The 222,056-nt window shown below is 62.7% G+C and carries 231 protein-coding genes, 1 tRNA gene and 1 pseudogene (2 of these 233 only partly in view); 119 read left to right on the top strand and 114 right to left on the bottom strand.

Features of this window, described 5'->3' with window-relative positions; translation table 11 throughout:
- The 9 genes from K3725_RS10680 to K3725_RS10640 form a co-directional block, all read right to left on the bottom strand.
- Window positions 1-393, bottom strand: the start of a protein-coding gene (locus K3725_RS10680) for an ABC transporter permease (protein WP_260015327.1). Its footprint begins 492 nt before the window's first position; the window shows 393 of its 885 coding nt (coding positions 1-393); its start codon is at window positions 391-393; the stop codon falls past the left edge of the window.
- Window positions 394-504: 111 nt separating this feature from the next.
- Entirely contained in the window at window positions 505-1,212 is a 708-nt protein-coding gene (locus K3725_RS10675) for a transporter substrate-binding domain-containing protein (RefSeq protein ID WP_039186325.1), read from the bottom strand.
- Window positions 1,213-1,251: 39 nt separating this feature from the next.
- On the bottom strand, window positions 1,252-2,031 hold the full coding sequence (locus K3725_RS10670; protein WP_260015326.1) for an ABC transporter ATP-binding protein: 780 nt from the start codon (window positions 2,029-2,031) through the stop codon (window positions 1,252-1,254).
- Between the two features lie 134 nt (window positions 2,032-2,165).
- Window positions 2,166-2,939: a phosphate/phosphite/phosphonate ABC transporter substrate-binding protein gene (locus tag K3725_RS10665; RefSeq protein WP_260015325.1), complete on the bottom strand. Its 774-nt coding sequence runs from the start codon at window positions 2,937-2,939 to the stop codon at window positions 2,166-2,168.
- Complete coding sequence (locus K3725_RS10660) at window positions 2,936-3,376, bottom strand: TerB family tellurite resistance protein (protein ID WP_260015324.1); 441 nt, start codon at window positions 3,374-3,376, stop codon at window positions 2,936-2,938. The genes K3725_RS10665 and K3725_RS10660 overlap by 4 nt, the downstream gene beginning before the upstream one ends.
- A complete protein-coding gene (locus K3725_RS10655) occupies window positions 3,376-3,837 on the bottom strand; it encodes a TerB family tellurite resistance protein (RefSeq protein ID WP_260015323.1) in 462 nt (153 codons plus the stop codon). The genes K3725_RS10660 and K3725_RS10655 overlap by 1 nt, the downstream gene beginning before the upstream one ends.
- A 43-nt stretch (window positions 3,838-3,880) precedes the next feature.
- A complete protein-coding gene (locus tag K3725_RS10650) occupies window positions 3,881-4,189 on the bottom strand; it encodes a DUF1330 domain-containing protein (RefSeq protein ID WP_260015322.1) in 309 nt (102 codons plus the stop codon).
- 183 nt (window positions 4,190-4,372) lie between these two features.
- Window positions 4,373-7,456 carry a valine--tRNA ligase gene (locus tag K3725_RS10645; RefSeq protein ID WP_260015321.1) on the bottom strand — a complete coding sequence of 1,028 codons (3,084 nt, stop codon included), beginning with the start codon at window positions 7,454-7,456 and terminating at the stop codon, window positions 4,373-4,375.
- A 332-nt stretch (window positions 7,457-7,788) separates the two neighbouring features.
- Window positions 7,789-8,790 (bottom strand): sterol desaturase family protein, encoded by a 1,002-nt coding sequence (locus K3725_RS10640; RefSeq protein ID WP_260015320.1) that lies wholly within the window; start codon window positions 8,788-8,790, stop codon window positions 7,789-7,791.
- Between the two features lie 140 nt (window positions 8,791-8,930).
- On the opposite strand from K3725_RS10640, the gene K3725_RS10635 reads away from it, so the two are divergent.
- Window positions 8,931-9,812: a LysR family transcriptional regulator gene (locus K3725_RS10635; protein ID WP_260015319.1), complete on the top strand. Its 882-nt coding sequence runs from the start codon at window positions 8,931-8,933 to the stop codon at window positions 9,810-9,812.
- A gap of 3 nt (window positions 9,813-9,815) precedes the next feature.
- Here K3725_RS10635 and K3725_RS10630 read toward each other — a convergent pair whose 3' ends face one another.
- The gene (locus K3725_RS10630) at window positions 9,816-10,253 is read right to left on the bottom strand and encodes an Lrp/AsnC family transcriptional regulator (protein ID WP_260015318.1); all 438 of its coding nucleotides are present in this window, start codon (window positions 10,251-10,253) and stop codon (window positions 9,816-9,818) included.
- A gap of 105 nt (window positions 10,254-10,358) precedes the next feature.
- Here K3725_RS10630 and K3725_RS10625 point away from each other — a divergent pair, with 105 nt between their 5' ends.
- Genes K3725_RS10625 through K3725_RS10615 form a run of 3 tightly spaced genes read left to right on the top strand, consistent with a single transcriptional unit; the run spans window position 10,359 to window position 14,910 of the window.
- The gene (locus tag K3725_RS10625; protein WP_260015317.1) at window positions 10,359-11,510 is read left to right on the top strand and encodes a type III PLP-dependent enzyme; all 1,152 of its coding nucleotides are present in this window, start codon (window positions 10,359-10,361) and stop codon (window positions 11,508-11,510) included.
- Window positions 11,511-11,558: 48 nt separating this feature from the next.
- Window positions 11,559-13,856, top strand: coding sequence for a xanthine dehydrogenase family protein molybdopterin-binding subunit (locus tag K3725_RS10620; protein WP_260015316.1), 2,298 nt, complete (start codon window positions 11,559-11,561; stop codon window positions 13,854-13,856).
- Complete coding sequence (locus tag K3725_RS10615; protein WP_260015315.1) at window positions 13,834-14,910, top strand: DUF2235 domain-containing protein; 1,077 nt, start codon at window positions 13,834-13,836, stop codon at window positions 14,908-14,910. The genes K3725_RS10620 and K3725_RS10615 overlap by 23 nt, the downstream gene beginning before the upstream one ends.
- A 74-nt stretch (window positions 14,911-14,984) precedes the next feature.
- Here K3725_RS10615 and K3725_RS10610 read toward each other — a convergent pair whose 3' ends face one another.
- The 3 genes from K3725_RS10610 to metF form a co-directional block, all read right to left on the bottom strand.
- Entirely contained in the window at window positions 14,985-15,503 is a 519-nt protein-coding gene (locus tag K3725_RS10610; RefSeq protein ID WP_260015314.1) for a DUF2867 domain-containing protein, read from the bottom strand.
- Between the two features lie 86 nt (window positions 15,504-15,589).
- The gene (locus tag K3725_RS10605) at window positions 15,590-16,075 is read right to left on the bottom strand and encodes a PaaI family thioesterase (RefSeq protein WP_260015313.1); all 486 of its coding nucleotides are present in this window, start codon (window positions 16,073-16,075) and stop codon (window positions 15,590-15,592) included.
- A 63-nt stretch (window positions 16,076-16,138) separates the two neighbouring features.
- A complete protein-coding gene (gene metF, locus K3725_RS10600; RefSeq protein WP_260015312.1) occupies window positions 16,139-17,008 on the bottom strand; it encodes a methylenetetrahydrofolate reductase [NAD(P)H] in 870 nt (289 codons plus the stop codon).
- Between the two features lie 100 nt (window positions 17,009-17,108).
- On the opposite strand from metF, the gene K3725_RS10595 reads away from it, so the two are divergent.
- Entirely contained in the window at window positions 17,109-18,014 is a 906-nt protein-coding gene (locus K3725_RS10595; protein ID WP_260015311.1) for a LysR family transcriptional regulator, read from the top strand.
- Between the two features lie 97 nt (window positions 18,015-18,111).
- Here K3725_RS10595 and K3725_RS10590 read toward each other — a convergent pair whose 3' ends face one another.
- Entirely contained in the window at window positions 18,112-19,131 is a 1,020-nt protein-coding gene (locus K3725_RS10590) for an NADP-dependent oxidoreductase (protein ID WP_260015310.1), read from the bottom strand.
- A gap of 192 nt (window positions 19,132-19,323) precedes the next feature.
- Between K3725_RS10590 and K3725_RS10585 the strand changes: the two genes are divergently transcribed.
- Window positions 19,324-20,109 (top strand): inositol monophosphatase family protein, encoded by a 786-nt coding sequence (locus K3725_RS10585; protein WP_019295568.1) that lies wholly within the window; start codon window positions 19,324-19,326, stop codon window positions 20,107-20,109.
- Between the two features lie 99 nt (window positions 20,110-20,208).
- Here the strand turns inward: K3725_RS10585 and K3725_RS10580 are convergent, their stop codons facing one another.
- The 3 genes from K3725_RS10580 to putA all read right to left on the bottom strand — a co-directional run bounded on the left by K3725_RS10580 (window position 20,209) and on the right by putA (window position 25,024).
- On the bottom strand, window positions 20,209-20,586 hold the full coding sequence (locus K3725_RS10580; RefSeq protein WP_260015309.1) for a GFA family protein: 378 nt from the start codon (window positions 20,584-20,586) through the stop codon (window positions 20,209-20,211).
- A gap of 200 nt (window positions 20,587-20,786) precedes the next feature.
- Window positions 20,787-21,557: a rhomboid family intramembrane serine protease gene (locus tag K3725_RS10575; RefSeq protein WP_260015308.1), complete on the bottom strand. Its 771-nt coding sequence runs from the start codon at window positions 21,555-21,557 to the stop codon at window positions 20,787-20,789.
- A gap of 53 nt (window positions 21,558-21,610) precedes the next feature.
- A complete protein-coding gene (gene putA, locus K3725_RS10570) occupies window positions 21,611-25,024 on the bottom strand; it encodes a bifunctional proline dehydrogenase/L-glutamate gamma-semialdehyde dehydrogenase PutA (protein ID WP_260015307.1) in 3,414 nt (1,137 codons plus the stop codon).
- Window positions 25,025-25,149: 125 nt separating this feature from the next.
- Here putA and K3725_RS10565 point away from each other — a divergent pair, with 125 nt between their 5' ends.
- The 4 genes from K3725_RS10565 (at window position 25,150) to K3725_RS10550 (ending at window position 27,377) form a co-directional block, all read left to right on the top strand.
- Window positions 25,150-25,620, top strand: coding sequence for an Lrp/AsnC family transcriptional regulator (locus K3725_RS10565; protein WP_260015306.1), 471 nt, complete (start codon window positions 25,150-25,152; stop codon window positions 25,618-25,620).
- Window positions 25,621-25,683: 63 nt separating this feature from the next.
- Window positions 25,684-26,274, top strand: coding sequence for a tetratricopeptide repeat protein (locus tag K3725_RS10560; RefSeq protein ID WP_260015305.1), 591 nt, complete (start codon window positions 25,684-25,686; stop codon window positions 26,272-26,274).
- Window positions 26,275-26,381: 107 nt separating this feature from the next.
- Window positions 26,382-26,467: transfer RNA gene (locus K3725_RS10555), tRNA-Leu, on the top strand.
- A 160-nt stretch (window positions 26,468-26,627) separates the two neighbouring features.
- Window positions 26,628-27,377 carry a helix-turn-helix transcriptional regulator gene (locus tag K3725_RS10550; RefSeq protein ID WP_260015304.1) on the top strand — a complete coding sequence of 250 codons (750 nt, stop codon included), beginning with the start codon at window positions 26,628-26,630 and terminating at the stop codon, window positions 27,375-27,377.
- On the opposite strand, the gene K3725_RS10545 is transcribed toward K3725_RS10550, so the two are convergent.
- The 6 genes from K3725_RS10545 to K3725_RS10520 all read right to left on the bottom strand — a co-directional run bounded on the left by K3725_RS10545 (window position 27,354) and on the right by K3725_RS10520 (window position 31,565).
- Window positions 27,354-28,043 (bottom strand): hypothetical protein, encoded by a 690-nt coding sequence (locus K3725_RS10545; protein ID WP_260015303.1) that lies wholly within the window; start codon window positions 28,041-28,043, stop codon window positions 27,354-27,356. The genes K3725_RS10550 and K3725_RS10545 overlap by 24 nt on opposite strands.
- 236 nt (window positions 28,044-28,279) lie before the next feature.
- Window positions 28,280-28,744: a preQ(1) synthase gene (queF, locus tag K3725_RS10540; RefSeq protein ID WP_019295560.1), complete on the bottom strand. Its 465-nt coding sequence runs from the start codon at window positions 28,742-28,744 to the stop codon at window positions 28,280-28,282.
- 16 nt (window positions 28,745-28,760) lie between these two features.
- Window positions 28,761-29,468, bottom strand: coding sequence for a 7-carboxy-7-deazaguanine synthase QueE (queE, locus tag K3725_RS10535; protein WP_260015302.1), 708 nt, complete (start codon window positions 29,466-29,468; stop codon window positions 28,761-28,763).
- On the bottom strand, window positions 29,465-29,818 hold the full coding sequence (gene queD / locus K3725_RS10530; RefSeq protein ID WP_260015301.1) for a 6-carboxytetrahydropterin synthase QueD: 354 nt from the start codon (window positions 29,816-29,818) through the stop codon (window positions 29,465-29,467). The genes queE and queD overlap by 4 nt, the downstream gene beginning before the upstream one ends.
- Window positions 29,818-30,519 (bottom strand): 7-cyano-7-deazaguanine synthase QueC, encoded by a 702-nt coding sequence (gene queC / locus K3725_RS10525; RefSeq protein ID WP_260015300.1) that lies wholly within the window; start codon window positions 30,517-30,519, stop codon window positions 29,818-29,820. The genes queD and queC overlap by 1 nt, the downstream gene beginning before the upstream one ends.
- Window positions 30,520-30,674: 155 nt before the next feature.
- Window positions 30,675-31,565 carry a LysR family transcriptional regulator gene (locus K3725_RS10520; protein WP_260015299.1) on the bottom strand — a complete coding sequence of 297 codons (891 nt, stop codon included), beginning with the start codon at window positions 31,563-31,565 and terminating at the stop codon, window positions 30,675-30,677.
- 110 nt (window positions 31,566-31,675) lie between these two features.
- On the opposite strand from K3725_RS10520, the gene K3725_RS10515 reads away from it, so the two are divergent.
- From K3725_RS10515 to K3725_RS10505, 3 genes are all read left to right on the top strand, one after another.
- Complete coding sequence (locus K3725_RS10515) at window positions 31,676-32,434, top strand: class II aldolase and adducin N-terminal domain-containing protein (RefSeq protein ID WP_260015298.1); 759 nt, start codon at window positions 31,676-31,678, stop codon at window positions 32,432-32,434.
- A gap of 23 nt (window positions 32,435-32,457) precedes the next feature.
- Complete coding sequence (locus K3725_RS10510) at window positions 32,458-33,462, top strand: sterol desaturase family protein (RefSeq protein ID WP_260015297.1); 1,005 nt, start codon at window positions 32,458-32,460, stop codon at window positions 33,460-33,462.
- 96 nt (window positions 33,463-33,558) lie between these two features.
- Window positions 33,559-33,747, top strand: a complete 189-nt coding sequence (locus K3725_RS10505) for a hypothetical protein (RefSeq protein ID WP_222502914.1) — start codon at window positions 33,559-33,561, stop codon at window positions 33,745-33,747.
- A gap of 6 nt (window positions 33,748-33,753) precedes the next feature.
- Here the strand turns inward: K3725_RS10505 and K3725_RS10500 are convergent, their stop codons facing one another.
- On the bottom strand, window positions 33,754-34,512 hold the full coding sequence (locus tag K3725_RS10500) for an alpha/beta fold hydrolase (RefSeq protein WP_260015296.1): 759 nt from the start codon (window positions 34,510-34,512) through the stop codon (window positions 33,754-33,756).
- A 103-nt stretch (window positions 34,513-34,615) separates the two neighbouring features.
- Here K3725_RS10500 and K3725_RS10495 point away from each other — a divergent pair, with 103 nt between their 5' ends.
- From K3725_RS10495 to K3725_RS10480, 4 genes are all read left to right on the top strand, one after another.
- Entirely contained in the window at window positions 34,616-34,981 is a 366-nt protein-coding gene (locus K3725_RS10495; RefSeq protein ID WP_260015295.1) for a hypothetical protein, read from the top strand.
- Window positions 34,982-35,047: 66 nt separating this feature from the next.
- A complete protein-coding gene (locus K3725_RS10490; protein WP_260015294.1) occupies window positions 35,048-35,644 on the top strand; it encodes a TetR/AcrR family transcriptional regulator in 597 nt (198 codons plus the stop codon).
- A gap of 92 nt (window positions 35,645-35,736) precedes the next feature.
- Entirely contained in the window at window positions 35,737-36,414 is a 678-nt protein-coding gene (locus tag K3725_RS10485) for a PspA/IM30 family protein (protein WP_260015293.1), read from the top strand.
- 69 nt (window positions 36,415-36,483) lie between these two features.
- Window positions 36,484-36,771 carry a hypothetical protein gene (locus K3725_RS10480; protein WP_260015292.1) on the top strand — a complete coding sequence of 96 codons (288 nt, stop codon included), beginning with the start codon at window positions 36,484-36,486 and terminating at the stop codon, window positions 36,769-36,771.
- Window positions 36,772-36,830: 59 nt separating this feature from the next.
- Here K3725_RS10480 and K3725_RS10475 read toward each other — a convergent pair whose 3' ends face one another.
- Together K3725_RS10475 and glyA are read right to left on the bottom strand one after the other, a co-directional pair.
- Window positions 36,831-37,364 (bottom strand): RNA 2'-phosphotransferase, encoded by a 534-nt coding sequence (locus K3725_RS10475; protein ID WP_260015291.1) that lies wholly within the window; start codon window positions 37,362-37,364, stop codon window positions 36,831-36,833.
- A 270-nt stretch (window positions 37,365-37,634) separates the two neighbouring features.
- Window positions 37,635-38,930, bottom strand: coding sequence for a serine hydroxymethyltransferase (glyA, locus tag K3725_RS10470; protein ID WP_260015290.1), 1,296 nt, complete (start codon window positions 38,928-38,930; stop codon window positions 37,635-37,637).
- Window positions 38,931-39,099: 169 nt separating this feature from the next.
- Between glyA and K3725_RS10465 the strand changes: the two genes are divergently transcribed.
- Window positions 39,100-39,861 (top strand): NAD kinase, encoded by a 762-nt coding sequence (locus K3725_RS10465; RefSeq protein ID WP_260015289.1) that lies wholly within the window; start codon window positions 39,100-39,102, stop codon window positions 39,859-39,861.
- A gap of 727 nt (window positions 39,862-40,588) precedes the next feature.
- Here the strand turns inward: K3725_RS10465 and K3725_RS10460 are convergent.
- The 4 genes from K3725_RS10460 to K3725_RS10445 all read right to left on the bottom strand — a co-directional run bounded on the left by K3725_RS10460 (window position 40,589) and on the right by K3725_RS10445 (window position 47,091).
- On the bottom strand, window positions 40,589-42,034 hold the full coding sequence (locus K3725_RS10460) for an amidase family protein (protein ID WP_260015288.1): 1,446 nt from the start codon (window positions 42,032-42,034) through the stop codon (window positions 40,589-40,591).
- A gap of 192 nt (window positions 42,035-42,226) precedes the next feature.
- The gene (prpE, locus tag K3725_RS10455; RefSeq protein ID WP_260015287.1) at window positions 42,227-44,116 is read right to left on the bottom strand and encodes a propionate-CoA ligase PrpE; all 1,890 of its coding nucleotides are present in this window, start codon (window positions 44,114-44,116) and stop codon (window positions 42,227-42,229) included.
- A gap of 264 nt (window positions 44,117-44,380) precedes the next feature.
- On the bottom strand, window positions 44,381-44,773 hold the full coding sequence (locus K3725_RS10450; protein ID WP_260015286.1) for a GFA family protein: 393 nt from the start codon (window positions 44,771-44,773) through the stop codon (window positions 44,381-44,383).
- Between the two features lie 44 nt (window positions 44,774-44,817).
- Window positions 44,818-47,091: an NADP-dependent malic enzyme gene (locus K3725_RS10445; RefSeq protein ID WP_260015285.1), complete on the bottom strand. Its 2,274-nt coding sequence runs from the start codon at window positions 47,089-47,091 to the stop codon at window positions 44,818-44,820.
- A gap of 163 nt (window positions 47,092-47,254) precedes the next feature.
- Between K3725_RS10445 and K3725_RS10440 the strand changes: the two genes are divergently transcribed.
- The 6 genes from K3725_RS10440 (at window position 47,255) to K3725_RS10415 (ending at window position 53,507) form a co-directional block, all read left to right on the top strand.
- Window positions 47,255-48,340, top strand: coding sequence for a cupin domain-containing protein (locus tag K3725_RS10440; RefSeq protein ID WP_260015284.1), 1,086 nt, complete (start codon window positions 47,255-47,257; stop codon window positions 48,338-48,340).
- An 80-nt stretch (window positions 48,341-48,420) separates the two neighbouring features.
- Window positions 48,421-48,837: a cytidine deaminase gene (locus K3725_RS10435; RefSeq protein WP_260015283.1), complete on the top strand. Its 417-nt coding sequence runs from the start codon at window positions 48,421-48,423 to the stop codon at window positions 48,835-48,837.
- Window positions 48,837-50,138 (top strand): thymidine phosphorylase, encoded by a 1,302-nt coding sequence (locus K3725_RS10430; protein ID WP_260015282.1) that lies wholly within the window; start codon window positions 48,837-48,839, stop codon window positions 50,136-50,138. The genes K3725_RS10435 and K3725_RS10430 overlap by 1 nt, the downstream gene beginning before the upstream one ends.
- On the top strand, window positions 50,138-51,349 hold the full coding sequence (locus tag K3725_RS10425; RefSeq protein ID WP_260015281.1) for a phosphopentomutase: 1,212 nt from the start codon (window positions 50,138-50,140) through the stop codon (window positions 51,347-51,349). Before K3725_RS10430 ends, K3725_RS10425 begins: the two co-directional genes overlap by 1 nt.
- 76 nt (window positions 51,350-51,425) lie before the next feature.
- The gene (upp, locus tag K3725_RS10420) at window positions 51,426-52,058 is read left to right on the top strand and encodes a uracil phosphoribosyltransferase (RefSeq protein WP_065266360.1); all 633 of its coding nucleotides are present in this window, start codon (window positions 51,426-51,428) and stop codon (window positions 52,056-52,058) included.
- A gap of 174 nt (window positions 52,059-52,232) precedes the next feature.
- Complete coding sequence (locus K3725_RS10415) at window positions 52,233-53,507, top strand: SPOR domain-containing protein (protein ID WP_260015280.1); 1,275 nt, start codon at window positions 52,233-52,235, stop codon at window positions 53,505-53,507.
- Between the two features lie 73 nt (window positions 53,508-53,580).
- On the opposite strand, the gene K3725_RS10410 is transcribed toward K3725_RS10415, so the two are convergent.
- The 3 genes from K3725_RS10410 to K3725_RS10400 form a co-directional block, all read right to left on the bottom strand.
- Entirely contained in the window at window positions 53,581-54,393 is an 813-nt protein-coding gene (locus K3725_RS10410) for a class I SAM-dependent methyltransferase (RefSeq protein ID WP_260015279.1), read from the bottom strand.
- A 93-nt stretch (window positions 54,394-54,486) separates the two neighbouring features.
- Window positions 54,487-55,497, bottom strand: coding sequence for a hypothetical protein (locus K3725_RS10405; protein WP_260015278.1), 1,011 nt, complete (start codon window positions 55,495-55,497; stop codon window positions 54,487-54,489).
- Between the two features lie 105 nt (window positions 55,498-55,602).
- Window positions 55,603-57,231, bottom strand: coding sequence for an AMP-binding protein (locus K3725_RS10400; RefSeq protein ID WP_260015277.1), 1,629 nt, complete (start codon window positions 57,229-57,231; stop codon window positions 55,603-55,605).
- 76 nt (window positions 57,232-57,307) lie between these two features.
- Here K3725_RS10400 and K3725_RS10395 point away from each other — a divergent pair, with 76 nt between their 5' ends.
- The 3 genes from K3725_RS10395 to K3725_RS10385 all read left to right on the top strand — a co-directional run bounded on the left by K3725_RS10395 (window position 57,308) and on the right by K3725_RS10385 (window position 59,896).
- A complete protein-coding gene (locus K3725_RS10395; protein WP_260015276.1) occupies window positions 57,308-58,231 on the top strand; it encodes a DMT family transporter in 924 nt (307 codons plus the stop codon).
- A 144-nt stretch (window positions 58,232-58,375) separates the two neighbouring features.
- Entirely contained in the window at window positions 58,376-59,041 is a 666-nt protein-coding gene (locus K3725_RS10390) for a sulfotransferase family protein (protein WP_260015275.1), read from the top strand.
- Window positions 59,042-59,221: 180 nt separating this feature from the next.
- Window positions 59,222-59,896: a Hint domain-containing protein gene (locus K3725_RS10385; RefSeq protein ID WP_260015274.1), complete on the top strand. Its 675-nt coding sequence runs from the start codon at window positions 59,222-59,224 to the stop codon at window positions 59,894-59,896.
- Window positions 59,897-59,977: 81 nt separating this feature from the next.
- On the opposite strand, the gene K3725_RS10380 is transcribed toward K3725_RS10385, so the two are convergent.
- The 9 genes from K3725_RS10380 to K3725_RS10340 form a co-directional block, all read right to left on the bottom strand.
- Window positions 59,978-62,179, bottom strand: a complete 2,202-nt coding sequence (locus tag K3725_RS10380; protein ID WP_260015273.1) for a 3-hydroxyacyl-CoA dehydrogenase NAD-binding domain-containing protein — start codon at window positions 62,177-62,179, stop codon at window positions 59,978-59,980.
- Window positions 62,176-62,661: a cupin domain-containing protein gene (locus tag K3725_RS10375; RefSeq protein ID WP_260015272.1), complete on the bottom strand. Its 486-nt coding sequence runs from the start codon at window positions 62,659-62,661 to the stop codon at window positions 62,176-62,178. The genes K3725_RS10380 and K3725_RS10375 overlap by 4 nt, the downstream gene beginning before the upstream one ends.
- Window positions 62,661-63,872, bottom strand: coding sequence for an acetyl-CoA C-acetyltransferase (locus tag K3725_RS10370; RefSeq protein WP_260015271.1), 1,212 nt, complete (start codon window positions 63,870-63,872; stop codon window positions 62,661-62,663). The genes K3725_RS10375 and K3725_RS10370 overlap by 1 nt, the downstream gene beginning before the upstream one ends.
- A 10-nt stretch (window positions 63,873-63,882) precedes the next feature.
- Window positions 63,883-64,515 carry a glutathione S-transferase family protein gene (locus K3725_RS10365; RefSeq protein ID WP_260015270.1) on the bottom strand — a complete coding sequence of 211 codons (633 nt, stop codon included), beginning with the start codon at window positions 64,513-64,515 and terminating at the stop codon, window positions 63,883-63,885.
- A gap of 278 nt (window positions 64,516-64,793) precedes the next feature.
- Window positions 64,794-65,942, bottom strand: a complete 1,149-nt coding sequence (locus K3725_RS10360) for an acyl-CoA dehydrogenase family protein (protein ID WP_260015269.1) — start codon at window positions 65,940-65,942, stop codon at window positions 64,794-64,796.
- 28 nt (window positions 65,943-65,970) lie between these two features.
- Window positions 65,971-66,183, bottom strand: a complete 213-nt coding sequence (locus K3725_RS10355; protein ID WP_260015268.1) for a hypothetical protein — start codon at window positions 66,181-66,183, stop codon at window positions 65,971-65,973.
- 73 nt (window positions 66,184-66,256) lie between these two features.
- Window positions 66,257-68,038, bottom strand: a complete 1,782-nt coding sequence (locus tag K3725_RS10350) for an acyl-CoA dehydrogenase C-terminal domain-containing protein (RefSeq protein WP_260015267.1) — start codon at window positions 68,036-68,038, stop codon at window positions 66,257-66,259.
- Between the two features lie 76 nt (window positions 68,039-68,114).
- Window positions 68,115-68,516 (bottom strand): MerR family DNA-binding transcriptional regulator, encoded by a 402-nt coding sequence (locus K3725_RS10345; RefSeq protein ID WP_029204772.1) that lies wholly within the window; start codon window positions 68,514-68,516, stop codon window positions 68,115-68,117.
- A 285-nt stretch (window positions 68,517-68,801) separates the two neighbouring features.
- On the bottom strand, window positions 68,802-69,170 hold the full coding sequence (locus K3725_RS10340; protein ID WP_260015265.1) for a MerR family DNA-binding transcriptional regulator: 369 nt from the start codon (window positions 69,168-69,170) through the stop codon (window positions 68,802-68,804).
- Window positions 69,171-69,293: 123 nt separating this feature from the next.
- On the opposite strand from K3725_RS10340, the gene K3725_RS10335 reads away from it, so the two are divergent.
- From K3725_RS10335 to K3725_RS10325, 3 genes are read left to right on the top strand one after another with little or no spacing between them, the layout of a single operon-like run.
- The gene (locus K3725_RS10335; RefSeq protein WP_260015263.1) at window positions 69,294-69,716 is read left to right on the top strand and encodes a PaaI family thioesterase; all 423 of its coding nucleotides are present in this window, start codon (window positions 69,294-69,296) and stop codon (window positions 69,714-69,716) included.
- The gene (locus K3725_RS10330; protein ID WP_260015262.1) at window positions 69,713-70,231 is read left to right on the top strand and encodes a PaaI family thioesterase; all 519 of its coding nucleotides are present in this window, start codon (window positions 69,713-69,715) and stop codon (window positions 70,229-70,231) included. The genes K3725_RS10335 and K3725_RS10330 overlap by 4 nt, the downstream gene beginning before the upstream one ends.
- Window positions 70,232-70,235: 4 nt before the next feature.
- Window positions 70,236-71,555, top strand: coding sequence for an MATE family efflux transporter (locus K3725_RS10325; RefSeq protein ID WP_260015260.1), 1,320 nt, complete (start codon window positions 70,236-70,238; stop codon window positions 71,553-71,555).
- A 124-nt stretch (window positions 71,556-71,679) separates the two neighbouring features.
- Here K3725_RS10325 and arsC read toward each other — a convergent pair whose 3' ends face one another.
- Genes arsC through K3725_RS10310 form a run of 3 tightly spaced genes read right to left on the bottom strand, consistent with a single transcriptional unit; the run spans window position 71,680 to window position 73,411 of the window.
- On the bottom strand, window positions 71,680-72,021 hold the full coding sequence (gene arsC, locus K3725_RS10320; RefSeq protein ID WP_260015258.1) for an arsenate reductase (glutaredoxin): 342 nt from the start codon (window positions 72,019-72,021) through the stop codon (window positions 71,680-71,682).
- The gene (locus K3725_RS10315; RefSeq protein WP_260015257.1) at window positions 72,018-73,076 is read right to left on the bottom strand and encodes a quinone-dependent dihydroorotate dehydrogenase; all 1,059 of its coding nucleotides are present in this window, start codon (window positions 73,074-73,076) and stop codon (window positions 72,018-72,020) included. Before K3725_RS10315 ends, arsC begins: the two co-directional genes overlap by 4 nt.
- A complete protein-coding gene (locus K3725_RS10310) occupies window positions 73,073-73,411 on the bottom strand; it encodes a DUF952 domain-containing protein (protein ID WP_260015255.1) in 339 nt (112 codons plus the stop codon). The genes K3725_RS10315 and K3725_RS10310 overlap by 4 nt, the downstream gene beginning before the upstream one ends.
- A gap of 161 nt (window positions 73,412-73,572) precedes the next feature.
- Between K3725_RS10310 and K3725_RS10305 the strand changes: the two genes are divergently transcribed.
- A complete protein-coding gene (locus K3725_RS10305; protein WP_260015253.1) occupies window positions 73,573-75,153 on the top strand; it encodes a bifunctional UDP-sugar hydrolase/5'-nucleotidase in 1,581 nt (526 codons plus the stop codon).
- A 162-nt stretch (window positions 75,154-75,315) separates the two neighbouring features.
- A complete protein-coding gene (locus K3725_RS10300) occupies window positions 75,316-75,624 on the top strand; it encodes a DUF1992 domain-containing protein (RefSeq protein ID WP_058287234.1) in 309 nt (102 codons plus the stop codon).
- A gap of 6 nt (window positions 75,625-75,630) precedes the next feature.
- On the opposite strand, the gene K3725_RS10295 is transcribed toward K3725_RS10300, so the two are convergent.
- Window positions 75,631-77,379, bottom strand: a complete 1,749-nt coding sequence (locus K3725_RS10295; protein ID WP_260015251.1) for a tetratricopeptide repeat-containing sulfotransferase family protein — start codon at window positions 77,377-77,379, stop codon at window positions 75,631-75,633.
- Between the two features lie 90 nt (window positions 77,380-77,469).
- Here K3725_RS10295 and K3725_RS10290 point away from each other — a divergent pair, with 90 nt between their 5' ends.
- Window positions 77,470-78,159, top strand: a complete 690-nt coding sequence (locus K3725_RS10290) for an SOS response-associated peptidase (RefSeq protein WP_260015250.1) — start codon at window positions 77,470-77,472, stop codon at window positions 78,157-78,159.
- Between the two features lie 3 nt (window positions 78,160-78,162).
- Here the strand turns inward: K3725_RS10290 and K3725_RS10285 are convergent, their stop codons facing one another.
- The gene (locus tag K3725_RS10285; RefSeq protein WP_260015248.1) at window positions 78,163-78,654 is read right to left on the bottom strand and encodes a MarR family winged helix-turn-helix transcriptional regulator; all 492 of its coding nucleotides are present in this window, start codon (window positions 78,652-78,654) and stop codon (window positions 78,163-78,165) included.
- Between the two features lie 162 nt (window positions 78,655-78,816).
- Here K3725_RS10285 and mnmH point away from each other — a divergent pair, with 162 nt between their 5' ends.
- Window positions 78,817-79,869, top strand: a complete 1,053-nt coding sequence (mnmH, locus tag K3725_RS10280; protein WP_260015246.1) for a tRNA 2-selenouridine(34) synthase MnmH — start codon at window positions 78,817-78,819, stop codon at window positions 79,867-79,869.
- Window positions 79,870-79,950: 81 nt separating this feature from the next.
- Here mnmH and selD read toward each other — a convergent pair whose 3' ends face one another.
- Genes selD through K3725_RS10245 form a run of 7 tightly spaced genes read right to left on the bottom strand, consistent with a single transcriptional unit; the run spans window position 79,951 to window position 88,073 of the window.
- On the bottom strand, window positions 79,951-82,113 hold the full coding sequence (gene selD, locus K3725_RS10275; protein WP_260018597.1) for a selenide, water dikinase SelD: 2,163 nt from the start codon (window positions 82,111-82,113) through the stop codon (window positions 79,951-79,953).
- 31 nt (window positions 82,114-82,144) lie between these two features.
- Window positions 82,145-82,546 carry a Na+/H+ antiporter subunit G gene (locus K3725_RS10270; protein ID WP_260015245.1) on the bottom strand — a complete coding sequence of 134 codons (402 nt, stop codon included), beginning with the start codon at window positions 82,544-82,546 and terminating at the stop codon, window positions 82,145-82,147.
- Window positions 82,547-82,557: 11 nt separating this feature from the next.
- Window positions 82,558-82,827 carry a K+/H+ antiporter subunit F gene (locus K3725_RS10265; RefSeq protein ID WP_019295814.1) on the bottom strand — a complete coding sequence of 90 codons (270 nt, stop codon included), beginning with the start codon at window positions 82,825-82,827 and terminating at the stop codon, window positions 82,558-82,560.
- A complete protein-coding gene (locus K3725_RS10260) occupies window positions 82,824-83,321 on the bottom strand; it encodes a Na+/H+ antiporter subunit E (RefSeq protein ID WP_260015244.1) in 498 nt (165 codons plus the stop codon). The genes K3725_RS10265 and K3725_RS10260 overlap by 4 nt, the downstream gene beginning before the upstream one ends.
- Window positions 83,318-84,856, bottom strand: a complete 1,539-nt coding sequence (locus tag K3725_RS10255) for a monovalent cation/H+ antiporter subunit D (protein ID WP_260018596.1) — start codon at window positions 84,854-84,856, stop codon at window positions 83,318-83,320. Before K3725_RS10255 ends, K3725_RS10260 begins: the two co-directional genes overlap by 4 nt.
- A complete protein-coding gene (locus K3725_RS10250; protein WP_260015242.1) occupies window positions 84,856-85,209 on the bottom strand; it encodes a Na+/H+ antiporter subunit C in 354 nt (117 codons plus the stop codon). The genes K3725_RS10255 and K3725_RS10250 overlap by 1 nt, the downstream gene beginning before the upstream one ends.
- Window positions 85,210-85,211: 2 nt before the next feature.
- Window positions 85,212-88,073, bottom strand: coding sequence for a monovalent cation/H+ antiporter subunit A (locus K3725_RS10245; protein ID WP_260015240.1), 2,862 nt, complete (start codon window positions 88,071-88,073; stop codon window positions 85,212-85,214).
- A 265-nt stretch (window positions 88,074-88,338) separates the two neighbouring features.
- Here K3725_RS10245 and K3725_RS10240 point away from each other — a divergent pair, with 265 nt between their 5' ends.
- Together K3725_RS10240 and K3725_RS10235 are read left to right on the top strand one after the other, a co-directional pair.
- Complete coding sequence (locus K3725_RS10240; protein WP_260015239.1) at window positions 88,339-88,803, top strand: rhodanese-like domain-containing protein; 465 nt, start codon at window positions 88,339-88,341, stop codon at window positions 88,801-88,803.
- A complete protein-coding gene (locus K3725_RS10235) occupies window positions 88,803-89,645 on the top strand; it encodes a PHB depolymerase family esterase (protein WP_260015238.1) in 843 nt (280 codons plus the stop codon). Before K3725_RS10240 ends, K3725_RS10235 begins: the two co-directional genes overlap by 1 nt.
- Window positions 89,646-89,876: 231 nt before the next feature.
- Here the strand turns inward: K3725_RS10235 and mdoH are convergent, their stop codons facing one another.
- The 10 genes from mdoH to K3725_RS10185 form a co-directional block, all read right to left on the bottom strand.
- Entirely contained in the window at window positions 89,877-91,754 is a 1,878-nt protein-coding gene (gene mdoH, locus K3725_RS10230; RefSeq protein ID WP_260015237.1) for a glucans biosynthesis glucosyltransferase MdoH, read from the bottom strand.
- Window positions 91,751-93,259, bottom strand: coding sequence for a glucan biosynthesis protein (locus tag K3725_RS10225; protein ID WP_260015235.1), 1,509 nt, complete (start codon window positions 93,257-93,259; stop codon window positions 91,751-91,753). Before K3725_RS10225 ends, mdoH begins: the two co-directional genes overlap by 4 nt.
- A complete protein-coding gene (locus K3725_RS10220; protein WP_260015233.1) occupies window positions 93,256-94,518 on the bottom strand; it encodes an OpgC family protein in 1,263 nt (420 codons plus the stop codon). Before K3725_RS10220 ends, K3725_RS10225 begins: the two co-directional genes overlap by 4 nt.
- A gap of 24 nt (window positions 94,519-94,542) precedes the next feature.
- Entirely contained in the window at window positions 94,543-95,904 is a 1,362-nt protein-coding gene (locus K3725_RS10215; protein WP_260015232.1) for a tetratricopeptide repeat protein, read from the bottom strand.
- 257 nt (window positions 95,905-96,161) lie between these two features.
- Complete coding sequence (locus K3725_RS10210) at window positions 96,162-97,361, bottom strand: CaiB/BaiF CoA-transferase family protein (RefSeq protein ID WP_260015231.1); 1,200 nt, start codon at window positions 97,359-97,361, stop codon at window positions 96,162-96,164.
- The gene (locus K3725_RS10205; RefSeq protein ID WP_260015230.1) at window positions 97,348-98,961 is read right to left on the bottom strand and encodes a thiamine pyrophosphate-binding protein; all 1,614 of its coding nucleotides are present in this window, start codon (window positions 98,959-98,961) and stop codon (window positions 97,348-97,350) included. Before K3725_RS10205 ends, K3725_RS10210 begins: the two co-directional genes overlap by 14 nt.
- A 144-nt stretch (window positions 98,962-99,105) precedes the next feature.
- A complete protein-coding gene (locus K3725_RS10200) occupies window positions 99,106-99,576 on the bottom strand; it encodes a DUF302 domain-containing protein (protein WP_260015228.1) in 471 nt (156 codons plus the stop codon).
- 85 nt (window positions 99,577-99,661) lie between these two features.
- Window positions 99,662-101,695 carry a PhoX family phosphatase gene (locus tag K3725_RS10195; protein ID WP_260015227.1) on the bottom strand — a complete coding sequence of 678 codons (2,034 nt, stop codon included), beginning with the start codon at window positions 101,693-101,695 and terminating at the stop codon, window positions 99,662-99,664.
- Window positions 101,696-101,776: 81 nt separating this feature from the next.
- Window positions 101,777-102,115 (bottom strand): metalloregulator ArsR/SmtB family transcription factor, encoded by a 339-nt coding sequence (locus tag K3725_RS10190; protein WP_260015225.1) that lies wholly within the window; start codon window positions 102,113-102,115, stop codon window positions 101,777-101,779.
- Between the two features lie 194 nt (window positions 102,116-102,309).
- The gene (locus tag K3725_RS10185) at window positions 102,310-103,317 is read right to left on the bottom strand and encodes a GlxA family transcriptional regulator (protein WP_260015224.1); all 1,008 of its coding nucleotides are present in this window, start codon (window positions 103,315-103,317) and stop codon (window positions 102,310-102,312) included.
- A 251-nt stretch (window positions 103,318-103,568) separates the two neighbouring features.
- Here K3725_RS10185 and K3725_RS10180 point away from each other — a divergent pair, with 251 nt between their 5' ends.
- The 6 genes from K3725_RS10180 to K3725_RS10155 all read left to right on the top strand — a co-directional run bounded on the left by K3725_RS10180 (window position 103,569) and on the right by K3725_RS10155 (window position 107,411).
- Window positions 103,569-104,201: an ATP-dependent Clp protease proteolytic subunit gene (locus K3725_RS10180; RefSeq protein ID WP_260015223.1), complete on the top strand. Its 633-nt coding sequence runs from the start codon at window positions 103,569-103,571 to the stop codon at window positions 104,199-104,201.
- Between the two features lie 150 nt (window positions 104,202-104,351).
- Window positions 104,352-105,620, top strand: a complete 1,269-nt coding sequence (clpX, locus tag K3725_RS10175; RefSeq protein WP_039182301.1) for an ATP-dependent Clp protease ATP-binding subunit ClpX — start codon at window positions 104,352-104,354, stop codon at window positions 105,618-105,620.
- 67 nt (window positions 105,621-105,687) lie between these two features.
- A complete protein-coding gene (locus K3725_RS10170; RefSeq protein WP_260015220.1) occupies window positions 105,688-106,053 on the top strand; it encodes a RidA family protein in 366 nt (121 codons plus the stop codon).
- 134 nt (window positions 106,054-106,187) lie between these two features.
- Window positions 106,188-106,574 carry an NADH:ubiquinone oxidoreductase subunit NDUFA12 gene (locus tag K3725_RS10165; RefSeq protein WP_260015219.1) on the top strand — a complete coding sequence of 129 codons (387 nt, stop codon included), beginning with the start codon at window positions 106,188-106,190 and terminating at the stop codon, window positions 106,572-106,574.
- 25 nt (window positions 106,575-106,599) lie between these two features.
- Window positions 106,600-107,052 carry an outer membrane lipid asymmetry maintenance protein MlaD gene (gene mlaD, locus K3725_RS10160; RefSeq protein ID WP_260015217.1) on the top strand — a complete coding sequence of 151 codons (453 nt, stop codon included), beginning with the start codon at window positions 106,600-106,602 and terminating at the stop codon, window positions 107,050-107,052.
- Complete coding sequence (locus K3725_RS10155) at window positions 107,049-107,411, top strand: DUF2155 domain-containing protein (protein WP_260015216.1); 363 nt, start codon at window positions 107,049-107,051, stop codon at window positions 107,409-107,411. The genes mlaD and K3725_RS10155 overlap by 4 nt, the downstream gene beginning before the upstream one ends.
- Here the strand turns inward: K3725_RS10155 and aat are convergent.
- The 4 genes from aat to K3725_RS10135 form a co-directional block, all read right to left on the bottom strand.
- A complete protein-coding gene (gene aat / locus K3725_RS10150; RefSeq protein WP_260015214.1) occupies window positions 107,375-108,007 on the bottom strand; it encodes a leucyl/phenylalanyl-tRNA--protein transferase in 633 nt (210 codons plus the stop codon). The two genes, K3725_RS10155 and aat, sit on opposite strands and share 37 nt — an antisense overlap.
- A gap of 76 nt (window positions 108,008-108,083) precedes the next feature.
- On the bottom strand, window positions 108,084-109,433 hold the full coding sequence (gene accC, locus K3725_RS10145; protein ID WP_260015213.1) for an acetyl-CoA carboxylase biotin carboxylase subunit: 1,350 nt from the start codon (window positions 109,431-109,433) through the stop codon (window positions 108,084-108,086).
- A 9-nt stretch (window positions 109,434-109,442) separates the two neighbouring features.
- A complete protein-coding gene (gene accB, locus K3725_RS10140; RefSeq protein ID WP_260015211.1) occupies window positions 109,443-109,943 on the bottom strand; it encodes an acetyl-CoA carboxylase biotin carboxyl carrier protein in 501 nt (166 codons plus the stop codon).
- 156 nt (window positions 109,944-110,099) lie between these two features.
- The gene (locus tag K3725_RS10135; RefSeq protein WP_260015209.1) at window positions 110,100-110,636 is read right to left on the bottom strand and encodes a PAS and helix-turn-helix domain-containing protein; all 537 of its coding nucleotides are present in this window, start codon (window positions 110,634-110,636) and stop codon (window positions 110,100-110,102) included.
- 95 nt (window positions 110,637-110,731) lie between these two features.
- Here K3725_RS10135 and K3725_RS10130 point away from each other — a divergent pair, with 95 nt between their 5' ends.
- Window positions 110,732-112,228 carry a class I adenylate-forming enzyme family protein gene (locus tag K3725_RS10130; RefSeq protein ID WP_260015208.1) on the top strand — a complete coding sequence of 499 codons (1,497 nt, stop codon included), beginning with the start codon at window positions 110,732-110,734 and terminating at the stop codon, window positions 112,226-112,228.
- 8 nt (window positions 112,229-112,236) lie between these two features.
- Here the strand turns inward: K3725_RS10130 and K3725_RS10125 are convergent, their stop codons facing one another.
- The 8 genes from K3725_RS10125 to K3725_RS10090 all read right to left on the bottom strand — a co-directional run bounded on the left by K3725_RS10125 (window position 112,237) and on the right by K3725_RS10090 (window position 119,163).
- A complete protein-coding gene (locus K3725_RS10125) occupies window positions 112,237-112,782 on the bottom strand; it encodes a helix-turn-helix transcriptional regulator (protein WP_260015206.1) in 546 nt (181 codons plus the stop codon).
- The gene (locus tag K3725_RS10120; RefSeq protein ID WP_260015205.1) at window positions 112,779-113,321 is read right to left on the bottom strand and encodes a cytochrome b/b6 domain-containing protein; all 543 of its coding nucleotides are present in this window, start codon (window positions 113,319-113,321) and stop codon (window positions 112,779-112,781) included. The genes K3725_RS10125 and K3725_RS10120 overlap by 4 nt, the downstream gene beginning before the upstream one ends.
- 65 nt (window positions 113,322-113,386) lie before the next feature.
- Window positions 113,387-113,647, bottom strand: coding sequence for a PepSY domain-containing protein (locus K3725_RS10115; RefSeq protein ID WP_260015204.1), 261 nt, complete (start codon window positions 113,645-113,647; stop codon window positions 113,387-113,389).
- Between the two features lie 270 nt (window positions 113,648-113,917).
- Entirely contained in the window at window positions 113,918-114,673 is a 756-nt protein-coding gene (locus tag K3725_RS10110) for an ABC transporter ATP-binding protein (RefSeq protein ID WP_260015203.1), read from the bottom strand.
- A gap of 12 nt (window positions 114,674-114,685) precedes the next feature.
- The gene (locus K3725_RS10105; RefSeq protein WP_260015202.1) at window positions 114,686-115,441 is read right to left on the bottom strand and encodes an ABC transporter ATP-binding protein; all 756 of its coding nucleotides are present in this window, start codon (window positions 115,439-115,441) and stop codon (window positions 114,686-114,688) included.
- A 12-nt stretch (window positions 115,442-115,453) separates the two neighbouring features.
- Complete coding sequence (locus tag K3725_RS10100) at window positions 115,454-116,659, bottom strand: branched-chain amino acid ABC transporter permease (RefSeq protein WP_260015200.1); 1,206 nt, start codon at window positions 116,657-116,659, stop codon at window positions 115,454-115,456.
- 3 nt (window positions 116,660-116,662) lie between these two features.
- On the bottom strand, window positions 116,663-117,685 hold the full coding sequence (locus K3725_RS10095; protein WP_039182337.1) for a branched-chain amino acid ABC transporter permease: 1,023 nt from the start codon (window positions 117,683-117,685) through the stop codon (window positions 116,663-116,665).
- Between the two features lie 131 nt (window positions 117,686-117,816).
- Window positions 117,817-119,163 carry a substrate-binding protein gene (locus tag K3725_RS10090; protein WP_260015198.1) on the bottom strand — a complete coding sequence of 449 codons (1,347 nt, stop codon included), beginning with the start codon at window positions 119,161-119,163 and terminating at the stop codon, window positions 117,817-117,819.
- Window positions 119,164-119,393: 230 nt separating this feature from the next.
- Between K3725_RS10090 and K3725_RS10085 the strand changes: the two genes are divergently transcribed.
- The 5 genes from K3725_RS10085 (at window position 119,394) to K3725_RS10065 (ending at window position 125,610) form a co-directional block, all read left to right on the top strand.
- On the top strand, window positions 119,394-120,692 hold the full coding sequence (locus tag K3725_RS10085) for a helix-turn-helix domain-containing protein (RefSeq protein WP_260015197.1): 1,299 nt from the start codon (window positions 119,394-119,396) through the stop codon (window positions 120,690-120,692).
- 91 nt (window positions 120,693-120,783) lie between these two features.
- Complete coding sequence (locus K3725_RS10080; RefSeq protein ID WP_260015195.1) at window positions 120,784-121,164, top strand: response regulator transcription factor; 381 nt, start codon at window positions 120,784-120,786, stop codon at window positions 121,162-121,164.
- Window positions 121,165-121,171: 7 nt separating this feature from the next.
- On the top strand, window positions 121,172-121,513 hold the full coding sequence (locus K3725_RS10075) for a hypothetical protein (RefSeq protein WP_260015194.1): 342 nt from the start codon (window positions 121,172-121,174) through the stop codon (window positions 121,511-121,513).
- Window positions 121,513-124,191: an ATP-binding protein gene (locus tag K3725_RS10070; protein WP_260015193.1), complete on the top strand. Its 2,679-nt coding sequence runs from the start codon at window positions 121,513-121,515 to the stop codon at window positions 124,189-124,191. Before K3725_RS10075 ends, K3725_RS10070 begins: the two co-directional genes overlap by 1 nt.
- Before the next feature lie 84 nt (window positions 124,192-124,275).
- Window positions 124,276-125,610 (top strand): FliM/FliN family flagellar motor C-terminal domain-containing protein, encoded by a 1,335-nt coding sequence (locus tag K3725_RS10065; RefSeq protein ID WP_260015191.1) that lies wholly within the window; start codon window positions 124,276-124,278, stop codon window positions 125,608-125,610.
- Between the two features lie 267 nt (window positions 125,611-125,877).
- Here K3725_RS10065 and K3725_RS10060 read toward each other — a convergent pair whose 3' ends face one another.
- Genes K3725_RS10060 through K3725_RS10045 form a run of 4 tightly spaced genes read right to left on the bottom strand, consistent with a single transcriptional unit; the run spans window position 125,878 to window position 128,067 of the window.
- A complete protein-coding gene (locus K3725_RS10060) occupies window positions 125,878-126,303 on the bottom strand; it encodes a TIGR01244 family sulfur transferase (RefSeq protein WP_260015190.1) in 426 nt (141 codons plus the stop codon).
- An 11-nt stretch (window positions 126,304-126,314) separates the two neighbouring features.
- Window positions 126,315-126,749 (bottom strand): DUF6691 family protein, encoded by a 435-nt coding sequence (locus K3725_RS10055; protein WP_260015186.1) that lies wholly within the window; start codon window positions 126,747-126,749, stop codon window positions 126,315-126,317.
- Window positions 126,749-127,177, bottom strand: a complete 429-nt coding sequence (locus K3725_RS10050) for a YeeE/YedE family protein (RefSeq protein WP_260015185.1) — start codon at window positions 127,175-127,177, stop codon at window positions 126,749-126,751. The genes K3725_RS10055 and K3725_RS10050 overlap by 1 nt, the downstream gene beginning before the upstream one ends.
- Before the next feature lie 26 nt (window positions 127,178-127,203).
- Window positions 127,204-128,067 carry an MBL fold metallo-hydrolase gene (locus K3725_RS10045; protein ID WP_260015183.1) on the bottom strand — a complete coding sequence of 288 codons (864 nt, stop codon included), beginning with the start codon at window positions 128,065-128,067 and terminating at the stop codon, window positions 127,204-127,206.
- A gap of 290 nt (window positions 128,068-128,357) precedes the next feature.
- On the opposite strand from K3725_RS10045, the gene K3725_RS10040 reads away from it, so the two are divergent.
- Window positions 128,358-128,573: a hypothetical protein gene (locus K3725_RS10040; RefSeq protein WP_065266423.1), complete on the top strand. Its 216-nt coding sequence runs from the start codon at window positions 128,358-128,360 to the stop codon at window positions 128,571-128,573.
- A gap of 29 nt (window positions 128,574-128,602) precedes the next feature.
- Here the strand turns inward: K3725_RS10040 and K3725_RS10035 are convergent, their stop codons facing one another.
- The gene (locus K3725_RS10035; protein WP_260015181.1) at window positions 128,603-128,821 is read right to left on the bottom strand and encodes a hypothetical protein; all 219 of its coding nucleotides are present in this window, start codon (window positions 128,819-128,821) and stop codon (window positions 128,603-128,605) included.
- Window positions 128,822-129,028: 207 nt separating this feature from the next.
- Here K3725_RS10035 and K3725_RS10030 point away from each other — a divergent pair, with 207 nt between their 5' ends.
- The 4 genes from K3725_RS10030 to preA all read left to right on the top strand — a co-directional run bounded on the left by K3725_RS10030 (window position 129,029) and on the right by preA (window position 132,830).
- Entirely contained in the window at window positions 129,029-129,292 is a 264-nt protein-coding gene (locus K3725_RS10030) for a DUF2312 domain-containing protein (protein ID WP_008553759.1), read from the top strand.
- Between the two features lie 154 nt (window positions 129,293-129,446).
- Entirely contained in the window at window positions 129,447-129,845 is a 399-nt protein-coding gene (locus tag K3725_RS10025) for a RidA family protein (RefSeq protein ID WP_260015180.1), read from the top strand.
- 290 nt (window positions 129,846-130,135) lie between these two features.
- Window positions 130,136-131,470, top strand: a complete 1,335-nt coding sequence (locus K3725_RS10020) for an NAD(P)-dependent oxidoreductase (protein ID WP_260015179.1) — start codon at window positions 130,136-130,138, stop codon at window positions 131,468-131,470.
- A 55-nt stretch (window positions 131,471-131,525) separates the two neighbouring features.
- A complete protein-coding gene (gene preA / locus K3725_RS10015; RefSeq protein WP_260015177.1) occupies window positions 131,526-132,830 on the top strand; it encodes an NAD-dependent dihydropyrimidine dehydrogenase subunit PreA in 1,305 nt (434 codons plus the stop codon).
- 190 nt (window positions 132,831-133,020) lie between these two features.
- Here preA and K3725_RS10010 read toward each other — a convergent pair whose 3' ends face one another.
- Window positions 133,021-133,635 (bottom strand): TetR family transcriptional regulator C-terminal domain-containing protein, encoded by a 615-nt coding sequence (locus tag K3725_RS10010; RefSeq protein WP_260015175.1) that lies wholly within the window; start codon window positions 133,633-133,635, stop codon window positions 133,021-133,023.
- A 268-nt stretch (window positions 133,636-133,903) separates the two neighbouring features.
- On the opposite strand from K3725_RS10010, the gene K3725_RS10005 reads away from it, so the two are divergent.
- The 7 genes from K3725_RS10005 to K3725_RS09975 all read left to right on the top strand — a co-directional run bounded on the left by K3725_RS10005 (window position 133,904) and on the right by K3725_RS09975 (window position 141,866).
- Complete coding sequence (locus tag K3725_RS10005; protein WP_260015174.1) at window positions 133,904-135,154, top strand: Zn-dependent hydrolase; 1,251 nt, start codon at window positions 133,904-133,906, stop codon at window positions 135,152-135,154.
- Between the two features lie 190 nt (window positions 135,155-135,344).
- On the top strand, window positions 135,345-136,799 hold the full coding sequence (hydA, locus tag K3725_RS10000) for a dihydropyrimidinase (protein WP_260015173.1): 1,455 nt from the start codon (window positions 135,345-135,347) through the stop codon (window positions 136,797-136,799).
- A gap of 60 nt (window positions 136,800-136,859) precedes the next feature.
- Window positions 136,860-137,699 (top strand): ABC transporter ATP-binding protein, encoded by an 840-nt coding sequence (locus tag K3725_RS09995; RefSeq protein ID WP_260015172.1) that lies wholly within the window; start codon window positions 136,860-136,862, stop codon window positions 137,697-137,699.
- A gap of 99 nt (window positions 137,700-137,798) precedes the next feature.
- Window positions 137,799-138,716: an ABC transporter permease gene (locus K3725_RS09990; RefSeq protein ID WP_260015171.1), complete on the top strand. Its 918-nt coding sequence runs from the start codon at window positions 137,799-137,801 to the stop codon at window positions 138,714-138,716.
- On the top strand, window positions 138,713-139,558 hold the full coding sequence (locus K3725_RS09985) for an ABC transporter permease (protein ID WP_260015170.1): 846 nt from the start codon (window positions 138,713-138,715) through the stop codon (window positions 139,556-139,558). Before K3725_RS09990 ends, K3725_RS09985 begins: the two co-directional genes overlap by 4 nt.
- A 149-nt stretch (window positions 139,559-139,707) precedes the next feature.
- A complete protein-coding gene (locus K3725_RS09980; RefSeq protein WP_260015169.1) occupies window positions 139,708-140,694 on the top strand; it encodes an ABC transporter substrate-binding protein in 987 nt (328 codons plus the stop codon).
- Window positions 140,695-141,017: 323 nt separating this feature from the next.
- The gene (locus K3725_RS09975) at window positions 141,018-141,866 is read left to right on the top strand and encodes an ATP-binding protein (RefSeq protein ID WP_260018595.1); all 849 of its coding nucleotides are present in this window, start codon (window positions 141,018-141,020) and stop codon (window positions 141,864-141,866) included.
- On the opposite strand, the gene K3725_RS09970 is transcribed toward K3725_RS09975, so the two are convergent.
- The 8 genes from K3725_RS09970 to acs all read right to left on the bottom strand — a co-directional run bounded on the left by K3725_RS09970 (window position 141,826) and on the right by acs (window position 151,344).
- Window positions 141,826-142,326: a flavin reductase family protein gene (locus K3725_RS09970; RefSeq protein ID WP_260015168.1), complete on the bottom strand. Its 501-nt coding sequence runs from the start codon at window positions 142,324-142,326 to the stop codon at window positions 141,826-141,828. The two genes, K3725_RS09975 and K3725_RS09970, sit on opposite strands and share 41 nt — an antisense overlap.
- Before the next feature lie 60 nt (window positions 142,327-142,386).
- Window positions 142,387-143,796 carry a 3'-5' exonuclease gene (locus K3725_RS09965; RefSeq protein ID WP_260015167.1) on the bottom strand — a complete coding sequence of 470 codons (1,410 nt, stop codon included), beginning with the start codon at window positions 143,794-143,796 and terminating at the stop codon, window positions 142,387-142,389.
- Window positions 143,797-143,798: 2 nt separating this feature from the next.
- Complete coding sequence (locus K3725_RS09960; RefSeq protein WP_260015166.1) at window positions 143,799-144,317, bottom strand: hypothetical protein; 519 nt, start codon at window positions 144,315-144,317, stop codon at window positions 143,799-143,801.
- 86 nt (window positions 144,318-144,403) lie between these two features.
- Window positions 144,404-146,227: a DUF294 nucleotidyltransferase-like domain-containing protein gene (locus K3725_RS09955; RefSeq protein ID WP_260015165.1), complete on the bottom strand. Its 1,824-nt coding sequence runs from the start codon at window positions 146,225-146,227 to the stop codon at window positions 144,404-144,406.
- Between the two features lie 205 nt (window positions 146,228-146,432).
- Window positions 146,433-148,217 (bottom strand): sodium:solute symporter family protein, encoded by a 1,785-nt coding sequence (locus K3725_RS09950; protein ID WP_260015164.1) that lies wholly within the window; start codon window positions 148,215-148,217, stop codon window positions 146,433-146,435.
- Window position 148,218: 1 nt separating this feature from the next.
- Window positions 148,219-148,503, bottom strand: coding sequence for a DUF4212 domain-containing protein (locus K3725_RS09945; RefSeq protein ID WP_260015163.1), 285 nt, complete (start codon window positions 148,501-148,503; stop codon window positions 148,219-148,221).
- 188 nt (window positions 148,504-148,691) lie between these two features.
- On the bottom strand, window positions 148,692-149,375 hold the full coding sequence (locus K3725_RS09940) for an adenylate kinase (protein ID WP_260015162.1): 684 nt from the start codon (window positions 149,373-149,375) through the stop codon (window positions 148,692-148,694).
- Window positions 149,376-149,382: 7 nt separating this feature from the next.
- Window positions 149,383-151,344, bottom strand: coding sequence for an acetate--CoA ligase (gene acs / locus K3725_RS09935; protein WP_260015161.1), 1,962 nt, complete (start codon window positions 151,342-151,344; stop codon window positions 149,383-149,385).
- A gap of 493 nt (window positions 151,345-151,837) precedes the next feature.
- Here acs and K3725_RS09930 point away from each other — a divergent pair, with 493 nt between their 5' ends.
- The 3 genes from K3725_RS09930 (at window position 151,838) to K3725_RS09920 (ending at window position 154,996) form a co-directional block, all read left to right on the top strand.
- Entirely contained in the window at window positions 151,838-152,854 is a 1,017-nt protein-coding gene (locus K3725_RS09930) for a C4-dicarboxylate TRAP transporter substrate-binding protein (protein WP_065266444.1), read from the top strand.
- A gap of 82 nt (window positions 152,855-152,936) precedes the next feature.
- The gene (locus K3725_RS09925) at window positions 152,937-153,587 is read left to right on the top strand and encodes a TRAP transporter small permease subunit (protein ID WP_260015160.1); all 651 of its coding nucleotides are present in this window, start codon (window positions 152,937-152,939) and stop codon (window positions 153,585-153,587) included.
- A 5-nt stretch (window positions 153,588-153,592) separates the two neighbouring features.
- A complete protein-coding gene (locus K3725_RS09920; RefSeq protein WP_260015159.1) occupies window positions 153,593-154,996 on the top strand; it encodes a TRAP transporter large permease in 1,404 nt (467 codons plus the stop codon).
- Window positions 154,997-155,304: 308 nt separating this feature from the next.
- Here the strand turns inward: K3725_RS09920 and K3725_RS09915 are convergent, their stop codons facing one another.
- The 10 genes from K3725_RS09915 to K3725_RS09870 all read right to left on the bottom strand — a co-directional run bounded on the left by K3725_RS09915 (window position 155,305) and on the right by K3725_RS09870 (window position 160,063).
- Window positions 155,305-155,565, bottom strand: a complete 261-nt coding sequence (locus K3725_RS09915; RefSeq protein WP_058287143.1) for a pyocin activator PrtN family protein — start codon at window positions 155,563-155,565, stop codon at window positions 155,305-155,307.
- A gap of 16 nt (window positions 155,566-155,581) precedes the next feature.
- A complete protein-coding gene (locus tag K3725_RS09910) occupies window positions 155,582-155,923 on the bottom strand; it encodes an ASCH domain-containing protein (protein WP_260015158.1) in 342 nt (113 codons plus the stop codon).
- A 68-nt stretch (window positions 155,924-155,991) separates the two neighbouring features.
- Window positions 155,992-156,810 carry a YfdQ family protein gene (locus K3725_RS09905; protein WP_260015157.1) on the bottom strand — a complete coding sequence of 273 codons (819 nt, stop codon included), beginning with the start codon at window positions 156,808-156,810 and terminating at the stop codon, window positions 155,992-155,994.
- A 26-nt stretch (window positions 156,811-156,836) separates the two neighbouring features.
- Complete coding sequence (locus K3725_RS09900) at window positions 156,837-157,172, bottom strand: hypothetical protein (protein WP_260015156.1); 336 nt, start codon at window positions 157,170-157,172, stop codon at window positions 156,837-156,839.
- A 21-nt stretch (window positions 157,173-157,193) separates the two neighbouring features.
- A complete protein-coding gene (locus K3725_RS09895; RefSeq protein WP_260015155.1) occupies window positions 157,194-157,472 on the bottom strand; it encodes a hypothetical protein in 279 nt (92 codons plus the stop codon).
- Between the two features lie 123 nt (window positions 157,473-157,595).
- Complete coding sequence (locus K3725_RS09890) at window positions 157,596-157,937, bottom strand: hypothetical protein (RefSeq protein ID WP_260015154.1); 342 nt, start codon at window positions 157,935-157,937, stop codon at window positions 157,596-157,598.
- Window positions 157,934-158,185, bottom strand: coding sequence for a hypothetical protein (locus K3725_RS09885; RefSeq protein WP_260015153.1), 252 nt, complete (start codon window positions 158,183-158,185; stop codon window positions 157,934-157,936). Before K3725_RS09885 ends, K3725_RS09890 begins: the two co-directional genes overlap by 4 nt.
- Window positions 158,186-158,283: 98 nt before the next feature.
- On the bottom strand, window positions 158,284-158,856 hold the full coding sequence (locus K3725_RS09880; RefSeq protein ID WP_260015152.1) for an acyl-homoserine-lactone synthase: 573 nt from the start codon (window positions 158,854-158,856) through the stop codon (window positions 158,284-158,286).
- 60 nt (window positions 158,857-158,916) lie between these two features.
- Window positions 158,917-159,534: a LuxR C-terminal-related transcriptional regulator gene (locus K3725_RS09875; RefSeq protein ID WP_260015151.1), complete on the bottom strand. Its 618-nt coding sequence runs from the start codon at window positions 159,532-159,534 to the stop codon at window positions 158,917-158,919.
- Between the two features lie 199 nt (window positions 159,535-159,733).
- Complete coding sequence (locus K3725_RS09870; RefSeq protein ID WP_260015150.1) at window positions 159,734-160,063, bottom strand: helix-turn-helix transcriptional regulator; 330 nt, start codon at window positions 160,061-160,063, stop codon at window positions 159,734-159,736.
- 248 nt (window positions 160,064-160,311) lie between these two features.
- On the opposite strand from K3725_RS09870, the gene K3725_RS09865 reads away from it, so the two are divergent.
- A complete protein-coding gene (locus K3725_RS09865) occupies window positions 160,312-160,494 on the top strand; it encodes a hypothetical protein (protein ID WP_260015149.1) in 183 nt (60 codons plus the stop codon).
- Window positions 160,495-160,532: 38 nt separating this feature from the next.
- Here the strand turns inward: K3725_RS09865 and K3725_RS09860 are convergent, their stop codons facing one another.
- Window positions 160,533-161,063, bottom strand: coding sequence for a hypothetical protein (locus tag K3725_RS09860; RefSeq protein WP_260015148.1), 531 nt, complete (start codon window positions 161,061-161,063; stop codon window positions 160,533-160,535).
- Between the two features lie 163 nt (window positions 161,064-161,226).
- On the opposite strand from K3725_RS09860, the gene K3725_RS09855 reads away from it, so the two are divergent.
- The 18 genes from K3725_RS09855 to K3725_RS09770 all read left to right on the top strand — a co-directional run bounded on the left by K3725_RS09855 (window position 161,227) and on the right by K3725_RS09770 (window position 175,096).
- Window positions 161,227-161,664 carry a hypothetical protein gene (locus K3725_RS09855; protein WP_260015147.1) on the top strand — a complete coding sequence of 146 codons (438 nt, stop codon included), beginning with the start codon at window positions 161,227-161,229 and terminating at the stop codon, window positions 161,662-161,664.
- Window positions 161,665-161,834: 170 nt separating this feature from the next.
- Window positions 161,835-162,335: a hypothetical protein gene (locus tag K3725_RS09850; protein WP_260015146.1), complete on the top strand. Its 501-nt coding sequence runs from the start codon at window positions 161,835-161,837 to the stop codon at window positions 162,333-162,335.
- Window positions 162,328-162,756, top strand: a complete 429-nt coding sequence (locus K3725_RS09845) for a helix-turn-helix domain-containing protein (protein ID WP_260015145.1) — start codon at window positions 162,328-162,330, stop codon at window positions 162,754-162,756. Before K3725_RS09850 ends, K3725_RS09845 begins: the two co-directional genes overlap by 8 nt.
- A gap of 60 nt (window positions 162,757-162,816) precedes the next feature.
- Window positions 162,817-163,437 carry a hypothetical protein gene (locus K3725_RS09840; RefSeq protein ID WP_260015144.1) on the top strand — a complete coding sequence of 207 codons (621 nt, stop codon included), beginning with the start codon at window positions 162,817-162,819 and terminating at the stop codon, window positions 163,435-163,437.
- 249 nt (window positions 163,438-163,686) lie between these two features.
- Window positions 163,687-164,301, top strand: a complete 615-nt coding sequence (locus K3725_RS09835) for a hypothetical protein (protein WP_260015143.1) — start codon at window positions 163,687-163,689, stop codon at window positions 164,299-164,301.
- Window positions 164,298-165,062, top strand: coding sequence for a hypothetical protein (locus K3725_RS09830; protein WP_260015142.1), 765 nt, complete (start codon window positions 164,298-164,300; stop codon window positions 165,060-165,062). Before K3725_RS09835 ends, K3725_RS09830 begins: the two co-directional genes overlap by 4 nt.
- A gap of 118 nt (window positions 165,063-165,180) precedes the next feature.
- Entirely contained in the window at window positions 165,181-165,837 is a 657-nt protein-coding gene (locus K3725_RS09825; RefSeq protein WP_260015141.1) for a hypothetical protein, read from the top strand.
- A 132-nt stretch (window positions 165,838-165,969) separates the two neighbouring features.
- Complete coding sequence (locus K3725_RS09820) at window positions 165,970-166,623, top strand: terminase small subunit (RefSeq protein WP_260015140.1); 654 nt, start codon at window positions 165,970-165,972, stop codon at window positions 166,621-166,623.
- Window positions 166,624-166,634: 11 nt separating this feature from the next.
- Complete coding sequence (locus tag K3725_RS09815; protein WP_260015139.1) at window positions 166,635-168,761, top strand: phage terminase large subunit family protein; 2,127 nt, start codon at window positions 166,635-166,637, stop codon at window positions 168,759-168,761.
- 2 nt (window positions 168,762-168,763) lie between these two features.
- On the top strand, window positions 168,764-168,967 hold the full coding sequence (locus K3725_RS09810) for a phage head-tail joining protein (RefSeq protein ID WP_260015138.1): 204 nt from the start codon (window positions 168,764-168,766) through the stop codon (window positions 168,965-168,967).
- On the top strand, window positions 168,967-170,463 hold the full coding sequence (locus K3725_RS09805; protein ID WP_260015137.1) for a phage portal protein: 1,497 nt from the start codon (window positions 168,967-168,969) through the stop codon (window positions 170,461-170,463). Before K3725_RS09810 ends, K3725_RS09805 begins: the two co-directional genes overlap by 1 nt.
- Window positions 170,456-172,834 (top strand): S49 family peptidase, encoded by a 2,379-nt coding sequence (locus K3725_RS09800; RefSeq protein WP_260015136.1) that lies wholly within the window; start codon window positions 170,456-170,458, stop codon window positions 172,832-172,834. The genes K3725_RS09805 and K3725_RS09800 overlap by 8 nt, the downstream gene beginning before the upstream one ends.
- A gap of 102 nt (window positions 172,835-172,936) precedes the next feature.
- Window positions 172,937-173,269, top strand: coding sequence for a DUF2190 family protein (locus K3725_RS09795; RefSeq protein ID WP_260015135.1), 333 nt, complete (start codon window positions 172,937-172,939; stop codon window positions 173,267-173,269).
- 6 nt (window positions 173,270-173,275) lie between these two features.
- Window positions 173,276-173,596 carry a hypothetical protein gene (locus tag K3725_RS09790; RefSeq protein ID WP_260015134.1) on the top strand — a complete coding sequence of 107 codons (321 nt, stop codon included), beginning with the start codon at window positions 173,276-173,278 and terminating at the stop codon, window positions 173,594-173,596.
- The gene (locus tag K3725_RS09785) at window positions 173,596-173,769 is read left to right on the top strand and encodes a hypothetical protein (protein ID WP_260015133.1); all 174 of its coding nucleotides are present in this window, start codon (window positions 173,596-173,598) and stop codon (window positions 173,767-173,769) included. The genes K3725_RS09790 and K3725_RS09785 overlap by 1 nt, the downstream gene beginning before the upstream one ends.
- Window positions 173,769-174,191 carry a hypothetical protein gene (locus K3725_RS09780; RefSeq protein ID WP_260015132.1) on the top strand — a complete coding sequence of 141 codons (423 nt, stop codon included), beginning with the start codon at window positions 173,769-173,771 and terminating at the stop codon, window positions 174,189-174,191. The genes K3725_RS09785 and K3725_RS09780 overlap by 1 nt, the downstream gene beginning before the upstream one ends.
- Window positions 174,192-174,215: 24 nt before the next feature.
- Entirely contained in the window at window positions 174,216-174,605 is a 390-nt protein-coding gene (locus K3725_RS09775) for a hypothetical protein (RefSeq protein ID WP_260015131.1), read from the top strand.
- Complete coding sequence (locus K3725_RS09770) at window positions 174,605-175,096, top strand: hypothetical protein (protein WP_260015130.1); 492 nt, start codon at window positions 174,605-174,607, stop codon at window positions 175,094-175,096. The genes K3725_RS09775 and K3725_RS09770 overlap by 1 nt, the downstream gene beginning before the upstream one ends.
- Here the strand turns inward: K3725_RS09770 and K3725_RS09765 are convergent.
- Entirely contained in the window at window positions 175,063-175,236 is a 174-nt protein-coding gene (locus K3725_RS09765; protein ID WP_260015129.1) for a hypothetical protein, read from the bottom strand. The genes K3725_RS09770 and K3725_RS09765 overlap by 34 nt on opposite strands.
- A gap of 1,801 nt (window positions 175,237-177,037) precedes the next feature.
- Here K3725_RS09765 and K3725_RS09760 point away from each other — a divergent pair.
- The 11 genes and pseudogenes from K3725_RS09760 to K3725_RS09710 all read left to right on the top strand — a co-directional run.
- Window positions 177,038-177,206: pseudogene (locus K3725_RS09760) on the top strand (phage tail tape measure protein); the annotation flags it as partial.
- Window positions 177,207-177,421: 215 nt separating this feature from the next.
- The gene (locus tag K3725_RS09755) at window positions 177,422-177,775 is read left to right on the top strand and encodes a hypothetical protein (RefSeq protein ID WP_260015128.1); all 354 of its coding nucleotides are present in this window, start codon (window positions 177,422-177,424) and stop codon (window positions 177,773-177,775) included.
- Entirely contained in the window at window positions 177,772-178,245 is a 474-nt protein-coding gene (locus K3725_RS09750; protein ID WP_260015127.1) for a DUF1833 domain-containing protein, read from the top strand. Before K3725_RS09755 ends, K3725_RS09750 begins: the two co-directional genes overlap by 4 nt.
- Entirely contained in the window at window positions 178,245-178,634 is a 390-nt protein-coding gene (locus K3725_RS22625) for an NlpC/P60 family protein (RefSeq protein WP_260015126.1), read from the top strand. Before K3725_RS09750 ends, K3725_RS22625 begins: the two co-directional genes overlap by 1 nt.
- A complete protein-coding gene (locus tag K3725_RS09740) occupies window positions 178,615-182,313 on the top strand; it encodes a hypothetical protein (protein ID WP_260015125.1) in 3,699 nt (1,232 codons plus the stop codon). The genes K3725_RS22625 and K3725_RS09740 overlap by 20 nt, the downstream gene beginning before the upstream one ends.
- A gap of 24 nt (window positions 182,314-182,337) precedes the next feature.
- Entirely contained in the window at window positions 182,338-183,579 is a 1,242-nt protein-coding gene (locus K3725_RS09735) for a peptidase G2 autoproteolytic cleavage domain-containing protein (protein ID WP_260015124.1), read from the top strand.
- Window positions 183,580-183,587: 8 nt separating this feature from the next.
- The gene (locus K3725_RS09730; RefSeq protein WP_260015123.1) at window positions 183,588-183,878 is read left to right on the top strand and encodes a hypothetical protein; all 291 of its coding nucleotides are present in this window, start codon (window positions 183,588-183,590) and stop codon (window positions 183,876-183,878) included.
- 65 nt (window positions 183,879-183,943) lie between these two features.
- Window positions 183,944-184,669, top strand: coding sequence for a lysozyme (locus K3725_RS09725; RefSeq protein WP_260015122.1), 726 nt, complete (start codon window positions 183,944-183,946; stop codon window positions 184,667-184,669).
- Between the two features lie 545 nt (window positions 184,670-185,214).
- Window positions 185,215-185,478, top strand: coding sequence for a hypothetical protein (locus tag K3725_RS09720; protein WP_260015121.1), 264 nt, complete (start codon window positions 185,215-185,217; stop codon window positions 185,476-185,478).
- Window positions 185,478-186,299 (top strand): hypothetical protein, encoded by an 822-nt coding sequence (locus K3725_RS09715; RefSeq protein WP_260015120.1) that lies wholly within the window; start codon window positions 185,478-185,480, stop codon window positions 186,297-186,299. The genes K3725_RS09720 and K3725_RS09715 overlap by 1 nt, the downstream gene beginning before the upstream one ends.
- Complete coding sequence (locus K3725_RS09710; protein ID WP_260015119.1) at window positions 186,296-186,670, top strand: hypothetical protein; 375 nt, start codon at window positions 186,296-186,298, stop codon at window positions 186,668-186,670. The genes K3725_RS09715 and K3725_RS09710 overlap by 4 nt, the downstream gene beginning before the upstream one ends.
- Before the next feature lie 70 nt (window positions 186,671-186,740).
- Here K3725_RS09710 and K3725_RS09705 read toward each other — a convergent pair whose 3' ends face one another.
- From K3725_RS09705 to K3725_RS09695, 3 genes are read right to left on the bottom strand one after another with little or no spacing between them, the layout of a single operon-like run.
- A complete protein-coding gene (locus K3725_RS09705; protein WP_260015118.1) occupies window positions 186,741-187,007 on the bottom strand; it encodes a hypothetical protein in 267 nt (88 codons plus the stop codon).
- Between the two features lie 14 nt (window positions 187,008-187,021).
- Complete coding sequence (locus tag K3725_RS09700; protein WP_260015117.1) at window positions 187,022-187,357, bottom strand: hypothetical protein; 336 nt, start codon at window positions 187,355-187,357, stop codon at window positions 187,022-187,024.
- Window positions 187,358-187,374: 17 nt separating this feature from the next.
- Window positions 187,375-187,728: a hypothetical protein gene (locus K3725_RS09695; RefSeq protein WP_260015116.1), complete on the bottom strand. Its 354-nt coding sequence runs from the start codon at window positions 187,726-187,728 to the stop codon at window positions 187,375-187,377.
- 115 nt (window positions 187,729-187,843) lie between these two features.
- Between K3725_RS09695 and K3725_RS09690 the strand changes: the two genes are divergently transcribed.
- The 7 genes from K3725_RS09690 to K3725_RS09660 all read left to right on the top strand — a co-directional run bounded on the left by K3725_RS09690 (window position 187,844) and on the right by K3725_RS09660 (window position 192,015).
- Window positions 187,844-188,332 (top strand): hypothetical protein, encoded by a 489-nt coding sequence (locus K3725_RS09690; RefSeq protein WP_260015115.1) that lies wholly within the window; start codon window positions 187,844-187,846, stop codon window positions 188,330-188,332.
- A 167-nt stretch (window positions 188,333-188,499) separates the two neighbouring features.
- Complete coding sequence (locus K3725_RS09685; protein ID WP_260015114.1) at window positions 188,500-189,063, top strand: hypothetical protein; 564 nt, start codon at window positions 188,500-188,502, stop codon at window positions 189,061-189,063.
- Between the two features lie 10 nt (window positions 189,064-189,073).
- Window positions 189,074-189,472, top strand: coding sequence for a thermonuclease family protein (locus K3725_RS09680; RefSeq protein WP_311202199.1), 399 nt, complete (start codon window positions 189,074-189,076; stop codon window positions 189,470-189,472).
- A 23-nt stretch (window positions 189,473-189,495) separates the two neighbouring features.
- The gene (locus K3725_RS09675; RefSeq protein ID WP_260015113.1) at window positions 189,496-189,765 is read left to right on the top strand and encodes a hypothetical protein; all 270 of its coding nucleotides are present in this window, start codon (window positions 189,496-189,498) and stop codon (window positions 189,763-189,765) included.
- Window positions 189,766-189,814: 49 nt separating this feature from the next.
- Window positions 189,815-190,615: a DUF2971 domain-containing protein gene (locus K3725_RS09670; RefSeq protein ID WP_260015112.1), complete on the top strand. Its 801-nt coding sequence runs from the start codon at window positions 189,815-189,817 to the stop codon at window positions 190,613-190,615.
- 36 nt (window positions 190,616-190,651) lie between these two features.
- Window positions 190,652-191,173 carry a hypothetical protein gene (locus tag K3725_RS09665; protein ID WP_260015111.1) on the top strand — a complete coding sequence of 174 codons (522 nt, stop codon included), beginning with the start codon at window positions 190,652-190,654 and terminating at the stop codon, window positions 191,171-191,173.
- Between the two features lie 29 nt (window positions 191,174-191,202).
- A complete protein-coding gene (locus K3725_RS09660) occupies window positions 191,203-192,015 on the top strand; it encodes a hypothetical protein (protein ID WP_260015110.1) in 813 nt (270 codons plus the stop codon).
- 62 nt (window positions 192,016-192,077) lie between these two features.
- Here K3725_RS09660 and K3725_RS09655 read toward each other — a convergent pair whose 3' ends face one another.
- Window positions 192,078-192,323: an enhanced serine sensitivity protein SseB C-terminal domain-containing protein gene (locus K3725_RS09655; protein ID WP_260015109.1), complete on the bottom strand. Its 246-nt coding sequence runs from the start codon at window positions 192,321-192,323 to the stop codon at window positions 192,078-192,080.
- Complete coding sequence (locus tag K3725_RS09650; protein ID WP_260015108.1) at window positions 192,320-193,411, bottom strand: site-specific integrase; 1,092 nt, start codon at window positions 193,409-193,411, stop codon at window positions 192,320-192,322. Before K3725_RS09650 ends, K3725_RS09655 begins: the two co-directional genes overlap by 4 nt.
- 170 nt (window positions 193,412-193,581) lie before the next feature.
- Here K3725_RS09650 and dusA point away from each other — a divergent pair, with 170 nt between their 5' ends.
- The 3 genes from dusA (at window position 193,582) to K3725_RS09635 (ending at window position 196,276) form a co-directional block, all read left to right on the top strand.
- Window positions 193,582-194,532 (top strand): tRNA dihydrouridine(20/20a) synthase DusA, encoded by a 951-nt coding sequence (gene dusA, locus K3725_RS09645; protein WP_260015107.1) that lies wholly within the window; start codon window positions 193,582-193,584, stop codon window positions 194,530-194,532.
- Between the two features lie 87 nt (window positions 194,533-194,619).
- The gene (locus K3725_RS09640) at window positions 194,620-195,474 is read left to right on the top strand and encodes a sulfite exporter TauE/SafE family protein (RefSeq protein WP_260015106.1); all 855 of its coding nucleotides are present in this window, start codon (window positions 194,620-194,622) and stop codon (window positions 195,472-195,474) included.
- Between the two features lie 4 nt (window positions 195,475-195,478).
- Window positions 195,479-196,276, top strand: a complete 798-nt coding sequence (locus K3725_RS09635; protein WP_260018542.1) for a hypothetical protein — start codon at window positions 195,479-195,481, stop codon at window positions 196,274-196,276.
- 79 nt (window positions 196,277-196,355) lie between these two features.
- Here the strand turns inward: K3725_RS09635 and K3725_RS09630 are convergent, their stop codons facing one another.
- The 4 genes from K3725_RS09630 to ccmI all read right to left on the bottom strand — a co-directional run bounded on the left by K3725_RS09630 (window position 196,356) and on the right by ccmI (window position 199,124).
- A complete protein-coding gene (locus K3725_RS09630) occupies window positions 196,356-196,895 on the bottom strand; it encodes a suppressor of fused domain protein (RefSeq protein ID WP_260018541.1) in 540 nt (179 codons plus the stop codon).
- Between the two features lie 283 nt (window positions 196,896-197,178).
- A complete protein-coding gene (locus K3725_RS09625) occupies window positions 197,179-197,412 on the bottom strand; it encodes a DUF1289 domain-containing protein (protein WP_260018540.1) in 234 nt (77 codons plus the stop codon).
- Window positions 197,413-197,415: 3 nt separating this feature from the next.
- Window positions 197,416-197,889 (bottom strand): Holliday junction resolvase RuvX, encoded by a 474-nt coding sequence (gene ruvX, locus K3725_RS09620; protein WP_260018539.1) that lies wholly within the window; start codon window positions 197,887-197,889, stop codon window positions 197,416-197,418.
- Entirely contained in the window at window positions 197,886-199,124 is a 1,239-nt protein-coding gene (gene ccmI / locus K3725_RS09615; protein WP_260018538.1) for a c-type cytochrome biogenesis protein CcmI, read from the bottom strand. The genes ruvX and ccmI overlap by 4 nt, the downstream gene beginning before the upstream one ends.
- A gap of 188 nt (window positions 199,125-199,312) precedes the next feature.
- Here ccmI and K3725_RS09610 point away from each other — a divergent pair, with 188 nt between their 5' ends.
- From K3725_RS09610 to rarD, 9 genes are all read left to right on the top strand, one after another.
- Window positions 199,313-200,557, top strand: coding sequence for a sarcosine oxidase subunit beta family protein (locus K3725_RS09610; protein WP_260018537.1), 1,245 nt, complete (start codon window positions 199,313-199,315; stop codon window positions 200,555-200,557).
- 33 nt (window positions 200,558-200,590) lie between these two features.
- Window positions 200,591-200,932 carry a sarcosine oxidase subunit delta gene (locus K3725_RS09605; RefSeq protein ID WP_260018536.1) on the top strand — a complete coding sequence of 114 codons (342 nt, stop codon included), beginning with the start codon at window positions 200,591-200,593 and terminating at the stop codon, window positions 200,930-200,932.
- Window positions 200,933-200,981: 49 nt separating this feature from the next.
- The gene (locus K3725_RS09600) at window positions 200,982-204,014 is read left to right on the top strand and encodes a sarcosine oxidase subunit alpha family protein (RefSeq protein ID WP_260018535.1); all 3,033 of its coding nucleotides are present in this window, start codon (window positions 200,982-200,984) and stop codon (window positions 204,012-204,014) included.
- Entirely contained in the window at window positions 204,007-204,573 is a 567-nt protein-coding gene (locus K3725_RS09595) for a sarcosine oxidase subunit gamma (protein WP_260018534.1), read from the top strand. Before K3725_RS09600 ends, K3725_RS09595 begins: the two co-directional genes overlap by 8 nt.
- A 186-nt stretch (window positions 204,574-204,759) precedes the next feature.
- On the top strand, window positions 204,760-205,194 hold the full coding sequence (locus K3725_RS09590) for a hypothetical protein (protein WP_260018533.1): 435 nt from the start codon (window positions 204,760-204,762) through the stop codon (window positions 205,192-205,194).
- Window positions 205,195-205,415: 221 nt separating this feature from the next.
- A complete protein-coding gene (locus tag K3725_RS09585) occupies window positions 205,416-206,015 on the top strand; it encodes a superoxide dismutase (RefSeq protein ID WP_260018532.1) in 600 nt (199 codons plus the stop codon).
- 147 nt (window positions 206,016-206,162) lie between these two features.
- On the top strand, window positions 206,163-206,363 hold the full coding sequence (locus K3725_RS09580) for a hypothetical protein (RefSeq protein ID WP_260018531.1): 201 nt from the start codon (window positions 206,163-206,165) through the stop codon (window positions 206,361-206,363).
- Complete coding sequence (locus K3725_RS09575; protein WP_260018530.1) at window positions 206,363-206,818, top strand: host attachment family protein; 456 nt, start codon at window positions 206,363-206,365, stop codon at window positions 206,816-206,818. The genes K3725_RS09580 and K3725_RS09575 overlap by 1 nt, the downstream gene beginning before the upstream one ends.
- A gap of 61 nt (window positions 206,819-206,879) precedes the next feature.
- Window positions 206,880-207,791 (top strand): EamA family transporter RarD, encoded by a 912-nt coding sequence (gene rarD / locus K3725_RS09570; RefSeq protein WP_260018529.1) that lies wholly within the window; start codon window positions 206,880-206,882, stop codon window positions 207,789-207,791.
- Here the strand turns inward: rarD and K3725_RS09565 are convergent.
- Window positions 207,728-208,279 carry a TIGR00730 family Rossman fold protein gene (locus tag K3725_RS09565; RefSeq protein ID WP_260018528.1) on the bottom strand — a complete coding sequence of 184 codons (552 nt, stop codon included), beginning with the start codon at window positions 208,277-208,279 and terminating at the stop codon, window positions 207,728-207,730. The two genes, rarD and K3725_RS09565, sit on opposite strands and share 64 nt — an antisense overlap.
- Window positions 208,280-208,403: 124 nt before the next feature.
- Here K3725_RS09565 and K3725_RS09560 point away from each other — a divergent pair, with 124 nt between their 5' ends.
- The 3 genes from K3725_RS09560 to K3725_RS09550 all read left to right on the top strand — a co-directional run bounded on the left by K3725_RS09560 (window position 208,404) and on the right by K3725_RS09550 (window position 212,476).
- Window positions 208,404-210,086 carry a LysM peptidoglycan-binding domain-containing protein gene (locus tag K3725_RS09560; protein WP_260018527.1) on the top strand — a complete coding sequence of 561 codons (1,683 nt, stop codon included), beginning with the start codon at window positions 208,404-208,406 and terminating at the stop codon, window positions 210,084-210,086.
- 96 nt (window positions 210,087-210,182) lie between these two features.
- A complete protein-coding gene (locus tag K3725_RS09555) occupies window positions 210,183-212,012 on the top strand; it encodes an ABC transporter ATP-binding protein/permease (protein ID WP_311202227.1) in 1,830 nt (609 codons plus the stop codon).
- Window positions 212,013-212,149: 137 nt separating this feature from the next.
- The gene (locus K3725_RS09550) at window positions 212,150-212,476 is read left to right on the top strand and encodes a hypothetical protein (RefSeq protein ID WP_260018526.1); all 327 of its coding nucleotides are present in this window, start codon (window positions 212,150-212,152) and stop codon (window positions 212,474-212,476) included.
- Window positions 212,477-212,551: 75 nt separating this feature from the next.
- Here the strand turns inward: K3725_RS09550 and K3725_RS09545 are convergent, their stop codons facing one another.
- Entirely contained in the window at window positions 212,552-216,388 is a 3,837-nt protein-coding gene (locus K3725_RS09545; RefSeq protein WP_260018525.1) for an efflux RND transporter permease subunit, read from the bottom strand.
- Entirely contained in the window at window positions 216,385-217,500 is a 1,116-nt protein-coding gene (locus K3725_RS09540) for an efflux RND transporter periplasmic adaptor subunit (protein WP_260018524.1), read from the bottom strand. Before K3725_RS09540 ends, K3725_RS09545 begins: the two co-directional genes overlap by 4 nt.
- Window positions 217,501-217,789: 289 nt before the next feature.
- On the opposite strand from K3725_RS09540, the gene K3725_RS09535 reads away from it, so the two are divergent.
- From K3725_RS09535 to K3725_RS09520, 4 genes are all read left to right on the top strand, one after another.
- Window positions 217,790-218,461 carry a hypothetical protein gene (locus K3725_RS09535; RefSeq protein WP_260018523.1) on the top strand — a complete coding sequence of 224 codons (672 nt, stop codon included), beginning with the start codon at window positions 217,790-217,792 and terminating at the stop codon, window positions 218,459-218,461.
- A gap of 53 nt (window positions 218,462-218,514) precedes the next feature.
- On the top strand, window positions 218,515-219,837 hold the full coding sequence (locus K3725_RS09530) for a PQQ-like beta-propeller repeat protein (protein WP_260018522.1): 1,323 nt from the start codon (window positions 218,515-218,517) through the stop codon (window positions 219,835-219,837).
- A 71-nt stretch (window positions 219,838-219,908) separates the two neighbouring features.
- Window positions 219,909-221,372: a ribosome biogenesis GTPase Der gene (gene der / locus K3725_RS09525; RefSeq protein ID WP_260018521.1), complete on the top strand. Its 1,464-nt coding sequence runs from the start codon at window positions 219,909-219,911 to the stop codon at window positions 221,370-221,372.
- A gap of 325 nt (window positions 221,373-221,697) precedes the next feature.
- Window positions 221,698-222,056, top strand: the 5' portion of a protein-coding gene (locus tag K3725_RS09520) for a fatty acid desaturase (RefSeq protein ID WP_260018520.1). Its footprint extends 595 nt past the window's final position; the window shows 359 of its 954 coding nt (coding positions 1-359); its start codon is at window positions 221,698-221,700; its stop codon lies off the right edge, out of view.

Here is a 222,056-nt window from a genome sequence, read left to right as displayed (position 1 = left end):
CGAGGTGGACAGCGGCAGCTTGGCCGCGTCGCAGACCACAAAGTCGATGCCCTGGCGGATCGGCTGGTCCCAGTCCGGGCATTTCACCTTGTGGCGCATCCACTCAAACGCTTGATCGAGCGCGATGACGAAGAACAGGAAGAAGGCGATGTCGGGAACGCCGCGCACAATGCTGGTGTAGCCCTTGCCGAACCAGCGCAGCGGCAGGAATGTGGAGCGGGCGGCACTGGCAGCGCCAAAGCCGAACAGCAGTGCAACCGGCGCGGTGATCGCCAGCAGGGCCAGCACCACGAAGACCGAGATGTAAAGGTTCACATGCTTGCCGGTGGTCAGGTAGCAGCTGAGCCAGTTCAGCCCCTCAAGCGTGGATGGGTCCGTGCAATAGGAAAACATATGTACCCTGTCTTTCTGTGCTCACGCCCGGAGCTGTGTGCGCCGGAAGCGAATGAATGAGGCCCGCGTGCCGCGGCTCGCGGGCCTGCAAGATCCTGGAACAGGATCAGATTACCACTGGGAGGACACTTCCCACTTGGCGATCAGTTCATTGAGCGAGCCGTCGTCTTTCATCGACTGGATTGCCGCATCGAACTTGCCGCGCAGTTCCGCATCCGACTCGCGGAAGCCCATGCCAACGCCGCCGCCCAGGGATTCGGATTTCTCCAGCATCACCAGATCGTCGCCAACCACGGTGTCGAGGAAGCTCTTGTCGGCCAGAACCGCGTCAGCTTCGCCGTTGCGCACGGCCGCGACGGTTTCTTCCGGGGTGGCGAATTCGACCAGGGTCCAGCCCTGCTCAGCGATGAAGGCCGCCTGGATGGTGGTGGCCTGAGCCGCGATCACGCCGCCTGCCAGATCGACGTCAGCCGACTGTGCCACATATGCGGACGGGTCCGGCGGCGTGTAGGGCTGGGTGAAGTCGATGACCTCATCGCGCTCGTCGGTGATCGACATGCCGGCGATGATGGTGTCGTAGTTGCCGGAAACCAGGTTCGGAATGATCGAATCCCAGTCGTTCTTGACCCACTCGCAGGTCAGCTCGGCGCGCTTGCACAGCTCATCGCCCAGTTCGCGCTCGAAGCCGTCGATCTCGCCGGCGTCGTTGACGAAGTTCCATGGCGCATAGGCGCCTTCGGTGCCCAGGCGCACCGTGTCCGCCAGGCCCATGCCTGCGGTCAGCGCCAGGGCAGCAGTGCCAAGGATCAGTGATTTCATCGAGTTACTCCCATTTTTGGTTGGTTTTTGGTTTCGTTATTATTGCTCATGGCGCGTCGATGACAAGAACGCCCGCAGCCGTTCCGAGCGGGTGCCGCCAAAGACGTCATCCGGCGTGCCTTCTTCCTCGATCAGGCCCTTATGCAGGAACACCACGTGGCTGGAGACATCAGCCGCCATTTTCATGTCGTGGGTCACGATCAGCATGGTGCGGCCCTCGGCGGCCAGATCCTTTATCACCTTGACCACTTCCTGCTCCAGCTCAGGGTCCAGTGCGGATGTGGGCTCGTCAAACAGCAGCGCCTCGGGCTCCATGCACAGGCCCCGGGCAATCGCCGCGCGCTGCTGCTGGCCGCCCGATAGCTGAGCAGGGTAGGCGTCGCATTTGTCGCCGATGCCGACCTTCGCCAGATAATGGCGGGCCTTCTCCTCAACCTCAGCCTTGTCGCGGCCCAGAACCGTGACCGGCGCTTCCATCACGTTCTGCAGGATGGTCATATGGGCCCACAGGTTGAACTGCTGGAACACCATCGACAGGTTGGTGCGGATGCGCAGAACCTGCTTGGCATCAGAGGGGCGGCGGGCCAGCCCCTGGCCGGACCAGGTGATCGGCTCGCCCTTGAACAGGATTTCCCCTTGCTGGCTGTCCTCCAGCAGGTTGCAGCAGCGCAGCAAAGTCGACTTGCCAGACCCCGAAGACCCGATCAGCGACACCACGTCGCCCTTGTTGGCGGTGATGTCAACGCCTTTGATCACTTCCAGCTCGCCATAGGATTTATGCAGGCCGCGGATTTGCAGAACGGGCGTTGTATCGGTCAAGGTGTCTTTGTCCCTGTGAGTGGAAATTCGTTCTTATTGGACCGAAAAAAAGACCGAATGCAACGTTCAAACCGCACAAGCTGGCAGCTGAGGCGTCAAAACGGCGGTTCCGGCGGCGCATTTCGGAAGCGGCGCTACGTCAGCTCCGCCGCGCGGATGCGCTGTTCGGTCAGTGCCGGGCCGGGGGGCGTTGGCACCGCCAGATAGTCGCTGGGGGTGAACCGTACCAGTCCCTTCAGATGCAAACACGCCTTGGCCTCCGCATCCAACTCGCGGATGGCGGTCTCAATGGCCGTGAACAGCTCACCCGTATCCCGGCCAAGGGCGGTGATATAGGGCAGGGCGGGCGTCGGCACTGTGCGCTCAATCTCGACCAGGCCGCCCGCAAAGGCGTCGTGCTCCCGGATCAGTTCCCAAGACAGGGCATCCAGCGAGGCAAAATCGGCGCGGCCTTCGGCAACAGCCTTGGCGGACAGCCGGTGGCCGCCGGTTTCCACCAGCGAACCAGGCAGGATGCTGCGGTCGTGCAAATGCACCATCGGCGCGGCCCAGCCTGATTGCGACAGGGATTCGTTGTAGGCAAACCGGCGCCCGCCAAAGGCAGCGAGCGGCTGGCCTGCATCTTCCTGACGGGCCACAAAGACGCTGTTGTAATAGCCAGGCTCGCAGCCGGGCAGCCCGTAGTCGGGCGTGCCTACCAGCTCCACCTCGCCATAAAGCCGGGTGCGGTAGGGGCAGCCGCAGGTTTGCGACAGTAGCAGGTCCGGGGATTTCCAGACCTGCCATAAATCGGCATCGCGGGTCAGCTGTTCCGGCCCGACGCTCAGATGTGCGCGGATTTCCGTCCAGAACCTGTCGTTGGCCGCCGCGGTTTCCGGGCGGTCATACATGCCAAGATGGGCAATCATTTTGCGGCCTCCGCCCTTCTGCGCGCCATGGCGCTGTCCACATCAGAAACCCCCAAAAGGCTAGCAGAGAGCCGCAGCAGCGCGTCCTCGTTTGCATCGCGGTGACCATCGGCCAGCGCAACCTGCCACAGCGCTTCGATCACGCCGATGCGGTCCTCATAAGCCACCGCATCCTTGATGGCGCGGGTGAAACGGACAGTATCCGGCGCCTCGGCCTCCATTGCCTCCGCCTGTTCGCGCAGGATCAGCGCACCGCCAGTATCCAGCCCGTAGCGGGCAGTCAGGATACGGTCGATGCGGTCCTTCTCCACCTCGGAATAATTGTGGTCAGAACGGGCAATCCGCACCAGCAGCGCCGTCAGTGCCAGTTTGGCGCCTTCGTCGTCCAGCTGCGCGGGCGCCGGCTCCAGCAGGCGGTTCAGCAGTTCCTTGAACATCAGCTGTCCTCCGCTTTGGGGCTGAACTTTGCCACGGCGCGTGCGCGGGCCTTCTGGCTGTCGGCATAAGACAGGCCCATGGCCTTGCGCGCGTCTTCGATGATGGTGATTTCGCCCTCGTGCTCATTGCCGTCTGCCAGCACGACTTCCCACAGCGCATCCAGCGCCGCCAGCCGCTCCTCCAGTCCGGTGGTCTCGCGGATCAGCCGTCCAAAGGTGTCGGTCTCGGGGGCCGCGGCGTGCAGCTTCTCGCAGGTGGCCCGCACCTTGGCGGCCTCGATTGCGTTGTGCTGATAGAGCCGCGCCAGGATCCGGTCGATCAGGCTGATTTCCTCCAGCTTGTAGTCGCGGTCAGACTGCGCCACCCGCACCAGAAGCGCCCCCAGCGCCAGTTCGGCATCGGGATCCGGGAGGGCAGGCGGCTCAGAGGGGCGGAAGGCTTGGAAGAGCTTCTTGAGCATGGGCATTGGCAGACCTCAGGCAGAGCAGAAGGGCAGGCGCGGTTTATCCGCCATAGCCCTCGATGATTTGCATATCACCCGCCGAAACCGGGTCGCGAAGCGCCTTGGCGTCCTGATAGGCCATTGAATCATAGCAGGCTTTTGCGGTTTCGAAATCCTTGAATTCGATCACCACGGTGCGGGCACGGAAGCCCCCCTCACGGACCTCCCGGTGGCCGCCGCGCACCAGAAACCTGGCACCGTATTCGGCAAAGACCGGACCGTTCGCATTGATGTAGTCCTTGTAGCGCTCCATGTCGTGCACATCCACATGGGCTACCCAGTATCCCTTGGGGGCGGTTTCGTCGGGCATGGGCTGCAGCCTCCCTTGTTCTTATGGTTGCGGGCAGGCTGATACAAAACGTCTGCAAAGACAATGGGGCGGTTGTCAGGAAATTCCCCGTACGACTGGAAAGCCGATTGGTTTCAATGCGGTGGAGCGCAAAGCAAAACGCCCGCCAATCGGCGGGCGTTGTTGTTCCGGTTAAGGTCCGGGTCAGGCGATCTCGGCCAGGCGCGCCAGCGCATCCTTGACCTTGGCTTCTTCTTCCTCGCGCGCGGCCAGGTTTTCACGGGCTTCCGCCACGACCTCTTCTGGTGCGGATGCTGCGAATTTCGGGTTGTTCAGCCGACCGCGCAATCCGCCCAGCTCCTTGGCCAGTTTGCCCAGGGTTTTCTCCAGCCGGGCCTTTTCGGCGTCCACGTCGATCACATCCGCCAGCGGCAGGCCGAAGGAAGCGCCGGGCGCGGCCACCGAGGCACAGCCCTTGGGGAAGCTTTCCACCTGTTCCAGCGAGGTGATGCGGGCGAGCTTCTGGATCATCGCCTCGTTCTTCTCCCAGGCGTTGCGCGCCTGATCGGAGAACTCTGTCACCACCATCGGGATCTTGGCCCCGGCCGGCACATGCATTTGCGCGCGGGTGGAGCGGATGTTTTCGATCGCGGTGATCACCCAGTTCATCTCGGCGTCAGCTTCGGCGTTGACCAGCCCGGTGCCGTAGACGGGCCAATCTTCATGCACCAGCATCTTCTCGCGCTTGGCGGTGTTGCCCCACAGCTCCTCGGTGATGAAGGGCATGATCGGATGCAGCAGGATCATGCACTGATCCAGCACCCAGCCCAGCGTCTGCCGCGTCTCGGCGATCACCGCCTCATCCTCTGAGCCGAACAGGGGCTTTGACAGTTCGATATACCAGTCGCAGACCTTGCCCCAGACAAAGGCATAAAGCGCATTGGCCGCATCGTTGAAGCGGTAGGCTTCGAGCGCGGCGTCCACTTCAACCCGCACCTTTGCAGTCTCGCCGATGATCCACTGGTTCACGGCCGCCTTGGCGTCCGGGCACGCATAGGCTGGGACGGTCTCGTCGTAGACGTTGTTGAAATGGGCAAAGTTCACCGCATTCCACAGCTTGGTGCCAAAGTTCCGGTAGCCTTTGAGCCGCTCCATATCCAGTTTCAGCACGCCGCCAAGCGCCGCCATCGCAGCAGAGGAAAAGCGCAGCGCGTCGGCGCCGAATTCGTCAATGATCTCCAGCGGGTCGACCACGTTGCCGGTGGATTTGGACATCTTCTTGCCTTTGGCATCGCGCACCAGGCCATGCAGGTAGACGGTGTCGAAGGGGACGCGCTCCTTGACCGGCAGGCTGTCGTCCAGCACCGCCAGCTGCATCATCATCATCCGGGCAACCCAGAAGAACAGAATGTCCTGACCGGTGACCAGGGTCGAGGTCGGGAAGTATTTCCTGGTCTCCTCGGTCCATTCCGGCCAGCCCAGCGTGCCGATCGGCCAAAGGCCGGAGGAGAACCAGGTGTCCAGCACATCGGGATCGCGCTGAAGCGCGATGACGCCGTCCAGCGTGCGGGAGATCGGAGAGGCATCCGTTTCGCGCTGATAGGCATGGCTCAGAAACTCGATCTTCCAGTCCGCACCATAGTATTCTGCGGCCATCCGCTGCGCGTCGTCCGCAGTCGCGGCGCAGAACGTGACCTGGTCCTGCACCACAAACGGGGTCGCTCCGTCGTGTTCCTTGAAGGCGGCAATCTGGTCCTTGCTTGGCCCGTACCAGACGGGGATCTGGTGGCCCCACCACAGCTGCCGCGAGATGCACCAGGGCTCGATGTTTTCCAGCCAGTGGTAATAGGTCTTCTCGCCGCTTTCCGGCAGGATCTTCACATCGCCGTTGCGCACAGCGTCCAGCGCCGGACCGACAACCTTTTCGGCGTCCACGAACCACTGGTCCGTCAGCATCGGCTCAATCACCACTTTGGAGCGGTCGCCAAAGGGCTGCATGATCGGCTTGTTCTCAACGAAGGGCTCCTGCACCTCGACATCTTCGCCGGTTTCGGGATCGGTTTTGGTGACCGTCTTCATCACCGCGAGGCCTTCGCCGGTGATCTGCTCCACCACCCGTTTGCGCGCCTCGAAACGGTCCCGGCCGCGCAGGTCGTCCGGCACCAGGTTGATGGTGTCGGCCTCGCTCTCAGTCAGGGTCTGCTCGCCCTTGGCCACTGCCATGGCAATTCCCGCAGCCTCGGCATAAGGCGCGCCGTCAGCGCGCATTGCACCCTTCATGTCCATCAGACGGTACATCGGGATGCCGCCGCGCCGCGCGACCTGGTAGTCGTTGAAATCGTGTGCGCCCGTGATTTTCACCGCGCCGGAGCCGAAATCCTTGTCCGGGTATTCATCGGTGATGATCGGGATCAGGCGGCGGTGCTCCTTGGGGCCGACCGGAATTTCGCACAGCTTGCCGACGATGGGCGCGTAACGTTCATCCGACGGGTGCACGGCCACCGCGCCGTCGCCCAGCATGGTCTCGGGCCGGGTGGTGGCGATGGAGATATAGTCGCGTTCCTCCTCGAGGATGACGTTGCCGTCCTCGTCCTTTTCCACATAGGTGTAGGTGGCACCATTCGCGAGCGGGTATTTGAAGTGCCACATGTGGCCTGCCACTTCGATGTTCTCGACCTCAAGGTCGGAAATCGCGGTTTCGAAATGCGGATCCCAATTGACCAGCCGCTTGCCGCGGTAGATCAGCCCCTTGTTGTACATTTCCACGAACACCTTAATCACGGCATCGTGGAAGTTGGGGGAGTTCTCGTGGCCGGTGCGGGTGTCGCCTTGTGCGCCCGCCATGGTGAAGGCGGTGCGGGAGAAATCGCAGGAGGCGCCGATGCGTTTCAGCTGCTCAACGATTGTGCCGCCGGATTTTTCCTTCCATTCCCAGACCTTCTCCAGGAATTTCTCGCGGCCCAGCTCGCGGCGGGACGGCTGCTGGTTCTTGGCCAGCTCACGCTCCACCACCATTTGCGTCGCAATGCCCGCATGGTCGGTGCCGGGCTGCCACAGGGTGTCGAACCCCTGCATCCGCTTCCAGCGGATCAGGATGTCCTGAAGGGTGTTGTTGAAGGCATGGCCCATGTGCAGGACGCCTGTCACGTTGGGCGGCGGGATCATGATGCAATAGGTGGAGGCTTCCGGCTTGGCGTTGGCACCAGCCTTGAAACAGCCAGCCTCTTCCCAGGCCTTGTAAAGGCGGCTTTCGGCTTCAGCCGCATTGAATGTCTTTTCCATCGCCATGCGCTAGGTCCTGCGTGCGTGTCATTTCGGGTCGGGCTATCCCTTACCGAAAGGGGCGGCAAAGGGAAAGTACCCTGTGGCGCGGCACTGGCAGGCGTGCGCTGCAGGAGCACGCAAGCACAGATTTCCGGGAACCAAAGGCAGGCTCGGGCGTTTGGATTGCACAATGCACCTTGCGGCACCTCGCGGTGCGCAGAGTTTCAGGCGCCTGAACCCGGTGCCGGATCCAAAGACGCCCGGCCCCTGCTGACGCGCATTCCGCGGTACGGGCCGGGCGCACGACCCCTTCAGCCGTGCAATGGGCATTGCGCAAGGCACTGCCTTGCCCTGCTTCAGCCCGTGTTCCAGATCTTGCGGCGGCGCTCCTTGACCATTTCGTTGCCCTCTTCGGTGCCGTCGTGGAAGGTGCTGAACCACTCATCCCAGGGCGTCTCCCAGGTGCCGTAATTGCAATCGAAGAACCGGTGGTGCAGCTGGTGGAAGAAGTCGCCGACCAGGAACTTGGCCTGGTTGCCGAGCTTCAGATGCTCGAACCCCGCGTGTGAGGTCGGAGCGCCGATGCCGTGGTGGAACAGCAGGAAGATTGCCAGTACCGGGTGCCCCGGCAGCAGGAAGAAAATCATGGTGTCGAACATCAGAAAGAAGCTCTCCACCGGGTGCATCGCCAGGCCGGACCAGGGGCCGGTGTTGATGTTGCGGTGATGCCAGGCGTGCACTTTGGTATAAAGCACACCCACATGCAGCAGCCGGTGCAGCCAATAGAAGTGGAAGCCCGCCCAGATCGGAATGAAGATGGTCATCAGGACGAAGGTGACGGGATCTTCCTCAAGCGTGATCATGGTGACCCAGCCGTTGGCATAGGCGTAAAGGATGAGGCTCTCCCAGAAGGTCCAGAAAGTGAGCGCCGGCCCAAGGGTCCAGAACATGTTGTCCCAGACCTGGTTTTTGAACGTGAAGACCTTGGCGCCCTTCATCATCGGGCGCATGTCATAGCGGTATTCATCCGCTTGGGTCCGGAATTTCCACAAGGCCAGGTGCAGCCCGCCGGCCACCACCATCAGAATGCAGAAGTTGCGGAACCAGATTTCAGCCACCCAGTCCCAGCTGAAGGTGGCGATGCGGTCAAGCGGCGGGGTGAAGAACGTCCAGGTGATAATGGCAAAAACCAGCAAAAGCGCCCGCAGCGCCAGCGGGTTCCAGCTTTGCAGCAGGTATTTGATCGAGGCCAGCGGCCGCAAAGGCCAGTCCCAATAGGGGGAAGTCTGAATCGGAAGCTGCGGGGTAAAATTCCAAATCTTGCGCTTGGGGCGCGGCGCGCCTTCGGGACTTGTCATGTCTCGTCTCTCATCTGGCTGTTGGGGAGACTGCGCTGACCGCGCATCTCTGTTCGCTGGCTGTGAGGTTACGGCGGCGGCGGCAAATCCCAGCATGGTATGTCTTGCCGGTTAGGCTAAGTTCAGCTTAGCCTTCCTCCATGGCGACCCGGATTCCCTCACTCAATTGGCTGCGCGTGTTCGAAGCAGCGGCGCGCACCGAAAGCTTTGCCCGCGCGGCGGCGCAACTGAACATGTCGGCGGCTGCCGTCAGCCAGCAGGTGAAGGCGCTGGAGACACAGCTGGGCACACCGCTGTTTCACCGCCACGCCCATTCGGTGACGCTGACGGAGGCCGGACGGGCCTATTTGCCCTCAGTCCAGCAATCGCTGCTGATGCTGGAAACCGCCACCACCGGCCTGTTCGGGGAGAGCCGGGAGCAGCGGCTGTTTGTGCAGTCTGTGCTGCTGTTTGCCCATGGGGTGCTGGCGCGCGGGCTGCCGGACTTTCAGTCCGTGCATCCGCGGGTCAGCCTGGCGCTTAGCACCGGCAATATGGCGGCGGATTTTGCCAACCAGTTTACAGACTTGCAGATCGTCTTCGGCAACCCGTCGCTGTTCGGGACCGAGGGTGACGAACTGCTGCGCGAAGTGCTCTATCCGGTGGCTCCGCCGGAGATTGCCGCACAAATCCAGTCTCCGCAGGATCTGTTCCGTTTCCCCTTGATCGAGGTGTCCACGCATCGGGCCAGCTGGGTGCAGCTGTTCGAAAGCCTGCGTCTGCCGCACGGCCAGGCGCGTTACTTCTTTGCCGACAATTCGCTTATGGCGGCGGAGCTGTCGGCGCAGGGGATGGGGATCGCGCTGGCACGCGCCCCGGCTTCGGATGCTGTGGTGAAGGCCAGCGGGCTGGTGCGCTGCCTGCCGGAGGTCGAGGTGGCGGGGCAGGAGGCGTACCATTTGATCTATCCGGACCGCGGCGCCATGCGACCCGCTGCAAAACTGTTTCGGGACTGGCTGCTGGACTACGTGGCAGCCGTCTAAGCCTTACTGCCCGGTCCGGTCCAGTTTGGTGGCCAGGTGGATCAGGCTTTCGGAGGAGCGCACGCCCCGGGCCTCGGCGATGCTGTCGATGGTTTCATCCAGTTCAGATGTGCTTTGCGCCACCACCTGGGCCAGCAGGTCGAACCGGCCGGAGGTGGTGTGCACCACTTCAACACCGGGCAGGCTGCGCAGGCGGGCGAGCACTTCCGGCCCCGATCGCGGCTCAATCGACATCAGCACAGTGGCCTGCAGCGGCGGGCGGGCGGCTGCAGAGGATTTGAGCGTATATCCGGTGATGACACCTGTGGCCTCCAGCCGTTCGATGCGTGCCTGCACGGTGGTGCGGGCGAGGCCCAAATGGCGGGCAAGCTCCGCGACCGGGCGGCGGGCATTCTCCCGCAGAAGGGAGACGAGGCGCTGATCTGTTTCGTCGGATTGCATGAGCAGCCTTCGATATGACGTTTGTTTTCGTCACTATAGTAAATCTGCCGACCGGAATCGACGATCATTTCACGCAAAATATGTAAAACGAATGAGGGTTACCCGATGCAGCAGATTCCTCCGCTATGGCTTTCGCCTGAATCCCACCTGGCCCGCAGCGCGCCGGATCACCCGATCCTGTATTTCTCGCCGCGTGTCCTGCATGAGGTGGCGCGGCGGTTCCGTGAGGGGTTCCCGGGGCTGGTGACCTATGCGGTCAAGGCAAACCCGCACCCGGCGGTCCTGTCCAATCTGGTGGCCGCTGGGATCACGGCGTTTGATGTGGCTTCGCCTGCGGAGATGGAGGCGGTGCGCGCGGCCAGCCCCGACGCAGTGATGCACTATAACAACCCGATGCGGTCGGAGGCGGAGATCGCCGCAGGCATCGAGTACGGTGTCGCCAGCTGGTCGGTCGATGAGCTGAGCGAACTGGAGAAGCTGGATGCGGTCCCGCGCGCCTGTGAAATTGCAGTGCGTTTTGCCTTGCCGGTGGCTGGCGCGGCCTATGATTTCGGCAGCAAATTCGGCGCTGAACCGGAAGAGGCGGTGGAACTGCTGAAACAGGTGGCGGCCCGCGGCTGGACTCCGGCACTGTGTTTCCATCCCGGCACCCAGTGCGAGGACGAAAGCGCCTGGGTCGAATATGTCCACGCCGCCAAGCGGATCATCGATCAGGCCGGAGTGAAGATTGCCCGCCTCAATGTCGGCGGCGGCTTTGCCGCCAACCGCGATGGCGTGGCGCCGGATCTGGAGAAGGTCTTTGCCGCCATCGGCGCGGCAGCAGATGCAGCCTTTGGCACAGAGAAGCCCAAGCTGATCTGCGAACCGGGCCGGGCGATGGTCTCCGAAAGCTTCACCCTGGCGGCGCGTATCAAGGGGATGCGCAAGGCGGGGGAGGTGGTGTTCCTGAATGACGGCATCTATGGCGGGCTTGTCGATATCCGCGACATGGGCCTGCCGGGCCGGGTTGAGGTTGTCGGCTCCGATGGCAAGCACCGCGCAGGCGAGCGCAAGCCGCGGGTGGTGTTCGGCCCCACCTGCGACAGCCTGGACCGGCTGCCGGATGGTCTGCCTTTGCCCTGTGACGCGTCCACAGGCGACTATGTTCTGTTTCCGGGGCTTGGCGCCTATTCTTCTGCCATGAGCACGCAGTTCAACGGCTACGGCCTCAGTGACGTGGCGACGGTGATTGAGCTGGCTGGACAACCGGCCAGCTAAAGGTACTCTCGCCCCCGGACAGCCAGTCAGCGCGGACAGGGGGCGAGCATGGACAAATTCGGAAAAAGCCAGCCGGTAAAACGGGTCGAGGACGTCAGGTTCCTGACCGGGCAGGGCAGCTACATCGAAGACGCGGCCCCCGCGGATGCCCTGCGTGCCTGGGTGCTGCGCAGCCCGGTGGCGCATGGGGTGATCACGGCGTTGCACACGAAGGATGCGCTGGAGGCAGAAGGCGTCCATGCGGTGATCACTCTGGCGGACCTTGAGGCCGCTGGCATCAACGTCTCCATGGATGGCGCTACGGTCAAGAACCGGGACGGTTCAGACGGCGCCTCACCCGAACGCCCCATGCTGGCCCGCGACCGGGTGCGTTACGTTGGGGAGCCGGTGGCTGTGGTTGTTGCCGAGACACTTGATATGGCCCGTGACGCCGGTGAGCTGATCGAGCTGGAGATCGGCGACCTGCCGGTCAAGCTGGATCTGATGCCTGGCGGCGAACCGCTGCACGGCAGCGTGCCGGACAACAAGGCCTTTGACTGGGGCATGGGGGATGAGGCGGCCACGGCTGAGGCCTTCCGCACCGCAGCTCATACTGTGGCCCTGCAGGTCGAGGACAACCGGATCATTGTCAGCTCGATGGAGCCGCGCGGCTGTTTTGCAGAATGGCGGGACGGGCGTCTGCATTTCACCTTCGGGGGGCAGGGTGTCTGGGGAGTGAAGTCCCAGCTGGCAGCCAAGCTGGGTCTGGAGGAGAAGGACGTCAAAGTTGTCATTCCGGATGTGGGCGGCGGCTTTGGCATGAAGGCCTTTGCCTACCCTGAGTATTTCGCTGTTGCCCATGCCGCGCGGACGCTGAACCGCCCGGTGTTCTGGATTGCCGACCGCACAGAGGCGATGCTGAGCGACAATGGCGGACGCGATCTGACGTCGCTGGCGGAGCTGGCCTTTGACGAGGACCTTAAGATCACCGCATACCGGGTCAGCACCCGCTGCAATCTGGGCGCTTATAACTCCCATTTCGGGCAGCCGATCCAGACCCAGCTATTCAGCCGGGTGCTGGCCGGTGTCTATGACATCCAGACCGCTTGGCTCCAGGTGGAGGGGATCTATACCAACACGACCCAAGTGGACGCCTACCGCGGCGCTGGGCGGCCTGAGGCGATCTATGTGCTGGAACGGGTGATGGACCGCGCGGCGCGCGAACTGGGGGTTGACCCGCTGGAGCTGCGGCGCCGGAATTTCATCAAACCTGCGGCCTTTCCCTATGGCACTGTGACGGGGGAGACCTATGACGTTGGCGATTTCGGCAAGGTGCTGAGCCGGGCCGCTGAAGAGGCGGACCTGGAGGGATTCGCGGCCCGCCGCGCCGAAAATGGTAAACGCGGCAAGTACCGGGGCGTTGGGGTCTGTTACTATATCGAAAGCATTTTGGGCGATCCTTCAGAAGGCGCGGAAGTGGAGTTTCGGGAGGATGGCCGGGTGAACATCTATGTCGGCACACAGAGCAACGGGCAGGGGCACGAAACTGTCTATGCCCAGTTCCTGGCTGACCAGAGCGGCATCCCGGCGGACAGCGTTCATGTGGTCCAGGGCGACAGCGACCGCATCGCCCAAGGCGGCGGCACCGGCGGCTCGCGGTCTGTCACCACCCAGGCCAATGCGACGCTGGCTGCGGTTGAAGTGATGATTGCCGCCTTTACACCCTTCCTGGCAGAAGAGATGGGTGTGGAAGAGGATGCCGTGGAGTTTGACGGCGATACCTTCCGGGCTCCGGGATCCAACCTGACCCCCACCATGCTGGAGGCGGCGGAGATGGCCCGCGCGCAAGGCCGCACTGACCTGCAGCGTCACGCGGCGCGGGCTCGGCTGCCGGGGCGCTCGTTTCCGAACGGGGCACATATTGCCGAAATTGTTATTGATCCGGAGACTGGGCAAACAGACGTGGAGCGCTACACTGTAGTGGACGATTTCGGTAATCTGATCAACCCGATGCTGGCCGAAGGCCAAGTGCATGGCGGGGTGGCGCAGGGGCTGGGACAGGCCATGCTGGAGCGGGTTGTCTACGATCAGGACGGGCAGCTGCTCACGGCTTCGTTCATGGACTATGCCTTGCCGCGGGCCAGCGGCGTCCCCATGATTGGGTTTACCTCCGAGCCGGTGCCTTCGACACAGAACCCGATGGGGATGAAGGGCTGCGGCGAGGCGGGCACCGTCGGTGCGCTGGCAGCAGTTGCAAACGCGGTGCAGGACGCGGTCTGGGACCGCGGCGTGCGGCAAGTGGACATGCCGTTCACCCCGCTGAGGATTTGGGAAGTGCTTAGGGATGTTTCTGAAGCAGCTGAGTAAGAGGGTTCTGGGGTGGCTTGGACGGCCGCTGCGTTCGGAGCATTCCGGCGAAACCAAGCTGCGCGGGCCGCATGCCCATGTGATCATCCTGGATGGCACCATGTCGACGCTGGAGGCGGGCCATGAAACCCACGCGGGCCAGCTGTACCGCCTGTGCCGGGAAATGGGCGGCCAGGTTTCGGTCTTCTATGAATCCGGTGTCCAATGGAAGGGATGGGGCAGCGCCCCTGACGTGATGATGGGGCGCGGTATCAACCGGCAGATCCGCCGCGCCTACGGCTATCTTGCCTCCCGATACCGTCCCGGCGACCGGATCTATCTGTTCGGATACTCCCGCGGTGCCTATGCCGTGCGCTCGCTGGCCGGTGTGATTGACCGGATCGGCCTGTTGAAACCCGAACATGCCACCGTCCGCCATATCCGGACAGCCTATCGTCACTACCGGCTGAACGGGCGCTCCAATTCCGGGGCCGCCTTTACCGCCGCCCATTGCCACGACGCGGTCGAGATCGAGATGGTCGGTGTCTGGGATACGGTCAAGGCGCTGGGCTTGCGGCTGCCGCTGCTGTGGCGCTGGGCCGAACGGCAGCACAACTTCCACAACCACACGCTGGGCCCGCATATCAAGAGCGGCTATCACGCCCTGGCACTGGATGAGACACGCGACGTGTTCAGCCCGGTGCTTTGGGACTGCCCCAAGGGCTGGAACGGCCATGTGGATCAGGTCTGGTTCCGCGGTGCCCATGGCGATGTCGGCGGTCAACTGGGCGGCTATGAAGAGGCGCGGCCGCTGGCCAATGTGTCATTGATCTGGATGCTGGAGAAGGCCGAGGAACGTGGTCTGCCGCTGCCGCTGGACTGGCGGATGCGGTTCCCGGTTGATCCCAAGGCGCCCTCGGTCGGCACCTGGCAGGGCTGGGGCAAGATCTTCCTCTTGCGCAGCCGCCGCCGGGTTGGTCTGGACGCCAGCGAACGTCTGCACAGCAGCGTCGGCGCAGGCAGCCGGAAAACGGCAGCAGCGGGCGGCTGGCGGGCGAGGTTTTCCAAGACGTGATTGCAGCAGGACCGTGGATGCGGATGCATGGCGGGGCTGGCAAGACCGGCCCGCGGCGGCGGCAGGCTGCGGTGCTACCGGGCGGCAGCCTTGCGCTGCGCCAGTTCTTGTCTCAGCCGTTTCAAGGAAAGTGACACAATCAGTTTGTGCGCCGGGCGGACAGGCAGCATGTAGATGCGGCCGAACAGGTTATGGGTCTTCACCGAGGAGGTGATGCTCAGCACGCCGCTGCTGCTGGTCACGCAGGTCATGACGTCCAGGTGCCGGTCCCGCACGGTGAGAGTCAGGACCTGATCCGAGACCGCCTCCACCAGGAAGAAATCCAGCTTGTCGCCGGCCGAAACATCCTGACGCTGCCGCCCGGAAAACCCGCCGATCCGTCTGACCCCGAACAGGGCTGAGATGGCGTCGCGCAGCCGGAAAGCCAGTTTCATGCCGGGCAGCGGGCGCTGGTGCATGATGTTCCAGGCCTCCAGCGGTGTGACCGGCACCGGCAGAACCAGTGACTGGCTGTCCAGGAAATTCAGCTCCCTGGCCGGGGCCAGAACCTGGATGCTGGCGGTCGCGGCGCGGGCAAGGCTGTTTGGCGGCATAACCTGCCTTTCTGCGGTTTTGGATATGCTTGCAGATACTTAGGTGGAAATCCGCAGCAGACAAGGGGCAGGAAAGGCCCGAGTGCTCAGCGCGGGGCGATTTGCATCACAATGCAAGTGGTGGAGCCGGTTGCGTAAAGCTTGCCGTCCTCCAGCCCACGGATTTCGCCATGGGCCACGCCGGTGGAGCGGCCCACATGGTCAATGCTTCCGGTGCAATCGATTGTAGTGCCCAGCGGGATCGGCCGCAGGATGTTGATCTTGTATTCCAGCGTTGTGTAGACCGCGCCCAGCGGCACCTTGGTCATCACCGCGCAGGCCATCGCGCTGTCCAGCAGCGTGCCGTACCAGCCGCCATGCACGGTGCCCATCGGATTGCAGACATGGAACTCCGGCGTTCCGCGGAACACCACCTGGCCGTTCTCGGCACTCTGCAGATGATAGCCGAGTGTTTCGGCAATCGGCGGGCCGGGCAGGCGGCCTTCCAGAATTCCCCGCATGAAATCGAGCCCGGATTTCCGGGCGATCTGATCGATTGTCAGCAGATCAGAGGGCTGTTTGGCATAGAACATGACGCGCGGATCCTTGGCGGGAAATCCTGGCCATTAGAAACCGCGCGCCGTTTTGCGCAACGCTTACGCCACGTTCTGAAGCGACACTTTGGGGGTGACGCCCAGTGCAAAGCAAACGTCGCGTGTCAGCTCCGGCCGGTTCAGCGTGTAGAAGTGCAGCTTGTCCACACCGCCCTCCAGAAGGTCAGAGCACAGTTCGGTGCAGATGGCGGTCGCCAGCAGTTCCTCGCGGCCGTCCCGCAGGGCCTTGGTAAAGGCGTTCTCGACCCAATCAGGAATGACGGTGCCGCAGCGCTTGGCGAAATTGCGGGCGCCTTTCCAATTCTCGATCGGCAGGATGCCGGGGGTCAGCTTGGCTCCGTCGATCCCGGCCTTCTCGCAGGCATCACGGAAACGGAAGAAGGTTTCGGCCTCGAAGAAGAATTGGGTCAGCGCTTCATCCGCACCGGCATCCAGCTTGCGCTTCAGCCATTCCACGTCAGCGGCCTGATCGGCAGCTTCCGGATGACGGTCCGGGTAGGCGCCGACCTTGATGCTGAAATCGCCGCGCGCCTTCAGCCCCTCGATCAGCTCAACCGAATTGGCAAAACCTTCGGGGTGCGGGGTGAACTTGCCTTCACCCTTGGGCGGGTCGCCGCGCAGGGCGACGATTTCGGTCACGCCGGCCTCGGCGAACTGATCGGCGATCTCCAGCGTTTCCGCCTTAGAAGCATTCACGCAGGTTAAATGCGCTGCCACATTGAGGCCGGAGGAATTGTGCAGCGTGGCCACCGCGTCGCGGGTCAGGGTGCGGGTGGTGCCGCCGGCGCCATAGGTGACGGAGACAAAGCGCGGTCCCATCGGAGCGAGGACCTGCACGGTGTCCCAAAGCCGGAAGGAGGCTTCGAGATTTTGCGGCGGGAAGAATTCAAAGGAAATCTTGGGCGTCGTCATGCTCGGGGTCTCTCGCTAGGTTTATGTCAACTCTTGTTGCACGCGCAGCAATGTGAGACAATTTCATAATACTCAAGATTAACATGAGCGATCTGATAGAATGCACATTGAATTCCGCCATCTCCGCACCATCAAGGCCATCCATGAGGCCGGCGGTTTGGCCCGTGCTGCCGAGCAGCTGAACATCACCCAAAGCGCGCTGAGCCATCAGGTAAAGGGGCTGGAGGACCAGGCAGGCGTTGAGCTGTTCATCCGCCGCTCCAAGCCGATGAAACTGTCGCCCGCCGGTCTGCGTCTGCTGCGGCTGGCAGAGCAGGTCCTGCCGCAAGTCGAGGCGGCGCAAGCAGAATTCTCCTCTCTGCGCGACGGCAACACGGGCCGGATGCATATCGCCATCGAATGCCACGCCTGTTTTGAATGGCTGTTCCCGGTGCTGGAGGGGTTCCGCAAGAACTGGGGCGATGTGGACGTGGACATCCGCCCTGGGCTGGCTTTTGACGCTTTGCCTGCGCTGCTGAAGGAGGAGGTGGATCTGGTGGTCTCCTCCGATCCGGAAGACATCAACGGCGTCGATTTCATTGAACTGTTTGATTACAAACCTGTCTTTGTCGCTTCGGCGCAGCATCCGCTGGCTGCAAAGCCCTATGTGGAGGCAGAGGATTTCATCGGTCAGAGCCTGATCACCTACCCGGTGGATAAGGTCCGGCTGGATGTGTTCAGCCAGCTGCTGATCCCCGCCGGTGTGGAGCCCGCTTCGATCCGGCAGGTGGAGCTGACGGCGGTGATCCTGTTGCTGGTCGCCTCCAACCGCGGGGTGTCCGTGCTGCCGGACTGGGTGGTGCGGGAGGTGAAATACTCCTCCGATTACGTGACCCGGCCGCTGACCAAATCCGGGATCACCCGCAGCCTATATGCGGCGATCCGGACCGAGGACCGCGGGAAACCCTTCATGCAGGAGCTGATCCGGCTGGCCAAGGTCGAGGCGCGCAAACTGCAGCATCAATAGATCCTGCAGGGCGTGGTGGCGCGGAGCGGCCTGCGCCGTTCCGGCGCCTGTGCCCGCTCCGCGCGGTTGCGTGATCCGGCGGGTGCCGGCGCGCGGCTCAGACCAGCTTCACAATTTGCTTGCCGGTATTGCCGCCGTGCAGCATCGCCAGGAAGGTCTTGGGCGCGTTCTCCAGGCCTTCGGCAATATCCTCCAGATACCTGATATCCCCGCTGGCGATCCTGGGGGCCGCTTCGCGCAGGAACTCGCCATAGCGGTCATAGTGGTTGAAAATGATAAAGCCGTTGACGGACAAGAATTTGGTCAGCACAGCCCGCCAGATCGCCGGGGCCGTCAGATCCGTTTCGGCGCTGTTGTACCAGGCAATCATGCCGCAGACCGGGATGCGGCCGAAATTGTTCATCAGGGGCAGCACCGCTTCCAGCACCTTGCCGCCGACGTTTTCGTAATAGATATCGATGCCGCCCGGGCACTCGGCAGCCAGGGCCTTGCTCAGCGCTTCGGCATCGCCATAGGCGCGGTGATCAAGGCAAGCGTCAAAGCCGAAGGTCTCCACCGCCAGCTTGCACTTGTCTTTACCGCCCGCGATGCCGACCACGCGCAGGCCTTTCTGCTTGGCCAGCTGCCCGACCATGGACCCGACCGGTCCGGTCGCGGCGGCAACCACAAGGGTTTCGCCCGCCTGCGGGCGGCCATAGGCATCCAAGCCATGCCATGCGGTAAACCCCGGCATGCCGAGAACGCCAAGCGCAGTGGTGAGCGGTGCCATTTTCGGATCCAGCTTGCGGATCTCGGACGCCTTTGCTCTGGCATGACTGGCCCAGCCGAACATACCCAGGGCAAAGTCGCCGGGCTGGAAATCGGGGCTGCCTGAGGCGATCACTTCACCGACACCGCCCGCCGTCATGGTCTCGCCAATCTCCACGGGCGGGGCATAGGATTTGCCTGCGTTCATGCGCCCGCGCATGTAGGGGTCCAGCGACATATAATGAACCTTTACAACCACTTCTCCTTCGCTGGGCTGAGGCAGGTCCACACTCTCAAGGCGGAAGTTATCCTCGCTGGCCTCGCCTTCGGGTCGGCTGGCCAGCACGATACGCTGCATCTGGTCGGGCATGGGGGCACTCCTTGTTCTGTTTGCAGCGAAGTCTGGGTGCGGCGGCGGCGGATTTCAACCGTCCGCGTGCCTCGCGTCGCCGCGTCAGGCGGGATGAGCAGTTTGCGGCATAACCCCTTGGCATTCGGGGGCAGGGCGCGTATAGGCACGCATTGACCCGGCATCTCCCCGACGTGACAGGATTCTGCAGACATGATTGGCAGCGCAAACCTCAATGTGATGATCAAGGCCGCCCGCAAGGCAGGCCGTTCCCTGGTGAAGGACTTCCGCGAGGTGGAAAACCTGCAGGTCTCGATGAAGGGCGCGGGCGACTTCGTCTCCAAGGCCGATATCGCCGCCGAGAAGATCATCAAGGAAGAGCTGCGCAACGCCCGCCCGACCTATGGCTGGATCGCGGAAGAGGGCGGCGAGATCGAGGGCGAAGACCCCACCCGCCGCTGGATTGTCGACCCGCTGGACGGCACCACCAACTTCCTGCACGGCCTGCCGCACTGGGCGATTTCCATCGCGCTGGAGCACAAGGGAAAGATCGTCGCGGGAGTTGTCTATGACGCTGCCAAGGACGAGATGTTCTTTGCCGAAAAGGGCGCGGGCGCCTGGATGAATGACACCCGCATCCGCGTGTCGGGCCGTCACCGGATGATCGAGTCCATTTTTGCCACCGGCGTGCCGTTCGGCGGCCGCGCCGACCTGCCGCTGACGCTGCAGGACCTGGCCCGCCTGATGCCCGCTTGCGCCGGTGTGCGCCGCTGGGGCTCTGCCGCGCTGGACATGGCCTATGTGGCGGCCGGCCGCTACGAAGGTTTCTGGGAACGCCGCCTGAACCCCTGGGACCTGGCGGCAGGCATCATCATTGTGAAAGAGGCCGGCGGGCTGGCCGAGGCGATAGATCCTGAAGCGGGTATCATCGACAGCGGGTCTGTCGTTTGCTCGAACGAGCCGATTTTCGAGAACTTCGCCAAGGTGATCCGGGGCTGAACCGGCCCGAATTTTGGTGAATTGGAAACGCGGCCAATGAGCCGCGTTCTTTTTGATTTTGCGGGCGGCGCTGCCCGGCCTGTCAGCCTGCTGGCAGGATCACTGATCCGACGGATGGTTCACCCCGTCGTTCCACGGGATCCCGCCATAGGTCTCCGGGTGAGTCCGCGGGTTGGCGCCTTCGATACAGCCCAGGTTGACGCCGCACTCCTTCGGGTCGGAACGGCGCTGGTGATGGGTGTAGATGCCGCAGGTCTTGCAGAAGTAATGCTTGGCTGTATGGCTGCCCCAGGTGTAGAGGCTGAGGTTCTCTGCCCCTTTCAGCACCTTCAGGCTGGCGGTGTGGGCTGTGACTGCAGCCGCTCCGCGCCGCAGGCAGAAGGAGCAGTCGCAGCGCGCGGCAGAGGCGAGACCCTCTGGAAATTCCGCCTCGATCTCAACGGCTCCGCAGTGGCAGGTGGCTTTCAGGCGTGTCACAACTCGTCTCCTTGCGTGGCAATTTTTGAGCAAAACCTTCGATAATTCCCCGTAAACTTCTCCGGAGCGGATCTACCATTCCCTTACCCCGATGCCCGTCGGGGTGGCGGCCTGCGTGTTAATCAGTAGCCTGTTCCCATGGTTCTGCAGGCCGTCTTGATACATCTTTTCTGAAAGCAAATGCCGGACTGACGGCAGCTTCATTTCCCCCACGGCCCCGGGTTACGTTTCTTGCGCGGCAGCTTGGGGATACGGCTGGCAGAGTATTCGTACTCGTTCTCGGGATGCGGAGGGGTGCCGTGGGTTCGGTTCCAGAACGCCGGGCCGCCGCGGCGCAGCCACAGGGGCAGGCACAGGATCAGACCGACCGCAAAGCCGCCGGCATGGGCCCAATAGGCGACGCCGCCCTGGTTGGGGTCAGAGCCAAGGCCGCCAAAGAACTGCATCGCCAGCCAGACGCCCAGCATCACAAAGGCGGGGATGGTGAAAATGCGGAAATAGATGATCAGCACCAGCAGGATATCGACGCGCGCCTTGGGGTACATCAGCAGGTAGCCGCCCATCACGCCTGCAATGGCGCCAGAGGCCCCGATTGTGGGCACCATAGACCCAGGTGCGGACATCACATGGATCAGCCCTGCGCCAAACCCGCTGAGGAGATAGAACAGCAGAAAGGGCAGATGGCCCATCTCCTCTTCCAGGTTGTCGCCGAAGATCCACAGGAACAGCATGTTGCCGCCCAGGTGCATCAGCCCGCCGTGGATGAAAAGGGAGGTGAACAGCGTCTCATACCCGTAACCGTGGCTGATCTCGGCAGGCACCACCGCATAGGCATCATAGAAATACTGCAGCGCACGGGGCGAGGCGTAACTGGCGGAGTAGTAGATATAGGCCAGGATATTCGCGGCAATCAGCGCGTAGACGACATAGGGCCGGCGGCCGGACGGGTTGTGGTCGCGGATCGGAAACATGGGGGAACGCTGGGCCGGAAACGGCCCAGCGTCAAGTGCTTAGCGTGGAAAGCTCAGGCCATGCCACCCAGCAATTGCGCGTTGCCGCCGGAGGCAGTGGTGTCGACGCAGACGTGGCGCTCCGCCAGTACCCGGGCGCGGTCCGGCTTGCCGGGGATCAGCGGCAGGATCGCTCCGTCTCGCTTGGCGAGGTTCTGCTCGATTTCGCGCCCCGTCGCCTCATCACCCCACCACAGCACGCCTGCAATGCCCTGGATGCTCTCCAGCTGGCTCAGGTCCAGAAGGCCATGCGCCTCAATCGCGGTGCCGCCGAGGCTGATGACCTCTTTGGCCTGCGCTGCCGCGGCCTCGGCGCCCGGACCCATGCACAACAGCGGCGGGCGGGCAGAGACGGTCAGGCGGTTCGATTCCCCGGTCGGGCCGGGCAGGGAGGTGGTCACCGGCTGGGTGGGCACACCGCTCGGCGCCTTCAGGTCGGTGATGCTGCTGTCCCAGCCGCCGGAGCTGGACTGCCGGTCCGGCGCGCAGAAACGGCTGAGGTAGAGCGGGCCGCCTGCCTTGGGGCCGGTGCCAGACAACCCCTCGCCGCCGAACGGCTGGCTGCCGACAATGGCGCCGATCTGGTTGCGGTTCACATAGATGTTGCCCGCATGCACCCGGTCGCAGACATGCTGCACCCGGTCGTCGATGCGGGTGTGCAAGCCGAAGGTGAGGCCATAGCCGGTGGCATTGATGTCGGAAATCACTTGGTCCAGCTGCTGCGACTTGAAGCGGGCCACATGCAGGACGGGGCCAAAGATCTCTTCTTTCAGATCACTGATGCCGGAAACTTTGATCATCGTGGGCGCCACAAAAGTGCCGCCCTGCGGTGCGCGCATTTCCTTCAGCACCCGGCCCTCGGCGCGGGCCTTGCCGACATGGGCCAGAATCCCTGCGCGGGCGCCTTCGTCAATCACCGGGCCGCTGTCGGTGGACAGGTTCCAGGGGTCATCCAGCTGCAGGCAGTCCATCGCGCCTTTCAGCATTTTCAGCACATTGTCGGCAATGTCGTCCTGCAGATACAGGCATCGCAACGCTGAGCAACGCTGGCCGGCCGACTGGAAGGCGCTTTCGATCACTGCCTGCACCGCCTGTTCAGGCAGTGCGGTGGAGTCGACGATCATCGCGTTCAGCCCGCCGGTTTCCGCAATCAGCGGCGCGCCCGGCTGCAGGTTGTTGGCCATTGCCTTGCGGATGCGCAGGGCGGTGGCGGTGGAGCCGGTGAACGCAACGCCATTGACGCGAGGATCAGAAGTGATGGCAGCGCCAACCACGCTGCCGCGGCCCGGCACCAGCTGCAGGGCACTGCGCGGCACGCCGGCCTCATGCATCAGCTGCACGGCACGGTGGGCAATCAGCGGCGTCTGGTCGGCGGGTTTTGCAAGCACGGCGTTGCCCGCGGCCAATGCGGCTGAGACCTGGCCGGTGAAGATCGCCAGCGGGAAGTTCCACGGCGAGATGCAGGAAAAGATGCCTGCGGGCGGCGCATCGGGAATGCGCGCCGCATAGTAACGCAGGAAATCCACCGCCTCGCGCAGTTCGGCCACAGCGTCGGGGATCGTTTTGCCGGCCTCGCGGGCGAGGATCGCAAACAGCTCGCCGAAGTTTTCCTCGTAGAGGTCAGCTGCCTTGTTCAAAGCTGCAGAGCGCTCTGCCGCCGGCGCGTCCCAAGGGTCTGCCAGCGCCAGCGCCAGTTCGATATCTTCAGGGCTGCACTGGGCGATGGTTCCAACCACGCTCTGGTCGGTAGGGCTGGTCACCTCCTTGGCGGCCTCCGGCTGGGCATCGCCTGCCAGCAGCGGCGCGGCCTGCCACTGGTGGCTGCGCCAAGGCGCGCGGGCCGCTTCGATTTTTGCAAGCGTCGGTGCGTGGCCCAGATCGAACCCCTTGGAGTTAGGGCGCTCCGGCGCGTAGAGCTCCGGCCCGGTCGGGATCTTGCCGGTCACATCTGCGACGGCCGCAAACGGGTCCGCGGCCACCACTTCCGGCGGCACGTTCTCATCGACGATCTGGTTCACAAAGGAGGAGTTGGCGCCGTTTTCCAGCAGGCGGCGTACCAGATAGGCCAGCAGGTCGCGGTGGGCGCCAACCGGCGCGTAGATCCGGCAGTTGGTCTTGTTCTGCTCCAGCACCATCTGGTGCAGGGTCTCGCCCATGCCATGCAGACGCTGGAACTCATAGCGTTCGTTGCCGATGCCCTCGGCCATATGCAGGATTGCGGCGACGGTATGGGCGTTATGGGTGGCGAACTGAGGATAGATCCGGTCCGTCATGCCCAAAAGCTTGCGCGCGTTGGAGATATAGGACACATCGGTCAGCGGCTTGGAGGTGAAGACCGGGAAGCCGTCTACGCCCTCGACCTGGGCGCGTTTAATCTCGGTGTCCCAATAGGCGCCCTTGACCAGCCGCACCATGAAGCGGCGGTCGTATGTCTCGGCCATTTCGTGCAGCGCATCAATCGCCAGCCCGGTTCGGGGGCCATAGGCCTGCACCACCACGCCAAAGCCGTCCCAGCCGGCCAGCGCCGGGTCCGAAACCACCGCCTCGATCACCTCCAGCGACAGCGACAGGCGGTCGGCTTCCTCGGCATCAACATTCAGGCCCATCTTGGCCGCCTTCGCCAGCAGCGCCAGTGCCTTCAGGCGCGGCACCAGATGCTCCATCACACTGTGCTCATGTGCCAGCTCATAGCGCGGGTGCAGCGCCGACAGTTTCACCGAGATGCCGGGGTTCCTGCGGATGTCGTCGCTGTTGCAGGCAGCCGCGATGGCGGAAATCGCCTTGGAATAGGCCAGGTGATAGCGCGAGGCGTCGGCTTCTGTGCGGGCGGCCTCGCCCAGCATGTCGTAAGAATAGGTGTAGCCCTTGGCCTCCATCCCGGCGGCACGGTTCATCGCGCTTTCGATGGTTTCGCCAAGAACGAACTGGCGGCCCATCTCCTTCATCGCGCGGCTGACGGCGGTCCGGATCACCGGCTCGCCCAGGCGCTTGATGGCACCGCGCAGGGCACCGATCGGGCTTCGTTCCTCGTCCAGTACCTTGCCGGTCAGCATCAGCGCCCAGGTCGAGGCGTTGACCAGCGACGAAGTCGATTTGCCCAGATGCTTGCCCCAGTCGGACGGCGCGATCTTGTCCTCGATCAGCGCGTCGATGGTGTCGGCGTCCGGCACCCGCAGCAGCGCTTCGGCCAGGCACATCAGCGCCACGCCCTCATCGGTCGACAGCCCGTATTCGGCCAGGAACACCTCCATCAGACCCGGCGCCGAATGGCCGCGGATATCCCGCACCAGCGCAGCGGCGTTGGCGCAGATTCTTTGGCGGTCGTCGTCGGTGAGGGCGGCCTGGGCCACCAGCTGGTCGCGCATCGCGGTTTGATCGGCATAGGTGCCGGCGTCGATCCGGTAGCGCAGCTTGGTTTGAGCGGTCATGCGGGGAACTCCACAAAAGGTGTGCAGGGCTTTTGTTAAGAATACACCCTTTCCAAAAGGACAATCGCCTGAAGATGTGGTATCAGCAGTTCAAATTCTTGAAATATCAGTCTCTGGAAGTCCAAATGAACTCCTTCGATCTTGACCGCTTCGACCGGGCGATTCTGAATGTGCTGAGCGAGGACGGCCGCATCTCCATCGCTGACCTAGCACGGCGGATCGGGCTGTCGAAAACCCCGACCCAGACCCGGCTCAAACGGCTGGAAGTGGAAGGGATCATCACCGGCTACCGCGCCCTGGTGGACCCGATCCGGCTGGGGCTGGACCACGTGGCCTTTGTCGAGGTGAAGCTGGACGACACCCGCGAGGCGGCGCTGGCCAAGTTCAACGCTGCTGTGGCGCGGCTGCCGGAGATCGAGCAGGCGCATATGATGGCCTCGCATTTCGACTATCTGCTGAAGGTGCGGACCCGTTCGATGACCGATTACCGGGCAGTGCTGGGTGAAAAAATCTCCTCGCTGCCGCATGTGGCCTCAACGTCGACTTATGTGGCGATGCAGGCGGTCAAGGAGGACGGCGCGCTGGGGCCGCTGTAGGGGCTAGGCGGGGCTACACGTCCAGTTGACTTGATTGAAACCGCATTTGTGCGACCATGGGGTATGTTTCTTGCCCTGTTCCGCCCCCCGTTTGCTCTCGCTGCGGCTGTCACCGCAGCGGCTTTTCCGGCACACGCATCGGATTGCCCAGAAGCGCCTGACCACAGCACCCCGCTGGAAGCGCTGATGGAGGAGGTGAGAGGAGCAGAAAGTGAAACCCAGGCGCGGGAAATCGCCAACCGGATGTGGGAATATTGGGCCGATGCGCCCAACGCGCAGGCGCAGGCCATGCTCGACCGCGGAATGACAAAGCGCTCCGCCTTCGATTTCCTCGGCGCGCTGGAGGACTTCGACCAGCTGATTGCCTATTGCCCGGACTATGCCGAGGGCTACAACCAGCGCGCCTTTGTGCATTACCTGCGCCGGGATTTCGCCTCTGCCCTGGCGGATCTGGACCGGGCCTTGGAACTGTCGCCCCGCCATATCGCCGCGATGAGCGGGCGGGCTTTGTCGCTCTATGGCCTGTCCCGGCTGGAAGAAGCGCGCGAAGCCCTGGCGGCAGCGCTTAAGCTCAATCCTTGGCTGCCCGAACGCTATCTGGCGGACCCTGGCGGGCCGCTGGCACCCGCCGGCGCAGGGGATGTGGAGTTGTAGCACTGCCCGTGCTGCGGGAAAAATTCGCCGGTCCGGCCGAAAACAGATTGTCCGCGTGAAATCAGGAGGCTAGACCTGCGGCAAGGGCGGCGTTTGACGTGCCCCATGCCCGCGTGGTGGAATGGTAGACACCGGAGACTTAAAATCTCCTGGCCGTATGGCCGTGCCGGTTCGAGTCCGGCCGCGGGCACCAGCTTTCTCAAATGATCTGCGGTGTTCTTTCAGGGCAGTTCCCGTGCGGCTTGCAGCACCGGGCTGGTCAGGAAATGGATGCGTTTTTGATAGCTCTGCACTTTCTCGCGCTGGGATTGCGTTGCCGTGACGATAATTTTGTGCAAGATGTTTCGCGGAATGTGAAAGATCCGGCACATATGGCGCTCATCCACGAGAAAATCTCCGCTCTTCTGGAGGATATGAACCTGTCCAACCGGCAGGCGGCGCTGAAGTGCGGCATCCCTTATGGCACCTTCAACAGCGCGCTGAAGCACGAGCGCGAGATCGGCTGGAGCACGCTGGACGCGCTGGCGCGCGGGCTTGGGGTGTCGTTTCATTACTTCTCTTCCGAGACAGCGGGGCTGGAACTGCTGCCGGATATCCGTGCGGATGCAGCTGCCGTAAAGGCGTTTGAGATTCTCAATACCCGGCTGCAGGCCGCGGCCAGAACCCGGCAGTACAGCGGCTCCGACGTGTCGCTGCAGGATTTCCTGGACTGGTGGTTCACCAACAGCGGCCGCCTGGAAGGGTTTGACCGGCTGCAGCATGCGGTCGACATGTTCAACCCTCCGGATGCGGAGAGGAACCGCATCCAGCCGATCCGCTCCGGCCCGGCCAGCCTCGCCTCGATCTGCTTTGAAGTTTCTGACAGCAGCCAGCTTCGCAGCACGCTGAACGGGTTCAGCGACAAGGTGAACGCCGATCTGGTGATGGCCCACAGCGAAGCCATCAGCCGGGGCGAGCCGGTGATCACCCATCCCTCGCTGGACGTGAAACTGCTGAACGGGCGGCGGTTCACCCGCCAGTACCGAAGGGTGCTGGCGCCGGTCTATCTGCCTGACGGCAAGCTGCTGGTGGTCAACTTCTCACAGGACATCAAAACCGGCTAGGTCGCTCTGCAGCATATGCTCCATCTCCAGCCGGGGCGCGCCGACGAACCATTCGGTGCTGCTGCGCACCTCCGGTTCCGGGTCGCGCCACTTCTGCGCCCGGGGGATCGCCCGGGTGAAGCCATAGACAAGGTCCAGCCGCGCCTGCATGTGGCGGTCGGGGATGAAGGCGTAGATCCAGTCCACATCCCATTTCTGGATTGCCATTATCAGAAAGATCCGCATGAACGGCGCCAGCCGTTCCGCCCGCCGACCGCGGTGGCCGGGCAAAAAGGTCAGTTCACCGACATAGGCCAGCCGGCCGCGCACCTCGCGTGCCAGCGGCTCCGCCACGCTTTCCACGCCGCCGCCAGCTTCATTCGGGAATTGGTGGCGCGAGGTGCGCAGCAGGTACTCTGCCAGCGTCTCCCGGCCCAGATCCTGCAGCATCGAAGCGGCGCCGCCGATATAGGTGTCGCCGTCTTTCAGGAACAGCCAGAAGGCGGAGTTTTCAGTGTGGTCGGCCCGTTCGATGGCAAACCCCGGCATCTGGAACCGGCGTCCTGACGCCGCGGCCGTTTCCGGCACTTTCTCGAAATCGGTGAACATTTCGACCTGCAGACCTGCCTGCGAAAGCGCTTGTAAATAGCCCGAAAGCGTTTTCCCCAAGTCCAAAGAGTTCATCATGGTCCCCCGTCATTTTGTTATCTGCCCGGGCTTGCCGGATCCCCGAATGGCGTTGCCAGCCGGGACAGGACCACTAAACTCAAAACTACTTTTGCGGTAAATTGTTAGTTTCTTCGAGGGTGCACCGCGCCGGGATCATCTTGGGGTGTCAGGGCGGCAGAATTCGGTTTTTTCAAAGAAAAAGCCCGGCAGCGCTGCTGCCAGGCTGATCCGTGTGATGCGGGCTTTAAGTTGTGTCAGCCGCGGCCGCGGTAGGGCGGAACGCCCTGGTCCGGGATCCAGACGCCTTCGGGCATCGGGCCGGTCTGCCAGAACACATCAATCGGGATGCCGCCGCGCGGGTACCAGTAGCCACCGATGCGAAGCCACTTGGGCTCCAGGAAATCGGCCAGGCGGCGGGCGATGGAGACGGTGCAATCCTCGTGGAAGGCGCCGTGGTTACGGAAGGACGTGAGGAAAAGCTTCAGCGACTTGCTTTCCACCAGCCACTCTCCGGGCACATAGTCGATCACCAGATGGGCAAAGTCCGGCTGGCCGGTCATCGGGCAGAGCGATGTGAACTCCGGCGCGGTAAAGCGCACGTTGTAGGCCACGTCGGCCTGCGGGTTCTGCACCCGTTCCAGTTCCGCCTGTTCCGGGCTTTGCGGCACGATGGTGTCGCCGCCCAGCTGCTTCAGATTGCTGTAGATGCTGTCAGACATGTCAGGGTTCCTATGTTCAGACGCCGCGCTTGTTGCCCCAGACCAGCACATGCAGCTGGGGCAGGACGCGGGGGGTGAACCAGCCGTCGCCGGTCACTTTTTCAATCAGCCACAAGAGGCGTTCAGTGGCCTGGTTCAGATCGACGGGCAGCTCCGGGTCGACCTCGGGGTTGCCGGGCTGAAGATACAGCGGCAATTCCGGGTGGCGGTCTGCGGCGGCCTTGGCCCAGGCATAGTCGGCGTCGTCAAACACCACGATCTTCATCACCATCTGGCCGCAGCCCTGGGCCTGATGCAGGCAGCGGGTGAACTTGTGCCAGTCAGTCTTTTCGCCGCTCGACGGTGGCTTCGGACTCAGCACCAGCGTATCCAGCGCCCCGAACCAAGGCTGGGAAACCGAGCCCTGCGTCTCGCAAGCGAAACGGTAGCCTTCTTCCTTGCCGAGGGCGATTACCTGAGAAAAGTTCTGAATCGCCGGGTTGCCTCCGGAGATCGAGACGGTCAGCGGCTTGCCGCCGGACAGGCGCCGCACCTCTGCCATTATCTCTTCCGGCGTCATCACCGCCCAGTCTCGCCGGTTGGCACTGTCGACCGCATGCATGCTGTCGCACCAGGAACAGCGGTAATCGCAGCCGCCCGCGCGCACAAATACCGTGGGCTCCCCGATCAGCGCGCCTTCGCCCTGGATGGTGGGGCCAAAGATTTCAGCGATGCGCAAGCTCATGGCCGGTACTCGGCCCAGGTCTTGGGCGTCTCCGAGACTTTTACGGCGGTCACTTCCGGCCAGCGCGCATGGCACCAGTCATAGAAATGCCTGGCCATGTTTTCCGCCGTCGAATACCCCTCCAGCACGTCGTTCAGATGCCGGTGGTCGAAAGTGCCGTCGATGTAGTCCTTCAGCGGCTTCAACTCATGGTAATCGCGCACGAAGCCGTCGCTGTTCAGCTCCTTCGCCGCCAGCTCCACCACTACGATGTAGTTGTGCCCATGCAGACGGGCGCATTGATGGTCCGGTGGCAGGTGGGTCAGCTGGTGCGAGGCGGAGAAATGGAACTCTTTGGTGATCCGGAACATCAGGCGCTGTCCTTGGCGGCAATTGCCGCTTTCCAGAAATCAGGGTCGGCATAGTCCGTCGGATCCTCAATGCCTGCCAGATGGAAGGCCTCGCGCCGCTCCACGCAGGTGCCGCAGCGCCCGCAATGTTTCTCACCGCCCTTGTAGCAGGACCAGGTCTCGGCAAAGGGGGTGCTGTGCTTGGCGCCGGCGGTGACGATGTCGCCCTTTGTGCGGTGCACAAACGGAGTATAGAGACGCACGTCGGCATAGCCATCGAGTGCCGCGCGCTGCATGGCGTCAAACGCCTCGGTAAAGGCCGGCCGGCAGTCCGGATAGATGAAGTGGTCGCCGCCATGCACTGCGGTCGCCACAGCGTCATCGCCGTTTGCGGCAGCGATGCCATAAGCAATGGTCAGCATGATCGCGTTGCGGTTCGGCACCACGGTGACCTTCATGGTCTCTTCTTCGTAATGGCCGTCCGGCACGTCGATGTCATCGGTCAGGGCAGAGCCGGAAAGCGCGGCGCCGATACCGCGCATGTCGATGATGTCATGCGGCACGCCCAGCCGTTTGGCAGCGGCGGCAGCATAGTCCAGCTCCTTCTTGTGGCGCTGGCCGTAGTCGAAGGAGACAAGACGGGTCAGCTGATGTTCTTCAGCGACCATATGGGCAAGCGAAACGGAATCCAGCCCGCCCGAGCAGATAACGACAGTTTTCATTTTTGAACCCTTGTTTTGGTGACCGGGTAGGCTGCGACCGGTGCCGCGCGTTTAGCAGCATGGCGGGAGTGGCGCAAGCCGCGGGCGTATTGCGAACATTCGGCAGGACTTGTTGGAGAAATTTGAAAGTGGCAGTTGGCTTGGCCGGGCCCTTTTTAAATCGGTGGCAACTCCCCCTCCAGCCATTCCAGAAACGCCCGCGACGCCGGGGTGCTGGCATGGCTGGGCGGCGGCATCAGAAAATAATTCTCCAGCAGTTCCGCCGAGTGATCGCTGGCCCGGACCAGCTGGCCGCTCTCCAGCAGTCCGCCTGCCAGCGTGTCGTGGGACATGGAAATGCCCGCACCGTTCACCGCCGCAGTCATGGCAATCACGTAGGTGGAGGCCAGGTTGATCTCATGGTTGCGGTCAAACGGCACATCCTGCGACTTGAACCATGCCCCCCAGGACCCTGTCACACCTGCACAATCCAGCAGCGTTGCGGTGCTGAAGTCCACCTTGCCGCCCTGATAGCCTGGTGCGCAGACCGGGTAGAACCGGTCATAGGTCAGCCGCACCGCCGCTGCCGACATGTCGTTCGGGCGGCCAAAGCGGATCTCGGTCCCGGCAGAGGCGGCATGGCGCTCCGGGTCCCAGATCGGCGTCACGATGTTCAGCACCAGCCAGGGGAACTTTTCATACAGCCGCGGCAGCCGCGGCGATAGCCAGAAGACTGAGAATGCCATGTTGCATTGCAGGACCAGATGCCGCCCCTGATCGCCGCCGGTGAAGGCCAGGGTCCCGGCCGCAATCAGCTCAAACGCCTCGCGCACGATGGGCATGTAATTCGCTCCGGCCTCGCTGAGCTCCAGCGCCCGGGTTTTGCGGATGAACAGCTCCCGGCCCAGGAAGTTCTCCAGGCTGCGCACATGCTGGCTGATTGCCGATTGCGTCAGGTTCAGCTCCGCCGCGGCGCGGGTGAACGACAGATGCCGGGCGCTGGCCTCAAAGGCGCGCAGCCAGGTGAGCGGGGGCAGGGCGGAGGAGGGCGGTCCGGGAGGCGGCATGGATGTATGACCTATGCATTAGTTCAATTAATGCATAGCGGCTGAATCAATCGTTTGTCAGCAGGAATTGCGGCTGGCACCACTAGGAAAAGCGGAATTGGAGGCCCAAGATGAACAAACAAGCGGAGCTGAGCCCGAACCTCACCCATTGGCAGGAGCGCGTGGATATGGCTGCCGCCTTCCGCTGGACCGCGCGGCTGGACATGCACGAAGGCGTCGCCAACCATTTCAGCCTGGCAGTGAATGAGGACGGCACCCGGTTCCTGATGAACCCGAACCAGGTGCATTTCGCACGGGTGAAGGCTTCGGACCTCCTGCTGCTGGATGCCAATGACCCCAAGACCATGGACCGCCCCGACGCGCCGGACCCGACCGCCTGGGGCCTGCATGGCTCAATCCACCGGCTCTGCCCCCATGCGCGCTGCGTGATGCATGTGCATTCGATCCATGCCACCGTGCTGGCCTGCCTCGCTGACAGCACCCTGCCGCCGATCGACCAGAACACGGCCACCTTCTACAACCGCTATGTGGTCGATGGCGGTTTTGGCGGGCTGGCGTTCGAAGACGAGGGCGCCCGCTGCGCCTCGATGCTGAGCGACCCCAAAGTCAAGACCATGATCATGGGTAACCACGGGGTGCTGGTGATCGGCGATAGCGTCGCGGACACCTTCAACCGGCTTTATTACTTCGAACGCGCCGCGGAGACCTATATCCGCGCTCTGCAAACGGGTCAGAAACTGCGGGTGCTGAGCGACGAGGTTGCCGAGAAAACCGCGCAAGAATTGGAAGACTACCCGGATCAGGCTGAACGCCACCTGGCGGAACTGAAGGCGATCCTCGACGACGAAGGCTCCAGCTACGCAAGCTGAATGCCTGCAAGGGAGGCGGTAAAATGGACGGAACTTTGCACACCGCAGAACGCGACCGCGAGGCCGAGCGCTGGCATTACCACCCCAAGGGGCCGGTGCCGCTCAACCCGCTGTTCAACTGGCCGCCGCGCCCGGCGGCGGTCCTCAGCTGGTACCGCGGCGCCTGGATGGAGATCACTTCGCTGACGCTCTGCTTCCTGCTGGCGCTGGCGGTCTATGCCTGGATGCTGCCGCCGCTGGCGGAGATGGCCGCCTTCCGCCCGGGCTGGATGCTGCAGGTCTGGCTGGCCAACCTGCTGCCGCAGGCCACGGTGGCCGGGGGCCTGCACTGGTGGCTCTACATGCGCAAGGGCCAGGGCATGCAAAAGAAGTTCGACAAGCGCGACCTCTCACGCGGCAACGGCACCTTTACCTTTAAGAACCAGGTGTGGGACAACATCTGGTGGACGCTCGGCAGCGCAATCACCGTGGCGACAGCCTATCAATGGGGCATCTACTGGCTGATGGCCAACGGCTGGGTGCCGGTCGTGACCTTCGCAGAGGCGCCTGTGTGGTGCGTTGTCTGGCTGCTGTTCATCCCGATGTGGTCCGGGCTGCATTTTTACTGGGTGCACCGGCTGGAGCATCACCCGCGGCTCTATAAGCACGTGCATGCGGTGCACCACCGCAACGTCAACATCGGGCCGTGGTCGGGGATTTCAAACCACTGGTATGAAAACCTGCTCTACTTCACCACCTATTTCATCCACCTGATCGTGCCCTCGCACCCGCTGCACTTGGCCTTCCATGCGATGTTCCAGCAGGTGAGCCCGGTTCTGTCGCACTCCGGCTTTGAGCGGGTGATTGCCAAGGAGACCGAGGCCGCCAAGGCAGGGGATTTCTTCCACCAGCTGCACCACCGCTATTTCGAGTGCAACTACGGCACCTCAGAGATTCCCTTCGACAAGTGGTTCGGAACCTACCACGACGGCTCCGCCGCAGCGACAGAGCGGACCCGGGCTTTCAAGAAGCAGATGTACACCCGTTAGGATTGAGGGGTTTGGAAACTGATCAGGATCAAGGCGTAAATATTCGCGATTCCCTATGCCTGACCGCAGGACAGTCGAAGGCATAGGAGAAAGCCCATGTTGCGCCTTGCATCCATCCTCTATTCGCTGATCGGCAGCAGTCTGGCCGGAGCCGGGGTGATTGCGGTTCTGGCGGCCGGGCTGGTCACCACACAGGCAATCATAGGCGCCGCCGCAGCCGGGGCAGTACTGGCACTGCCAGTGGCCTGGCTGGTTGCAAAACAGCTGTATGCCCGCGGCGCCTGACGGGCGTCAGGCGTTCAGGAACACCCGCGCGGCGGCTTCGAACTCCCGCGGCTTCTCGGCGTGCAGCCAATGGCCCGCGCCGGGCAGCTTGGCAAACCGGGCATTGGGGAACCGCGCGCGGATCTCCTCGCGGTGCTCCGGCAGCACGTAATCCGACTCCGATCCTGACAGGAACAGGGCAGGCCCGTCCCAGGCGGCGTCCGTCTGCGGAAAGGACATGATGTTCGGCATCTGATCCGCCAGCGTATCCAGGTTCAGCTTCCATCGCTTGTTCGGCAGGTCCAGCGACTGGGTGAAGAAGCTCTGCAGCGCAGGCTCCACCCCGGCCTCACCCAACTGTGCGGCGGCCTCCGGGCGGCGCTCAATACTCTCCAGATCCAGCGACTTCATCGCATGGATATACTGAATTTGCGTGTGGCCATAAGCAACTGGCGCGATGTCGGCGACAACTAGCTTGCGCACCGCCTCAGGGTGGTTCAGCGCCAGCATCATCGCAGCCTTGCCGCCCATCGAATGGCCGATCACATCCATCTGGCCGCCATGGGCCGCAATCACCCCTGCCAGATCATCCGCCAGCTCCGGATAGGTGTGGCTGTCCGCGCGTGGGCTGTCGCCGTGGTTGCGCATGTCCACGGCCACCACCTGACGCTCATCCGACAGGCGCTTGGCGATGACGCCCCAATTGCGGGCAGAGCCATAAAGGCCGTGGGCAATCAGAAGCGGGGTGTTTGCAGTGGCAGAGCCATGAATGATCGTATTCAGCATGCTCACTTGATAGCCGCGCAGGCGGAGGCTTGCCACCCCCATTGAGGCAGCCGCGGCTGCAGGCTAGGGTAGCCCCGCAGCGCAGCTAAGGGAGAGTGCCGCAATGGCCGCCAGCCTGGACCAGGATATCGAAGACATCTGCACCCTCCTGAAGGAGCGCGAGCACGCCTCCGGCGATCTGTCCGCCGCTCTGAAACACGTCCGCCGCCGCATTCCGCGGCGGGTCTACAAACAGGGCATGCGGCTGGCCGCCGCGCTGCCGCTGCTGGCGCACCCCAAGCTGCGGATGACGGTAGACGAAAAGCCGCTGCAGGGCGCCGCCCGCGAGGTGAAGGCGCATTTGCAGAAAATCGACCTGGCCGACCGGCGCAAGGGCTTCTGGCTCGGTGTCCTTGGCAGTATGGCGTTTTCCATCCTTTGCGTGCTGATCCTTTTGGTGGTGGTGCTGCGCTGGCGCGGCCTGATCTGATTTCCCGCTTTACGCCACGTCTGCCGGCGGTATTTTGAACGCAGTTCAAGACAAAGGCAGGGGGCCATGGCAGGCAAGGTAGAGGCGCGCAAGGCAGCGCTGCGGCAGAAACTGGTTGAGGCGGCTGAGATCCGCATCGCACGCGACGGGGCAGGGGCGCTGCGCGCCCGCGATCTGGCACAGGATGCGGGCTGTGCGCTGGGGGCGATCTACAACGCCTACGACGATCTGACCGCCATCATCATGGCGGTGAACGGGCGCACCTTCCAGAAACTCGGCGCTGCGGTTGAGGCCTCGGTTGCGGGCCGGGAGGCGGAACCGTCCACCCGCCGCCTGATCCTGATGAGCAACGCCTACCTGCATTTCGCGGTGGAAAACACCAACCTCTGGCGGGCGATGTTCGACCTGCGGATGACGGCTGAGGACAAGGCACCGGAGTGGTACCTGACCGCGCTGGATGACCTGTTTGCCAATATCGCCCGGCCCGTGGGGGAACTGTTCCCGGACAAGGACGCGGGTGAGGCATCCCTGATGGTGCGGGCACTGTTTTCGGCTGTGCACGGCATCGTGCTCCTGGGCCTGGAGCAGCGCATCTCCGGCGTGCCGCCGGAACGGATCGAACAGATGATCGCCCAGGTGCTGGAGCAAATCGGCGGTAAGTAGTTTTTGAACGGTGTTCAAAAACTACTTGAACACCGTTCATGTTGTTGCTACATGATTCCCCGTGAACGATGTTCATGTTTGCGGAGGAAGCAATGTTCAACACTCTGAAGACCCTGATCACCGGTGCCAGCGCCCGGGCAGAAGAGCAGCTGCGCGAGACCTACTCGATTGAGCTGATCACCCAGAAGATCCGCGAGGCGGACGCCAACCTGAAGGCGGCCAAGCTGACGCTGGCCAGCCTGATCCAGCGCCAGCGGGCAGAGCAGCGCCAGGTGGACACCCTGGAGGAGCGCATCCGCGACCTGATGGCCCGGGCCGGCGAGGCGCTGGAGGCGGGGCGCGAGGATCTGGCCCGCAGCGCGGCCCAGGCGGTGGCCGACATGGAGAACGAACTGGCGGTGCGCCGACAGACCCTGGACCGGCTCGACACCCGCATCCTGCAGCTGCGCCAGTCGGTGGAAACCGCCAGCCGCCGCATCGCGGATCTCAAGCAGGGTGCCATTGCCGCCCGCGCCACCCGGCACGAGCAGGACATCCAGCGCCGCCTGCGCCGCCACACCGGCGGGGACAGTCCGGCAGAGGAGGCCGAGGCGCTGATCCGCGACGTGCTGCAGCGCGACGACCCTTTCGAGCAGGGCGAAATCCTGCGCGAGATCGACGGCGAGCTGAACAACACCTCGATTGCCGACGATCTGGCCGACGCGGGCTTCGGCCCCCGCAGCCGCAGCACCGCAGCAGATGTGCTGAGCCGCCTCAAACCCAGGGACTGACCCGCCCGTTCACATTCCACGCGGCCAGCCGGGCCGCACTGACTTCATAGAATTTACTGGAGAAATCACATGTATACCGACAACACCGACAACAAGCTGATCATTTTTCTGAACACTGCCGGCGTCGCAATCGCCTATGGCATGCTGGGAATTTCCCTGTGGCTCTCGACCGATGTGCCGCTGGCGACCAAGGGCTATTGGGGTATGGCGGTGCTGCTGCTGACGCTGAGCCTGATCAACGTGGTCAAGTACCGCTTCGACCACCGCTCCAGCGAGGACCGCATCCGAAAGATCGAGGATGCCCGCAATGAAAAACTGCTGGAAGACGCGCTGATGGACACCAAGAAGGAGTTCTGACAGCCGTCAGTCTGACGCTGGCATCAAGGCCGCCCGCCGCAGTCGGCGGGCGGTTGCTGTCAGTGCAGCAGGTACTGTGCCGGGACCGCAGGGCACAGCCAGACACCGTTCGCGGACAACAAGAACTCATGCCCTTCCGCCGCCATGCGCGCAGCATCAATGCTGAGGACGGCGGGCGTGCCGTGGCGCATCCCCACGGACCGGGCTGTTTCCGCGTCCGGTGACAGGTGCACATGCTGCCGCTGCATCGGTTTCAGCCCTTCGCAGAGGACCGCAGGCAGGCTGCGCTCCGCAGTGCCATGAAACAGCGTTGCCGGCGGGCGGCAGGGGGTCAGCCCCAGATCCACGGCAAGGGAATGGCCTTGGTTTGCCCGGATTTTCAGACCGTCAGGTGACAGCGAAAACCGTTGTTTGCTGCTTGTGCGCACAACTTCTTCAATCTGGCGGCGGGTCACAGGGGGGGCGGCCTTGGTCAGGATGGCGTCCACTCCGACCCAACCCTGCCAGTCCATGTTCAATCCCAGCGCGCCGGGATTGTGCCGCAGGATATAGCTGAGAAATTTGCTGAGCTGTTTCAAATCATTGTCTGGCATGGCCGCACTATTCCGGTTTAACCGCAGGAGGTCCAGACAGGCAGTTCTCCCGCCCCTTTCCGGCCTGCCTTCGGCCGGCCTGCAAGCGTTGGGCGTGGCGCCGTGCGGGTGCACGGCGCGGGCAGCGCCCCGCCAGGGGCGCTGCCGGGCCCAAGGCCCTTGCCGGGGCATCCTTGATGCACAGGCGGGGCGCGGGAGCCTGCCGGGCAACAAAAAAACCGCCGCGGCCTCGGGGCCGCGGCGGTTTCCTGTGTTCAGCGAAGCCCGTGCTTACAGGTTCGGATAGAGCGGGAACCTGGCGCAGAGGCCCGCGACCTTGGCGCGCACCGCCGCTTCCACATCCGCATTGCCCTCTTCCCCGTTGGCCGCCAGACCATCGATCACCTCGATGATCAGGTCGGCGATCTGGCGGAACTCCGCCTCGCCGAAGCCGCGGGTGGTGCCGGCCGGCGTGCCCAGGCGCAAACCGCTCGTCACGGTGGGCTTTTCCGGGTCGAACGGGATGCCGTTCTTGTTGGTGGTGATATGGGCGCGGCCCAGCGCCTTGTCGGCGATGTTGCCGGTGACGCCCTTGGGCCGCAGGTCGACCAGCATCACATGGGTGTCGGTGCCGCCGGTGACGATGTCCAGGCCGCCCTGGATCAGCTGGTCCGCCAGCGCTGCCGCATTGGCGCGCACCTGCTTCTGGTAGGCCTTGAACTCCGGCTTCAGCGCCTCGCCGAAGGCCGCCGCCTTGCCGGCGATCACATGCATCAGCGGGCCGCCCTGGATGCCCGGGAAGATCGCCGAGTTCACCTTCTTGGCAATCGCCTCGTCATTGGTCACGATCATGCCGCCGCGGGGGCCGCGCAGGGTCTTGTGGGTGGTGGTGGTGGCGACATGCGCATGCGGGAACGGCGAGGGGTGCTCGCCGGCGGCGATCAGGCCTGCGATATGGGCCATGTCGACCATGAAATAGGCGCCCACGCTGTCGGCGATTTCACGGAACTTCGCAAAGTCGATCTGGCGCGGGATGGCGGAGCCGCCGGCGATGATCAGCTTGGGGCTGTGCTCGCTGGCCAGCGCCTGGATCTGATCGTAGTCGATCCGGTTGTCATCGCGGCGCACGCCGTAATGCACCGCGTTGAACCACTTGCCGGACTGGTTCGGCGCCGCGCCGTGGGTCAGGTGGCCGCCGGAGGCCAGGTCCATGCCGAGGATGGTGTCGCCGGGCTGCAGCAGCGCCTGGAACACGCCCTGGTTGGCCTGGCTGCCGGAGTTCGGCTGGACGTTGGCGAATTCGCAGCCGAACAGCGCCTTGGCCCGGTCGATGGCCAGGTTTTCGGCGACGTCGACATACTGGCAGCCGCCGTAATAGCGGCGTCCCGGGTAGCCTTCGGCGTATTTGTTGGTCAGCACCGAGCCTTGCGCTTCCATCACCGCGGCCGAGACGATGTTCTCCGAGGCGATCAGCTCGATCTCGTCGCGCTGGCGGCCCAGCTCCGCCGTGATCGAGGCATAAAGTTCAGGATCGCGCTCAGACAGCGCTTGGGTGAAAAAGCCGGTGTCACGGGTTGCTTCAGTCATGATGGCTCCGTTGGAGTAGGGATCAGAATTGAGCGATTTCCTATAGGAAACATCCTTGCGCCGGAAGCCTGTAAAGCGACATTTCCCTGCGACAGAACGGCAACTATGGCCATCGGCGGAAAGCTGTGATTGTTTCGGAACCAGATGCCTAATACCGGAAACAGATTTCATGAGTTTGAGAATCGCCTTTCTGGCCAGCGACGTTGACGTGGCACAGGATGCGCTGGCTGAGTTGAGCCGCCGCTACGGCCATGTGCCGCCGGATCAGGCCCAGGTGATCGTGGCGCTCGGCGGCGACGGCTTCATGCTGCGGACCCTTCATACCATGATCGATCACCCGGCGCCGGTTTACGGCATGAACCGCGGCACCGTCGGCTTTCTGATGAATGAGTACCGCGAGGACGGGCTGATCGAGCGGCTTGAGGAAGCGGTGCAGGAGATCATCAATCCGCTGTCGATGACCGCCATGGACCGCCGCGGCGAGGTGCACAAGGCGCTTGCGATCAATGAGGTCTCCCTGCTGCGTGCAGGCCCGCAGGCGGCGCGGCTGCGGATTTCTGTGGATGGCAGGATGCGGATGGAGGAGCTGGTCTGCGACGGCGCGCTGGTGTCCACCCCGGCGGGCTCCACCGCTTATAACTATTCAGCCCATGGCCCGATCCTGCCGATCGGATCGGATGTGCTGGCACTGACCGCCATTGCGGCTTTCCGGCCGCGGCGCTGGCGCGGGGCGCTTTTGCCCAGCAATGCGATGGTGCGCTTTGACGTGCTGGAGGCGGATAAGCGCCCGGTGATGGCCGATGCTGACTCGATTTCGGTGGCGGATATCGACTGGGTGGAGATCCGAACGGATACGCAAATCCGCCATAAAATCCTGTTCGATCCCGGCCACGGGCTGGAAGAAAGACTGATCTCCGAACAGTTTACCTGATTGTTTAACGCGGGGTTCACGAGTCTGTGAACCTCCCGGTAACCATTCCGTGCGAGGATTTATCCACAGGCTGGTGCTGTTGGCATCGCCTGAGGCTGCAAAGCCGATGAGCCGGACCGGCGGTTTTATGTGTTCCAGTTTTACGATTTGAGCCGGTCTGGCCCGGCACGCCTGCGCGTAGTCCTGCAGGCGGGAAGTGCCGCGCTGGTAGCGAGTGTCTTGGGTCAGCAAGGACCCCGGGAGGAGCTGAGGCTGCTCCCGGGGACTTCATACGCCTGTTCCCTCTTCGCAATTTGCGGGCTGCTGTGCTGCAGTGCGCAGGCTCTTGGAATGGCAAACGGGCGCGGAGGGCGACTGTCCGCTGCGGGGGCGGCTGGCAGGCCCGGTTAATTGGCCTGATTGACTGGCCCGCCAGGCTGGCCCACCAGGCTGGCCTGTCAGGCAGGCACGTGAGGCAGGCACGGCAATTAAGCCAGGCAATCAGGTATTGCAAACACGCCCGGCAAACTGGCACGATCTGCGCCTTCGCAAGCCGGATTGCCTTGGTGCCCGGGATGTCCGGGTTCCGGTCCACCCCGCACAGGTGCCTTGTGCTTTGGCTTGGCCATTCCGCCGATCTGCCAGCCCCTTCAATCTGCGGGGTCTCACGTCTCGGCAAAATCCGCGCGCGAATGGCGCTGCGGGGCGCAATGCCTGAAGTTCCCCGCAGGGCATGGCGGGCAGGGTGCTACACGCTGCCGCCCGCTGACATCTTCTGCCACAGCGGCAGGCACATGCGGCCGGCCCGGGCCTCAATTGCGGCGCAGGCGTCCACTGCCAGATCCTCGCGCCAGCGGCGGGCGGCGATTTGCACATTGACGGGCTGCGGTCCCTTGGGCAGCTCTGCCAGGCGGGCCGGGACCGAGGCGGCAGGCAGGCCGAGGAAATTCATCGCATAGGAATAGACCGCACAGCCCAGAACCTCATGCACGCCAGCCGCGCCTTCGGTGTCGCGGTCCGGCTTGAAGAACGGCTGCGGCAGGAAGGGCGAGAGCACCAGCGGGTAGTCCTCCATGAACAGCGACCATTGCCGCGCATAATGGGTCCGTTTGGCCATCATTTGCAGCAGTTCATCGTCGGCGAAGGGCGGGAACTCCTGAAAATAGACGGAAAAGATGTCGCGCACGGTCTGGGAGCCGGCCGCATCCACATCGTGTTTCATCAGTGCATAGATCTCACCCATCAGCGCCCGGTAGCCGGTGCGCCCGGCGTCAAACACGTTGGGGGGCTCGATCGCCTCTACCTGATAGCCCGCATCACGCAAAGCATCTCGGGCGAAATCCAGCGCGGCCTCGACCTCCGGGTGCAGGTCATAGCCGTGGGTGTTCTTGGTGAAGGCGACCCTGATTGGCCCCTCAGGAGCAGCGCCGCGCCAGGGCATCGGCACATGGAACGGGTCGCGGGGATCTGGCGCGATCAGCGAGGGCATCGACAGGTGCAAATCTTCGGCGCTGCGGGTGATCAGCCCCTGCACCGACATCAGCTGCGCCAGCAGGCCCCGTTCCGCCGTCTGGCTGGGGTTCCAGGCGGGCACCCGGCCAAGGCCAGGCTTGACCGTCACCGCGCCATTGGCGGCGGCAGGGAAACGCAATGACCCCCCGATGTCATTGCCGTGGGCCAGCGCTCCGATCCCGGCCATCACCGCCGCCCCCGCACCGCCGGAGGAGCCGCCGGGAGAGATGTGCCGCCCCCAGGGGTTGTGAGTACGTCCGTGCAGCGGGTTGTCAGTGTCGGCGCGAAAGGAAAATTCCGGCGTGTTGGTGCGCCCGATCACCACCGCACCGGCCCTTTGCAGGTTCTCCACAACAGGGGCATCTGCCGGGGCGATCAGGTCCTTCAGTGCAGCAACGCCGTTGGAAGTGGCGTGGCCCTTCTGATCGATGTTGATCTTGATGGTCACCGGCACTCCGTGCAGCGGGCCGGGTTCCTGGCCCTGTGCGCGTGCTTTGTCCAGCCTTTGCGCGCGCTCCAGCGCCTCGCTGCTCAGATCTTCGACTACGGCGTTCAGGGCCGGGTTCACCGCGTTCATGCGGTTTATCGAGGCCTGGATCGCGCCTTCCGCACTGACGTCGCCACCGCGTGTCAGGGTGGTCAGTTCCGTTGCGCTGAGGCGCCATAGGTCTTCATTTGCCATCTGCTCGTCTCCCTGTCCCGCAGCCTAGGCGGGCAGGGCGCAGTTGCAAGCAAAACCGGGCGGCAGGAAGCCGGAATTCTGCGAGAATTCCGGCCTGTTTTCCGGCGCGGAAAACAGGCTCCGCCTGCGGGCGGAGCCTCGAAAAATCCTCGCAGGATTTTTGCCCGTTTCCCGCGCCGGGAAACGGGCGCGTTATTTGGCGTAGCCGATACTCTGCAGCGCCACGGTGATCTCCTCCAGGATCGCGGGATCATCGATGGTTGCAGGCATTTTCCACGGTGTCCCGTCGGCGATGTTCACCATGGTGCCGCGCAGGATCTTGCCGGAGCGTGTCTTGGGCAGGCGGTCGACCACCACTGCCAGCTTGAAGGCGGCGACGGGGCCGATCTTCTCGCGCACCAGCTTGACGACCTCAGAGACAACTTCCGCACTGTCGCGGTCTGCACCGGCATTGAGGCAGAGGAAGCCCACCGGCATCTGCCCCTTGAGGCTGTCCGCCACCCCAATCACCGCGCATTCGGCGACATCCGGGTGGCCCGCCAGCACTTCCTCCATGCCGCCTGTGGACAGCCGGTGGCCCGCCACGTTGATCACATCATCGGTCCGCGCCATGATGTAGAGATAACCATCCTCGTCCTTCATGCCGGCATCGCCGGTCTCGTAATAGCCGGGGAAGGTGTTGAGGTAGCTCTTCTTGAAGCGGTCCCCGGCATTCCAGAGCGTCGGCAGGGTGCCCGGCGGCAGCGGCAGTTTCACAGCAATCGCGCCCAGTTCGCCCGGCGCCACCGGGTTGCCGCCCTCATCGAGGATATCCACCTCATAGCCCGGCATCGGTACGGCGGGAGAGCCGAGTTTCGTCGGCAGCTCCTCGATCCCCAAGGGGTTTGCCGCAATCGACCATCCGGTCTCTGTCTGCCACCAGTGGTCGACCACCGGCACCTTCAGCTGCTCTTGCGCCCAGGTGATGGTGTCCGGGTCCGCACGCTCGCCCGCCAGGTAGACCTGCTGCAGGCAGCTCAGGTCGTATTTCCTGACGTATTCGCCCTTGGGGTCTTCCCGCTTTACCGCGCGGAAGGCGGTGGGGGCGGTGAAGAAGCTTTTGACCTTATGCTCGGAAATCACCCTCCAGAAGGTGCCCGCATCCGGCGTGCCCACGGGCTTGCCCTCGAACACGATGGTGGTGTTGCCGTGGATCAGCGGCCCGTAGCAGATATAGCTGTGGCCCACGACCCAGCCCACATCGGACGCAGCCCAGAACACGTCGCCGGGATCGACGTTGTAGATGTTCTTCATGGTCCAGTTCAGCGCCACCAGCTGGCCTGCGGTGTGGCGGATCACCCCCTTGGGCTGGCCGGTGGTGCCGGAGGTATAAAGGATATAGGAGGGGTGGTTGCCCTCAACCGGCACGCATTCGGCAGGCTCCACACCGTACTGGAAGCCGTGCCAGTGCACGTCTCGGCCCGGGATCAGCTCTGCCACTTCCTGCTCGCGCTGGAAGATCACGCAGAAATCCGGCTTATGGCTGGCCAGGTCGATGGCGCCGTCCAGCAGCGGCTTGTAGTGCACGATCCGGCCCGGCTCGATGCCGCAGGAGGCGGCGATGATCGCCTTGGGCTTGGCATCGTCGATCCGTACCGCCAGCTCGTTGGAGGCAAAGCCGCCGAACACCACCGAATGAACCGCGCCGATGCGGGCGCAGGCCAGCATCGCCTCCAGCGCCTCGGGGATCATCGGCATGTAGATGATGACCCGGTCGCCTTTTTCCACGCCCTTGGCGCGCAGGGCGCCGGCCAGGGTGGCAACGCGGTTGCGCAATTCGACATAGGAGATTTCACGCTTGGTATGGGTGACCGGGCTGTCGTAGATGATCGCGGTCTGCTCGCCGCGGCCCTGTTCCACATGGCGGTCAACGGCGTTGTAGCAGGTGTTCACCTTGGCATCCGCAAACCATTCATAAAGACCGTCGCCCTTGTCAAACAGCGCCTGCTTCGGGGCCGCGTCCCAGCTGATCGACTGGGCTGCCTCCATCCAGAAGCTTTCCGGATCCTGTTTCCAGGCGGCGTAAATATCCTGATATCCCATGGTGTTCATCTCCTCCTGCCAATTGCGTAGGCGACAAAGCGGCGGGCGGGCAAGTTTTGCCGCGGCTTCACGCAAGGTTCGTCAAGGAATTTACAGGTTTTGGCCGGATTTGCGCGGATGATTTACTGAATTTACAGGGCCGCTCCGGTTTGCACCCTGCGTGTTTTGCAAAGTGGTATTTGCTGCAGAATAATCCGGAGTTGCGGAGAATTTTTGCAAACTTGCAAAAACTGGCTGCCGAACGAATGGAGCTGCCGCCGGGAATCACCCGCCTGAGGATTTGGCATAGCGGGGCAGGCTGTCCTTCAGCTCCAGCCAGCTCACATGGTCCGAATGGAACACATGGAACCTGGGCGGCATCTGGCTGGGGCTTTCCAGCGTCGCGGTATAAAGATGGATGTTCACCGGGTCGCGCGCGGTACGGTAGGCCATTTGGGTGCCGCAGGTGCTGCAGAACAGCCGCTCGACGCCTTCCGATGAAGTGTAGACCTTGGGGTCCGCACCGGACCAGTCCACGGCCTCATGCGGCAGCCCGAAAAATGCGGTGACAGGTGCCGCGCAGTTGCGGCGGCAGTCGGCGCAGTGGCAGTAGCAGCTCCAGGCCGCCTCGGCCCGGCTCTCCCAATGCACTGCGCCGCAGTGGCAATGGCCTCTCATTTCCGGTCTCCCTGATTGGGCGGCCGGCAAATGGGGCCGCGCAGTTAACCGTAGTGCGCGACCGGGGTGCCGGCAATGGCCGCCATGTTCAGAAGGCCCCGCGCGGTGATCGACGGCGAGACAATATGGGCGCGGTTGCCCATGCCCATCAGGATCGGCCCCACTTCCAGCCCGCCGGCCCGCATCTTGAGGATATTGCGCACGCCGGAGGCTGCATCGGCATGGGCAAAGATCAGCACGTTGGCCGCCCCCTCCAGCCGTGAATTGGGGAAGATCCGCTCGCGCAGTTCCGGGTCCAGCGCGGTGTCGATGTTCATCTCGCCCTCATAGACGAAATCGCGGCGCTTATCGTCGAGGATGTCGATTGCGGCACGCAGCCGGCTGCCGGTGTCGCAGGAGATATTGCCGAATTGCGACTGCGAACACAGCGCGATTTTCGGTGCGAGGCCGAAACGGCGCACATGGCGGGCAGCGCCTATCACGGTCTCGGCAATCTGCTCCGGCGTCGGCTCCACATGCACATGGGTGTCGGCGATAAACAGGGGGCCGTCTTCCAGGATCATCATCGACAGCGCGCCATGCGGCGAGTAGGTGCCGCCGCCCAGCACCTGCTGCACGTAATTCAGGTGCCAGCGGTATTCGCCGAAGGTGCCGCACAGAAGGCTGTCCGCCTCGCCGCGGTGCACCATGATGGCACCGATGGCGGTGGTGTTGGTGCGCATGATCGCCTTGGCCAGATCCGGCGTCACGCCGCGGCGCTGCATCACCTTGTGATAGCTGTTCCAGTAGTCGTAGTAGCGCGGGTCGTTCTCCGGGTTCACCAGCTGGAAATCACGTCCCGGGCGCACGTCCAGCCCCAGCCGTTCGCAGCGGCGCTCGATCACTTCCGGGCGGCCGATCAGGATCGGGGTCTCGGTGGTTTCTTCCAGGATGGCCTGGGCCGCGCGCAGCACCCGCTCATCCTCGCCCTCGCTGAACACGATCCGGCGGGCCGCGGCGCGGGCCGCCTCGAACACCGGGCGCATCAGCAGGGCCGATTTGAACACCGTCTGGTTCAGCTTCTGCTTATAGGCGGTGATGTCCTCGATCGGGCGGGTCGCCACGCCGCTTTCCATCGCCGCCTTGGCCACCGCCGAGGAGACCACCGCCACCAGCCGCGGATCAAACGGCTTGGGGATCAGGTAATCGGCGCCAAAGGTCAGCTGCTCGCCCTTATAGGCAGCTGCCGCCTCAGCCGAAGTGGTGGCGCGGGCGAGTTCGGCAATGCCGTCGACGCAGGCAATCTGCATTTCGTCGTTGATCTCCGTCGCCCCTACATCCAGCGCGCCCCGGAAGATAAAAGGGAAGCACAGCACATTGTTGACCTGATTGGGAAAATCGCTGCGCCCGGTGGCGAGGATCGCATCCGGTGCCACCTTGCGCGCCTGGTCGGGCATGATCTCCGGCGTCGGGTTAGCGAGCGCAAAGATGATCGGCCGCTTGCTCATCCTGGCGACCATGTCCGGCTTCAGCACATTGGGGCCGGAGAGGCCCAGGAACATGTCGGCGCCGTCCATCACCTCGTCCAGCGTGCGCTTGTCCGAGGCCTGGGCGAATGCCGCTTTCTGCGGGTTCATGTCCTCTTCGCGGCCCTCGTAGACCAGACCGTGAATGTCGCAGAGCCAGATGTTCTCGCGTTTGACACCCAGTTTCACCAGCATGTTCAGGCAGGCAATCCCCGCCGCGCCGCCGCCGGTGGAGACGATCTTGATGTCCTCGAACGACTTGCCGGCCACATGCAGCGCGTTCTTGGCGGCAGCCCCCACCACAATTGCGGTGCCGTGCTGGTCGTCGTGGAACACGGGGATATTCATCCGCTCGCGGCACAGCTTTTCCACCACAAAGCAGTCCGGCGCCTTGATGTCTTCGAGGTTGATGGCGCCAAAGGTCGGCTCCAGCGAACAGACGATATCGGCCAGTTTCTCCGGATCGCTCTCGTTCACCTCGATGTCGAAACAGTCGATGCCCGCGAAATTCTTGAACAGAACCGCCTTGCCCTCCATCACCGGCTTGGAGGCCAGCGCGCCGATGTTGCCGAGGCCCAGCACCGCAGAGCCGTTGGACACAACCGCCACCAGATTGCCGCGCGAGGTATAGCGCGCGGCATTGGCCGCATCCGCCTTGATCTCGATGCAGGCCTCCGCGACGCCGGGCGAATAGGCGCGGGACAGATCGCGGCCGTTGGCCATCGGCTTGGTTGCGCGGATCTCCAGCTTACCGGGGCGGGGGAACTCGTGATAGTTGAGTGCGGCTTGCCGCGTGCTCTGTGAATCGGACATCTGGCGCTCCTCGGAAAGGGTATTGTTTAGCGTTAAACCATTTTTCCTGCCGGAAACATAGCCCAAACTGACGCAAACAGACGCGGCGGCAGGGCGGCTGGCGGGTTCTTGCATAAACCTTGCCGCAAGGTCACTGTCCTGCCAACTGATCAGGGAGTGAAAAATGAGCGAAACAATCGCCGAGATCCGCCTGCCGACGGATGAGCTGCGTAATGACATTCCGTTTTATACCAAGGTTTTGGGCATGAAGATGGACATGATCTATCCGGCGGATGATCCGCGCACCGCAGTGTTCTCCGGCCACGGCCTGCGTCTCAGGATCGAAAAAGGAGCCGGGGAAAGCCCCGGCACTATCCGCATTCTGACTGAAGATCCTGATGGATTTGCCGAAGGACAGCGCCGCCTGACCGCACCCAACGGCACCAAGGTGGAGATCGAGGAACGCCACCCGCCGATGGTGATGCCGGAAACGGTGCACAGCTTCGTGGTCCGCCGCCTCAAGGATCAAGCGCCTTGGATCATCGGCCGCGCAGGCATGCACTACCGCGATCTGGTGCCGGACCGGCTGGGCGGCTCTATCATTGCCAGCCACATCCGCATCCCCGACGGCGGCCCGGTGCCGGATATGGTGCATTTCCACCGGGTCGGTTTCCAGCTGATCTTCTGCATCCACGGCTGGGTCGATGTGGTCTATGAGGACCAGGGCGAGAAGATGCGTCTGACGGCAGGCGATTGTTTCATCCAGCCGCCGGAAATCCGCCACCGGGTGCTGGAGGCCAGCGACAACGTGCAGGTGATCGAGATCGGCGTGCCGGCGGAGCACGTGACAGAGATCGACCACGGGATGACCCTGCCGACACCGCACTACCGCCCCGAACGGGAATGGCAGGGCCAGCGGTTCGTCTACAACAAGGCGGGAGGCGCCGAGTGGGTCCCGTTCCGCCTGCCGGGCTATGTCTGCCGTGACACCACGATTGCCGAAAACACCAAGGGCGTTGCTGGCGTGCAGGTGGTGCGCCGGGGTGAGGGCGATCCGCAGTGGGCGGCGCATGACACCGACATCCACTTTACGTTCGTGATGAACGGCGCGGTCACGCTGGAGGGCGAGGGGCGCGAGCCGTATCAGCTAGAGCAGGGCGATGCCTTTGTCATTCCGCCGGGGATGAAGACCCGCCTCAGCGCGCCGTCGGATGATGTGGAGCTGTTGGAGGTGACGCTGCCCGGGGTGTTCAACACCACGCTGGCCTGAACCTAGGGCGGCGCAAAGATCTGAATCCGGGGGCTTTCGCTTCCCGGAGCAATTCAGCTATCCTGCGGCATCTTGACCAAATGATCAAAAACCGGGGAATCGCCATGAGCCTCAAAGCCGCCGCTGCCGCTGTCCGTGAAAACGCCCACGCGCCCTATTCCAACTTCAAGGTCGGCGCCGCTGTCCGCTCCGCCTCCGGCCAGATCTATGTGGGCTGCAACGTCGAAAACGTGGCCTACCCCGAGGGCACTTGTGCCGAGGCCGGTGCGATTGCTGCGATGGTGGCGGCAGGGGAGAAAGAACTGGCGGAGGTCTACGTGATCGCCGATTGCCCGACCCCGATCACGCCCTGCGGCGGCTGCCGCCAGAAGATCAAGGAATTCGCCAGCGGAGACGTCAAGGTCATGATGGCCACCACCGACGGCGAGGAGCAGGAAACCACCATCGCCGCGTTGCTGCCCGGCGCCTTTGACGCGGACCATATGGAGCGCAGCTGATGGACGCCCGCGCCATCAACGCCTGCCTGCGCCGCGGTGAGACACCGGGTGAGGATGCGCTGCGCTGGTTTGCCGACGGCTTGGCCAGCGGTGCGGTTTCTGACGCGCAGGCCGGTGCCTTTGCCATGGCGGTCTGCCTGCAGGGCCTGAGTGTTGAGGGGCGCCGCGCCCTGACGCTGGCGATGCGCGACACCGGCGATGTGCTGGTGTGGGATCTGGACGGTCCGGTACTAGACAAGCACTCGACCGGCGGCGTGGGCGATTGCGTCTCGCTGCTGCTGGCGCCTGCGCTGGCAGCCTGCGGTGCTTATGTGCCGATGATCTCCGGCCGCGGGCTCGGCCATACCGGCGGCACGCTGGACAAGCTGGAGGCCATCCCCGGCGTCTCCACCAGCGTCAGCGAAGACCACCTGCGCCGCATGATGCAGGATATGGGCTGCGCCATCGTGGGTGCCACTGCGCAGATCGCGCCAGCGGACAAGCGGCTCTATGCGATCCGCGACGTGACCGCGACGGTGGAAAGCCTCGACTTGATCACCGCTTCGATCCTGTCCAAGAAACTGGCCGCCAGCCCGGATGCGCTGGTGCTGGACGTCAAGATCGGCTCCGGCGCTTTCATGAAAACCGCTGATGACGCGCGCGCGCTGGCGCAATCGCTGTGCGATACCGCCAATGCTGCGGGCTGCAAGACCTCCGCGCTGATTACTGACATGAACCAGCCGCTGGCGCCCGCGCTTGGCAATGCGCTGGAGGTGGCAGAGGTGATGCGGGTTCTGACCGGCGCTGCTGCCGGACCGCTGGCGGAAATCACCGCAGTTCTCGGTGGCGAGCTTTTGGTGCTCGCAGGCCTCGCAGCGGATGCAGAGGCCGGTGCGGCCCGGATCAGCGCTTCTCTCAGCGACGGCCGCGCGGTGGAGCGCTTTGCCAGGATGATTGCCGCCATGGGCGGCCCGGCCGATTTTGCCGTTCGCTGGCGGGATCACCTGCCGGTCGCGGACGTGGTGCGCGAAGTGAAGGCGCCAGTTGCCGGGCATGTCTCCGCCATGAACGGCGAGGCGCTTGGCCTCGCGGTTGTTGCCCTCGGCGGCGGCCGCATGGTGGAAAGCGACCGCATTCATCCGGGTGTCGGGATTTCGGATATTGTCCGCCTCGGCCAGTCCATCGGGGCAGGGGACACCCTTGCCCGGATACATGCGGCCAGCAATGATGCGGCAGAGATGGCAGAGGCTGCGTTTCTTGCTGCGATAGCCATCGGCGATGCGCCGGGCAGCCTGCCTCTGGTTCACGAAAGGATCTCCTGATGCCCCGTGCCTTCCTTGTGGTGATGGATTCCGTTGGAATCGGCGGCGCGCCGGATGCTGGTACATTCTTCAATGGTGATCTGCCGGACCTCGGTGCCAATACGCTGGCCCATATCGCGCAGGCCTGCGCCGCGGGCGAGGCAGAGGACGGCCGAAGCGGTCCGCTCGACGTGCCGCACATGGAACGCCTCGGCCTCGGCGCAGCGATGCGGCTGGCGTCATCGGTGCCGTTTCCCGGCCTGGACGCAGAGCCGCAGGGCCGTTGGGGCTGTGCCAGCGAACTCAGCCGCGGCAAAGACACGCCGTCCGGTCATTGGGAACTGGCAGGCCTGCCGGTGCCCTGGGACTGGCACTATTTCCCCGATCAGGCGCCGTCGTTCCCCGATGATCTGACCTCCATTGTCGCGGAGCAGGCGGGCACCGATGGAATCCTTGGCAACTGCCACGCCTCCGGTACGGTGATCCTTGATGATCTGGGCGCCGAGCACATGCGCACCGGCAAACCGATCTGCTATACCTCCGCCGACAGCGTCTTTCAGATCGCCGCGCATGAAGAGACCTTTGGCCTCGACCGCCTGCTGAAGCTCTGCGAGGCCATTGCCCCGCGCCTGCATGCCATGAAGGTGGGCCGGGTCATCGCGCGTCCTTTCCTGGGCTCGGCAGAAGAGGGCTTCACCCGCACCACCAATCGCCGCGACTATGCGATCACCCCGCCAGCCCCGGTGCTGACCAACTGGGTGCAGGACGCAGGCCGCAAGGTGCACGCGATTGGCAAGATCGGCGACATCTTTTCCATGTCCGGTATCGGCACCCTGAAGAAAGGCGCCGACGCCCAGCTGATGCAGCATCTGTTTGACGCGGTGGAGACGTCGGAGGACGGCAGCCTGACATTTGCCAATTTCGTCGAGTTCGACAGCCTGTTCGGCCACACCCGCGACATTGCCGGCTATGCCCGCGCGCTTGAGTGGTTTGACGCAGAACTGGGCCGCTTGCTGCCGCGCTTGCGTCCGGGCGACCTGCTGCTGCTGACCGCCGATCACGGCAACGACCCCAGCTGGCCCGGCTCTGACCACACCCGCGAACAGGTGCCGGTGCTGATCGCGGGGCTTGACGCAGGCCCCATCGGGCAGGTCAAATTCGCCGATGTGGCGGCCTCCATCGCCGCCCATCTGGATGTGCCTGCCCAACGCCCCGGCAAAAGCTTTCTTTGACCCCATGGTCAAAACACGCTTGCCTGCCGCGGCCAAGCCCGTAAAAGCGCGGAAAGCCAAACACTAGGAGTGCCCCATGACCGACCACCTGACCGTTGTTGATCACCCGCTTGTGCAGCACAAGCTGACCCTGATGCGGGACAAGGGCACGTCCACGGCTGGTTTCCGCCGGCTGCTGCGCGAGATCACCCAGCTGCTGGCCTATGAGATCACCCGCGAGATGCCGCTGACCACCACCAGCATCGAAACTCCGATGGAAGAGATGGAGGCGCCGATCCTGGCGGGCAAAAAGCTGGCGCTGGTGTCGATCCTGCGCGCGGGCAACGGCATGCTGGACGGTGTGCTGGAGCTGATCCCCTCGGCCCGGGTCGGTTTTGTCGGCCTGTACCGCGACGAGGAAACCCTGGAGCCGGTTCAGTATTACTTCAAGGCACCCGAGGGGCTGAAGGACCGGCTGGTCATCGCTGTGGACCCGATGCTGGCCACCGGCAACAGCTCCGCCGCCGCCATTGATCTGCTGAAGGAGGCCGGCGCAAACAACATCCGCTTCCTGTGCCTGCTGGCCTCTCCCGAAGGCGTTGAGCGCATGAAGCAGGCCCACCCGGATGTGCCGATCGTGACCGCCTCCCTGGACCGCGAGCTGAACAAGAAGGGCTATATCCTGCCCGGGCTTGGCGATGCGGGCGACCGGATGTTCGGCACCAAATAACCTAACGGCGCCAGGGCGGGGCGGACCTGTCCTGGCGGCCCAATCCGGCGGCGGGATGTGAATTGGTTTCAATTCATGCAAAAAATACCTGCATAAAGACTTATTGTTGCTGCGGAATCTTTACTCACAGGCAAGTTTCGGGCATCCTGAAGCCACATTTTGTGGGGCTCAGGAATGAAAATAACTAGAATTATTGCACTGGCCATCATCGCGGGGACAAGCAGCGCAGCGGGTATACAGGCACAAACCCTGCGCGACGCCAGCCCGCCCGCCGAATACCCGCCGCTCTCCTATAAAGGGAAGCAGTATGTCGACAGCCGCGGCTGCATCTACATCCGGGCGGGCCTTGACGGGGATGTGAACTGGGTGCCGCGGGTCAACCGCGCCCGCAAGCAGCTTTGCGGCTATGCCCCGACCCGGGTTGCCGGAACCACCCAGCAGCGGCAGACCGCGTCAAAACCGGAACAGATCACCCTGGAACCCAGCCAGCAGCCCGCGCCGGCCGCTGCGCAGCCAAGCGTGGCCACAACCGCCAAGCCGGTCCGCAAACCGCAGCCGGCCAGTGTCCAGCCTGCTACGGTTGCGGCAGTGCCCGCGGCCCCCGCGCAGCCAGTCCAAAAAGCTGCGCCAGCCGCTGCAAAACCCGCCGCTGCGCCGCCGCCTGCAAGCAATGCGGGCTGCGCAGACCTGTCCGGCGTCAGCCGCCAGTACAGCAATTCCGCTGATGTGCGCTGCGGCCCGCAGGAGGAGCCGCCGGTCAGCTTTGGCGGACCGCAGTCCTCTGTGCGGATCACGCCCAACACCCGCGTGGTGCAGACGCATATCTACCAGGACCGCCGTCTCAGCAACAGCTTCCAGGTGCCCAAGGGCTACCGCCCGGTCTGGACTGACGGACGGCTCAATCCGCAGCGGGCAGAGCGCACCGTGCGCCCGGCGGTGATCGTCAGCAACGTCCAGGCCCCGGCGGGGTACGAGGTGGTGGAGCGGCAGGATGGCCGGATGAATCCGATGCGCGCAATGCGCACACCGGACGGCGACGCGCAAATGGCGCAGATCTGGACCCGCGGTGTGCCGCGCAAACTGGTTCAGCCGCCGCTGGACCGTCCGGTAGTCACGTTGCCGCGCACTGCGCGTGTCAGCCCGGCTGAGGCCCGGCCGAAGGGCCTGCGCCTGTCTACCCGCTCCGCTCCCGGTGCCGCGGCGCCGGAACAGGCAGCAGTCAGCCGCCGTTATGTCCGGGCAGCAACCTATGCCGATCCAGCCCGGGCCAAGGCTGCAGCCCGCAAACTGGCGGCCTCTGGCCTGCCGGTGCGTCTTGGATCCGTCAGCCGGAAGGGCCAGCCATACAAGGTGGTTCTGGCAGGGCCCTACCAGGATGACGGCCAGGCTGCCACGGCGCTGGCCAAGGCGCAGCGCGCCGGTTTCAGCGGCGCCAGGCTCAGCAAATAAGATAAAGAATTGCCATTTGGACAGGCCGGGCCGCTGCCCGGCCTTTTTTTGCGGCCCAAAATAGGGCCTGTCCCTAGCGCCGGCGGCAGGTGAAAATGACCGCCTCGAGCGGCATCCTGAGCGGCGGCGGCCCGAAGCGGTCCCGTAAGGCGTCCAGAATGGCGCTGGCAATCTCATCAGGGTCAACACCGCCGCGGGAACGGATCTCGTCGATCATCGGATTGCCATAGACCAGGGCCTCGGCAAATTTCTCGGGGTCCTCTATCGTCTTGTTCAAGGAGACGGTTTCGTGAGCGGCTTCTGACCAGTCTTCGCTGTTCAGATCCGCGGTCACTGCCGATGGCAGGCCGTAATGAAAGGGCACCTTGTAAAAGCCCGGCGGATCATTGGGGAAGAACTGCGCCGCCACGGTGTCGGCAATCCCGGCAAACGGGTTCTGCGCCATGGGTGCCCAGACATTGAAGATGTAGTGCCCGCCGGGCCTAAGAACGCGCGCGGCCTCTTGGAAGGCGGCGGCTTTGTCCGGGAAGAACATGACACCGAACTGGCAGGCGATCAGATCAAAACTGCCATCGCCAAACGGCAGGGCCATCGCGTCGGCGGGCTGGAAGGCGGCATTGGTGGTATCAGAGAGTTTCGCTTTTGCCAGCGCCAGCATCGGCTCGTTCAAATCCGTGATGGTCAGCCTGGTTTCCGGTGGCAGCTTGCGACGCAGCCGCTGCGAAACGATGCCGGTTCCTGCAGCAAGCTCCAGAACGTCCTGGACGGCAAGCGCACCGCAGCGCGCCGCCAGCTCATCGGCAAAATTGAAGAAGATCACTGGCCCGAGGCCGCTGTCGTAGTAACCCGGGATGTCTCCGGTGAAACTGGATGAATTTTCCGGCATGCCTCACGTCCCCCCATGATGCGTTTGCGCTGATTTGACGATCCTAGCAGATCCGGCGCATTTTCGCGATTGGCGGGGGAGGCGGGGACCGTATCAGCCGCAGATGTTCTGCAGCTGCACCCAGTCGCGGTCGTTCAGCACCGGCTCCAGTTCGCGGCCGGCCATCGGGTCGGCCTCGATCAGCCCCAGCACCGTCTCGCCGGTGATGTCCAGCGCATAGGCATAGGGGGAAGAAGGCAGGGCGGCGCGGGCAAACTCCGCCAGAAGCACCTCATCAGGCAGCTGGGGCCGGGGGCTTGAGAGGGTGGCCTCGGAATAGGCATCCAGTGCCGCCCGGTCCAGCTCGCCTGTGGTCAGCAGCTTGAATGTGGCGCGGAAACCGCCGGCCTCCAGCAGTTCCTGCATCGGGTCGCTGGCCTCTGCCCGGGCGCGTTCGGCAAGGACTGCGCCTGCGGCAACTGCCGGATCCTCGAAATCCTCGACGAAGGAGCGGTTCAAAAGCACGATACCGCCGGGCAGATGCAGGCTGCCGGGAATGCCGGAGCGCAGGATCGCCAGCTGCCGAACGCCGGTGCGCTGTGCCAGCGCTTTCAGGATCGGTACGGCTTCCGGTGTGGCGCAGGCGGGGCCGGAGACCCGCTCAATGCGGCCCAAGAGCGCCTGTCCGATGGCCTTGCGCTTGATGTCGGGCACCACGCCGACCGCATGGCGCGTCACGGCCCCGGGCAGCCAAAGAACCAGCAGCGCCAGCACCAGTGCCAGGGTGCCCAGGATACTGACCGCCCGCAGCCGCCCGGGCCGCGCGCGCGACCGCCCGATCGCATTCTGCACCCTGGCGATGGCCTCCAGCATAGCGGTTTCGTCCTCCGCCAGTTCCAGCGTCTCTCCAGGGTCGCCGTCCGGGTGGAACAGGGCCGGGAACTCACCCGGATTGGCGCGCTCCACGGCCGCCAGCGACCAATGCGCCAGCGGCAAATCGTTCATGCTGGCAATGGTCAGTGTTGCGTCCCCCAGCGAGATGATCACATCCCGCCGCTGCGCCTCAGGATCCGCGCGCCACAGGCCCGCAGCCTCCAGCCGCTCAAATTCCTTCAATGCCGTCATGCAGCTTGCCCGGTCCCCATCCGTCTCGTTGCTGCCAGAATAAGCGCATAAAACAGGGGCGGCAATTTGCTTTGCCGCCTCAGAATGCTGTTTCGCCGTGAAAAATCACAAGGACTTGGCGATTTTCCTCAGTTCGAACTTCTGGATCTTGCCGGTTGAGGTCTTGGGCAGCTCCTGGAACACCACTTTCTTCGGCGCCTTGAAGCCGGCCAGTGTCTCGCGGGTGAAGGCGATCAGCGCCGCGGCGTCTTCCTTGGCGCCCGGTTTCAGCTCGACAAAGGCGCAAGGCACTTCGCCCCATTTCTCGTCCGGCATTGCCGCAACTGCGGCCAGCAACACATCGGGATGCGCCATCAGCACGCCCTCCACCTCGACAGAGGAGATGTTTTCGCCACCGGAGATAATGATGTCTTTGGCCCGGTCGGCGATCTGGATGTAGCCGTCCGGGTGCTGCACCGCCAGATCGCCGGAGTTGAAGTAACCGCCCTTGAACGCCTCCGCAGTGGCCTCCGGGTTCTTGAGATACCCTTTCATCACCACATTGCCGCGCAGGGCGATCTCACCCTGACTCTGGCCGTCCATCGGCAGCACATTGTGCTCGCTGTCGCGTACCACAACCGGCTCCAGCATCGGCATGGCCACGCCTTGGCGGGATTTTTTAGCCGCAATGCCAGCCTTGTCCAGCGTGTCCCAGTCCTCTGCCTTCCAATAGCATTCAGTGACATGGCCGAAGGTCTCGGTCAGCCCATAGACATGGGTGATGTTGAAGCCGAGGTTTTCGATTTTCGACAGCGTCGCAGGGGCAGGCGGGGCCCCGGCGGTGAAGACCTCCACCGTGTGATCAAAGGTGCGGCGCTCCTCGTCCAGCGCGTTGACGATCATGTTCAGCACAATCGGCGCGCCGCCGAAATGGGTGACGCCTTCGTAATGGATGGCGTTGTAGATGTTTTGCGCGGTGATATCGCGGCAGCAGACCAGGGTGCCGCCAACCAGCGGCATCATCCAGGTGTGATTCCAGCCGTTGCAGTGGAACAGCGGCACGATGGTCAGATAGACCGGGTGCAGCACCATCCGCCAGGACACCACCGTGCCCATGGTCATCAGGTAGGCGCCGCGGTGGTGATAGACCACGCCCTTGGGCCGCCCGGTGGTGCCGGAGGTATAGTTCAGCGCCAGGCTTTCCCACTCGTCCTCGGGCATGATCCACTGGAAGTCCGGATCGCCGCTGGCCAGCAGCGCCTCGTATTCCATGTGGCGGCCGGTGGCGTGCCAGCTGGCCTGATCATCAGCCACTTCAATCAGCACCGGGGCCGGGCCGTCCATCTCTTCGACGGCGGCCTCTGCCAGCTCAATGAACTGGGGATCGACCAGCACCGCCTTGGCCTCGCCATGGGCAAAGATATAGGCAACTGTGCCGACATCCAGACGGGTGTTGATGGTGTTCAGCACCGCACCGCAAGCGGGCACGCCGAAATGCGCCTCCGCTTGGGCCGGAATATTCGGCAACAGGGTGGCCACCACATCGCCGGGCTTCACCCCCAGCTTGACGAGGCCGGACGCCAGGCGGGTGCAGCGCTCGTGGTATTCGGCGTAACTCTTGCGGTGCTTGCCATAGCTGACCGCCAGACGGTCCGGAAAGACCTGCGCCGCACGTTGCAGATGCGACAGCGGCGACAGCGGCACATAATTCGCGGCGGTCTTTTCCAGACCGGTTTCATCCGCCATCCACCCCATCAGTTTCCTCCCCTGAATCACTTTGGTGTCGCTTAGAGGATAGATATTGCGGAAAGTTGCGGGCAATGGGAAGGGTATGAAACAAACAGCCGCACTCTCCGCCCCGGGCACCAGCCAGGCCGCAGCCGCGCAGTCGATGCTGGCGGCAATGCTGATTATCGGCATCACCGACAACGCCGTGCCGCTGATGGCAGAGACCATCGGGCTGGGCCAGTTCTACCTGTTGCGCACATTTGTCGCACTGCCGTTCCTGTGGCTGATGGCGCGCGCCGGACTGGGCGGGCTGCGCTGCCGCAACTTCGGCGCTGTACTGCTGCGTGCGGTGCTGGTGGCGGTGTCGATGGTGTTCTATTTCACCGCAGTCGCACTGATGCCGATTGCCCAGGCGCTGGCCGGGCTGTTCACCTCGCCGATCCTGATCGTGGTGATTTCCGTTCTGTTCCTCAGAATGCGGATCGGCTGGATCCGGGTCGGCGCGGTTCTGGGCGGTTTTGCCGGTGTGCTGATGGTGCTTCAGCTGGATCCGGTTGCCTTCAACTTGCTGATTCTGGTGCCGGTGGCGGGCGGGCTGTTCTATGCGCTCGGCTCACTGGCAACCGGGCTTTACTGCCAGGGTGAAAGCACGGTGGCGATGCTGTTCATCTACCTGCTGGTGCAGGGTGTGCTTGGCGCCCTGCTGCTTGCGGGGCTGGAGATCTGGCCGCAGGACGTGCCCGCGGGTGCGGACGGTTTTGCGGTCCGCGGCTGGGTCTGGCCGCTGTGGGACATAGCCCACCTGATCCTGCTGCAGGGCTGTGCGGCGGTGGGCGGCGTGTTCCTGATCACCAAGGCCTACCAGCTGGGCGAGGCATCGTATGTCGCCGTGTTTGAATATTCGGTGATGATCGTCGGGCCGGGCGTTGCCTGGGCCTATTGGGGGCAGGCGCTGAACCTCTGGCAGATGATGGGCATAGGCCTGATCATCACGGCCGGTGCCACCATCGCGCTGCGTTCGAAGTGAAGGCAAGGGGCGCTGCCCCTCTTGGCCCTGCGGGGCCAATTCACCCCGGAGTATTTGCGCAAAGGTGAATGGGCTTTCGGGGCGCTCCACAGCAGGCGCAATTCCTTCGTTTCCATGTGCAGATCAATATCCTAGGGTCAGCACATGATCCTGTCCCAAGGCCGCGGCTACGTTTTCATCCACATCCCCAAAACCGGCGGCACCGCATTGGCGCTGGCGCTGGAGGCACGCGCCATGGCGGATGACATGATGCTGGGGGATACGCCCAAGGCACTGAAGCGCCGCCGCCGCCTGAAGGATGCTGAGGCACGCGGGCGGCTGTGGAAGCATTCGACCCTGGCCGATATTGAGGGGCTGGTGCCACAGGATACTCTGCGCGGTCTTTTTGCCTTCACGCTGGTGCGCAATCCCTGGGACCGCGCGGTCAGCTATTACCACTGGCTGCGGGAACAGCGCTTTGCGCATCCGGCCACCGGGCTGGCGAAAACCCTGGAATTCCGGGCCTTTGTGCAGCACCCGGAAATCATCGCGGCGTTCCGCGGCAGCCCGGCGTCCTCATACATGCGCCATGCGGACGGGGGCGTGCAGTGCCAGCTCTATATCCGGCTGGAGCATTTCGAGACAGACGCACAGCCGCTGTTTGATCACCTTGGGTTCCCGCTGGAGCTGCCCCTGGTGAACGAGAGCACCCGCCAGCGCGACTGGCGGGTCTGCTACGACGACGCCGCGGCGGAGGCTGTGGCCGGCGCCTGCGCACAGGATATCGCGCAATTTGAATACTCTTTTAACGATTCTCTCCTATCCAGATAGCGTGAAGCGCGCTGATTGCGCCTGGCCGGGACCTAATCCGGCAAAGGTTTGGCAAATTGGCGCAGTAACGTGAGCAATGTCCGTTTTTTGCCTTAGTTCCGTCCCATAAGTGGCAAGGAGCAAGGAAAAAAATCGGACCGGCCGGCGGGATTCCCACCGTGCGGCAGGAAAGGAAAGCGGATGCTGGACTGGCTTCTGAAACGCACCAGCACCCCGGCAGGCGGGGTCATGAACAGCGGCTTTCCCCTGGTTCCGGCGGGCCAGGGCGGCTTTCTGGCAGGCACCCATGTGGCCTCCAACCTGGGCTGGCGCCCGGTGGAGGCGCTGGCGCCCGGTGACAAGGTTCTGACCTTTGATCACGGCATGCAAACCGTGGTGGAACTGCAGCGGGAGATCATGATCCCGGCAGAGGGTGACCTGGACCCTGCCCGCTGCCCGCTGTTCGTGCCGCGCGATGCGCTGATGAACCGGGTGCCGATGTGGCTGATGCCGGATCAGGGGGTGCTGCTGGAAAGCGAACTGGTGGAGGATGCCCAAGGCGATCCCTTTGCCATCGTTCCAGCCTGCACGCTGGAAGGTTACGGCGGCATCCGCCGCATGCACCCGGGCGCCCAGCTGGAACTGGTGATGCCGCGGTTTGCAGAGGATCAGGTGATCTATCTGGAGGCCGGGATGCTGGGATATGCAGCGGCGCCGGCAAATCTGATGTGCGGCCGGATATTTGCGGAGCAGGGCGCCTACCGTGTTCTGGATCCAAATGAAGCCCGCGGCCTGGTTCTGGCGATGATGGCTGAAGACGCGTTCTGGCCCGCAGGCTCTGCGGCCGGTGCTGAACAGCCCGGCATCTTCATGTAAGCGTCAGCCTTCAACGCACTGACCTGAAATGAAAAAGGCCGGCGAATGGGCGCCGGCCTTTTTCCGTTATGGGGAGCAGATTCAGGCGGCTGCGGACGTTTCCGGTGCAAAGCGGGTGTAGAAGCTTTGACCCTTCTCCGCCATCTCCCGCAGCAGTGCCGGGCAGGCGAAGCGCGCGCCGAACTGCTCCGTCAGGCTGTCGCAGCGCTCAGCCGCATAAGGCGTGCCGAGGATGTCCAGCCAGCTCAGCGGGCCGCCGGACCACGGCGCAAAGCCCCAGGCCAGGATGGCGCCCACATCGCCCTCGCGGATGTCCATCAGCACGCCTTCCTCCAGCGCCCTCACCGCCTCAAGCACCTGCGCGAACATCAGCCGCTCCTGCACCTCGATCAGATCGGGCTGCTCGTCCGCCAGCGGATACTTCTCCTGCAAGCCCTTCCAGTATTCGACGCGCTTGCCCTTGTCGTCATACTCGAAGAAGCCCGCGTTCGACTTGCGGCCCAGACGGCCCTGTTCCTCCATCCAGAAGATCAGGTCATCCGCCGGGCTTTCCGGATAGGCATCGCCCATCGCCGCCTTGGTGGCGCGGGCAATCTTGGCGCCAAGATCAATCGACGTCTCATCGGTCAGCTGCACCGGCCCCACCGGGAAGCCCAGCTGGCGTGCTGCGTTGTCGATCAGCACCGGCGAGACGCCCTCGGTGATCATCCGCAGACCCTCGTTGATGTAGGGCAGGATGCAGCGGTTGGCGTAGAAGAAGCGCGCGTCATTGACCACGATCGGCGTCTTGCGGATCTGGCGCACGTAATCCAGCGCCTTGGCCACCGCGCGGTCGCCGGTCTCCTTGCCCTTGATGATCTCTACCAGGAACATCTTCTCAACCGGTGAGAAGAAGTGAATGCCGATGAACTGCTCCGGGCGGCTGGAGGCCTTGGCCAGCTCACTGATCGGCAGGGTGGAGGTGTTGGAGGCAAAGATGCAGTCTTCGGGAATGATTGCCTCGACCTTCCGGGTCATCTCGGCCTTGACGCCCGGATCCTCGAACACCGCCTCGATGATCAGGTCGCAGCCCTTCAGCGCGTCCAGATCAGGCGTTGCGGTGATCTGCGCCAGCAGCGCCTCTTTCTTCTCCTCGGTCGCCTTGCCGCGTTTGATGCCCTGATCCATGTAGTTGGCGGAATAGGCCTTGCCCTTGTCCGCAGCCTCCTGATCACGGTCGATCAGCACCACCTCCATGCCGGCCTGAGCCGAGACCAGCGCGATGCCCGCGCCCATCATGCCCGCGCCCAGAACGCCGATTTTCTTCACCGACTGATCCGGCACATCCTTGGGCCGCACGGCGCCTTTCTCCAGCGCCTGCTTGTTCAGGAACAGGCTGCGGATCATCGCGGAGGACGAGGGGTTCATCAGCACGTTGGTGAACCAGCGCGCCTCGATCTTCAGCGCGGTGTCGAAATCGACCAGCGCGCCCTCATAGATCGAGGACAGCAGCGCCTTGGCCGCCGGGAAGGCGCCCTGGGTCTTGCCGTGCACCATGGCGGAGGCACCAACAAAGGTCATGAAGCCCGCCGGGTGATAGGGCGCGCCGCCCGGCATTTTGTAGCCCTTGGCATCCCAGGGCTTCACCAGATCTGCGTCCTTGGCGTTCAGCACCCATTCCTTGGCCGCTGCCAGCGCATCATCGGCCACCGCGTCGATCAGCTGGGCGCCCTTGGCTTTCTTCGGGTCCATCATCTTGCCTTCCAGCAGGACCGGGGCCGCCGCCATCGCACCCACCATGCGGGAATACCGCGTGGTGCCGCCGCCGCCGGGGAAGATGCCGATCATGATCTCCGGCAGGCCGATCCTGGCTTTCGGGTTCGATGTCATCACCCGGTGATGGCAGGCCAGGGCAATCTCGGTGCCGATGCCGGCGCAGGTGCCGTTGATGGCGCAGGCCACCGGCTTGCCGCCCTTCATGGTCTTCGGGTCCATCCCCGCCAGTTCCAGCTTGCGCAGGATGCGGTGGCCGCCCATGGTGAAATCGAACAGGCCCTGGGCCGGGTTCTCCCCCGATTCCTCGCGGATGGTGGCCAGGACGTTCAGGTCCATGCCGCCGGCAAAGTCCTTCTTGCCGCTGGTGATCACGATGCCCTTGACACCCTCGTCCTCCAGCGCCCGGTCCACGTATTCCTCCACCAGGCCAAAGGCCTCGCGGGTGAGGACGTTCATGCTCTTGCCCTCGGCGTCCCAGGTGATGATTGCGACGCCGTCTGCGTCCACGTCGTATTTGAAATCGCTCATGTGTCTTCTCCGGTCTGGTCAGCCGTCAGCGGGCTGCCGTCCTTGCGGGTAAAGGTGAACTCGCCGCTTGCGAATTTCACCATCATGTCCAAATCGCTGTAATAGCCGGTCTCGGTCGGGGTGCGGGTGCCCACCACCAGAAAGGCGGCAGGCTTGTCCGAACGGTTCACCAGATGGTGGCCGTTCTCCTCGCCCGCCGGAAAGGCGGCGCAGTCGCCGGGCATCATCTCATGCGCGCCCTGATCGTCGATCAGGGTGCAAGTGCCTTCGGTTACCATCACGAACTCGTCCTGCTCAATGTGGTAATGGCGCAGGGAGGAGGCTGCGCCGGGCTCCAGCCGCACGATGTTGACACCGAACTGGCTGAGCCCGCCAGGATCGCCCAGCGGCTGCACGCTGCGGCCCGCACAGGCCTCGGCCAGCTTGCCGGGGTAGCCCGATCCGGCCCGCCAGGGCAGTTGGGATAGGTCCAGCTTTGGCATCAGACGCGCTCGATGATGGTGGCGGCGCCCATGCCCGATGCGATGCACAGGGTGGCGAGGCCCATTTCCTTGTCCTGCCGCTCCAGCTCATCCAGCAGGGTGCCGATGATGATCGCCCCGGTGGCGCCCAGCGGGTGGCCCATGGCGATGGAGCCGCCGTTGACGTTGACCAGCTCGGGGTCCACATCGAACGCCTGCTGGAAGCGCAGCACGACAGAGGCAAAGGCCTCGTTCACCTCGAACAGGTCCAGGTCGCTGATTTTCATGCCGTTGTCAGCCAGGATCTTCTCGGTCACCGGCACCGGGCCGGTCAGCATGATGGTCGGATCGGTGCCGATCTTGGCGGTGGCCTTGATGCGCGCGCGGGGTTTCAGCCCGTGACGCTCACCAAACTCCTTGTTGCCGATCAAGAGCGCCGCAGCGCCGTCGACGATGCCGGAGGAATTGCCCGCGTGGTGGATATGGTTGATCCGCTCCAGATGCGGGTATTTCAGCATCGCCACCTTGTCAAAGCCCGGCATCTGCTCGCCCATCATCTGGAAGGCCGGGTTCAGCGACCCCAGCGCCTGCATGTCGGTGCCGGGGCGCATGTATTCGTCATGGGCGAGGATCGGTAGGCCGTTCTGGTCGGTGACGGTGATGACGGATTTGTCAAACCGCTTCTCTTCCCAGGCCTTGGCAGCCCGGCGCTGGCTCTCCATCGCCAAAGCGTCGGCCTGATCGCGGGTAAAGCCGTACTCTGTGGCGATGATGTCGGCCGAGATGCCCTGCGGCACGAAATAGGTGTCCATCGCCAGCGAGGGATCAACCGCAATTGCCGCACCGTCCGACCCCATGGCCACCCGGCCCATCATCTCCACGCCGCCCGCGATATAGGCATCGCCCGCGCCGCCCTTCACCTGGTTTGCCGCCAGGTTCACCGCCTCCATGCCGGAGGCGCAGAAGCGGTTGATGGCGAGGCCCGGAATGCGCTCATCCAGATCGGAGGCCAGAACCGCGGAGCGCGCCAGGCAGCCGCCCTGTTCCATCACCTGGGTCACGTTGCCCCAGATCACGTCCTCAACCGCGTGGCCTTCCAGGTTGTTGCGCTCCTTGATTGCGTTCAGCGTCAGGGCGGAAAGGCGGACCGAGGTCACCTCATGCAAGGAGCCATCCTTGCGTCCCTTGCCGCGCGGGGTGCGCAGCGCGTCATAGATATATGCGTCTGTCATTGTGCTCTCCTCAGGCCCGGTCCGACGGGTTGCCGGGCATCAAGTCATAGGGGTGTTTCCAGCCGGGCAGGGCGCTGATGCGGTCCAGCCAGGCGTCGATATGGGGCCAGTCGGCCCGGTCGAAGCCAAAAGGCTCCGGGTAAAACAGGTAGCCGCAGCAGGTCAGATCGGCGTTGGTGAGACCATCGCCCACGATCCACTCGCGGCCCTGCAGATGGGTGTTTAACGTGGTGAAGGCGGCCTTGAGGCGGCCTTGCATAAAGGCAATCACCTCCTGCGGGCGCTTGTCCTCGGGGATGAAATTCATCAGGAAGCGGGTCATGCCGGCCTGGCTGGACAGTTTGTGGTTGTCCCACAGGACCCAGCGCAGGACTTCGTACTTGTCCTCCGGGCGGCCTGCGAACTTGCCGGTCTTGTCGCTGACATACTGCTGGATCACACCGGACTGCGACAGCCGCACATCTCCGTCCACCAGCACCGGCGCCTCCGCCATCACGTTGAGGCCGCGGTAGTCGTCACTGCGGTGCGCGCCGCCGAAGAAATCGACAAACACCGGCTCCCAGGCCAGGCCCGACAGCTCCAGCGCCAGCGCCGCCTTATAGGAATGGCCGCTTTCGCCGAAGCAATGCAGTTTGAGTGTCATATGGTGCTCCCTGTGTCTGCTGGCGGAGCGGGGGTTTCACACCCCCGCACCCCCGTGGAGTATTTTTGGAAAGATGATGGGGCATTAACCCGCGTCTGCGCGCGGCGTGCTACCTTGGTCTTGCGGCACAGGCTGGAGAGCCGATGGCCGTGAAAGGTGAAGACGTCCCTGCCCATTTGGCGAAGGCTTGGGGGCAGGGACACTGCCCTTGCTTCATCTTTCCCAAAATACTCAAAGTCCATCATCGGCCTCCCGCGGTGCCGCCGCGGCCCCTGCGGTTACAGCGACCGCGCAATCAGCTCCTTCATGATCTCATTGGTGCCGCCATAGATCCGCTGCACCCGGGCATCGGCCCACATCTCGCCCACCGCGTATTCCTGCATGTAGCCATAGCCGCCATGCAGCTGCAGGCATTCGTCCAGAACCTCGCCTTGCGTGTCGGTGATCCAGTATTTCGCCATCGCGGCCTTTTCGACGGTGAGCTTGCCATGCAGGTGTTCGGTGATGCATTCATCCAGGAAGGCGCGCGCGACCCTGGTCTTGGTCAGGCACTCGGCCAGCTTGAAGCGGGTGTTCTGGAACTGCGTCAGCGGCCCGCCAAAGGCCTCGCGCTCCTTGCAATAGGCCACCGTGCGCGCCACCGCGCCTTCCATCGCGCCCACCGCGCCGCAAGCAATGATCAGGCGCTCCTGCGGCAGCTGCTGCATCATCTGGTAGAATCCCTGGCCCTCAACCCCGCCCAGGATGTTCTCCGGCGGGATCTCCACATCGCTGAAGAACAGTTCGGACGTGTCCGCCGCATGGCAGCCGATCTTGTCGAGGTTGCGGCCGCGGCTGAAGCCCTCCGCGCCATCGGTTTCCACAGCCACCAGCGACACGCCCTTGGCCCCTTGGGCCGGGTCGGTCTTGGCCGCCACCAGGATCAGGTTGGCGTGCTGGCCATTGGTGATGAAGGTCTTCTGCCCCGACAGCCGGTAGGCATTGCCGTCCTTCACCGCCTTGGTCTTGATCGCCTGCACGTCGGAGCCAGTGGAGGGTTCGGTCATCGCCAGCGCGCCGACCAGTTCGCCGGTCACCATCTTCGGCAGCCAGCGCGCTTTCTGCTCCTCGGTGCCGTAGGCCAGGATGTAGTGGCCGACGATGCCGGAATGAATGCCATGGCCCCAGCTGGCCAGATTGGCGCGGCTGCCTTCCATCAGGATCACTGCCTCGTGGCCGAAGTCTCCGCCGGCGCCGCCGTATTGCTCGGGGATCGAGGGGAGCAGAAGGCCCAGCTCGCCGGCCTGGGTCCAGGTCTCCCGGTCCATCAGGCCCTGCTTGCGCCAGGTCTCGAACTTGGGGGCCCATTCGTTGGTGATGAACTGGGCCGTCATCTCCCCAAGCATCTGGTGCTCTTCCGTCATCCATGCGGAATGCGTGCTGGTCATCTTGCTCCCTTCGGCCCGTTTGCAGGCCTTATCTCTTGCGGGCCTCCAGCTCGGCGTTGAACAGCCGCAGCCGGTGGCTCAGGTTTTCGTAGTCCGTCACGCTGTCGAAGTTCTCGAACAGGAATGACAGCGCTTCTCCCTCATCCAGCCCCGCCTCATGGGCGAACCTTTTCAGCCTGCGGTAGCCGTCCTCCGTCATCGCGATCGGCAGGCGGCGGGTCAGGCGGAAACGTTTCGGCATCGTCGGGTCCTTTGCATGTCAAGGCACCGGCCGGGGCGGTATCAGGCGCCCCGCCAAGGGGCGCCCGAAGGCATCAGAAGGCGTCTGCGTCCAGCGCCATCACCGTGTCCGCACCGCTTTCGATGCGCGCCAGGTGCAGCTTGGTCGCGGGCAGCCGCCGTGCCATGTAGTACCGGCCGGTTGCAAGTTTCGTCTCATAGAACGCCGCGTCTTGCGTCCCGGCGTCAAGCGCTTCCTGCGCCGCCTTGCCCATCCGTGCCCACATCAGGCCCAGGCAGACCTGGCCGAACAGATGCATGAAGTCATAAGAGCCTGCCAGCGCATGGTTCGGGTTCTTCATGCCATTTTGCATGAAGAACATGCCGGCCGCCTGCAGATCCTTGGAGGCCGCTTGCAGGGGCTTGATGAAGTCCTTGGTGAAAGCCTCTGAAATCTCTTTGTTTTCCTGGCAGAAAGTTTTCACCATATCAAAGAAGGCCAGGACGTATTTGCCGCCGTGCTGGCCCAGCTTGCGGCCCACCAGGTCCAGCGCCTGCACGCCGTTGGCGCCCTCGTAGATCATTGCGATACGGGCGTCGCGGGTGTATTGCGACATGCCCCATTCCTCGATGTAGCCGTGGCCGCCATAGACCTGCTGCGCCAGCACGGTCATGTCATAGCCCTGGTCCGTCAGGAAGCCCTTGATCACCGGGGTCATCAGCGAGATCAGACCGTCCGCATCCTTGTCACCGGCGCGGTGCGCCTGGTCGATCAGGGTGGCGCCCCACAGAAGGAACGCGCGCGCGCCTTCGGCAAAGCTTTTCTGGTCCATCAGCGAGCGGCGGATGTCCGGGTGCACGATCAGCGGGTCCGCCGGGCCGTCCGGGTTCTTGGCGCCGGTCACGTCGCGGCCCTGCAGCCGGTCCTTGGCATATTCGACAGCGTTCTGATAGGCGGCCTCGGCCTGCGCCAGACCCTGCATGCCGACGCCCAGCCGGGCCTCGTTCATCATGGTGAACATGGCGCGCATGCCCTTGTGCTCCTCACCCAGCAGCCAGCCGGTCGCGCCGTCATAGTTCATCACGCAGGTGGAGTTGCCGTGGATGCCCATCTTCTCTTCGATCTTGCCGACGGAGACGCCGTTGCGCTCGCCCAGCGATCCGTCTTCGTTCACCAGGAACTTGGGCACGATGAACAGGCTGACGCCCTTGATGCCCTCGGGGCCGCCGGGGATCTTGGCCAGCACCAGATGCACGATATTCTCGGCCATGTCGTGATCGCCGGAGGAGATGAAGATCTTCTGCCCGGAAATCCTGAAGCTGCCGTCCCCCTGCGGTTCCGCCTTGGTGCGCATCAGGCCCAGGTCAGTGCCGCAATGCGGCTCGGTCAGGTTCATGGTGCCAGTCCACTGGCAGCTGATCATGTTGGGCAGATAGGTTGCCTTCTGCTCATCGGTGCCATGCGCCAGGATGGCCGAGGCCGCGCCATGGGTCAGGCCCTGGTACATGGTAAAAGCCTGGTTCGCGGCGGAGAAGAACTCGCCCACCGCGGTGCCCATCACATAAGGCATGTTCTGGCCGCCGAATTCCTCCGGCATGTCGAGCCCGGTCCAGCCGCCTTCCTTCACCTGCTCAAAGGCTTCCAGGAACCCCTTGGGGGTGTAGACCACGCCGTTCTCCAGGCGGCAGCCCTCCTGATCGCCCACTGTGTTCAGCGGGTGCAGCACTTCGCTGGCGATCTTGCCCGCCTCTTCCAGCACGGCGCCGGTGAAGTCCGGTTCCAGCTCATTATATCCGGGGATGTCCTGGCCGGAGACCTTCAGCACGTCGTGCAGGATGAACTGGGCGTCTTTGGCGGGGGCTCGATAGGAAGGCATTGCGGTCCTCTTCAGGGTCTTGGTGATCGTGGTCAATGCCGGACAGGCCGGCGGGAAAGGGCGGGGCGGCAGCGGCCTATTCGGCCGCCTCCTGCTTGGCCTTCATCGAGGCGATCATCTTCTCGCCCCAGGCCAGCTGGTCCTTCAGGTCCTCGATTGCCTCGGTCAGCTCCTCGCGCTGGCGCTCCATATCGGCGAGCCGGTCACGCGCGACCTCATAGGTCTTGGTGAGCTGGGTCACCTGCTGGTCGCCGACGTGGTACAGCTCCAGCAGCTGGCGGATTTCCTCCAGGCTGAACCCGAAACGCTTGCCGCGCAGGATCAGCTTCAGCCGGGCGCGGTCGCGTTTGGTGAACAGCCGCTTCTGGCCGTCGCGGATCGGGAACAGCAGTTCCTTGGCTTCGTAGAACCGGAGCGTGCGGGGCGTCACGTCAAAGGCCTCGCACATCTCGCGGATGGTCATGGTTTCTTCGGTCATCGTCGTCACTCTTACGGCTTGGTGCAGGACCAAGCTGTGCGCAGTTCGGATTTCGATCAAGACTGACTTTACGTTTACGTAAGTTGTACGTTGCGTCACTTTCTCCGGTGTTACTGGTTCGCAAAACGCACATAAAGTGACGTAACGTTACCGGTCAGCCATTTGCCTGCCAGCGGGTTTCAGCAACGCATTTTGCCCGGAACGGGACGAATCCGGTTGCCGGTTGAGCCAAAGAAAAACCCCGCCACGGGGGGCGGGGTTTCGTGTCAGATAGGTAGGCGCGCCCTACTTCAGCAGCGCCCTTGTGCTTTCGCGCAGCTCGCTCAGCTCATCAATCGCCTCATTGATCTGCTCGCGCTGCTTTTCCAGCTCCACCAATTGCCGGTCGGCCATTTCCATGAAGGCGTGGTTCTGGGCGTCGTTGCCCTCTTTCTCATAGATCAGCAGCCACTGGCGGATCTCTTCCAGCTGAAAGCCGAACTTGCGCCCGCGCAGGATCAGCTTCATCCGCGCGCGTTCCCGCGCGCCATAAAAACGCGACCGGCCTTCGCGGTCCGGCTGCAGCAATTCGATGTATTCATAGTAGCGCAGCGTCCGCGGCGTGACCTCGAACTCGGCGCACATTTCCTTGAATGACAATCTTTTGTCGGTCATCCGTCGTCTCCCTTGCCGGGAACCTATGCACTTGCAGCGAACAGTGCAACCTCCGCGGCGGCACACTTGCGCTTTCACCGGGGCAGGGCCAAAGATGGGGCAGAGAATTCAAAGGATACTCCCATGGCCGACAAGACCGACCTCGCGCGCCAGTTCATCGAAGCGATTCCGCACGCCAAGCAATTGGGAATGAAGCTGACAGAGATCGGTGACGGCACCGCCGAGATCCGCATGGCCTATGACAAGAAGCTGATCGGCGATCCCGCCACCGGGGTCATCCATGGCGGTGCGGTCTCAGCCCTGATGGACACATGCTGCGGCGCAGCGGTGATGAGCCACCCGTCCGCCCCCGGCGGCACCGCCACCATCGACCTGCGCATTGACTACATGCGGCCCGCGACACCGGGGCAGGCGATCACCACCCGCGCCACCTGCCACCACATCACCCGCACTGTTGCCTTTGTCCGCGCTGTCGCGATGGACGAGGACACGGACCGCCCCGTCGCCACCGCCTCCGGTGCCTTTACCGTGGAGAAGAAGTTTTGAGCCGCCCCCGTCCCGAACCGATCCAGGTGGTCAAGCAGCGCCGCGATGCAGCCCTGTCGGCGCTGGTGGATTCAGTGCCCTACATCCGTTTTCTGAACGTCACCTTTGAGCGCCGCGGCGATGAGCTGACGGCGGTGCTGAATTTCGACGACAAGCTGATCGGCAACCCGTTCCTGCCTGCGATCCACGGCGGGGTGACGGCAGCCTTTCTGGAAATCACCGCGATGATCACGCTCAACTGGTCGCACCTGTGGCAGCGCATCGAAAACGGCGACCTGGACCCGGCGGAAATGGCCAAGGGCAACCTGCCGCGCCAGCCCAAGACCATCGACTTCACCGTCGATTACCTGCGCTCCGGCTTGCCGCGCGATGCCTATGCCCGCGCCCGCGTGAACCGTTCGGGGCGCCGCTATGCCTCGGTGCATGTGGAGGCCTGGCAGGACCACAAGGACAAGCTGTTTGCACAGGCCACCGGCCATTTCCTGATGCCGCAGGACCAGAACGGCGAAGGCTGACCGGATGACCAGCGCGGACACGGAGATCACCCATAAACGGGTGCTCAGCATCGCATTGCCGATTGTTCTGTCGAACGCCACGGTTCCCATCCTGGGCGCCGTGGACACCGGCGTGGTCGGCCAGATGGGTGAGGCCGCGCCAATTGGCGCGGTGGGCATCGGCGCGGTCATCCTAGCGACGATCTACTGGATCTTCGGATTCCTGCGCATGGGCACCACTGGTTTGGCCGCGCAGGCGCGCGGGGCCGGGGACTGGGGGGAAACCGGCGCGCTTCTGATGCGCGGGCTGCTCCTGGCCTTTGCCGCTGGTGCTGTCTTCATCATCGCGCAAGGCGCCGTGTTCTGGGGCGCCTTTGCGCTGGCGCCCGCCAGTGCCGAGGTCGAAAGCCTCGCCCGCGATTACCTGCAGATCCGCATCTGGGGCGCCCCGGCCACCATTGCACTATATGCCGTGACCGGCTGGCTGATCGCGGTGGAGCGCACCCGCGGCGTGTTCCTGCTGCAGGTCTGGATGAACGGGTTGAACATCGTGCTGGACCTGTGGTTCGTGCTGGGCCTCGGCTGGGGCGTGGAGGGCGTTGCCATCGCCACGCTGATTGCCGAATGGAGCGGCCTGGCGCTGGGGCTGTACCTGTGCCGCGATGCCTTTGCCGGCGACCAGTGGCGCGACTGGGCGCGGGTGTTTGATCCGGCGCGGCTGAAACGGATGATGCAGGTGAACGGCGACATCATGGTGCGCTCGGTGCTGCTCACCGGGTCCTTCACCACCTTCCTGTTCATCGGCTCCGGCATTGGCGATGTGAACCTCGCCGCTAACCAGATCCTGCTGCAATTTGTCGAGATCACCGCCTTTGCGCTGGATGGCTTTGCCTTCTCGGCTGAGGCGCTGGTGGGCAGCGCCGTCGGCGCCAAGGCGCGGCAGCGGCTGCGCCGGGCTGCCGTGGTGACGTCGCAATGGGGCGCCGGCGGCGCGGTGCTGCTGGGCATCGCCTATGCTGCCGGAGGGCCATGGCTGATTGACCTGATGTCGACCTCACCCGAGGTGCGGGAGGCAGGCCGGGTGTTCCTCATTTGGGCGGTAATCATGCCTGTTCTGGGGATCGCCAGTTGGATGTTCGATGGCATCTTCATCGGTGCCACCTGGACCCGCGACATGCGATGGGCGATGCTGCAATCGGTAGCCATCTACGTCGCAGCACTGCTGGTACTGGTTCCGGCCTTTGGCAATCACGGACTGTGGGCATCGCTGATTGTCCTGAACATTGCCCGCGGTGTGACGCTGGGCCTGCGCTACCCGCGGCTGGAGGCGCAGGTGGGCACTTGAGCCAGCCGGAATTCTGCGAGAATTCCGGCCCGTTTTCCGGCGCGGAAAACAGGCACCCCGCTGCAGATGGCACGCCAAAAAAATCCTCGCAGGATTTTTGGCCGTTTCCCGCGCCGGGAAACGGTCAGAGCAGCGCTTCGATTGCCTCGGTCGGGCGGCCGATCACCGCCTTGCCGTCCCTGATCGCAATCGGGCGTTCGATCAGGATCGGATGCGCCGCCATTGCCGCCAGCAGATCGTCCTCGGCGCTGTCTTTGCTCAGGCCCAGCTCCTTGAAGATCTTCTCGCCAGTCCGCATCATCTCTACCGCGGAGATACCAAGCGCCGCCTGAACCGCCTTCAGCTCTTCGACTGAGGGCGCATTCTCCAGGTAAACGCGCGTCTGAACCTCTGCGCCGCGCTCCTCGATCAACGCAAGGCCCGCGCGGGATTTTGAGCATTTCGGGTAATGCCAATAGGTGATCACAGCCAGTCCTTCCGTTTTGTTCCAACCGCTTGCGCGACATTCTCAAACCCGTCGCGGGCGAGCAATTCATCCAGCCCGCGCGCAGTATCGCCGGCCAGCGACAATCCGCCGTAGACCATCGCGGTATAAAACTGCACGGCACTGGCGCCGGCACAGATCTTGGCATAGGCCTGCTCTGCCGTGCCGATGCCGCCGACGCCGACCAGCGGCACTTGGCCCTCCAGCAGTTCCGACAGCTGCGCCAGAACCCGGGTGGATTTTTCGAACAGCGGCGCGCCGGACAGACCGCCGGCCTCATCCTTATGGGCGCTCTGCAGCCCGTCGCGTGACAGGGTGGTGTTGGTGGCAATCACCGCGTCGATGCCACTTTCCAGCGCAACAGCGGCAATGTCCTCGATCCCTGAGCGGTCCAGATCCGGGGCGATTTTCAGGAACACCGGCACCCGGCGGCTGAGGCCCTCGCGGGTCTCGATGACGCCTGCCAGCAGCGCCGACAGCGCCGCCTTGCCCTGCAGGTCACGAAGTTTCTCGGTGTTGGGGGAGGACACGTTGACGGTGGCAAAATCCAGATGCGCGCCGCAATGGGCCAGCACCTTGGCGAAATCCGCGGCGCGGTCCTCGCTGTCCTTGTTGGCGCCGAGGTTCAAGCCGATCACCGCGTCCCGGGGCCGCTGTGCCAAACGCGCGCCGATTGCCTCCATGCCCTCATTGTTGAAGCCGAAGCGGTTGATTGCTGCCTTGTCCTCCGTCAGGCGGAACAGGCGCGGTTTGGGATTGCCGGGCTGCGGGCGGGGCGTTGCCGCACCCACCTCGATAAAGCCGAAACCGGATTTTGACAGCGGCGCCAGGGCTTCGGCGTTCTTGTCGAATCCCGCGGCCAGCCCCACCGGGTTCGGCAGGTCGATCCCTGCCAGCGTGGTCTTGAGCCGGGCAGAGGTCACCGGGCCGGGCGCCGGCGTCAGCCCCATGGTCAGGGCCTTGATGGACAGACCGTGTGCGGCTTCGGGATCCACCTTGTGCAGGGCGGCCAGAGCCAGTTTCTCAGGAAACTTCATGCCATCTCCTCCGGGAACTGATGAATGCCATCTGCCAGCGGCAGCGGCTTGGCCCAGATCACGTCCGACATGCGGATATTGCGGTAGAGATGCGGAAACTCGGCACCGCCGCGGGACACTTCCCATTTCAAATCGCCGCCCATTGCCTCCGCATCGCAGGCCAGCAGCGTCAGCCCCGCGGTGCCGGCAAAATGCTTGGCTGCGGTTTCCGCCGCCTGGGTTGCAGTGGAGAAATGGACATAGCCGTCCGCCACATCAATCGGCGCGCCCTGGGTCTCGCCCGCCGCTTGCAGTGCGGCCCATTCGTCCGCCCGGAAAATCTTGTAAATCAGCATAGGCGCCTGATGCCCTGCGATTACGGATGAATCAAGGGGGATTGGGCGGCTGGCGGCCGGCCAGCTGACGCAAGGGGAGGCAACGGGACGGCTTTTCCCCTTTGACGGGCGCGGTGTTTGGGCGCAGGCTTCCCGAAAACAGAACAACGGGAGCGCTCCTTATGATTGCACGCATTCTCACAACGGTTGCAGCCCTGGCGCTGACCGCCGGCAGCGCGGCGGCGGAGTACAAGCTGACCATCCTGCACACGAACGATTTCCATTCGCGGTTTGAGCCGATCAACAAATACGACAGCACCTGCGACGCAGAGGATCAGGCCGAGGGCAAATGCTTTGGTGGCACCGCGCGGCTGGTGACGGCCATCGCTGACGCGCGGGCGCGGGCGGAGAACGCGATCCTGGTGGATGGCGGCGATCAGTTCCAGGGGTCGCTGTTCTATACCTACTACAAGGGCAAGGCCGCGGCGGAGTTCATGACCAAGCTGGGTTATGACGGAATGACAGTCGGCAATCATGAATTCGACGACGGGCCGGAGGTGCTTCGCGGGTTCATGGATGCGGTGGGCTTTCCGGTCTTGATGTCGAATGCGGATGTTTCTGCTGAACCAGCGCTGGCGGATGTGCTGAAGAAATCCACGGTGATTGAGCGGGGCGGCGAGATGATCGGACTGATCGGGCTGACGCCGGAGGACACGCATGAACTGGCAAGCCCTGGCAAGAACGTGCAGTTCTCCGATCCCGTGGCGGCGGTGCAGGCAGAGGTGGACCGGCTGACGGCGGAAGGTGTGAACAAGATCGTGGTGCTGAGCCACTCCGGCTATGGCGTTGACCAGCGGGTCGCGGCGGAGACCACCGGAGTGGATGTGATCGTCGGCGGGCACAGCAACACTTACTTGTCCAATACCTCAGACAAGGCCGCGGGGCCGTATCCGACCGTGGTGAACGGGGTGCAGATCGTGCAGGCCTACGCCTATGGCAAGTTCCTGGGTGAGCTGAACGTGACCTTTGACGACGCAGGCCATGTGATCAGCGCGACTGGCGAGCCGCTGATCATGGATGCGGCCGTCAGTGAGGATGCGGCCACGCTGGACCGGATCGCGGAACTGGCCCAGCCGCTGGATGAGATCCGCAACAAGGTTGTGGCAGAGGCCGCGGATGCCATCGAAGGCAGCCGGGATGTGTGCCGGGTGCAGGAATGCCCGATGGGCAACCTTGTGGCTGATGCGATGCTGGACCGGGTGAAGGATCAGGGCGTGACCATTGCCATCGCAAATTCCGGTGGTATCCGCGCCAGCCTGGATGCGGGGGAGGTCACCATGGGCGAGGTGCTGACCATCCTGCCGTTCCAGAATACGCTGTCTACTTTCCAGATCGACGGCAAGACTTTGGTCGCGGCGCTGGAGAACGGCGTCAGCCAGGTGGAGGACGTCAAGGGGCGCTTTCCGCAGGTGGCGGGGCTGAAATTCAGCTGGGACAGCTCCGCCGCGCCGAACGCGGGCCGCGTCACCGAGGTGCTGGTGGCTGAGGGCGACGGTTTTGTGCCGGTTGATCCGGCCAAGACCTATGTGGTGGTCACCAATGACTATGTCCGCAACGGCGGCGACGGCTATGCGATGTTCGAAGGCGACGACAAGAACGCCTATGACTTTGGCCCCGACCTGGCGGATGTGCTGGCGGAGTACCTGGCCGCCCAGGGCCCCTATACGCCCTATACCGACGGGCGGATTTCGCAGGTGAAATAGGCCGTGGCATATAGGTCCGGACCGGACCGAATGTTTCGCGCGCGAAACATTCGGGCAGGAGGGCTGCCGCATTATCTTTAGGCATTCTTAACCTTCGCCACCGGTTTGTTAACGGGGCGGCGGGGGCTTTCCCGCGGCCGGCGTGCATGGCAGAATGCGGCCATGGACCACCCGCTGATCGACCTCATCAATGCCCGGATCGAAGCCGCCGAAAAGGACGGCGCCTTTGATAATCTGCAGGGCGCAGGCAAGCCGTTGCCGCAATGCGACGACCCGGAGAATGCGCTGGTCAACCGGCTGGTGCGCGAGAGCGGCGGAGTGCCGGAGTTCGTGAGCCTGTCGCGCGAGCTTCAGCGCCTGCGGGAAGAATTGCGCGAGGCCGGCGACCGCAGCCGCCGGCAGGAGATCCTGAAAGAGATGTCGATGATGGACGCGCGGATCGAAATCGCGCGCAAGGCCTACACCAAGTAAGCCCCGTTACTGTTTGATTTCCGGCCAGATTTCCGGGTCCAAGCCGTCGGTGAACGGCGCCAGCACGTCCGCGTATTTCTCCCATTTGCCAATCGAGCGCGTGTGCGCCGTCTGGCGGACCTGGGTATTCGACAGCGTCAGGACCTGGCCTTTGTGGCGTTCCGGGTGGGCCATATCCTCGACCCACTCCAGCCCGCAGAAGTCCGCGAGCTTGCGGCTTTCGCCTTCGATATCGGCCACAAAGTCTTCGTAGCGCAGGTCATAGATCCGCCCCGGCATCACCTGCCGCCAGTGCTGCATCAGCCGGCCATAGAGGTTGAAGCGGTGCGCCATCGCCCTCAGGTCGTAGGCATAGGTGAGCGAGCTGCCGGAGAAATAACCGCGCCAGATCGACAGCGCCACATCGCGCGGGTCGCGGCAAAGATGAACAAACCGTGCATCCGGGTAGGCGGTCGCAAGGTGGCCCAGCAGGCGGTAGTTGTCCGGCATCTTGTCGACATAGGCCGCAGTACTCTCAGGCATTCCGGGCAGGCGGCTGATGTCCTCCGCCACGAAGGTGCGGGCGGCCTCGGGGGGGAAGTCCTGATCCTTCTCCAGATAGGGATGCAGCAGGAAGGCCGGCACGCCGCGCTCGCCCAAGGGGAACACATCCGGATGCAGGCCGATCACGGTTTCGGTGAGGGTGGTGCCGGAGCGCGGCATCCCCACAACATAGATCGGCCGCGGGCCGTCTGCAGCGGTTTCTGCCGGAGTGATCTGGCCTGGGAAGGCCGCCATGATGCGGCTGAACTGACGCTCGCTCTCTTCGTAGCCGTAGGGGGTCTGCGCCGCCATACAGGCGTTGGCTTCGTCGTTGTGGGCGGCAAAAGCCTCCTTGTTGCCCGCCTGGTCGGCGATCCGGGCGAGTGCAAAGCTGACGTTGGCGCGGTCGAGCGAGCGCGGCGCGGCGGCTTTCAGCGCCTTTTGCGCCACCGGCAGCAGTTCTGCGTTCTGGTCGCGGCTGCTGATGCGGGCCAGCATTTCCAGCACCTGTGTGTCCTTGGGATCCAGCTCCATCAGCGCCAGGCACTGCTCGCGGGCGGCATCGCTTTCGCCGTTGGAGATCAGCTGGCTGGCCAGGCGGCGGCGGGCCTCGACGTTCTGGGGGGCCACGGCCACGGCCTTCCGGGCAGCCTCGGTGGCCTCGTCCTGGCGCATCAGGCGGGCCAGAAGCAGGCTGGCGTTCTGAAGTGCGTCGGCGTCATTGGGGTTTACCTTGAGCGCGGCCTGATAGTCCGCCAGCGTCGCCTTTTCGTCGCCGAGCGTGTTCCAGGCGGTGGCACGCAGCCGCAGCATCCGCGGCTGGCGCGGATCACGGGCCAGCGCGGCGGTGGCGGCCTCAATCGCGGCCTCTGCGTCGTTCATCACCAGATGCGCCTGCGCCTGCAGGTACAGCGCGGCCTGATCGCCGGGCTGGTCCTTCAGCACCCGCTCCAGCAGTTTCATTGCGGGTTCGCCCTGCTGCATGAACAAAAGCGTCTGCGCCAGGTTCTTGCGGGCGTCGTGAAAGCCGGGGGCGAGCGCCAGCGCCTTCTTGAAGTAGGGAACGGCGTCGCGGTGCTTGCCCAGCCCGGACAGGGAGATGCCCGCGATATTGGGGAAATCGGGGTGGCTCTTGTGCCGCTTCATGCCGCCCTTGGACTGTTTCAGCGCCTGTTTGAACTTGCCCTGGTTGAGAAAGCCCAAGGCGGACTGGAGATCGTTCTGAAGAGTCATGAGGCCTATCTATCATCCTGTCAGGGCAGCTGAAAAGCGGTGAGCCAGGGAGGTTTTGCAAATGCGGCCCGGCCCGGGTTAGAAATCAGCATGTGCGGACGATTTGCCATAACCCTGCCCACGGATGCAATGGCGCAGCTGTTTGCGGCGCAGCCGGCAAATGATTTGCCCACGGTGCCCAATTACAACGTCTGCCCCACCAACGCGGTGCATGTGGTGCAGGCGGGAGAAGCCGGGCGGCAGCTGGTATCGATGCGCTGGGGGTTCCTGCCGCAGTGGTACAAGACGGAAACCGCCGGGCCGCTGCTGATCAACGCGCGGGCAGAGACGATTGCGGAAAAGCCCGCCTTTGCCGCCGCGGCCCGGGAGCGGCGCTGCCTGATCCCGGCGGCGGGGTTTTATGAATGGACCAAATCGGAAGAGGGCGCGCGGCTGCCCTGGTACATTTACCGCAGTGATGGGGCGCCGATCGCCTTTGCCGCCGTTTGGCAAAGCTGGGGGGCTGACGATCCGGTCAAGACCTGTGCGATTGTCACCACCGCCGCCAATCAGGGGCTGTCGGCCATCCACCACCGGATGCCGCTGATCCTGGAGGCAGGCGGCTGGGGCAAGTGGCTGGGGGAGGAGGGCCGTGGCGCTGCCCGGCTGATGCAGCCGGGGGCAGAGGGCGTGCTGGACTTCCACCGGGTGGATCCGGCGGTAAACTCCAACCGCGCCGAGGGGCCGGAGCTGATCGAGCCGTTCGGGGAGGAGGATATCCCGCGCGGGCAGCTGATCTGAGCGTTACTCAGCGGCGTGGCGGGCGGGCAGATCGCGCTGCGGCGCGCGGCTGAGGTCATTGCCTGCAAGGGTCGCCTTTTGCAGCAGCGCCACGAAAGTTTCCTGCTCGGCTTCCGTTAGGCCGGTCAGAATGCCGGGCTGGGACGCCCGCACGATGGGCAGGATGTGCTCCAGCAGGGCCACGCCGTCGCGGGTCAGGCTGACCTCGCGGGCGCGGCGGTCGGCCTTGGACACGCATCGCTGCACCAGTCCCTTGTCCACCAGCCGGTCCACCACTTTGCCCAGGGTGGCGCGGTCATAGGCGATGAGCCCCGCAACCGAGGCCTGGTCGATGCCGGGATACCGGTGGATCGCGGCCATGGCGGAAAACTGCACCGGCGTAAGGTCCACGCCCTCTGCCGCCATATGGTCCATGAACTGGGCCACGGATATCTGGTGCAGCCGCCGGATCAGGTGGCCGGGCAGGGAGTGGATGTCCAACGGGTCGGTCGTCATGGCCTTCTGGTCCTTGGCGGTCTGGTTTCCGGCATATTGCACGGGAGTGGTCTGTTCGCAGGACGTGCCATAGCGCCCTGTGCGCAATGCGCGCAAGACTTATCGCCGCGGCGGCGGAAATTGCGGCTTTTCCTTGCGCATGGGGCGCGGTAGGCATGGGCCATGGCGCTGAAATTCACCTCATTGCAAGAGTTCTACGCGCACGGGTTCGACACCGTGATCGACGTGCGCAGCCCGGCGGAATATGCCGAGGATCATGTGCCGGGGGCGATCAGCCTGCCGGTGCTGAACAATGAGGAGCGCGCCGAGGTCGGCACGATTTACGTGCAGGACAGCCCCTTCAAGGCGCGCAAGCTGGGGGCGGCCTTGGTGTTCCGCAATGCCGCCAATCATATCGAACAGAGCCTGAGCCACCACGAGGGCGGCTGGAAGCCGCTGATCTACTGCTGGCGCGGCGGCCAGCGGTCGGGGTCCTTTACCTGGATGCTGCAGCAGATCGGCTGGCGCGCCCAGGTGGTGGAGGGCGGTTATCAGACCTACCGCCGCCTGGTGAACGCGGCGCTTTACCAGACCGCGCTGCCGCACCGGCTGGTGGCGCTGGACGGCTATACCGGGTCTGCCAAGACAGAGGTGCTGAAGCGCGCCGGAGAACTGGGTGTGCAGGTGCTGGACCTGGAAGGGCTGGCCAATCACCGTGGTTCATTGCTGGGGGATATGCCGACGCCGCAGCCCTCGCAGAAAGGGTTTGAGTCCGCCTTGGCCGGTGCGCTGATGACGCTGGACCCGGCCCGTCCGGTGCTGGTGGAGGCAGAATCGAGCAGGATCGGCCAGCGGATCATTCCGCCTGCGGTCTGGGACGCGATGAAGCAGGCCCCGCGTATCGAACTGCAGGTACCGGTGGCGGCGCGCTGCCGCTACTTGGTGGATGCCTATGACGATATCCTGTCGGATGCGGACACGCTGCGGGACAAGCTGGGCCCCTTGCGCGCGCACAGGTCCGGCGCGGTGGTGGACGGCTGGTTTGCCAGCATCGAGGCAGGCGACAAGGCTGCTTTGACCGAAGCGCTGATGGTGGAGCATTACGATCCCGCTTACCGCAAGTCCCGGACCGCTATCGGGGCGGAGGTGGCTGCCACGGTGGAGGCTGAGGCTCTGGATGAAGCAGGCCTTAATGCCGCCGCAGCGCAGGTGGCGGAGGTCATGTCTGCTCTCTGACAGAGGTTCTCCCGCCCGTCGCCGGAGCCTCTGCGCGGCCCCGCTCCCGTTGGGCGTGGCGCCGCGCTGGCGCGCGGCGGGTCAGGCGCTGAGGGTGATCTTACCGGAAATTTCCGTGATCCTGCCGATGAGGGCGGCCGGGTAGCCGGCTGCGGTGAGCTGCGCCAGCAGTTCATCAGCCTGACCGGGAGACACCGCTGCCAGCAGGCCGCCTGCAGTTTGCGGGTCGAACAGCAGGTCTTGCCAGCCGGTGGTTCTCAGCTCCGGCAGGGCGGCCTGGTTGGCGGGGAACAGCGAGGAACGGATGCCGCGGTCTGCAAGTTCCGCCGCGCCCTGTATCAGGGGGATCTTGCCGGCGGACAGCTCAGCCCCGGTGCGGGACGCTTCGCAGATGCCCAGCAGATGGCCCAGGAGGCCGAAGCCGGTCACATCGGTCATTGCATGGGCGTCCTGCAGGATGCGGGCTGCGGCGCCCTGCGGCTGGCTCATCTGCTCCAGCGCGGCGGCCACCCAGTCTCCCTTGGCTTCGCCCGCCATCTCCGCGGCCAGCAAAACGCCGGAGCCGATGGGTTTGGTCAGGATCAGCGCGTCGCCGGGTTCGGCGCCTGCGAGGGTGATGGCGGGGCGGGGGCAAAGGCCGGTGACGGTCAAGCCGATGGTCAGCTCATCGCCCAGCGAGGTATGGCCGCCGATGATGGCGGCGCCGGCCGCCTGCATGACCTCTGAGGCGGTGCCCATGATCTCTTGCAGGGTGCGGGCCTGCAGGGCGGGCGACATGCGCGGCAGAATCAGGTTGGCGGTGGCGGCCTGCGGGTCTGCCCCCATCGCCCAGATGTCGCCAAGCGCATGGACGGCGGCGATGCGGGTCATCAAGACCGGGTCGTTGGTGAAGCTGCGCAGGTGGTCGGTGCTGATCACCTGATTGACGTTGCCGGTGGTCAGCAGGGCTGCGTCATCGCCGGGCAGCGGGGTAATGTCGTCGCGGTCTGTCTGGCGTAGGCTTGAGAGTGTGCCCAGCAGGGCATTGCGCCCCACCTTGGCGCCGCAGCCGCCGCACATGGGCTTGTCCCCCAGTGCCTGCTCCATGCCAAGCGTGTGTTCGGCGGGCAGGTCCGGCGGGTCCATGGCGGGAAGATCGCGGAACTTCTCCATAAAGGCCTGATCGATGCGGTCTTTCCAGGTCCACATCAGCGGGCCGGACAGGGTGCTGCCGAAACGTTCGCCCAAGGCTTCCTTCGACCCCATAGAGATCAGTTTCAGGTAATCCTTCTGCGGCTTGTACCTGCGCAGCGGGTCGCCGGTCATCAGGGCGCGCAGGTTGTGGTAGAGCACCGGCGCCTGACGCACCGCATAGACGCCGGCCTTGGGGCGCGGGGCAAACTCCATATGGGCGCAGTCGCCGGCGGCAAAGACGTTTTCGGCGCTGCTTTGCAAAGTGCCGCTGACGCGGATGAAACCGTCGTTCAGCTCCAGTCCGCTGTCCGCGAGCCAGCCGTAGGGGCGGGCGCCGGCGGCGCCGGTGGTGAAATCCGAGAGGATCTCGCGGCCGTCCTGCAGCGTGATGTAGGTGTCGTGGATGCGTTCGATGCGGGCGTTTTCTTCCAGCCGCACACCCTGTTCAACGAGGGCGCGGCGCAGGGTCTGGCGGGCCTTTTCGCCAATCGCGCGCAAGGCGCTGCTGCTGTCGATCAGCGTGGCCTGGGCAAGGCGCCCGCGGGATCGGAGAGCATAGGCCATGGCCAGGATCAGCTCCGCCCCGGCAACGCCGCCGCCGATCACCGCGACATGGGCCGGGCCGCTGGCCTCGCGGAAGGCAGCCCAATGGGCGGCAAAGCGGCCGAGCGGCTTGGCCGGGATGCCGTGCTCCGCGAAGCCCGGAAGGTCCGGCATGGCGGAGGTGATGCCAATGTCGATGGAAGCCACGTCATAGGCAATTGGCGGGCGGCCCGGCACATGCACCAGTTGGGCCGCCGTGTCGATATGCTCTGCCGCGCCTAGCACCACGCGGGCGCCGGAAAAGCGAGCCAGGCGGACCAGGTCGATGTCCAGTTCGTCCCGCTGGTAATGGCCTGCAACAAAACCGGGCAGCATGCCGGAATAGGGCGCCGAGGGGCCGGGATTGATGACCGTCAGCCGGGCGCCGGGCAGGGGCTTCATCCCCCATGTACGCAGAACCAGCGCGTGGGTGTGGCCGCCGCCGACGAGCACCAGATCACGGGTCAGCGGCAGGCGGGAGGTGTCGATCACGGGTCAGGCCTTCCTGAGTGCTGTGCGGTCAGTCTTCGGCGGGCGGGGTTTGGGACGCGCTGCGGCGTTCCTCGTCCTCGGGCGTGTCGTGGGTGGCCCAGTGATCGTCGCCGCCGGCCTCTGGCATGGTGTCGCGGGTTTCCTGCCGGTGGATATGCACCTTGGCAATGAAATTTGCCGTGATCGGTGCGGTCAGGAACAGGAACAGCGTGATCATCAGCTCATGGTAGGAGAGGTATTTCTCAAACGCGGCGGCGTGCAGCATGGAGGCCAGAAGCACACCACCGACGCCAAGGGTCGTGGCCTTGGTCGGCGCGTGCAGGCGCGACATCTGATCGTTCAGCTTGATCAGCCCGTAGGAGCCGACAATGCCGAAGATGCCGGCGGTCACCAGAAAGGCGGCGACGAGGAATTCAAACAGGGTTTCCATCTTTCTGCCCCTTACTCGATGATGTTGCCGCGCAGGATGAAGCGCGCGTAGGCCACGGTGGAGACAAAGCCGAGCATGGCGATGATCATCGCGGCCTCAAAGAAGATCTCGGTTCCCAGCGCCATGCCGTAAAGCACCATCAGGGCGATGGCGTTGATGAACATGGTGTCGAGCGCCAGGATCCGGTCGGCCACGTCGGGGGCTGTGACGACCTTCCAGAGGTTCATCAGCATGGCAAGCGCGAAGCAGGCGAAGGCGAAGGTGGCGGCGCTCTCGATCATTCGAAAATCTCCATCAGCCGGCGCTCGTAGCGCTGTTTGATTTCGTCCCGCACCGCGTCCGGGTTGGGGGCGTCGAGGCAGTGCACCAGCAGGGCGTGGCCCTCGTCCGAGACATCCGCCGAGAGGGTGCCGGGGGTCATGGTGATGGTTCCTGCCAGCGCGGTGATCGCCTCGGGTGTTTTCAGGTCCAGCGGGATGGTGATCCAGTTGGGGCGGCGGTCGGCGTTGGGTTTGAACAGAACGATGCGGGCCACGATGATGTTGGCCTGCACGATGTCCAAGAGCACCACCAGAATGTATTCCGCGATCTTGAGCGGGCGCCGCAGGTTGGGGCGGTTGGGCCAGAAAGGCTGGGTCACGAAGGGGATCACTACCCCCAGCATGAAACCGAAGACCAAGGAGTTCAGCGACCAGCGGTTCACCATCAGAAGCCAGGTGAGGGTCAGCAGCAGGGTGAGAAACGGGTGCGGGAACAGCCGCCAGATCAGTTTCATTCCGCGGTCCTCCCCAGAACGGTGTCGATATAGGCCGACGGCGCATAGAGCTGCGCGGCCGTGGCCTCAGCATAGCGGGTGGCGGGGCCTGCAAAGACGGTGAGCGCCACCAGGCCGCCAAGCAGGCCGAAGCAGGCCACGAAGGGCAGCTGAGCAGGCCGGGCGGGCAATGTGTCAACGGGCGGCTCTGCGCTGGTGCCGGTGTCTTCGGGCGGCAGGCCATGGCCTTTCCAGAACAGGAGCGAGCCTGCGCGGGCCATACCGATGATTGTCACAAGCGAGCCCAGCAGGATCACGCCCCAGATCCAGGGTGCCAGCGCTGCGCCGCGGGTGGCGTCCAGCACCAGAAGCTTGCCCAGGAAGCCCGAGAGCGGCGGCATCCCTGCCAGCGCGATGGCAGCAGCAAAGAACAGCGCCGAGATCAGCCCGGTCTGCGGCATCGGCAGCTGCGGCAGGATCCAGGGGCCCTGACGTTCCATCACCAGGTCGGCGACCAGGAACAGCAGCGCTGCTGCCAGGGTGGAGTGCACCAGGTAGTAAAGTGCTGCCGCTGCGGCGGTCTGGGTGAACAGCGAAATGGCGATCAGGAGTGTGCCCATAGAGGCGATGGCGCCAAAGGCAGCCAGACGGCCCAGCTTCTTGGAGCCGAGGACGCCGATGGCACCGGCGCCAAGGGTCAGAAGGGCGGCGGGCAGCAGCCAGCTTTCTGTCAGGCCTGCGGTGGCCTCAACTTCAGGCCCGAAGACCAGCGTGTAGATGCGCAGGATCGAATAGGCGCCGACCTTGGTCATGATGGCAAAGAGCGCTGCCACCGGCATCGGTGCGTTGGCATAGGCCGAAGGCAGCCAGAAGTGCAGCGGCAGGAGCGATGCCTTGATGGCAAACACCAGAAGCAGCATTACCGCGCCGACCCGCAGGAGGGCGGTGTCCTCTGCCGGGATCTGGGCAACCTTCACCGCGAGGTCGGCCATGTTGAGGGTTCCGGTAACTGAGTAGAGCGTGCCGAGCGCAAACAGGAACAGGGTGGAGCCCAAGAGGTTGAACACCACATACTGAACCCCGGCCTGGAACCGGCGGGTTCCGCCGGAATGGATCATCAGCCCGTAGGAGGCGATCAGCAGCACTTCGAAGAAGACGAACAGGTTAAAGGCGTCGCCGGTCAAGAAGGCGCCCATGATGCCCATCAGCTGGAACTGGAACAGCGCGTGGAAGTTGGATCCTCGGGTGTCCCAGCCGGAGCCGATGGCATAGAGCAGCACCGGCAGAGCCAGCAGCGACGTCAGAACGATCATCATTGCCGACAGCCGGTCCAGCACCAGAACGATGCCAAAGGGCGCGGGCCAGTCGCCCAGCTCATAGACCTTGACGGTGCCATCGGCGGCTTGTGCCGCAAGCGCCAGGGTGACGCCGGCCAGCAGCACCGCGCTGGCCAGTGAGAATATCCGCTGCAGGTCCAGATGGTGGCGCAGCACCATGATGATGAAAGGCGCGACAAGGGCGGGCAGCACCACCGGTGCGATCAGCAGATGCTCCATCATGCGTCCTCCTCGGCGCCGTCGGTCTCAACCGGCATGGCGGTGCCGTCATCGCGGGACGAGAGAAACGCCCCCAGCGCGATCATCACCACGACGGCGGTCATGCCGAAGGAGATCACGATTGCGGTCAGCACCAGCGCCTGCGGCAGCGGGTCGGTATAGGCGACCTCCTCATACTTGTTCAGGATCGGCGGCGCGCCGGTGACCAGCCTGCCGGTGGCAAACAGGAACACGTTGACCGCATAAGTCAGCAGCGACAGGCCCAGGATCACCGGGAAGCTGCGGCGGCGCAGGATCAGGTAGACACCTGCCGCCGTCAGGATGCCCACGGCAGAGGCAACGAGAAGTTCCATGGTTATCCCTCCGTCCCGGTCTTGGCCGCTGCGTCGCGGGCCGGGTTGATGTCCATTGCGTGCTCAGAGCTCATGCCCGGCTGCCAGGCGAAGCGCGACAGGCTTTCGAGCGCCAGCAGCACCGCACCGACCACGGCCAGGAAAACGCCGAGGTCAAACAGCGCGGCGGTGGCCCATTCGAACTCTTCCAGCGGCGGCCAGTGCAGGTAGCCGAAATCGCTGGTCAGGAACGGCTTGCCATTGAACCAGGCGCCCATGCCGGTGGCGGCGGCGATCAGCACGCCGGAGCCGATGATGGCGTGGTACGGGTAGCGCTGCCGCTCGGTCGCCCAGGCAAAGCCAGAGGCCATGTATTGCATGATGATGGCGATGGCCGCGACCAGGCCTGCGATGAAGCCGCCGCCTGGCAGGTTGTGGCCGCGGAAGAAGATATAGGCCGCCACCATCAGCGCCAGCGGCATCATCACCCGGGTTGCCACCACCATCATCAGCGGGTGGGCGTCGCCCGCCTGCGGCAGGTCGGGCTTGCGGTTCAGCAGATAGGCGCGGACCTTTGAGCCCAGCACCGCCTCGGTCAGGGCAAAGATCACCATGGCGGCGATGCCCAGCACGATGATTTCGCCAAAGGTGTCATAGCCGCGGAAGTCGACCAGGATCACGTTCACCACATTGGTGCCGCCGCCGCCCTTGTAGGAATTGGCGAGGTGGAAGTCCGAGATGGTCGGGAAGGCAAAGTCGCGCATCAGAAGCGCATAGATCAGCCCGCCCGCGCCAAGGCCGGCCACCACCGCAATCGCGCCGTCGCGCAGGCGGGTGAGGGCCGGGGTCTCGACCGGGGTTTCCTTGGGCATGAAGTTGAGGGCCAGCAGCATCAGGATGATGGTGACCACCTCAACCGAGATCTGGGTCAGCGCCAGGTCAGGCGCAGAGAGGTAGTTGAAGGACATCGAGACCACCAGGCCCACCACGCCAATCAGCACCAGCGACAGCAGGCGGTTGCGGTGCTTGGCGACGATGAAGAGGGTTGCCACCACCAGCGCGAACCAGCCGACAACCGGCAGCGCGCCCGGGTCCTGGATCTGGCGGGTTTCAACGCCCAGGGTGCCGCCGCGGTAGGCGAAATAGCTGATGGCCACGGTGAAGGTGACCATGATGGCTGCGTAGCGGGTGAGGACGCCGTTGTGCAGCCCTTCAGTCACCAACTGGCTGAGCCGGGTAAAGGCGCCGATCAGCGCCTCGAAAATGGTCTTGGCTTCAGGCCGGGGCAGAGCGTTCCAGGCCCGCTGCAGGGGCTTGTGCAGGGCAAGCAGGGTCAGGCCGCCGATGGTGGCTGCAACTGACATGTACAGCGCCGGGGTCAGCCCGTGCCAGAGCTTGAGCGAGTAATAGGGCAGCTCACCGCCGCCGATAACCGCGCCGGCGGCGGTGGCGACCATCGGGCCCGCGATTTTGGCCGAGGCGAGGCCGATCAGCACCACCAGCAGAACCAGGAAGGCCGGGCCGATCCACATGCCGGTGTTCGGGTCATGCGGGTGGGCGGGGTAATCCTCGCGCTTTGGGCCAAGAAAGACATGGGCGATGAAGCGGAAGGAATAGGCTGCCGAGAACAGCGCCGCCACTGTGGCCAGGGCGGGCACAAGCAGATGCGAGCCGTTCCAGATGGTGTGGGAGGTTTCCTCCAGCATCATTTCTTTGGAGAGGAAGCCATTGAGGGGCGGGATGCCCGCCATCGACAGCGCCGCCACCGTGCCGATGGTAAAGGTGACGGGCATCAGGTGGCGCAAGCCGCCCAGGCGCTTGATGTCGCGGGTTCTGGCCTCATGGTCGACGATGCCCGCGGTCATGAACAGCGCCGCCTTGAAGGTGGCATGGTTGATGATGTGGAAGACCGCGGCCACTGCGGCGATCTTGGTGCCAAAGCCCAGCAGCATGGTGATCAGGCCCAGGTGGCTGACGGTGGAGAACGCCAGCAGCGCCTTGAGGTCGTCCTTGAACAGCGCAATCACCGCGCCCACCAGCATTGTCACAAGGCCGGTGGTGGCAACGATGTAGAACCACTCCGGCGTGCCAGCCAGTACCGGCCACAGGCGCGCCATCAGGAACAGCCCGGCCTTCACCATGGTGGCGGAGTGGAGATAGGCCGAAACCGGGGTCGGGGCGGCCATCGCGTGCGGCAGCCAGAAATGGAACGGGAACTGGGCCGATTTGGTGAAGGCCCCCAGCAGGATCAGGATCAGCGCGGGCAGGTAGAGGTCCGAGGACTGGATCGCTTCCTTGTTCTGAAGGATCACGCTGAGGTCATAGGAGCCTGCGATATGGCCCAGCATCAGCATGCCGGCAATCATCGCCAGCCCGCCGGAGCCGGTGACGGTCAGCGCCATACGGGCGCCCTGACGGCCCTCGGGCAGGTGCTTCCAGTAACCGATCAGCAGGAAGGAGCTGAGAGAGGTGAGCTCCCAGAACACCAGCAGCAGCAGGATGTTATCGGACAGAACGATGCCCACCATCGCGCCCTGGAACAGCAGAAGGTAGCTGTAGAACTGGCCCATCGGGTCTTCGCGCGACAGGTAGTATCGGGCGTAGAGGATGATCAGAAGGCCGATGCCGAGGATCATCGCGGCAAACAGGAAACCGAGCCCATCAAGGAAGAAATGCGCGTTGAGGCCGAGTGCCGGCAGCCAGTCCACCGCGGCATAGACCGTCTCGCCGCGGAACACGGCGGGGATGTGCAGCATCAGGCCGATGAAGGCGAGCAGCGTCGTCAGCCCGGCAGCGGAGGCCGCCGCATTACGTCCGGCGCGGATCAATAGCGCAGGGAAGACGGCTCCGATAAAGGGCAGGGCCGCAATCAGGAAAAGGGACACGTGCAAGTCTCCTGTCGGGTTGGCGCGTCGTTTTTTGGACCAGTGCTAAGCAATTTTGTTGCTCAGAACCACCCCTGCCGCCCCGATTGCGGCGGGAATGCCGCAGCCAAAGGCAGAGTGAATACGCTCGTTACGGGCATAATTGGGCAGCAGGCGCGCAATAACAAGAACTTGACCGGCGGATTCTGCCTGTTTCTGGTGATCAAAGGCTGGCGGCCTGCTAGACCGGAGGGGCAGGAGCAGCAGCGGAGGCAGGATGGCGGACATGAATCCCGGGAACCCGAAGCTCACCCGGCGGCTGATGCTGCTGGGCGGCACCGCGGCGGCGGCAGGTTTTGGTTTCTGGTGGCAACGCCGCCAGCCGCCGGATCACAGCCATCCGCGGCTGAGCGCGGCTGAGGCCTATGGCCAGGCGCAGGCGGGAGAGATCCTTCTGGTTGATATCCGCACTCCGCAGGAATGGCGGGCGTCCGGGGTGCCTGTGGGCAGCCATCAGATCGACATGCGGCGGGAGGATTTCATTGCCGCCCTGCAGGCGGTTGCGGGACCGGATCCTTCGGTTCCGGTGGCGCTGATCTGCGCCCGCGGCGTGCGCTCGGCGCGGATGACGCTGATGCTGGCCGGTGCGGGCTATACCCATGTGATTGATGTGCCGGAGGGCATGCTGGGGTCAGCTGCCGGCCCGGGGTGGATTGCAGGCAACCTGCCGGTGGCTAGATGGGAGGGATGATGAACGGGGCAATTCCGGGCCTTGCGGCGGCTTTGCTGGCGGCGGCGTGGGGCAGCGTTGCTGCCGCTGGCTGCGGGGAAGGGGTGGAGGCCTGCAGTGTGGAAGCGGGCCAGTACCACATCGTGCTGCCGGACAGGGAAGCCGGGGACGGTGCCGTGCCTGTGGTGATGTTCCTGCACGGTTATGGCGGCAGCGGCAGCAGCGTGCTGCGCAACCGGGACATGGTGGCGTGGCTGACCGGGCGCGGCTATGCGGTGATTGCACCCGAGGGGCGCAAGCGCGACGGCACCGGGCCGCAGAACTGGGGCTTTGGCCCCTTTGACGAAGGCCGTGACGAGGGGGCATTTTTTGCCGCGGTGCTGGCCGATGCCAATGCGCGTTTTGGCACGTCGCAGTCGCAGACCGTGCTGGCAGGGTTTTCGGCAGGTGCTTTCATGGTGCATTACCTGGCTTGCCGCACGCCTGCGGCCTTTGCCGCCTATGCGCCGGTGTCCGGGGCGTTCTGGCGGCCGCAGCCGGAGCGCTGCGAGGGGCCGGTGCGGCTGCTGCAGGTGCATGGCTGGCGCGACGAGGTGGTGCCGCTGGAGGGGCGGATCCTGGGCGGCGGACGGTTCGAGCAGGGCGATGCCTTTGCCGCGCTGGAAGTGTGGCGGAAGGCCAATGCTTGCGCCTCTCATGCGCCGGACCGGGCGTGGAGCGCCAATGGACTGATGCGCCGCCGATGGGACTGCGGTCCGGGGGCGGATATTGAGCTGGTGCTGTTTGACGGCGGCCATTCGGTGCCAAGGGGCTGGGCCGGGCTGATGGCGGAGTGGTTCGAGGATCAGCCTGCCGTGCGCTGAGGCAGAAGGAACGTCAGGCAGGGAAGGCGGGCTCCCGCCCCTTTGGCCCTGAAATCAGAGATTTGCAGGTCAAAGCGTTGGGCCGGGCAGCGCGCCCATTCGGGCGCGCTGCGGTTGCGTTTGCCGCCGGCCGCGCCGCGCGTCAGCGCGGCGCCTGGCCCAAGGCCGCCAAGGGTGGCCCGGCAGCAGCCGGGGCATCCTGCGGGCGCGGGAGTGCTCTGTTTGCGGCGGCTACTCTGCCGGGGTGCTGCGGGCGGTGGAGCCGTCCAGCAGGGCCTTGAGATCGGCGCGGGCAGCCCGGGCGGCGCGGGTGATCTGGGGTTCGGTGAACTCCTCCCGCGTGGCCATCCAGTGGCGGATGCGGTTCACCGTCTTGACGCCGGACAGCGCCGACAGCGGCACCGCCAGCACCAGCGACAGCGCAATCGGTGCCAGCCACAGCGAGACAGTTCCGGTCAGGATGCCGGCCCAGAGCGCAACGCCGCTGACGGTTTCCAGCGCGTGGCACGCCGCAAGGGTGCGCAGGGAGTAGCTGCCGCCGTCGCGTGCCTGCGGTGCCCAACCGCGTTGCAAGCCAAGGGCGGTGCGGAACACCGCGATCATCTGCTGCACCATCAGGATCGGCGCATAGAGGATGGCGAGCACCACCTCAGACACGAAGGACAGCGCGAAATGCACCGGGCCGCCGTATTCGGAAAAGCGGCTGCCGGTCAGCGGCAGGGCCATTGCCGCCAGCATCTTGGGCGCCAGCAGCATGGCGTAGATCAGGATGATCACCAGCACGTGCTTGGGTTCGGACATGTCCGGCCAGCTGGGGCGGAAGGGGTTGGCTTCGCTGAAGTAGCTGATCACCGAGGCCTCTTCGCTGCGGCCGATCACCGCCCAAAGGACCAGCAGGGCAAACCAGACCGGCGCCATCAGATAGCCGATCGCGCCGGCAAACAGGTGGAAGCGGGAGATCGCGCGGAAGCCTTTGGCATGCAGCAGGTTCAGGTGCTGCAGGTTGCCCTGGCACCAGCGGCGGTCGCGCAGGATGTGGTCGATCAGGGTGGCGGGGGTTTCCTCATAGGAGCCGCGGATGCGCGGCAGGAAACGCACTGACCATCCCGCGCGCCGCAACAGGCCTGCCTCGACGAAGTCATGGCTCATGATCAGCTTGCCGCCGCCGCCGAAGCGCGAGCGCAACAGCGGCAGGCCGGCGCAGGCGGCAAAGGCGCGGGTGCGGATGATGGCGTTGTGGCCCCAGTAGTTGCCCTCGTGGCCTGCCCAGCGGGCCAGGCCTTCGGCAAGTGCCAGGCCGTAGACGCCGTTGGCAAACTGCTGCATGCGGCCAAAGACCGACTGCGCGCCGATCAGCTGGGGGTAGCTCTGGATCAGGCCGGCGCCGGGGTCGCGGGCCAGCGCATCGGCCAGCCGGGCGATGGCGCGGCCGGTCATCAGGCTGTCGGCGTCCAGCACCAGCATCGCCTCATAGCCTGCGCCCCAGCGGCGCACCCAGTCGGAGATGTTGCCGACCTTGCGGCCCTCGTTGTCATCGCGGCGGCGGTAGTAAAGCTCTGTGCCTGCGGGAAGCATGGTGCGCAGCGCCTCGACGCTGGCGCGTTCCTGTGCAGCAATCGCGTCGTCGCGGGTGTCCGACAGGATGAACATCGCGTATTCGTGCAGGCCGCCGCGGCCGTGCAGTTCCTGCAGCATGGTCTGGGCGTTGCCCAGCACGTACCAGGGCACCTCGTTGTAGACCGGCATCAGGAGCGCCACCTTCATCGGGCGGGCAGCGCCGCGGGTGGCGGTGCGCTCGCGGCGCGACAAGCTGTAGAGGCCCAGCAGAACGGTGGAGACGGTGAAGGCGATCCAGAAGAAGTTGAACGCAATCAGCGCCAGCAGGATCACCTCCAGCACCGAGAAGCCGCCGTCGGTGAACCAGCCGCCCATGACCCAGGTCAGAACGCCGGTTGCGGCCATTGCGGGCGAAAACGCCAGCAGGCGCCACAGGGCCACCTGGCGCGGTGCCGCGCCGCCGGGGGCGGCGGCGTCACGAAAGTCCTTGCTGAAGTCCTGTTCCGGCATCGCCAGGGGCTGCTCCGGGGGCATCAGATCACACGCGGTCATGCGGTCCACCTGTAAAGCCAGACTTCGGAAGCGGGGTTGCCGTCTCTCCTGAGCTGGGCGCGAAATTCGATGTGATCCCGGTCTTCGGGATCGAAGTAGAAAGCGAGGCGCATGCCGCCCGTTTCCGGGTTGCGCTGCAGCACGCCGTCGCTGGCGGCCACATGGGGAGAGTGGATGTGAACGTCAAGGTCCTCCGGATCGCCATCGAGCAGCGGGTGCGAATCGAAGTCGATGGTGATGATCCGGCCCGGCCCGCCGAAAATACGGGCGCCCTCGGCGGTGGACAGCACACGCGGCAGCGGCAGGGACGGTTCGCTGCCCCAGGTGAGGCGGTAGTCGAGCCTGATCTCGCTTCCCTTTGCATAGGGCTCTCGCGGGCGCCAGTAGGCGACGATGTTGTCGTAAATTTCCTTGTCCGCCGGAATCTCCACCAGGGTAACGGCGCCTTTGCCCCAGTCCTGCTTGGGTTCGACCCAGAGGCAGGGGCGTTTGTGGTAGAAGGCCTCCAGGTCGTTGAAGTCCGACAGTTTGCGGGCGCGTTGCATGAGGCCAAAGCCACGCGGGTTTTCGTCAACGAAGGACGACACCTGCAGGCGCTTCGGGTTGGAGAGCGGCCGCCACAGGGTCTCGCCATGGCCATTAACCACCAGCAGGCCGTCGGTGTCGTGCACCGCCGGGCGGAAATCGTCGAAGGCGTGGCGGTTCTTGGCGTCGAACAGAAACATCGAGGTGAGCGGCGCGAGGCCGGCGTGAGACAGCTCTTCGCGGGCAAACAGCGTTGCCTCCACATCCATCACGGCGCTGCTGCCAGGAGTGATGGTAAAGCGGTAGGCACCGGTCACGGAGGGGGAGTCCATCAGCGCATGGACGACCATATGGCGCTGGCCGGGCGCGGGGGCCTCCAGCCAGAATTCGATGAACTCGGGGAATTCCTCGCCCTCGGGGTCGGCGGTCTTGAGCGCCAGGCCGCGGGCCGACTGCCCGTAGGCGTTGCCAGTGCCGATGGCGCGGAAGTAGCTGGCGCCCTGGAACACGCAGAATTCGGTTTTCTTGCCGGGTTCGGACTGCTCGGTGCGCAGGCGCAGGCCGGAGTAGCCCAGGTTGCCTTCGGTGGTCAGATCCGGAGCCTTGTCGGATTTGTCGAACAGCGACAGATCGAAGGGCACCCGGGCGGACAGCCCGTTTGCCACTGTGTTGATCTGGATGGCCCGCGGGAAATAGAGGCCGGGCAGGAAGAAATCGACGTTGTAGCTGCGGTCTGTCCCGGCCCAAAGCGCATCCTTGGTGCGGAACCAGCGGGCCTTGTAATCATCATAGGACTGATTCAGCCAGTCCTTCGGCACGGTGGGGCGTTCGGCATAATCCGCGGCGGCCAAGGCGCGGGCCTTGGCAACTACGATGTCGCGGGTGAACGGCACGGCTTCACTGGCCGTGCCGGGCAGTGCTGCCAGGGCGGTGCTGCCCAATGCAGCAGCCAGGAATGTGCGGCGGGAAATAAAGCTCATCGCTTGGCTCTCCAAGGTTGCGACTTGAACCAAGCTGCGGTGTAAGCGCAGACAATGATTAGGAAAAAGCCAACCAGGTTGGCGAATGCCGTGGTCATAACCGCGCGGTCGGTCTGGTCAAGCGCAAAGCCGATGAAACGGGCCAGAGCCATCGAAAAAACAAACACTGCAAGCGATTGCTGGCCGACCTTGGTGATCAGTTTCAGCAAAACCGCCCAGATGCGCGCAGCCAACGAATGGCCGGTGGCAATGAGCCGTTTGCCGCCGGTGCCCGCGGCGACCCAGCCGAGATAGGCGAGTGACAGGAAATGGGCATAGCGCAGCAGGCCGAAGTCTGTTTTCTCGCGCCACTCAGCGGTGATTTCCCAGGTGGGACGGATCAGGCTGGCCAGATCCTTGTTCGCCGCTTCCACCCACAGGAAGACTTTCCAGGAGCCGAAGGGGGCGGACAGGATCACAAATGCGGCGGCCAGAATGACCAGCGCCTTGGAGACCGGCGGTGCGGGAAGCCAGCCTTTCATGAAGGCAAAGCCGGTGAAGAACAGCAGCTGCCAGCCGAGCGGGTTGAAGAACCACTCACGCTCCGACCAGGGTTCCGCCATGAAGGAGATGCCGTCCGGACCCAGGCCGATCATGTAGGGGTTGGCGGTGAGCCAGATCAGGATGCTGGCGGCGGCCACGGCCCACAGGCCTGCCTTCTCCAGCCCCATCATCAGCGGCATCAGCAGCAGAACCACTAGATACATCGGCAGGATGTCGAAATAGTTCGGCACGTAAGTGAGGGTGAACAGCCCGGTGAGCTGCTGCACCGTGTTGGTGAAGAACCAGTGCAGGTTCAAAGACCCGATGTAGCTCTTGTCGAAGCCGCCATAGAGATCAAGCATCGCCATCGAGGCGGCCAGGAAGAAAAACAGGCCGATGTGGGCCCAGTAGACCTGCCAGCAGCGGAAGACGACCCGGGCTGTGCCCAGCCACCAGCCTTGTTTGGCATAGGAACTGCCAAAGGCAATGGCCGAGGCCATGCCGGAGCAGAAGACGAAGATCTCTGTTGCGTCGGAAAAGCCGAACCGGGCCGGGATCCAGCTGGCCCAGCGGTTGCCCGGGACATGCGCCACCAGGATGATGAACATCGCGATGCCGCGGTAGAAGTCGAGCCGCGGGTCGCGGACGCGCGGCTGCGCCGCCTGTGGCGGCGGGGCTGCGCGGTTGGCGGCGCTGGGGTCTTTCTGAGGCCCGGGGAAGGGCGCAACACTGGACATGGGTTGTTTTGGTCCTTGAAGGTCTTATTCGGCGGGAACGCTTTTGGGGTCGGGGGAGTTCCGGCCTTGGGCGATCAGAGCGCGCCGGGCCAGGGCGTAATTGTCCTCGGAGCCGCCGCGCTTGACGCGGCGGTCATCAAGGATTGCTTCGGCTTCGTCAAGACGTCCTGCGCGCAGGCCTGCGTCGATAGTTATCCGTTCGAAAACATCGCGTTGCGCGTGGCTGCCGCCGGCCAGCTGCAAAGTGGCGCGGGCTGTGGATAAATTCGCGAATGCGGCCTTGTAATTACCGTCTCCGAAGGCTTCGAGCCCGTCCGCGGCCGCGCATCCGGGGGCGGCCATCCGCTCTTTCGCTTCGCTGCCGCCGGCGCTGGCATCGGCGTGAATCCGCTGAACCAGCTTGTGCGCGTCCTCCTTGCGGTGGCCGGTCAGGGCCAGGAGGTAGTGCAGATCGGCAAAAATCAGGCTGCCGTCCTCGGTCCGGCTGGCACAGAGATTCGCCAGCTCCTCCCAGCGGGGGCCGACATCAACGCCCTCAAGCTCCAGCCGCATCAGCAGCGAGGTCGCGTTGGAGATGTCGCGGTAGTCGTCGGTCTTGTCCTTGCGCACCTCTGTATCATAGAGCGCGATGGCCTCATCCATCTGGCCCAGGTCCAGATGCATCAGCGCCTTGTGCCACCAGACGTGGTAACGGAAGTTGTTGCAATGCGCCCAGGCCTCCTCGCGGCCATGCAGCCAGTCCAGCCCGGCAGCTGCGTTGCCGGTCATGTCGTGGACATGGGCGACCGCGTGCAGGCCCCAGGCATCGTCCGGCGCCATCCACAGCGCCTGGCGGCCGGAATTGGCGGCGCGCTCGTATTCGCCGGTTTCTTCCAGCGCAAAGGAATGACAGCCCAGCAGGTAGCCGCGGCCGGCGTGGTCCGGATCATAGCTTGGCAGCACCCGTTCGATGGAAGCACGCATGCCTGCGGGGTCGCCCATGATGAAACGGATGCCGTGGCTGAGTTTCATGGCCAGCGTGTCCTGCGGGAAGACGTCCAGCACTTCCTCCATCCGCTGGATGGCCAGGCTGGGACGGCCGGCAAGCCAGTTTTCCAGCGCATCAATATATTTCCGTTCCCGTGGCAGGGCGGCCTCATAGACAGCCTTGGCGTCCCGCAGTGCCTCGCGGGCGGTGGGCAGCAGCTCGCTGCGCCCCAGCATCAGCAGCGACAATCCCTTGATGGCATGCGCCAGGGCAAATTCCGGCGACGCCTTGAGCACTGCGCCCAGGTGATCTGCGGTGGCGGCGGCATGGGCCAGAACCCCCAGCTGCACGGCGTTCCAATCCTGCAGTGCGGCGGTGTCAGTCAGGCTGCTCTCCTGGCCGAAAATATCAAGCATCATGGGGTCCAATCTTTGTCAAATGAAACGCGGGTTCCTGTCCCGATGGAGAGTAGATCATCGCAACGGTCCGGGCGAACCCCGCTCGCGGTTTGGTGATGGGCTGTGTGCACTTGGCCTTGAAATTCGCCGGATGTGTAAGATTTTTAGGAAAAATTCCGCAAGAGACCGGGGCCGAAAATGGCAAAAACACCGCCGGTTTGGCGGTGTTTTGCCGGAATCTGTAACACTTGGCGGAATGCTGCCGCGGGTTTGGGCGGTCAGGCTGTCCCGAAGGGGGCTTCTGAGCTCAGAATCTCCTCTGTGCCTTCGCCGCATTGGGGGGGCGCGTGCCGGTATGTGACTGGCGTGCGCGAGAAGTTCAGGGGATTGCCCAGCAGCTTTACCGGGCCTGCCGCAGTGTCCATTCCGATGGCCATCTGCCGTGCTGCGACCTGGTCCGTGGCAAACAGGGTGTCCAGGGTCTGAACCGGGCCGGCCGGGACTTTGCGGGCCTCCATGGCGTCCAGAACCTCATCCGTGGTGAACCGCTGCACCGAAGGGATCAGCACGCTGTTCAGCACATCGCGGTTCTGAAGGCGGGCCGGGTTGGTGGCAAAGCGGGGATCCTCCGCCAGCCCCTCCAGCTTCAGGAATTCCATGAAGCGGCGGAACTGGCTGTCGTTGCCCACCGCCAGGATCACATGGCCGTCCGCGGTTTCATACACGCCATAGGGCATGATGCTTGGGTGCTCATTGCCGCGGCGCTTGGGATTCTGGCCGGTGTTCAGATAGGCGACGCCCTCGTTGATCAGCCAGGCGATCTGGGCGTCGACCAGCGCCAGGTCGATCTGCTGGCCCTCGCCGGTTTTTTCGCGGTGGTGCAGAGCGCTGAGGATGCCGATGCAGGCATACATGCCGCACATCACATCGGCGATGCCGACACCGGCCTTCATCGGCTGGCCCTCAGGTTCGCCGGTCAGGGACATGATGCCGCCAAAGCCCTGGGCCATGATGTCATAGCCGGGCTTGTGGCTGTTGGGCCCGGTCTGGCCGTATCCCGAAATGGAGCAGTAGATCAGACCGGGCAGATCGTCCTTGAGGCTGGCGTAATCCAGTCCGTATTTTGCCAGGCCGCCGGGTTTGAAGTTCTCGATCAGGATATCAGCCTCTGCGGCCAGGCGGCGGATGGCCTGCTGGCCGTTTTCCGTTGCAATATCAATAGCCACCGAGCGTTTGTTGCGGTTGGCGGCCATGAAATAGGCGGAGAGGTCGGATTGCTGCCCGTCCGCGTCCACCACATAGGGCGGGCCCCACTGGCGGGTGTCGTCGCCGCCGGTCTTGGGGTTTTCCACCTTGATCACCGTGGCGCCGAGGTCGCCCAGGAGCTGGGTGCAGGTCGGGCCTGCCAGAATGCGGGAGAGGTCGAGAACCTTGACGCCCTTCAGCGCGCCGTGGGGGAGAAGATCAGATCCGGCCATCGTAGCCTCCGCGGTCGATCACTGCCGAGATGACGGTGAATTTTTCTGCTTTCAAGGCGTCTTGCAGGGCTGCGCGCAATTCAGCGCGGCTGGTGACCGTGACACCGTTGCCGCCAAACGCCCGGCCCATGGCGGCAAAGTCGTGTTCGGCGAAATCGACGCCGCCATTTGCAAGCTGGCGCTGGCGCTGTTTCAGCTCGATCAGGGCGAGGCTGGCGTCGGCGAAGACCACAAAGATGGGAGCCACGCCCAGTTCTGCGGCGGTGGCAAGCTCACCCGCCACCATCAGGAAGCCGGCATCACCCGAGAAGCTGACCACCGGGCGGTCCGGCTGCGCCAGCTTGCGGCCGATTGCCATCGGCACGGCGCAGCCCATGGTGCAGAGGCCGGAGGACTGGATCAGCCCACGCGGTTCGGAACACGCCCACATCTGGCTGAGCAGAATGCGGTGGGCGCCGCTGTCGGCGGTGGCGAGGGTTTCCGGGGGCAGAGTGGCGCGGCATTCAGCGATGACGCCGGCAGGGCCCCATTCTTCATCCTGCGGGAAAGCTTCAGCCAGCGCGGCCTTCACCGCCGGCGGGCGGCCATTGGTCCAGGTTTCGCGCGGGGCGGTGCCTTCGGACAGAGCTTCCAGCGTCGGGATGATAGCGGTCAGGAAGTTGAGGCCTGCCTGATGCATGTAATGGGTGTTGGCCTCCGGCGCGATGTCGATGACGTTCTGGGTTCCCACGTCCCAGACATTTCGCCAGCCAGGGCGCATCTCGATCGGGTCATAGCCGATGGAGAGCACCAGATCGGCCTCCTGCACCAGCGGCAGAAGATGTTTGTCCGCCAGCGGCGACAGGCCTGCGCCGCCAAGGCAGAGCGGATGGTCTTCGGCGATGATCCCCTTGGCCTTGTAGCTGGTGACAAAGGGTATCTGGTGTTTTTCAACAAAGGCGCGGACTGCGGAGCCTGCATTCTCTTGCAGCGCATCGAGGCCGATCACTGCCACCGGACGTTCGGCTGCCGCCAGCCAGGAACGCGCCTGCGCCAGTGCTTCTCCGCTTGGCGCGCTGGGACTTGCAGGCGCGCGGCGGATGCCGCGGTCCCTGGCCGGCGTATCTGCCACCGAGATCGGCACGTCGATATGCACCGGCCCGTTGCGGGGCTCAGTCGCGATGGCCACCGCCTTGTCTGCGATCAGGTCCGCAGCCTCCGGGTCCAGCCGGAAGGTGGCCTTGGTGATCGGGGTGAACACCGCGCGGTGGTCAAGCACCTGATGGGTGTAGCTCTGCTCCTCAGCCGCATCGACGCAGCCGGTCAGCACCAGCATCGGCACCCGGTCCTGGTGGGCGTTGGCCACCACGTTGATGCCGTTCAGCGCGCCGGGGCCGAGGGTGGCGACCAGGATGACCGGCGCGCAGTCCGCATGATGCACGCCTTCGCCCATGAATCCGGCGCAGTTTTCATGCTTGGCCAGGTGAAAGGCGATGCCCGCGCGTGTAAGCGCATCCACCAGGGTCAGCACCTCGCCGCCGGGCATCCCGAAGGCATGGCGGCAGCCTGCCTCATAGAGCCGCCGGGCCAGAACATCGGCTGCGCGTGAGGGTTCTGTCATCTTGTCCGTCCAATCCGTTGATTTGCCGCCAGATTGCCAAGGCTGCGCTTGTGCGCAAGCCCTCTCACGCCAGTGTGAGAAATGCTGCGGCGGTTTTTGGCGCAAATGGGGAATTGGGTCTGTGAGACCAGGAAGACGCGGAAGCTACTTTTGTGCCTGTTCAGCAATCAGCGTGAAGCGGCGGTCGAGCTGTCCGGCCAGAGCTGCCAGGCCTGCTCCGCCCTCATCCGCGTAAGGGGCGAAGACATGCGTGGGCAGCTTGTAGGACAGCGTGGCGGTGCCGTCCGCGTTCTCAGTCACATACATGCGCACGGGGGCCTCGATCATCGCAGCGGTCGACAGGGCAAGGATCTTGACGGCGAAGTCGTTGTTGAAGAGGCCAATCACCCGGTTGCCGGGGATGGTGATGCCGCGCGCGGCGGCGGCCTGGGTCGGGCCTGCCTGCGTGACGACGCCCAGGCCTTGAGCTTTGGCCGCGGCTTTGACATCCGCAATCAGCTGTTCGAAGGGTTTGGAGGTCTCATGCACGGCCCAGCCGTCGCGCGGGGCAATACTGCCGGCCGAGGCTGTTGCGGCAGATAGGATCAGGGCGGCGGTCAGGCGAGTGAAATACATGCGGCTCTCCAGCGTGTCCGTGCCAATCCTAGGAGCGTTGAAGCGGCTGCGGCACTCACAATTGCGTGCGGAGCGCCGCTGCAGATCAGGTCGCGATCTTGCCGCCGCCCTGTTTGGTGACCACCACCACCGAGGGGCGCGGCGGCATCGCCGGGTCGAAATCCGGCCAGCGGGTGGCCGGATCCTCGAAGGTGGACGCACGTCCGAAGCCTTGCAGGCTGGTGGTGCCGTCGGTGCCGGGGTGCTGCACTGCCAGGAACAGGGTTTCATTGTCCGGGGTAAAGCAGGGGCCGCAAAGCTCTGCGCCGACCGGGCAGCGGAAAAACAGTTTGGAATGGCCGCGCAAGTCCCCTTCGGTCTCCACGCCGTAAAGCCCGTCGGATTTGCCTGTCTTGTCCCACTTGCGGCCTTGATCGGTGGCGACCCAGAGGCGGCCCTCGGTGTCGATGGTGCAATTGTCGGGGGAACCGAACCAGCCGTTTTCGGTGGTTTCCGGGTTCCATTGCGCACCGACAGCGGCCACCGCAGGGTTTCCGCATTGCACCAGGATGGACCAGCTGCCGCGGTAGGCGGCATGGTCGCTGCCGTCCTCCTTGAGTTCGATGATATGGCCGAAATCTGATTCCGGCCGCGGGTTGGCGGCATCGGTCTGAGCCGGTTTGCGTCTGGAGTTGTTGGTCAGCATTACAAAGGCGGTGCCGTCACCGCGGGGCGAGACGTCTTCGGGCCGGTCCATTGGGGTCGCGCCCAAGGCATCCGCGGCCAGACGCGCGTCAATCAGCACATCTGCCTGACTGGCAAACCCGTTGTCTGCCGTCAGCGGGCCTTGGCCATGGACCAGCGGCAGCCAGTGCAGGGTGCCGTCCGGGTCAAAGCGGGCCGCATAGAGCGTCCCGTCGGAGAGGAGCCGGGAGTTGGCGGCGCGATCCTGCGAAACTGATCCGTTGGAAACGTATTTGTAAAGATATTCGAACCGGGCATCGTCGCCCATGTAGATCACCAGGCGCCCGTCTGCGGACAGGGTGGTTTCCGCGCCCTCATGCGCAAACCGGCCAAGTGCGGTGCGCTTAACCGGTACTGCGTCCGGGTCCAGCGGATCTACCTCAACAACCCAGCCGAAGCGGTTCACTTCATTGGGTTCTTTATCAATGTTGAAACGGTCGTGAAACTTGCCCCAAGCGTACCACATGCCGGGCACGTTGTAGCGCGCCAGCTGTGCGGCTTCCGGCTGGCCTTCGAGATCCGGCTCGCCTTCTGCATCCTGGTGACCGGTCCAGAAATAGCCGTGGAAGTTTTCCTCTGCCATCAGCCAGGTGCCCCACGGGGTCATGCCGCCGGCGCAGTTGTTGAGGGTGCCAATGACCTCGCGGCCGGTTGGATCCGCGCCGGTCTGCAGCCGCGAGTGGCCGGCTGCAGGGCCATCCACGGCCATCACCGTGTTCAGCGGCGAGATGCGGCGGTTCCACTTGCCGTCGCGGACAACGGCCCATTTGCCGTCCGGGTTCCGGGCTATCTCCACCACGGAGCCGCCATGGGCAGCCATTTCGATCTCCGCCAGTTCCCGTGTCATGCCATTGAACCCGGCCCTGTCCTGGCGGCCAAGGCCTGGGAACATCACCTCTTCGTTGGTGTATTCGTGGTTCACGCACAAAAGCCCGCGGGTGCCTTCGGGGGTCAGGGGCAGGAAACCGATGTAGTCGTTGTTGTAGCCGAACTGCTGCAACTGGGCCGCAGCGCTCTGGTTCATCACGTCGAATTCCGGCGCGTCCGCGGTGACCGGATCACCCCAGCGCAGAAGGATGTCCGCGTCGTAACCTGCAGCAACATGGTGGGTTTCGTCGTTGCCCCAGGCGGGTTCGTCAAATGCATACCGGCTTTGGACACTGGAAACCGCCGCTGCGGCTTGCCGCGGTCCCGAAAGGGCCGCTGAACCGAAGATGGCCGTTGCGGCAGAGGTTCCAAGCAGCGATTGCAGCACTTCGCGGCGGCCGTAGCGGGTGGCGATTACCTCTCCGATGGTGCGCTGAGGGTTTGGGTTCGCTGGAAAATCATCCGCGGCTTCAAAGGCTTCCGCCTTGTTGCCGGTTCGCGGGTCATTGATGATCTGCCTGCGGTTCATTGCTGCGCTCCGGTTGATGTGCCGCACGGGGCGGCTGGCGCGGTTTCGCCGGACAGCAGAGTATTGCGCGGCCCGGTGGCGTCAATCGCCGTCGTTGCAGAAAATGTCGTAGACCACTTCCAGAACGCGGCGGGCTTTGTCATCTGCCAGACGGTAGTAGATCGCCTTGCCGTCGCGGCGCGGAATGACCAGCCCTTCCAGGCGCAAGCGGGACAGCTGCTGCGAGACGGCAGCCTGGCGGGCGGACAGCAGTTGCTCGAGTTCTGTTACGGATTTTTCGCCAGCGACCAGATGGCACAGGATCATCAGCCGCCCCTGGTGGCTGATCGCTTTAAGGAAACTGGAAGCTTTGGTAGCGTTTGCGACCATTTGCTCCTTCTGTTCCGGATCCATGTCAGCTGAAAACTCGGGTAGTGGCATCTTGCGTCTCCAGGTGGCACCGGGGCGCCTTACTCCCTTATCGAAACCCGCGCAGACAGCGGAATTGCGCGGTCCGTGCGTAATATCATCAGAATATCTAAGAGCGCTTAACAGAACTTCCCGGAACGGCCAAAAGAAAAGTTACCAATTTGGTACTTGTGAAATGAGCACTTGTCCATCCGGCGTGGATACCGTCAGCTCCAGCCCTTGCGGAAGAAATGCGGCGAGGCGCCGAATTTGCGCTTGAACTGGCGCGAGAAATGCGTGGCGGAGTTGAAGCCGGAGGCCAGTGCGATTTCGGTGACGCTCATCGAGGTTTCATTCATCAGCGCAAAGGCGTGGCTGAGGCGCATGTCGAAGTAGACGTGCATCGGGCTCTGGTTCAGATAGCGCGAGAACAGCCGTTCCAGCTGGCGTCGGGAGATATCGAGCCGGTCGCACAGCTCGCCGATCGACAGCGGTTCTTCGATCGATTCCTGCATCAGCTGCAGCGCGTTCAGCAGGCGCTGGTTGCGGCTGCCGATTGCCACCGCATAGTTCGATTTCTGCGGCGCCGCCTGGCCGCCGGAGCGCACGTGCAGGCACATGTCGGCGACGATGATCGCAAGCTGCTTGCCGTGGCGCTCCTCGATCAGATGCAGCATCATGTCGGTTGCGGCATTGCCGCCGCCGCAGGTCATCAGCGGCCCGGAGATCTCAAAGATATTGGGGGAGGGCTCCAGGCTCGGGTAGCTTTCCAGGAATCCCGGCTGGTTTTCCCAGTGCAGGGTGAACTTGTGGTTCTTGATCAGCCCGGCCTGGGCCAGCGCAAAGGCGCCGGTGCAGATGCCGCCGATGGAGCGGCCAAACCGGCTTTCGCGGCGCAGCCAGTTCAGGGTGATTTCGCTGGCGGCTGAGTGCGGTTCAACCCCGGCGCAGACAAATCCCATCGAATCCGAGGGCAGCGGCTGCAATTGGGTGTCCGGTGTCACCACCATGCCGTTGGAACAGCGCACCGGCTGGCCATCCTCTGTCATGATGTACCAGCGATAGAGCCGGGTGCCGGTCACCTGGTTGGCAATGCGCAGGGGCTCGATGGCGGCGGCCACCGGCAGCATCGTCGCCTTCGGCAGCAGCAGGAAATAGAAATCCAGCGGCTCGCCCTCGAACGGAATGGCGAGATTGGCAGCGGCGCCTTTCTGAACGAAGCTGTCATCGGACATGGCGGGACCCCAGCGCAGCACCCGGTGAAAGCGCCGGGCGGAATTCGGACTTGATTTTGCTACCTAAGGCGCTGGTGCCGCCGGCAGCCCCAGAATAGCGACAGCGTTCCAGCGGATTGCGACACCAGATGCAGGTTTGCGTCACCGGGAAAATGCCTGCCGCCTCTTGCAGGTCAAAAGGGGCGATACTAAGACTCGGGTAACACACTGTCGGGTATGGTGCCGGACATAAACAACGCAGGCAGGTTGCAATGATTGATCCCAGAGAAACATACATGAACACCCTGGTCCCGATGGTGGTTGAGCAGACCAGCCGGGGCGAACGGGCCTATGACATCTTTTCCCGCCTGCTGAAGGAGCGGATCATCTTCCTGAACGGCCCGGTGCACGACGGGATGAGCTCCCTGATCGTGGCGCAGCTCTTGCACCTCGAGGCGGAAAACCCGTCCAAGGAAATTTCCATGTACATCAACAGCCCCGGCGGTGTCGTGACCTCGGGCCTGTCGATCTATGACACCATGCAGTACATCAAGCCCAAGGTCTCGACCCTGGTGATCGGCCAGGCGGCCTCGATGGGCTCGCTGCTGCTGACCGCCGGCGAGCCGGGCATGCGCTTCAGCCTGCCGAACTCCCGCGTGATGGTGCACCAGCCTTCCGGCGGCTTCCAGGGCCAGGCCACGGACATCATGATCCACGCCGAGGAAACCCTGAAGCTGAAGAAGCGCCTGAACGAGATCTACGTCAAGCACACCGGCCAGGAATACGACACCATTGTCGAGGCGCTGGAGCGCGACAACTTCATGTCGCCGGAAGAAGCCAAGGAATTCGGCCTGATCGACGAGATCGTCGAAAACCGCGCCAAGGGCGATGACGAGCAGGCCTGACGCCTGAGCTTGTGAACAGCCGTGTGCCCCGGCGGTTAAGATGGGGCACACTTTCACATTGTGGCGGCCTAAGCACTGGCTTAAGCTGGCCAAAAGAGGAAATGCCCCGCAGTGCGGGTGCAGCGGACCGGGCGGACTGAAAGGTAGACCATGGCGACGAATTCAGGCGGCGACAGCAAGAACACCCTCTACTGCAGCTTCTGCGGCAAGAGCCAGCATGAAGTGCGCAAGCTGATCGCAGGCCCCACCGTGTTCATTTGCGATGAATGCGTTGAACTGTGCATGGATATCATCCGTGAAGAGACAAAAGCATCCGGGCTGAAAGCCACCGACGGCGTGCCGACGCCCAAGGACATCTGCCAGGTGCTGGATGACTACGTGATCGGCCAGGCCACCGCCAAGCGGGTGCTGTCGGTTGCGGTGCACAACCACTACAAGCGTCTGAACCACGCCCAGAAGGCTGGGTCGGACATTGAACTGGCGAAATCCAACATCCTGCTGATCGGCCCCACCGGCTGCGGCAAAACGCTGCTGGCGCAGACGCTGGCGCGGATCCTGGATGTGCCCTTCACCATGGCGGATGCGACCACTCTGACCGAGGCCGGTTATGTGGGCGAGGATGTCGAGAACATCATCCTCAAGCTTCTGCAGGCGTCGGAATACAACGTTGAGCGCGCGCAGCGCGGCATCGTCTATATCGACGAGGTCGACAAGATTACCCGCAAGTCGGAAAACCCCTCGATCACCCGCGACGTGTCGGGCGAGGGCGTGCAGCAGGCGCTGCTTAAACTGATGGAAGGCACCGTCGCCTCTGTTCCGCCGCAGGGCGGGCGCAAGCATCCGCAGCAGGAATTCCTGCAGGTGGACACCACCAACATCCTGTTCATCTGCGGCGGTGCCTTTGCCGGTCTCGATAAGATCATCGCGCAGCGCGGCAAGGGCTCGGCAATGGGCTTTGGCGCCGATGTGCGCGACAATGACGAGCGCGGCGTCGGCGAGATCTTCAAGGACCTGGAGCCGGAAGATCTGCTGAAATTCGGCCTGATCCCGGAATTCGTCGGCCGTCTGCCGGTTCTGGCGACGCTCGAGGATCTGGACGAGGATGCGCTGGTTACCATCCTGACCCTGCCGAAGAACGCCCTGGTCAAGCAGTACCAGCGCCTGTTCGAGCTGGAAGACACCGAACTGGACTTCACCGAGGAAGCGCTGAGCGCGATTGCCAAGAAGGCGATCGAACGCAAGACCGGCGCCCGCGGCCTGCGCTCGATCATGGAGGACATCCTCTTGGATACCATGTTCGACCTGCCGGGCATGGACAGCGTGACCAAGGTGGTTGTCAATGAGGAGGCGGTGACCTCTGACGCGCAGCCGCTGATGATTCACGCAGATGCCGAGAAAGAGCCGGCGTCAGCGGGCTGACAGGCGAAAGTTTCTGATAGAGCGGCGCGGTCATTTCCGCGCCGTTTTCATGTTGAAGGAGAGAAACATGATCAAGCGGATTTCTTCGGGCGGGGAGTTCGAGGCCAAGATCGGCTATTGCCGCGCCGTGGTTGCAGGCGGTTTCGTGCATGTTGCGGGAACCGTGGGGCAGGGCGACGACGTGGTGGCGCAGTGCCGCTCGGCGCTGGACACCATCGCAGCGGCGCTGGAGAAGGCGGGCGCCAGCTTTGCCGATGCGGTGCGGGTGAACTATTACCTGCCGGACGCCGCGGAGTTCGAGCCTTGCTGGCCCATTCTGTCGGAAACTTTCGGCGCCAACCCGCCCGCGGCCACCATGGTCGAGTGCAATCTGATTGATCCCAAGTTCCGGATCGAGATCGAACTGACCGCGCTGGCGCCCGCAGAGGGCTGACCGGCCCGGCGGCGCAGCCGCCGCTGAGGCAAATCTGCCAAATCCCGCCAAGTCACAGGCCGCCCAAGGTGCAAGCCACTGGACCTTGGCGGGAAATTGGGCCATATCGAAGCTGGAAAAATCCGGAGGCACCCATGGGAATCCTGAACACTCTTCTGCGCGCTGTGACCTGGTGGAACGGTTCCACCCTGAACACCCGGATCTTCACCGCCCGCAAGGGCATCAAGGTGGGTGAGGATGACCAGGGCAATGTGTTCTACCGCAACGCGGATGACAGCAAGCGCTGGGTGATGTTCAACGGCGAAGTGGAAGCCTCCCGCATCAGTCCCGACTGGCACGGCTGGCTGCACCGCACCTTTGACGAGGTGCCGAGCGAAAAGCCGCTGAAGCACAAGGCCTGGGAAAAGCCGCATCAGGAAAACCTGACCGGCACCATGATGGCCTATGCGCCGGCCGGGTCGATCCGTTCAGGCGGCGAGCCGAAAGAGCGCCGCGACTATGAGGCCTGGGTGCCCGAGTAAACACATCTGCCAAAAGGCTGATTTCATGTCCCATAATCCTACTGAAGTTTTTGCCGGCGGCATCGTGCTGGCGGCGGCCATCGGCTTTGCCGTTTATGCAGGGCAGGCGGCGGGCTTGTCGCGCGGCGGCTCCACCTATGATCTGACAGCGTCTTTCCGTTCGCTGGAAGGCGTCAGCGTCGGTACCGATGTGCGGCTGGCCGGCGTCAAGATCGGCACCGTGACCGGCGTTGACCTGAACCCTGAAACCTTCCGCGCCGATACGGTGTTTTCGGTCAGGGACGGTATTGAGGTTCCGGACGACAGCGCAGTGGTGATTTCCTCCGAAGGCCTGCTGGGCGGCAATTTCGTTGAGATCATGCCGGGCGGCTCTCCATTTGCCTTCGAGCCGGGTGATGAGATCGAGGACACCCAAGGCGCGGTCAGCCTGATTTCGCTTTTGGTGAAATTCGTGGCAGGCGGCGGGGAAGAGTCTTGAGGCGCCTTGCAGCAGCACTGACAACTGCTCTGCTGGCGTTGCCGGCCTTGGCGCAGGAGCAGGCCACCCAAGGGACGGCGGCGGTGCTGCGGGCGTTGGACAAGGTCAACGGGCATTCACTGGATGCCGAGGTGGCCATCGGCGCCAGCGCCGAGATGTTCGGCCTGCTGGTGACGGTGTCTGACTGCCGCTATCCGGCGGACAACCCGACCGGCGACGCCTACGCCTATCTTTCGGTGCGGGACCCCAGGAACGGTGCCGAGCATTTTCAGGGCTGGATGATTGCCTCCAGCCCGGCGCTGAACGCGCTGGACCACAACCGTTACGACGTCTGGGTCATCCGCTGCAAAAGCAGCTGAGCGTCCGGCACAGCAGGCCGCATGAACTCGGCATCCTTGTCCAGGGCCTCGCGCAGGAGCGCGCGGTAGCGGGCGCGGGTGACTTCGACGCCGCCAAGCGAGGCCAGATGCGGTGTCAGGAACTGGGTGTCGCATAAGGTGAAACCCGCCTGCACCAGCCGGTCCGTCAGATAGGCCAGTGCCACCTTGGAGGCGTCGCGGCGGCGGGAAAACATGCTCTCGCCAAAGAAGGCGCCGCCCAGAGAAACGCCATAGGTTCCGCCCGCCAGCATTCCCTGATGCCAGACCTCAAGCGAGTGGGCGTTGCCCATCAGGTGCAGTTCCAGGTAGCGGTCGCGGATCTCACCGTTGATCCAGGTTTCTGCCCGGTCGGCGCAACCGTCCACCACGCCAGCAAAGTCGCAGTTCACGGTGACCTCGAAGCCGCCGTTGCGGATCCGTTTGGCCAGCGAGCGGGAGATGCGGAAGCCATCCAGCGGCAGAATCCCGCGCCGCTTGGGGTCGACCCAGAACACTTCGGGATCGTCGCGGTGTTCGGCCATCGGGAAAACACCGGCGGAATAGGCGTGCAGCAAGAGATCGGCAGTCAGGCTCATGGTGCCGCCAGTATAAAGGGGAAAGGCAGGGAAAAGTAAAACGGGGCGCAACCTGATGGTGCGCCCCGTTGGGATTTCAGCCCGGTGTGTTCTCTTCCAGCCAGCGTTCGAGCCAGTGAATGCCGTAGTCGCCGGTGTGGATGTCCTGTTCCTGCAGCAGGGCGTGGAACAGTGGCACGGTGGTGTCGATACCGTCGATGATCAGCTCGCCCAGGGCCCGGTTCAGGCGCGCCAGCGCCTCGGTCCGGTCGCGGCCGTGCACGATCAGCTTGCCAATGAGCGAGTCATAGTAGGGCGGAATTGAGTAGCCGTCATAAAGCGCCGAATCCATCCGCACGCCCAGCCCGCCGGGGGCGTGGTACTGGGTGATCTTGCCCGGGCAGGGCGAGAAGTTCGGCAGTTTCTCGGCGTTGATCCGCACCTCGATGGCGTGGCCGTTGATCTCCAGATCGTCCTGGGTGAAGGACATCGGCAGGCCTTCGGCCACCCGGATCTGCTCGCGCACCAGATCGACGCCGAAGATGGCCTCGGTCACCGGGTGCTCCACCTGCAGGCGGGTGTTCATCTCGATGAAGTAGAACTCGCCGTCTTCATAGAGGAATTCGACGGTGCCGGCGCCGGAGTAGCCCATCTTGCCGATAGCGTCGGCACAGATCTTGCCGATGCGGGCGCGTTCTTCCGGGGTGATGCAGGGGCCGGGGGCCTCCTCGAATACCTTCTGGTGGCGGCGCTGCAGGGAGCAGTCGCGTTCGGCCAGATGGATACCGGTGCCCTTGCCGTCGCCAAAGACCTGAACCTCGATGTGACGCGGCTTCTGGAGGTATTTCTCCATGTACACTTCGTCATTGCCAAAGGCGGCCTTGGCTTCGGAGCGGGCGGTGGAGAAGGCCGAGACCAGCTCTTTCTCGTCCTTGGCCACTTTCATGCCGCGGCCGCCGCCGCCGGCGGTGGCCTTGATGATCACCGGGTAGCCCATGTCCTTGGCGGCCTTCTTGGCTGCCGCGATGTCTGGCACGCCGCCGTCGGAGCCGGGCACCACCGGGATGCCGAGGTTCTTGGCGGTTTCCTTGGCGGTGATCTTGTCGCCCATGATGCGGATATGCGCCGCCGACGGGCCGATGAAGGTCAGTCCGTGGTCTTCGATGATCTGCACGAAGTTGGCGTTTTCCGACAGGAAGCCATAGCCCGGGTGGATCGCCTGGGCGCCGGTAATTTCGCAAGCCGAGATGATGGCCGGGATCGACAGGTAGCTTTGGGCGCCCGACGGCGGCCCGATGCAGACCGATTCATCGGCCATGCGGACGTGCATCGCGTCGGCATCCGCGGTGGAGTGCACCGCGACGGACTTGATGCCCATCTCGCGGCAGGCACGGATCACGCGCAGGGCGATCTCGCCGCGGTTGGCAATCAGGATCTTGTCAAACATGGCAGATCCTTACTCGATGATGGCCAGGGGGGTTCCGAATTCAACGGCGGCGCCGTCTTCGACCAGGATGCGCTTCACGGTGCCGGATTTCGGAGCCGGGATGTGGTTCATGGTCTTCATGGCTTCGACGATCAGCAGGGTGTCGCCTTCGCTGACCTGCGCGCCAACGGAGATAAAGGAAGGCGCGCCGGGCTCCGGCTGCAGATAGACGGTGCCGACCATCGGCGAGGTCACGGCGCCGGGGTGGCTGGCCGGGTCGTCGTTTGCGGCTGCGGGGGCGGCAGCGGCAGGTGCGGCTGCGGCTGCAACCGGCGCAGCGGCGGCAGCGGCAGGAACCTGTACCTGCATCGGGGCAGCCGCCATTACGGTCTGGCGCGACACGCGCACGTTCAGGCTGTCGTCGTCGCCATAGTCGCGTTTTACCTGCAGCTCGGTCAGGTCGTTTTCGCGCAGCAGCTCCGCCAGCGCCTTGATGAATGCCACGTCAGCTTCGTGAGATTTGTTGGTCATATTGTCCTCAGCCAATTCCGACAGGCCCGCCGGAGGGGCGGGCAGGAAATTAGGGCGCTTATAGGGCAAGGATTACCGCAAGGAAAGCACTCCTGAACTGCGGTGTAACATGAGGTCTATGGCGCGGATTCGCAATTGCCTGCGGGAATTTCCTGCCTAGAGGGGCATCCCGGTCAGTTTGGCCACCAGCTCCGGCAGTTTGCGGGCGCCGAATTTCTGCAGCAGATGCGCACGGTGGCTCTCCACAGTCCGGTAGGACAGATCCAGATGCTTGCCGATTTCCTTGGCTGACAGCCCCTTGCAGGTGAGGATGGCGACCTCCCGCTCGCGCGGGGTGAGGGAAACCACGGGGCGGTCGTCCGAAATATCGGCAAAGGACCAGATCCCGGTCTGAAACGGAGCCTCAGGCGTCACCGAGCGGCCGCGCACCCGGCACCAGAACAGGCTGCCCGCCCGGCGCCGCATGATGCGCTCGTCGCTGTAAGTGCCGCCTTGCGCCTCTGGCTGCTGCAGCAGGGCGCCGATGCGGTTGAAATCCTCCTGGCTGGGATACAGCTCAGCAATCAGCACGCCGGTGTAATCGCCGGGCGCGCCGCCGAATGTCGCCGCGAATTGCAGGTTGCACCGGGTGATGACGCGGCGTTCCAGAACTGCAAGGCCCACGGGGGCATGGTCAAAGGCAAGATCGCTCATATGGTATTCTTACGCAGGTATTTTTGCGGAATTGAAGGGCTTTGCCCTTGCGTGCCAGTTTCCGGCCGCAACGGCAAGCCGGGGAGGCGATTGGCATGAACATAGCGGTGTGGCTGGCGAGGATGGCCGCGGCAGAGGGCGCGCGGCCGGCGCTGTATCTGGGGCAGGACCTGGTGGAGGATTACGCCGGGTTCCATGCGCGTGCGGCGTCACTTGCAGGCTGGCTTCAGGCGCAGGGCATTGCCGCCGGCGACCGCGTCGGTATCTTCATGAAGAACTGCCCGGACTACCTGATCGCGCTCTACGGCATTTGGTATGCAGGCGCGGCGGCTGTGCCGATCAATGCCAAGCTGCACGGCAAGGAGGCGGAGTTCATCCTGGAAAACTCCGGGGCCGTGCTGGTGTTCACGTCGCCGGGCCTGACAGAGGCGGTTGAGGCGACAGAAGCCGCGGTGCGCTGTGTGGACATCACCGGCCCTGAGCATGCGGCTGCCTTGCAGGCTGATCCGGTGGCAGAGCCCGCGCCGCGCCTGCCGGAAGATCTTGCCTGGCTGTTCTACACTTCCGGCACCACCGGCCGGCCCAAGGGGGTGATGATCACCCACCGGATGCTGGTGAGCATGGCCATGGCCTATTTCGCGGATGTCGATCAGGTGAGCGCGTCGGATCATGCGCTTTATGCCGCGCCGATGAGCCACGGCGCGGGGATCTATGCGATCCAGCATGTTCTGGCGGGTGCGCGGCATGTCTGCCCAGTTTCCGGCGGCTTTGACGAGGCGGAGATCTTTGATCTGGCCGCGCATTTTGGCCGCGTGCACATGTTTGCTGCGCCCACGATGGTCACACGGATGACCGCCGAAGCGAAACGTCTGGGCCGCAGGGGGGAGGGGCTGCGCACGGTCGTCTATGCCGGCGGCCCGATGTATGTCGCTGACATCATGGAAGCGGTGGCTCATTTCGGCCCGGTCTTTGTGCAGGTCTACGGCCAAGGCGAATGCCCGATGGCGATCACCGCGCTGCGGCGCCATGACGTGCAGGACTGCGTGCATCCGCGCTGGAAGGAGCGGCTGGCCAGTGCCGGCCGGGCGCAAAGCGTGGTGGAGGTTCGGATCGGCACTCCAGAGGGTGAATTCCTGCCCGCGGGGAAACACGGCGAGATCATGGTGCGGGGCGACGCGGTGATGCCCGGCTATTGGCAGAACGCAGACGCGACGGCCAAGACGCTGGTCAACGGCTGGCTTATGACAGGCGACATGGGGGTGCTGGATACGGACGGCTACCTGACCTTGCAGGACCGTTCCAAGGACATGATCATCACCGGCGGCTCCAACGTCTATCCGCGCGAAGTGGAGGAGGCGCTGTTGATGCACCCCCAGGTGAGTGAAGTATCCGTCGTAGGCCGTCCTCATGCCGATTGGGGCGAGGAAGTGGTAGCCTTTGTCGTCGGCAATGCGCCGGATGCGGAACTCGACGATCTGTGCAACAGCCAGATTGCCCGGTTCAAACGCCCGAAGGCGTATATCCGAATAAATGCTTTGCCCAAGAATAACTACGGGAAGATTCTGAAAACTGAGCTTCGCAAAATGCTGTAACGGGCCGCTTAGGCGATGCGGGCAGGGCCGTTGCGGGCTTCCGTCTGACGCTGTCCCATCAGGGTATCGATCAAGAGGCTCATCAGTTCGGCCCGGTTGCCGGTGCCGGACTTGCGGTAAATCGCGTTGAGCTGCGCCTTGACCGTGCCTTCGGCACTGCCGCGCAGGGCGGCGATTTCGGCCGTCGTCAGCCCCTTGACCAGGAAGGTGGCCACATCCAGCTCAGCTGGTGTCAGCCCCCAATTGGCAAACTCAGCGTCGATAACCTCCTGCACTGCGGCTTGGGCCGAGGTCAGGCTTTCCTCCAGATGCGCCTTGCGCCGCATCAGCCACATCAGGATGCGGGTCTCGATCACGATAGCTGCCGCCAGCGCCAGCGCCGCCAGGCCTTCGATATAGGCGTGCGGGCCTTCGCCTTGCTCGGCATCAGCAGCCTCCATACCGGAGAGATCAGCAATCATATCGCCCAGAAATACCGCCGCGCAGAGGGCCTGCACGGCGATGACGGCAATCAGGATCCAGGGTTTGGCCGGGTCTTGCCGGTTCAGGGTCATGGCGCAGGCTCCGCGTCGGTCTTGGGCAGTTCCTTGTAGCCAGTGACCATCGCGCGCGCCAGATTGACTTTGGTCCTGCGGCTTTCGAACAGCACGGCGGCCACATGCAGGACGACTGAGAACTCGGCCCAGGAAACCAGCGCCTCATGCAGGTCTTCCGGCCAGCCGAAACTCTGAAGCGCGGGAGACGCCGCCATCCAGCCGGTCAGGGCCACTGCCAGCAGCGTCAGCAGCAGGTTGTAGATCATCAAGGCGCCCAGGGGGCTGTGGCCCTTGTGATGGCGCACCCGACCTGTTGCGATATCGGTCAATTGCCCGGCGGCTGCACCAGGGTCCGGCGGGAAGCAGGAGAAGCGGGCATAACGGCTGCCGGTCAGCCCCCAGATCATGCGCAGCCCCACCAGTTCCGCGATGAAGTAGCCAATGTAGTGGTGAAGGGAGCCGTCCGGATCGGTCAGCAGTACGTTGGCGAGAAAACCGCCTGCCAGCAGCCAGTGAAACGACCGTACCAGCGGATCCCAGACGTAAGCTTTTTGCATGTCAGTCTCCTGTCGATCCCGGATGCGGAGGCAGGTGCATCCGGGAAACAAAGTAGTGTCGGCGATCAGTCGTCTTCGCTGTCTTCCTCGACCTTCACGACCTCGAACTGATCGTTCAGGTAGAACTCGTACTCTTTGCCGTCCTTGGTGGCCTCGGCTTCGAACATGCCGTCTTCGGCCTCAACTTCGGTGACCTCAAAACCCTGGCTGGTCAGCACGCTGCGGATCTTGGTTTCGGCGTCGGCGCTGATCGCGGTCTCCGAGGCCAATGCCGCTGCGGCAGGAAGAGTGAGGGCAAGTGCGATAAGTTTCACGGAATTGCGCATGTCTTGGTCCTTTACGTGTTGTGTCAGATGCCGTGCCGGATTGGCGCGGCCTGTGGCATCGACATCGGGAGCAGGGAGGACGGATAGAATAGGCGCAAAGTTGGAATAGGGCTGAAAACCGCAGCGTATAACAGGGGTTTATGGCTTCGAATGGTGTGTTAGGGTGCCGCTAGGCACAAAGAAGGAGGCCAGCCCCAATCAGAGCCGGCCTCAGTGACCCTGTGCCGGCACGCGGGTGGCCGGCACGGCGAAGATGAAGTCTTAGGGTGCTCAGATCGCCAGGTATTCGGCGCGCAGTTCCTCGTTTTCCAGCACCTCGGCGGCGGTGCCGTCAAAGACAATGCCGCCGGTATCGAGGATCACGGCACGGTCCGCCAGTTCCAGGGCGCGAACCGCATTCTGCTCGACAATGATGGTTGTCATGCCCTGTTCCTTGATGTGGATGAGGGTCTTTTCAATCTCGTCGACGATCACCGGGGCGAGGCCTTCGTAGGGTTCGTCCAAAAGCAGCACCTTGATGTCGCGGGCCAGCGCGCGGGCAATTGCCAGCATCTGCTGTTCACCGCCGGACAGGGTGACGCCCTCCTGCTTGCGGCGTTCGCCAAGGCGCGGGAACAGGTCATAGAGACGTTCCAGAGACCAGCCTATGGGCGGCGCGATCTGCGCCAACTGCAGGTTTTCCTCAACCGTCAGGCCGGGGATGATGCGGCGGTCCTCGGGCACCAGACCCAGCCCGACGGCTGCGGCCTCGTGCGAGGCCATGTTGTGCAGCGGCTTGTGGTCGAGCCAGATTTCACCGCGGGTCACCATGGGAGAGCCAGTGCGGGCGATTGACCGCAGGGTCGAGGTCTTGCCCGCGCCATTCCGGCCAAGGAGCGCCAGGATCTCACCTTCGTGGACGTTGAAGCTGATGCCTTGCACGATGTAGCTCTCGCCGTAGTAGGCGTGCACATCCCAGACCGACAGGAAGGCCGGGGCTGTGGTGGCCACGTTGGCGTTCTTGGAGAAATCGGGTTTAACATTCATGGTGTTTCTCCTTCACGCGCTTTCGCCCAGGTACGCTTCGCGCACCTTGGGGTTGCCGCGGATGTTCTGCGGGTCGTCCTCGACCAGCGGGGTGCCCTGGGCCAGCACGGTGATCCGGTTGGCGAGGCTGAACACCACATGCATGTCGTGCTCGATGATGGCGATGGTGATGTCGCGCTCCTCGCTGATCTGCTTCAGCAGGTCGATTGTGTTGTTGGTGTCGGCCCGGGCCATGCCGGCGGTGGGCTCGTCCAGCAGCAGCAGGCGCGGTTCCTGGCTCAGGCACATGCCGATCTCCAGCCGCCGCTTGTCGCCGCGGGACATGGCGGCGGCGTGCATGTGCCGCTTGTCCGCCATGTTCATCTCTTCCAGCATGTGCTCAGCCTTTTGCAGTATGTCCTTCTGCCGCAGCACCGAGGACAGGGCGTTCAGCTCAAACGCGCCGTCCCGCTTGGCAAAGCAGGGGATCATCATGTTTTCCAGCACTGTCAGATCGCCGAAGATTTCCGGTGTCTGGAATACGCGGCTGATTCCCATCTGGTTGATCTCGTAAGGGGCGCGGCCCAGCACCGACTGGCCGTCGAACATGACAGATCCGGTGTCGGGGATCAGCTTGCCCACCAGGCAATTGAGCAGGGTGGACTTGCCTGCGCCGTTCGGGCCGATGATAGCATGGACCGAGTTTTCCTGAACGCTGAGGTTCACGTTCGAGAGCGCCTGGAGGCCGCCGAACCGTTTCCCCACGTCTTTGACTTCAAGGATACCCATTGTTCTGTCTCCTTATTCCGCGGGGTTGGTTTCGCCGGCGGCCTTGCTGCCGTCTGTGGCCTTGCTGCGGCTGAGCCAGCCCTTGATACGCTGGCCGCCCTCAACCAGGCCGCCGGGCAGGAAGATCACCACCAGCATGAACAGGATGCCCAGTGTCAGATGCCAGCCCTTGCCGATGAAGGGGTGGATGATAAAGACCACCGCATCCTCCATCCCGTCGGGCAGGAAGCTGAACCAGCTGTGCAGCACGTTGTCGTTGATCTTGGAGAAGATGTTCTCGAAGTATTTGATGAAGCCCGCGCCCAGCACCGGGCCGATCAGCGTGCCGGCACCGCCGAGGATGGTCATCAGCACCACCTCGCCGGAAGCGGTCCACTGCATCCGCTCAGCGCCTGCCAGAGGGTCCATCGAGGCCATCAGACCGCCTGCAAGACCTGCATACATGCCTGAGATCACGAAGGCCGCCAGGGTGTAGGGACGGGTGTTGAGACCAGTGTAGTTCATCCGCTGCTGGTTCGACTTCACCGCCCGCAGCATCATGCCGAAGGGCGAACGGAAGATGCGGATTGCCAGGTAGAAGGCGGCCAGCATGATCAGCGCGCAGAGGTAGTAGCCCGCGTTGAACTGGAAGGCCCAGGGGCCGAGCGCCAGTTCAAAGGTGGAACGCATTTCCAGGCCGAACAGGTTGGTCACAGGGATCGAGCCGTCCGCGGTGGCGGAGACACCCAGGATGCGGGGGTCTTCCAGCGTCAGTTGCAGACCGGTCTCGCCGTTGGTGATCGGCGTCAGCACCGAGTAAGCGAGGTTGAAGGACATCTGCGCAAAGGCCAGCGTAAGGATCGAGAAGTAGATGCCGGAGCGGCGCAGGGATACAAAGCCGATGAGTAGTGCAAACAGGCCCGCGACAATCACCGACAGCACGATCGCCGGGATCACATTCATGCCGATCAGCTTGAACATCCACACGGCGGAGTAGGAGCCGACCCCCAGAAATGCCGCATGGCCGAAGGACAGATAGCCGGTGAGGCCGAAGAGGATGTTGAAGCCGATGGCAAAGATCCCGAAGATCACGAACCGCTGCATCAGGTCCGGATAGCCCGCGTTGAACTGCGCCATCGCGCTGTCTGTCGGAAACGGGTTCAGGATAAAGGGCGCAAGCAGTGCGAGGCAGGCGACGATGATCAGCTTTGATGTGTCTTTTTTGTCGAGTCCGAACATGTCTTATTCCTCCATCACGCCTTTGCGGCCCATCAGGCCCCGCGGCCGGGTCAGCAGAATGATGATTGCGACCACGTAGATGATGATCTGGTCGATGCCGGGCAGCAGTGATTTGACCTCGTTCATAGAGGCAAAGCTTTCGAGCACGCCCAGCAGAAAGCCCGCCAGCACCGCGCCGGGCAGCGAACCCATGCCGCCGACAACCACCACCACGAAGCTGAGGACCAGGAAGTCCATGCCCATGTGGTAGTTGGGAGAGTTGATCGGCGTGTACATGACGCCTGCGAGGCCCGCGACAGCGGCCGCGATGCCGAACATGATGGTGAAGCGGCGGTCGATGTTGATGCCCAAGAGGCCCACGGTTTCACGGTCGGCCATGCCGGCCCGCACCACCATGCCAAAGGTGGTGAATTGCAGGAAGCTGAAGATGCCGCCAATGATCAGCACCGCAAAGAAGAAGTAGACCACGCGCCAGACCGGATAGACGATGTCCATGCCGATGGCCGCGCCCAGGTTTACAACGCCGTTCAGTGCATCCGGTGCCGGGGTCTGGATCGGGTTGGCGCCGTAGAAGTATTTCACCACTTCCTGCAGCACGATGGCGAGGCCGAAGGTTACCAGGATCTGGTCGGCGTGAGGGCGCTTATAGAAATGCTTGATCAGCCCGCGCTCCATCACATAGCCGACACCGATCATGATCGGGATCGCAAAGAGGATTGCCAGGGGCACCGCCCAGTCGATGATGCTGCCGCCGATGTCGGGGCCGAACCAGGCCTCCACATAGGGGGTTTTCACCTTGAGCGGGTTGCCCAGAAAGTCTTTCTGGGTTTCGTCCACGAGCTCAAAGCTGAGGTTCAGGATGCGCTGGAGGGTGACGGCGCAGAAGGCACCGATCATGAACAGCGCCCCATGGGCAAAGTTCACCACGCCCAGCGTGCCGAAGATGAGTGTCAAACCCAGCGCGATCAGCGCATAGGCCGAGCCTTTGTCGAGCCCGTTCAGGATTTGCAGGAGAATGGCGTCCATGGGTCCCACCGTGCGTCAGGTTGGGGAAGGCCCGCCCGGCGGGGGAGCGGACGGGCCGGTTGGGGCTGCCGGAGTCCGGTACGGGCTCCGGCACGGAATTTTCAAAAAAATTCCGGTGCCCTGCGGCTGGCTTAGGCGCCCGGGTTGCAGGCGCCCAGATTGCCGCCGGCGAACATCGGATGGTCCGGTGCGTATTCCACCTGTGCCCGCGGAGTGACCTCGACCACTTCCAGAAGGTCGAATTCAGAGGTCGGGTTCTCCTTGCCGCGCACCACCAGGACGTCCTTGAAGCACTGATGGTCTTCGGCGCGGTAGAGGGTCGGGCCGTTGCCCATGCCGTCGAACTCAAACCCTTCCAGAGCTTCGGCAACCGCACAGGGGTTGAAGCTGCCGGCCCGCTCGACCGCATCTGCATAAAGCAGCGTCTGCACATAGCAGGTGTGTGCGGCCTGGCTCGGCGGGAAGCCGTATTTGGTGCCGAAGGATTTCACAAAGGCCATGGAGCCTTCATCCTGCAGTGTCCAGTGCCAGTTGGTGGAGCCGTGGATGCCCTTCACGTTTTCGCCGGCGCCCTTGGCCATCAGACGGGAATACAGCGGCACGACGATCTCGAAGTTCTTGCCATTCACCACTTTTTCACGCAGGCCGAACTGCACCGCATTGGTCAGCGAATTCACCATGTTGCCGCCGTAGTGGTTCAGCACCAGCACGTCTGCGCCCGAATTCAGCACCGGCGCGATATAGGAGGAGAAGTCGGTGGCCGCAAGCGGGGTGCGGACCTTGTTCACGGTCTGCCAGCCCAGTGCCTCGGTGGCGGCTGCAATCGATTCTTCCTGGGTCCAGCCCCAAGTGTAGTCGGCGGTCAGGTGATAGGCGACACGGTCGGTGCCATAGAGATTCTTCAGCACGGGTGCCAGTGCGGCACCGGACATATAGCCGTTGAAGAAATGGCGGAAACCGTTGGCCTTCTTGTCCTTGCCGGTGGTGTCGTTGGAGTGGGTGAGACCGGCCATGAAGATCACGCCTGCCTCCTGGCAGAGGCCCTGAACGGCAATTGCCACACCGGAGGAGGAGCCGCCGGTGATCATCACCGCGCCATCCTTCTCGATCATCGACTTGGCAGAGGCACGGGCGGCATCCGATTTGGTCTGGGTGTCGCCGGTCACATACTCGACCTTCTTGCCGAGGATGCCGTTCCCCTGCAGCGCCTTGGAGCTGAAGGTGTTCATCATGCCGCCGTCGCCGCCGCCGTTCAGGTGCTCGACCGCCAGTTCATAGGCGCGCAGTTCGTCGGCGCCTTCGTCCGCATAGGGACCGGTCTGCGGCACGTTGAAGCCCAGGGTGACGCTGCTGCCGGTCGGCTCGTTGGTGAAGGCCGCGGCGGAAGAGGCGGTAAAGATGGTCGGCAGCGCCACACCGGCGCCTGCAATTGCGCCGGTCTTAAGGACTCTGCGGCGCGAAGCATTAAAATTGGACATGTATTCCTCCCTATATGATTGGTGCCTTGCAGCTCCTCACTTCTGCGCGGTACCAGCACTTTGCGTGCAAAATCAGTATGAGGGCCTCGTGTAAACTCAGGCAATAAAACCTTTTTATTGCTTGAAAATTCTGTAAATAACTGAACAGTGAGTTCGAAGCTTCTGTAAACAACATTATTTTGCATTGCAGAAAGCCGTTGAAATGGAAGCGTTTTGGGAGGCCCGCCATCATGGCACGCGACACCCTGACCGGAAGCCGGATCCGCGAGCGCAGGCTGATCCTTGGCATGCGCCAGGCCGAATTGGCGCGGGAGGCGGGGATCTCAGCCTCCTATCTCAACCTGATTGAGCACAACCGGCGCAGAATCGGCGGCAAGCTGCTGGTGGGCTTGGCCGGGGTGCTGGGGGTGGAGCCGTCGATGCTGAGCGAGGGAGCAGAGGCGGCGCTAATCTCTACCCTTCGGGAGGCGGCGGCGGACAGCGGCGTGCCGGTGGCGGAGCTGGACCGGGTCGATGAATTTGCGGGCCGTTTCCCGGGCTGGGCGGAGGTTCTGGCGGCCGGGCACCGGCGGATAGCATCGCTGGAACGCACTGTGGAGACGCTTTCGGACCGGCTGACGCACGATCCCAGCTTGGCTGCCTCTGTGCATGAGGTGCTGTCGACAGCTGCCGCAATCCGCTCCACCGCTTCGATTCTGGCAGAAACCGGCGAGCTGGAGCCGGAATGGCGGGACCGGTTCCACAAGAACCTCAACCAGGATTCGCTGCGTTTGTCCGAAAGCAGCCGGGAACTTGTGAATTTCCTGGATGACGGGGACACCGGTGCAGACCGGCGTGGAATGCCGCAGGAAGAGGCAGAGGCCTTCCTGCAGGATCACGGTTACCATTTTCCGGAGCTGGAAGAGGGCACTGCTGAACCTGCTGATCTGCTGGCGGGCGCCCCGGCGCTGGCCAGCGAAGCCTCCCGAAGCCTGGCGCTGTCGGCGCTCGAGAGCTATGCGGAGGACGCCCGGCTCATGCCGCTGCCGGAGATGGAAAGGCAGCTTGCGATGCACGGCCTTGAGCCGGTTGAGCTGTCGCGCCATTTCGGTTGTCCGCTGCCCGCTGTCCTGCGCCGCATTGCGGCATTGCCCGAGGATCTTGCAGGGCAGGAGACGGGGCTGGTGATCTGCGATTCCTCCGGCGCTTTGGTGTTCCGGAAACCCTTGACCGGTTTTGCCATGCCGCGGTTCGGCGCCTCATGCCCTCTCTGGCCGCTCTATACCGCCTTGCTCCGCCCTTATGTTCCGGTGCGCCGCAGTGTTATGCAGCAAGGGCGAACTGCGGCCGTGTTCGATTGCATGGCTGTCGCCGGGCCGCAGGGGGTGCCGGATTTCGGCAGCGATCCGCTATACCGGTCTGCGATGCTTATCCTGCCAGGAGCCGATGTGTCAGACGATCCCCAGCCTGTCGGATCCAGCTGCCGTGTCTGCCCGCGGCGGCAGTGCCCGGCCCGCCGGGAACCTTCAATCCTGAAGGAAGAGTTTTGACAGGGATCACACCGCGCGGCTAATCTGCGTGAAAATGAATGCGTGCCCCGGCTGATCCTGCCGCGGGAAACGCGGGGAGGAATTTCTGCTGATGGGCAGGCATGTTGTTCTGATCGAGGACGAACCGAATATTGCGGAAGCGATCCGGTTTCTGCTGACCCGGGACGGGTGGAGTGTGGATGCGCACAGCGACGGGGCCACTGCATCCCAAGTGATCCGGGACGCGAACCCCGATCTGGTGATTCTTGACCTGATGCTGCCCGGTAAGAGCGGGCTGGAAATCGTGCGGGAACTGCGGGCGGAGCACGGCATGCAGGCGCTGCCCGTCCTTATGCTGACTGCGCGCGGCCAGATGCGCGACCGCGAAATGGCGGAAAAGGCCGGCGTCACCCGCTTTATGACCAAGCCGTTCTCCAATGCGGAGGTTCTGACCGCCGTGCGCGATCTGCACGCCCAGGCCGGGCAGGGCTAAGGGCGCGATGGCGCTGGGGAACGGCGAAAAACAGGCAGGCACCCGCACCGAGCGCCAGACCTACCGCCGCCGCCGTCTGATGGATATCTCCCGGCTGCTGCCGGTTCTGGGCGCCTTGCTTCTGGCACTGCCGCTGCTGTGGCCAGAGGCCACGGCCCATCCGGCGGCCCGCGGCGGCGTCAGCATGTCAACGGCCATCATCTATATCTTTGCGGTGTGGATCGGGCTGATTGCCGCCTGCTTCGTGTTCAGCCTGGCGGTGCAGCGGTGGGCTGACCATTGGACCGGTGGCCGAGCGGACGGCGGCAGCACCGAAGGCCGGCCTTCCGGCAGGACGGAGGACCGCTGATGGCCTCCCTGAATGTCCTTGCCTTCGTCTGCCTGGCCTATGTGGCCTTTCTGTTCTTCATCGCTTTCTGGGCTGACCGCATGGCGACACGGGGCAAAAGCGCGGCCTGGATGCGCTCGCCGCTGATCTACACGCTGTCGCTGTCGATCTACTGCACCGCCTGGACCTTTTACGGTGCAGTTGGGTATGCGGCACGCTCGGGGCTGGAATTCGTTACCATCTACCTTGGCCCGTCCCTGGTGATGATCTGCTGGTGGTGGGGCTTGCGCAAGCTGGTCCGGATCGGGCGCAGCCAGCGGATCACCTCGATCGCTGACCTGTTGTCCTCGCGCTATGGCAAGTCGAACCTGCTGGCGGCCGGTGCAACCATTCTGGCGGTAATCGGTGTCACGCCGTACATTTCTCTTCAATTGCAATCTGTTACACTGTCTTTTGCAATCTTTGCCGAGGCCGATCCGCTGCGCGGTTACAATGAAACCTCGATCGTGTTCTGGGTCGCTGCGGGGCTGGCGGTCTTTGCGATTCTGTTCGGGACCCGCAACCTTAATGCCAATGAGCGCCACCACGGCGTTGTGACAGCCGTCGCACTGGAGGCGATTGTCAAACTGGCGGCCTTGCTGGCTGTCGGGATCTTTGTGGTCTGGGGCATTTCCGGCGGCGTCAGCGAAACGCTGGCCCGCATTGATGCGTCGCGGATCGGGCAGTGGAATGTCGATGGCAGCCGCTGGGCCGCGATCACCTTTCTGTCGGCCGCAGCTTTCATCTGTCTGCCGCGGATGTTCCAGGTGATGGTGGTAGAGAACGAGGACGAACGCCACCTGCGGATCGCCTCCTGGGCGTTTCCGCTGTACCTGCTGCTGATTTCCATGTTTGTGGTGCCAATCGCCGTGGTCGGGCTGGATCTGCTGCCCGCCGGGTCGAATCCAGACATGTTCGTGCTGACAGTGCCGCTGCAGCAAGGCCAGCAGGGGCTGGCGATGCTGTCTTTCCTGGGCGGGTTCTCCTCCGCCACCTCCATGGTGATTGTGGCAGCCATGGCGCTGTCGACGATGGTGTCGAACCATATCGTGATGCCGGTCTGGCTGCGGCTGCAAAGCCGTCAGGCATCCGTATCTGGCGATGTGCGCGACGTGGTTCTGCTGTCGCGCCGGGTGTCGATCGCGGTGATCATGGCGCTGGGGTATTTCTATTACCACCTTTCCGGCGGGGCCGCGGCGCTGGCCGCCATTGGCCTCATCTCCTTTGCAGGGGTGGCGCAGCTGCTGCCAGCGCTGGTGGGCGGCCTGTTCTGGCGCGGCGCCACCCGCAGCGGTGCGCTGGCGGGGCTGACTGTCGGCTTCGGGATCTGGCTTTACACCATGCTGCTGCCGGCCCTGGGCGGCGGGCTGCTGCCGGAGCACATCCTGCGTCACGGCTTGTTCGGTCTCAGCTGGCTGCGGCCCGAAGCGCTGTTCGGGATCGAAGGCCTTGATCCGACGGTCCACGCTGTGATGTGGTCGATGAGCCTGAATGCGCTGGTGTTCTGCCTGGTCTCGCTGTTGAGCTTCCCCAGTCCGCTGGAACGTCTGCAGGGCGCGCAATTTGTCAACGTTTTCGAGCACTCTGCGGGGCCGCGCGGCTGGACCGGATCGGTGGCGCAATGCGAGGATCTGATGATCATGTCGCAGCGGATCCTGGGGGCATCGGAAGCGCAAGCGTTCTTCCAGCGCGAGCGGATGCGGCAGGGCGGCCGCGGCGCGCTGCCGGAGCCGACGCCTGCGTTCCTTGAGCGGCTGGAGCGGGAACTCAGCGCCTCCATCGGCGCGGCTGCGGCGCATGCAATGATTGGCCAGATTGCTGGCGGCTCGTCGGTTTCGGTGGCCGACCTGCTGGCGGTGGCCGATGAAACCGCGCAGATGCTTGAGTACTCCAGCCGCCTGGAGGCGCAATCGGCAGAACTGTCAGCGACGGCGCGCAAGTTAAGGGAAACAAACGAGAAACTCACGCAGATATCCGAGCAGAAGGATGCCTTCCTGAGCCAGGTCAGCCACGAGCTTCGGACCCCGATGACGTCGATCCGGGCCTTTTCCGAGATCTTGCGGGATGCCGGGCAGCTCAGCCCGCAAGAGCAGCGGCGCTACGCCGGAATCATCCATGACGAAACATTGCGCCTGACCCGGCTGCTGAATGACCTTCTTGACCTCAGCGTGCTGGAAAGCGGCCAGGTCAGCCTCAACATCACGGCGGGCACATTGTCCGAAGTGCTGGACCACGCCGTCGCAGCCGCGCTGGCCGGGTCAGAGACGCCGCTGACGGTCCGGCGCCGCCCGGAAGCGGAACGGTTCCGTCTGTCCTCTGATCTGGACCGGCTGGCGCAGGTGTTCATCAATCTGATCAGCAATGCCCAGAAATACTGCGATGCAGAGCAGCCTGAACTGACGGTCTCCGCCTCTGTGTCCGGGGGGCGGCTGCATGTCGATTTCACCGACAACGGCCGCGGCGTGCCAGCAGACGCCCAGCAGATGATTTTTGAAAAATTTGCGCGCGTTAGCCCGGAGCGGGCAGGCGGCGCCGGTCTGGGTTTGGCGATCTGCCGCGAGGTCATGCAGCGGTTGGGCGGCGATGTGTCCTATCTGCCGGACCGCAGTGGCGGCGCCTTTCGGGTTTCCCTACCTGCCGCAGGTGAAAAGGCTGCATAAGACGTGCAGGAATACAGAAGTTGTTAACCCCCTTTCGGTTAAAACCGGAGAAACGGGACGCGCAAGGGGCAGGTTAAACAGCCTATGTCTGAAACAGAAGCAGCAGAGGCGGGCAGCGGCAGGCAGAATGTGCTTGCACGCAAGCTGGCGGCGACCAGGGAAGGTGCCGGGGGGCTGACCAGTTCCCTGACCCTGAAGGCGTTGCGCCGTTCGGTCGCGCGCGCGGCTGCGGATCTGTGCAATCTGCCGATGGCGGTTCTGGCGGCGCGTCAGTCCAACCGTGCCTCCGAAGATCTGGCGGACCAGCTGTCGGACAAGGATCTCCTGGTGGTGCTGGACTGCCCGCACGGGCGGCTTGGCGCCGCCAGCATGGATGCTGCCACTGTCACGGCGCTGATTCAGCAGCAGACCATCGGGGCGGTTATCGGCAAGGCGCCGTCTGAACGCCACTACACTCCGACGGACGCCGCAATGACCGCGGACTTCCTGGAACGCTGCTTTGCCAAGGTTGTGGCGATGCTGGACGGCCAGGCGGACGAATCCCTGTTCTCCGGATACAGATTCGGCGCCCAGGTCGAAAATGTGCGCAGTCTGGTGCTGGGCATGGAAGCCGATGATTACCGGGTGATTGAGCTGAACCTGGACCTGTCCTGCGGCGCCATGCAGGGGGTGATGAAGCTGATCCTGCCCGAACCCACGGCAGAAGAACTGCAAGGCGGCCAGAACAGCGCCAGTGGCCCGTCTCTCGGCGCCAGCCTCGATTCGATCCGGGCGGAGCTGACTGCTGTCCTTTGCAGGATGCGGGTGCCGGTTCAGAAATTCGCCAGCCTCCAGATCGGCGATACCATTCCTCTGGATTCGGCGTTTCTGTATGAAACCGATCTGCTGACTATCGGCGGCAAGCCGGTGGCGCAGGGGCGTCTCGGCCAGATGAACGGATCGCGCGCGGTGCGCCTGAACCCGCCCAGGAACAGCCGGCCCGCAGACCGCGGCGCGGACGCAGCGGCGTTTTCCGAAGGCGGCGGCATGCAAGCCTTGCCGGACACGCCGCCCGCGCTCGATCTGGATATGGGAATCGCCGCGCAAGGATTGCAGGACCCGATGGATGACATGGGTCTCCCTGCGCTGGATGGCGGGGCGCTGGATGCAGGCGGCGACGGGTTGCCCGCGCTTGGCGGCGGGGGGCTGGATGACGCGCTTGGGGGCGGCCTCAGCGGGGACATGGACTCAATGGGCCTGCCTGCGCTTGAGGGTGACGGCGGGTTGAGCATGGATGGACTGGAGGGCGGCTTTCCGGATCTTCCTGATCTGTCCGATCTGCCGGACCTGCCTGCGGGTGATCTGGATGACTTCAGCGCTGGCGATGCAGAGGAAATTTCCCAGCTTGCAGGCCTGGAAAGCGCACTGCCGGAAGGCTGAGGCCGACGGTGCAGCGGTCCCCGCGAACGCCACATTTCAGTTCCCGGCAGGGCTGGTCAGTCCGGTCTGAATGGTAAAACGCGCCTGAGGCTGCGATGACAGTGGCGATAGCCGCGCCAGGCTGCATGACGCACCATCCTGGCCCGCGATGGCGTAACCTGCGGCCGGGGACGGCTGCAAAGAAACGGCTGGCAAGCGGCCGGCAGCCCTTATTTCTAAAGTAGAGCCGCTCTGCAGCGCGGTCTGTGCTTTTGCCCCGGCACTTCCTTAGCTGTCTGCCAAAGACTCCAGAGCGGGGCGCAGCCCGTCCAGCTGATACCCTGCGGCTTGTGTTTTCTGCAGGATCTCGTCGGCTGCCATATCGCAGGCCTGACCCAGCGCCCAAACCACGGAACAGCGCGTGCCGGAGGCGCAGTAGGCCAGAACCGGGCCGTCGCAGCTTTCATAGAGTTCACGCTGAAGCGCAATATTTTCCGGGGTCATGGTCTGATGGGTCAGCGGCAGCACCTCGAACCGCAGCCCGGCGGCCTCGGCGGCTGCGCGGATCGCTTCCGCCTGATGGCTGGGCGGGACTTCCTCGTCCGGGCGGTTGCAGATCACCGTCTTGTAACCGGCATCAGCAATGGCGGGGAGGTCCTCAGCCGAGATCTGCGGCGAGACCGAATAGCGGGGGGTGATTACGCGTGCATCCATGGCCCGAGTCTTTACGCGTTTGCAGCCGCACGGTCCAGATGCCGGCTGAACCACGGCGCGGCCATCATGCCGCAGGCCATTGCGGCAAAGAACAGCACGCCCTGCCAGCCGTTGTAGCTGAGCGAAGCCATGGCGGGACCAGGGCAGAGGCCTGCAAGGCCCCAGCCGGCTCCGAACAGCACAGACCCCAGAACCAGCCGCCGGTCCAGCTCCTTGTGCGGCGCGGCAGGGAAGCTGCCGCCCGCCGCAGGCCTGCGCCCGGCAGTCAGCCGCCAGGCCATGGTCATTGGTATGAGCGCGCCGCCCATCACGAAGGCCAGCGTTGGATCCCAGTTGCCGAAGATATCCAGCCAGCCCTGCACTTTGGCGGTGTCGGTCATCCCTGACAGCATCAACCCTGTGCCGAACAGCCCGCCTGCGGAAAGTGCCAGAAGAATACGCAGCATCAGATTACCCCCAGCATCTGGCGCAGGACCGCCAGCGTCAGAATGCCGGCCAGCATGAAGACAGCAGTTGCCGCAATGCCGCGCAGGGACAAACGGGAAATTCCGCAGACCCCGTGGCCGGAGGTGCAGCCGTTGGCAATGCGTGTGCCGATGCCCACCAGCAGCCCTGCGCCAGTCAGCACCGCTGCATTGCTCGTGACATGGGTGTCCGGTGCATGTCCTGTCACAAATGCGATCAGTAGCGGCACCAGAACGACGCCGCCAATGAAGGCGATGCGCTCAGCTGCATTGGACCGCCCGCTGCCATCCAGCAGTCCGGCCAGGATGCCGCTGGCGCCCATGATGCGTCCGTTGCCCAGAAGGAACACGGCACCGGCAAGGCCAATCAGCAGCCCGCCGCCCAGTCCCCAGATCCAATCCGCTTCCATCTTTCCGCTCCGCCTCGTCTGTCTTTCTAAATCTTGTTGACCGGGATCTTCAGGAACACGTCGCCCTGTTCGTCCGGTTCCGGCATCTGGCCGGCTCGCATATTGACCTGCAGCGACGGCAGGATCAGGCGCGGCATGCCCAGCGTTGCGTCCCGGGCGTCGCGCATCTCGACAAACTCCTCGATGCTGCGGCCCGCGCCCACATGCACGTTCAGCGCCTTCTGCTCGCCCACTGTGGTCTCCCAGGCATAGTCATCCCGGCCCGGTGCCTTGTAGTCGTGGCCGACAAACACGCGGGTTTCATCGGGCAGCGCCAGGATCTTCTGGATCGAGTTAAAAAGATCGGCAGAGGAGCCGCCGGGAAAATCGCAGCGCGCGGTGCCAAAATCCGGCATGAACAAGGTGTCACCGACAAAGGCCGCATCGCCGATCACATAGGTGAGGCAGGCGGGAGTATGGCCGGGCGTGTGCAGCACCTCGCCGCGCATCTGCCCGATCATGAAACTGTCGCCCTCGCGGAACAGCTGGTCGAACTGGCTGCCGTCCCGCTGGAACGCAGTGCCTTCGTTGAACACTTTGCCAAACGTGTCCTGCACAACGGTAATCTGCGCGCCAATGCCGATCTTGCCGCCCAGGTGATCCTGCAAATAGGGTGCCGCGGACAGGTGATCGGCGTGCACATGGCTTTCCAGGATCCACTCGACTCGCAGGTTCTCAGACTTGATCCAGGCGATGACAGCATCTGCGGATGCGGTGCAGGTGCGCCCCGCGGCCTGGTCGTAGTCCAGCACCGAATCGATGATAGCACAGGCGGATCCTTCCGGTTCACGCACCACGTAAGAGACAGTGTTGGTGGCTTCGTCGAAAAAGGCTTTGACGGCGGGGGTCATCAGGCGGTCTCCCTTGGGTTTGCAATTCATATAGCGATTTAAGAATGTGTTTCAAGCCTGCCGGCGGGCGGGATTGAAAGGCTGCTGAATCATCGCTTGCATCTGATTCAAGTCAAGGCGCCGGGATGCTGCACTGCGGTAGGCTGGCTGCGCTGCCGGGAGGCCGTAAAAACCGCCAGAGGACCGGTAAATCTGCGCAAATAAGCGGCAGCACGCTCAAATGGCACGGGTATTCATATGCCTGTTGTGAAATACCGGGATAACCTCATCATGACACAGGGAGGACTGCTATGACACGTGAAGATCTGCTCAGCACCGTCGAGAGCCTGGAAACCCGGATCCGCAAGGAAAGCGGCGCTGCCCGGCTGGCCATGCGGCCGGAATTCATCCGTCTGCTGGATTACATGCGCAAGACCGGCGCAGAGGTTCCAGGCCGCCTGCGCCGCCTGGAGGCGACCCTGTGCGAGGAGGCGGTTGAGGATATGTTTGACAACGTGCCGGTCTGACCGGGCGAAGGGGCAGGGGCGTCCGGGCGTCAGCCCAGGAAGATGCCCACCATCACCAGCATCAGCCCAAGCACCGACAGAAGCAGGGCGCCCAGATTGTAGGGCAGCACTGATTGCACCACGGCGCGCAGCGCCTCATCGTCCAGTTTCTGGCGCCTTGCGCGCGCGACCTTGAGGATGCACCAGATCAGCCCCAGCAGGCCGGCAACGGATACGGCGGCTCCTGTCCAGACGATCATATCAAACATAAGCGTGCTCCTGAGGGGGGTCGTGCTGCGATGCGCCTAGCCGATGCGATGTGCGCGTGCAAGCGGTTCGGCTTTGTTTGACCGGAACCGTTGCCGGTTTCCGCCGCTCAGTGCACCTCTGCCGCTTTCCCGGCTTGCAGCGCGGCGGGCTGGGCGCTATCCCCTTGCTCCGACAGCAACTGACAGTCTTTGCCGACGGAGCCGCAGATGGATATCACAGAAGACGAAAAGAGCGAAAACTACCGCGTGACCGCTGGCGAGCTGCGCCAGTTTATCGAGCGGTTCGAGCGGCTCGATGAAGAGAAGAAAACCATCGCCGAGCAGCAGAAAGAGGTGATGGCCGAGGCCAAGGGCCGCGGCTATGACACCAAGGTGATGCGTAAGATCATTGCCCTGCGCAAGCGTGACGAAAACGATATCGCCGAAGAAGAGGCGGTACTGGAAATGTACAAGGAAGCGCTTGGAATGTAAGCCGCGCTGCCGTTCCGGCAAACGAAGCCGTGCAGGCCCTTGGCCTGCACGGCTTTTGTTTTTCCGGGGTTGTTGCAAGAAATTTTAAGCTTGAAATAAATGGTGCGGCGGCGCTATGGTCGGCCCAGGCAGTGATCAGCAAAGGAGTCCCGCCATGCCGGCCATCAGCGTGCATCCCGAAGGGTGGAAGCCCGCAAAAGGCTATGCCAACGGCATGGTGGCGGAAGGCCGGCAGCTGTTTGTCGGCGGCCAGATCGGCTGGACCGCAGATCAGGTGTTTGAGGCTCAGGATTTCATCGGGCAGATGAGCCAGGCCCTGCGCAACATCCTGGACGTCGTCGAAACGGCGGGCGGCACAGCTGAAGATATCACCAGGCTCACCTGGTATGTGACGGACAAGGCAGAGTACCTGGCACGCCAGGCGGAGGTCGGGAAAGCCTACCGAAATGTGATGGGCTATCACTTCCCGGCCATGACCATGGTGGTGGTGTCCGCCTTGGTCGAGGATGAGGCCAAGGTGGAAATCGAAGCCACCGCTGTGCTGCAATCCTGAGGCTTCGCGGGGAGGCGGGCGCGTACTTTCAGGGAGCTGAAGGGCCGCCTCAGGGACGGGGAAGTGGCGTCATTTCGGGGTGAAAGACGCAGTTTTGGCATGTTCTGGAATGGCTTCAGGCGCATTCTGGCCGAAATCCCTCCTGTTAAAAATTCGATTTTTCAAACTGTTGCAGGCCGTTCCTCCGGGGACGGCATTTTTTTTGCCTGCAGCAAAATTTTACCAGTTGATAAAAAATCAGACTGTGGCACTCTGATATCAAGAACAACAGAAAATCAGGGAGACACCCAATGGCGACCAGCCATCAGGCATCCGGCATTCAGGCAGCGCGGCTTGACGCTGCCGGCATTGCCGAGAATTTCTCGGACCTGCATCCAGCCTATGACGCGCATGAAGCAGCCGTGGCGGCGGACCGCTGCTATTTCTGCTATGACGCGCCCTGCATGACAGCTTGTCCGACCAGCATCGACATTCCCCAGTTCATCCGGGAGATCCAGGCGGGCCACCCCGAAAGCGCGGCCAGGACCATTCTGGAGCAGAACATCCTCGGCGGCATGTGCGCCCGGGTCTGTCCGACCGAAACCCTGTGCGAGGAGGCCTGCGTGCGTGAAACCGCCGAAGGCAAGCCCGTCGAGATCGGCCGCCTGCAGCGCTATGCCACCGACACGCTGATGGAGAAGGGCGCGCATCCCTTCACCCGCGCGGCTACCACCGGCAAGAAGATCGCCGTGGTTGGCGCTGGTCCTGCGGGCCTGGCTGCTGCGCACCGTCTGGCGATGCTGGGCCACGACGTGGTGGTATACGATGCCAAGTCCAAGGCGGGCGGCCTCAATGAATTTGGCATCGCCGCCTATAAATCCACCAATGACTTTGCCGCGCGAGAGGTCGATTGGCTGCTGCAAATCGGCGGCATTACAATGGATTACGGCAAGAAACTCGGCGCGGAGCTGTCTCTGGACGGTTTGACCTCCGGCTATGACGCGGTGTTCCTGTCCATCGGGCTTGCCGGCGTCAACGCGCTGCGTGCGCCGGGCGAAGACAAGGACGGCGTGCGCGATGCTGTGGAGTTCATTGCTGAGCTGCGCCAGGCCGAGGATCTGACCGCACTGCCGGTTGGCCGCAATGTGGTGGTGATCGGCGGCGGCATGACCGCGGTGGACGCCGCGGTGCAGTCCAAGCTGCTGGGCGCCGAAAACGTCACCATCGCCTACCGCCGTGGCCGCGAGGACATGGGCGCTAGCCGCTTTGAACAGGATCTGGCAGCCTCCAAGGGCGTCAAGCTAATGTTCAACGTCATGCCCAAGGCCGTGCTTGGCAATGGCGCAGCGTCGGAGATCGAACTCGAGTATACTCAGGTCGCGGACGGCAAGGTGTCCGGCACTGGCGAAACCGTGCGTTTGGCCGCGGATCAGGTGTTCAAGGCCATCGGCCAGACACTGGAGGGCGAGCCGGCTGCACTGGAGCTTGAGGGGCGCAAGATCAAGGTCAATGACACGGGCCGCACCTCAATGGCTGGTGTCTGGGCCGGCGGCGACTGCGCCTCTGGCGGCGAGGACCTCACCGTGACCGCCGTGGCCGAAGGCCGCGATGCTGCAATGGACATTCACTCCAGCCTGATGGGCTGAGCCAGTTCGGGGGCAGGTCCACTGCGCCTAAGCTAGCCTTAAGAGGAGAGATCAAATGGCTGATCTGACAACAGAATTTCTGGGGATCAAATCCCCCAACCCGTTCTGGCTGGCCTCCGCGCCGCCGACCGACAAGGAATACAACGTCCGCCGCGCCTTTGAGGCAGGCTGGGGGGGCGTGGTCTGGAAGACTCTGGGCTCCGAAGGCCCGCCGGTGGTAAACGTGAACGGCCCGCGTTACGGCGCAATCTGGGGCGCTGACCGCCGCCTTCTGGGTTTGAACAACATCGAGCTCATCACCGACCGCCCGCTGCAGACCAACCTTGAGGAAATCACCCGGGTCAAGAAGGACTACCCGGACCGTGCCGTGATCGTCTCGATCATGGTTCCTTGTGAGGAGCAGGCCTGGAAAGACATCCTGCCACAGGTGGAGGCGACCGGTGCCGACGGGATCGAGCTGAACTTCGGCTGCCCGCATGGCATGGCAGAGCGCGGCATGGGCTCCGCTGTGGGGCAGGTGCCGGAATATATCCAGATGGTCACCGAGTGGTGCAAGAAATACTATTCCAAGCCGGTGATCGTGAAGCTGACCCCGAACATCACCGACATCCGCCACCCGGCGCGCGCCGCAAATGCCGGCAATGCGGATGCGGTCAGCCTGATCAACACCATCAACTCCATCACTTCGGTGGACCTCGACAGCATGGCGCCGGAGCCGACCATCGGCGGCAAGGGCACCCACGGCGGTTATTGCGGCCCGGCGGTGAAGCCGATTGCGCTCAACATGGTCGCGGAAATTGCCCGCGATCCGCAGACCCGCGGCTTGCCGATTTCCGCCATCGGCGGCGTGACTACCTGGCGCGACGCGGCAGAATTCATGGCAATGGGCGCAGGCAACGTGCAGGTCTGCACGGCAGCGATGACCTATGGTTTCAACGTGGTGAAGGAAATGATCTCCGGTCTTTCCAACTGGATGGACGAGAAAGGCTATACTTCTACCCAGGACTTCATCGGCATGGCAGTGCCGAATGTGACTGACTGGCAGTATCTGGACCTGAACTATGTGACCAAGGCCAAGATCAGCCAGGACGACTGCATCAAATGCGGCCGCTGCTATGCGGCGTGCGAGGACACTTCGCATCAGGCGATCGCGATGAGCGAGGACCGCGTGTTCACGGTGAAAGACGACGAATGCGTCGCCTGCAATCTCTGTGTGAACGTCTGCCCGGTCGAAAACTGCATCACCATGGTCGAGGTCCCCGCTGGCCAGATCGACGAGCGCACCGGTGAGGTGGTGTCCGGCGACTATGCCAACTGGACCACCCACCCGAACAACCCGTCAGCAACAGCGGCGGAATAAACCGCCGGCCGGGATGGCTGGCTTCGGGCCTCTCCCGCCCGTCGCCGGCCTCCTTTGCAGGAGGAGGCCATCTCCCGTTGGGCCGGGCACCGCGCAAGGCGCGGTGCCCGGCCCAAGGCCGTTCAGGGGGCATCAGCCTTGCTGATGGGCCTTGCGGGCACGGGAGTGTCTCGGGGGGGGCAGAGTTGGTTCAGCTTTTGGGGGTAAGCATCCGCCGGTACAGGGTTTCCAAGTACTGAGGCGCGGCGTCAAAGGGGTCTTCGTTTCCCATCAGCGTCCGGACCTGTGCGTCAAAATCTGCATAGTGCTGGGTCAGCGACCAGATCGAAAACAAAAGATGCTTGGGGTGCGCGCGGTTGATCCGGCCGGCATCCATCCACGCCTGCAGCAATTGCGCCTTTTCCTCGACCAGCACATTCAAATCCGCCGCGATGACGTCATGCAGACGCGGTGCGCCCTGGACGATTTCATTGGCATACAGCCGGCTTTCCCGCGGAAAATCGCGGCTCATCTGCAGCTTGCGCTGCACATAGGCGAGGATTTCCTCCAGTGGCTCTCCTTCCGGGTCCAGTGCCCTGAGCGGATCCAGCCAAGTGTCCAGCAGCCCCGCCATCAGCTCATTGAAGATCGCTTCCTTGGAGGGAAAATAATAGAGCAGGTTCGGCTTGCTGAGACCGGCCGCCTTTGCGATCTGGTCCACGGTGGAGCCGCGGAAGCCGTGGCTGGAGAAAACATCGAGCGCGGCCTCCAGTATGGCGGCGCGATTCTTTTTCTGAATGCGGGTGGGCGCGCGGTCTGCGGGCATGGCCGTCCTTGTCTGTTTTTGCCGCAGCCGCCAGCGGAAGCGCGGAATTTCACCTATTTCCGGCAAAAGCACCGATTTTTTCAAGAGCCACGCGGCAATTTCTTGACTGGTGGTGAACCCGTGATAGCGTGAGTTTGACCAGTTGGTCAAATCAAGGCTTGGCATGCAACAGGCAGAGCTTTGATGAGACTAGCACGCATAAGCCACCTAACACGGCGCCAAGCCGGAAGAGCCTGCACAGACGGGCGCACAGGGAAGGAAGCTCTTGATGACGTCGCTTGGACAGAATCTGAAAATCGATGGTGACAGGCTGTGGGACAGCCTGATGGAGATGGCCAGGATTGGCCCTGGCGTGGCGGGCGGCAACAACCGCCAGACCCTGACCGACGAGGACGCCGAAGGCCGCGCGCTGTTCAAGAAATGGTGCGAGGACGCAGGCTGCACTATGGGGCTCGATCAGATGGGCAACATGTTTGCGGTCCGGGCTGGCACCGACCCGGACGCGCTGCCGGTCTATGTCGGCTCGCATCTGGATACGCAGCCCACCGGCGGTAAATATGACGGTGTACTGGGCGTGCTGGCGGGGCTGGAGCTGATCCGCTCGCTCAACGATATGAACATCAAGACCAAGCACCCGATTGTGGCCACCAACTTCACCAATGAGGAAGGCACCCGCTATGCGCCGGCAATGCTGTCGTCAGGCGTGTTTGCAGGCGTTCACACCCAGGACTGGGCCTATGAGCGTGAAGACGCGGAGGGAAAGAAATTCGGCGATGAGCTGAAGCGCATCGGCTGGCGCGGCGAGGAAGAAACCGGTGCGCGCAAGATGCACGCTTTCTTTGAGCTGCACATCGAACAGGGGCCGATCCTGGAGGCCGAGGGCAAGGACATCGGCGTGGTGACCCATGGACAGGGCCTTAGCTGGACGCAGGTGACGATCATCGGCAAGGATGCCCATACCGGCTCCACCCCGATGCCGATGCGGCGCAATGCCGGCCTCGCCATGGCGCGTATTCTGGAGACCGTGGACGAGATCGCCTGGAGCCACGCGCCGCACGCGGTCGGGGCGGCCGGCCATATCGACGTCTACCCGAACTCGCGTAACGTGATCCCGGGCAAGGTGGTCTTCACCGTCGATTTCCGCAGTCCGGAACTGGACGTGATCACCGACATGGAGAACCGCTTGCGCGCGAAGGCCAGCGAAATCGCTGAGGCGATGGGCGTCGGTATCGAGTTTGAAAAAGTCGGCGGCTTTGACCCGGTGGCCTTTGACGAGGGCTGTGTTAGCGCGGTGCGCGGCGCGGCAGAGAGGCTGGGGTATTCGCATCTCGATATCATTTCCGGCGCAGGCCATGACGCCTGCTGGATCAACAGGGTAGCACCCACCGCCATGGTGATGTGCCCCTGTGTCGATGGCCTCAGCCACAATGAGGCCGAGGAAATCAGCAAGGAATGGGCCGAGGCGGGCGCCAATGTGCTGTTTCATGCGGTGGTCGAGACAGCGGAGATTGTTGAGTGAGGAGGCTTCCCGGAAACGCTCCTGTGGAGCGTTTCGCCCGCGAACGGGCGGATCTCTAGGAGCGCTGCCCCCGCGGCCCAGTGGGGCCGCTCCCCCGGAGTATTTCGGGAAAGTTGAAATGCGCTGCGCCAGACAGCGGAAGAGACAAGCGGAGGCGTGAAAATACGCCCCAATTCAGGGAGTTGCAACCATGAGTAAAGTCATCCGGAACGGTACCATCGTGACCGCCGATCTGACCTACAAGGCCGATGTGCTGATCGAAAACGGAGTCATCACACAGATCGGTCCGAACCTGACAGGCGATGAGGAGTTGGACGCCACCGGCTGCTACGTGATGCCGGGCGGGATTGATCCGCACACCCACCTGGAGATGCCTTTCATGGGCACTTACAGTTCGGACGATTTCGAGAGCGGCACCCGCGCCGGCCTGGCAGGCGGCACCACCATGGTGGTGGATTTTGCGCTGCCAAACCCGGGTGAGAGCCTGCTGGATGCGCTGAAGCGCTGGGACAACAAATCGACCCGCGCCAACTGCGATTACTCTTTCCACATGGCAGTCACCTGGTGGGGCGAGCAGGTCTTTGACGACATCAAGACCGTGATTCAGGAACGCGGCATCAACACCTTCAAGCATTTCATGGCCTATAAGGGCGCCTTGATGGTGAATGATGATGAGCTTTATGCCTCTTTCCAGCGGCTGGCGGAACTGGGCGGCATCGCCATGGTGCATGCCGAAAACGGCGATGTGGTGGCGGAACTGTCGGCCAAGCTGCTGGCAGAAGGCAACACCGGCCCCGAAGCGCACGCCTATTCCCGTCCGCCGCAGGTGGAGGGTGAGGCCACCAACCGCGCCATCATGATTGCCGATATGGCCGGTGTGCCGCTGTATGTGGTGCACACCTCCTGCGAGGACAGCCACGAGGCCATCCGCCGTGCCCGCATGCAGGGCAAGCGCGTCTGGGGCGAACCGCTGATCCAGCATCTGACGCTCGATGAGAGCGAGTATTTCAACAAGGACTGGGACCACGCCGCCCGCCGGGTGATGTCGCCGCCGTTCCGCAACAAGCAGCATCAGGACAGCCTTTGGGCCGGGCTGCAATCGGGTTCGCTGTCGGTGGTGGCGACGGACCATTGCGCCTTTACCACTGAGCAGAAGCGTTATGGGGTTGGTGATTTCACCAAGATCCCGAACGGCACCGGCGGTCTTGAGGACCGGATGCCGATGCTGTGGACCCATGGTGTGGAAACAGGTCGGATCACGCCGAATGAATTTGTGGCAGTCACTTCGACAAATATCGCCAAGATACTGAATTGCTACCCGAAAAAGGGTGCGGTTCTGGTTGGCGCTGATGCCGATCTGGTGGTCTGGGACCCCGAGAAGCGCAAGACCATCTCGGCAGGTACTCAGCAGTCCTCGATCGACTACAATGTGTTCGAAGGGCATGAAGTGAAGGGCCTGCCGCGCTTTACCCTGACTCGCGGCCATGTGGCGGTGCATGACGGAGAGATTCGCTGCCAGGAGGGCCACGGCAAGTTCGTCTCGCGGGAGGCCAACACCACGGTGAACAAGGCGCTGTCGACCTGGAAAGAGCTGACCGCGCCGCGCCCGGTTGAGCGCACCGGCATCCCGGCGACAGGCGTGTAATTCAGGAACGGGCTGCCGGTACCGGCGGCCCGTTTTCCTGTGTGAAATCAAGGCGAAGATATGAATATGGAAACGACCACCCAGGCAATTCATCCCGAGGCCGCCGCTTCCGCTCCAGCTCCTGCGAACTGCGTGATCGAGGCCCGGAACCTGGACCTGACATTCCAGACAAATGATGGCCCGGTGCACGCGTTGAAGGATGTGAGCCTGGAGATCAACAAGGGCGACTTTGTCTCCTTCATCGGCCCGTCGGGCTGCGGCAAGACCACCTTTCTGCGCTGTATCGCGGCGCTGGAAACACCAACCGGCGGCAGCCTGTCCGTGAACGGCATGACCCCGGATGAGGCACGGCGGAACCGGGCCTATGGCTATGTGTTTCAGGCAGCGGGGCTTTACCCCTGGCGCACTATTGCCAAGAACATCAAGCTGCCGCTGGAGATCATGGGATATTCCAAGGCAGAACAGGAGAAACGTGTTCAGCAAGTCCTTGAACTTGTTGAATTGTCAAGCTTTGGCGGCAAGTTTCCCTGGCAGCTGTCCGGCGGCATGCAGCAGCGGGCCAGCATCGCGCGGGCGCTGGCGTTTGATGCCGACATTCTATTGATGGACGAGCCTTTCGGGGCGCTGGATGAGATCGTGCGCGACCATTTGAACGAGCAGCTGTTGAAGCTGTGGGCGCGGACCAACAAGACCATCGGCTTTGTCACCCACTCGATCCCTGAGGCGGTGTACCTGTCCACCAAGATCGTGGTGATGTCGCCGCGGCCGGGGCGGATCCATGATGTGATTGACAGCACCTTGCCCAAGGAACGGCCGCTGGATATCCGCGACAGCCCGGAGTTCATCGAGATCGCCCACCGGGTGCGCGAGGGCCTGCGGGCGGGGCATGGCGATGACTGAGTTCGTCAGCCGGACCCGCCGGAATTGGGGGGTGGCATCTGTGCACCCCCTGTGCACCGCCTGTGCACCGGGCGGCAGCCAAATGGGGAGGGCGCGGTCATGAAAAGCCTCGTTGCCGTCCTCACCGTGCTCGCCGCCATCATCGCCTTCTGGTACGCGGCCTGCGTGCCGATGAACATCAAGGGCGTGCTGGATCAGGCGGAGCGGGCAGGGGTGGAAGTCACCCCCGCCACCGCAAAGGAACGCCGGGACAGGGGTGAGATCGGGCTGGTGGTGAAGAACACATTTGCCATCGGCGACACCTGGGTGCAGGAACGCCCCCGTCTGCCCGCGCCGCATCAGGTGGCGGTGGAGCTGTGGGAGACCACGGTGGAGAAGAAAATCACCTCAAAGCGCAGCCTGATCTATCATGCGCAGGTAACGCTGAGTGCAACGCTGCTGGGGTTTGCCATCGGCACCGGGCTGGGCATTCTGCTTGCGGTGGGAATTGTTCACAGCCGCGTCATGGATATGTCCGTGATGCCCTGGGCGATTGTCAGCCAGACCATCCCGATCATCGCGCTGGCGCCGATGATCATTGTGGTGCTCTATTCCATCGGGGTGCAGGGGATCATCCCCAAGGCGGTGATCTCGGCCTACCTCAGCTTCTTCCCGGTGGTTGTCGGCATGGTGAAGGGCCTTCGGGCGCCGGATGCGATGCAGCTGGACTTGCTGAAAACCTATAACGCCAACACGAACCAAGGGTTCTGGAAGCTGCGGCTGCCGTCCTCGATGCCCTATCTGTTTGCGTCGCTGAAGATCGGCATCGCCGCTTCGCTGGTGGGGGCCATCGTCGGTGAGCTGCCAACCGGTGCGGTTGCGGGCCTTGGCGCGCGGCTCTTGGCGGGCAGCTACTATGGCCAGACCGTTCAGATCTGGTCGGCGCTGTTTGCCGCAGCGATCCTGGCGGCGGCGCTGGTGGCGCTGCTGGGGCTGATCGAGAAGGTTGTCTTGAACCGGATGGGGGTGCGGGCATGATACTGGTGATCCTTGCAATCCTCGTCTGGTGTCTGGGGTGGTGGCTGAACAGCCGGCTGGCGAACAGCCCGGCCTCTAAAACCCGGGCGGTGCAGCTGCTGGTGCCTGCGATCTTCGGCATCACCGTGCTGGTGGTCTGGGAGCTGCTGGTCAGGGGGCTGGAGGTGTCGCTGGTAATCCTACCGGCGCCGACAGTCATTGCGGCGCGCTTTGCCTCCAGCCTGCCGATCCTGTGGGAGGACTTTGCCCAAACCATCCTGAAAGGCGCGCTTGGCGGCTATGTGATCGGCTGCGGCGCGGCGTTTCTGACCGCGATCCTGGTGGACCGCAGCGATTTCCTGCGCCGGGGCCTCTTGCCGGTCGGCAACTTTGTGGCGGCGCTGCCGATTGTCGGCACCGCGCCGATCCTGGTGATGTGGTTCGGGTTTGACTGGCATTCCAAGGCCGCGGTGGTCGTGGTCATGGTGTTCTTTCCGATGCTGGTGAACACCGTGGCGGGGCTGCGCGAGACCTCGGCCATGCAGCGCGATCTGATGCAAACCTATGCGGCGACCTACTGGCAAGCGTTTTTCAAGCTGCGTCTGCCAGCGGCGCTGCCGTTTGTGTTTAACGGGCTGAAAATTTCCACCACCCTGGCGCTGATCGGAGCGATTGTTGCGGAGTTCTTCGGCTCGCCCACCGTCGGCATGGGGTTCCGCATTTCCACCAGCGTCGGCCAGCTGGCACTGGACATGGTCTGGGCAGAGATTGTGGTGGCGGCGCTGGCCGGGTCGGCCTTCTATGGACTGGTGGCGCTGATCGAGAAGAGCTTTACCTTCTGGCACCCGTCACAGCGGGGCTGAAAGTTGAACCGTCCCGCCGCCTGCGGGGCGGTTTTTTGCGGAAATCTTGCGCGGGGTGCCGGCAAAGGCTGGCCTCATAAAGAAAAAACTTTGAACGAATGGTCAAACCCGGGCAAGCTTCACATCATAATCAACAGGGAGAACGAGACATGAAACATCTGATGACGGCGGCAGCGCTGATGATGGGGGCCGCGGGGGCGGCGCAGGCGGCGGATGACGTCACGCTGCAGCTGAAGTGGGTGACCCAGGCGCAGTTCGCAGGTTATTACGTGGCGCTGGACAAGGGGTTCTATGAAGAAGAGGACCTGAGTGTCACCATCCTGCCAGGCGGCCCCGACATTGCACCGACCCAGGTGATTGCCGGCGGCGGCGCGGATGTGACGGTGGAATGGATGCCTGCGGCACTGGCCGCGCGGGAAAAGGGCCTGCCGCTGGTCAATATCGCGCAGCCGTTCAAGTCCTCCGGCATGATGCTGACCTGCTGGAAGGACACCGGCATTGCCGCGCCTGCTGATCTGGCCAACCGCACTCTGGGTGTCTGGTTCTTTGGGAATGAATTCCCCTTCATGAGCTGGATGAGCCAGCTGGGCATTTCCACCGAAGGCAAAGGCGAGAGCGGTGTGGAAGTGCTGAAGCAGGGCTTTAACGTCGATCCGCTGCTGCAGCGCCAGGCGGACTGCATCTCGACCATGACCTATAATGAATACTGGCAGGTCATCGATGCGGGCGTTTCGCCGGATGAACTGATCACCTTCAAGTATGAGGACCAGGGCGTGGCGACGCTGGAAGATGGCCTGTATGTGCTTGAGGAGAACCTGAGCGATGAAGCCTTTGCCGGCAAGATGGAGCGTTTTGTGCGGGCCTCGATGAAGGGCTGGAAATACGCCGAGGAAAACCCGGACGAGGCAGCAGAGATCGTGCTGGACAATGACGCCTCCGGTGCCCAGACAGAGACCCACCAAAAGCGTATGATGGGCGAGATTGCCAAGCTGACCGCGGGCAGCAACGGCGCGCTGGACCCGGCCGACTATGAGCGGACCGTGTCGACCCTGATGGGCGGCGGTTCGGATCCGGTGATCACCAAGGCACCCGAAGGGGCCTGGACCCATGCGATCACTGACGCTGCACTGAAGTAAGCCGCGGCAGCAGACAAGCACTACGGGCCCCGCCGGATCCGCTCCGGCGGGGTTTTGCATTCGTTGCGCCTGAATTGGTTAAATTTGCAACAAAATTGCCGCTTGGCAAAAATACACCCTAGAGTTGTTCAAATTTGTGTTAGCGTGACCTCATGGGAGAGATGTGCGGACGTATCTCTGAACGGGGGAGGCCTGCTGGCAAGGCGCAGCAGCACCTGTGTCTTTGTTCCCGGTCCGATGCCGCCGAATGCCGGTCCAAGTATACCGTCAAGGGGCGGTTTGCCCTGCTGGATGTGGGCTGCCGGAGCACAGCCTTGCCCCTGATGTCACTGTGCCAGGAGGCGCATGGGCGGAAACTGGCGACAGGCCGGGCGCAGATCCTTGTGCTGTATGAGCTGGAACCTCCGGGACTGGACGAGGCTGGCACCGTGCACAGCGATATTGTGCCGGTTTCTGTCTGCAAGCTGGAAAAGATCACCCATGCCGATCTGCTGCATGGGCTGGCCTCGGGTTTTGATGTGATTTACCTGCAGGCCTGTTCGGCGCCGCAAGGGAAGGATCCGCAGCGGCTGGAGGTGGATCTGGTGCGCGCTCTGGGCGGTTTGGGCCGGATCCTGCTGTTCAACGGTGCCGCGGGGCTGGACCGGCGGCTGGCGGCGCGGCTGCTGCCGTTTCCGTCGGTTGCCCCGGAAGTGCTGGCGGTGGGCAGCCGCCGGGATACGGCGCGGGCCAGTGCCGCTGCGCTGCTGCCTGCCAGCACCGGCCACGCAGAGCTGCCGGATCAGGCGCCTTACGGCTCTGTCAGCCTGGATGAGGACCTGTGCAACAGCTGCAACAGCTGTGTCTGGGTTTGCCCGTCAGATGCGCTGAGCCTGACGGAGAGCGGCGGCGCGCTGAGCTTCGTGGAATCGCTGTGCACGCAATGCGGTTTGTGCGTCTCGATCTGCCCGCAGCGGGCGCTGAGCATGATGCCGGGCATGGACCTGACCGCCTATGCCGTGCTGCCGCATCTGCTTGCCGGAGAGGGCGGGCAGATGGAGCCCACTGACGCAGGCGGAGCCGCGGCGGAGGACCCTGCCGCAATGGAGCCCCCGCCTGCGGAGACAGGTTTGCCATTTGCCGAAGTATCACTCACCCCTGTTCCAGAAACCCGCCATACTGGCCGCGTTTGAAGATCAGCCCCTTGCCGGGGCGGGTGGTGACACGGGCCACTTCGCCGATGACAATGGTGTGGTCGCCGGCCGGATGGGCGGCATGGCGGCGGCAATCGAAACGGGCGATCACCCCGTCCAGCGCGGGTGCGCCCAGCTCGCTGGGCTGCCAGTCCGCCGCGGAGAAATCCTCGCCAAAGGCGGCAAAGTGCTTGGCCAGCGGCAGCTGATCCTCTGCCATCACATGGATCGCAAAGTTTTCTGCTGCGACAAAGGCATCGTGGCGCAGCGAGGCCTTGGCCGGGCACCACAGCATCAGAGGCGGCTCCAGTGAGACTGAGGTGAAGCTGTTGACGGTGATGGCCAGCGGCCCGCGCGGGGTCTGTGTGGTGACAACTGTCACCCCGGTGCCAAAGCAGCCGAGCGCATCGCGGTAAGCCCGGGCGGTGTCCGGCCCGGGAATAAAGCTGGTGTCGGCCATCTCGCGCGCCTTTTGTTCGTTCCGGGCAGTGACCTGCCACGCATGGCCGCGATTGTCTACCTAGTTCATGTCCTCAATGAGGCGGCCGTGCCTGCGGGTTTCCTCAAGCACCGCACCAAAGGTATTGAGCCCGCGCGCCTCCAGCATCGGCAGCATCTTGCAAAAGACCTCTGCGGTGGCGCGGGCGTCGCCCATGGCGGTATGGCGCAGGGCCGGCGGTATGGTGACATCCAGCCGGTCGCACAAGGCATCCAGCGTGTGTTCCTGCGACGCGCCGAACAGAACCGCGCTCAGCAGCACAGTATCCAGAACCGGCTGGTCCCAGGTCACGCCGGTGCGTTTGGCGTGGCGGTGCAAAAAGGCCATGTCGAAGGGGGCGTTGTGGGCCACGATCACCGCGTCAGAGGCAAAGCGGTAGAACTGGCGGGCCGCGCTGGCAATGCCGGGGCGTCCGCGCACCATGGTATCGGTGATGCCATGCACCTTGGAGGAGGCCGCGGGGATAGGGCGGCCGGGGTTCACCAGGGTCTCAAAGGTTTCGCCTTCGATAATCCGGCTGCGCACCACGCGCAGGGCGCCGATCTGAACGATCTCGTCCTTGTGCGGCAGCAGGCCGGTGGTCTCGGTATCGAACACCACATAGCTGAGGGAGCTGAGCCTGCGGGTGTCCAGGTCCGCGTGCTCTGTGTCGAGCAGCGCGAAATCATAGGTCAGCGGCCGCGGGTCCTCAGGTGCGAGGCCCGCATGGGCGCCCTCGAACAGGATGATATAGCCCGGAGCGCCGCCCAGAGGCTTCAGGCGCAGGTCGAACACCTGGCTTCCGCTGGCGCTTTTTACATCGGCCTGAACCTCCATGCCGCTGCGCACCAGGCGGCCGTAAGCGGCCTCCAGCCCGGTCAGGTCCAGATAGTCGGACAGCGGTGCGTTCAGGCGCGGCGGTGCCTCTTGCGCCAGCACTGCCGCGGCCTGGCCGTCATAAAGCACGATCTGATGCGCCGGGCTGGCCATCACGGTGGCAATGGGGATGTCGGTCAGCAACGCCGCCAGCCGGGTCTTCTCGGCTTCCAAATGCTCGGTTTCGCGGGCAATGGCTTCTGCGGCGTTCAGGGCGGAGGCGCCCAGCTGGCCGGCCAGGCCCTCGGCAGCGGCGGCAAGGTCGCCCAGATAACGGGCGCCATGGGTGTTCAGGTCCTTGCTCACACCCGCGTGGGCACGGGCGCGCATGCCAGCCGCCAGCCGCTCGATCGGTTTGGCGACGTTCTCGTCGAACAGCAGCCAGACCCCGGCGCAGAGGCCAAGGAAGGCGAAGGTGCTGAGGAGGCCGGAAAAGATGAAGGCATCCGACAGCCCCGGCTGGCCGGCGCGGCTGTAGCCGGCCCAGAGCGCGCCGCCGGTGACGGTGATGCCGCCAAACGCCAGCAGGCAGAAAAACAGGAAGATCCGCAGCCGCAGTGACAGGCGTGTATGCATGGCTATCCTCCGCAGGCGGTGGTAAGAATGGCATCATCGGCCTCTGCCGCGACCCAGTCCAGCCCCTTGAGCAGCCCGTCTCCGGAAAAGGCGGCTGTGCCTCCGGCCAGCGCGCGGCGCCACTTGCCGCAGTCCAGAACTGCAGCCTGTTTGCTGACCGGCGCCCAGCGGCCGAAGAAGTAGAGGTCCGCCAGAAACATCTGCGGGTGCGCGCTGTGGCTTTTCATCGTGGCGGTATCCACTGCAGCGAAACGGTCCACGTAGGGCACCACCTGTGTCCAAGGGCGGTAAAGGCTGCGGTTCTCGACGGTTTCCGCCACGGTCACGCCTTCAGGCAGGGCGGCCTTGGTGCGGCTGTACCAGCCATATTCCGAGGCGATGGTCACGCCGATCATTGCCAGCCCTGCTGCCACGGGCGCCATCCAGCGCGGCAGGCGGCCCTTGAGTGTTCGGTTCAGCAGCATCACCACGCCGGCCGCGGCAATACCCGCAAAAATCACCGCAATAAGTTCTAGAAACATCCGATCTCCCCGAAGGCCCAAGGCCTATTCTTCTTTGCTCATGTACTAGCGCCGCAGGCTCCGGCGCCAACGGCAAAACGCAGGTGTCAGCTTAACATGCCTTTGCCGTGCCCGGCTGCCGATTGCATCGTCTTTACAACAACAAAGGCGTCGCGCAGATGACTTCGTTCAAAATCTGAAAGATCCGAGGGCGCCAGATAGTTGTCCGGTGCCTGGGCGCTTCGGATCTGCGCCGCCTGATGCTCCAGCCGGGTCTGGGCGATCAGGTCATAGGCGTCCATGAGGTCGCGCGCGCCGGAGGGGCTGAGCACGCCTGCGGCCTCTGCCGCTTCCAGGCGGGCGCGGGTGTTGACCTCAGCCAGCTGCCCCTGCAGCGCGTAGATGCGGCCCAGGTCCACCACCGGCACGACGCCGTTGTGTTTCATGTCCAGCGTATTGCGGTGCTCGCCTGAGCGGATCGTGGCCAGCCCGCGCAGCAGGCCCAGGGGCGGCGTGTGTTTCAGCGAGTTGGCGGTCATATGGGCGGTGAAGATCGAGTTGGCGCTGGCGGCCTTCAGGGTTTCCTGCTGCAGGTTCGCAAACAGCGCGGTGTCACCGCCGATGGGGCGCAGGTCGAACATCACCGAGGCCAGCATCTGCGCCTCCGGGTTCGGCTTGGCGATCCAGCCCCGGAAATAGTCGCGCCAGACATGCAGCGGCTGACGCCAGCGCGGATTGGAGGCCATCATGTCACCGGGGCAATAGACATAGCCGCAGGCGTTGAGGCCGTCGCAGACAAACGCCGCAAGCTGTTCGAAATAGGCGTCGTCTTCGGGCGCCAGGCCGTCGGAGAGGATCAGGCAGTTGTCCTGATCGGAGACGCCGGTCTGCTCCCGCCTTCCTTGCGAGCCGCAGGCCAGCCACAGGTAGGGGACGGGCGGCGCGCCCAGCTGCTCCTCGGCCAGGGCCAGCAGGCGGCGGGTTGCGGTGTCGGCGATATCGGTAATCAGCCGCGTCACCACCTCATGCCGGTTGCCGCCCGCCACCAGCTGCACCAGCAGGCGGGGAATTTCGGCAGTGACTTTTGCCATCTCGTCAGCGGATCCTGCGCGGGCGATGCTGGAGACCATTTCGCCCGAGCTGACAGCCTGGAACCGGGTAAGGTCGGTCTGGGTGACGATGCCCACCAGCTTCCCGCCCTCGACCACCGGAATGTGGCCGATGCCGTGCTCCATCATCATGTGCAGCACGTCGGAGCCGATGGCGGAGGGCGCCAGGGTCAGCGGATCCGGGGTCATCACCGTGCTAACCGGGGTGGAGATGGGTTTGCCCGCAGCCAGGATTTTGGCGGTCAGGTCGCGGGTGGTGAGGATGCCTTGCAAGCGGTGCCCATCGGTAACGCAGACCGACGAAATACGGCGGTCGCGCATCAGCTGTGCCGCGCCCTGGCAGGTGAGGCCGCTGGAGCAGGTGACGGGATCGCGGGCCATGATGGTCTCTACCCGAGTGGTGGCGAGGCTGCTGCCCTCGCGGCTGCCGGGGCGGCGGCGGTCGAAGAATTTGGCCACTTTGGGCTGGCTTGCCATCAGGGCGTGGAAGTCTGCCTTGGGCAGCAGCAGCAGGATCGAGTCCGTGGTAGTCCGGGCAGAGGTTACCGCTTTGCCGCCGCGGGTCAGGCCGCGCTCGCCGAAGGAATTGCGGGGGCCGAGGATGGAAACGGGGATGCCGTTTTCGTCAGTCACTTCCACCTCGCCGGTGTGGACAAGGTAGAGACCATCCAGCGCCTCGTTCAGCGCATAGACGGGATTGCCGGCGGTGGCGTCGATCTGGCGGAACTTTGGGGCGAGGTCCTGCAGCAGCGCGGGTTCCAGGCTGTCGTAGGGGTGAACCGAGGACAGGAAGCGGAGCAGGGCGGTTTCGGAAAGGGGCATTCGCTTGTGTCCTCTTGAACTGTCTTTCCCGGGCCGCAGGCCCGGATTGCCCCCGACCCGCCCCCCAGGGCGGGGGCAATTCTTAGTGTTTTCTAATGACCGCTATCCCGGGCGTCTTAAGGAAAAAATGGCCCCGTCAGTGAAACACCAGACGGGACCATGAGGAAAGAGGCGGGCCGCTGGGAGGCAGCCCGCCCAGGGGAGGTCAGTGGTCCTGTGCGGCACCTGCGCCGCGCGGGATGCGGACGCTTTCCACCAGCTCTTCGATCTCGGCCGGGATGGCCTCGCTCGACTTGGAGACGATGAAGGCAACTGCGAAGTTCACCATCGCCCCGATCGCACCGAAGGAGGTGGATTTGATGGTGCCCAGCAGCGGGTCCGCATCGGTGAAGGAGTTGGTGTCCGGAATGAACAGCCAGCCCTTGTGCAGGAAGATGTAGACCAGGGTTACGATCAGGCCTGCCAGCATGCCGGCCACGGCGCCTTTGTTGTTCACCTTGGTGAAGATGCCCATCATCAGCGCAGGGAAGATCGAGGCAGCGGCCAGGCCAAAGGCCAGCGCCACGGTCTGCGCGGCAAAGCCCGGCGGGTTCAGACCCAGGTATGTTGCCACCGCGATGGCCACGGCCATGGCGATACGGGCCGACAGCAGCTCGCCTTTTTCCGAGATGTTCGGGTTGATCGAGCCCTTGATCAGGTCGTGCGACACAGCCGAGGAGATCGCAAGCAGCAAGCCCGCCGCGGTGGACAGAGCAGCCGCCAGGCCGCCTGCGGCCACCAGACCGATCACCCAGCCCGGCAGGTTGGCAATCTCAGGATTGGCCAGAACCAGGATATCGCGGTTGAAGTTGGTCAGTTCATTTCCGGCCCAGCCGTTGGCTTCGGCGGTGGCCTGCAGATCGGCGTTCTTGTCGTTGTAGTACTGGATCGCACCGTCGCCGTTCTTGTCTTCCCAGCCAAGGAGGCCGGTTTGCTGCCAGGTCGCCATCCAGTCGTACTTGGGATCTTCTTCGATCTGCTGCACGGTGACGGCGCCGCCTTCAATGCCGCCGTTCGGCCACATCATTTCGGTGATGTTCAGGCGGGCCATGGCGCCGACTGCCGGAGCGGTCAGATAGAGCAGCGCAATGAACACCAGCGCCCAGCCGGCCGACCAGCGGGCATCCGCCACTTTCGGCACGGTGAAGAAGCGCATGATCACGTGCGGCAAGCCCGCGGTGCCGATCATCAGCGAGAGCGTAAACAGCACCATGTTGAAGGTGTCGGCGTGATGCGCGGTGTACTCGTTGAATCCCAGTTCGGTCACGATGGCGTCCAGCTTGGCCAGCAGCGGCTCACCCGAAGCGGCGTGGTCGCCGAACAGGCCCAGGGCCGGGATCGGGTTGCCGGTCAGCTGCAGCGAGATGAAGATGGCCGGGATAGTGTAGGCCATGATCAGCACGCAATACTGCGCCACCTGGGTGTAGGTCACGCCTTTCATGCCGCCGAACACGGCGTAGGCGAAGACCACACAGGCGCCGATCAGCAGGCCGGTGGTGTTGGAAACTTCCAGGAAGCGGCCAAAGGCCACGCCGACGCCGGTCATCTGGCCGATCACGTAGGTGGTCGAGGCCACGATCAGGCAGATCACCGCCACCACGCGCGCGGTCGGGGAGTAGAACCGGTCGCCGATGAACTCGGAGACGGTGAACTTGCCGAACTTGCGCAGGTAGGGGGCCAGCAGCAGCGCCAGCAGCACGTAGCCGCCGGTCCAGCCCATCAGGAAGGTGGAGTTGTCATAGCCGGTGAAGGCAATGAGACCCGCCATCGAGATGAAGGAGGCCGCCGACATCCAGTCGGCTGCGGTGGCCATGCCGTTGGTGACGGGGTGAACACCCCGGCCCGCGGCATAGAATTCAGATGTGGAACCCGCGCGGGCCCAGATCGCGATGCCGATGTAAAGCGCGAAAGAAGCGCCCACAAACAGCAGGTTGATGGTAAACTGGTCCATCTTATTCTTCCTCCACGCCGAATTCGCGGTCCAGCTTGTTCATCCGGAACGCGTAGAAAAAGATCAGCCCCAGGAATACCAGGATCGAGCCTTGCTGGGCGAACCAGAAGCCCAGATCGCTGCCGCCGACCTTGATGCCTGCCAGCATCGGGCGCAGCAGAATGCCGAAGCCGAATGAAACAACAGCCCATATGATCAGGCTGACGATGATGATGCGCACGTTGGCCGCCCAATAGCCCTTGTCGGCTTCGGCGGCCTTTGCGGCGTTTGTGGTTTGATCCGCCATGGCGGCTCCTCCTTCTTCCTCCATGCCTGCCGGGCGGGTGCGCCGGGCAGACCTCCTCTGTTTGCCTGCCGCCGGATCTACGGGCGTGCAGGCATGACTCCTCCGGACCGCCAAGGCGGTGCCGATGGGTATTCCAATGTCCGGGGACGGGGTCCTGCCGGGTCAGGGCAGGCCCCGTTTCTTGGTTGTTAGCTGGTGGCCTCGGTCACGATGGCCGCCATGTCCCGGGCGATGTCGTCGATACCGCCCATGGCATCTGTGGTCTTCAGAACGTCCTTGCCGCCGTAGTACGCAATCAGCGGCGCGGTCTGCGCGTGATAGGCCTCCAGCCGGCTGGCAACGGTTTCCGCATTGTCATCGGCGCGGCGTTTCATCTCGGTACCGCCGCATTTGTCGCATTTTCCAGCGACGGCAGGCTGCTTGAAGCTGTCGTGGTAACCTTCGCCGCAGCCGCCGCAGGTGTAACGGCCGGAGATGCGGTCGACCATGGCCGCGTCGTCCACCTCGAGGCTGATCGCGGCGTTGATCTTCTGGTTTGTCTCCGCCAGCAGACTGTCCAGCGCCTCAGCCTGCACGGTGGTGCGCGGGAAACCGTCGAGGATCACGCCCTTGGTGCAATCCGGCTCTGCCAGGCGGTCGCGCAGGATGTTGATCACGATCTCGTCGCTGACCAGCTGGCCTGCTTCCATCACTGCCTTGGCGGCGAGGCCCGCAGGTGTGCCCGCGGCAACCGCTTCGCGCAGCAGGTCGCCGGTCGAAAGCTGCACATAGCCGAATTTTTCTTCCAGCATCCGCGCCTGGGTGCCCTTGCCGGCGCCCGGAGGCCCCAGCAGGATCAGAACGGCGGGGCGGGTCATTACTGCCATATTCATCGGTCAATCACCCCTTGTTCGCACGGTTTTCGATCAGGTCCTCGACCACCGACGGATCGGCGAGAGTCGAGGTGTCGCCCAAGCTGCCGAAGTCATTCTCGGCGATCTTGCGCAGGATGCGGCGCATGATCTTGCCCGAACGGGTTTTCGGCAGGCCCGGCGCCCATTGGATCACATCCGGGCTGGCGATCGGGCCAATCTCGGTGCGGACCCACTGGCGCAGCTCCTTGCGCAGCTCTTCGGACGGCTCGCGGTCGTTCATCAGGGTCACGTAGCAGTAAATGCCCTGGCCCTTGATCTCATGCGGGTAGCCGACCACGGCGGCCTCAGCGACGGCGGCGTGGGCCACCAGAGCGCTTTCAACCTCAGCCGTGCCCATGCGGTGGCCGGAGACGTTGATCACGTCGTCGACGCGGCCGGTGATCCAGTAATCGCCGTCCCCGTCGCGGCGGCAGCCGTCGCCGGTGAAGTAGTAGCCCTTGTAGTCGGAGAAATAGGTTTTCTCGAACCGCTCGTGGTCGCCCCAGACGGTGCGCATCTGGCCCGGCCAGCTGTCCTTGATGCACAGCACGCCTTCAACGCCGTTGCCCTCGATCTCGACGCCCGACTGCGGATCAAGAACCACCGGCTGGATGCCGAAGAAGGGTTTCATCGCAGCGCCCGGCTTCATCGCGTGCGCGCCCGGCAGCGGGGTCATCAGATGGCCGCCGGTCTCGGTCTGCCACCAGGTGTCGACGATCGGGCATTTGCCCTTGCCGACAACCTCGTTGTACCAGGTCCAGGCTTCCGGGTTGATCGGCTCACCCACGGTGCCGAGAGTGCACAAGGACGACAGGTCGCATTTTTCAACGAATTCAGGACCCTGACCCATCAGCGCGCGGATCGCGGTGGGGGCGGTGTAGAACTGGTTCACCTTATGCTTTTCGCAGACCTGCCAGAAGCGGCTGGCATCGGGGTAGGTCGGCACGCCCTCGAACATCAGCGTGGTGGCGCCATTGGCCAGGGGACCGTAGACGATATAGCTGTGGCCGGTCACCCAGCCCACGTCGGCAGTGCACCAGTAGATGTCGCCGTCATGGTAATCAAAGGTGATTTCATGGGTCATCGCGGCATAAGTCAGGTAGCCGCCGGTGGTATGCACCACGCCCTTGGGCTGGCCGGTGGAGCCGGAGGTGTAGAGGATGAACAGCGGGTCTTCGGCGTTCATCTCGGCGGGTGCGCAGTAGTCGTCCGCTTCCAGCGCCATCTCGTTGTAGTCATGGTCGCGGCCGTCGACCCAGGTGGTCTGGCCGCCAGTGCGCTTGACCACCAGGCATTTCACCGTGTCCTTGGTGTGCAGCAGGGCGGCGTCGGCGTTCGATTTCAGCGGCGTGTTGCGGCCGCCGCGCGGGGCTTCGTCGGCGGTGATCAGCACCTTGGCGTCGCAGCCGTTGATCCGGGCTGCCAGCGCGTCGGGGGAGAAGCCGGCAAAGACGATGGAATGAATGGCGCCGATGCGGGCGCAGGCCAGCATGGCATAGGCCGCTTCGGGGATCATCGGCAGATAGATCACCACCCGGTCGCCTTTGCGCACGCCCATGGATTCCAGGATGTTGGCCATCCGGCAGGTGCGGCGGTGCAGCTCCTTATAGGAGATATGCTGGGCCTCGTCCTCGGGGCTGTCCGGCTCCCAGATGATCGCGGTCTGGTCGCCGCGGGTTTCCAGGTGGCGGTCGATGCAGTTGGCGGACACGTTCAGGGTGCCGTCCGCGTACCAGTTGATCGAGACGTTGCCGAAGTTGTAATTCACGTCCTTCACCTGGGTGAAGGGTTTGATCCAGTCGATGCGCTTGCCTTGCTCACCCCAGAACCCTTCGGGATCGGACAGCGAGGCCTCGTACATCTCCTGATACTTGGCGGCATTCACATGCGCGCGGGCAACGGTTTCGTCGGACGGCGGATAGACAGCGTCTGCGTGCAGCGCGTTCATTCGGGTTCCTCCCAGAAATTTATTGGCAAGACAAACGACAACGCTGTGCCGTGGCTGTCAAACCGTTTCCTCCTGGGGGCAGATAATACCGCAGTCTGAAAATTTGTGAATAAAATGCGGGTATCAAAGGATTTATCTGTAAATGAATTTCAGGACTCCTGCCGGAGTTGAAAATAAATTTGCATGCGGGCGCATACCGCTTCTTGTTTTTATGGTTTTTTCTGTAAATTGAGAGGGGCGGCGTTTGCGCTCTCATGGTGGCGCAACAGCCCGGGAGCGGCGACCTGCCGCAGGCAGGACCGGGCCGCCGCCTGCGGCATATTGTGCCGCCGCTGCAAAATGCGGGCCGCGAGGGATGTGCGAGTCGCTGCGTCACCTTTGCTGCCGGGGGGCTTGGCAGGGCGCATCCCTGCCGCTAGCCTGACGGGCAAGCGTCCAGGCCGGATTTCCTTTTGCCGGCAGTCACAAGGGCGCAATTCGGGAGAGTTACATCATGAACAGATTTCTGACTGCCGCCGTGGCGGCTGCTGCGGGTTTTGCCATCGCCGGGGAGGCTGCTGCCACCGAATGGAACGTGTCCCTGTGGGGCAAACGCCGCGCCTTTACAGAGCATGTGGAGAAGCTGGCGGAGCTGGTCAGCGAAAAGACCGGCGGCGAATTCACCCTGAACATCAGCTATGGCGGGCTGTCTAAGAACAAGGAAAACCTCGACGGGATTTCCATCGGGGCCTTTGAAATGGCGCAGTTCTGCGCCGGCTACCACCGCGACAAGAACCCGACCATCACCGTTCTGGAACTGCCGTTCCTGGGTGTGAACACGCTGGAGGAGGAAGTGGCGGTCAGCCATGCGGTCTATGCCCATCCGGCGGTGCAGGCGGATCTGGCGCGTTGGAACGCCAAGCTGCTGATGACCTCGCCGATGCCGCAGTACAATATCGTCGGCACCGGCGAGCCGCGCGATGAGCTGGCTGAGTTCAAGGACATGCGGGTGCGCGCCACCGGCGGCATCGGTCAGGCGTTCTCTGCCGTGGGTGCGGTGCCGACCTCGGTAACCGCAACCGAAGCCTATAACGCAATGGAATCGGGTGTCGTCGACACTGTCGCCTTTGCCCAGCACGCGCATCTCAGCTTTGGCACCATCAACAAGGCTGACTGGTGGACCGCCAACCTGAACCCTGGCACCGTGAACTGCCCGGTGGTGGTCAATACCGATGCCTATGACGCCCTGAGCGACGCCGAACGCGAGGCGCTGGACAGCTCAGTAGAGGAGGCGATTGCCCATTACCTGGAGAACTACGGTGCGCTGCTGACCAAATGGGACGGTGTGCTGGCCGAGAAGGGCGTCGAGAAGGTGATGATCTCCGACGACCAGCTGGCCGAGTTCCGCAAGGTGGCCGCCGACCCGATCCGCGCCAAGTGGATCGAGGACATGAGCGCCCAGGGCCTGCCGGCGCAGGAGCTTTATGACCTGGTGCAGAAAACCTTGAGCGACGTGCGCTCGGGCAGCTGAGGCTGACAGAACGGGAAGGGGCCGGGCAGAACAGCACCGGCCCCTTTTGTCTTTGACGATACGGAAATGACGGGGGCAGGGCATGGCAGGCAGCGCGGCGGTGCTGGAGGATGGCAGCCTGATCAGCAGGCTGGACCGGGGATTGCTGAAGGCAGAGCAGCTGCTGGCGCTGCTCAGCGGTTTGGCGGTGTTCTCATTGATGATCCTGGCGGTCGTTTCAGTCGGCGGGCGCAACGCGGCCAATGCGCCCTTGCCCGGTTATGTCGACTGGATCGAACAGATCATGCCGCTGATTGCCTTCATGGGCATCGCCTATGTGCAGCGCCAGGGCGGCCACATCCGCATGGACATCTTCATCGGTGCCCTGAAGGGCCGCGCGTTGTGGCTGTTCGAGCTGGTCTCGGTCGTGCTGATCCTCTTGCTGATCCTGGCGCTGGTCTGGGGCAGCTGGTCTCATTTCCTGCGTTCCTTCGATTTTGCCGCACCTTGGTGGAGCCGCGACAGCTCCATCGACATCGGCCTGCCGATCTGGCCCGCCAAGCTGCTGGCACCGGTGGCCTTTGCGGTGCTGGCACTGCGTCTGCTGCTGCAGGCCTGGGGCTACGGGCGGGCTCTCGTGCTGGGACTGGAAGCGCCGGTGGCGGTGCCGCTGATCCAGAGCGCGGCAGAGCAGGCGGCGGCTGAAGCAGACCAGATGCAAGGCCATGACACAAGTGGCAGCGGGCAAGGGTAAGGCAGATGGAACCGATTGAAATCGGCCTGTGGGTCACGGGCGGCCTGCTGGCCATGGTGGTCCTGGGAATGCGGGTCGCCTTTGCCGCCGGCCTTGCGGGCCTTGCCGGCCTCATCTGGATCTTCTGGGCCAAGTTCGGCTATGACCCGGCCCGGTTCGGCAAAGCGCTGACCATCGCGGTCAAGACCGCAGGCCAGGTGCCGCATTCCAAGGTTTCCAGCCAGGCGCTCAGCCTCATTCCGACCTTCATCCTGATCGGCTATCTCGCCTATTACGCAGGGCTGACCCGCGCGCTGTTCGTGGCCGCCAAGCGATGGATCGCCTGGCTGCCGGGCGGGCTGGCGGTCTCCACCGTGTTTGCCACCGCGGGGTTTGCCGCAGTATCCGGCGCCTCCGTGGCGACCTCCGCCGTCTTTGCCCGCATCGCCATCCCGGAGATGCTGGCAATCGGCTATGACAAGCGTTTTGCCGCCGGTGTGGTGGCGGCGGGCGGCACGCTGGCGTCGCTGATCCCGCCCTCGGCCATTCTGGTGATATACGCCATCATCGTTGAGCAGGATGTAGGCAAGCTGCTGCTGGCGGGTTTCATCCCGGGCGCTTTTTCGGCGGTGATCTATGGCCTGTTGATTGTGGGCATTGCGGTGGTCTTCAAATCCGTCGGCCCGCCGGTCGGGGGCTTTACCTGGGGTCAGCGGTTCGCCGCGCTGCCCGGTGCACTGCCCATCGTGCTGGTGGTCGTGATCATCATCTGCTTTGTCTACAACCCCTTTGGCGGCGATGCCTGGGGCACTCCGACCGAAGGCGGCGCTATCGGTGCCTTCATCGTGTTCCTTTATGCGTTGAAGGAGGGGATGAAATGGGCGGAGCTGAAATCGGCGCTCTTGGAAACCGCCAAGCTGACGGTGATGATCTTCACCATCATTTGGGGGGTGCTGATCTATGTGCGTTTCCTTGGCTTTGCAGATCTGCCGGGGGCGTTTTCCGACTGGATCACCTCGCTGGAGATGTCGCCGATGCTGATCCTGATCTGCATCCTCTTGGCCTATGCGGTGCTGGGCATGTTCATGGACGCAATCGGGATGCTGCTCTTGACCCTGCCGGTGGTCTATCCGGCAGTGATGGCGCTGAACGGCGGTGAGAGCGTTGCCGCGGCGGACAGTGCCTTTGGCATGAGCGGCACAATGTGTGCAATCTGGTTCGGCATCCTGGTGGTGAAAATGGCCGAGTTCTGCCTGATAACCCCGCCCATCGGCCTCAACTGCTTTGTCGTGGCTGGCGTGCGCGATGACCTGAGCGTGCAGGATGTGTTTCGGGGCGTAACGCCGTTCTTCATCGCCGATGCAGTGACTATCGCGCTGCTGGTGGCGTTCCCGGGGATTGTGCTGTGGCTGCCTTCCTTGGCCGGGTAGGCTGTACAGAAGGGGAAGCGTGTTCAGGGCTCACCAAAGCAGACCGGCTTGGCAGGCGGGCGTGCAGGGCCTATATGGCGCGGCATGACTGATTTCGCCCCCCTGCACCAGGCCGCGCGGTTGAGCGTGGCACCGATGATGGATGGGGCGGGTTTCTGGAAAAATACACAATAAATCAGTATCTTGCTGGTGTTTAATTGTGTGTGTTGTCCCGAAAGTTGTTCCGAGTCTAGTTGTTCCCTGCCCGGAACTGCAAAAAACGCCGCTCAATGGCGGCGCTTTTACAAGTTGGCTGGGGTTGGCTTGTCCTAGCTGTGCATCTGGCGGAATGCCCGTTGGGCTTCCTCCCGCCTTCTGTCCAGGTACTCGGCCAGATCCTGCAGGTGAACTCCCTTTGCGCTCTTTTGGCTTGCCTCGATCGAGACAAGCGGCAGCGCGATCTGGCCTTCATTCACCTTGCGAAGAAACTTCGGCAGGGTCAGGTGCTGGAAATAGTCTTGCACCACAACATCCGCAGGAATGACTGCGCGGCCGTTGTATTGTGCCATAAGCAAAAAGGCTGTGTTCATCCGTCTGGCCTCCTGATCAGTCCAGAAATTCGAATTCGATGCGGTTCACGGGTTCGTCAGGTGGGCAGCCGCGGTGGGCGGCGAGCATGTTGATGAAATCGGTCGGCGCATATTCGGGGAAGCCTTCGCGGGTGCAGTCCTCTACTGTGATGGCGTTGAGGGGTTCGCGGCGGGTGCTGGTGATGCGAATCTGGCAGATGCGCTGCACCTTCTCACCTGGCTTGAGGCCCATGCACTTCACGCAGGCATTCACCACGTCGCCGGGCTGCAGGAACCACCAGCCAAAGCGGCGGGTGACCGTCTTGGTGCGGTTGCGCATCTGTTCCGTGGTCAGTGCGAATGACATGTTGCGGGGCATTTGAACCTCCTGGTTTCCGTCGATGCCCCCTCGATCGATGAGGGGGCAGAAAGAGAAACCCGATAGGGTTAGGACGTGCGGCCAAAGAAGTAGGGGCGGCCGGTGTCTTCGGCTGTCTGATGTGCCATCGCCGCAAATGTGGCCTGGCGCATGTATTCGACACGATGCCAGCGGAAGCCGAGCATCAGGCCGTTGGCGGTGGGTCGGAAGCGGAACTTGGCGCGGATATCGGCCGGTTCCTCGCCTTGATAGAGCGGGATGCAGAGGCCGATTTCCGTTGGCACAGTCATGTCGCCTTTGACCTTGGTTTCATCCTCAAAGACAAAGGTGCGGTCGCCGTTTTCCAGCCGGATGCCGCTCTTGAAAGAGACGTCCTGGGTGGCTTCGAGGTCGCGGCAGATTTCTAGCATCACCGAGTGATCCGGGTCGCTGATATCCGCAACGTTCTCTTCGATGAACAGGGCGAATGCCTCCTGCGAGTGCATTTCGCCTTCCATCTTGTTCCAGCGGTCGTATTCCTCACTGTTGCGCAGTTTTAGGGTTGCCGTGTGGGATGCGTGCTGGCGCTGCAGGTCGGTGCTGTTGTCGTTGTGCCAGTCCAGGTGCGCGCGGATCAGCCCGGCGTCATAGTCGGCGATCAGGATTGATCGGCCGTCGCTGAAGCGGTTGACATAGTTGGTCAGGGATTCCCGGTCGTCGAGGATAACGGCCTGTCTGATGTGCTCGGGCAGGAGGTTCGGGTCGGAAATATCCTTGAGGTCAAAGCCTTCAGGAATGAAAGCGTGCTGCCGTCCGTCCGGTCCGGTGATTACTGGGTTTGCCAGCCGGGCAGCTTCAATTGCTGTGTCCATTGCTTGTTTGGGCAGGTTGGCGTCGGTGTTCTGCATTGTCTATTCCTTTGGTTGCAGGGTGATCATTCAGTGGCGGCAGGGCGTCGCCGCTCAATTTCGTCTTCAATGTCCATTTGGTTCGGGTCGCGGCGGCTGAGGCGGCCATCGTCGTCAGCGAAATAGATGCCGGTGCCCATTTGCCGTTGCGGTGTTTTGGAGCTGATCTTGGGCGTGCATTCGATCTGTCCTGCCTTGTTCCGCTTGAAGGGCAGTTTGATTGTGATTTCACCATCGCCACCGGTTTCGGCCATAGCGCTGATCACCTTTTCAAGGTGGTCGTCAGCTTCATGCAGGAGCTGGCCGCGGCGGAATGACTGAAGAAATTCGAGGAAGTTGATTGTGTGATTGGGCAGGGGCATGTCGTGTCCTCTGTTGGTGGGTTAGGGGCGTGGGGTTGCGAGTTTGCCGGTCCATGCGTCGAACTCGGTGCGCAGGGCCTGGAAGCGTTCGGCGGCTGCTTGGTCGTGCAGCAGGTCGCAGCGGCTGCTGACCAGGCAGACCTGGCGGACGTATTCCGCTGCAGCGCCCTGGGTGAACTGGCCGCCGGGGTATCCGCAGCGTTTGGCTGCGAAGGTCTGAAACCGCGGGTCATTGCAGAGGATGCCTGCCTGGGTCGATGGCGGCAGATCGTCAAAGCGCTGTTTGGGTTCTGTGGTCATAGGCTTGCCTTTGTGCATTGCTGGGCGCGGCGCGGTGGCGTGAGTGGTGGACTTTGCCGCGCCCGGCGGATTTGGCGGGGCGTTTCGGGACGTGCCCCCGGCCAGTGTGCTAAGGCGCAGGTTTCAAGCGGCCTCGGCAACTCGTGTGCGGGCGGGCGGCAGTGGGGCTGCGCCGTTGTACGGGCAGTCCGGGCGGCCGTCGGTGGCGCGGGCGGTGCGGGTGTCGCGTGGCAAATCCTTGGCTTGGCGGATCCAGTCGGCCAGCGCCTGGACCTGATCGAGGCCAGACCCGGTGACACCGTAAAGGGTGACCTTATAGAACGCCTCGTCAGGGGTCATGGGCTGCGATTCATTCGGGATCAGCGTGCCGCCGAGACCGGAAAAGATCACAGCGCGGCAGATATCACTGGCAACCGCCATATGCTGCGCGGTTGCGTAAACCTCCTGCGGGGTGGGGCGGGTCATGCCAGCGCCCCCGGTGCGATGAGTGCCGGCGGCCGGGTGGAGTATCCCATTTCCGCGATACGGCGCTGGATGCGGGCGGAAAGGGCGGCGGCACGTTCTGCCCGGCGGCGCGCGATTTCAGTAACGCCATTCGCGGGATCGTGCAGGGCGCCATCCGGCAGGGCGGCAAAGCGGGGCGAATTTCCGAGGTGGAGAACCTGGCAAGCGCCTGCCTTGCCGGGTGCGGTCTGCTGGGTATGCTGTGTCATGGTCTGCCTTCTCCGTGTTTGGAGAAAGCTGTATCACCTTAAAAGGTGATAAACAACCCCGAAAGGGTCAAATTAATCCCTTCGGGGTTGTCGCGTGATTAGAGTGCCATTTCCATAACGCAGATTCTCTTGCCCTGACCGTCCTTAACTGTTGGCCCCGCCTTTGTGGTTGGCAGGCCAATCGAGGTGAGCCAGCGGACATATGCCGGCGGCATCAGGGCGATCAGTTTTGATGCTCCCAGAGTTCTGGCCGCTCCGGTAAGTGCCAGGGCGTTTTCGGCCAGTATTGAATTGCGCTCCGCTTGGGGGATGCTGGGGTCAACAGTAAAGCGTGTTGCCTCCCAAACTCCGCGTTCCCGGGGTGGGGTTTCCATGAGCGTATCAGGGATGCCTGGAAGTTTTCCTTCGCAGGCGTCGTTGATCATGTAGGACCAATCGCCAAAGTTTCCGTATGTCGGGTTGAGGCGTGAAGCGGCCAGCGGAGCGCCGTTGGCGTGGCTGATGACATAATGCGTTTGGGGGGTGTCGTACTGGTCGGCCTCAGCCTCCTCTGTGTGAGGAATGGCCCATTGCATTTCGTCAACAAAGAGCTGTTTCCGCATTTTTAGGTGTAGCCACCAAAGCTGGCCGTGCTCGTGGATTGTTTTCCAGGAAACAACGCTGTGCTGCATGTCTATTCTCCAAGTTGCAAACTAGGAGAAAGACTTGCACTGCCTAGGCGGGGGTTTCCTCTACTTTATGGGGTGAAGGGTTAAACCTGCGATGGCGCAGATGTTTACCGCGGCGGTGAAGTTGTTGACCCCGATCTTGCTTTGCACGGCTGTCTTTCTTTGCTTCACCGTTTCTTCGGAAATGTCGAGTTTCGCAGAGATTTCCTTGGCGCGGTATCCCTTCGCCGCAAGGTAAACTACGTCGATGTGTTGGGGGAGAAGCAGTTGGGCCTTGGTGGTCAGATATCCCATGTGGGCCTCCCGCACTGCCCGTGTTGCGGCTTCGGTTGCGGCTTCAGAAGGGGCTTTATTGATAGTGAGGCCGACCAGGCAAGAACTCCCTGCGATTGTGTCTGTGATCGAAGTTCCAGACTTTAGCCCATAACCGAAGCAGGCGTCCTTGAAGTCCGCGTCCTGGATGGATTCAGCGTCCCATTGGTGAATACCGGGGCCGCTAAGGCCGCTGGTCACTGCGGGGTCCTGGGTCAACCAGCCTCGCTCATGGTAAAGGCCCTGCCATTCGTTCGAATATGTGGTGTGTACGTCAATCTGCCCGGTGCGAAACGAGCCAATTCCAAGTGCGAGGCCGTGGGGTGCAATGTCGGACAGGTCTGCGGGTACGTCGGAAAAAAACTGCATGAAAATCTCGCGGTATCACCTTTTGGGGTGAAATTTACCATTTTGGGTATTGAACCACAAGCGTAAGTTGTGCAGCTTGGCCGCGCATAACGTTACTGGATATTTGAGATGCGTGACATAGTGCCTTCGGCGAAAGAAGATTTGAAAGCTCTCGTGGAGAAGATGAGCGACGCCCAGGCGGCTAAGTACCTGGAAGAACTCAAGAAGCGGACCGATCAGCCGCAGAACTAGAGATTCTCTCAAGTTCTCGCATAGCTTCTTCTTCTGACATTCCCTCGATAAGCTTGAAAAGCTCGGTCTTAGTGTTCGACAAAGGGTTGTTGGAGTCTATCGCCATCAAGTTCGAACCGAGTACTGCCAGAATTGCCTCTAGGCTTTTCTGAGACAGGGTTTTGCTTTCCCCTCGCATGAACTTCCCCAAGGTGTTTGGGGAAACCTTTGCAGCCTGGCAGACCTGCGCTGCCTTCATGCGCTTAGACCCCATCAAGGCGCCCAGGTTGGCGCGTCTTTTCTCCCAAATATTATCCATACCGGCGATCCGCTTTTTGCTATTGCGGCATACTTTCACCTTTTGGGGTGAAAATGAATATACCAAAAAGGTTGTTTACACACCTCGCAATGCTACATATAACCTCAAAAGGTGATAAAACAACATTTTGAGGTTGCGCCGTGAAGCCAGAGGGCGAAAAAGAGACCTTCCTGCCTGACTCGGATGAGTTCAGGTCTTGGCTTAGGGTAGCCAGGCAAAGGCTAGGTATCAAACCCTCGACGCTAAGCGTGGCGGCTGGCGTTGCTCCAAATACATTGGGGAAGTTTGAGGATGAGCGCGTCAAGTCGCGCGAAATCCACCTTTCAACGGCCGCCAAGATCTACCGCACCGCTCTAGCTATGGCATCCGAAAAAGATGTTGAGCTTCCCCCTCTGGACCATTTTGCCAAAGATCAAGAGGGCGGCGAATGACTGACGTCCGTCCAGAAATCGCCCCTTACCAGTCGGCCTCAGTTGTTCAGGGATCGCCAGGCACGTGCTTGCTTTCCCATGCAGTACTCAACCATCTTCCAGTCGGGTTCCCATTCGTTGGCGCAATCCGAAAGGATCACGTCCCCAACATCCTTCGGGAGGTCTTGGGTGTGTTCAAGCATGCTGCTTATCGCGCGCAACTGCTTTCTTGCGCAGTGCGCGACCATTTCCCATTCATTGCCCCACTCCTCGGTGCAGAGCGTGAGAGCGGGATCGAGGCTGTCTGGTGCGTCGTTTGCAATGGCTTCAAACGTTCGAAATCCTTTGTGCCGTTTGTTCAAGCAATACTCGATCATCTGAAAGTCGCTGCCCCATTCCTTGGTGCAGTCCGCGCGGGCAGCGGTTTCATCGTAAACCGGTTCCGGGACTTTCGCCAATGCGACTTGGGGGCTGGCGCTAATGACCAGCACAGCGGCTGCCGTCAAGAAATGTCTGGCGGGTTTCATGAGAATCCTTTCGTCGTTCAAATTGATCCCGCGAAGGGTGCAGGCAATCGGCGTGGCGGACAAGCCTCGGTTGTCTGCGGAATTTCTGCAGGGCGGGCATCTGTCCCCGTTATGCACGCTGACCAGGGGCAGGCGTTCCTGCAGAAAGCCCCCGAATACCTCCCTGTTGGACTAGGGCGCGCAACGACTACCTCGCTGCGCGCCCCTTTTTCCGCGGGGGTGGCTGATGCGTGATCTTTCCGAAACGGCGCTGGAATTTCCGAACCAGCCGGATTGGGTGTGGTTGGGCTGGTTCTGGCGGCCTGTTGGCCTGTTCCGGGATAAACTGATGCTGCAGGATGCTGCCGCTGATGCCGCCGGAAAACTGGCGTGCCTGGCCTCTCCTTATGCGCGATATGATGGCGGGCCAGTCCTGGCGGCCGATATTGCGCTGGAGTGGATGGGGCAGCTTGCCAGTTCCGGTGTGCTGCCGATTACTCCGGCCTATCTGGCATATGAATGCGGGTTGGAAGAGGCCAGGCCGGAAAGTGTTCTGCGCTATGCGGACCTGGTGATTATTCCGCCGGTGCCGGGCTGGCATTCGTCTGCCTGTGTTTGGCGGGCGGCATGCTGCGCGTTGGCTGATCACAAGCCGGTTTATCTTCTGGATGGGGAGGGTGCCTGATGGGCCAGAACCTTTCCAGTGCCGTTATGCAGCAGCGGAGCGAACCGCACAGCAGTCTTGACGATTTCCCAACTCCGCCTTGGGCCACGCGGGCGCTGTGGCGGTTCCTAGTGTCGCAAGGTTTCACTGCTGGCGGAGTGGCGCGTGAACCTGCGGCCAATCGGGGGCACATGGTGCGCGTCCTGACTGAAATCTTTGACACGGTAGAGGCAGCGGACGTTCACGATTACGGCGCTGGCTTCCCGGTGCGGGATTACCTGTTTGGGGCTGATCCGGAGGCGGTTGATTGGACGTTTTCGAACCCGCCGTTCAAGCTGGCTGAGCAGTTCATAGAGCGCGCCTTGCGGACAAGCCGCGAAGGGTGCGCCTTTCTGGTACGCAGTGCCTTCCTTGAGGGGCAGCGGCGGTATGAGGATCTGTTTTCCCGGCGCTCGCCAGCCTTCGTTCTGCAATTCGCTGAGCGCGTCGTGATGCACAAGGGGCGGTTGGCTCCGAAAGGCAGCACGGCCACGGCCTATTGCTGGGTGGTGTTCCTGGCGGATTACCGTTCCGGTGTGACGGAGCTTCATTGGGTGCCGCCGTGCCGCGCGCTTCTGGAGCGGGAGGGCGATTACCCGGATGGCGGGTTTGGGCTTGCTGAATTTGATCGGGGAGTGCTGATCAATGTCTGATCCTTTGATTATCGAGAAATCAGGCTCGCAGCAGGAAATGCCGTCGCCCAAGCGGAAGCTGTGTGTGTCGGAGATTATCGAGGTGGTGCGGGTCTACTATCAGCTCCGTAAGGGTGAGCTGACCGGCCCCAGCCGCGAACGTCGGGTTTCCTGGCCTCGGCAAATGGCAATGGCGATGATCAGGAACCGCACGCTGCTGAGCACCACGGATATCGCTGGTGCCCTCGGTCTGCAGCACCACACCACCGTGATGTACGGCCTGAAGCAGGTGCAGGCGCGCTGCAGGGCAATCCCGGAAATCAAGGCGGATTACGACGAGCTGCGGCGGCAGTTGGCTGAGCGCGCGGGCAGCGCAGATTTCATCCGGCATGAGCATGCACATGGGCGCTCGTTTTCGACGGTGCGCGCGGGGCGAGGCTGACAGGAACTAGCGGCCTGCTGCAGGGCGGGCTGGAACAACAATAAGAGGAAGGGCAGGGCAATGAATGCATACGCAAGGCATCTGCAGCCGGTCGATGCCGAGGATTTGGAGGAGTACCCGATTTCAGCCAGTGACCGGCTGGACTCGCACTACTTCCTGCAATGGAACCTCAAGCGTTGGCGGGCCAGCGAGTTCCGCCGGAAGGCCGATCCTGATGTTGGCTGGTACGGCATGCAGCTCTTTTTCATTGCGCAGGATGAAACGCCCATTGGCACGCTGCCCTGCGATGATGAGCAACTGGCCTACGAGCTGCGGTTGCCGCTGGAGAAGTGGCAGGCGCTGACTGAGCGCAAGATATCGCCGCTGCACAATTGGCATCGGGTGCGGTGCGATAACGGGGAAATCCGCTGGGCGCATCCGGTTGTGATGGAAGTGGCCGCGGAGGCGCTCAAATCGAACCGGAAGAACAAGAGCAATCAGGAGGAACGCAAGCGCGCCAAGCGGCTCAAGGATCTGCAGGACATGATCGAAAGCCGGATCGGGGCGGGCCAGCTTCTGCGGGCGCCCGGCTTCTTGGACCGTTTCAATGACTGGATTGAGGATCGCTATCCCGACGTGCAGCGGCGCGAGGCATTCGTGCGCTCTGCCTTGGATGAATTCCAGACGGAGTGCGCCCCGTGATCGGCTCTGGTGCAATCTGTGCATTCTGTGACGGTCACAGAATATTCCGGGAAAGTTATAGAACCTGCCCGGAAAAACACGGAATTTCCTGTGTTCTGTTCCGGTTGTCCCTTTTTTTGCGCGGTTTCTGTGACCGCCGAAAAGAGAAGAAACGAAATTAAACGAAAAGATATTCACAGGTCGCAACGTCGGGAGTGGGCTGCCTGTGGATAGGTCGGACAGGCTTAGAAAAAGGAGCGGTGAAGGCAGATGTGCAATGACCAAACCGAAAGCAAGCGCGCCCGGGTGCGGAGGCTGGTGATACATCCGCTGCAAGATTTGGGCTTCAGGTTTCCGAAGGGAACGCCGGAAGACAGGCAGCGGGCATTGCTGGACCGGCTGGCCGACTCCATCACCTACATGAGCGACAAGGGGCTGATAGCCCTGCAGCAGTCGCTGCAGACCAAGGGCGAAGGATCGGCGAAATGCTTCTGGCCGTGCCGTGCAACAGTGATGGGCTGGGCCGAGGCGCTGGAATACCGCCCGCTTGATGAGCTGCCTGAGCTGCTGGGTTGGTTCCGGTCCCGTGCCGGGGCGGAGGCAATGCAGGACGGGGTGCTGCTGGCGGAATACCTGTTCTGGCGTGACAACAAGCGGCCCCCTGCAAAGGGGCCTGAGAAAGACCGGGTGCGGCGGCAGGCTGCCGAGTTCAACAGCGAATATCAGAAGATCATGGAACGGCGCGCGCGCGGGTTCCCGGATATCCACGACCAGGGGGAATTCGTCCGCTGGTATGAACGCACGCTGAAGAAGTGCGAGGCGTGGGTGATGGAAGGCAAGGCGGCCCGAAATGGGACTGGAGCGAAAGAAAGGGTGCAAGCGTGAGCGAGCAGGTAGCAGTAGTGGCTGCAGATGGTGAGGCGGTCATGACGCCCGTACAGGAATACCTGGCGGCGCGCAGGCTTCGCGAAGAGGAAGAGGCGGCGCGGATCGAGGCGGTGAAGGCCCGCGGGAATGTGCCGGCGGAATGCGGAGACCGGATACCGGATGCTCCGGCGCGCGGTGCCTTCCGGGTGTTTGAGCCAGTGCAGTTCTATCCATCAGGCGAAAAAGACTATGAGGCGAAACCCGCTGGCTTTGAAGGCCGCAAGGCGATGCAGATGGCTGATGCCTTTGACGTAATGGCGGCCAGTGCGGCGCGGAAGAAAAAGCCGGCGCCGTTCTCGCCCGGTCAGGTAGCGATGGGGCGTCATTACCGGGATCTGCTGGAGCGGTACGAAAGTGCGGGCGTGCGCTGTTCTTCCGTTGAGGCGATCCGCACGGGCGGCAGCGGGCAGGGCGGCGAATTCATTGACGCAGTGCTGCGCGACCGGGAAGAGATTGAACGGCTGCGCCGCCGCATTGGCAACGGGGTGGCGATGGAGGTGCGGCGGGTGCGTCCGTCCAAGCGCGGCACGCGCGGCGCCATCAACAACCGTGTCCTGGTGGATATGGTCTGCCTGCATGACAAGACAATCAGCGACGTGCTGCGCAAGCATCATTGGTCGGTCAACGGCGACAATGTGAAGGCTGTGACGCGGGCGCTGGCCGGTGTGCTGGATGCGATGGCTGGGCCGGTGAAGGGCGGTCAAATACTCGCTCTGTGAGAAATGGGCTTGACGCTTACATCATCTGCGTGCCACAGAATATGCATCATCACTAAATGCGCCCGCAGGAAACTGCCGGGCGCTTTTGCTTTGGTGCTTTCGAACATCGGAGGTTGTCATGTTATCGGCCGGGGAAAGCCCGGACGCAAAGGGGGCTGCTGTGCTGAATATCTCTGCCAATTTCGATGAGGCTGAAAGGCTGCTGTCGGATCTGGCCCGCAAGCAGCTTCCCTATGCAACCTCGCTGGCGCTCAATGAGACTGCCCAAGAGGTGAGGGAGGCTGAGGAGCGTGAGATCGAGAATGTTTTCGATAGGCCTACCCGCTTCACCAAGCGGGGGCTGTTTCTGCGCAGGGCGACAAAGATCAGGCTGACCGCAACGGTCGGTGTCAAGCGTGTGCAGTCTGAATACCTCAAGATGCAAGTGACCGGCGGGGTGCGCAGGCCAAGGGGGCAGGCGCTGGTTGTTCCGGTCGGTGCAAGGCTGAACAAGCACGGGAACCTGCCAAAGGGCGGCCTGTCCCGTCTGAAGAAGCGCAAGGGGGTGTTCACCGCCAGCCGCAGCGGGTTGAAGGGCAAGCACCTCCCTGCAGGGATCTATCAAAGGTCCGGGCGGAAGGGTTCCAGCAAGCTGAAGATGCTCGTCGCCTTTGAGCCGCGGGCTAGCTACCGCAAGCGTTACGGTTACGGGCCGTTGGCTCTTCGTGTTGCGAGAAACCGCTTCGAAACTGCGTTCGTGAACGGGATGCGCAAAGCCCTGGCCACGGCAAGGTAAGCTCTGGGTCCTCTCCAGCCCCTGGTCGCACGGGGGTAATTCGCGCCCCGGTTCATTTGAGCCGGATTTTTTGTTGGGGGGTTATGGTTTCGGTTGTTGTTGTTCACGACCTGGGAGAATGAAGGATAGGTCATGTCTGAGTTGCTCACATTGGAAAGCGGGCAGGTTATCGACCTGTCGCTCTATCCGCTGCCTGAGGGGATCGAAGACGAGACTTTCAACCGGGAACAGCTTGCCCGTGCCATGGCGGTCTCGGTGGTCACAATTACCAAGTGGATAGATGCCGGGATGCCGGTTCTGTCCATGGGCGGCAACGGCACCAGTTACGAATTCCTGTTCAGCCACTGCTATGCTTGGCGGAAGTGGCGCGAGGCGGGCGAGGCGCAAGAGCGCAAAGCAAAGTTGGACAGCGCGGCACAAAAGGCCATGCTGTTTATCAACGACGCTGAGGAAGACGACCGTCCGGCGCTATCGCCCAAGGAGGTACGGGAGTGGTCTGAGGCAGAACTGATCCGAAACAAGGCTGCTGAGCAGCGCGGCGAGCTTGTACGCCGGGCGCAAGTCGAGAGCGTTCTGGATCATGTCCTCATCAGCTTCCGCAATGCGATGATGAATTTGCCGGATTGGCTGGAGCAGGAATTTGGCTTGAGTCCGCTTCAGGTCGACAAGGCGCAATCCTTCTGTGACGGGATCCTGGAGGATACGCGGCACAATATCCGAGAGGCAGGTTTCAGCCCTGCGGATGTTGTTCGCCTTTCGGAAGGCCGGGCAGAGGGTAACGGCTGAAAATGGTTCACATGTCTGATCGTGCCTTGGGCCAGGTTTACGACCTGCCGCCCTTGCCGCCCTTTGCCTCGGCGCAAGAGCTGCTGACCGATGCGCTGCCCTTGCTGGATGCGCCCAGCCGGATGACGCCGACAGAAGCGGCGCAGCGTTATGTGCGGGTTGAGACCCGCGGTGTCTGGCAGAATTATGATCCTGAGGTTACGCCCTACATGGTCGAGCCGGTCGATACGACTAAATCGCGGATCTACAAGGCGGGCGCCTTTGTCGGCCCGTCTCAGTCCGGCAAGACAATGGCTCTGATCACAACCGCACTTCACCCGGTGACGTGTGATCCGGCTCCTGCGCTAGTGGTCCATATGGACCGGCCAAGCCGGGACCGCTGGGTCGAGGAATCGCTAAACCCGGTCATTCAAAACAGCCCGGATGTGCGGGACCGGCTAGGCCGTGGCCGGGATGATGACACATTCATGCGGAAACGGTTCCGCGGTATGCGTCTGATGCTGGGCTATCCGACGCCGCAGTGGCTGTCCTCGGCCAAATACCGGTTTGTTGGAATGACAGACTATGACCACTTTCCGCCGGAACTGGGTGTGCGCAAAGATGCGCCGGAGGGGTCTGCCTTCGATATGGGCCTGCAGCGCATCAAGTCGTTTATGTCTCGCGGCTTTCTGTTCGCTGAAAGCACGCCAGCCTGGCCGGTGATCAAACCGGACTGGTCGCGCCGGAAGGATGCACCGCATGAGTTGCCGCCCGTGCGTTACGGTATCGTGCCCCTTTACAACCGCGGGACACGGGGGCGCTGGTATTGGGAATGCCGGGACTGCGGAGAACTGTTTGAGCCTCGGTTTGACCGTCTGCATTTTGACCCGGATCTGCCGCCGGTCGAGGCGGGGGAAGCTGCCGAGATGGCATGCCCGCATTGCGGCAGCCTGATCGGTTCGCAGCACCGCAATGAATTTAACCGCGCCGGTCTGAAGGGTCGGGGCGGGTGGTTTCATGAGGCTGAAACCGGTGGCGGCATCGTGCCGCTGGGGGATGCGCGGATCCGAGGATCCGAGATCGCAAGCTGGGCTTTGAACGGCGCAGCGGCGACCTTTTCGAGCTGGTCCAGTATGGTGACCCGTTATCTGGACGCGCAGCGTGAAGCCGAGGAAATGGACGATGATCTGGCATTGGGCCGGTTCATGTACACAGAGGTTGGCCTGCCTTACTCCCGTTCCGGAGATGAGGAGGACGGGGACCTTACCGTCAAATCGCTGAAGGCAAAGCGGCAGGAACGCCCGCGCGGTGTGGCTCCTGCCTGGGTGCGGTTCATTACCGTGTCCATCGACGTGCAGGGCACCTATTTCACGGTCCAGGTGACAGGTTGGGGGATTGATGGTTCCCGCACCGTTCTGGATCGTTTCGACCTGACGCAGCCGCCGGTTGATGCCGATGGCGCGGCCCCGAAAAGAAAGCTGGATCCTGGCAAGTACCCGGGCGATTGGGATGTCCTTGCGCCCCTGGATCACCAGCTTTGGCAGGTCGAGGGTGCGGACTGCGCGTTGCGTGCTGTGACCCTGGGCGTCGACTTCCAGGGCGCGCCCGGTGTGAGTGATAATGCCGAAGAGTTCTGGCGTAAGCGGTCCAAAGCAGGGCAGGGCAGCCGATGGTTCCTTACCCGTGGTCATGGCGGTTTCAATCAGCGTGACCGTGTTTGGCATGAGGCGCCGGAGCGTTCGAACAAGAACAACAAAGGCCGCCGGATCAAGCTGCTGAACATGGCAACAGACCGGTTGAAGGATTCGGTGGCCGCAGCACTTGGGCGTCCGCTTGGTGACCGGCGCAGCTTTCCGCTGCCGGAATTCTTGAGTGAGGACCACCTGGGCGAGTTCTGCGCCGAGGAGCGGCTGGAAAAGGGCTGGGCGCTGAAAAAGGGCCAGAAGCGAAACGAAAGTTTTGACTTGTCCGTCCAGGCGCAAGCGATGGCGGAGCACAAAGGCCTGCGCCGGATCAACCAGGAGGCGCCGCCGAATTGGGCGACCCTCGGCGAAGGTAATCCGCATTGGGTTGCTGGCGCACATGTACCTGAAACCCCGGATCAACCGGCCCCGAAACCCAAGCGGCGCAAGCGGCGCGTTGGCAAAATGAGAGTGTGACAATGGCATATACCCAGGCGGATCTCGACAGGCTCCAATCGGCAATGGTGAAAGGCGCCTCTGAGGTCGAGATGAACGGGGAAAAGGTGAAATTCCGTAGCCTGGACGAAATGCTGCGGCTTGAGCGCAAGATCAAAACCGCCCTTGGGAAGTCCACGGGGTCGCGGCGTGTTCACAATCCGCTGACCAGTACGGGGTTCCGCTGATGAGCTTCCTTTCACGCGTTGCGCCGCGTTTCGCTCTGCGCCGGGAAATTGCCCGCACTCAGCTTGAGATTCTTAAGCAGCGGCGAGCTGAAAAATCGGCTTCGGCTGGCAGCTATGCGCCGGTCGGCGGCGGACGCCGGTCGCGGGAGTTTTACCGCAACAGCCGGGATGCGCAGGGCGCCATGCGGGGCGCGCGGATGCCGCTGGCCCATATCGCCCGCGACATGCTGCGCAATAACCCCCGAGTGGTGCGGGCCAACAATCTGTTTGCCGGTTATACCATTGGCGCCGGGATCCGGCCGGTTGTGGAAATGGTCAGCAGTGAGGCTGACCAGGACAAGAAGCGCATTGAGGGCCTGATCGAGGATCACTTGCTGACCACGGCAATTGATGCGGATGGCAATTCAACGCTGTTCGGTCTGCAGTCTTTGAACATGAAAACCATTCCCACTTCGGGGGAGGTTTTGATGCGCCGACGGATGCGCCGCGCAGCAGATGGATTGCCGCTGCCATTCCAGATCCAGTGCTTGGAAACGGACTTTCTGGCGCAGAACCGGGACACCGGCCAGGGGGCTAATGGCCGTCTGATTGAGGAGGGGATCGAGTACGGCCCCACCGGACGGCCGGAATTCTATCATCTCCATACGTCGCACCCTGGATCAATCTATGGTGGCGGTGATGTGCGGCGGGTGTCTGCCGAGCATATCGCGCATGCCTTCATGGTTGACCGGCCTGGCCAGCGGCGCGGGGTGAGCTGGTACACGCCAGTCATGCCGGAGCTGATGGATATTCATAAGTTCATGCAAGGGACCCTGAAGCGGCAGGAAGTTGCCGCCATGTTCGCGGGGATCCTTAAGCGTGTTGGCGATGACGACCCGGACGGGGACAGTGCTGATTTCCTCGCTGAGGTCGAGGCTGGCGGCATTCTGGAGCTTGATCAGAATGACCAGCTTGAGTGGAACGACCCGCCCAGTGCTATGGATGCTGAGCCGGTTGTGCGGCTGATCGACCGGGTGATCGCCACGGGTCTGATGCTGACCTATGAGGGGTTCACCGGCGACTACAACCGCACGCACTACGCCTCCGGACGTATGGCGCGGATGGATCAGGACCCGATTGTGAGCTTTTGGCAGCAAGAGCTGATGATCGCCAAGCAAATGAACAAGGTGGGCGGTTGGTTCAAGGAGGCCGTGTATTTCAAGACGGGTATTGCCCCGGATGAATACCGGCTGAAATGGACGGCGCCGCGGCGCCCGGTGGTCGATCCAACCAAGGATTACCCGGCGCTGAACAAGAAGATCCGGGCGGGCCTGGCGTCCCGTTCCAGCGTCATCCGCGAAGCGGGAGAGGATCCGGACCGCGTGATGCGGGAAATCGAAGATGACAACAAGCGCGCGGATAAAACGGGCGCCGTCTTCGACAGCGACCCGCGCAACACCACGGCCAGCGGTGGCCAGCATGCCAACAAAGACAGCAAAGGAGAGGGTGATGAGTAGCATGACCCAAATCGCGCAGCGGATGTTTGGCGTTCCGCTGATGATCGAGGAGCGGAAGGCGCGCGTGATTGCTGAGGCTTTCAGTCCGCGGGTTCTGGGTGTTCAGATCGAACTGGGTGCGACAATGGGCGAACATGCCGGCGGCTTTACCGGGCCGCGGGCGGGGTCAATCCTGCATGACGGCATGTCCACATACCTGACGCAGGAGCGCCGTGGCTATATCAAGCACGGCGGGGTGGCTGTGATCGAGGTGGTCGGCTCGCTGGTGCGGCGCGGATCCTGGCTAGGGCAGTCTTCGGGTATGACCAGCTATGAGGGGCTGCGGGCGCAGATCTCGGCCGCGGCCTCGGATCCTGATATCAAGGCTATCGCCCTCGAACTGGACACGCCGGGCGGCGAGGCCGCCGGGGCTTTTGAACTGGCAGCAATGATCCGCGAAGTGCGGAAGTCCAAGCCGGTTTATGCCTTCTGCGCCGAAAGCGCCTATTCCGCAGGCTATGCCTTGGCGAGCCAGGCAGACCTTATCACGGTGCCGGAGTTCGGCGGCTGCGGTTCCATCGGCGTCATTGCCATGCATGCGGAGCAATCCCGCAAGCTGGACCAGGAGGGGATCACGGTCACTGTGATCCGGGCGGGCGAGCGCAAGGCTGAAGGCAACTCCATTGAGCCGCTGCCTGAGGCGCTGCTGCAGGAATGGCAGGAGCAATGCGAGAAAATGCGGGTGTCCTTCGCGCAGCTAGTCGGCGAGGGGCGCGGAGACCGGTTCGACATGGCCGCGGCCCTGAAATCAGAGGCCCGGTGTTTCGATGGTCCCGAGGCGGTTCGTCTCGGCCTCGCTGACCGCATGGCCGATCCGAAAAAGGCATTCGACGCGATGGTCGCGTCGGTGAATGAAACCGGCGCATGGGATGGCAGCATCCCGGATGCGGGCGCCGTTTCTCTGTGCAGCCCCGGCTGCGAAACCGGGGCAGAGGTTCCCCAGAAGCAAAAGGAGAGCCACATGAGTGGTGAGGTCAAGGATAAGGTGGTGGCCGGACAGGGCGCCGAAACCCAGGGTGCGGGCGCGCCTGATGCGGCTGCGGAGGCCACTGCCCGTGCGGGCAAGATCACCGGCATGGTTGCCAAGGCGGGCTTGTCCGCTGCGTTCGCGCAGGAGCTGGTGGAGAGCGGTTGCACGGTCGAGGCGGCTGGCATGAAGGTCATCGACAAGGTGGCGGCAAACGCCCAGGACGGCGGCGATATCCGCAACGCTGATACGTCGGTGCGGATCGTATCGGACAGCGTTGAGAGGACCCACGCCGGTATGGTCGAGGCACTTTCGGCAAAAGCTGGCCTGGATGGCGGCAAGCGCAATGAGTTCTATTCCATGTCTCTGCGCGAAATGGCCCGCTACACACTGACGTCGCGCGGTCTGGCTGTGCCGGTGGGCGGCGCAATGCAGATGGTTGGTGCGGCCTTTGTTCCCAGTATGGCGGGCGGTCAGCACACCACTGCCGACTTTGGCCACGTCCTGGCTGATGTGGCGCACAAGTCCATGCTGCTGGGCTACCAGGAGGCTGCGGAGAGCTTTGAGCAGTTCACCCGGGCTGGCGTCCTGACCGACTTCAAGAAAACCAAGCGGGTCGGCATGGGGCTGTTCCCGGCGCTCGATGAAGTCGGCGAAGACGCCGAATTCAACTATGCAACCATCGGCGATTTCGGCGAGGAGATCATGCTGGCAACCTACGGCAAGCTGTTCAAGATTTCCCGCCAGGCCATCATCAATGACGATCTCGACGCCTTCACCGATATTCCGCGCAAGATGGGCCGGGCTTCCAAACGGACGGTTGGCGCGATGGTCTTTGCTGTTCTGAACAGCAATCCCGCAATGTCTGATGGCAAAGCGCTGTTCCATGCGGACCACGGCAACCTTGCGGGAAGCGGCGCCGCGCCGTCCGAGGGCACGATTGACGCGGGTCTGACGGCCATGGCGGAGCAGAAGCCGCGTGAAACCAAGGACGAGAACGCTGTCCTGAACATCCAGCCGAAATACTTGCTGGCGCGCACGACGCAGCGGGCTGCCGTTCTTCGCGCGCTGAATTCCGAAAAAGCTCCCGACACCTCGGGTGGCAAGGGTTCCCAGGCCTATAACACCGTCTACAAGTCGGCGGAGCCGATTCTGGATGCGCGTGTCAGCGGCAATGCCTGGTTCCTGCTGGCGGATCCGGAAGCCCACGACACCATCGAAGTCGCCTACCTGGATGGCCAGCGTGAACCCTACATCGAGCAGCAGGAAGGCTGGACCGTCGACGGCACCGAAATGAAGGTTCGCCTGGATGCCGGCGTTTCGCCGATGGCGTGGCACGGGATGTACAAAAACCCCGGGCAGTAAGTCAATTCGCCTGAAAAACTGATGTGACCAAAGGGCGGCCATTCGGCTGCCCTTGGTCTTTCTGGAGCAAGGCCTGATGAAATCCGGCCGGAAAGGGAAACCATGAAAAACCAACTGCAGGAGGGTGAAGTCCTGACCGTTACCGCCCCCTATGACGTCAAGTCCGGAGAGGGCTGCAAGGTGGGTGCTATCTTCGGCATCGCCTCGATTGATGCGCTAGCAGGTGAGCCGGTGCAGATCAAACGCCGCGGGGTCTTTGACTTGATCAAAACCAGTGCGCAGGCCTGGACCCAGGGGGCGAAAATCTACTGGGACGATACCAACAAGCGCACCACTACGGCTGCCAGCGGCAACACGCTGGTTGGTGCGGCGACCCTGGCGGCGGCAGATCCTTCCGACACCGGCACGGTGTTGCTGGACGGTGCAGTCCGCTAAGATCTGATGTCGTCATACTTTGATGGGATGGCCGGGCTGCTGACAAGTGTACTTGGCAGCACGGTCTCCCATACGCCACCCGAGGGCGGTAAACACATACTGGATGCTGTTTTCCGCGAGGATCCAATGGAGATCCCAGACGAAGATGGCGGCAGCACCCTTGTCCTTTCGCCAACTTTGAAAGTGCCGGCCGATCATGCGGGCGGCATCGTCCGCGGCAGTGTGATCGAGCCGGGCAACGGCAAGTCCTACAGCGTGTTGAATGGACAGCCTGGCGGCAGCCCGGCTGTCGATGCTTTTGTTATCTATGAACTGGAGGAACTCTGATGTCTCAGGGTGTGAAAATGGTGGCGCTGCAGAGCCGCACCGCTGCGCAATCCCCGACCGGCAAGGCGCTGCGGCCCGGCGACCCTTACGAGGTTCCCGAGCAAGCGGCCGGGGCAGAAGAGCGCCGCGGTCTCGGCAAGCGGGCCGACGGGAAGGTCAAGGACAAGGCCTGATGCATCCGCGGTCGGTATTACGGAAGGCATTGCGGGATGCGGTTTCCGCAGCTCCTGAGTTCTCCGGTGTCACGGTCCTGAAGGCTTGGGTCAACAATGTTGACCCTAAAGCTCTGCCTGCCTTCGGGGTGTTCACGCCCCGCGAACTAAGCCGGAAATCTGACGCAACACAGGTGCTGCGGGCAACTGATGTTGTCGTGCAGTACCGATGCGAAGGCATTGAGGATCTGGAAGACAATCTGGATGATGTCAGCGCCCTTATCGAGGCGCTGGTTCTGCCCGTGCTGGCTGATCACGGCGAAGGTGATCACCAGCTTGAGAGCACAGATATCGACATGTCCGGCGAGGGATCTCGCCGGATTGGAAAGCTGAACATGACATTCCGGGCGGTGAGGTTCACCCCGGAAGGACTGCCAGCGTAAACATCAGCAGAAAGGGACCCGCTCATGGCGCGGCATACACTGAAAAACGCAGTGACCAAACTCGGGGGGAATGTCATTGACGGCCTCCGGCAGGTCGATATCGAGGAAACCGTGGGGGATGTGGATCTGACGGCTGCCGGGGATACCTGGCAGGACCATGACACCACCATTCCGGGCTGGACTGCGAGCCTCAGCTATCTGGCTGACCACGCCGCCGGTGCGAACCAGACCCTGCGGGCCGGGGATGTTGTGACCTTCGAAGGTTACACCGAGGGCGACGGCAGCGGAAAAACCTACTACTCCGGCACGGTGTCGATCCTGTCGCAGAAGGTCGGCGGCAGCCATGACGGCGAGGCAACCCGTGAATACTCGGCCAAGGGCAAGGGCGCCCTGAACATCGCGGCGGTGGCCTGATGAGCGATATTCTGGCAAAGCTGAAATCGGTCCACAGCGACCGCAAAATGGTCAAGGTCCATGTGCCGGAATATGGTATCGACCTGTTTTTCCCGCCGCTGTCGCTGGCAGATCATGAGGCGATCCGCAAGGGTATCCGGCCGGATGATGAGCATGCTCTGATGGTGTCGGGGCTGATTCATCAGGCGAAAAACGCCGATGGCACGCCCGCCTTCCCGAATGAACCTGCGGTCAAGGCCGAACTTCACCGGATGGAGTTCGCGGTCGTGGCGCGGGTTATGCGGGAGGCGGCCGGGGAGGTTGGTGAGACGGCGAACCGTGAGCTGGCCGGTCTGAATGGTGAACAGCTCCGCGAGGCGATGCTGTCAGTCCTGAAGGATTGCCCGGAACTGACCGCGGCCGTCAAAGACGCGAAGCCGCATTTGCTGCTCTATCACCTGGAGCGGATCGCCGCCGCTCATGAGGCAAAGCAGCCCCTAAAAAACGCCTGAAGGGCGACCGGCGGGCGCAAGCTGTCTGCCGGATCGCCCTCGCCCTGGGCAAGTACCCCCATCAAATCATGAAGGATCTGCCCGCTTTTGAGGCGGATCTTCTGGATGCATACCTGGATCTGAGAGACGAGGCGCAGCATGCTTGATCTGCTGAAATTCGACATTACGGCGCAGTCACGCACCGCCTCGGCCTTCGACCGGACGCGGAATGACCTGAAGGGGGTGAAAGGCGCGCTGGCGGGTGTAAATGATTATGCCCGCCGCGCAGGCCGGTCTATTCGCAACGTCGGGGCTGGGCTGAGCGCCGCCCTGACTGCGCCGCTGGCTTATATCGGAAAGCAGTCTGTGCAGCTCTATGACCAGCAGGCAGAGGCGGAACGGACGGTAGAGCAGGCTATCCGCTCCACCGGAGGCGCCGCCCGCCTGTCGGCTCAGGAATTGAAAGGTATGGCGGCCGCGTTGCAGGGTGTCACCACCTTTGGAGACGAGGATATCCTGCGCAATGTGACGGCGCCCCTGCTGACGTTCACCAAGATCCAGGGAGATGTTTTTGAACGGGCGCAAACCAATGTCCTGGACATGGCGACGCTCCTGAAAATGGACCTGAAAAGCGCATCCATACTGGTGGGTAAGGCGCTGAATGATCCCATTAAAGGGATCTCGGCCCTGGGCCGTTCCGGTGTTCAGTTTTCCGATGATCAGAAAAAGGTGATCAAGTCGCTGGTTGAAACCGGCGATGTTGCTGCCGCGCAGGCTTTGATCCTGAAAGAGCTGGAAACGCAGTTCCAGGGGCAGGCTGCTGCTGCGGCGGATCTGCCGCTGGGTCAGTGGCGCCAGCTTTCGAACGCAATTGGCGACGTCAAAGAAGAACTCGGCAAAGAAATTGTCCCGTTCCTTGTGCCTTTGAAAGAGCATGTCAGCGGGGCAATTCAGTGGTTTTCCGCACTGTCCCCGGAGGTTAAGCAAAACATTGTCCTGGCTGGCGGGCTGGCTGTTGCCCTCGGGCCTGCAATTGCCGCTATCGGCCTGCTGTCGCTGAGCCTGCCGGTTGCGGCTACTGCGCTGGTCGGGGTCGGCAAGGGTATGGGGGCAATCATAACACTGGCCCCCAGGATGGCGGCGGCCATGGCGGTTGCAACAGGCCCCTGGGGGGTTCTGGCGGCACTGGTCGGCGGTGCGGCGGCATACTTCCTGGTATTCCGGGAGAACGCCGGAAAGGTGAAGACACCTCTGGAGCAGGTTCAAGAGGCGCAAGCTGCGCTCAACGCCTCCCTTGGTGTCTTTGAATCGACGGCGGCGCCCAATGCCGGTGCTGCAGCTATTGACGCTGCAAACGACTATTACGACATGGCTAAAGCTGCCAGGGAAGCCGCTGCTGCGAATATCGCCATGCTTCAATCTGAATTGTCCAGCCATCAGTCGATGAAAGAAGGCCTGGGATCCGGATATCTCATGGGTAACATGGTCGACAACGTGATCGAGGACGATCTGGCCGCCGCGCGGGCAGAGCTGGCCGAGGCAACCCGGGCGCTGGAGATTGCAGAGTCCCGCCGCAAGGAGGTGGCGACCCGCGTCATGCGTTCCGACACCGCAATGGTCCGCCACACTGAGAACCTGAACCGGACACTGGATATCACAGTCGACGGGATTGACGCCCTGGGTGCGGCCTCTGCTGGGGCAGGGGGTAAGGTCAAAGGTTTGGGCAACGAGCTTGATGAGGCGGAGGAAAAGACCCGCCGCGTTGAGGCGGCCGCAAAGTCCACAGAGCAATCCTTTGCATCTACGTTTTCCTCAATCATTCGAGGATCGGAGAGTGCTGGTGATGCACTGAATCGCCTGACTGACAAGCTGTTGGATCAGGTTCTGACTAATTCGCTGTCGAGTTTGTTCGGGCATCTTGGCATTGGAAATCTGTTTGGGCCGGTTGTTGCCTCGGCAAATGGCAATGTCTTTTCCGGGGGGCGCGTCCAGGCATTTGCCAAGGGCGGTGTCGTTTCAGCGCCGACGGTCTTCCCGATGCGCGGCGGCACTGGCCTGATGGGAGAGGCTGGCCCGGAGGCGATTATGCCGTTGTCGCGCGGGCCGGGCGGCAAGTTGGGCGTCCGCGCTCAGGTTTCACAAGGGCAGGCTTCGGACCCCGTGATTGATTTGACCGTTGTCGTGCATTCTTCGTCCGGATCTGAGGAGGTCCGGGCAGAGCAAACCGCACCGGGGCGGGTCGATGTATTTCTGGAGAATGCTGTCAGAAAGGGCATTGGCGAGGGCAAGTTTGACCGCGCTCTGAGGCAGCGTTTCAATCTTCGACCCAAGGCGCAGGGGGTTTAAATGGCGGTTTCCTTTCCTGGCAGCCTGCCCAGCCTCGACCGGCTGGGCGGGTTGGGCGTTGCCTTCGGTGATGGCGCCTTGCGGACTTCCATGGAACACGGGCCTGCAAAGGTCCGTCCCAGGTTCACGGCGGTTCCCGATAGCTACACCCTCTTTCACCCTGCCTATACAGGGGTTCAGGTGGCTGAATTCCGGGCCTTCTGGCGGGTAGATCTTGCGCAAGGATCTTTGCCTGTTCTGATGGTCGATCCGCTGGATGGCTTGGAGGCTCCTTTCCGGCTATCTGCGGCACGACTGCGCCCAATTGGCGGCGGTAAGTGGTCGATCACTGTTCCAGCGGAGCGGCTGCCATGAGGTCCACGCTAAGCGAGAACATGCGCCGGGCCATGCATGCGCAGGAGACCGGCGCGGTTATTCTGCCGCTGATCACACTGACGCAGGAAGATTGGGAGGATGAAATCCGCCTGGTCCCGAACACTGAGCCAGTCACCCGCTTGGGCAAGGTGTTTGAACCCTTGGCGTTCAACGTGTCGCTTCCGGACGAAGAGGCGGAAGGTGTTCCGGTGGTTGGCTGGACCGCGGACAACGTGGACCGGCGGCTTGTCCAGGCGCTGCGCCTGGTGCGCGGTGTTGTGCAGGCCAGCATCGTCTGGGTTCTGGCGGAGACGCCGGACATTGATGAGTGGCCGCCATTGGAGGTGGAAATGCGCGCTGCCGAGTATGACGCCCTTACTATCAGTGGCACTATGAGCGTCGAAACCATCTTGGAGCAGCAGTTCGGCTCCAAGGTTTTCAACCCCGCCAATACCCCCGGCATTTTCTGATGTGGTCGGATCGCTGGGTCGGTTTGCCCTACCGGGAACTCGGTCGGGGGCCGCAGGAATTTGACTGCCTGGGCTTGTTTCTGGCCCTGCAGCGGGAACGGCACGGGCGGGAGCTGTTTGACCCGCTGTGCTCAATGACAGCCGCCGCGCGAATGAAGCTGGCAGACCAGGTGCGACCCCAATGGCGGCAGGTGAAGGTTGCCGAGGAGGGGGCCGCACTTCTGTTCCGGGTGCGCGGGCTGGAGCTGCATGTGGGCTACGCCCTGAACAACAGGCAAATGCTCCATGCCTGCGGAGACGCGGGCGAGAGCGTAATTGAAGATTTTCGGCAGGGTGCAATGTCCCGCCGCCTGGAAGGTATCTACATTCATGGACGCCAAGCTGTTTGAAACCGCCGTTTATCAGCACCCGCTAAAGGGTCGGGCGCAGTGCCGGCACATGCCGGAAGGGGTGACGGTTGCCGACCTGGTGCAGCAGGCGGAAATTGATCCCCGCCTGCTGATGTCTGTGCAGGTCGTGATTAGCAAGGGCGTGCACAGCACCGTAGTTCCGGTGGACAAGTGGCACCGGGTGCGCCCGCGCGAAGGCAGCCATGTGCTTATCGGCCCAAAGGTGCAAGGGCCGCTTGCGGGTGCTGTCCTGGCTGCCGTCTTGCCTTCCGCAGCGAGTTACATCGCAGGTACAACCTTTGCTTTGGCAACCACCTCATTCGCTTATGCTGCAGTTTATGCCGCTGTCACCATTGTTGGATCGCTGTTGATCAATGCGCTGATTCCGCCGCCTGCCAGGCCGGGCAGCATCCAGCAGGATGATCCGAATTTTTCAATCACCGGATCCGGCAATGCGGAGGTGAAATACGGCGTCTACCCGAGCGTTCTGGGCCGTCACAAGATGTTCCCTCCCAAGACCGCTCGCGGCTTTACAGAGGGGCGAGGGGAGGAGGTCTATTTCCGGGGCCGGTATACTTTCGGTCATGGGCCTGTGGCACTGGAGGAACTGAAGATCGGCACCACGCCAATATGGGAGTTTTCAGGAGTCGAACTGGAATTTCTCAATGTGGATAGTGCTGAAACTCTCTCCCGCATTCCGCAGATTGCACCTTTGGTTAAGGCTTGGCGGAGCGGTGCGGAGGCGCTTGACCTTTATCCGGACGACATTGCTGAAGACGGTTACTCTGTTCGTCTGAACCAGAATGACATTGTGATCCGCACCACGCGGGAGAGGTCAACTGCGGCAGAGATTGATGTTCTCTATCAGGGCTTGGTCCGGTTCGATGAGAACAACAATAAGCAGCCGCTCTCGCGCCTGACGGCGTTTTACTACCGGAAGGTTGGAGACTCTCAATTTATTGATGCGGGTGCTGAGCTTCATACCGGCGCCACGACCGCGAATTTGCGTTTCACAAAGCTGATCGTGTTTCCTGAGCCTGGAGAATATGAGGTTCAGATCAAGCGGATCTATGAAGATAGCGATCACATAACGGTTCGTGACGATTCCTATTTGAGTGCAATCCGCTCGATCCGCACTGGAAAACTGCCCAGTCATGACGGCATTGCCGAGGTGGCGGTTCGCATCAAGGCCAGCGAGCAATTGAACGGCCAGCTTGAAGATCTGAGCGTGATAGTTCAGCAAATGGCGCCGGTCTGGGATGGTGCGTCATGGACGGCGTTTCAGCCAGTGCGCCACCCGGCCTGGATCTATGCCCGGTCCCTGATGGGGCCGACGCTGGCCAAGCCGCTGGCAGACAGCCGGATCCAGCTTCAGGATCTGCTTGATTGGGCAGATCAGGAGCCGCATTGGACCTGTGATGCAGTGATCGACCAGACCACCACGGTTGCCGAGGTTCTGGATATGATCTGCGGCGCTGGCCGTGCCAGGCGTACCCTGCGGGATCTCAAATACTCGATCATCCGTGATGGCGGCGCCGGGCCGGTTGTGCAGCAGTTCAGCCCACGCAACAGTTATGATTTTCGCGGCGCGATCACCTTCCCGAAAGAGATCCACGGTTTTCGTGTGCGCTGCCTTTCCGAGAGGCTGGACTGGCAGCAGGATGAAATCACGGTCTACGCGGACGGGTATGATGCGGCCACGGCCACTGAGCTTGAAACCCTAGATTTGCGCGGGGTTGTCCTTTCCAAGGATGACGCAAACGGCGGAAACGCCTGGCGGCTGGGCCGTTATCATCTGGCGCAGGCCTTGTTGCGGTATGAAGAGTTCACCTGGAAAAGCGACTTAGATCACCTGCGGGTGAATATGGGCGACAAGGTGCGGTTTGTTCATGACGTGCCGATGATCGGCGTAGGTGCTGGCCGGGTGAAGTCCATTGTGACTGATCCCGGCGGAAATCTTGTCAGCTTCACCCTCGATGAGCTGCTGACGCCTGAGGCTGGTGACTACCGGGTGAACTGGCGCTCCGCCTTGGGTGATGAGGTGGTTTTCTCCGCTGCTGCGCCCGACTCCTATGACGGGATCTGGACTGCATCCGAAGTTGTGCCGGCCGCAGATCTGGTCGCCGGGGATCTCGTTTCAATTGAGCTGATGACCCAGGAAAGTGTCGAGCTGCTGATCACAGCCATTCTGCATGATGGTGATCTGCAGGCCACGCTGAAGGGCGTACCTGCGGCTCCGGAAGTGCTCGATGCGGACCAGGGGGAAATCCCTGACTATGTGCCGACGATAACCTCTGTCGCACCAAACAGTTCGCTGAAGCCTGTGGCGCCCCGCATAATCTCCGCGGTGGCGCAAAACGTTGTGAAAGAGGACCGGTCGGGCGCGCGCAGCGCTGCGGCCTTCGCAGAGCTGGAATGGCAGCCTGGTGGGGCCTACAGCGCGGAGAGGTTTGTAATTTACCGGATCTCTCCGGAAGGTGATCGGGTCCGGATCACGCACACCGAAAACACCTCCGGCACCTATCTGCTGCCTGAGATTGGCAATTACCGGTTCGAGATCTTCGGTGTGAATGACGCAGGCCGGTCAGACCCCGCGGTGGTTTATGTCGAGCGCACGGTTTCTGGAGAGACGCCTGCTGCGGTTGCCGGGTTTGTGTCCCGGGTGGCCGGGGATCAGCTCTTCCTGTCCTGGCGCTTGGGGGAGGCCATCGTTTCGCATTATAGCCTGCGGTATCTGGCGCCCGGCGCAACAGGCGGCTGGCGGCAGGCGTCTCTGGTGGAGCCGGAGGTGTCAGGAAGCCAGATTGCAATCCCTGCAGTGAATGGCCGTTATCTGATCAAGGCTGTTTCTCTGTATGGCCGGGAAAGTGCGGTGGCGGCGGAAGTCACGGTTGAGGGCGCCGGGATCTCCGCGTTGAACGTGGTGGAGCTGGTTCAGGAGCATCCTGGTTTTGCCGGTGCGAAGACTGACGGGCTATCAGTGGTTTCGGATGCTCTCATGCTCTTGTCCGGGGCTTCAATCGACAACTGGACCGCTCTGGATGAGGTGATGAGTATCGGCGGTCACGGCGGGGTGGAGCCGACTGGCACATATGATTTCGCGGGGGTCACTGACCTCGGCGAGGTTTACACCTCGCGCCTGAGCGCTGATGTGCGCGGGTTCGGTTTCCGGCTGGATGATAGCTTGGCGAATTGGAGCAGCCTTGAGGATGTCGAGGATCTGACCGGAACCAGCTCGGACGCCTGGGGGATCGAGCTGCAGGTTTCGTCAACTCTGAACGATCCTCAGGACGCTGGGGCTGTCTGGGACGATTGGGCAGCGTTGCAAATTGGGGATTACAGCGCTCGTGCGTTCCGTTTTCGCCTGCAGCTAATCAGTGGTGCGCCAGAAGTCGCGGTCCAGGTCGATCATGTGTCTGTCACGATTGATATGCCGGACAGGGTGGAAGCTGGCGCGGATGTGCAGTGCCCTGCTGGCGGGGTCGCTGTATCTTTTGCCTCACCCTTCCGGGTGCGCCCGGCTGTCACGGTTGACGGGCAGGGGCTTCCAACCGGTGCGCGCAGTGTGCGTTCCAATGTGACCCGTGAGGGTTTTCACCAGAAATTTGTCGATTCAGCCGGGGCGGACATAGCCTGTTCCTTTGATTGGGTCGCCAAGGGGTACGGGCGGTCGCGGTAGCGCCGCCGCAATCAGGAGAAATCTATGTCGCAATATGACTTCGGAACGATCAACCCTTCAACAACCGGAGGCACTGATTTGGCAGCGCTGCTGGGGTGGTTCAGGGATGCGCTTAACAGCAGTCACATGGGAGCTGGAAGACCCGCCTATGCGGCGGCTGGCACGTTCTGGATCAAACAGGACGGCAACGTGTGGGAGTTCAACATCTTCGACGGCACGACTGATATTCTTCTGCTGTCTTATGACACCTCCAGCGGGCGCTTGAAGTTGTCCGCGGCTGACCTTGATGGTGTGGGTATCGGTGCGGCCACACGCGGTGCCGGTGCGTTTACTTCTCTCTTGGTGTCGGCAGGAGCAGGGGCTTCTGTGGTGGATATCGACAGTGCAGCCGGGAACAGCTCCCGGGTTCGCCACAAGGAGGATGGCGTTGCCAAGTGGACTGCCGGCCATGTCGCTAACACTGGCGCTTACACCATATACGATGCGGTTGCGGCCCGGGTGGTCGCCTTGTTTGAGGCTGGCGCTCCAACAAACAGCCTGGTTCTGAAGAGTGACGGAAAGGTCGGTTTCGGAACCGACGCGCCCTTGTCGCAGTTTCAGGTCGAGATGGGTGTTCAGACCAGTTGGCAGGCCCGGATGGTTGCCACCCACGCGTCATTCACAGGAACGGTTTCTGTTCTGGTGGCGGATCGTGCCAGCACTGCAGACTACACTTTTGCAAAGATGGTCTCGGGCGGAGCGGGCGGAGACCTGGAATTCAATTTCTCAGGTGATGGCAACGGCACTTGCGATGGTTCCTGGACTGGCGGCGGCGCGGACTATGCGGAATTTTTCGAATGGTTGGACGGCAATCCGGCGAGCGAGGACCGCCGCGGGCTGGCCGTTGTGCTGGATGGCGGCAAGATCCGCCCTGCGCTGACCGGGGAGGATCCCATAGGCGTGATCTCGGCCAATCCGTCAGTTGTGGGTGACGGAGATATCGGGCGCTGGAAAGGCAAGTACATGCGCGACGATTTCGGAGCGTATGTCTGGGAGGATTACCAGGTTACCGACGATGAAACCGGGGAGACCGTCACTCAGCAATGCCGAAAGGAAAACCCTGATTTTGATCCCGCCCAGGAATACATCCCGCGGGCTGATCGTGCCGAATGGGACATGGTGGGGCTGATGGGTAAGCTGCGGCTCCGCAAAGGCCAGCCGGTCGGCAGCCGGTGGATCAAGATGCGGGACATCTCTGCGGATGTTGAGGAATGGCTGGTGAGGTAATCCGGAAGATGTCTTTGACAGATAACCTTGAGGCAGCAGTTCAGGCCCGCGTAACGTCTTCATTTGCGGGGTGGGGCATGGTTGGCGGTTCCGCCGCTTCCTTCTTTGGGTGGCTGGGATCGCATGAAATTGCTGCCGGTGTCGGCGTCTTTGTGGCGGTTGCCAGCCTGGCTTTGAGGGCTTGGCACAATCGCTGCCTGCGCGGCATCGAAGAGCGCGACCGCAGAGAGCGGCGGAACATCGAGATAGCGCAACTCACCCCGGAACAGCGGGAAGCCCTGAAGCAGCTCGCTGACTGATCCATCGAAAATTCAACCCCGAAACCGGCCCCGCATCCAGCGGGGCCTTTCTTTTGGAGATCTTCATGAAACTTATCCCGAACTGGAAAGAAACTTTGTCTGGCGCCTGGTCGGTACGCCTTCTGGTGTTAGCGGCCTTTGTGTCTGTTCTGCCCTTGTTCATCTCGCTGGTGACTCCGGCCATGCTCGGGCTTGACCCGCTGGTTTTTGCAATCATTGCAGCGTTGGTGAACATGCTGGCGATCTTTGCGCGTGTGCTGGTTCAACCGTCATCCGGGTTGTGGCGGCAGTTCTGGCGCGATGAAAGCGGGGCGATCCGCAAGCGACACATTGGTGTTGCCGCTGGCGTCCTGGCTCTTGGTATTCCGCTCACGGCTCAGTGGGAAGGCAAAGAAAACACGGCCTACTGGGACAGTCACGGAGCTGTCTGGACGGTCTGTTTTGGTGAAACCAGGGGGGTGGAGCAGGGGGACCGCTACTCGGACGCGGAATGCACCAGCATGCTCAAGAAGCGGTGGACAGAGTTTCACGCCGGAATGTCGGATTGCGTCGATGGCTTCACGGATGCCCCAGCAGGGGTGCAGGCGTCTGTGACGTCCTGGGCCTACAATGTCGGAACGGGTGCCGCTTGCGGGTCTACTCTTGCTAAGCACCTCCGCGCCCGCCGCTACAACGCTGCCTGCAATGAGCTGCCGCGCTGGAACCTGGCGGGGGGCAGGGTTCTCAGGGGGCTGGTGAACAGGCGCCAGTCAGAGCGCATCATGTGCCTGAAAGCTCTGGGGGCGGCGTAGTGCTGCCTCTGCGGTCGGTGCTGAACCTCGCCGGTGCTGCGGCGTTTGCGGCGGCGGTCTGGTGGTTGGCCGATCTAGTGGCAGACCGCAGGGTGTTGCGTTCTGAGCTTTCCGCAATGCGCGCAGAACTCGGCCAAGCAAGAGCAAGCTTGGCCCGGGCTGAGGAGGCTGCCCGGGTTCACCGTGCGCACCTGGCGCGCGCGGCGGAGGAATACCGCCGCTGGGACGCGCTTTCCCGTGACTTGCAATCCATGGAGGGCCGCGATGCGCCTTTGTCACCTTTGCTGCGCGCTACTTCTGAGCGGCTGTACCTGGTTCAACCCTGAACCTGCAAAACAGCCGCCACCTGTGCCGGCCGATTTGCTGGAGTTCTGTGCTGGCTATACTGGCCCTCTCCCGCAAAATGAGGGCCACCATTCCGACGCGCTGATAGCAGAGGCCCGGGGGCGGGCCTGTGCCAACGCCAAGCTTGCCGCAATTGCTGAAATTCTCAGCGCGGCAGGCCCGCAGTAATTCCTCCGAATTTAACAAAGAAAGGAACGAAAATGCCTCAAAGCGACCCCTTTGACGGTTGGATGCGCGGCTTGGAAAGCCCGGCGACGCATCATTTCTCAATCGCCCCGCAAGACGGTGCCGACCTGTCGCCCAGGCCGCGAGTCCTGCGTGTTCTCACCGCGGGCGACCTTGCCTTGCGTGACGAGGGGGGGACCGTCATCGTCTACCCTGTTCTGGCGGGCGAAACCATCGGGTTCTCTGCGGTCGGGGTGGAGGCAACCGGCACCACGGCAACCGTAGTTGGGTGGTACTGATGCTCGGCAATGGGCTTTCGGTAATGACGGCGGCGGTGTGCCGCCGTCCCTTCACGCCAGTGGATCTGTTCGCCGGTGGTGCGCAGGGTCTGTTTCTGGACTGGCGCGACACCTCGACGTTGTTTCAGGACGCGGCGGGCATACTGCCGTCTGCCCCCTCTGGCGACCTTGTGAAGCTTGGTCTGGACAAATCGCGGGGCTTGGCCCGAGGCGTCAACTTCTTCGAAGAAAACCCCGTTACTGCCGTGAACTGGACAGACAACGGCGATGGCTCTTTCACGGCCCAAGGCTTGAACGGCACCCTTAACGTCATGGGGCTATCTGCTGGGGAATTCGGGGAACTTCAGTTGACCATTGCAGGGTCAGGCGCGGATAGCCTGAATTTGTTCGATGGGGACAATAACTTCTTGGGCAGCTTCACTGGGGACGGGAGCCATAGGGCTATCTTCAAGGCGTCAGGGTCAGCCCGCCCGCAACTTTTCAATCTGAACAAGACAAGCTTTACCGGAACAGTGAGCGGCCTTTCTTTGCGCACCGTCGCGGGTAAACACTGCCTTGCTCCCGCAGATGCTGCCCGCGCGACATACCAAGCCGACAGGACGCTGGCCGACGATGGCGACGACTCCCTGATTGCACCGCTGACCGGAACATTTTCCGCCTACATCGCTGCGGATGGCGCGCTGATCGCGGATGAAGGCGTGGTAATGGCTGACAACTATGATGTGCTGCGCAACAACATGGTTGGTGCCGTGATCGTTTCCGCCCCCCTTACGGCAACGCAGCAGCAGCAGGTGGCCGCATACTTCGGGGTAACGGTATGACCACCCTGTACACCAACCGCATCGCCTTCCTGGCGCCAATTGAGCACGCGGAGGCCTGCAACCGGGCTGCAAATGCACTTGGCCGCAGCGGGCAGAACTTTATTGTTGAGCTATCACCCGACGGGGCCGGGGAGGCCACGCACAAGGGGGCTTCAACCAAGGAAACTGACGCGTTTCTGCATGTGCTGTCTTTTGCCCCTGGCCTGCCGCCCGGAATGGCGTGGCCAGACGGCTTGGCTCCGGGCGACTGGCAGGCCGTTGCGGATCACCTGGTTGTGGTGACCGGCCCGGCCAGCAGCACAGACCCGGCTGAGCAGTTCGACACGCTGATTGCAGCGCATGGGCTGCAGCGGATCGAGCCTGACGCCTAAAGCCGCACTGCAGGACAAAAGGAAAGCCCCGGTTTGCGCCGGGGCTTTTGTCGTTTCGGGGGCGGCGGTTTTAGGATTGAGGGTTAGGCGCTGCGCCCAACAACTTGCGCAGGTCATATTGCAATGAGCGGCGACCACTTTCGAAGCCCGCCCTCATGGCCACCTCCTGCCTTTCCGCGACGTACTCCAGTAGCTCCACCGCGACCTCAGGCAGCGGCGCGAACCGTTTCGGGATCCGAACCTCATCCCACTCATTATCGGTATCAAGGATGCGCCAGTGAGTTCCGGTATCCGGGATGTGTTCGTAGCGATCATTGATTTTAACGTGCTGTGGCATGTTGTCTCCGGCGTTTACTGGATGGTTTCGGCTTCAGACACGTCCAGTTCATGGACGATCAGCATCGTGTCGCTGTCCGGGTAGCAAAAGCGGATTGAATTTCCGCCAGCATGCTCAAGGAAATGCGCGGGCTTCCCGTTGACCAAAATGGGCGCACCGAAACCGTCTGGGGCTTCCTGCAGCGCGATGTTGCCGACGATCTTCAGGAAGCTTTTGAAAGTGATCCGGTCATTCACGTTCTGCAGTGAGCGGAATGCTCGAACGCGCGCCTGGTTCTTGTTCTTGGCATAGAACTGGCCAGCGCCGTATCCCTGCACGGTCACCTCATATTTCTTCAGGATGCATGCCATGTCAGTCTCCCGGCGGTTTATGGATTTTCGCGCTGATACGCGATGGCTTTTTGGTGAGTGACGGTCTCGCGGCCTTGCTCGGCAAAGAGGAAAGCGAAATCTACGGCGCACTGGATCTTGCAGAAGTAGCCGCCCTGGTATCTCTCGCCGTCCCAGGTCGACACGCGAACTATGCGCCTGTCGCCTTCGGGGCCGCCCCATGTGTAATGGACGATCTTACGGTTAGTCCGGCGATTGGCTTCTTCTTTCGTCCGCGGTTGATCTTCCGCCTTCGGGCCGAACTCGACCCACTCAATCCACTTGCGCAGCTTCGCGCCGCAGTAGCGGCAGTGCGGCTGCTTGTCGTGCTTGGCAGGAAAAAGCGTCGCCATTTCGGCCTCCGGGCGGTTTCTGGAAACTTTCTCTACGATGTAAGATAATGTGTACAGTTGACGCGAGCAAGCCTTTTCCCTACGAAATAAGAAAAGAGTAAGAAAAGGCAGCGCCGTGTCGGACGATAAGAAAGCAGGCAGGTTTTCTGGCAAGTGGTCGATTGTGACCGTGCATCCGTGGTTGCCGTCTCGGTCTGAGCAGATCGCCCGTTCGCGCGCCTGGGGGGTGGATGAAAGCACCCTTGGCGCGGAAGATGTGTCAGCCCTTTTTGTCGATGATGTGCGCCACGTCAAGCGCACCACCAATTGGCCGGCTAAGCTGATAGAGCGCGGCGTGTTTCTGGACAAGGTGAACCGTATGCAGCACGTCGGGGATCAGGTTTTCTTTGCAAATTCGCTGTGCGTCGGGTTCTCTGAAAAGCACGCGCGCAGCACAGTTGAGGCGCTGTTTGATGCGGGCCTGGTGGTCTACGTACATTCGGTCAAAGACAATGGCCCGGCGCTGTACCAGAAGGGCGACGACATGACGGAATTCTATGAGGGTGTGAAGCTGATGGCGAATGCCAAGCACCAGAGCGCCCACCGGAAACAGAAATCCAAGTAAGGAGACGCCTCGGCGCGAACCTTGCGCTGGGGATTGAGCGGGGGGCGGGGATGCAAGGCCCTTCCCCCGCGACCTGAAAAAGGAGCACGCCTTCAGAGGGCAAAGAAAGTGTATGAAATGAGCACTCAGGGAGCTGGAGAGTGAATTTTGAGAGTTACTATCCGGGTATGATGGATAACATCAGAGACCGGGTTTTTTTTGTGAAAAGGACCCTCAAGGGCGAGACATTCCCTCCGGACAATTTGAGCTTTGCAACGGAAAGCTGCTACCTAAACTTGCGATTGATTTGTGAAGGGCTTTCTGTGGCCCTTGCGATCCCGCATTTGGAGGGTGTCGATGAGTACAATGCGTTGTCTCGGAAGTTTTTCCCAAAGGACTTGGCGGCGACACTTAGTACCCTTAATGGCGATTTCTTTCCCCGACGCTCAAGGCTGGTTAGGGAAGTTTCAGGGCTTCATCTCATCGACCTGACACCTGAGATATCGCCTGAGTACGTCAAATCTGTGCATGGCAAGTGCGGGGACTACCTCCATGCCCTGACGCTACGTAAAATCGAACAAGGTCGAAAGTACGGGCAGGCTGACCTCAGATTGATTGCAGAGGCTATTGAAAAGATTTGGCTACATCTGCAGTGCCACTACATAACCTTGCCTGATCAGACAATTTGGGCCTGTTCTATAGCTCTCCCTGGTCAAGGGAAAACTGGCGCAGTTCGGATAGGGGCCAACTAAGGAGCAAGGTGTGCGGCTTTCATTGATCTTGCTGGTATTCGCGGTTCTTGCGCCGCCCCTTTGGGCTGGTGGGTTGAGGGTGCGCGATGCTGACACTATCGTCGTGAGCGGGACGCCGGTTCGATTGCAAGGGGTGGACGCGCCAGAGCTGGACACCGGCGCCGGTAAAGACGCCCGCCGCTGGATGGTCAACTATCTCGTTGGCAAATCGGTTGAGTGCCGTTTGAGTGGTGAGCGGACACATGACCGGCACGTCGGTGTTTGCTATGCGGACGGGGTTGACATCGGCGCCGCTGTCATAGCCGCCGGTCACGCCCTGGACTGTCAGCGGTACTCGGGCGGCCGGTATCGGCGCTATGAGACACCTGCCGCGAAATCGCGGCTGCGACGGGCGCGTTACTGCCGGTAAGTTCACAAAAGGAGTGGCGGAAGATGATACGCGATCTTTTCAAATCGATTTTGGCTTTGGTCCTTTCGCCGGTTCTGTTTGTCGGCAACTTCCTCATCCTTGTAATTTTTGCGATGTATGTTGGGGTGCGCCATCTGCTTTGGGACTTGAACTTGGTTAAAGATGTTGAGGCTGGTCGACCGGGTTACCGACCTATTCAGAATAGGCGGGTCGTTTACAGGAACCCCTTAGGGGCTGCGGTTACAATCATCGTTCTGGTCGTGATGATCGCGTCGATAGTTCGGTGGTTCTAAAATCCAACAAAGGAGAGATGGGATAGTGATAACAGGAGGCAAGCCGAATGTGCCAACAACCTTATGGCACTACACGACTTTCGAGGTTCTCGAAAAGATCCTAGAGACCAAGTCGCTTCTGGCGTCCGATTTTCGCGCCCTAAATGACTCGCAAGAATTTAAGGTGGGATTGCAGTCTATCAGGGATTTTCTCGTTGATTGGGGCGGTAGGTTCTCGACCATTTTTGGGACTACGGACCAGGAAATTGAAACGGCTCTGATGGACGTCGAGGAGAGGTTGAACGGGCAAGTTTTGTGTTTTTCTGCGGCCGCAGACGACCTATCTATGTGGCGAGGGTACAGCAGTCTCGCTCACGGCGGGCAGTCTGTTGCGATCGGATTTTCAAGCGTAGACTTGGCTGAGCTCGGAGGGGCTTACCAATTTCAAGGACCTAGTCGGTGCGAATACACGCCGGGTGCCTCCTTCTTGGGGGAATTACCTCACGTATTGTATGAAGATAGTGCACAAAGGCACCTGGAGCTTTCGCGTTTTTTGATGGAGTTTACGAAGCTCATTAAGAGCCCGCATTTCGAGGTTGAGGCGGAATACCGAATGACATGCAGCGGTACTGTAAGCGCGATTGGGGGCTCACAGTTTAAGCTGATTGGCGGGGAGTACCGAAGGGAGTTACCCTTGGTTCTACCTGATTGTGAAGTGTTTGAGGGGCTTTCAAGGCCTTTGGCCATCGATTCTATCATGACCGGCCCTAAGACGAACCACGGTAAAGTCGAGCGTTTTCTTGAAAACTATTTTCGGCTGGAGCGGGTAGATTGCCCCCGAGTTCAAAAATCTCAGATACCATTCATCTGATCGGTATTTGAGAAACCAAGAAAGGAGAGGCTGGAGTTGTCAACAGAGCTCATTTTTATTGGTGTTTCAACCTGTGCCACACTTGCTGTCGCTTGCCTGACTTTTGGAATGTTCGTGCTTCAATTTAATCAGCACAAACACGAGAAGCAGGTCGCCGACGCGAACTACAAGTTCGCTCTGCATGAGAAGAGGTTGAAAGTCTACTTCGCGCTAAAGGAATTCTTGGAAGATGCTGCAATTCACGGGCGGCCTGGCCGCGAGGCGACGGCAAAAGTGCTGGGTGTTGCTAGGAAGGTTCCCTTCATCTTTGGGGGCGACATCGATCGGGAAGTAAAGTGGCTAATTGATGCGTCTTTCAGTTACGTGCGCGCGGAGGCAAGGATAGAGCGTCTCGATGATCTCTTGCGGCGCGGTGTCATTAAGCCTGAGCAAGAGAAAAGACGTGCGGAACTGTTTGAGCAACAAATTGATATTGAAGATAAAATATTCGCGAGGTTCACGAGCAATAGTTTGACCGAGATATTCAACCCGTATCTCAAACTCCCAGAGAGATTGTAGGGCTTAGTCCAACAAAGGAGGAGTTTGATTTGAACGTTGATTTTCCCGTGCTGTTCAAGCGGTTGGATTACTGCAAGTCGGTGATTGAAGCCATTCAGCTCCGTTTGGACGGGTTGTCCAAAATGAAAATTGAAACTGTTTTTTCTGAAGATAGAAAGACAATAACCCAGTCGCTCAAGTCGGAGAATGATGATGATTGGACGACTGTTTCCCTGGAGGTGTCAACCGCAGTACATCACTTGCGGTCGGTTTTGGATAATTTGACCTACCAGATTGTTACATCTGCAAACCCCAATCTCACCGCAGAAGAGAAGCGAAAACTGTTTTTTCCAGCATTCGAAAGCGAGGAACGATGGAACCGTAATAGGGGTGTTAAGCTGATACAGCAGAGCTGCCACAAAAAATATTTTCAGCTTTTCTTGCACTTGCAACCATTTAGGAAGAATGTGGGTTGGGACGGATACGAAGGGAACCCATTCCAACATTTGTCGCTCATCAGCAACAGAGATAAACACAGGCAACTTTCTGTTTCATTTAGAGTTCCTTCTCAGCTCGATACCAACATGGCACTTAAGTTTTTTTCTGAGGAGGAGGCTCACATGCCTAAGGTGACGTTTTTTCTCGAAGGTGTGCGGAGAGGTGGTGTTTTTAAGGTGATTGAGGCTGAGTTCCCGGTTGATTCTGTCCAGGGGGCTGATCAAATTGAAGCGGTTGCGACGATGGACCCCTTGCGCTTGCCCATAGTTAAGTTTCTTTCAGATATGGTTCATCTTGTGGAGACAGTTATCACGAACTTTCAACGCTTCGAAGAGTTGGATGATTGGATCAGCCCGCAAGCCTAGCAATTGCTTTCAGGGCGCCTTGAGGAAGAGCCTATGCAAATCCAGAAAAAAGGGGGGCGGGGTCAGCTCGGTTCCTTGCTGGCAGCGCCCCACCAGTTTTGCGCATAGAAGGGGCGGCAGCGCCCGCGCATGTTGTCGGGGGTAACTCGATCCTCTGAGCAGTCGGCAGCGATGATAGAAAGCGCTTGCGGCAGTTCGGTGTTCTCGCCGACCAATTCAATGAACCTGCTCTTTCTGTATTTGCCATGTCGCCCGCAGAAATCGCAGGCTATTTCGACCATCGGCAGCGGATAGTCTTTGGCCTTCATGCTTGGCACACTCTGTCAATCCATTCCCAGCCCTCGTACTTATCCCCTGTTTGGCGGAGGTGGGTGTACCGCTGCAGTGAGGCCCATGAGCGGTGGCCGGAGACTGCAGCAACCTGCGGAATTGAATTGCCCATCTCAAAGAGCCGGGAAATGCCTTCGTGCCGTAGATCATGAAATCGCAGGTCTTCTATCTGCAGAAGTTTGCAAGCGCGGGTGAACCGTGTGCAGATGGTATCGGGGTTGAAGGGGAAAACCCGTTCATCCTTCCGGGGCATGGACTTTGCAATTTTTAGGGCTTGCTCCGGCAGATCGCACCACACGTCGTTCCCGACCTTTTGTCCTGGATGCTTCATGTCCTTCACGAACACCCGGGAATGCTCTTTATCCAGCCCGTCCCATCTTGCGCGCGTGATTTCGGATTCGCGGCGGCTTGAGAAAAGGGCGAACAGTGTCACCTTATGCATGGGCATCGTGCGCGGGTTCGCTGCCGTGGCTTCCATGAAGTGGGCCAGCAGGGCCTCCAATTCGCCCAAGGTTGGTCGACGGTCCCTTGATCTTGACTTAGCAGTGATCTGCAGGCGCTTGCAGGCGTGCATCGCCTCCTGCATGGCTAGGTAGTCTAGGGGGATGCTCCAGGCGGAGCGCGAAATGCGGAAAACGGCCGATAGGTGGGAGAGGTAGTTTTGCACCGTGGCGGCAGAGGCTACGCCCGGACGTGCAGCGATCTCTTGGGCAAACTGCACAATGTCGCTGCTTTGGATCTCGTCTGCCTCTTTGTCGGAAAGATCATATTCATCCCTGATGGTGCGAAGCACCTGGGTCTTTGTGGCGCCTATCTTGTCGCCTGCGGTGTCAAGGTATTTGTCTAGCGCGTCTCGTAGGGTTTTCCCCTTGGCTTTGATCTTCCGAAGGTCATCGCCCGCTGCTTCGATTTCCTTCATACGCTTCCTCAGCCAAGCGTTTGCGGCGGACTTCTTGTCGAATGTTCGGGATTCGCGGTGTGCCCATTGACCTTTTCTTTTGATGGCAATCTGTGCGAGATAGGCGGAGGAACCGTCTTTGCGCTTGCGCTCGATAATATGGGCCATGTCGGAACAACTTTTTTGAAAACGGGACAACTTTTGTTGTTCTAATCCGACAAAATGGGCAAAAACAAGCAAAAACAGACTGAGAATGGGCAGATGGCATGAGCGAAGGAAGCTCTAAAAATAAGGGGAATGGGCCTCTTTGGCGCTCTGCGCGCCTTTCCGTTGCGCCGATGATGGACTGGACCGACCGGCACTGCCGCTATCTGCACCGGCTGCTGAGCCGCCAGACGCTGCTGTATACCGAAATGGTCACCGCGCCCGCGCTGGTGCGGGGCGGGGCGCTGCATCTGCTGGACTTCAACGCCGAAGAACACCCAATTGCCCTGCAATTGGGTGGGTCGGATCCAGCGGAGCTGGCAGAGGCCGCCCGGCTAGGGGCGGAGGCCGGTTACGACGAGATCAATCTCAACTGCGGCTGTCCCAGCGACCGGGTGCAATCGGGCGCCTTTGGCGCAGTTCTGATGCAAACGCCGGAGCTGGTGGCGGATTGTGTGGCTGCCATGCGCGAAGCGGTGAATGCGGAAGTCACCGTCAAATGCCGCATCGGCGTCGATGAGCAGGAACCGGAACAGGTGCTGCCCGATTTTCTGGATAAGATCCGCGCGGCCGGCTGCCAGCGTGTGACAATCCATGCCCGCAAGGCCTGGCTGCAGGGGCTGTCGCCCAAGGAGAACCGGGATATCCCGCCGCTCGATTACGATCTGGTGCACCGGATGAAGGCGGCATTTCCGGACCTGCATGTCTCGATCAATGGCGGCATTGCAACGCTGGCAGAGGCGAAGGCGCATCTGGACCAGGGCCTTGACGGGGTGATGGTGGGCCGTGCGGCCTATCACCAGCCTGCGGATGTTCTCTGTACCGCAGACCCTGAGATCTACGGCACCGGTGCTGCCAGCAATCCGGCAGATGCGGTGCGGCAGATGCTGCCCTATATCGAGGCGCGCCTGAGCGAAGGGGCCAAGCTGAACCAGATCACCCGGCATATGCTGGGGCTGTTTGCGGGCAAGCCCGGGGCGCGGCAGTGGCGGCGGATACTGTCCGAGGGCGCCTGCCGGGCGGGCGCGGGGCCGGACCTGGTGCTGGAGGCCTTGGCGCAGGTCGAAAGCTGCGCCGCAGCGTGACCGGATGCCTCACAGGCTAGTGCCTTGTGCTGGCTGCGCACGGCGGCTAACCCTTTGCCAAAGACGCAAGACCCCGAGGTGCCCCGCATGACTGATCCAGCCTTGACTTCTGTTCTGTGGCCGGAGCCGGCATTGCTGATGCAGATGGCAGGCCTGCTGGTGGTGATCGGCGCCTTTGCAGGCGTTCTGGCGGGACTTCTGGGCGTGGGCGGCGGCATCGTGCTGGTGCCTGCCTTTTTCTATGCCTTCCAGACCCTGGGCTATGGCGGCGATCAGCTGATGCAGATCTGCCTTGCGACCTCGCTGGCGACAATCATCGTGACCTCACTGCGCTCGGTCATGAGCCACAACAAGAAGGGCGCGGTGGACTGGGAGATCCTGCGCAGCTGGGGGATTGGCATTGCGCTGGGGGCTGTTGTCGGCGTGCTGGCGGCCTCTGCCCTGCGCTCCACCGTGCTGCAAGGCGTCTTTGGCGGTCTGGCGCTGGTGATTGGCTGTTATCTGGGGCTGGGCCGGTCCGAGTGGCGGCTGGCAGAAGAAATGCCCAAGGGGGCTAGACGGATGGCGCTGTCGCCGGCCGTCGGATTCCTGTCGGTGCTGATGGGGATTGGCGGCGGCAGCTTTGGGGTGCCGCTGATGACCTTGCACGGGGTGGCGGTGCACCGCGCGGTGGCGACCGCCGCGGGGTTTGGCGTGATCATTGCGGTTCCGTCTGTTGCGGGCTTTCTGCTGCTGGAGATAGGCCCGGCTGCGCGGCCGCCCTTCACCATCGGCGCGGTCAATCTGGTGGCGTTCTTTATCGTGATCGCCATGACGCTGATTACAGCGCCTTGGGGAGTGAAGCTGGCCCATGCGATGGACCCCAAACCGCTGAAACGGGTGTTCGGCGCGTTTCTGGTGCTGGTGGCACTCAATATGCTGCGCAAAGCTTTCGGATACTAAGAGCATGACCAAGCAGTTCGAACAATTCCAGGACAAGGGCTGGGTGCGCTTTGTCCACGATGCGCAGATCGCAGCCTGGGCAGCGGATGCGCTGCAGCATGGGGTGCGGGCGCTGGACGATCCAGCCTGTGCCGAATGGTTCCAATGCGAGCGGACCTGGTTCATCGGCGTTGATGCGCTGCCGAATGATGCCACCGGGCGGTTGCCGGATGGGCCGCCGCTGTCTGGGGCGCCGGTGGACTTCATCACGCAGCACCTCGGCCCGATCCCCGAGCTGCACCGGGCGCAGGTGTCCTCGGTCTTTCCCGGCTATCCGCGCCCGCGCCCGGGTGAGGGCGAGGCCGCCTTCCGCTACCGCGTCAAACGTGATGCGGCGCATGTGGACGGGGTTAAAATGTACGGTGAGCACCGCCGCCGCAAGGTGGAGGAGCCGCATGCCTGGGTGCTGGGCATTCCGCTGAATGAAAGCAGTCCCGATGCCTCGCCGCTGGTGATCTGGGAGGGCAGTCACAGGATCATGCGCCGCGCCTTTGCTGATGCATTCGAGGGCGTGCCGCATTCGGACTGGGCGGAGGTGGATGTGACCGATGCCTATACGGCGGCCCGCGCCGAGGTGTTCGAGACCTGCCCGCGGATCACCGTGCACGCGAAGCCCGGTGAGAGCTATCTGATGCACCGCCTCTGTCTGCACGGGGTTGCGCCCTGGGGCGAGGGGGCATCGGCGCCGGAGGAGGGGCGTATGATTGCCTATTTCCGCCCGGAGCTGGGGGATTGGACCAAGGAGTGGCTGGCGGAGGAGTAGGAAGCCCGTAACGACAAGCAGTTTTTGACCTATGATTGTCGTTGTGAACTGGCTGGCGCGGTTTCAAATCCACGCCTGTTTATGAAAATGCGCAGGCCCTTTGAGAATCCCAATAAGGGACATCAAGCGCCTCAAACCGTTGCCACAGCGCCTCTTCGCCATTTGCGGATTTATATGCAAGTTCTGCTGGGAAAAGCGGGACTAGCTGTAGAAAAATTACCTGTGTTCCATCAGACCTGTTCATCGGGGGAATGATTTCACAACCATCTGAGAACATAAGAGTCTTAGCAGTAGTCCCGGACCAAAGCGCTTGGGTGAGGGTAATCGTGCTCCCACTGCTTGGTATGGCTGATGTACCGCATCCGTGAAGTGCCGCCTCCGCAAGTGTTTCGGCGATGTCGTCCACCTTAGGTGTAAGCCCGATAAAAAACTCGCAACCTTGCTCGGCATTCTTTAGGTTACTGTTGCCTCCAATCGTTGCATACATTGTAACACCCTCATCAGTTTGCCCTTGCTCCCACTTCAGAACTTGAACGATACACCCCTCAGCGGTTTTGAACTCAGCATGCCGAGCCGGTGTCCCAAGCAATGACTGATAATATTCAAAAATCTCTGACACGTGTTTCTTCCATCTGGGTGACCATTTGCCTGGCCAGAATCCTGATTGGTTTCCGGTTGCGGATCCCGGGGAAATTCCGGTTTGCAACCGCTTCAGTCTTAGCATGTAAAAAGAAAATGAGGAGTGAGTCCCCACAAGAATCAAAAGGTTTTGGCGACCACGAAGGCAGATTGACACACTGGCCAAATAGGTCAGCAGTTCTGCCTAAATGTTTCGCGCGCGAAACATTGGGTCAGTACTTATTCCGCATGATTGACAGAGACTTACCCCGCAGTGCGCCGCGTTAGCTGCGCTTTAACCTCGCGCCACGGCCGCCGCGGCGCTTGACCAGTTTGCCGGCGCGGTCGGGGAGGTCGTTCATGATGCCTGTGCGCTCCTCGTTGGTCATTTTCGACCAGTCGCGGATTTCGTCGATGGAGCGGTAGCAACCGGTGCAGATGCGGGCCTCGGGGTGGACGACGCAGATCTTGATGCAGGGGGACTGGATCTCGTCCCGTTTCCAAACGTCGTCAGTCATCATTTACCCGTTCTTCAAATGCCGCATCCGGTCCAATGCGCCTTGGAGAATATAGGAGGCCGCGACGTGGTCGATAACCTCTGCGCGGCGTTTGCGTGTCGTATCTGCCTCAAGAAGCGCTTTTTCTGCCGCCACGGTGCTGAGGCGCTCGTCCCAGAAGCTGATCGGCAGATCGGTGAGCTGGCCCAGATTGCGGGCAAAGGCGCGGGTGGACTGGCAGCGCGGGCCCTCAGACCCGTCCATGTTGCGGGGCAGGCCGAGGATGATGCCGCTGATGTCGCGGGTTTGGATGATTTCCAGGAGGCGTGCAGCGTCTGCCGAGAACTTCTTGCGCTTCACGGTTTCCAGCGGCGTCGCCACCGCGCCAATGCGGTCCGAGACGGCAACGCCAATGGTCTTGGTGCCCAGGTCCAGCCCCATCAGTGCTTGCATCGGCGGAAGGGCAGCGGCGAAATCTTCAAAGGCGTCGTGGATCATTCTGTCAGTCCTGCCTGTGCAGCGATAGTTTCCAGGAGCGCCAGGGCCTCTGCGTCGGCCTCAAAGGCGCCGCGGGCCTCGTCATAAACGGTGCGGGCCCGCTCGGTTTCGCCAAGCACCGACAGGGCGCCGATCAGGCGGGCCCATTCCTCGGCACTTCCGCCCTCGGTTGCCAGCCGGTCCGACAGGCGGGTGACCATGCCGCGGATCATCTCCTGCTGCTCTTCAGGGCTGAGTTCGCTTGCGCCGGCCATGTCTTCAGCACTGGGGCCGGGCAGGGCGGGGGCAGTGCCGCCGCCGGGCGTGATCGGGCGGTATTCGACACCGGCGCGGAAGGCCATTTCCTCGATCTGACCCTGAATGCCCTTGACCCACAGGGCGTCTGCAGGGCCGTCGCGCAGGGTTGCGGCCCATTCGCGGTAGGCGAGGTCCGGGCGGCCGATCTGGCCCAGCATCAGGCCCCAGTAATAACGGGCAGGCCCGTGGCTCGGGTCAATGGCGCGGGCTTTTTGCAGGTCGGTCTGCGCCTCGGGCGAGACATAGCCGCCGGCCGCCATGATCTTGAGCTCGGCCAGTTCAGTGAAGTCGCGGGCGTTCACCTTGCCGTCGGCCAGGCGGATGTAGTTTGCCTTGGCTTCATAAGCGGCCTTGAAGTTTCCAAGGTTGGCCTCGTGCTGGGCCAGCAGGGCCTGGCCGCGGGCGTCATCTTCGCGCTCGCCTGCGGTTTTGCGCAGCTGTTCGACCAGTTTGATGTAGCCCTCTTCCACCTCGGGCCGCTGGATTTCCGGTATTTCTGCCTCGGCCTCAGCCTGCGAGGGGCGGTTTTCGGCGCGCTCGCCCGCCAGCCGGATACGGTCCTGCAGGCCCAGATCGCCATAGCCCGGCGCACCCAGCTGCCAGTAGAGGCCCAGGGTGCCGCCGGTGATCAGCAGCGCAGTGGCAATGGCAAAGCCCAGCGACAGGGCGCGGGGCTGGGCGGGGCCGGACTTGCGCTTCTGCAGCTGCGCGTCGGCGGCCAGGATGCGGCGCGAGATCTCAGTGCGGATGCGGTCCGCGTCGGCTTCGGCGATGACGCCGCGGGCCAGATCCTTGTCAACCTCGCGCAGTTGCTGGCGGTAGACCCGCAGGTCGTAGGCCGCGGCAGGTTCGCCTTGCTCACGGGCGCGAATGATGATCATTGCCAGCAGCAGCGCGGCCGCAAAGGCGATGAGGGCGGTGACTGTCCAGAAAATCATGCCGTCTCCGAAGTTTGGTTTTCATCTATATGCGGGGCGGGGCGAACAAAAGAGCCAATCTGCCGCGGGATGCCGCAATGCGCCATCTGGATATGTCGCAATAACGCAGAAACAGGGCGATAAACGGCACTGGTCAGCCATGCGTTTCGGGCATACCCGCTATCAGACACGAACCATCGGATTCGCTCATGAAACGCTATTCAGTCTTTGCTGTCGCGCGGGAAGCCCTGCGCTATCACACCGGATGGGAGCGCGCCTGGCGCTCGCCGGAACCCAAACGCCACTACGATGTCGTCATCGTGGGTGCGGGCGGGCATGGCCTCGCCACTGCCTACTACCTGGGTAAGAACTTCGGCATTACCAATGTCGCAATTATCGAGAAAGGCTGGCTGGGTGGCGGCAATACGGGCCGGAACACCACCATCATCCGCTCGAACTACCTGCAGGATCCCTCGGCTGCGATCTATGAGAAGGCGCGCAGCCTGTATGAGACCATGTCGCAGGACCTGAACTACAACGTGATGTTCAGCCCGCGCGGCGTGATCATGCTGGCCCAGACCGAGCATGAGATCCGCGGCTACAAGCGTACCGCGCATGCCAACCAGCAGCAGGGTGTGCAGACCGAGTGGATCACTCCGGAGCGCGTCAAGGAGATCGTGCCGATCATCAACCTGCACGGCCCGCGTTACCCGGTGCTGGGCGGCCTTTACCAGGAACGCGGCGGCACTGCCCGCCACGATGCAGTGGCCTGGGGCTATGCGCGTGCATGTTCCGACATGGGCATGGACATCATCCAGAAGTGCGAAGTCACCGGCGTGCGCACCGAGAACGGCCGCACCGTGGGTGTCGACACCTCCAAAGGCCCGATCGACTGCGACAAGCTGGGCATGATCGTGGCCGGCAACGCCTCGGTGCTGTCGGAAATGGCGGGCTTCCGTCTGCCGATGGAATCCGTTGCCCTGCAGGCGATGGTGTCCGAGCCGATCAAACCCTGTATGGACGTGGTTGTGATGGCCAACACCGTGCACGGCTACATGTCCCAGTCCGACAAGGGCGAGATGGTCATCGGCGGCGGCACCGACGGGTTCAACAACTACACCCAGCGCGGTTCGTTCCACCATATCGAGGAAACCGTGCGCGCCCTGGTCGAAACCTTCCCGATGGTCAGCCGCCTGAAGATGCTGCGCCAGTGGGGCGGCATCGTGGATGTGACCGGCGACCGTTCGCCGCTGATCTCCAAGACCCCGGTCCAGAACTGCTTTATCAACGCAGGCTGGGGCACCGGCGGCTTCAAGGCGATCCCGGGCTCCGGCTGGGCGATGGCGGAACTGATGGCCACCGGCCATTCGCCGCTGACCGAGGAGTTCTCGATGATGCGCTTCAAGGAAGGCAAGTTCATCGACGAGAGCGTCGCCGCCGGTGTGGCGCACTAACGCTGCAGAATTCAATTTTACGGAGCAAGCACCATGCTGATCCTTGAATGCCCCTATTGCGGCGTCAAAGCCGAAGAAACCGAACTGGCCGCGGGCGGCGAAGCGCATCTGAAGCGCTTTGGCCCCGGCTCCTCGGATGAAGAGTTCCATGACTACCTGTTCATGCGCGAAAACCCCAAAGGCGTTCACTTTGAACGCTGGCGCCACGCCAACGGCTGCGGCAAGTGGTTCCACGCCGCCCGCTGCACCATGACACTGGAGGTCTTTGGCACCTACACCGCGCAGACCTCTGTGCCGACGCAGGAGATCCTGGACAAGATCGCTGCCAAACGCCCGGGCTGGACCTGGCGTGAATTTGCGGACGGCAAGAAATGAACCGCCGCCTGATTGAAACACCCGCTTTTCTCTTGAAAGGTCTGCGCCCATGAGCACGCGTCTTGCCAAACACGGCCGGCTGATCGACCGCTCCAAACAGATCGCCTTCACCTTCAACGGCAAATCCATGCAGGGTTATGCCGGCGATACGCTCGCATCCGCTCTGCTGGCCAATGGCCAGGTGATGATGGGCCGCTCTTTCAAATACCACCGCCCGCGCGGCGTTGTCGCATCCGGCTCGGAAGAGCCCAATGCGCTGATGCAGCTGGGTGTGGGCGACCGGTATGAGCCGAACCAGCGCGCCACCACCACCGAGCTGTTCTCGGGCCTGACCGCGCAGTCGCAGAACCACTGGCCGAGCCTGGAGTTCGACGTTCTGTCGATCAACAACAAGCTCAGCCGCTTCCTGACTGCCGGCTTCTACTACAAGATGTTCATCCACCCGCGCCCGCTGTGGAAACACGTCTATGAGCCGATCATCCGGAAGTCCGCAGGTCTGGGCGCTGCGCCCGACAAGGAACTGAAGGACGCCGACACCTACGAGCACTTCTACTTCTTTGCAGATGTGCTGGTCATCGGCGGCGGTGTTGCCGGTCTGCAAGCGGCCAAGGCGGCAGCCAGCTCGGGCGCCAAGGTTCTGGTGTTGGAGCAGAACAACTACTGGGGCGGCCGCGCGCCGGTCGACGGCGGCACCATCGACGGTGAAGCGCCCGAGGTCTGGATCGAAAAGACCCTGGCCGAACTGCGCGGCATGGACAACGTTACGCTCCGTGACCGCTGCATGGGCTCCGGCGTCTATGACCACGGCTATGCACTGGGCTATGAGCGCCTGACCGACCACGCGCCGGGCCAGGGCGGCCCGCGCCACCGTCTATGGCGGATCCGTGCCTCCCAGATCGTCACCGCAACCGGTGCAATCGAACGCCCGCTGTCCTTTGCAGGCAACGATGTTCCCGGCGTGATGCTGGCGGCTTCGATGCGCGACTATGTGGTGAACTGGGGCATCAACCCGGGCCAGAAGGTCGTGGTTGCCACCAACAACGACGATGCCTACCGCACAGCGCTGGTGCTGCATGAGGCTGGCGTCGAAGTGGTGCGCGTGGTCGACACCCGCGAAACCGGCGGCGGCGCGCTGATGGAAGCGGTCCGCGAAAAGGGCATCCGCGTTGAGCTGGGCCGCGCCATCGCCAAGGTGAAGGACGGCAAATGCGTGACCGAGGTCGCCATCTGCGCCCAGAACGGCGAAGGCGGCGCGCGTGAGACTGTGCAGGCCGATGCAGTTGCCATGTCCGGCGGCTGGTCGCCGGTGGTGCACCTGTGGTCCCACTGCGGCGGCAAGCTGATCTGGGACGAGCAGAACGCTAACTTCCGCCCCGACGCCTCCCGTCCGCCGCTGGGCCACGACGGTAACGGCTTTGTGGTTCCGGCAGGTGCCGCAAACGGCGAGTTTGGCCTGGGCGCGCTGCTGGAAGATGCAGCAGCTGCTGGTGCCAAGGCAGCTGAAGCGGCTGGCTTCCCGGCGAAATCCGTTGCGGCTGCCAAGGGCGAGACCGAAGCGGAAGCGCAGATGGAAGCGGTCTGGCTGATGCCGGCCAAGGCGGACATCAAGCTGCGCATGAAGTCCTGGCTGGACTACCAGAACGACGTGAAAGTGTCGGACGTGCAGCTGGCTGCGCGCGAAGGCTATGAGAGCGTCGAGCACACCAAGCGTTACACCACGCTGGGTATGGCGACCGACCAGGGCAAGCTTTCGAACATCAACGGCCTGGCCATTCTGGCCGACAGCCTGAACTCGGAAATCCCGCAGGTGGGCACCACCACCTTCCGTCCGCCGTACCACCCGATCTCGCTGGGCGCGATCGCTGGCGAGGCACGGGCCGAGATCTTCCAGCCGGTGCGCAAGACGCCGATCTACGACTGGTTCGACAAGAACGGCGCGGATTGGGAACCGGTTGGTCAGTGGCGCCGTCCGTTTGCGATCACCAAACCCGGTGAAGACCGTCATGCCGCGGTGAACCGCGAGGTGAAGAACACCCGCGAGAACCTTGGCCTGCTGGACGCCTCGACCCTGGGCAAGCTGGTGGTCAAAGGCCCCGACGCTGGCAAGTTCCTGGACATGCTCTATACCAACATGATGTCCACGCTGAAGGTCGGCAAATGCCGCTATGGCCTGATGTGCACCGAGAACGGTTTCCTGATGGACGACGGCGTGGTTGCGCGCATCGACGAGGACACCTTCCTGTGCCACACCACCACCGGCGGCGCCGAGCGTATCCATGGGCACATGGAAGAGTGGCTGCAGACCGAGTGGTGGGACATGAAGGTCTACGTTGCCAACGTGACTGAGCAGTATGCCCAGATCGCCGTTGTCGGCCCCAACGCCCGCAAGGTGCTGGAAAAGCTGAACGCGGCGGCCGGCGGCGGCATGGATGTCTCGAAAGAGGCGCTGCCCTTCATGGAATGGCGTGACGGAAAGATCGGCGAGTTTGACGCCCGGGCTTACCGGATCTCCTTCTCGGGCGAGTTGTCCTATGAGATCGCGGTTGCGGCCTCAGAAGGCCAGGCGTTCTGGGATGCGCTGATGGACGCAGGCAAGGAATTCGGCGTCATGCCTTACGGCACCGAGACCCTGCACATCCTGCGGGCCGAAAAAGGCTTCATCATGATCGGCGACGAGACCGACGGCACCGTGATCCCGCAGGATCTGGGGCTGCACTGGGCGCTGTCGAAGAAGAAGGAAGACTATCTGGGCAAACGTGCGCAACAGCGCTCCCACATGGTCGATCCGGACCGCTGGCAGCTGGTCGGCCTGGAAACCGTCGACGGTTCCGTGCTGCCGGACGGTGCCTATGCGGTGGGTGAAGGCGTCAACGCCAACGGCCAGCGCAACATGATCGGCCGGGTGACCTCGACCTACCACTCGGCAACCCTGGGCCGCGGCATCGCCATGGGCCTGGTCAAGCACGGCCCCAAGCGCATGGGTGAAGTGATCGAGTTCCCGGGGACAGACGGCAAGACCTATAAAGCCAAGATCGTTGACCCGGTCTTCTACGATAAGGATGGAGAGAAGCAGAATGTCTAAGGCTGTTTCCGTACTGAACGGCGCCCGTTTCTCGGGTCTGGCCACCGTCGAGGATGCCGGTCTGCAGGGGATGATCACCCTGCGCGGCGATCTGGGGTCCAAAGCGCTGAAGGCGGCTGTCAAAGCCGCCACCGGCGCCGCGGTTCCGGCACAGGGCTCCATCTCGGTTGCCGAAAACGGCGCAGCTGCCTGGATGTCCCCGGACGAGCTGCTGCTGCTGGTTCCCTATGAGGACGCAGTTGCCAAAACCGCAGAGGTGTCTGAGGCGCTGAAGGGCGAGCACGCGCTGGCAGTGAATGTCTCCGACGCCCGTGCCTTCTTCCGCCTGTCCGGCGAGGGTGCGCGCGAGGTGCTCGGCAAGGTGAGCCCGGTGGATTTCGACGCCGCGGCCTTCAAGCCCAGTCAGTTCCGCCGCTCGCGGCTGGCACAGGTGGCTGGCGCCTTCTGGTTGAACGAGGATGGCAGCTTCTGCATTGTCTGCTTCCGCTCGGTTGGTGAGTATGTGTTCAAACTGCTGAGCGCGGCGGCCCATCCGCAAAGTAAAGTGGGTGTTTACTAAAATTCTCACTCGCTTTCTGCTTGTGACGCCTTTGCGCGTCATTTACGGTGCCCTGGAGACCTTCCGGGGCGCCGTTTTTTTGGTTGCAAGTCCAGGATGGTTTCCTTTGCAGATTTTGCAAGCGGTTGAATTATAGCCGTTTCCAAGGGGGGGGCGGCGGAGTGACGATGTTTCCGGGAGCGCCCCATGGATCTGCTGAAATGCAGTGTCTTTTTTCTGGTTTTTACGCTTGCAGGGGCGGGTGTCATGGCGGGGCCGCGGTTTCAGTGCAGCTTGACGCCGATATCAGGCACCGCGTGGATTCCCCGCGACGTGAGCTTTCATTTCTCCGATGATTTCAAAACGGCCGAGATTTCAGATCTGGCCTTTGGCGTGCCGGTCATGGCCAGGGTCGAGCGCCACAGCGAGATATCCTTGGCTTTGAACTGGGCATTGCCGCGGCTGGCCGTGGCTGGACATGCGGGACAGCCCGGACCTCGGTTCCGGGCTGTCCTGAATACCTCCAACCTGAAGATAAGCATTCAGGCTGTCAGGAAAGACAAGGACGGAGTGCTGCCGCGCGGAAGCGGTCAATGCCAAGTGGATCAGGGCCTGTCGCTGCTGGCGCACAGTGAAGGCTGAGCAGCAGTGGCCTGTTCCACCCGCCTGTTGCAAAACTCTGCAAAGTTTCCGCTGTCAAAAACCGGTTATTGAGATTTCGGCAACGTCATGACGCGCGTCTTGAACACGGCGCTTTTGCACATAGGGTTTGCGCGGAAATGCGGCGGCGGCCCCTTGACCTGATAGCGCGCACACCGCATGTATCTGCGCAGGAACGCAAACTTATTTCACAGGGGGCCCAGATGGCTTTTGAACTTCCCGATCTTCCTTATGCACATGACGCGCTGGCCGGCAAAGGCATGTCGGCTGAAACCCTGGAATACCACCACGACCTGCACCACAAGGCCTATGTCGACAACGGCAACAAGCTGATTGCTGGCACCGAGTGGGACGGCAAGTCGCTGGAAGAGATCATTGTTGGCACCTACGACGCCGGTGCAGTTGCCCAGAACGGCATCTTCAACAACATTTCCCAGCTGTGGAACCACAACCAGTTCTGGGAAATGATGGGCCCGGGCGAAAGCAAGATGCCGGGCGAGCTGGAGAAGGCTCTGGTTGAATCCTTTGGCTCGGTCGATGAGTTCAAATCGCAGTTCTCGGCTGCAGGCGCGGGCCAGTTCGGCTCCGGCTGGGCGTGGCTGGTCAAGAACGCCGACGGCTCCCTGGCCGTGACCAAGACCGAAAACGGCGTCAACCCGCTGTGCTTCAACCAGACCGCTCTCTTGGGCTGCGACGTGTGGGAGCACTCCTACTACATCGATTTTCGCAACAAGCGCCCGGCCTACCTGTCGAACTTCCTCGACAGCCTGGTGAACTGGGAAAACGTCGCATCGCGCATGTAAAGCGAGAGACCGCATACTGGTTTAGAAGAGCCCGCCGGAGATTTCCGGCGGGTTTTTTCGTGCGGTATGAATGCCGTTCTGCCGTGTTTTGCACGGAACGCCGGGCGGTCTGTTTGCGTTGGTTTCATATAGAAAAGGAGGACCACCATGGCTGAACGCAAAAGGTCGACGGACGGACACCGCGAAACCAAGGACATTCTGGGCGAGGAGGGCAGCGTCGCGCACGGCGGGCGCACCGGCGGCAGGCTGGCGCGGGAGATTGGCAGCGAGGACGAGGAAAAGCGCGCCAAGGAACGCCCGGCTGGTGCCACCCGGGTTCGAAAATCCAATGAGAAGGAGGAGAAGTGATGGCCCGGTTATCGCACGGTGCTTATGTCCTGGTGGCTGACAGCGAAAAGGCGCTGTTTCTGGAGAACACCGTCGACGGTGACAACCCGTATCTGCAGGTGCGCCGCAAGGATGAGCAGGAGAACCCGCCGGACCGGGAGCAGTCTGCCAACCGCCCGGGCCGCTTCAACGACGGCCCCAGCGTGCACCGATCCGCTGTTGACGACACCGACTGGCACCAACTGGCCAAGGAGCGGTTTGCCAAGGACCTGTCGGACAAACTGTATGAAATGGCCCACCGCGGCGAATTCGAGAAGCTGGTTCTCGTGGCGGCTCCGGAGGTCCTGGGGGAATTGCGCAAGACCCTCCACAAAGAAGTTTCTGACCGCGTGATCGGGGAGATCAGCAAGAACCTGACCGGTCACGAAATCACCAGGATCGAGGAATTGGTCAAAGACGCGCTGCGTCACGGCTGACCGGGGTTGACCTGTGCTTCTGCCCGGTGTCTGTGAGACGAAGGCCGGGCAGGAGCAGTTCATGGGTGAGGCACAAAAGGGCGTTCTGGCACTTTGTGCCTCCTGCACCGTTTGGGGGCTTTCGGGCATTTATTACAAGGCGCTCTCGCATGTGCCGCCGGAACAGGTGCTGTCGCACAGGGCGCTGTGGTCCTTTGTGTTTTTTGCTATCGTTCTGCTGTGCCAGGGCCGCCTTGCCGAGCTGGGGGCGGCGCTGTCCACCCGCCGCAGCGCGCTCTTGCTGGCGTTCGCCTCGGCGATGATTTCGCTCAACTGGTTCATCTTCATTTCGGCTGTTCAGCTGGGCTATGCGACTGAGGCAAGCCTTGGCTACTACGTCTTTCCGCTGCTGAGCGTGCTGCTGGGGCGGCTCGCCTTTGGCGAACGGCTGACACCGGCGCAGGGCGTGGCGGTCTGCCTGGCGGGCCTTGCCGTGGCGGTACTGTCGTTCGGGCTTGGGGCTGCGCCCTGGATCCCATTGGCACTAAGCTTCAGCTTTGCCCTGTATGGCGTTGTTAAGAAACATTTACCGCTGGGGCCGGTGGTTTCCGTCACAGCCGAGGTTGCGCTGCTGTTGCCGGTTGCGATGACGATCATCTGGATGACCGGCGGCGCCGGTTTCCTGGGCGGCGCTGGCGATGCGCTGATGCTGATGTTTTCCGGCATTCTGACGGGCCTGCCGCTGATCCTGTTCGCCTACGCTGCCCGCAGGGTGCGGCTGGGCACCGTGGGCGTGCTGCAATACCTGAACCCGACACTGCAGTTCCTGGTGGCGGTGCTGGTCTTTGCCGAACCCTTCACACCCTGGCACGGCACCGCTTTTGCGTTGATCTGGAGCGCTGTTGCGGTGTTTTCGGTCTCGGCGCTGCGTCAGGAGCGGGCATCGCGCAGGGCGGCGATGGCGGCCACAGGGGTGTCGGCCCAGATCAGGTAATCGGCGGTCTCCTGGCTGGCAAAACCCTGGCTCACCACTTGGTCCAGCAGATCGCGCAGTTTGTCCCAGTAGCCTTCGGTGTTCAGGATCACAATCGGTTTGGAGTGCAGGCCGAGCTGACGCCAGGTCAGCGCCTCGAACAGTTCATCCAGTGAACCGGCACCGCCGGGCAGTACAACCACTGCATCGGCGTTCCACAGCATCACCTTCTTTCGTTCGTGCATGGTCTCCGTCACCACATAGGTGGTGAGGTCAGATTTCCCGACTTCGCGCCGTTCCAGATGGCCGGGGATCACGCCGAAGGTCTCTCCTCCGGCCTTCTGCGCAGCGCGGGCGACCTTGCCCATCAGGCCGACATCGCCGGCGCCATAGACCAGCCGCATCCCGTTTTCCGCCAGCGCGGTGCCGAAGGCGCGGGCCGCTTCGGCATAGGCAGGCAGCATCCCGGCGCGGGATCCGCAGTAGACGCAGACAGATTTGATGCTCATCGGCCAGCCTTTTCGTGGAATATCAAGGTGAAAACCAATTGGTGTTTTGACCCGTGATAGCGGGGTTGTTAGATTCCCTCAACTAAGCGGAAGGTCACATTCCGCAATTGCCGAAGGGAAAGACATGGCGGATGCATCTGGAAGCGGGGGTCTTGGGGCCCTCACACTTGGCGGTATTGCCGGGGCGGTCGTGGTTGTGGGCGGCGTCGTGCTGTATCAGCTGGGCATGTTTGGCACCGTTGCGCCTGATGGCGAGGCGGCGCGCACGCCGGAAACAAGCCAGGCCGCGAACAGCAATGAGGAGTTTTCCGGCGAAGGCGGGCAATCCGGCCAGCCGCTGCAGAACCGGGCTGTGCAGGAAGCTGCGGGCAATCAGGTTGAAGCGATTGAAGAAACAGACGTCAGCCAGTTGCCGCAGGATACGGCTTCTGAGGAAAACGCAAGTCAGCAGCCGCAGGTTCAGGATCAGCCTGGAACTTTAACTAGCCTGACGGAAACAGAAATCTCCGATGAAGGAAGTGTGCCGGAAGAGCCAGGCGCAGCCGGCGCCGAAGTGGACGTGTCAGATCAGGGGACCGAAATTGCAGCCTTGGCAGAGCCTGCGGATGCAAGTGCGGGAAGCCAGCAGGAACCGGACGCCGGTCCCAGCAACGACGGTGTGTTCGTTCTGCAGGCTCCGGAATTGGATCTGGTGCGGGTGGACAGTGACGGCGCCGCGGTGATTGCCGGACGGGCGCAAGAAGGCGTGCAGGTCTCGGTGCTGCTGGACGGTGAAGTACTGGATCAGCTGGAGGTGCCCGCCGGAGGCGAGTTCGTTTCGCTTGCCGCCATTGCACCCAGCGGCGCTGCGCGGGTGGTGTCTCTGCGCGCCGAGCATGAGGGGGAGCAAGCGGTTTCGGGTGCGAGCTTCATCCTGGCGCCTGTCAGCCCGGTTGACGCTGTTGCGTCAGAGGAGACGGACGAACAGGGGGCGGCGCAAGTTGCTGCCTTGGAGCAGAATGCGCAGGTTGAGGAGCCTGGGGCCGCAGGGGGAGACACTGAGCAGACAAGTGCGGCAGGCTTGGCGGAGGAGACTGACGCTGAGGGTCAAGAGGGGAGCACAACCGAAGCCGCCGCTCAGGCACAAGCCACTGAGGAGGCTGCAGCGGTCGCAGGCAACGAGCAGGATACCGCTGAGTCCGAAACTGCCGAAGCAGCGCAGGACCGCCAGGAGGTGGTGGAGGAGCCTGATGCAGCTCAGCCCCAGGGCCAGGCCGTTGCAATCCTGCGCGCGGATCAGGACGGGGTTGAAGTGGTACAGCCTGCTGTCCCCGCCGATCCGGAGCTCAGGAAGGAAATCGCGCTTGACGCAATCAGCTACAATGGCACTGGCGGGGTAGAGCTGACGGGCAGGGCGCGTCCCAAGTCCCGCGTGCGTGTCTATGTGGACAATCAGGCGGTCGCGGAATTGGATGCTGCTGATAACGGTCAGTGGAATGGGCGGCTGGAGGATGTGGCACCTGGCGTCTACACCCTGCGCCTGGATGAGATCGAAGCTGCAACTGGCAAGGTCGTGAGCCGACTGGAAACGCCGTTTAAGCGGGAAGCGCCAGAGGCGCTGCCGCAGCCTGAACGCGAGACAGATCCAGAGCAACCGGTGCCGCTTGTCAGGGCGGTGACAGTTCAGAAGGGCGATACGCTTTGGGCCATCTCACAAGAGAAATACGGCAGCGGCTTTTTGTATGTGCGGCTGTTCGAGGCCAACAAGGGGGCAATCCGCAATCCGGATCTGATCTATCCGGGACAGGTCTTCACCATCCCCGAATGACCCAGGAAAACGCGCCCTTGCGGCGCGTTTTTTCTGTCTGCCCCTCGCAAAACCGTGAACAGGTGAATATCTGGAAGTGTCTAGCCAGGAACAGCCATGACCCAGACAGATCAGGCCGCCGAGCCGAACCAAGCAGACATTGCCATGGACGAACGCCGCTCCGGCCAGCGCACCCTGCGCAAGGTGGGGCCGTATTTGTGGCCGGACGGCAACCGGGCCGTAAAGGTCCGCGTGGTGCTTGCGCTGGCGGTGCTGGTGCTGGCCAAGCTGATCGCCGTCTATACGCCGATGCTTTACAAAGGCGCGGTCGACAGTCTGGCGGACGAAGGCGTGCCCGCCCTGGCGCTTGGCGCTGTTGGCCTGACGGTGGCCTACGGCATGGCGAGGATCCTGACCTCGGGGTTCCAGCAGCTGCGCGATGCGGTCTTTGCCCCTGTCGGGCAGCGGGCGCTGCGGCGGTTGGCGCTGGAGACCTTTACCCATATCCATCGCCTGTCGATGCGCTATCACATCACCCGCAAGACAGGCGGCCTCAGCCGGATCATCGAGCGCGGGGTGAAGGGCGTCGAGTTCCTCTTGCGCTTCATGCTGTTCTCTATCGGGCCGCTGATCCTGGAGCTGACGCTGGTCGCAGTGATCCTGACGGCGCTGTTCGACGCCTGGTACCTGGTTGTCGTGGGGGTCACCATCGGGTTGTATGTCTGGTTCACCTTTGCCGTCACTGAATGGCGGGTGAAGCTGCGCCGAGAGATGAACAAGCAGGATACCGATGCCAACCAGAAGGCCATCGACAGCCTGCTGAACTTTGAAACCGTGAAATATTTCGTTGCCGAAGAGCGCGAGGCGGAACGTTACGATGGTGCCATGCGGGGCTATGCGCAGGCCGCGCTCAAGACAGCATATTCATTGGCTGCGCTCAACTTCGGCCAGAGCGTGATCATCACCGCGGGTCTGGTCGGGGTGATGGTGATGGCCGCCATCGGGGTGGAGCAGGGCAACCTGACCGTCGGCGACTTTGTCATGGTCAACGCCTACATGATCCAGATCACCGTGCCGCTGAACTTTCTTGGGACCGTCTACCGCGAAATCCGTCAGAGCCTGGTGGATATGGGCGAGATGTTCGACCTGCTGGAACAGCCCGCCGATGTGAGCGACCAGCCCGGTGCAGGAAAGCTGCAGGTAAACGGGGGGCGGATCACGCTGGAGAATGTGCGGTTTTCATACGATGCGGGCCGTGAGATTCTGAAGGGCATCTCGCTGGAGGCGGAGCCGGGCCAGACGGTGGCTATTGTTGGCTCCACCGGGTCCGGCAAGTCGACCATCGGGCGGCTGCTGTTCCGCTTTTATGACGTAACAGGCGGAGCGCTCAGGATCGACGGCCAGGACGTGCGCGACGTCACCCAGCAAAGCCTGCATCACGCCATAGGCGTGGTACCGCAGGATACCGTGCTGTTCAACGACACCATCCGTTACAACATTGCCTATGGCCGCGACGGGGCCTCCCAGGAGGATGTGGAGCAGGCGGCGCGGGACGCGCAGATCCACGATTTCATCATGGCGCTGCCAGAAGGCTATGACACCCAGGTCGGCGAACGCGGGCTGAAACTGTCGGGCGGAGAGAAGCAGCGGGTGGGGATTGCCCGGACGCTTTTGAAGAACCCGCCGGTGCTGCTGCTGGACGAAGCGACCTCGGCGCTGGACACTGATACCGAGCAGGAGATCAAGGAAGCGCTGGCACGGGCCGGGCAGGGACGCACGGTGATCACCATCGCCCACCGGCTGTCGACCATAGCTGAGGCCGACCGGATCGTGGTGCTGGAGCAGGGTGAGATCGCCGAGACCGGCACTCATGAGGAGCTGCTGGCCAGCGACGGCCGCTATGCCCGGTTGTGGCAGCGCCAGCAAGCGGACCAGGACGCAGCCTGACGGGGTTTGCCCGGGTGCTTGAGTGGCGAAACCATCTTTTGCTTTCCGATTGACCGCGCCCCTTTCAGCTTTAGTGTGCGCGCATTGCGGGTTGCGGCGGCAATTCAGACTGCCGGCCCGAAAACAAGGACATGTGTATGAAGACCCTACTGATTGCCGCCTCCGCCGCTGCGCTGCTGGCCTCTCATGCGCCCGCCCAGGCCGAAGATCTTGAATTCCTGCTGGTGAATGACAGCAGCGCAGATCTGGTCGAGTTTAACGTTTCGCCGGCGTCTTCGGACAATTGGGAAGGCAACCTGATGGAGGGCGGATACCTTGCACCGGGTTATGAGATTGATGTTCTGATTGCTGACGGCGCAACCACCTGCGTCTATGACATCCGCGGCAGTTTCGCTGATGGCTCCGAAGCAGAGGACTATGGTCTCGATCTGTGCGATCTGGGTGAATACACCTTCACCGACTGATCTTTGCCGTGCGCCGGAAACGGCGGCGTGCAGAAAGGAAAAGCCCCGCCGGAGCGGGGCTTTTTGTTTGTCTGGTTATTCCGCTGCCCGCAAGCGGCCGCTCGGGGCTGGCGGTTGCGGTTCGTCTTCCTCGGAGACAGAATCCCCTTCGCTTGTCTCAGGCGCTGCGTCTTCCACCCACTGGATTTCAGTGGTTGGCAGCTGGCGCGCCTTTTTGAAAAGCTTCGAATCCTGCGCGATGCGGCTGGAGCGGCCGCGGGTGATCCGCGACAGCATCCGCCCCAGGGCACGCATGTAGGTGGAGAACCACACCCGGATCGACAGGAGCGAGGGCGTAACCACCAGGGTCAGCACGGTGGCGATGCCCAGGCCGAAGACCACGGCGGTTGCCAGCTGTTTCCACCACAGCGCGGTGGGGCTGTCGATCGAATAGCCGCCATTGATGAAGTCCAGGCTGACGCCGAACATCATCGGAGTAAGGCCAGCCATCGTGGTGATGGTGGTCAAGAGCACCGGACGGATGCGCGCTTCGGCTGTGCGGATGATCGCCTCGATCCGCGGCATCTGCTGGCTGAACTCCTGATAGGTGTCGATCAGAACGATGTTGTTGTTCACCACGATGCCCGCCAGCGCCACGATGCCGGTACCGGTCATGATGATCGAGAACGGCTGCTGCATCACCATCATGCCGATCAGCACGCCGGTGGTGGACAGCACCACCGCCAGCAGAACCAGCACCGAGTTGTAGAAACTGTTGAACTGCGCCAGCAGGATCACGAACATCAGTGCCAGCGCGCCGGCGAAGGCCTTGGACAGGAAGGCACCGGATTCCTCCTGCTCCTCCTGGTCGCCGGTCCATTCCCAGCCGATGCTGCGCGGCAGCGGGTCGGTCTCCAGCCATTCGGTGAGGACAGCAATCCGTTCGTTTGCGTTCATCGGGGTAATCTTGGCGCCGTCGTCCAGCGCCGCCAGCACGGCGTCAAAGCTGCCGGCGCCAGTCAGTTGCACCAGCTGCATTGTCTTGCCATTTGGCGCGGTAAGGGATTGGCCGGTAGCGGTGGTTCCTTCCGGAACCTCCTTCAAAACCGCCAGGCGGGTCATTTCACCGCTTTCGGCATCCTCGATCACAACCTTATTCAGGCCCGGCTCCACATCCGCCTTGACGTCATAAAAACGCTCCTGGCCGATGCGGTTGATCTGGGCGAGCTTCGGCACCGGCTGGCGGGTCACGAAGTTTGACAGCGGCACCAGCCCGTCCGAGGTGCGGACCTTGAGGTTGTCGAGCGTCGAAAGGACCCGGTCCTGTTCCGGCAGGCGGACACGGATCTCAATCTCCTCGTCGGAGCTGTCGACTCGCATGGTGTCCAGGAGGATGCCGCGGGTGACCAGCTGAACCATCGCCCCCACCGTCGCCACATCGGCGCCGTAGCGGCCGGCCTTCTCGACGTCCACGTTGATCTGCCAGTCGATGCCGGGCAGGGGCAGGCTGTCTTCGATCAGGATCAGGCCGGGGGTGTTTACGAACTTCTCCCGTGCGGCCAGGGTTGCTGCGGTCAGGTCCTCCCAGCCGTCGCCGCGCAGGCGCAGGTGCACCGGCTTGCCGGAGGCGGGGCCTTGCGCCAGGGCGCGGACCTCGATCTCGAATCCAGGCAGCTTGCCCAGCATCGCGTTCAGCTCGTCGATCACAGTGTTGCCGTCATATTCCTCGGCGATCACCTTTTTCTCGAAGCCCAGGTATTTGCTCAGCAGCCCGCCGAACCAGCCGTCCAGCGGCTCGCTCTCGGTAGGGCGCTCTTCCCAGGGGATGATTTCGAACTGGACCTGGCCGATGGTGTCCGGCGGCAGCTGCGCGCCGGAGCTGTCGGTGTTGAGGCCGCCGTCGCCGGCAAAGGAGAAAACGTTGATCACCGCGTGGTGCTGCAGGATGACCTCCTCAGCCGCGCGCACCATTTCGTCCTTTTCCTGCAGGGAGATGTTGCCGCGGGCGCGGACATAGGCGGTGGCCTGTTCCGGCTCCGAGTCGACGAAGAATTCAACGCCATAGTTGTTTTCGCTGAACATCGAGAAAACGGTCATGATGGCAAAACCCACGGCGGCGATGGTCACCACCGGCATTACCGGGTTGCCCGCGATGAACTTGATCACATGGCCGAACGGGGTGTGGTGGTAGCCGGGGGCAACCTCCTGTTCTTCGCGTTCCACCTTGACAGAGCTGAGAGTGATCGAGGCCGCAAAGGACGCCACAGTGAACACCAGCCCGCCAAACAGGACGCCCGCCATCGGGGCGGTGCCCTCTCCCAGCAGGTAGGTGGGGTTCAGCATCTGCATGGCGCCCGCGAACATGCCCCACATGGCCACCGGCACCAGCACGGCGCGGAGCCACCAGGGCGCAATCATCCTCAGCGCGCGCGAGGCGCCCTCAAAGGTGCGGCTGATGCGGCCGGTGACGCCGCCCATGACGGGCAGGTAGATCAGCGCCACCACCAGCGAAGCGGAGAGAACGAAGATCAGGGTCACGGGCAGCATGCCCATGAACTCACCCGGCACACCGGGCCAGAACAGCATCGGCAGAAAGGCGCAAAGGGTGGTCGCAGTTGACGACACGATCGGCCAGAACATCCGCTGCGCCGCCTCGACGTAGGCGTGCATCGGGCCGGTGCCTTCCTTGATCCGCTTGTCGGCGTATTCCACCACCACAATGGCGCCATCGACCAGCATCCCCACGGCGAGAATGAGACCAAACATCACGATGTTCGAAATCGAGATGCCCATCAGCGCCAGCAGCGCGAAACACAGAAGGAACGACGTCGGGATCGCAAAACCCACCAGCAGCGCCGCCCGGCTGCCGAGCGCCGACAGCACCACGATCATCACCAGCGCGATGGCGGTCAGAACCGAGCCTTCCAGCTGGCTGACCATCGATCCAACAACCCGGCTTTGGTCGTTGGAGGTCCCGACCTCAACGGCGGCCTGCAATTCCGGCGGCCATTTGGATTTGGACTCTTCCAGGGTCGCCTTTACCAGGTTCACGGTGTCGATCAGGTTGTAGCCCTTGCGCTTGACCACCTGCAGGGCAACCGTGTCCTCGCCGTTGAAGCGGGCGGTGCCCTCTCGGTCCTCGAAGGTGAAGTTGATCTGTGCCAGCTCGCCCAGCTTGACCACCCGGTCGCCATTGGTCTTGACCGGCAGCTGGTAGATGTCCTTCACATCGTCAAAGGAGGAGGGGATCTTGACCGAGAACGCGCCCTGGCTGGTTTCCACCTCACCGGCGGCAATCAGCTGGTTGTTGTTCTGGACAACATTGATCAGCTCCAGCGCCGTGACGTTGTAGGCTTCCAGCCGCAAGGGGTCGATCAGCACCTCGACCATCTCGTCGCGGTTGCCGGCGATACCGGCCTCAAGCACCGCATCCAGCGCCTCAAGGTCGTCCTGCAAGTCTTTGGCGATACGTGCCATTGTCCGCTCCGGCACGGCGCCGGTCAGGTTCACGATGACAATCGGGAATTCAGAGAAGTTGATCTCGGTGATCGAGTATTTCTCGGCGCCTTCCGGGAATTCGGCCTCGGCTTTGTCCATGGCGTCGCGCACGTCGGCCATGATGGCGGTCTTATCCCAGCCGAATTCGAACTCCAGCGCCACCCCGGCATAGCCCTCGGCGGCGGTGGAGGTCATCTTGTCGAGCCCGTCCAGGTCGGCAAGCTCGGTCTCCATCACCTTGACCATCAGGGATTCGGCGTCCTCGGCAGAAATGCCGGGGAACGGGACCGAGATGAACAGGGCCGGGATTTCAATGTCCGGCTCGCCCTCCTTGGGCAGCATCGAATAGGCGAAGCCGCCGACAAGCAGCGAGATTGCGATGAACGCAAGGACCATCCGGGCGCGGCCGGCGGCCCAATCGACGATGCCAATCACTGTTCAGTCTCCCGGTAGGTGGCCGCCACGGCGACGCCTTCGGTTACAAAATCCTGTCCCACCACGATCACATCCGCGTTCTCAGGCAGACCGCCCAGCCAGACGCCATCCGCCTCATCCCGCAGAAGCTGCACGGGGTAGAATACCACGGTGCTGTCGGATCCGACAACGCGCACGCCCAGCTGGCCCTCGTTGTTCAGCGTCAGTGCGGATTGCGGCAGTTTGTGTGCCAGGGAGCCGGCCGAGGAAATCGCGATGTCTGCGGTCTGGCCGTCGCGGATGCTGAGGTCCGGGTTCGGGACGGTGATTTCCACTTCGAAAGTGCGGGTGGTGGGATCCGCAGAGCGGCTGAGGAAGGTGACCTCGCCCTGGACCTGCTGTCCGGTGGAGAGTTCAGCGCCCGCAATGGCGCCCAATTCCACCTTGTTGACCTCTGCCTCGGGCACATAGCCGACCAGCTTGATGGTATCGAGCTGAATCACCGTGCTGCACAGGCTGCCGGGTTGCAGCAGGCTGCCCAATTCGGCGGTGTCGCTTTCCAAGAGGCCGTCAAAAGGCGCAGTGATGGTCAGGTGCCCGATTTCCCGTTCGGCTGCAGCCACCGCGGCCTGCGCGGAACTTTCGGCGGCTTCAGCCGAGGCCAGTCGGGTTTCCGATGCATAACCGCCCTCCGACAGTTTGGACGCAGCGGTCAGGTTGATCCTGGCTTCCTTCAGCTGCGCCTGTGCCTGAAGCAGCGACGCCTGGCGGGTGCCGGGATCCAGCTCGCACAGCAGGTCGCCCTTCTTGACGTGCGCCCCCTTGCGCAGCGGCTCGGAAATCACGGTTGAAGTCGTTTCTGCCCGCACCTCCACCTGCCGGATTGCCCTGGTCTGGCCGCGCAGGATTACAGCGTTGCCGATGGTGCGTGCCTTGCTTTGCAGCGCTACGACACCAACGCGCGATTCTCCGGCCTCAGCCAGCTGCTGGCCTTCGGCAGAGCCGGTTTCGTCCTCTGCGGCCGCAGGTGCGTCCTCTCCACGGGCAAAGGCCATCAGATCGTCACGCTCGATAACCAGCATGTAAAGGCTGGCTGTTACCGCCACTGCGGTCAGTATCGGTACAATGCGCATGTCGGGCCTTTCCTGTTCTCTGTCTTGTTCCACGTGCGAACGGCCCTTGTCCGTCGGGCGGGCGAGCCTGTTCACAGCGGAGTCGCGCGTATGTGATAGGGCTGATATAGGAGATGTCCATTCTAAACTAAGTGGTTTAGTTCACATTTCTTGCTTTTCTGGGGCAAATGGCGAAGTTTCTGGTGCAAACGGGCCACTTGGCTTGGCCTTTGAGCCGGGGTAAGAGGGGCGCGACGCATTCAATACCGGTTCGGGCGGGAGCCCGGGACGCGCATATCAGGGGCTTTTCATGAGCGATACCGACAGCTTTATCGACGAAGTGACCGAAGAGGTCCGCCGTGACCGGCTTTTCCTGATGCTGAAACGCTATGGCTGGATAGGCGGCGCAGCGGTCGTGCTGATCGTTGGCGGCGCCGCATTCCGGGAATACAATAAAGCCAAGGATCAAGACGCGGCTGAAAAGCTTGGGGACGGCATTACCGCTGCACTTAAGATAGACGGCAGCGCGGAGCAGGCCGAAGCTTTGAATTCTGTTGCAGCTGAAAGCGCAGGCGGGGCGGCCATTCTGAACATGCTGGAAGCGGGCGCGCTGGCGGAAGCCGGCAAGACTGCTGAGGCGGTGGCACAGCTGGAGGCGGTTGCCGTTGATGGCGGGCTGCCGCTGATCTACCGCCATGTCGCCAGCTTCAAGGCGCTGGCGCTGCAGGCCGGCAGCCTGAGCGCTGCGGACCGCCGTGTTCAATATGAGGCGCTGGCCCAGCCAGGCGCGCCTCTGGCGCTGCTTGCCTCGGAACAACTGGCGCTGCTGGATGTTGAAGAAGGCAATACAGAGGCTGCCATCAGCCGTCTGCGCGAAATCGTTGCGGATGCAACGGTCACTGCAGACTTGAAAGACCGCGCGTCTCAGGTGATTGTGGCGCTTGGCGGCTCGGTCAACGGGAACGCCGCGCCTGAGGGGTAAGGCGATCCGCAGATGGGAACTTGCGGAACAAGTAGGGCAGACAGGGCAGGGCAATGACAATAATCAGAACTTTCTCCCGGGCACGGGTTCTTCTTTGCACAACCGCAGCTGCGGCCATTCTGGCAGCCTGCGCAGAGAAGGAGGTCATCCTGCGCGGCGAGCGCGAGGACATCCGGCCTGATGCAGCGGTTGAAATCGTCAACCAGTCCCGCGCCATTTCCCTGCCGCAGCAATCCGCGAACGCAAGCTGGGAACAGGGCCACGGTGCCGAAGCCGGGCGGACCGCGCATCCGGCGCTGGCTGCTGCGCCCCAGCGCCTCTGGTCTGCGTCCATCGGCTCCGGCGACAGCCGCCGCCAGCGGATCACCGCTACTCCCGTCGTGGGTGGCGGGCGTATCTACACGCTGGACAGCGCCGCACGGGTTTCGGCGGTTTCACCGCAGGGCCAGATCTTGTGGCAGAGCGAGCTTGTTCCTGCAGAGGATGACGAAGGCCAGGCCACTGGCGGCGGATTGGCTTATGCAGATGGCGTGCTTTATGTATCTTCCGGTTTCGGCGTGCTGACGGCGCTGAACGCGGCGGATGGTAGTTTGGTCTGGCGGCAGGAACTGGACGCGACCGGCTCCGGCCAGCCGCGGGTCAGCGGAGGGCTGGTTTACTTGGTCGCGGGCGACGATACCGGCTGGGCCGTGAACGCCAAGGATGGCCGCATTGCCTGGCAAATTGATGCTACGCCATCGCCGGCCAATGTTCTGGGCGCACCAGCCCCGGTCGTGACAAGCGATCTCGCGGTCTTTGCCTTTGGATCCGGCGATTTGATCGCCACGTTCCGCCGCGGCGGCCTGCGGCGCTGGAGCGCCTCTGTTGCGGGTCAGCGTACCGGCCAGACCCTGTCGCGGATCAGCGATGTGACCGGGGCCCCGGTGGTCTCGGGCAATCGCCTGTATGCCGGCAACAATTCCGGCAGGACTGTGGCGATCGATCTTGAAACCGGCGACCGCCTGTGGACCGCGCGCGAAGGCGCAGCCGGCCCGGCCTGGCCGGCGGGCGGAAGCCTGTTTCAGGTTAGCGACCTCAACCAGCTCCTGCGCCTTGATGCCGGCAACGGTGAGATAATCTGGGCCGTGGACCTGCCGGGCTACCTGAAGGACAAGCCCCGTAAGCGCGGCCAGATTCATGTGCACCATGGTCCCGTCGTGGCGGGCGGTCAGGTGGTCGTCGCGTCCAATGACGGGCTGCTGCGCTTCTTCAACCCTGTCGACGGCAGCCTGGCCCGCACGGTGGAGGTGCCCGGCGGCGCAACCACGGCACCGGTTATTGCGGGGCGCACGCTCTATGTGGTTTCCACCAAGGGCGATTTGCTGGCATACCGGTGACGGTGTTTCCGGGTGGCACAAGCCGCGCGGATGCGCTATGAGCCGCGTCTGAATCGCAGAAAGCTGGTCTGATGTCCTTTACCCTCGCCATCGTGGGCCGTCCCAATGTGGGCAAGTCCACCCTGTTCAACCGCCTTGTGGGCAAGAAGCTGGCCCTGGTCGACGACCAGCCGGGCGTGACGCGCGACCTGCGCGAAGGCGCGGCGCGGCTCGGCGATCTGCGCTTCACGGTGATTGACACCGCGGGCCTGGAGGACGCCACCGACAACTCGCTTGAGGGCCGCATGCGCCGCCTGACAGAGCGGGCGGTGGATATGGCCGACATCTGCCTGTTCATGATCGATGCCCGCACCGGCGTCACCCCGACCGACGAGATCTTTGCCGACATCCTGCGCCGCAGGTCCGCGCATGTGATCCTTGCCGCCAACAAGGCCGAGGGCAATGCCGCCGAAGCCGGCGTGCTGGAAGCCTACGGCCTCGGCTTGGGCGAGCCGCTGCGGCTGTCCGGAGAGCATGGCGAGGGGATGCCCGACCTGTATGGTATCCTGCAGCCTCTGGCGGAGAAATTCGAAGCCGCAGCCGAAGAGCATGCGCCGGTCACCGATGTCGAGGTCTATGAAGAGATCGGCGAGGACGAGGAAGAGATCATCCCTGTTCCGACCGATGCCAAGCCCTTGCAGGTGGCCGTCGTGGGCCGCCCGAATGCCGGTAAATCCACCCTGATCAACAAGATCCTGGGGGAGGACCGTCTGCTGACCGGGCCGGAAGCCGGGATTACCCGCGATGCGATCTCGCTCAGGATCAACTGGAAAGACACGCCGATGCGGGTGTTTGACACCGCCGGCATGCGCAAGAAGGCCAAGGTGCAGGAGAAGCTGGAAAAGCTCTCTGTCTCCGATGGTCTGCGTGCGGTCAAGTTTGCCGAGGTTGTGGTGGTGCTGCTGGACGCCAGCATCCCGTTTGAGCAGCAGGACCTGCGGATTGCCGACTTGGCCGAGCGCGAGGGGCGCGCGGTTGTGGTGGCGGTCAACAAATGGGACGCCGAAGAGCACAAGCAGGAAAAGCTCAAAGACCTGAAAGAGGCCTTCGGCCGCCTGCTGCCGCAGTTGCGCGGGGCGCCGCTGGTGACAGTGTCCGCCAAGACCGGCAAGGGCCTGGACCGGCTGCATGATGCGATCATGCGTGCCTATGGCACCTGGAACCGCCGGGTCCCCACCGCGGCGCTGAACCGCTGGCTGGTTGGCATGCTGGAGCAGCACCCGCCGCCCGCGCCGCAGGGCAAACGGATCAAACTGCGCTACATGACCCAGGCCAAGAGCCGCCCGCCGGGGTTCGTGGTAATGTGCTCGCACCCCGACAAGCTGCCGGAAAGCTACACACGCTATCTGGTCAACGGGCTGCGAGAGGACTTCAACATGCCCGGCACCCCGATCCGCCTGTATATGCGCGGACAGGGCGACAAGAACCCCTACAAGGGCAAGCGGGCGAAAAACGCCGGCGCGCTGGAAAAGCACCTGAAGAAACGCGGCGGCTGAGCGGCAGCGGCAGGTTCTCCCGCCCGGCTCGCGGCATTCACAGAATACCTTGGCCCGTTGGGCCCGGCGCCGCCCCAAGGGGCGGCGTTTTTGATGTTGCGCCCCTCTTGGCAGGCTCCGGCGGCTGGTTTCGGCGGGCATCCGCAGCATCGCGCCGTCCGCAAGCTGGCTGTTCACTCCTATGAGGCGAGGCGATAACCCTATAGTTGAGATGCTTTGCCTCAGACTCCTTGTCTTTGGCCACGCCAGAATTATCTGAGGACTATCTTGGGCGGGCTGCGCCCATTTCGCATGCCTGTCACATCGCGCATTTATGGAAGAATTCATGGATCTGAGGGCTCATACGCGAAAGTACACGCAAAAGGACAACCGGCTGGCATCGCTCAGCTATTTCGGGACATTTGCGGTCTATTTCCTGTCACTCTATCTGGCAATCGCTTTTGCGGAGCGCTGGTATGTGATGCTGCCCGCTGGCGTGGTCTTCGCCTTTGCCGCGGTGCGCCTTTACGTGCTGCAGCATGACACCGGCCACCACTCGCTATTCGAGACCCGCCTGCAGAACGAGATCGCGGGCCACGTGCTGTCGCCCTTCACCTTTGCGCCATTTGAGGTGATGAAGCAGAACCATAACCTGCACCATTCCAACATCGGCAATCTGGAACACCGCGAGACCGGCGAAATCCA

The organism is Leisingera sp. S132 (assembly GCF_025144465.1).
Classification (GTDB): domain Bacteria; phylum Pseudomonadota; class Alphaproteobacteria; order Rhodobacterales; family Rhodobacteraceae; genus Leisingera.
Note: the sequence above shows the minus strand (reverse complement) of the source record. Positions and strands in the feature narration are given on the sequence as shown.

Coding starts and splice junctions, on each gene's coding strand:
- K3725_RS09710 (WP_260015119.1), top strand. CDS start 186,296: ATGACCACCCTGTACACCAACCGCATCGCCTTCCTGGCGCCAATTGAG.
- K3725_RS09965 (WP_260015167.1), bottom strand. CDS start 143,796: ATGCATACACGCCTGTCACTGCGGCTGCGGATCTTCCTGTTTTTCTGC.
- K3725_RS10305 (WP_260015253.1), top strand. CDS start 73,573: ATGATTGCACGCATTCTCACAACGGTTGCAGCCCTGGCGCTGACCGCC.
- K3725_RS10325 (WP_260015260.1), top strand. CDS start 70,236: ATGACCAGCGCGGACACGGAGATCACCCATAAACGGGTGCTCAGCATC.
- K3725_RS10070 (WP_260015193.1), top strand. CDS start 121,513: ATGGCCTCCCTGAATGTCCTTGCCTTCGTCTGCCTGGCCTATGTGGCC.
- K3725_RS09900 (WP_260015156.1), bottom strand. CDS start 157,172: ATGCCCCTGCCCAATCACACAATCAACTTCCTCGAATTTCTTCAGTCA.
- K3725_RS09650 (WP_260015108.1), bottom strand. CDS start 193,411: ATGGCCCATATTATCGAGCGCAAGCGCAAAGACGGTTCCTCCGCCTAT.
- K3725_RS10130 (WP_260015208.1), top strand. CDS start 110,732: ATGAACATAGCGGTGTGGCTGGCGAGGATGGCCGCGGCAGAGGGCGCG.
- K3725_RS10390 (WP_260015275.1), top strand. CDS start 58,376: ATGATCCTGTCCCAAGGCCGCGGCTACGTTTTCATCCACATCCCCAAA.
- K3725_RS09590 (WP_260018533.1), top strand. CDS start 204,760: ATGGATCTGCTGAAATGCAGTGTCTTTTTTCTGGTTTTTACGCTTGCA.
- K3725_RS09820 (WP_260015140.1), top strand. CDS start 165,970: ATGTCTGAGTTGCTCACATTGGAAAGCGGGCAGGTTATCGACCTGTCG.
- K3725_RS09605 (WP_260018536.1), top strand. CDS start 200,591: ATGCTGATCCTTGAATGCCCCTATTGCGGCGTCAAAGCCGAAGAAACC.
- K3725_RS09700 (WP_260015117.1), bottom strand. CDS start 187,357: ATGGCATGCATCCTGAAGAAATATGAGGTGACCGTGCAGGGATACGGC.
- K3725_RS10215 (WP_260015232.1), bottom strand. CDS start 95,904: ATGATGCTTGATATTTTCGGCCAGGAGAGCAGCCTGACTGACACCGCC.
- K3725_RS09840 (WP_260015144.1), top strand. CDS start 162,817: ATGAATGCATACGCAAGGCATCTGCAGCCGGTCGATGCCGAGGATTTG.
- K3725_RS10090 (WP_260015198.1), bottom strand. CDS start 119,163: ATGTCCAATTTTAATGCTTCGCGCCGCAGAGTCCTTAAGACCGGCGCA.
- K3725_RS09635 (WP_260018542.1), top strand. CDS start 195,479: ATGACCAAGCAGTTCGAACAATTCCAGGACAAGGGCTGGGTGCGCTTT.
- K3725_RS10660 (WP_260015324.1), bottom strand. CDS start 3,376: ATGTTCAAGGAACTGCTGAACCGCCTGCTGGAGCCGGCGCCCGCGCAG.
- accC (WP_260015213.1), bottom strand. CDS start 109,433: ATGTTTGACAAGATCCTGATTGCCAACCGCGGCGAGATCGCCCTGCGC.
- K3725_RS10110 (WP_260015203.1), bottom strand. CDS start 114,673: ATGAATGTTAAACCCGATTTCTCCAAGAACGCCAACGTGGCCACCACA.
- K3725_RS09975 (WP_260018595.1), top strand. CDS start 141,018: ATGTCACTGTGCCAGGAGGCGCATGGGCGGAAACTGGCGACAGGCCGG.
- K3725_RS10255 (WP_260018596.1), bottom strand. CDS start 84,856: ATGGAGCATCTGCTGATCGCACCGGTGGTGCTGCCCGCCCTTGTCGCG.
- K3725_RS09795 (WP_260015135.1), top strand. CDS start 172,937: ATGAAAAACCAACTGCAGGAGGGTGAAGTCCTGACCGTTACCGCCCCC.
- K3725_RS09835 (WP_260015143.1), top strand. CDS start 163,687: ATGTGCAATGACCAAACCGAAAGCAAGCGCGCCCGGGTGCGGAGGCTG.
- K3725_RS10270 (WP_260015245.1), bottom strand. CDS start 82,546: ATGGAAACCCTGTTTGAATTCCTCGTCGCCGCCTTTCTGGTGACCGCC.
- K3725_RS10375 (WP_260015272.1), bottom strand. CDS start 62,661: ATGCCAAAGCTGGACCTATCCCAACTGCCCTGGCGGGCCGGATCGGGC.
- K3725_RS10650 (WP_260015322.1), bottom strand. CDS start 4,189: ATGCCCGACGAAACCGCCCCCAAGGGATACTGGGTAGCCCATGTGGAT.
- K3725_RS10205 (WP_260015230.1), bottom strand. CDS start 98,961: ATGACAGAACCCTCACGCGCAGCCGATGTTCTGGCCCGGCGGCTCTAT.
- K3725_RS09655 (WP_260015109.1), bottom strand. CDS start 192,323: ATGAAGGCCAAAGACTATCCGCTGCCGATGGTCGAAATAGCCTGCGAT.
- K3725_RS10340 (WP_260015265.1), bottom strand. CDS start 69,170: ATGACCGACAAAAGATTGTCATTCAAGGAAATGTGCGCCGAGTTCGAG.
- K3725_RS09915 (WP_058287143.1), bottom strand. CDS start 155,565: ATGAACACAGCCTTTTTGCTTATGGCACAATACAACGGCCGCGCAGTC.
- K3725_RS10365 (WP_260015270.1), bottom strand. CDS start 64,515: ATGACACTCAAACTGCATTGCTTCGGCGAAAGCGGCCATTCCTATAAG.
- K3725_RS10485 (WP_260015293.1), top strand. CDS start 35,737: ATGTTCAACACTCTGAAGACCCTGATCACCGGTGCCAGCGCCCGGGCA.
- K3725_RS09540 (WP_260018524.1), bottom strand. CDS start 217,500: ATGCGCATTGTACCGATACTGACCGCAGTGGCGGTAACAGCCAGCCTT.
- K3725_RS10450 (WP_260015286.1), bottom strand. CDS start 44,773: ATGAGAGGCCATTGCCACTGCGGCGCAGTGCATTGGGAGAGCCGGGCC.
- K3725_RS09800 (WP_260015136.1), top strand. CDS start 170,456: ATGAGTAGCATGACCCAAATCGCGCAGCGGATGTTTGGCGTTCCGCTG.
- K3725_RS09890 (WP_260015154.1), bottom strand. CDS start 157,937: ATGACCCGCCCCACCCCGCAGGAGGTTTACGCAACCGCGCAGCATATG.
- K3725_RS10295 (WP_260015251.1), bottom strand. CDS start 77,379: ATGACTCTTCAGAACGATCTCCAGTCCGCCTTGGGCTTTCTCAACCAG.
- K3725_RS10635 (WP_260015319.1), top strand. CDS start 8,931: ATGGCGACCCGGATTCCCTCACTCAATTGGCTGCGCGTGTTCGAAGCA.
- K3725_RS10355 (WP_260015268.1), bottom strand. CDS start 66,183: ATGCCGAAACGTTTCCGCCTGACCCGCCGCCTGCCGATCGCGATGACG.
- K3725_RS09955 (WP_260015165.1), bottom strand. CDS start 146,227: ATGCCCCTTTCCGAAACCGCCCTGCTCCGCTTCCTGTCCTCGGTTCAC.
- K3725_RS09765 (WP_260015129.1), bottom strand. CDS start 175,236: ATGCTGCGCCTCGTCTCTCAGATCCAGGTATGCATCCAGAAGATCCGC.
- K3725_RS10630 (WP_260015318.1), bottom strand. CDS start 10,253: ATGCAATCCGACGAAACAGATCAGCGCCTCGTCTCCCTTCTGCGGGAG.
- K3725_RS10475 (WP_260015291.1), bottom strand. CDS start 37,364: ATGCCAGACAATGATTTGAAACAGCTCAGCAAATTTCTCAGCTATATC.
- K3725_RS10480 (WP_260015292.1), top strand. CDS start 36,484: ATGTATACCGACAACACCGACAACAAGCTGATCATTTTTCTGAACACT.
- K3725_RS10020 (WP_260015179.1), top strand. CDS start 130,136: ATGGCGACCAGCCATCAGGCATCCGGCATTCAGGCAGCGCGGCTTGAC.
- K3725_RS10195 (WP_260015227.1), bottom strand. CDS start 101,695: ATGAACCGCAGGCAGATCATCAATGACCCGCGAACCGGCAACAAGGCG.
- K3725_RS10385 (WP_260015274.1), top strand. CDS start 59,222: ATGCTGGACTGGCTTCTGAAACGCACCAGCACCCCGGCAGGCGGGGTC.
- K3725_RS10460 (WP_260015288.1), bottom strand. CDS start 42,034: ATGGCAAATGAAGACCTATGGCGCCTCAGCGCAACGGAACTGACCACC.
- K3725_RS10025 (WP_260015180.1), top strand. CDS start 129,447: ATGCCGGCCATCAGCGTGCATCCCGAAGGGTGGAAGCCCGCAAAAGGC.
- K3725_RS10265 (WP_019295814.1), bottom strand. CDS start 82,827: ATGATCGAGAGCGCCGCCACCTTCGCCTTCGCCTGCTTCGCGCTTGCC.
- K3725_RS10665 (WP_260015325.1), bottom strand. CDS start 2,939: ATGATTGCCCATCTTGGCATGTATGACCGCCCGGAAACCGCGGCGGCC.
- K3725_RS10610 (WP_260015314.1), bottom strand. CDS start 15,503: ATGCCGCCAAACAGCCTTGCCCGCGCCGCGACCGCCAGCATCCAGGTT.
- K3725_RS09600 (WP_260018535.1), top strand. CDS start 200,982: ATGAGCACGCGTCTTGCCAAACACGGCCGGCTGATCGACCGCTCCAAA.
- K3725_RS10030 (WP_008553759.1), top strand. CDS start 129,029: ATGGATATCACAGAAGACGAAAAGAGCGAAAACTACCGCGTGACCGCT.
- K3725_RS10545 (WP_260015303.1), bottom strand. CDS start 28,043: ATGATGAACTCTTTGGACTTGGGGAAAACGCTTTCGGGCTATTTACAA.
- K3725_RS10185 (WP_260015224.1), bottom strand. CDS start 103,317: ATGTCCGATGACAGCTTCGTTCAGAAAGGCGCCGCTGCCAATCTCGCC.
- K3725_RS10495 (WP_260015295.1), top strand. CDS start 34,616: ATGGCCGCCAGCCTGGACCAGGATATCGAAGACATCTGCACCCTCCTG.
- K3725_RS10095 (WP_039182337.1), bottom strand. CDS start 117,685: ATGGACGCCATTCTCCTGCAAATCCTGAACGGGCTCGACAAAGGCTCG.
- K3725_RS10085 (WP_260015197.1), top strand. CDS start 119,394: ATGGCACGCGACACCCTGACCGGAAGCCGGATCCGCGAGCGCAGGCTG.
- K3725_RS09920 (WP_260015159.1), top strand. CDS start 153,593: ATGGAACCGATTGAAATCGGCCTGTGGGTCACGGGCGGCCTGCTGGCC.
- K3725_RS10125 (WP_260015206.1), bottom strand. CDS start 112,782: ATGACCCTGAACCGGCAAGACCCGGCCAAACCCTGGATCCTGATTGCC.
- K3725_RS10430 (WP_260015282.1), top strand. CDS start 48,837: ATGGACGCCCGCGCCATCAACGCCTGCCTGCGCCGCGGTGAGACACCG.
- clpX (WP_039182301.1), top strand. CDS start 104,352: ATGGCGACGAATTCAGGCGGCGACAGCAAGAACACCCTCTACTGCAGC.
- K3725_RS09720 (WP_260015121.1), top strand. CDS start 185,215: ATGCCTCAAAGCGACCCCTTTGACGGTTGGATGCGCGGCTTGGAAAGC.
- K3725_RS09850 (WP_260015146.1), top strand. CDS start 161,835: ATGGTGCGCGTCCTGACTGAAATCTTTGACACGGTAGAGGCAGCGGAC.
- K3725_RS10300 (WP_058287234.1), top strand. CDS start 75,316: ATGGACCACCCGCTGATCGACCTCATCAATGCCCGGATCGAAGCCGCC.
- K3725_RS09815 (WP_260015139.1), top strand. CDS start 166,635: ATGTCTGATCGTGCCTTGGGCCAGGTTTACGACCTGCCGCCCTTGCCG.
- K3725_RS10210 (WP_260015231.1), bottom strand. CDS start 97,361: ATGGCCGGATCTGATCTTCTCCCCCACGGCGCGCTGAAGGGCGTCAAG.
- K3725_RS10260 (WP_260015244.1), bottom strand. CDS start 83,321: ATGAAACTGATCTGGCGGCTGTTCCCGCACCCGTTTCTCACCCTGCTG.
- K3725_RS10050 (WP_260015185.1), bottom strand. CDS start 127,177: ATGGAAGCGGATTGGATCTGGGGACTGGGCGGCGGGCTGCTGATTGGC.
- mdoH (WP_260015237.1), bottom strand. CDS start 91,754: ATGACCGCGTGTGATCTGATGCCCCCGGAGCAGCCCCTGGCGATGCCG.
- hydA (WP_260015173.1), top strand. CDS start 135,345: ATGAGTAAAGTCATCCGGAACGGTACCATCGTGACCGCCGATCTGACC.
- K3725_RS09925 (WP_260015160.1), top strand. CDS start 152,937: ATGGCAGGCAGCGCGGCGGTGCTGGAGGATGGCAGCCTGATCAGCAGG.
- K3725_RS10560 (WP_260015305.1), top strand. CDS start 25,684: ATGTTTCTTGCCCTGTTCCGCCCCCCGTTTGCTCTCGCTGCGGCTGTC.
- K3725_RS22625 (WP_260015126.1), top strand. CDS start 178,245: ATGTGGTCGGATCGCTGGGTCGGTTTGCCCTACCGGGAACTCGGTCGG.
- queC (WP_260015300.1), bottom strand. CDS start 30,519: ATGAAAACTGTCGTTATCTGCTCGGGCGGGCTGGATTCCGTTTCGCTT.
- K3725_RS09910 (WP_260015158.1), bottom strand. CDS start 155,923: ATGCCCCGCAACATGTCATTCGCACTGACCACGGAACAGATGCGCAAC.
- K3725_RS09640 (WP_260015106.1), top strand. CDS start 194,620: ATGACTGATCCAGCCTTGACTTCTGTTCTGTGGCCGGAGCCGGCATTG.
- K3725_RS10575 (WP_260015308.1), bottom strand. CDS start 21,557: ATGTTTCCGATCCGCGACCACAACCCGTCCGGCCGCCGGCCCTATGTC.
- K3725_RS09610 (WP_260018537.1), top strand. CDS start 199,313: ATGAAACGCTATTCAGTCTTTGCTGTCGCGCGGGAAGCCCTGCGCTAT.
- K3725_RS10045 (WP_260015183.1), bottom strand. CDS start 128,067: ATGACCCCCGCCGTCAAAGCCTTTTTCGACGAAGCCACCAACACTGTC.
- K3725_RS09940 (WP_260015162.1), bottom strand. CDS start 149,375: ATGAATATGGCAGTAATGACCCGCCCCGCCGTTCTGATCCTGCTGGGG.
- K3725_RS09990 (WP_260015171.1), top strand. CDS start 137,799: ATGAAAAGCCTCGTTGCCGTCCTCACCGTGCTCGCCGCCATCATCGCC.
- K3725_RS10250 (WP_260015242.1), bottom strand. CDS start 85,209: ATGGAACTTCTCGTTGCCTCTGCCGTGGGCATCCTGACGGCGGCAGGT.
- K3725_RS10135 (WP_260015209.1), bottom strand. CDS start 110,636: ATGAGCGATCTTGCCTTTGACCATGCCCCCGTGGGCCTTGCAGTTCTG.
- K3725_RS10440 (WP_260015284.1), top strand. CDS start 47,255: ATGAGCGAAACAATCGCCGAGATCCGCCTGCCGACGGATGAGCTGCGT.
- K3725_RS09785 (WP_260015133.1), top strand. CDS start 173,596: ATGTCTCAGGGTGTGAAAATGGTGGCGCTGCAGAGCCGCACCGCTGCG.
- K3725_RS10240 (WP_260015239.1), top strand. CDS start 88,339: ATGAATCCCGGGAACCCGAAGCTCACCCGGCGGCTGATGCTGCTGGGC.
- K3725_RS09790 (WP_260015134.1), top strand. CDS start 173,276: ATGTCGTCATACTTTGATGGGATGGCCGGGCTGCTGACAAGTGTACTT.
- K3725_RS10370 (WP_260015271.1), bottom strand. CDS start 63,872: ATGACAGACGCATATATCTATGACGCGCTGCGCACCCCGCGCGGCAAG.
- K3725_RS09755 (WP_260015128.1), top strand. CDS start 177,422: ATGGCGGTTTCCTTTCCTGGCAGCCTGCCCAGCCTCGACCGGCTGGGC.
- K3725_RS09880 (WP_260015152.1), bottom strand. CDS start 158,856: ATGCAGCACAGCGTTGTTTCCTGGAAAACAATCCACGAGCACGGCCAG.
- K3725_RS10380 (WP_260015273.1), bottom strand. CDS start 62,179: ATGAGCGATTTCAAATACGACGTGGACGCAGACGGCGTCGCAATCATC.
- K3725_RS10515 (WP_260015298.1), top strand. CDS start 31,676: ATGAACAAACAAGCGGAGCTGAGCCCGAACCTCACCCATTGGCAGGAG.
- K3725_RS10500 (WP_260015296.1), bottom strand. CDS start 34,512: ATGCTGAATACGATCATTCATGGCTCTGCCACTGCAAACACCCCGCTT.
- K3725_RS10465 (WP_260015289.1), top strand. CDS start 39,100: ATGAGTTTGAGAATCGCCTTTCTGGCCAGCGACGTTGACGTGGCACAG.
- K3725_RS09725 (WP_260015122.1), top strand. CDS start 183,944: ATGAAACTTATCCCGAACTGGAAAGAAACTTTGTCTGGCGCCTGGTCG.
- K3725_RS10290 (WP_260015250.1), top strand. CDS start 77,470: ATGTGCGGACGATTTGCCATAACCCTGCCCACGGATGCAATGGCGCAG.
- K3725_RS09960 (WP_260015166.1), bottom strand. CDS start 144,317: ATGTTTCTAGAACTTATTGCGGTGATTTTTGCGGGTATTGCCGCGGCC.
- K3725_RS10415 (WP_260015280.1), top strand. CDS start 52,233: ATGAAAATAACTAGAATTATTGCACTGGCCATCATCGCGGGGACAAGC.
- K3725_RS10010 (WP_260015175.1), bottom strand. CDS start 133,635: ATGCCCGCAGACCGCGCGCCCACCCGCATTCAGAAAAAGAATCGCGCC.
- K3725_RS10310 (WP_260015255.1), bottom strand. CDS start 73,411: ATGCTGATTTACAAGATTTTCCGGGCGGACGAATGGGCCGCACTGCAA.
- accB (WP_260015211.1), bottom strand. CDS start 109,943: ATGACCAACAAATCTCACGAAGCTGACGTGGCATTCATCAAGGCGCTG.
- K3725_RS10605 (WP_260015313.1), bottom strand. CDS start 16,075: ATGTTCTATGCCAAACAGCCCTCTGATCTGCTGACAATCGATCAGATC.
- K3725_RS10405 (WP_260015278.1), bottom strand. CDS start 55,497: ATGACGGCATTGAAGGAATTTGAGCGGCTGGAGGCTGCGGGCCTGTGG.
- K3725_RS10360 (WP_260015269.1), bottom strand. CDS start 65,942: ATGACCAGCACGCATTCCGCATGGATGACGGAAGAGCACCAGATGCTT.
- K3725_RS10565 (WP_260015306.1), top strand. CDS start 25,150: ATGAACTCCTTCGATCTTGACCGCTTCGACCGGGCGATTCTGAATGTG.
- K3725_RS10445 (WP_260015285.1), bottom strand. CDS start 47,091: ATGTCCGATTCACAGAGCACGCGGCAAGCCGCACTCAACTATCACGAG.
- K3725_RS09985 (WP_260015170.1), top strand. CDS start 138,713: ATGATACTGGTGATCCTTGCAATCCTCGTCTGGTGTCTGGGGTGGTGG.
- K3725_RS10425 (WP_260015281.1), top strand. CDS start 50,138: ATGCCCCGTGCCTTCCTTGTGGTGATGGATTCCGTTGGAATCGGCGGC.
- mlaD (WP_260015217.1), top strand. CDS start 106,600: ATGTCCCATAATCCTACTGAAGTTTTTGCCGGCGGCATCGTGCTGGCG.
- queD (WP_260015301.1), bottom strand. CDS start 29,818: ATGTTCCGGATCACCAAAGAGTTCCATTTCTCCGCCTCGCACCAGCTG.
- K3725_RS10100 (WP_260015200.1), bottom strand. CDS start 116,659: ATGTTCGGACTCGACAAAAAAGACACATCAAAGCTGATCATCGTCGCC.
- K3725_RS10350 (WP_260015267.1), bottom strand. CDS start 68,038: ATGCCTTCCTATCGAGCCCCCGCCAAAGACGCCCAGTTCATCCTGCAC.
- metF (WP_260015312.1), bottom strand. CDS start 17,008: ATGACGACGCCCAAGATTTCCTTTGAATTCTTCCCGCCGCAAAATCTC.
- K3725_RS10080 (WP_260015195.1), top strand. CDS start 120,784: ATGGGCAGGCATGTTGTTCTGATCGAGGACGAACCGAATATTGCGGAA.
- queE (WP_260015302.1), bottom strand. CDS start 29,468: ATGAGCTTGCGCATCGCTGAAATCTTTGGCCCCACCATCCAGGGCGAA.
- K3725_RS10510 (WP_260015297.1), top strand. CDS start 32,458: ATGGACGGAACTTTGCACACCGCAGAACGCGACCGCGAGGCCGAGCGC.
- K3725_RS10585 (WP_019295568.1), top strand. CDS start 19,324: ATGATTGGCAGCGCAAACCTCAATGTGATGATCAAGGCCGCCCGCAAG.
- K3725_RS10345 (WP_029204772.1), bottom strand. CDS start 68,516: ATGACCGAAGAAACCATGACCATCCGCGAGATGTGCGAGGCCTTTGAC.
- K3725_RS09770 (WP_260015130.1), top strand. CDS start 174,605: ATGAGCGATATTCTGGCAAAGCTGAAATCGGTCCACAGCGACCGCAAA.
- K3725_RS09750 (WP_260015127.1), top strand. CDS start 177,772: ATGAGGTCCACGCTAAGCGAGAACATGCGCCGGGCCATGCATGCGCAG.
- K3725_RS09780 (WP_260015132.1), top strand. CDS start 173,769: ATGCATCCGCGGTCGGTATTACGGAAGGCATTGCGGGATGCGGTTTCC.
- K3725_RS09885 (WP_260015153.1), bottom strand. CDS start 158,185: ATGACACAGCATACCCAGCAGACCGCACCCGGCAAGGCAGGCGCTTGC.
- K3725_RS09715 (WP_260015120.1), top strand. CDS start 185,478: ATGCTCGGCAATGGGCTTTCGGTAATGACGGCGGCGGTGTGCCGCCGT.
- K3725_RS09535 (WP_260018523.1), top strand. CDS start 217,790: ATGAGCGATACCGACAGCTTTATCGACGAAGTGACCGAAGAGGTCCGC.
- K3725_RS09695 (WP_260015116.1), bottom strand. CDS start 187,728: ATGGCGACGCTTTTTCCTGCCAAGCACGACAAGCAGCCGCACTGCCGC.
- K3725_RS10165 (WP_260015219.1), top strand. CDS start 106,188: ATGGGAATCCTGAACACTCTTCTGCGCGCTGTGACCTGGTGGAACGGT.
- K3725_RS09565 (WP_260018528.1), bottom strand. CDS start 208,279: ATGAGCATCAAATCTGTCTGCGTCTACTGCGGATCCCGCGCCGGGATG.
- K3725_RS10065 (WP_260015191.1), top strand. CDS start 124,276: ATGTCTGAAACAGAAGCAGCAGAGGCGGGCAGCGGCAGGCAGAATGTG.
- K3725_RS10055 (WP_260015186.1), bottom strand. CDS start 126,749: ATGCTGCGTATTCTTCTGGCACTTTCCGCAGGCGGGCTGTTCGGCACA.
- K3725_RS09855 (WP_260015147.1), top strand. CDS start 161,227: ATGCGTGATCTTTCCGAAACGGCGCTGGAATTTCCGAACCAGCCGGAT.
- ccmI (WP_260018538.1), bottom strand. CDS start 199,124: ATGATTTTCTGGACAGTCACCGCCCTCATCGCCTTTGCGGCCGCGCTG.
- mnmH (WP_260015246.1), top strand. CDS start 78,817: ATGGCGCTGAAATTCACCTCATTGCAAGAGTTCTACGCGCACGGGTTC.
- K3725_RS09775 (WP_260015131.1), top strand. CDS start 174,216: ATGGCGCGGCATACACTGAAAAACGCAGTGACCAAACTCGGGGGGAAT.
- K3725_RS10595 (WP_260015311.1), top strand. CDS start 17,109: ATGCACATTGAATTCCGCCATCTCCGCACCATCAAGGCCATCCATGAG.
- K3725_RS10005 (WP_260015174.1), top strand. CDS start 133,904: ATGACGTCGCTTGGACAGAATCTGAAAATCGATGGTGACAGGCTGTGG.
- K3725_RS10335 (WP_260015263.1), top strand. CDS start 69,294: ATGGCCGACAAGACCGACCTCGCGCGCCAGTTCATCGAAGCGATTCCG.
- K3725_RS09530 (WP_260018522.1), top strand. CDS start 218,515: ATGACAATAATCAGAACTTTCTCCCGGGCACGGGTTCTTCTTTGCACA.
- K3725_RS09845 (WP_260015145.1), top strand. CDS start 162,328: ATGTCTGATCCTTTGATTATCGAGAAATCAGGCTCGCAGCAGGAAATG.
- rarD (WP_260018529.1), top strand. CDS start 206,880: ATGGGTGAGGCACAAAAGGGCGTTCTGGCACTTTGTGCCTCCTGCACC.
- K3725_RS10120 (WP_260015205.1), bottom strand. CDS start 113,321: ATGCAAAAAGCTTACGTCTGGGATCCGCTGGTACGGTCGTTTCACTGG.
- prpE (WP_260015287.1), bottom strand. CDS start 44,116: ATGGGATATCAGGATATTTACGCCGCCTGGAAACAGGATCCGGAAAGC.
- K3725_RS10655 (WP_260015323.1), bottom strand. CDS start 3,837: ATGCTCAAGAAGCTCTTCCAAGCCTTCCGCCCCTCTGAGCCGCCTGCC.
- K3725_RS09970 (WP_260015168.1), bottom strand. CDS start 142,326: ATGGCCGACACCAGCTTTATTCCCGGGCCGGACACCGCCCGGGCTTAC.
- K3725_RS09625 (WP_260018540.1), bottom strand. CDS start 197,412: ATGACTGACGACGTTTGGAAACGGGACGAGATCCAGTCCCCCTGCATC.
- K3725_RS09895 (WP_260015155.1), bottom strand. CDS start 157,472: ATGACCACAGAACCCAAACAGCGCTTTGACGATCTGCCGCCATCGACC.
- K3725_RS09555 (WP_311202227.1), top strand. CDS start 210,183: ATGACCCAGACAGATCAGGCCGCCGAGCCGAACCAAGCAGACATTGCC.
- K3725_RS09945 (WP_260015163.1), bottom strand. CDS start 148,503: ATGGCGGATCAAACCACAAACGCCGCAAAGGCCGCCGAAGCCGACAAG.
- dusA (WP_260015107.1), top strand. CDS start 193,582: ATGATGGACTGGACCGACCGGCACTGCCGCTATCTGCACCGGCTGCTG.
- K3725_RS10395 (WP_260015276.1), top strand. CDS start 57,308: ATGAAACAAACAGCCGCACTCTCCGCCCCGGGCACCAGCCAGGCCGCA.
- K3725_RS10170 (WP_260015220.1), top strand. CDS start 105,688: ATGATCAAGCGGATTTCTTCGGGCGGGGAGTTCGAGGCCAAGATCGGC.
- K3725_RS09950 (WP_260015164.1), bottom strand. CDS start 148,217: ATGGACCAGTTTACCATCAACCTGCTGTTTGTGGGCGCTTCTTTCGCG.
- K3725_RS10180 (WP_260015223.1), top strand. CDS start 103,569: ATGATTGATCCCAGAGAAACATACATGAACACCCTGGTCCCGATGGTG.
- K3725_RS09705 (WP_260015118.1), bottom strand. CDS start 187,007: ATGCCACAGCACGTTAAAATCAATGATCGCTACGAACACATCCCGGAT.
- K3725_RS10075 (WP_260015194.1), top strand. CDS start 121,172: ATGGCGCTGGGGAACGGCGAAAAACAGGCAGGCACCCGCACCGAGCGC.
- queF (WP_019295560.1), bottom strand. CDS start 28,744: ATGTCTGACAGCATCTACAGCAATCTGAAGCAGCTGGGCGGCGACACC.
- K3725_RS09980 (WP_260015169.1), top strand. CDS start 139,708: ATGAAACATCTGATGACGGCGGCAGCGCTGATGATGGGGGCCGCGGGG.
- K3725_RS09995 (WP_260015172.1), top strand. CDS start 136,860: ATGAATATGGAAACGACCACCCAGGCAATTCATCCCGAGGCCGCCGCT.
- der (WP_260018521.1), top strand. CDS start 219,909: ATGTCCTTTACCCTCGCCATCGTGGGCCGTCCCAATGTGGGCAAGTCC.
- K3725_RS10315 (WP_260015257.1), bottom strand. CDS start 73,076: ATGAAGTTTCCTGAGAAACTGGCTCTGGCCGCCCTGCACAAGGTGGAT.
- K3725_RS09585 (WP_260018532.1), top strand. CDS start 205,416: ATGGCTTTTGAACTTCCCGATCTTCCTTATGCACATGACGCGCTGGCC.
- K3725_RS10490 (WP_260015294.1), top strand. CDS start 35,048: ATGGCAGGCAAGGTAGAGGCGCGCAAGGCAGCGCTGCGGCAGAAACTG.
- K3725_RS09580 (WP_260018531.1), top strand. CDS start 206,163: ATGGCTGAACGCAAAAGGTCGACGGACGGACACCGCGAAACCAAGGAC.
- K3725_RS10675 (WP_039186325.1), bottom strand. CDS start 1,212: ATGAAATCACTGATCCTTGGCACTGCTGCCCTGGCGCTGACCGCAGGC.
- K3725_RS10220 (WP_260015233.1), bottom strand. CDS start 94,518: ATGTCCAGTGTTGCGCCCTTCCCCGGGCCTCAGAAAGACCCCAGCGCC.
- K3725_RS10505 (WP_222502914.1), top strand. CDS start 33,559: ATGTTGCGCCTTGCATCCATCCTCTATTCGCTGATCGGCAGCAGTCTG.
- glyA (WP_260015290.1), bottom strand. CDS start 38,930: ATGACTGAAGCAACCCGTGACACCGGCTTTTTCACCCAAGCGCTGTCT.
- K3725_RS10040 (WP_065266423.1), top strand. CDS start 128,358: ATGACACGTGAAGATCTGCTCAGCACCGTCGAGAGCCTGGAAACCCGG.
- K3725_RS09730 (WP_260015123.1), top strand. CDS start 183,588: ATGTCTTTGACAGATAACCTTGAGGCAGCAGTTCAGGCCCGCGTAACG.
- K3725_RS09805 (WP_260015137.1), top strand. CDS start 168,967: ATGAGCTTCCTTTCACGCGTTGCGCCGCGTTTCGCTCTGCGCCGGGAA.
- K3725_RS10520 (WP_260015299.1), bottom strand. CDS start 31,565: ATGCCGCCTCCCGGACCGCCCTCCTCCGCCCTGCCCCCGCTCACCTGG.
- putA (WP_260015307.1), bottom strand. CDS start 25,024: ATGACCGCTCAAACCAAGCTGCGCTACCGGATCGACGCCGGCACCTAT.
- K3725_RS09810 (WP_260015138.1), top strand. CDS start 168,764: ATGGCATATACCCAGGCGGATCTCGACAGGCTCCAATCGGCAATGGTG.
- K3725_RS10400 (WP_260015277.1), bottom strand. CDS start 57,231: ATGGGGTGGATGGCGGATGAAACCGGTCTGGAAAAGACCGCCGCGAAT.
- K3725_RS10640 (WP_260015320.1), bottom strand. CDS start 8,790: ATGACAAGTCCCGAAGGCGCGCCGCGCCCCAAGCGCAAGATTTGGAAT.
- K3725_RS10285 (WP_260015248.1), bottom strand. CDS start 78,654: ATGACGACCGACCCGTTGGACATCCACTCCCTGCCCGGCCACCTGATC.
- K3725_RS10625 (WP_260015317.1), top strand. CDS start 10,359: ATGCAGCAGATTCCTCCGCTATGGCTTTCGCCTGAATCCCACCTGGCC.
- K3725_RS10115 (WP_260015204.1), bottom strand. CDS start 113,647: ATGCGCAATTCCGTGAAACTTATCGCACTTGCCCTCACTCTTCCTGCC.
- K3725_RS10235 (WP_260015238.1), top strand. CDS start 88,803: ATGAACGGGGCAATTCCGGGCCTTGCGGCGGCTTTGCTGGCGGCGGCG.
- K3725_RS09560 (WP_260018527.1), top strand. CDS start 208,404: ATGGCGGATGCATCTGGAAGCGGGGGTCTTGGGGCCCTCACACTTGGC.
- K3725_RS09735 (WP_260015124.1), top strand. CDS start 182,338: ATGTCGCAATATGACTTCGGAACGATCAACCCTTCAACAACCGGAGGC.
- K3725_RS09905 (WP_260015157.1), bottom strand. CDS start 156,810: ATGCAGAACACCGACGCCAACCTGCCCAAACAAGCAATGGACACAGCA.
- K3725_RS09875 (WP_260015151.1), bottom strand. CDS start 159,534: ATGCAGTTTTTTTCCGACGTACCCGCAGACCTGTCCGACATTGCACCC.
- K3725_RS10105 (WP_260015202.1), bottom strand. CDS start 115,441: ATGGGTATCCTTGAAGTCAAAGACGTGGGGAAACGGTTCGGCGGCCTC.
- K3725_RS09575 (WP_260018530.1), top strand. CDS start 206,363: ATGGCCCGGTTATCGCACGGTGCTTATGTCCTGGTGGCTGACAGCGAA.
- ruvX (WP_260018539.1), bottom strand. CDS start 197,889: ATGATCCACGACGCCTTTGAAGATTTCGCCGCTGCCCTTCCGCCGATG.
- K3725_RS09675 (WP_260015113.1), top strand. CDS start 189,496: ATGATACGCGATCTTTTCAAATCGATTTTGGCTTTGGTCCTTTCGCCG.
- K3725_RS09550 (WP_260018526.1), top strand. CDS start 212,150: ATGAAGACCCTACTGATTGCCGCCTCCGCCGCTGCGCTGCTGGCCTCT.
- K3725_RS09685 (WP_260015114.1), top strand. CDS start 188,500: ATGATGGATAACATCAGAGACCGGGTTTTTTTTGTGAAAAGGACCCTC.
- K3725_RS10410 (WP_260015279.1), bottom strand. CDS start 54,393: ATGCCGGAAAATTCATCCAGTTTCACCGGAGACATCCCGGGTTACTAC.
- K3725_RS09595 (WP_260018534.1), top strand. CDS start 204,007: ATGTCTAAGGCTGTTTCCGTACTGAACGGCGCCCGTTTCTCGGGTCTG.
- preA (WP_260015177.1), top strand. CDS start 131,526: ATGGCTGATCTGACAACAGAATTTCTGGGGATCAAATCCCCCAACCCG.
- K3725_RS09740 (WP_260015125.1), top strand. CDS start 178,615: ATGGACGCCAAGCTGTTTGAAACCGCCGTTTATCAGCACCCGCTAAAG.
- K3725_RS10225 (WP_260015235.1), bottom strand. CDS start 93,259: ATGAGCTTTATTTCCCGCCGCACATTCCTGGCTGCTGCATTGGGCAGC.
- acs (WP_260015161.1), bottom strand. CDS start 151,344: ATGAACGCGCTGCACGCAGACGCTGTCTATCCGCCGTCCGACGAAACC.
- K3725_RS10190 (WP_260015225.1), bottom strand. CDS start 102,115: ATGCCACTACCCGAGTTTTCAGCTGACATGGATCCGGAACAGAAGGAG.
- K3725_RS10620 (WP_260015316.1), top strand. CDS start 11,559: ATGGACAAATTCGGAAAAAGCCAGCCGGTAAAACGGGTCGAGGACGTC.
- aat (WP_260015214.1), bottom strand. CDS start 108,007: ATGAGCCTGACTGCCGATCTCTTGCTGCACGCCTATTCCGCCGGTGTT.
- K3725_RS10035 (WP_260015181.1), bottom strand. CDS start 128,821: ATGTTTGATATGATCGTCTGGACAGGAGCCGCCGTATCCGTTGCCGGC.
- upp (WP_065266360.1), top strand. CDS start 51,426: ATGACCGACCACCTGACCGTTGTTGATCACCCGCTTGTGCAGCACAAG.
- K3725_RS10645 (WP_260015321.1), bottom strand. CDS start 7,456: ATGGCGATGGAAAAGACATTCAATGCGGCTGAAGCCGAAAGCCGCCTT.
- K3725_RS10060 (WP_260015190.1), bottom strand. CDS start 126,303: ATGGATGCACGCGTAATCACCCCCCGCTATTCGGTCTCGCCGCAGATC.
- K3725_RS09930 (WP_065266444.1), top strand. CDS start 151,838: ATGAACAGATTTCTGACTGCCGCCGTGGCGGCTGCTGCGGGTTTTGCC.
- K3725_RS09870 (WP_260015150.1), bottom strand. CDS start 160,063: ATGGATAATATTTGGGAGAAAAGACGCGCCAACCTGGGCGCCTTGATG.
- K3725_RS10435 (WP_260015283.1), top strand. CDS start 48,421: ATGATCAAAAACCGGGGAATCGCCATGAGCCTCAAAGCCGCCGCTGCC.
- K3725_RS10590 (WP_260015310.1), bottom strand. CDS start 19,131: ATGCCCGACCAGATGCAGCGTATCGTGCTGGCCAGCCGACCCGAAGGC.
- K3725_RS10615 (WP_260015315.1), top strand. CDS start 13,834: ATGTTTCTGAAGCAGCTGAGTAAGAGGGTTCTGGGGTGGCTTGGACGG.
- K3725_RS09825 (WP_260015141.1), top strand. CDS start 165,181: ATGTTATCGGCCGGGGAAAGCCCGGACGCAAAGGGGGCTGCTGTGCTG.
- K3725_RS10200 (WP_260015228.1), bottom strand. CDS start 99,576: ATGTATTTCACTCGCCTGACCGCCGCCCTGATCCTATCTGCCGCAACA.